This window comes from Corynebacterium tuberculostearicum, assembly GCF_022347385.1.
In the GTDB taxonomy this organism is placed as follows: domain Bacteria; phylum Actinomycetota; class Actinomycetes; order Mycobacteriales; family Mycobacteriaceae; genus Corynebacterium; species Corynebacterium tuberculostearicum_M.
Genome location: NZ_JAKRDT010000003.1, coordinates 1 through 190,432, shown reverse-complemented (window position 1 = coordinate 190,432; position 190,432 = coordinate 1). Strand labels below are relative to the sequence as shown.

General features: G+C 60.5%; 178 protein-coding genes and 2 tRNA genes. 72 read left to right on the top strand and 108 right to left on the bottom strand.

Translation table 11 applies throughout. The features are described from left to right. The first annotated feature begins 174 nt into the window (after window positions 1-174). Complete coding sequence (locus MHK00_RS03140) at window positions 175-1,095, top strand: IS3 family transposase (RefSeq protein ID WP_250410392.1); 921 nt, start codon at window positions 175-177, stop codon at window positions 1,093-1,095. On the opposite strand, the gene MHK00_RS03135 is transcribed toward MHK00_RS03140, so the two are convergent. Continuing rightward, on the bottom strand, window positions 1,092-2,483 hold the full coding sequence (locus MHK00_RS03135) for an MFS transporter (RefSeq protein WP_250410390.1): 1,392 nt from the start codon (window positions 2,481-2,483) through the stop codon (window positions 1,092-1,094). The genes MHK00_RS03140 and MHK00_RS03135 overlap by 4 nt on opposite strands. 47 nt (window positions 2,484-2,530) lie before the next feature. Here MHK00_RS03135 and MHK00_RS03130 point away from each other — a divergent pair, with 47 nt between their 5' ends. Beyond that, window positions 2,531-2,854 carry a hypothetical protein gene (locus MHK00_RS03130; protein ID WP_005323344.1) on the top strand — a complete coding sequence of 108 codons (324 nt, stop codon included), beginning with the start codon at window positions 2,531-2,533 and terminating at the stop codon, window positions 2,852-2,854. A gap of 73 nt (window positions 2,855-2,927) precedes the next feature. Here MHK00_RS03130 and MHK00_RS03125 read toward each other — a convergent pair whose 3' ends face one another. The 3 genes from MHK00_RS03125 to gatC all read right to left on the bottom strand — a co-directional run bounded on the left by MHK00_RS03125 (window position 2,928) and on the right by gatC (window position 5,317). Beyond that, window positions 2,928-3,422: an META domain-containing protein gene (locus MHK00_RS03125; RefSeq protein ID WP_250410388.1), complete on the bottom strand. Its 495-nt coding sequence runs from the start codon at window positions 3,420-3,422 to the stop codon at window positions 2,928-2,930. An 86-nt stretch (window positions 3,423-3,508) separates the two neighbouring features. Further along, window positions 3,509-4,996, bottom strand: coding sequence for an Asp-tRNA(Asn)/Glu-tRNA(Gln) amidotransferase subunit GatA (gene gatA, locus MHK00_RS03120; RefSeq protein ID WP_250410386.1), 1,488 nt, complete (start codon window positions 4,994-4,996; stop codon window positions 3,509-3,511). Next, entirely contained in the window at window positions 4,997-5,317 is a 321-nt protein-coding gene (gene gatC, locus MHK00_RS03115; RefSeq protein ID WP_218840749.1) for an Asp-tRNA(Asn)/Glu-tRNA(Gln) amidotransferase subunit GatC, read from the bottom strand. 180 nt (window positions 5,318-5,497) lie between these two features. Between gatC and MHK00_RS03110 the strand changes: the two genes are divergently transcribed. After that, entirely contained in the window at window positions 5,498-6,157 is a 660-nt protein-coding gene (locus MHK00_RS03110; RefSeq protein ID WP_250410384.1) for an ACT domain-containing protein, read from the top strand. A 10-nt stretch (window positions 6,158-6,167) separates the two neighbouring features. Here MHK00_RS03110 and ligA read toward each other — a convergent pair whose 3' ends face one another. Next, entirely contained in the window at window positions 6,168-8,237 is a 2,070-nt protein-coding gene (gene ligA / locus MHK00_RS03105) for an NAD-dependent DNA ligase LigA (protein WP_251068430.1), read from the bottom strand. A 45-nt stretch (window positions 8,238-8,282) separates the two neighbouring features. Between ligA and MHK00_RS03100 the strand changes: the two genes are divergently transcribed. Further along, window positions 8,283-8,954: a 3'-5' exonuclease gene (locus MHK00_RS03100; RefSeq protein ID WP_250410380.1), complete on the top strand. Its 672-nt coding sequence runs from the start codon at window positions 8,283-8,285 to the stop codon at window positions 8,952-8,954. 69 nt (window positions 8,955-9,023) lie between these two features. Then, window positions 9,024-10,145: an ATP-binding protein gene (locus MHK00_RS03095; RefSeq protein WP_250410378.1), complete on the top strand. Its 1,122-nt coding sequence runs from the start codon at window positions 9,024-9,026 to the stop codon at window positions 10,143-10,145. Here the strand turns inward: MHK00_RS03095 and MHK00_RS03090 are convergent. Beyond that, the gene (locus tag MHK00_RS03090) at window positions 10,142-11,056 is read right to left on the bottom strand and encodes a uroporphyrinogen decarboxylase/cobalamine-independent methonine synthase family protein (RefSeq protein WP_250410376.1); all 915 of its coding nucleotides are present in this window, start codon (window positions 11,054-11,056) and stop codon (window positions 10,142-10,144) included. The genes MHK00_RS03095 and MHK00_RS03090 overlap by 4 nt on opposite strands. A gap of 77 nt (window positions 11,057-11,133) precedes the next feature. Here MHK00_RS03090 and MHK00_RS03085 point away from each other — a divergent pair, with 77 nt between their 5' ends. After that, window positions 11,134-11,502 (top strand): PH domain-containing protein, encoded by a 369-nt coding sequence (locus tag MHK00_RS03085; protein WP_005323358.1) that lies wholly within the window; start codon window positions 11,134-11,136, stop codon window positions 11,500-11,502. On the opposite strand, the gene mnmA is transcribed toward MHK00_RS03085, so the two are convergent. Further along, window positions 11,495-12,580, bottom strand: coding sequence for a tRNA 2-thiouridine(34) synthase MnmA (mnmA, locus tag MHK00_RS03080; RefSeq protein WP_250410374.1), 1,086 nt, complete (start codon window positions 12,578-12,580; stop codon window positions 11,495-11,497). The two genes, MHK00_RS03085 and mnmA, sit on opposite strands and share 8 nt — an antisense overlap. Window positions 12,581-12,674: 94 nt before the next feature. Here mnmA and MHK00_RS03075 point away from each other — a divergent pair, with 94 nt between their 5' ends. Beyond that, a complete protein-coding gene (locus MHK00_RS03075) occupies window positions 12,675-13,511 on the top strand; it encodes a spermidine synthase (RefSeq protein ID WP_250410372.1) in 837 nt (278 codons plus the stop codon). Here the strand turns inward: MHK00_RS03075 and MHK00_RS03070 are convergent. Further along, entirely contained in the window at window positions 13,492-14,652 is a 1,161-nt protein-coding gene (locus tag MHK00_RS03070; protein ID WP_250410370.1) for a glycoside hydrolase family 25 protein, read from the bottom strand. The two genes, MHK00_RS03075 and MHK00_RS03070, sit on opposite strands and share 20 nt — an antisense overlap. A gap of 209 nt (window positions 14,653-14,861) precedes the next feature. On the opposite strand from MHK00_RS03070, the gene MHK00_RS03065 reads away from it, so the two are divergent. Further along, window positions 14,862-16,031 carry an HNH endonuclease signature motif containing protein gene (locus tag MHK00_RS03065; protein WP_250410369.1) on the top strand — a complete coding sequence of 390 codons (1,170 nt, stop codon included), beginning with the start codon at window positions 14,862-14,864 and terminating at the stop codon, window positions 16,029-16,031. On the opposite strand, the gene MHK00_RS03060 is transcribed toward MHK00_RS03065, so the two are convergent. Genes MHK00_RS03060 through MHK00_RS03035 form a run of 6 tightly spaced genes read right to left on the bottom strand, consistent with a single transcriptional unit; the run spans window position 16,028 to window position 21,675 of the window. Then, complete coding sequence (locus MHK00_RS03060) at window positions 16,028-17,143, bottom strand: cysteine desulfurase family protein (RefSeq protein ID WP_250410367.1); 1,116 nt, start codon at window positions 17,141-17,143, stop codon at window positions 16,028-16,030. The genes MHK00_RS03065 and MHK00_RS03060 overlap by 4 nt on opposite strands. Beyond that, window positions 17,143-18,084, bottom strand: coding sequence for an electron transfer flavoprotein subunit alpha/FixB family protein (locus MHK00_RS03055; RefSeq protein ID WP_250410365.1), 942 nt, complete (start codon window positions 18,082-18,084; stop codon window positions 17,143-17,145). The genes MHK00_RS03060 and MHK00_RS03055 overlap by 1 nt, the downstream gene beginning before the upstream one ends. Before the next feature lie 8 nt (window positions 18,085-18,092). Continuing rightward, window positions 18,093-18,875, bottom strand: a complete 783-nt coding sequence (locus tag MHK00_RS03050) for an electron transfer flavoprotein subunit beta/FixA family protein (protein ID WP_250410363.1) — start codon at window positions 18,873-18,875, stop codon at window positions 18,093-18,095. A 24-nt stretch (window positions 18,876-18,899) separates the two neighbouring features. Beyond that, window positions 18,900-20,033: a THUMP-like domain-containing protein gene (locus MHK00_RS03045; RefSeq protein ID WP_250410361.1), complete on the bottom strand. Its 1,134-nt coding sequence runs from the start codon at window positions 20,031-20,033 to the stop codon at window positions 18,900-18,902. Further along, window positions 20,030-20,857 carry an NUDIX hydrolase gene (locus MHK00_RS03040; RefSeq protein ID WP_250410359.1) on the bottom strand — a complete coding sequence of 276 codons (828 nt, stop codon included), beginning with the start codon at window positions 20,855-20,857 and terminating at the stop codon, window positions 20,030-20,032. Before MHK00_RS03040 ends, MHK00_RS03045 begins: the two co-directional genes overlap by 4 nt. Beyond that, a complete protein-coding gene (locus MHK00_RS03035; RefSeq protein WP_005327654.1) occupies window positions 20,854-21,675 on the bottom strand; it encodes an ABC transporter ATP-binding protein in 822 nt (273 codons plus the stop codon). Before MHK00_RS03035 ends, MHK00_RS03040 begins: the two co-directional genes overlap by 4 nt. Window positions 21,676-21,733: 58 nt before the next feature. Between MHK00_RS03035 and MHK00_RS03030 the strand changes: the two genes are divergently transcribed. Continuing rightward, window positions 21,734-23,743: a maltotransferase domain-containing protein gene (locus MHK00_RS03030; RefSeq protein WP_250410357.1), complete on the top strand. Its 2,010-nt coding sequence runs from the start codon at window positions 21,734-21,736 to the stop codon at window positions 23,741-23,743. 44 nt (window positions 23,744-23,787) lie between these two features. Then, window positions 23,788-25,905, top strand: coding sequence for a 1,4-alpha-glucan branching protein GlgB (gene glgB / locus MHK00_RS03025; protein ID WP_250410355.1), 2,118 nt, complete (start codon window positions 23,788-23,790; stop codon window positions 25,903-25,905). Between the two features lie 5 nt (window positions 25,906-25,910). Here glgB and MHK00_RS03020 read toward each other — a convergent pair whose 3' ends face one another. The 20 genes from MHK00_RS03020 to rho all read right to left on the bottom strand — a co-directional run bounded on the left by MHK00_RS03020 (window position 25,911) and on the right by rho (window position 42,957). Then, on the bottom strand, window positions 25,911-26,303 hold the full coding sequence (locus tag MHK00_RS03020) for an arsenate reductase/protein-tyrosine-phosphatase family protein (protein WP_179386387.1): 393 nt from the start codon (window positions 26,301-26,303) through the stop codon (window positions 25,911-25,913). A 19-nt stretch (window positions 26,304-26,322) separates the two neighbouring features. Beyond that, on the bottom strand, window positions 26,323-27,249 hold the full coding sequence (locus MHK00_RS03015) for a tetratricopeptide repeat protein (protein WP_250410353.1): 927 nt from the start codon (window positions 27,247-27,249) through the stop codon (window positions 26,323-26,325). After that, window positions 27,250-27,558: a thiamine-binding protein gene (locus tag MHK00_RS03010; protein ID WP_005323373.1), complete on the bottom strand. Its 309-nt coding sequence runs from the start codon at window positions 27,556-27,558 to the stop codon at window positions 27,250-27,252. 10 nt (window positions 27,559-27,568) lie between these two features. Beyond that, window positions 27,569-27,853 (bottom strand): Rv1322 family protein, encoded by a 285-nt coding sequence (locus tag MHK00_RS03005; protein WP_234447200.1) that lies wholly within the window; start codon window positions 27,851-27,853, stop codon window positions 27,569-27,571. After that, window positions 27,853-28,545, bottom strand: a complete 693-nt coding sequence (nucS, locus tag MHK00_RS03000) for an endonuclease NucS (protein ID WP_250410351.1) — start codon at window positions 28,543-28,545, stop codon at window positions 27,853-27,855. The genes MHK00_RS03005 and nucS overlap by 1 nt, the downstream gene beginning before the upstream one ends. A gap of 23 nt (window positions 28,546-28,568) precedes the next feature. Next, on the bottom strand, window positions 28,569-29,045 hold the full coding sequence (locus MHK00_RS02995) for a DUF2550 domain-containing protein (protein ID WP_179386384.1): 477 nt from the start codon (window positions 29,043-29,045) through the stop codon (window positions 28,569-28,571). Window positions 29,046-29,232: 187 nt separating this feature from the next. Next, window positions 29,233-29,601, bottom strand: a complete 369-nt coding sequence (locus MHK00_RS02990) for a F0F1 ATP synthase subunit epsilon (protein ID WP_238801023.1) — start codon at window positions 29,599-29,601, stop codon at window positions 29,233-29,235. Window positions 29,602-29,611: 10 nt separating this feature from the next. Then, window positions 29,612-31,057 (bottom strand): F0F1 ATP synthase subunit beta, encoded by a 1,446-nt coding sequence (atpD, locus tag MHK00_RS02985; protein WP_049361377.1) that lies wholly within the window; start codon window positions 31,055-31,057, stop codon window positions 29,612-29,614. 3 nt (window positions 31,058-31,060) lie between these two features. Then, window positions 31,061-32,050, bottom strand: a complete 990-nt coding sequence (locus MHK00_RS02980; RefSeq protein ID WP_200435194.1) for a F0F1 ATP synthase subunit gamma — start codon at window positions 32,048-32,050, stop codon at window positions 31,061-31,063. 50 nt (window positions 32,051-32,100) lie between these two features. Then, a complete protein-coding gene (gene atpA, locus MHK00_RS02975) occupies window positions 32,101-33,741 on the bottom strand; it encodes a F0F1 ATP synthase subunit alpha (protein ID WP_023021750.1) in 1,641 nt (546 codons plus the stop codon). 60 nt (window positions 33,742-33,801) lie between these two features. Next, a complete protein-coding gene (locus tag MHK00_RS02970; RefSeq protein ID WP_239191482.1) occupies window positions 33,802-34,617 on the bottom strand; it encodes a F0F1 ATP synthase subunit delta in 816 nt (271 codons plus the stop codon). A gap of 6 nt (window positions 34,618-34,623) precedes the next feature. Further along, window positions 34,624-35,196: a F0F1 ATP synthase subunit B gene (locus MHK00_RS02965; RefSeq protein WP_239191484.1), complete on the bottom strand. Its 573-nt coding sequence runs from the start codon at window positions 35,194-35,196 to the stop codon at window positions 34,624-34,626. Window positions 35,197-35,240: 44 nt separating this feature from the next. Continuing rightward, entirely contained in the window at window positions 35,241-35,483 is a 243-nt protein-coding gene (locus MHK00_RS02960; RefSeq protein WP_049361381.1) for an ATP synthase F0 subunit C, read from the bottom strand. 103 nt (window positions 35,484-35,586) lie between these two features. Further along, entirely contained in the window at window positions 35,587-36,399 is an 813-nt protein-coding gene (gene atpB / locus MHK00_RS02955) for a F0F1 ATP synthase subunit A (RefSeq protein ID WP_250410349.1), read from the bottom strand. Window positions 36,400-36,857: 458 nt separating this feature from the next. After that, window positions 36,858-37,235 carry a Cg1360 family ATP-synthase-associated protein gene (locus tag MHK00_RS02950; RefSeq protein WP_218840748.1) on the bottom strand — a complete coding sequence of 126 codons (378 nt, stop codon included), beginning with the start codon at window positions 37,233-37,235 and terminating at the stop codon, window positions 36,858-36,860. A 73-nt stretch (window positions 37,236-37,308) separates the two neighbouring features. Then, the gene (locus MHK00_RS02945; protein WP_250410348.1) at window positions 37,309-38,484 is read right to left on the bottom strand and encodes an MraY family glycosyltransferase; all 1,176 of its coding nucleotides are present in this window, start codon (window positions 38,482-38,484) and stop codon (window positions 37,309-37,311) included. A 12-nt stretch (window positions 38,485-38,496) separates the two neighbouring features. Then, on the bottom strand, window positions 38,497-39,165 hold the full coding sequence (locus tag MHK00_RS02940) for an L-threonylcarbamoyladenylate synthase (protein ID WP_179386377.1): 669 nt from the start codon (window positions 39,163-39,165) through the stop codon (window positions 38,497-38,499). Window positions 39,166-39,197: 32 nt separating this feature from the next. Next, window positions 39,198-40,034: a peptide chain release factor N(5)-glutamine methyltransferase gene (prmC, locus tag MHK00_RS02935; RefSeq protein ID WP_250410346.1), complete on the bottom strand. Its 837-nt coding sequence runs from the start codon at window positions 40,032-40,034 to the stop codon at window positions 39,198-39,200. A gap of 6 nt (window positions 40,035-40,040) precedes the next feature. After that, window positions 40,041-41,117 carry a peptide chain release factor 1 gene (gene prfA / locus MHK00_RS02930; protein ID WP_005327637.1) on the bottom strand — a complete coding sequence of 359 codons (1,077 nt, stop codon included), beginning with the start codon at window positions 41,115-41,117 and terminating at the stop codon, window positions 40,041-40,043. Next, complete coding sequence (gene rho / locus MHK00_RS02925) at window positions 41,110-42,957, bottom strand: transcription termination factor Rho (RefSeq protein WP_250410344.1); 1,848 nt, start codon at window positions 42,955-42,957, stop codon at window positions 41,110-41,112. Before rho ends, prfA begins: the two co-directional genes overlap by 8 nt. A gap of 353 nt (window positions 42,958-43,310) precedes the next feature. Between rho and MHK00_RS02920 the strand changes: the two genes are divergently transcribed. From MHK00_RS02920 to mobA, 5 genes are all read left to right on the top strand, one after another. After that, window positions 43,311-45,092 (top strand): long-chain fatty-acid--CoA ligase, encoded by a 1,782-nt coding sequence (locus MHK00_RS02920; RefSeq protein ID WP_005327634.1) that lies wholly within the window; start codon window positions 43,311-43,313, stop codon window positions 45,090-45,092. A 66-nt stretch (window positions 45,093-45,158) separates the two neighbouring features. Beyond that, a complete protein-coding gene (gene moaA / locus MHK00_RS02915) occupies window positions 45,159-46,271 on the top strand; it encodes a GTP 3',8-cyclase MoaA (protein WP_250410342.1) in 1,113 nt (370 codons plus the stop codon). A gap of 10 nt (window positions 46,272-46,281) precedes the next feature. Then, a complete protein-coding gene (locus MHK00_RS02910; protein WP_250410340.1) occupies window positions 46,282-47,481 on the top strand; it encodes a molybdopterin molybdotransferase MoeA in 1,200 nt (399 codons plus the stop codon). Window positions 47,482-47,490: 9 nt separating this feature from the next. Next, window positions 47,491-47,970: a cyclic pyranopterin monophosphate synthase MoaC gene (gene moaC, locus MHK00_RS02905; protein ID WP_250410338.1), complete on the top strand. Its 480-nt coding sequence runs from the start codon at window positions 47,491-47,493 to the stop codon at window positions 47,968-47,970. After that, window positions 47,970-48,557 carry a molybdenum cofactor guanylyltransferase gene (gene mobA, locus MHK00_RS02900; protein WP_250410336.1) on the top strand — a complete coding sequence of 196 codons (588 nt, stop codon included), beginning with the start codon at window positions 47,970-47,972 and terminating at the stop codon, window positions 48,555-48,557. Before moaC ends, mobA begins: the two co-directional genes overlap by 1 nt. A gap of 225 nt (window positions 48,558-48,782) precedes the next feature. Here the strand turns inward: mobA and MHK00_RS02895 are convergent, their stop codons facing one another. From MHK00_RS02895 to MHK00_RS02885, 3 genes are read right to left on the bottom strand one after another with little or no spacing between them, the layout of a single operon-like run. Beyond that, on the bottom strand, window positions 48,783-50,150 hold the full coding sequence (locus MHK00_RS02895) for a multicopper oxidase domain-containing protein (RefSeq protein ID WP_250410334.1): 1,368 nt from the start codon (window positions 50,148-50,150) through the stop codon (window positions 48,783-48,785). Then, window positions 50,151-51,329 carry a hypothetical protein gene (locus tag MHK00_RS02890; RefSeq protein WP_005323399.1) on the bottom strand — a complete coding sequence of 393 codons (1,179 nt, stop codon included), beginning with the start codon at window positions 51,327-51,329 and terminating at the stop codon, window positions 50,151-50,153. Further along, the gene (locus MHK00_RS02885) at window positions 51,316-52,395 is read right to left on the bottom strand and encodes a DUF8744 domain-containing protein (RefSeq protein WP_250410332.1); all 1,080 of its coding nucleotides are present in this window, start codon (window positions 52,393-52,395) and stop codon (window positions 51,316-51,318) included. The genes MHK00_RS02890 and MHK00_RS02885 overlap by 14 nt, the downstream gene beginning before the upstream one ends. A 66-nt stretch (window positions 52,396-52,461) precedes the next feature. On the opposite strand from MHK00_RS02885, the gene MHK00_RS02880 reads away from it, so the two are divergent. The 4 genes from MHK00_RS02880 to MHK00_RS02865 all read left to right on the top strand — a co-directional run bounded on the left by MHK00_RS02880 (window position 52,462) and on the right by MHK00_RS02865 (window position 56,087). Next, on the top strand, window positions 52,462-52,722 hold the full coding sequence (locus MHK00_RS02880) for a DUF2249 domain-containing protein (protein WP_250410331.1): 261 nt from the start codon (window positions 52,462-52,464) through the stop codon (window positions 52,720-52,722). 67 nt (window positions 52,723-52,789) lie between these two features. After that, window positions 52,790-53,554: a molybdate ABC transporter substrate-binding protein gene (gene modA / locus MHK00_RS02875; RefSeq protein ID WP_250410329.1), complete on the top strand. Its 765-nt coding sequence runs from the start codon at window positions 52,790-52,792 to the stop codon at window positions 53,552-53,554. Window positions 53,555-53,557: 3 nt separating this feature from the next. Further along, complete coding sequence (locus tag MHK00_RS02870) at window positions 53,558-55,390, top strand: ATP-binding cassette domain-containing protein (protein WP_250410327.1); 1,833 nt, start codon at window positions 53,558-53,560, stop codon at window positions 55,388-55,390. 37 nt (window positions 55,391-55,427) lie between these two features. After that, entirely contained in the window at window positions 55,428-56,087 is a 660-nt protein-coding gene (locus tag MHK00_RS02865) for a helix-turn-helix transcriptional regulator (protein WP_250410326.1), read from the top strand. Here the strand turns inward: MHK00_RS02865 and thrB are convergent. From thrB to argS, 4 genes are all read right to left on the bottom strand, one after another. Next, window positions 56,074-57,003, bottom strand: a complete 930-nt coding sequence (gene thrB / locus MHK00_RS02860; protein WP_179386365.1) for a homoserine kinase — start codon at window positions 57,001-57,003, stop codon at window positions 56,074-56,076. The two genes, MHK00_RS02865 and thrB, sit on opposite strands and share 14 nt — an antisense overlap. A 25-nt stretch (window positions 57,004-57,028) precedes the next feature. Continuing rightward, on the bottom strand, window positions 57,029-58,372 hold the full coding sequence (locus tag MHK00_RS02855; protein WP_250410325.1) for a homoserine dehydrogenase: 1,344 nt from the start codon (window positions 58,370-58,372) through the stop codon (window positions 57,029-57,031). A gap of 174 nt (window positions 58,373-58,546) precedes the next feature. Further along, window positions 58,547-59,884 carry a diaminopimelate decarboxylase gene (lysA, locus tag MHK00_RS02850; RefSeq protein WP_250410324.1) on the bottom strand — a complete coding sequence of 446 codons (1,338 nt, stop codon included), beginning with the start codon at window positions 59,882-59,884 and terminating at the stop codon, window positions 58,547-58,549. Then, window positions 59,885-61,537: an arginine--tRNA ligase gene (argS, locus tag MHK00_RS02845; RefSeq protein ID WP_250410323.1), complete on the bottom strand. Its 1,653-nt coding sequence runs from the start codon at window positions 61,535-61,537 to the stop codon at window positions 59,885-59,887. It abuts the gene before it with no gap. Between the two features lie 211 nt (window positions 61,538-61,748). Between argS and MHK00_RS02840 the strand changes: the two genes are divergently transcribed. The 5 genes from MHK00_RS02840 to MHK00_RS02820 all read left to right on the top strand — a co-directional run bounded on the left by MHK00_RS02840 (window position 61,749) and on the right by MHK00_RS02820 (window position 66,488). Further along, complete coding sequence (locus MHK00_RS02840) at window positions 61,749-62,534, top strand: (Fe-S)-binding protein (RefSeq protein ID WP_250410401.1); 786 nt, start codon at window positions 61,749-61,751, stop codon at window positions 62,532-62,534. Next, on the top strand, window positions 62,534-64,039 hold the full coding sequence (locus MHK00_RS02835; RefSeq protein WP_179386362.1) for a lactate utilization protein B: 1,506 nt from the start codon (window positions 62,534-62,536) through the stop codon (window positions 64,037-64,039). Before MHK00_RS02840 ends, MHK00_RS02835 begins: the two co-directional genes overlap by 1 nt. Next, entirely contained in the window at window positions 64,036-64,656 is a 621-nt protein-coding gene (locus tag MHK00_RS02830) for a LutC/YkgG family protein (RefSeq protein ID WP_250410322.1), read from the top strand. Before MHK00_RS02835 ends, MHK00_RS02830 begins: the two co-directional genes overlap by 4 nt. 118 nt (window positions 64,657-64,774) lie before the next feature. Then, a complete protein-coding gene (locus MHK00_RS02825) occupies window positions 64,775-66,361 on the top strand; it encodes an alpha/beta fold hydrolase (protein ID WP_250410320.1) in 1,587 nt (528 codons plus the stop codon). A 53-nt stretch (window positions 66,362-66,414) separates the two neighbouring features. Then, a tRNA-Arg gene (locus MHK00_RS02820) sits at window positions 66,415-66,488 on the top strand. Window positions 66,489-66,578: 90 nt separating this feature from the next. On the opposite strand, the gene MHK00_RS02815 is transcribed toward MHK00_RS02820, so the two are convergent. Beyond that, on the bottom strand, window positions 66,579-67,376 hold the full coding sequence (locus MHK00_RS02815) for a MerR family transcriptional regulator (RefSeq protein WP_250410319.1): 798 nt from the start codon (window positions 67,374-67,376) through the stop codon (window positions 66,579-66,581). Between the two features lie 99 nt (window positions 67,377-67,475). Between MHK00_RS02815 and MHK00_RS02810 the strand changes: the two genes are divergently transcribed. Genes MHK00_RS02810 through MHK00_RS02800 form a run of 3 tightly spaced genes read left to right on the top strand, consistent with a single transcriptional unit; the run spans window position 67,476 to window position 70,054 of the window. After that, on the top strand, window positions 67,476-67,982 hold the full coding sequence (locus MHK00_RS02810; protein ID WP_250410317.1) for a hypothetical protein: 507 nt from the start codon (window positions 67,476-67,478) through the stop codon (window positions 67,980-67,982). Window positions 67,983-67,984: 2 nt separating this feature from the next. After that, entirely contained in the window at window positions 67,985-68,884 is a 900-nt protein-coding gene (locus MHK00_RS02805) for an ABC transporter ATP-binding protein (RefSeq protein WP_250410315.1), read from the top strand. Between the two features lie 3 nt (window positions 68,885-68,887). After that, complete coding sequence (locus tag MHK00_RS02800) at window positions 68,888-70,054, top strand: ABC transporter permease (protein WP_250410313.1); 1,167 nt, start codon at window positions 68,888-68,890, stop codon at window positions 70,052-70,054. A gap of 56 nt (window positions 70,055-70,110) precedes the next feature. Here MHK00_RS02800 and MHK00_RS02795 read toward each other — a convergent pair whose 3' ends face one another. The 7 genes from MHK00_RS02795 to MHK00_RS02765 form a co-directional block, all read right to left on the bottom strand. Further along, window positions 70,111-70,314, bottom strand: a complete 204-nt coding sequence (locus MHK00_RS02795) for a hypothetical protein (protein ID WP_005323426.1) — start codon at window positions 70,312-70,314, stop codon at window positions 70,111-70,113. 108 nt (window positions 70,315-70,422) lie between these two features. Next, window positions 70,423-70,722, bottom strand: coding sequence for a hypothetical protein (locus MHK00_RS02790; RefSeq protein WP_005323427.1), 300 nt, complete (start codon window positions 70,720-70,722; stop codon window positions 70,423-70,425). A 5-nt stretch (window positions 70,723-70,727) separates the two neighbouring features. After that, entirely contained in the window at window positions 70,728-71,234 is a 507-nt protein-coding gene (locus tag MHK00_RS02785) for a MarR family winged helix-turn-helix transcriptional regulator (RefSeq protein WP_250410312.1), read from the bottom strand. Between the two features lie 4 nt (window positions 71,235-71,238). Beyond that, on the bottom strand, window positions 71,239-73,824 hold the full coding sequence (locus MHK00_RS02780) for an AAA family ATPase (protein WP_250410310.1): 2,586 nt from the start codon (window positions 73,822-73,824) through the stop codon (window positions 71,239-71,241). Next, window positions 73,824-74,942, bottom strand: coding sequence for a metallophosphoesterase family protein (locus tag MHK00_RS02775; RefSeq protein ID WP_250410308.1), 1,119 nt, complete (start codon window positions 74,940-74,942; stop codon window positions 73,824-73,826). The genes MHK00_RS02780 and MHK00_RS02775 overlap by 1 nt, the downstream gene beginning before the upstream one ends. After that, the gene (locus tag MHK00_RS02770; RefSeq protein WP_150851680.1) at window positions 74,942-75,763 is read right to left on the bottom strand and encodes an SWIM zinc finger family protein; all 822 of its coding nucleotides are present in this window, start codon (window positions 75,761-75,763) and stop codon (window positions 74,942-74,944) included. Before MHK00_RS02770 ends, MHK00_RS02775 begins: the two co-directional genes overlap by 1 nt. 3 nt (window positions 75,764-75,766) lie before the next feature. Further along, window positions 75,767-78,790 (bottom strand): DEAD/DEAH box helicase, encoded by a 3,024-nt coding sequence (locus MHK00_RS02765; RefSeq protein WP_494546134.1) that lies wholly within the window; start codon window positions 78,788-78,790, stop codon window positions 75,767-75,769. A 179-nt stretch (window positions 78,791-78,969) separates the two neighbouring features. Between MHK00_RS02765 and putP the strand changes: the two genes are divergently transcribed. From putP to MHK00_RS02750, 3 genes are read left to right on the top strand one after another with little or no spacing between them, the layout of a single operon-like run. Next, window positions 78,970-80,535 (top strand): sodium/proline symporter PutP, encoded by a 1,566-nt coding sequence (gene putP, locus MHK00_RS02760; RefSeq protein ID WP_250410304.1) that lies wholly within the window; start codon window positions 78,970-78,972, stop codon window positions 80,533-80,535. Window positions 80,536-80,572: 37 nt separating this feature from the next. Then, entirely contained in the window at window positions 80,573-81,151 is a 579-nt protein-coding gene (locus MHK00_RS02755; RefSeq protein WP_250410302.1) for an HNH endonuclease family protein, read from the top strand. A gap of 44 nt (window positions 81,152-81,195) precedes the next feature. Then, the gene (locus MHK00_RS02750) at window positions 81,196-81,645 is read left to right on the top strand and encodes a DUF2269 domain-containing protein (RefSeq protein ID WP_179386348.1); all 450 of its coding nucleotides are present in this window, start codon (window positions 81,196-81,198) and stop codon (window positions 81,643-81,645) included. Window positions 81,646-81,665: 20 nt separating this feature from the next. Here the strand turns inward: MHK00_RS02750 and MHK00_RS02745 are convergent, their stop codons facing one another. The 4 genes from MHK00_RS02745 to hutU form a co-directional block, all read right to left on the bottom strand. Continuing rightward, window positions 81,666-82,892, bottom strand: a complete 1,227-nt coding sequence (locus MHK00_RS02745; RefSeq protein WP_250410300.1) for an HNH endonuclease signature motif containing protein — start codon at window positions 82,890-82,892, stop codon at window positions 81,666-81,668. Between the two features lie 148 nt (window positions 82,893-83,040). Then, the gene (locus tag MHK00_RS02740; RefSeq protein WP_250410298.1) at window positions 83,041-84,900 is read right to left on the bottom strand and encodes a DEAD/DEAH box helicase; all 1,860 of its coding nucleotides are present in this window, start codon (window positions 84,898-84,900) and stop codon (window positions 83,041-83,043) included. Window positions 84,901-84,943: 43 nt separating this feature from the next. Next, the gene (gene hutI, locus MHK00_RS02735; protein ID WP_200435161.1) at window positions 84,944-86,113 is read right to left on the bottom strand and encodes an imidazolonepropionase; all 1,170 of its coding nucleotides are present in this window, start codon (window positions 86,111-86,113) and stop codon (window positions 84,944-84,946) included. Further along, on the bottom strand, window positions 86,114-87,790 hold the full coding sequence (gene hutU, locus MHK00_RS02730) for a urocanate hydratase (protein ID WP_179386344.1): 1,677 nt from the start codon (window positions 87,788-87,790) through the stop codon (window positions 86,114-86,116). 189 nt (window positions 87,791-87,979) lie between these two features. Between hutU and MHK00_RS02725 the strand changes: the two genes are divergently transcribed. Further along, window positions 87,980-88,771 carry an SGNH/GDSL hydrolase family protein gene (locus MHK00_RS02725; RefSeq protein ID WP_250410297.1) on the top strand — a complete coding sequence of 264 codons (792 nt, stop codon included), beginning with the start codon at window positions 87,980-87,982 and terminating at the stop codon, window positions 88,769-88,771. Here MHK00_RS02725 and hutH read toward each other — a convergent pair. Then, a complete protein-coding gene (gene hutH, locus MHK00_RS02720) occupies window positions 88,749-90,302 on the bottom strand; it encodes a histidine ammonia-lyase (RefSeq protein ID WP_250410295.1) in 1,554 nt (517 codons plus the stop codon). The two genes, MHK00_RS02725 and hutH, sit on opposite strands and share 23 nt — an antisense overlap. 78 nt (window positions 90,303-90,380) lie before the next feature. Further along, window positions 90,381-91,088 (bottom strand): IclR family transcriptional regulator, encoded by a 708-nt coding sequence (locus MHK00_RS02715; protein WP_250410399.1) that lies wholly within the window; start codon window positions 91,086-91,088, stop codon window positions 90,381-90,383. Window positions 91,089-91,274: 186 nt separating this feature from the next. On the opposite strand from MHK00_RS02715, the gene MHK00_RS02710 reads away from it, so the two are divergent. Both MHK00_RS02710 and hutG read left to right on the top strand, forming a co-directional pair. After that, window positions 91,275-92,660 (top strand): amino acid permease, encoded by a 1,386-nt coding sequence (locus MHK00_RS02710; protein ID WP_200435158.1) that lies wholly within the window; start codon window positions 91,275-91,277, stop codon window positions 92,658-92,660. A gap of 11 nt (window positions 92,661-92,671) precedes the next feature. Continuing rightward, window positions 92,672-93,604 (top strand): formimidoylglutamase, encoded by a 933-nt coding sequence (hutG, locus tag MHK00_RS02705; protein ID WP_200435157.1) that lies wholly within the window; start codon window positions 92,672-92,674, stop codon window positions 93,602-93,604. An 8-nt stretch (window positions 93,605-93,612) separates the two neighbouring features. Here the strand turns inward: hutG and MHK00_RS02700 are convergent, their stop codons facing one another. Next, complete coding sequence (locus MHK00_RS02700; RefSeq protein WP_250410293.1) at window positions 93,613-94,959, bottom strand: YjiH family protein; 1,347 nt, start codon at window positions 94,957-94,959, stop codon at window positions 93,613-93,615. Between the two features lie 133 nt (window positions 94,960-95,092). Here MHK00_RS02700 and MHK00_RS02695 point away from each other — a divergent pair, with 133 nt between their 5' ends. After that, on the top strand, window positions 95,093-95,488 hold the full coding sequence (locus MHK00_RS02695) for a (deoxy)nucleoside triphosphate pyrophosphohydrolase (RefSeq protein ID WP_005327558.1): 396 nt from the start codon (window positions 95,093-95,095) through the stop codon (window positions 95,486-95,488). On the opposite strand, the gene MHK00_RS02690 is transcribed toward MHK00_RS02695, so the two are convergent. Further along, window positions 95,475-95,729, bottom strand: coding sequence for a hypothetical protein (locus MHK00_RS02690; RefSeq protein ID WP_244262086.1), 255 nt, complete (start codon window positions 95,727-95,729; stop codon window positions 95,475-95,477). The genes MHK00_RS02695 and MHK00_RS02690 overlap by 14 nt on opposite strands. 315 nt (window positions 95,730-96,044) lie before the next feature. Between MHK00_RS02690 and MHK00_RS02685 the strand changes: the two genes are divergently transcribed. Both MHK00_RS02685 and MHK00_RS02680 read left to right on the top strand, forming a co-directional pair. Continuing rightward, complete coding sequence (locus tag MHK00_RS02685) at window positions 96,045-99,167, top strand: DEAD/DEAH box helicase (RefSeq protein ID WP_250410291.1); 3,123 nt, start codon at window positions 96,045-96,047, stop codon at window positions 99,165-99,167. 93 nt (window positions 99,168-99,260) lie between these two features. After that, the gene (locus tag MHK00_RS02680; protein ID WP_250410289.1) at window positions 99,261-100,553 is read left to right on the top strand and encodes an Nramp family divalent metal transporter; all 1,293 of its coding nucleotides are present in this window, start codon (window positions 99,261-99,263) and stop codon (window positions 100,551-100,553) included. A 14-nt stretch (window positions 100,554-100,567) separates the two neighbouring features. On the opposite strand, the gene MHK00_RS02675 is transcribed toward MHK00_RS02680, so the two are convergent. Beyond that, window positions 100,568-101,809: an MFS transporter gene (locus tag MHK00_RS02675; RefSeq protein WP_250410288.1), complete on the bottom strand. Its 1,242-nt coding sequence runs from the start codon at window positions 101,807-101,809 to the stop codon at window positions 100,568-100,570. A gap of 112 nt (window positions 101,810-101,921) precedes the next feature. Between MHK00_RS02675 and MHK00_RS02670 the strand changes: the two genes are divergently transcribed. Beyond that, entirely contained in the window at window positions 101,922-102,440 is a 519-nt protein-coding gene (locus tag MHK00_RS02670; RefSeq protein ID WP_239191617.1) for a hypothetical protein, read from the top strand. Here MHK00_RS02670 and MHK00_RS02665 read toward each other — a convergent pair. The 3 genes from MHK00_RS02665 to MHK00_RS02655 form a co-directional block, all read right to left on the bottom strand. Continuing rightward, entirely contained in the window at window positions 102,437-103,279 is an 843-nt protein-coding gene (locus MHK00_RS02665) for an ECF transporter S component (protein ID WP_005323496.1), read from the bottom strand. The two genes, MHK00_RS02670 and MHK00_RS02665, sit on opposite strands and share 4 nt — an antisense overlap. Window positions 103,280-103,453: 174 nt before the next feature. Continuing rightward, on the bottom strand, window positions 103,454-104,302 hold the full coding sequence (locus MHK00_RS02660; protein ID WP_250410286.1) for a DNA primase: 849 nt from the start codon (window positions 104,300-104,302) through the stop codon (window positions 103,454-103,456). A gap of 81 nt (window positions 104,303-104,383) precedes the next feature. Next, window positions 104,384-106,087: a carboxylesterase/lipase family protein gene (locus MHK00_RS02655; RefSeq protein WP_200435146.1), complete on the bottom strand. Its 1,704-nt coding sequence runs from the start codon at window positions 106,085-106,087 to the stop codon at window positions 104,384-104,386. A gap of 116 nt (window positions 106,088-106,203) precedes the next feature. Between MHK00_RS02655 and MHK00_RS02650 the strand changes: the two genes are divergently transcribed. Next, window positions 106,204-106,938 carry a hypothetical protein gene (locus MHK00_RS02650; RefSeq protein WP_250410284.1) on the top strand — a complete coding sequence of 245 codons (735 nt, stop codon included), beginning with the start codon at window positions 106,204-106,206 and terminating at the stop codon, window positions 106,936-106,938. Window positions 106,939-107,115: 177 nt separating this feature from the next. Next, window positions 107,116-110,838, top strand: a complete 3,723-nt coding sequence (locus MHK00_RS02645; protein WP_436232061.1) for a multifunctional oxoglutarate decarboxylase/oxoglutarate dehydrogenase thiamine pyrophosphate-binding subunit/dihydrolipoyllysine-residue succinyltransferase subunit — start codon at window positions 107,116-107,118, stop codon at window positions 110,836-110,838. Between the two features lie 452 nt (window positions 110,839-111,290). Here the strand turns inward: MHK00_RS02645 and MHK00_RS02640 are convergent, their stop codons facing one another. After that, entirely contained in the window at window positions 111,291-112,031 is a 741-nt protein-coding gene (locus MHK00_RS02640) for a hypothetical protein (protein ID WP_250410280.1), read from the bottom strand. A gap of 105 nt (window positions 112,032-112,136) precedes the next feature. Here MHK00_RS02640 and MHK00_RS02635 point away from each other — a divergent pair, with 105 nt between their 5' ends. After that, window positions 112,137-113,267 carry an Mrp/NBP35 family ATP-binding protein gene (locus MHK00_RS02635; RefSeq protein WP_040425048.1) on the top strand — a complete coding sequence of 377 codons (1,131 nt, stop codon included), beginning with the start codon at window positions 112,137-112,139 and terminating at the stop codon, window positions 113,265-113,267. Between the two features lie 4 nt (window positions 113,268-113,271). On the opposite strand, the gene MHK00_RS02630 is transcribed toward MHK00_RS02635, so the two are convergent. The 3 genes from MHK00_RS02630 to sigE form a co-directional block, all read right to left on the bottom strand. Then, the gene (locus MHK00_RS02630; protein ID WP_250410279.1) at window positions 113,272-113,820 is read right to left on the bottom strand and encodes a twin-arginine translocase TatA/TatE family subunit; all 549 of its coding nucleotides are present in this window, start codon (window positions 113,818-113,820) and stop codon (window positions 113,272-113,274) included. A gap of 23 nt (window positions 113,821-113,843) precedes the next feature. After that, window positions 113,844-114,293, bottom strand: a complete 450-nt coding sequence (locus MHK00_RS02625; protein ID WP_250410277.1) for an anti-sigma factor family protein — start codon at window positions 114,291-114,293, stop codon at window positions 113,844-113,846. A 100-nt stretch (window positions 114,294-114,393) separates the two neighbouring features. Further along, window positions 114,394-115,023 (bottom strand): RNA polymerase sigma factor SigE, encoded by a 630-nt coding sequence (sigE, locus tag MHK00_RS02620; RefSeq protein WP_005323510.1) that lies wholly within the window; start codon window positions 115,021-115,023, stop codon window positions 114,394-114,396. 151 nt (window positions 115,024-115,174) lie between these two features. Between sigE and MHK00_RS02615 the strand changes: the two genes are divergently transcribed. Next, window positions 115,175-115,822, top strand: coding sequence for an O-methyltransferase (locus MHK00_RS02615; RefSeq protein ID WP_225747145.1), 648 nt, complete (start codon window positions 115,175-115,177; stop codon window positions 115,820-115,822). On the opposite strand, the gene glgC is transcribed toward MHK00_RS02615, so the two are convergent. Continuing rightward, window positions 115,819-117,036 carry a glucose-1-phosphate adenylyltransferase gene (gene glgC / locus MHK00_RS02610; protein WP_204609533.1) on the bottom strand — a complete coding sequence of 406 codons (1,218 nt, stop codon included), beginning with the start codon at window positions 117,034-117,036 and terminating at the stop codon, window positions 115,819-115,821. The genes MHK00_RS02615 and glgC overlap by 4 nt on opposite strands. A 109-nt stretch (window positions 117,037-117,145) precedes the next feature. Here glgC and glgA point away from each other — a divergent pair, with 109 nt between their 5' ends. Further along, window positions 117,146-118,300: a glycogen synthase gene (gene glgA / locus MHK00_RS02605; RefSeq protein ID WP_250410275.1), complete on the top strand. Its 1,155-nt coding sequence runs from the start codon at window positions 117,146-117,148 to the stop codon at window positions 118,298-118,300. A 12-nt stretch (window positions 118,301-118,312) separates the two neighbouring features. Further along, complete coding sequence (locus MHK00_RS02600; RefSeq protein ID WP_250410273.1) at window positions 118,313-119,755, top strand: GH32 C-terminal domain-containing protein; 1,443 nt, start codon at window positions 118,313-118,315, stop codon at window positions 119,753-119,755. A gap of 336 nt (window positions 119,756-120,091) precedes the next feature. On the opposite strand, the gene MHK00_RS02595 is transcribed toward MHK00_RS02600, so the two are convergent. Genes MHK00_RS02595 through dapE form a run of 7 tightly spaced genes read right to left on the bottom strand, consistent with a single transcriptional unit; the run spans window position 120,092 to window position 124,847 of the window. Continuing rightward, the gene (locus MHK00_RS02595; protein WP_049377983.1) at window positions 120,092-120,958 is read right to left on the bottom strand and encodes a methyltransferase domain-containing protein; all 867 of its coding nucleotides are present in this window, start codon (window positions 120,956-120,958) and stop codon (window positions 120,092-120,094) included. A gap of 9 nt (window positions 120,959-120,967) precedes the next feature. Further along, window positions 120,968-121,135, bottom strand: a complete 168-nt coding sequence (locus MHK00_RS02590; protein WP_005323535.1) for a DUF3117 domain-containing protein — start codon at window positions 121,133-121,135, stop codon at window positions 120,968-120,970. A 13-nt stretch (window positions 121,136-121,148) separates the two neighbouring features. Beyond that, entirely contained in the window at window positions 121,149-121,442 is a 294-nt protein-coding gene (locus tag MHK00_RS02585) for a DivIVA domain-containing protein (RefSeq protein WP_005327512.1), read from the bottom strand. Between the two features lie 3 nt (window positions 121,443-121,445). Continuing rightward, window positions 121,446-122,168 (bottom strand): glucosyl-3-phosphoglycerate synthase, encoded by a 723-nt coding sequence (locus MHK00_RS02580; protein ID WP_250410271.1) that lies wholly within the window; start codon window positions 122,166-122,168, stop codon window positions 121,446-121,448. After that, the gene (gene folP, locus MHK00_RS02575) at window positions 122,165-122,977 is read right to left on the bottom strand and encodes a dihydropteroate synthase (protein ID WP_250410397.1); all 813 of its coding nucleotides are present in this window, start codon (window positions 122,975-122,977) and stop codon (window positions 122,165-122,167) included. Before folP ends, MHK00_RS02580 begins: the two co-directional genes overlap by 4 nt. A gap of 14 nt (window positions 122,978-122,991) precedes the next feature. Next, a complete protein-coding gene (locus tag MHK00_RS02570; RefSeq protein WP_005327506.1) occupies window positions 122,992-123,756 on the bottom strand; it encodes an LOG family protein in 765 nt (254 codons plus the stop codon). A gap of 2 nt (window positions 123,757-123,758) precedes the next feature. After that, window positions 123,759-124,847 (bottom strand): succinyl-diaminopimelate desuccinylase, encoded by a 1,089-nt coding sequence (dapE, locus tag MHK00_RS02565; RefSeq protein WP_250410270.1) that lies wholly within the window; start codon window positions 124,845-124,847, stop codon window positions 123,759-123,761. A gap of 89 nt (window positions 124,848-124,936) precedes the next feature. Here dapE and MHK00_RS02560 point away from each other — a divergent pair, with 89 nt between their 5' ends. The 6 genes from MHK00_RS02560 to MHK00_RS02535 all read left to right on the top strand — a co-directional run bounded on the left by MHK00_RS02560 (window position 124,937) and on the right by MHK00_RS02535 (window position 130,628). Beyond that, window positions 124,937-126,295 (top strand): amino acid permease, encoded by a 1,359-nt coding sequence (locus tag MHK00_RS02560; RefSeq protein ID WP_250410267.1) that lies wholly within the window; start codon window positions 124,937-124,939, stop codon window positions 126,293-126,295. 17 nt (window positions 126,296-126,312) lie between these two features. After that, entirely contained in the window at window positions 126,313-127,284 is a 972-nt protein-coding gene (dapD, locus tag MHK00_RS02555; protein ID WP_250410265.1) for a 2,3,4,5-tetrahydropyridine-2,6-dicarboxylate N-succinyltransferase, read from the top strand. A 99-nt stretch (window positions 127,285-127,383) separates the two neighbouring features. Further along, window positions 127,384-128,715 carry an amino acid permease gene (locus MHK00_RS02550; protein ID WP_250410395.1) on the top strand — a complete coding sequence of 444 codons (1,332 nt, stop codon included), beginning with the start codon at window positions 127,384-127,386 and terminating at the stop codon, window positions 128,713-128,715. A 313-nt stretch (window positions 128,716-129,028) separates the two neighbouring features. Further along, on the top strand, window positions 129,029-129,886 hold the full coding sequence (locus tag MHK00_RS02545) for a type IV toxin-antitoxin system AbiEi family antitoxin domain-containing protein (protein WP_250410263.1): 858 nt from the start codon (window positions 129,029-129,031) through the stop codon (window positions 129,884-129,886). A 57-nt stretch (window positions 129,887-129,943) separates the two neighbouring features. Next, window positions 129,944-130,153 (top strand): helix-turn-helix transcriptional regulator, encoded by a 210-nt coding sequence (locus tag MHK00_RS02540; RefSeq protein ID WP_225747157.1) that lies wholly within the window; start codon window positions 129,944-129,946, stop codon window positions 130,151-130,153. Continuing rightward, entirely contained in the window at window positions 130,146-130,628 is a 483-nt protein-coding gene (locus MHK00_RS02535) for a transcriptional regulator (RefSeq protein WP_250410261.1), read from the top strand. The genes MHK00_RS02540 and MHK00_RS02535 overlap by 8 nt, the downstream gene beginning before the upstream one ends. A gap of 322 nt (window positions 130,629-130,950) precedes the next feature. Here MHK00_RS02535 and MHK00_RS02530 read toward each other — a convergent pair whose 3' ends face one another. Genes MHK00_RS02530 through MHK00_RS02500 form a run of 7 tightly spaced genes read right to left on the bottom strand, consistent with a single transcriptional unit; the run spans window position 130,951 to window position 136,713 of the window. Then, window positions 130,951-131,514, bottom strand: coding sequence for a GtrA family protein (locus MHK00_RS02530; protein ID WP_250410259.1), 564 nt, complete (start codon window positions 131,512-131,514; stop codon window positions 130,951-130,953). A gap of 30 nt (window positions 131,515-131,544) precedes the next feature. After that, entirely contained in the window at window positions 131,545-132,420 is an 876-nt protein-coding gene (locus MHK00_RS02525) for a pseudouridine synthase (protein WP_250410257.1), read from the bottom strand. Beyond that, window positions 132,377-133,465 carry a succinyldiaminopimelate transaminase gene (gene dapC, locus MHK00_RS02520; protein ID WP_250410256.1) on the bottom strand — a complete coding sequence of 363 codons (1,089 nt, stop codon included), beginning with the start codon at window positions 133,463-133,465 and terminating at the stop codon, window positions 132,377-132,379. Before dapC ends, MHK00_RS02525 begins: the two co-directional genes overlap by 44 nt. Before the next feature lie 3 nt (window positions 133,466-133,468). Then, window positions 133,469-133,792 (bottom strand): ferredoxin, encoded by a 324-nt coding sequence (fdxA, locus tag MHK00_RS02515; RefSeq protein WP_005327491.1) that lies wholly within the window; start codon window positions 133,790-133,792, stop codon window positions 133,469-133,471. 53 nt (window positions 133,793-133,845) lie between these two features. Next, window positions 133,846-134,223 carry a hypothetical protein gene (locus tag MHK00_RS02510; RefSeq protein WP_198492828.1) on the bottom strand — a complete coding sequence of 126 codons (378 nt, stop codon included), beginning with the start codon at window positions 134,221-134,223 and terminating at the stop codon, window positions 133,846-133,848. Next, window positions 134,223-135,092, bottom strand: coding sequence for a PIG-L family deacetylase (locus MHK00_RS02505; protein WP_250410254.1), 870 nt, complete (start codon window positions 135,090-135,092; stop codon window positions 134,223-134,225). Before MHK00_RS02505 ends, MHK00_RS02510 begins: the two co-directional genes overlap by 1 nt. Beyond that, window positions 135,082-136,713, bottom strand: a complete 1,632-nt coding sequence (locus MHK00_RS02500) for an ABC transporter family substrate-binding protein (protein WP_250410252.1) — start codon at window positions 136,711-136,713, stop codon at window positions 135,082-135,084. The genes MHK00_RS02505 and MHK00_RS02500 overlap by 11 nt, the downstream gene beginning before the upstream one ends. A gap of 89 nt (window positions 136,714-136,802) precedes the next feature. On the opposite strand from MHK00_RS02500, the gene MHK00_RS02495 reads away from it, so the two are divergent. Continuing rightward, window positions 136,803-137,465 (top strand): GOLPH3/VPS74 family protein, encoded by a 663-nt coding sequence (locus tag MHK00_RS02495; RefSeq protein WP_250410250.1) that lies wholly within the window; start codon window positions 136,803-136,805, stop codon window positions 137,463-137,465. Between the two features lie 11 nt (window positions 137,466-137,476). On the opposite strand, the gene typA is transcribed toward MHK00_RS02495, so the two are convergent. Beyond that, window positions 137,477-139,387: a translational GTPase TypA gene (gene typA, locus MHK00_RS02490; RefSeq protein WP_250410249.1), complete on the bottom strand. Its 1,911-nt coding sequence runs from the start codon at window positions 139,385-139,387 to the stop codon at window positions 137,477-137,479. Window positions 139,388-139,614: 227 nt separating this feature from the next. On the opposite strand from typA, the gene MHK00_RS02485 reads away from it, so the two are divergent. Genes MHK00_RS02485 through MHK00_RS02475 form a run of 3 tightly spaced genes read left to right on the top strand, consistent with a single transcriptional unit; the run spans window position 139,615 to window position 141,879 of the window. Then, window positions 139,615-140,391, top strand: a complete 777-nt coding sequence (locus MHK00_RS02485; RefSeq protein WP_005323559.1) for an Rv1157c family protein — start codon at window positions 139,615-139,617, stop codon at window positions 140,389-140,391. Beyond that, window positions 140,392-140,928, top strand: a complete 537-nt coding sequence (locus MHK00_RS02480) for a ribonuclease FAU-1 family protein (RefSeq protein ID WP_005323560.1) — start codon at window positions 140,392-140,394, stop codon at window positions 140,926-140,928. A gap of 3 nt (window positions 140,929-140,931) precedes the next feature. Next, complete coding sequence (locus MHK00_RS02475; RefSeq protein ID WP_250410248.1) at window positions 140,932-141,879, top strand: DUF808 domain-containing protein; 948 nt, start codon at window positions 140,932-140,934, stop codon at window positions 141,877-141,879. 27 nt (window positions 141,880-141,906) lie between these two features. On the opposite strand, the gene zupT is transcribed toward MHK00_RS02475, so the two are convergent. Both zupT and MHK00_RS02465 read right to left on the bottom strand, forming a co-directional pair. After that, on the bottom strand, window positions 141,907-142,704 hold the full coding sequence (gene zupT / locus MHK00_RS02470; protein ID WP_150851315.1) for a zinc transporter ZupT: 798 nt from the start codon (window positions 142,702-142,704) through the stop codon (window positions 141,907-141,909). 34 nt (window positions 142,705-142,738) lie between these two features. Further along, window positions 142,739-144,676 (bottom strand): BCCT family transporter, encoded by a 1,938-nt coding sequence (locus MHK00_RS02465; RefSeq protein ID WP_436232060.1) that lies wholly within the window; start codon window positions 144,674-144,676, stop codon window positions 142,739-142,741. Between the two features lie 194 nt (window positions 144,677-144,870). On the opposite strand from MHK00_RS02465, the gene MHK00_RS02460 reads away from it, so the two are divergent. Continuing rightward, window positions 144,871-145,956 (top strand): hypothetical protein, encoded by a 1,086-nt coding sequence (locus MHK00_RS02460; protein ID WP_250410246.1) that lies wholly within the window; start codon window positions 144,871-144,873, stop codon window positions 145,954-145,956. A gap of 27 nt (window positions 145,957-145,983) precedes the next feature. Here the strand turns inward: MHK00_RS02460 and selB are convergent, their stop codons facing one another. From selB to MHK00_RS02445, 3 genes are all read right to left on the bottom strand, one after another. Next, a complete protein-coding gene (selB, locus tag MHK00_RS02455; protein ID WP_250410245.1) occupies window positions 145,984-147,756 on the bottom strand; it encodes a selenocysteine-specific translation elongation factor in 1,773 nt (590 codons plus the stop codon). After that, complete coding sequence (gene selA, locus MHK00_RS02450; protein WP_366512256.1) at window positions 147,757-149,073, bottom strand: L-seryl-tRNA(Sec) selenium transferase; 1,317 nt, start codon at window positions 149,071-149,073, stop codon at window positions 147,757-147,759. Window positions 149,074-149,098: 25 nt separating this feature from the next. Further along, window positions 149,099-149,193, bottom strand: a tRNA-Sec gene (locus MHK00_RS02445). Between the two features lie 170 nt (window positions 149,194-149,363). Here MHK00_RS02445 and selD point away from each other — a divergent pair. Then, window positions 149,364-150,347 carry a selenide, water dikinase SelD gene (gene selD, locus MHK00_RS02440; protein ID WP_250410244.1) on the top strand — a complete coding sequence of 328 codons (984 nt, stop codon included), beginning with the start codon at window positions 149,364-149,366 and terminating at the stop codon, window positions 150,345-150,347. A gap of 63 nt (window positions 150,348-150,410) precedes the next feature. Beyond that, a complete protein-coding gene (locus tag MHK00_RS02435; RefSeq protein ID WP_250410243.1) occupies window positions 150,411-150,590 on the top strand; it encodes a hypothetical protein in 180 nt (59 codons plus the stop codon). Here the strand turns inward: MHK00_RS02435 and nrfD are convergent. From nrfD to MHK00_RS02410, 5 genes are all read right to left on the bottom strand, one after another. Continuing rightward, on the bottom strand, window positions 150,587-151,702 hold the full coding sequence (gene nrfD / locus MHK00_RS02430; RefSeq protein ID WP_250410242.1) for an NrfD/PsrC family molybdoenzyme membrane anchor subunit: 1,116 nt from the start codon (window positions 151,700-151,702) through the stop codon (window positions 150,587-150,589). The two genes, MHK00_RS02435 and nrfD, sit on opposite strands and share 4 nt — an antisense overlap. Continuing rightward, on the bottom strand, window positions 151,699-152,757 hold the full coding sequence (locus tag MHK00_RS02425) for a 4Fe-4S dicluster domain-containing protein (protein WP_150851389.1): 1,059 nt from the start codon (window positions 152,755-152,757) through the stop codon (window positions 151,699-151,701). The genes nrfD and MHK00_RS02425 overlap by 4 nt, the downstream gene beginning before the upstream one ends. Beyond that, window positions 152,758-156,024, bottom strand: a complete 3,267-nt coding sequence (gene fdnG, locus MHK00_RS02420; protein WP_250410241.1) for a formate dehydrogenase-N subunit alpha — start codon at window positions 156,022-156,024, stop codon at window positions 152,758-152,760. Between the two features lie 47 nt (window positions 156,025-156,071). Beyond that, window positions 156,072-156,659: a pyroglutamyl-peptidase I gene (pcp, locus tag MHK00_RS02415; RefSeq protein WP_150850994.1), complete on the bottom strand. Its 588-nt coding sequence runs from the start codon at window positions 156,657-156,659 to the stop codon at window positions 156,072-156,074. Between the two features lie 188 nt (window positions 156,660-156,847). Beyond that, window positions 156,848-157,930, bottom strand: a complete 1,083-nt coding sequence (locus MHK00_RS02410; RefSeq protein WP_250410240.1) for a thermonuclease family protein — start codon at window positions 157,928-157,930, stop codon at window positions 156,848-156,850. 281 nt (window positions 157,931-158,211) lie between these two features. Between MHK00_RS02410 and MHK00_RS02405 the strand changes: the two genes are divergently transcribed. Next, window positions 158,212-159,573 (top strand): dicarboxylate/amino acid:cation symporter, encoded by a 1,362-nt coding sequence (locus tag MHK00_RS02405; RefSeq protein WP_250410239.1) that lies wholly within the window; start codon window positions 158,212-158,214, stop codon window positions 159,571-159,573. Window positions 159,574-159,642: 69 nt separating this feature from the next. Here the strand turns inward: MHK00_RS02405 and MHK00_RS02400 are convergent, their stop codons facing one another. The 4 genes from MHK00_RS02400 to ychF form a co-directional block, all read right to left on the bottom strand. Further along, window positions 159,643-160,572, bottom strand: a complete 930-nt coding sequence (locus MHK00_RS02400) for a PRC and DUF2382 domain-containing protein (protein ID WP_250410238.1) — start codon at window positions 160,570-160,572, stop codon at window positions 159,643-159,645. A gap of 513 nt (window positions 160,573-161,085) precedes the next feature. Beyond that, complete coding sequence (locus MHK00_RS02395; protein WP_250410237.1) at window positions 161,086-161,997, bottom strand: cation diffusion facilitator family transporter; 912 nt, start codon at window positions 161,995-161,997, stop codon at window positions 161,086-161,088. A 226-nt stretch (window positions 161,998-162,223) separates the two neighbouring features. Next, window positions 162,224-162,757 (bottom strand): type 1 glutamine amidotransferase domain-containing protein, encoded by a 534-nt coding sequence (locus MHK00_RS02390; protein WP_250410236.1) that lies wholly within the window; start codon window positions 162,755-162,757, stop codon window positions 162,224-162,226. Window positions 162,758-162,887: 130 nt separating this feature from the next. Beyond that, entirely contained in the window at window positions 162,888-163,973 is a 1,086-nt protein-coding gene (gene ychF, locus MHK00_RS02385; protein ID WP_179386300.1) for a redox-regulated ATPase YchF, read from the bottom strand. A gap of 47 nt (window positions 163,974-164,020) precedes the next feature. On the opposite strand from ychF, the gene MHK00_RS02380 reads away from it, so the two are divergent. The 3 genes from MHK00_RS02380 (at window position 164,021) to MHK00_RS02370 (ending at window position 167,463) form a co-directional block, all read left to right on the top strand. After that, window positions 164,021-165,490 (top strand): AI-2E family transporter, encoded by a 1,470-nt coding sequence (locus MHK00_RS02380; RefSeq protein ID WP_005323583.1) that lies wholly within the window; start codon window positions 164,021-164,023, stop codon window positions 165,488-165,490. A 36-nt stretch (window positions 165,491-165,526) separates the two neighbouring features. Then, window positions 165,527-166,597 carry a DNA recombination protein RmuC gene (locus tag MHK00_RS02375; protein ID WP_034668173.1) on the top strand — a complete coding sequence of 357 codons (1,071 nt, stop codon included), beginning with the start codon at window positions 165,527-165,529 and terminating at the stop codon, window positions 166,595-166,597. Window positions 166,598-166,659: 62 nt separating this feature from the next. Further along, on the top strand, window positions 166,660-167,463 hold the full coding sequence (locus MHK00_RS02370; protein ID WP_250410235.1) for a DUF6542 domain-containing protein: 804 nt from the start codon (window positions 166,660-166,662) through the stop codon (window positions 167,461-167,463). A gap of 65 nt (window positions 167,464-167,528) precedes the next feature. Here MHK00_RS02370 and MHK00_RS02365 read toward each other — a convergent pair whose 3' ends face one another. After that, on the bottom strand, window positions 167,529-168,479 hold the full coding sequence (locus tag MHK00_RS02365) for a 4-hydroxy-3-methylbut-2-enyl diphosphate reductase (RefSeq protein ID WP_005323586.1): 951 nt from the start codon (window positions 168,477-168,479) through the stop codon (window positions 167,529-167,531). Window positions 168,480-168,620: 141 nt separating this feature from the next. Between MHK00_RS02365 and xseA the strand changes: the two genes are divergently transcribed. The 3 genes from xseA to MHK00_RS02350 are packed head-to-tail and all read left to right on the top strand — an operon-like array spanning window position 168,621 to window position 170,521. After that, window positions 168,621-169,862, top strand: a complete 1,242-nt coding sequence (xseA, locus tag MHK00_RS02360) for an exodeoxyribonuclease VII large subunit (RefSeq protein ID WP_250410234.1) — start codon at window positions 168,621-168,623, stop codon at window positions 169,860-169,862. 21 nt (window positions 169,863-169,883) lie between these two features. Next, window positions 169,884-170,153: an exodeoxyribonuclease VII small subunit gene (locus tag MHK00_RS02355; protein ID WP_005323588.1), complete on the top strand. Its 270-nt coding sequence runs from the start codon at window positions 169,884-169,886 to the stop codon at window positions 170,151-170,153. After that, the gene (locus MHK00_RS02350) at window positions 170,153-170,521 is read left to right on the top strand and encodes a hypothetical protein (protein WP_250410233.1); all 369 of its coding nucleotides are present in this window, start codon (window positions 170,153-170,155) and stop codon (window positions 170,519-170,521) included. The genes MHK00_RS02355 and MHK00_RS02350 overlap by 1 nt, the downstream gene beginning before the upstream one ends. Here MHK00_RS02350 and MHK00_RS02345 read toward each other — a convergent pair. Continuing rightward, window positions 170,505-171,074: a DUF4245 domain-containing protein gene (locus MHK00_RS02345; protein WP_200435108.1), complete on the bottom strand. Its 570-nt coding sequence runs from the start codon at window positions 171,072-171,074 to the stop codon at window positions 170,505-170,507. The two genes, MHK00_RS02350 and MHK00_RS02345, sit on opposite strands and share 17 nt — an antisense overlap. Window positions 171,075-171,262: 188 nt before the next feature. Here MHK00_RS02345 and glpX point away from each other — a divergent pair, with 188 nt between their 5' ends. From glpX to MHK00_RS02325, 4 genes are all read left to right on the top strand, one after another. Then, window positions 171,263-172,276, top strand: a complete 1,014-nt coding sequence (glpX, locus tag MHK00_RS02340) for a class II fructose-bisphosphatase (RefSeq protein WP_239280113.1) — start codon at window positions 171,263-171,265, stop codon at window positions 172,274-172,276. Between the two features lie 84 nt (window positions 172,277-172,360). Further along, entirely contained in the window at window positions 172,361-173,761 is a 1,401-nt protein-coding gene (locus MHK00_RS02335) for a class II fumarate hydratase (RefSeq protein ID WP_179386293.1), read from the top strand. Window positions 173,762-173,934: 173 nt separating this feature from the next. Beyond that, window positions 173,935-174,558 (top strand): TetR/AcrR family transcriptional regulator, encoded by a 624-nt coding sequence (locus MHK00_RS02330; protein ID WP_005327437.1) that lies wholly within the window; start codon window positions 173,935-173,937, stop codon window positions 174,556-174,558. After that, window positions 174,552-176,120, top strand: a complete 1,569-nt coding sequence (locus tag MHK00_RS02325) for an MDR family MFS transporter (protein ID WP_250410232.1) — start codon at window positions 174,552-174,554, stop codon at window positions 176,118-176,120. Before MHK00_RS02330 ends, MHK00_RS02325 begins: the two co-directional genes overlap by 7 nt. A gap of 311 nt (window positions 176,121-176,431) precedes the next feature. Here the strand turns inward: MHK00_RS02325 and MHK00_RS02320 are convergent, their stop codons facing one another. From MHK00_RS02320 to MHK00_RS02305, 4 genes are all read right to left on the bottom strand, one after another. Beyond that, the gene (locus MHK00_RS02320; protein ID WP_040425061.1) at window positions 176,432-177,001 is read right to left on the bottom strand and encodes a GNAT family N-acetyltransferase; all 570 of its coding nucleotides are present in this window, start codon (window positions 176,999-177,001) and stop codon (window positions 176,432-176,434) included. A 78-nt stretch (window positions 177,002-177,079) separates the two neighbouring features. Further along, entirely contained in the window at window positions 177,080-178,444 is a 1,365-nt protein-coding gene (gene phoH2, locus MHK00_RS02315) for an RNA 5'-3' helicase PhoH2 (protein WP_150850905.1), read from the bottom strand. Between the two features lie 184 nt (window positions 178,445-178,628). Beyond that, window positions 178,629-179,246, bottom strand: a complete 618-nt coding sequence (locus MHK00_RS02310; RefSeq protein WP_005327434.1) for an LGFP repeat-containing protein — start codon at window positions 179,244-179,246, stop codon at window positions 178,629-178,631. Window positions 179,247-179,392: 146 nt separating this feature from the next. Next, window positions 179,393-180,067, bottom strand: coding sequence for a LysR family transcriptional regulator substrate-binding protein (locus MHK00_RS02305; RefSeq protein ID WP_250410231.1), 675 nt, complete (start codon window positions 180,065-180,067; stop codon window positions 179,393-179,395). Window positions 180,068-180,138: 71 nt separating this feature from the next. On the opposite strand from MHK00_RS02305, the gene MHK00_RS02300 reads away from it, so the two are divergent. Further along, complete coding sequence (locus tag MHK00_RS02300; RefSeq protein WP_023021891.1) at window positions 180,139-180,468, top strand: DUF5997 family protein; 330 nt, start codon at window positions 180,139-180,141, stop codon at window positions 180,466-180,468. Here MHK00_RS02300 and glyA read toward each other — a convergent pair. Next, entirely contained in the window at window positions 180,465-181,748 is a 1,284-nt protein-coding gene (gene glyA / locus MHK00_RS02295) for a serine hydroxymethyltransferase (RefSeq protein ID WP_005323605.1), read from the bottom strand. The genes MHK00_RS02300 and glyA overlap by 4 nt on opposite strands. Window positions 181,749-181,866: 118 nt before the next feature. Here glyA and coaA point away from each other — a divergent pair, with 118 nt between their 5' ends. After that, window positions 181,867-182,793: a type I pantothenate kinase gene (gene coaA, locus MHK00_RS02290; RefSeq protein WP_005327431.1), complete on the top strand. Its 927-nt coding sequence runs from the start codon at window positions 181,867-181,869 to the stop codon at window positions 182,791-182,793. A 3-nt stretch (window positions 182,794-182,796) separates the two neighbouring features. Here the strand turns inward: coaA and MHK00_RS02285 are convergent, their stop codons facing one another. From MHK00_RS02285 to mca, 3 genes are read right to left on the bottom strand one after another with little or no spacing between them, the layout of a single operon-like run. After that, window positions 182,797-183,573, bottom strand: a complete 777-nt coding sequence (locus MHK00_RS02285) for an isoprenyl transferase (protein WP_150850761.1) — start codon at window positions 183,571-183,573, stop codon at window positions 182,797-182,799. A 12-nt stretch (window positions 183,574-183,585) separates the two neighbouring features. After that, window positions 183,586-183,897 carry a hypothetical protein gene (locus MHK00_RS02280; protein ID WP_179386285.1) on the bottom strand — a complete coding sequence of 104 codons (312 nt, stop codon included), beginning with the start codon at window positions 183,895-183,897 and terminating at the stop codon, window positions 183,586-183,588. A 3-nt stretch (window positions 183,898-183,900) separates the two neighbouring features. Next, window positions 183,901-184,791: a mycothiol conjugate amidase Mca gene (gene mca / locus MHK00_RS02275; protein ID WP_250410230.1), complete on the bottom strand. Its 891-nt coding sequence runs from the start codon at window positions 184,789-184,791 to the stop codon at window positions 183,901-183,903. A 95-nt stretch (window positions 184,792-184,886) separates the two neighbouring features. On the opposite strand from mca, the gene MHK00_RS02270 reads away from it, so the two are divergent. From MHK00_RS02270 to MHK00_RS02260, 3 genes are all read left to right on the top strand, one after another. Further along, entirely contained in the window at window positions 184,887-185,357 is a 471-nt protein-coding gene (locus MHK00_RS02270; protein WP_040425062.1) for a DUF4307 domain-containing protein, read from the top strand. A 120-nt stretch (window positions 185,358-185,477) separates the two neighbouring features. Beyond that, the gene (gene greA / locus MHK00_RS02265) at window positions 185,478-185,999 is read left to right on the top strand and encodes a transcription elongation factor GreA (RefSeq protein WP_005323614.1); all 522 of its coding nucleotides are present in this window, start codon (window positions 185,478-185,480) and stop codon (window positions 185,997-185,999) included. A 41-nt stretch (window positions 186,000-186,040) separates the two neighbouring features. Next, window positions 186,041-186,319: a hypothetical protein gene (locus tag MHK00_RS02260; RefSeq protein ID WP_005323615.1), complete on the top strand. Its 279-nt coding sequence runs from the start codon at window positions 186,041-186,043 to the stop codon at window positions 186,317-186,319. A 44-nt stretch (window positions 186,320-186,363) separates the two neighbouring features. Here MHK00_RS02260 and MHK00_RS02255 read toward each other — a convergent pair whose 3' ends face one another. The 3 genes from MHK00_RS02255 to MHK00_RS02245 form a co-directional block, all read right to left on the bottom strand. Further along, entirely contained in the window at window positions 186,364-187,947 is a 1,584-nt protein-coding gene (locus MHK00_RS02255) for a TrbL/VirB6 family protein (RefSeq protein ID WP_250410229.1), read from the bottom strand. Window positions 187,948-188,255: 308 nt separating this feature from the next. Beyond that, on the bottom strand, window positions 188,256-189,074 hold the full coding sequence (locus MHK00_RS02250) for a DUF3558 family protein (protein WP_250410228.1): 819 nt from the start codon (window positions 189,072-189,074) through the stop codon (window positions 188,256-188,258). 264 nt (window positions 189,075-189,338) lie between these two features. Further along, window positions 189,339-190,088: a Bax inhibitor-1/YccA family protein gene (locus tag MHK00_RS02245; RefSeq protein ID WP_251068426.1), complete on the bottom strand. Its 750-nt coding sequence runs from the start codon at window positions 190,086-190,088 to the stop codon at window positions 189,339-189,341. Window positions 190,089-190,432 lie beyond the last annotated feature (344 nt).

Below are 190,432 nucleotides of genomic sequence, written 5' to 3'. Positions count from 1 at the left end.
CTAGGAATGGTCAGTCCCGTCGACTTCGAAAACCACATTGGTCTAACCACCAGTAGAAAAGAAATAGCTGCCTAAACACTAGGTAGCCCCACTACGTGTCCACGAATTGCGGTCAACCCCACTGAAGGCTGCCTCAGCTTTTTTCGCGTCGGAACTCGACCCAAAACGTCGGAAATGATCCGATTCATCGATGAATACCGGAATCGTTTCTCTGTCGAGTTCATCTGTAAGACGTTGAAGGATAACCGGGCTGGTGGGTTCATCACCTCGCGTGGGTATCGCCAGTCCAAGGCCCGTGGGTTAAGTGCTCGTCGCCTTCGTGATGCTGTGCTGGTCGACCGCATTAGTGCTGTTCATCGGGATAATTACGGCGTCTACGGCGTGCGGAAAATGTGGCATGCTCTCCGCCGTGACGGAATTGATATCGGTCGTGAACAAACTGCTCGGTTGATGCGCTTGGCCGGTGCTTCTGGCAAAGGCAAAGGCAGATCACCTCTCACAACCCGTAAGGCTAATGTGCCTGATCTGCGCCCGGACTTGGTCGAGCGTGAGTTCAAAGCTCAGGGCCCGAATAAACTGTGGGTGGCCGACATTACGTATGTGCGCACGAAGAAAGGCTTTGTGTACGCCGCGTTTGTCACCGACGTTTACTCTCGACGGATCGTTGGGTGGGCGTTATCAGACTCGATGCGGACGGAAGCACTGCCGCTGCAAGCTCTTAACCAGGCGATCGTGTGTGCTGAGGAAACAACAGGTCTCATTCACCATTCAGATCACGGCTCACAGTATGTCAGCGTTGTCTACAACCAGCGACTTGCCCAGCACGGGATTGCCGCTTCCACCGGAACGGTCGGGGATTCTTATGACAATGCTCTGGCAGAAAATGTTAATGGTTCCTACAAGAACGAGCTGATCCATGCTCGCAGGTGGGATGATGTTGTCGAGGTAGAAATCGCGACGTTCGAGTGGGTGTCATGGTGGAACGAGACTAGGCTCCACCAAAGCTTGGACTACCGAACCCCGGTCGAGGTCGAAACCGAATTTTGGAAGCAGAACCCGCCACAGGAAATAATAGAAATCAAGGCAAACGCCTAGGAACAAAACCCGGGGCACTTCAGAGTGTCCCTAAAACCTAGGGCAGAAACCAGGCCAACCACCAGCGCAGCCACGATGACGAGCAGCGAATTAATAATTGCCGTCTCTGGGCTACCCGTTTGCATAACTGCGGATACCAGGGCAACTCCCACCACGGAACCCACCTGGCGGGAGGTGTTGTACACACCGGAGGCAGCGCCCATGAGCTCCGGCGAGATATCGCGCAAGGTGGTAGCTGCGTTGGAACCCCAAATGAAGGACTGTCCCACGCCGAGCCCGGCAATGGGTAGACCGAGGACCCACGGAAGGGCGTCGACCTGCATGACCCACCATGCCGCAAGGAGCGAAAGTATCAGGATGGAAAATCCCAGCACCCCCAGGATCCGCGGGTTAACATAATCCGCCATGATGCCAGCGAGCGGAGATATCAGGAGAGACACCAGCGCCATAGGAGCCACGATGATGCCGGCTTCGCCCGCAGGCACTCCCTGCATGGTCTGCAGCCACAGCATGATGGGGAGCATCACCGCGGCCGCCATGAACCCCATTGCGATGATGCCTACCGAGCCCGCCAGATAGTTGCGGTCACTAAATAGCGCCAGCGGCACCAGCGGACTCGACCCGCGGGCCTGGGCAGTTGCCTGCAATCGAATAAACCAGACGCTAGCGGCAACTCCGGCGAGCAGGATCAGCCAAATGGTCCATCCCCAGCCAAGCACCGGTCCCTGCTGAATACCAAAGACGATTGCCGCCAAGGCGATGAGCGAAACGATGGCCGAGGGCGCATCGATAGACTGCGCGGTCGTGGGTAGCTCAGGCACCCACAGCAGCGCGAAGACAATGGCTAGCACCACGAAGGGAACGTGTACCCAAAAGGCGGCCTGCCACCCAAAGTGCCCGACCAGAAAGCCACCGGCGAGTGGACCGGCAAGTGCAGCTACCGAGCCAATGACGCCCCACACACCCAGTGCGCGCCCACGGCGCTCACGTGCAAAGATCCGATTGATAACGGACATGGTCTGTGGCATCTGGAGGGACGCACCCACGCCTTGCACGGCACGCGCCGCAATGAGTACTTCCACAGTGGGCACCACGGCACACGCCACCGCACCCAGCCCGAAAATGCCCACACCCAAACAGAACATCCGGCGCTGGCCTAAAACATCGCCCAAGCGGCCGGAAAAGAGCAGCGGCACCACCACAGCCAACAAATAGGCCGCGGATACCCACATGGTGTGGTTTACCCCTGCGCTCAGCTCACGTTGCAGATCAGGCAGCGCCACCGCCACCATGGATTGGTCCAGCAGGGATACAAAGAATCCGAGGGACAATGCAAACATGGCGCGCCATGCTTGGCGCTCGGGCGGCAGATGCGTCTCCACAGTCATGGCCTTAGAGTCTAGCGGGCCGAGAAATGTCGACCTAGACTGGTCACATGTCCATGATCGATATTAAAAAGCCCCAAGACGTTTCTACCGCCACTACTGTCACCCTCGGCCTTATCGGTGGCTGGGTCACCGCCCGCGAGACCGGCATTCGCCCGCTGGGCGGCGTAATCCTCGCCGCTGCCGGTGTCTGGGCGGGTCGCTCTTGGGCCAAGAAAACCACCCCGGCTACCACTGCCGGCCTGTGCGCACTCTACGTGGGCGCATTCGGCGCCTCCCACCCGCTGGCCAAGAAGATCGGTGCGTGGCCGGCGGTACTCAGCGTCACCGCAGCTTCGGCGGGCGCGGCTTATGCGCTTTCCGACGCCAAATAGTCCCCACCCACACCAATGCGCACCACGTCCCTCGACATGGTGCGCTTTCTTCTATCCTGACTGCCGTTGGTTCCTACTTGGCCACAGTGAACTCAACCGCCGCATCCTCGCTACCCAAGGCAACGGTGCCGCCGGGGAGGTTATAGAAGGAGGGGTTGGAGTCGAGGAGGCCACGAAGGGCGTCGGAAAGCTGCTGCGTATGCTCGTCGCAAGCCGCGCGGGTGGAGTTGAATTCGCCCACGCTGATGGTGCCGTCCTTAGCCACCTCGTAGGTAGTGGTGTAGATATTGCAGCCATCATTGACTACCAAGGTGCGGTCCTTGGCAAAGGTGACGCTCAGCTTGCCATCTTCCTTGACGGAGTGGAGCTCGCCGGTGATGGTCTGGCCTTCCACGTGAGGCTCCAGCTTCTCGGCACCCTCCGGGAGCGGAGAAATCAGGTCAGACTGAGTCGGCGCGGTCATGCTAAACCCCGGATCGATGTCGGGGACCTGCGCGGCGTTGGCGGCACCAGCGCCCATCAGTGCAGCGGCGGACAACGAAAATAGTGCGGTCTTTTTGAAATGCATGCCCAATAATTTACCCCCGCCGAATATAAATTCAACGGGGGTAAAGAAATCCTTATGGAATCGTCAGGGACTCCACAGGCGGCGTTTTACTTATCGCGGCCAGCCTCGTAGGCAGCGCCCACCTTGTAGAGGCGGTCATCCTCGAAAGCCGGAGCCATGATCTGCAGGCCGGTGGGCAGGTTGGTATCGCTAGCCAAACCGGAGGGCACAGACATGCCGCACAGGCCGGCCAGGTTCAACGGCAGGGTGCACAGGTCAAAGTTGTACATTGCCATCGGATCCTCGGCCTTCTCCCCCAGCTTGAATGCGGTAGTCGGGGTGGTCGGGGAAACGAGCACGTCAACCTGCTCGAAGGCGCGGGCAAAGTCCTGCGCAATGAGGGTACGCACGCGCTGCGCCTGCAGGTAGTAGGCGTCGTAGTAGCCAACGGACAGCGCATAGGTGCCCAGCATGATGCGGCGCTTTACCTCGGGGCCAAAGCCCTCTGCACGGGACTGGGACATGACCTGCTCCGCGGAGTGGGAGCCGTCATCGCCAGCGCGCAGTCCGTAGCGCATGCCGTCGAAGCGGGCTAGGTTGGACGAGACCTCACACGGCATGATCAGGTAGTACGCCGCCAGGGCGTCATCGAAATGGGGGCAATCAACCTCAACAATATCGGCACCCTGCTCGCGCAGCTGATCGACGGCAGCGTGGTAGTTCTCCATCACGCCTTCCTGCCAGCCATCGCGCTCAAATTGCTTAATAAGACCGACCTTGACACCAGAGAGGTCACCCTTGGCGCCTTCGCGTGCGGCGGCGACAACCGGTGCTACCGGCTTATCCACGGAGGTCGCATCGAAAGCATCATGGCCAGCGATAACCTCGTGCAACAGCGCGGTATCCAGGACCGTGCGGCCACAGGGGCCGGCCTGATCCAGGGAAGATGCCGCAGCAATAAGGCCATAGCGGGACACGGTGCCGTAGGTTGGCTTAACACCCACAGTATTGGTCAGCGCGGCTGGCTGGCGGATGGAGCCGCCGGTATCGGTACCAATGCCGAGTGGCGCTTGGCCGGAAGCGAGTGCAGCTGCGGTACCGCCACCCGAGCCGCCCGGGGTGCGCTCCGTGTCATAAGGGTTATGCGCTGGGCCAAAGGCGGAGTTTTCATTGGAAGAACCCATGGCAAACTCATCCAGGTTGGTCTTGCCCAGGATGGGAATTCCAGCCTCGCGCAGACGCTTGGTCACGGTGGCGTCGTAGGGAGAAACGTAGCCTTCCAGCATCTTGGACGCCGCCGTGGTTGGCGCATCGGTGGTAACGAGCAAGTCCTTCAGAGCCAGCGGCACGCCTGCCAGACCAGAGGCAGGCTCTTCGCCGGCATCGAGGGCCTTATCCACGGCGTCGGCAGCCGCGAGGGCTTCTTCCGCCCCCACGTGCAGGAAGGAATTCAGCTCCTCATTGGTCTCTGCGATGCGGTCCAGGAAGGCCTGAGTAACCTCGCGGGAGGTAATTTCGCGGGAGTGAATCTTTTCCGCCAGCTCGGCGGCAGTCAGAGAGGTCAAGCCCTCCGCAGGAACGGTCAGGTTAGACATTTATTCTCCTCCCAAAATCTGCGGCACGACGAAGCGCTCATCTTCTACGGCCGGTGCCTGATCCAAAGCCTGTTCTGCAGTTAGGGTGCGCACAATAACATCCTCGCGCATCGGGGCGTCCACGGAGTGCGGGTGACTCATCGGTTCCACACCCTCAGTATCCACGTTTCCTACCGCGGAAACGGAATCAACAATTTCATCAATCTGCGTTGCAAACTGGGCTAGCTCTTCCTCGCTGAGGGCCAGGCGGGAAAGCTTGGCGAGGTGGGCTACCTCATCACGCGAAATCTCAGACACGCGAACTCCATCCTTTATCTGCATAATCGACATGCGCGTGAAAAATATTCACACTAAGCATGTACTATGTGAATTGCTAACGACCCATGGTACTGCACCTACCGCGACGGCTGCCGCGTCACCCCAAATTTGCGTTGCTTGAAGCCGCCATTGTGACGCACGTATCATGTTCGGGACTACAAACAACCGAAAGCGTGCGAGACCATGTCCTTTTTGATCCGTGTACTGCTCCCCGATTCCCCTGGCAGCTTGGGCCAGCTTGCCGACGCCTTTGGACTCGTCGACGGCAATATCCAGTCAGTCGACATCGTAGAAAACTTCCCCGACGGAACGGTCATGGATGACATCGTCATTGAGCTACCCCAAGGCGCCATGGCCGATGTGCTTATCACCGCCGCCTCCTCCGTCGACGGCGTGGAAATTGACTCCATCCGCCCGTTTAGCGGCCGGGTAGACCGCCGCGGCCAGATCGAGCTGCTCGCGCGTGTAGCTCATGCCACCAATGTCACTGCGGCTATGGAAGAGGTTGTCGCGGCGATCCCGAAGGCACTCACCTCCACCTGGTGCATCGTCATTGATAATAACGAGCCTATCCGCCGCCTGGCCTCGTCCAACGCAGCGCCGGAAGATGACGGCACCGTTCCTCACGACATTGAGGTCGAAAGCGCCCGCGTCCTCCAGCCCGAGCGCGACGAGTGGGTACCCGAAAGCTGGTCCCTGCTTGACTCAGCACTCGCCGCCGCCCCACTCGGCGATACCGGATTGGTCATCGCCATGGGGCGAACCGGCGGCCCTGACTACCTCGCCTCCGAGGTCGAGCACTTGGGCCACATCGGCACCATCTTGGGTAGCTTCCTCAAATAGCCACAGCGAATTAGACTTCGCCGGTTTCTAGTAGTTGCTGGAATTGCGACTCGTTGAGAATCGGGATGTCCAGCTCGCGAGCCTTATCCTCCTTCGAGCCGGCGTTTGCACCTGCTACTAGATAGGAGGTTTTCTTCGACACCGAACCGGTGGCCTTGCCGCCACGAGAGACAATCGCTTCTTTCGCGGAATCCCTAGTGAAGTTTTCCAAGCTGCCGGTGACCACAATGGTCAAGCCCTCGAGGGTCTGCTCCTTGTGATCCTCGGCCGCTACCTCCATAGCCACGCCCGCAGCAGCCCATTTATCCACAATCGTGCGATGCCAATCCACCTCGAACCAATCGTGGAAGGATTGCGCGATGGTCATGCCGACGCCATCGACCTCAGCAAGCTCCTCCGTCTTCGCAGCACGCAGCTTGTCCATGGATCCGTAGCGGGAAGCAAGCGCCCGGGCCGCAATCGGGCCCACGTGACGTATGGACAGCGAGACCAAGACGCGCCAGAAGTCGCGTCCCTTGACCTCTTCCAGGTTGTTTAGCAAGTTCTGGCCTGCCGTATTGACCTTGACGTTGCCCTCCTTCTTAGAGCGCTTGTCTTTGGTGTCCTTCTTTGCGGTATAGACATCTGAGGCCAAGAGCTTTTCCGCGGTGAGCTCAAAAAGCTCCGACTCATCGATGAGGATGCCGTTGTCGATCAGATCCATCGCGCCCTTTTCGCCCAAGGCCTCAATATCCAGCGCCTTGCGGGAGGCCAGATACTCCAACCGTGCCGAGAGCTGCGCCGGGCAGGACTGCGTATTGGGGCAACGCCAATCGGCATCGCCGTCCTTCTGTGGGGCCAATTTCGTGCCGCACGCAGGACAGTTCTCCGGGAAGGTCCACTCATACTCGCTACCATCGCGCTGCTCGCGCACCGGCCCAAGGACCTCCGGGATAATTTCGCCCGCCTTGCGAATAATGACGGTATCCCCAATGAGCACGCCCTTGCGCTTGACCTCGGATTGGTTGTGCAGGGTAGCCATTTCCACCGTAGATCCGGAAACGAAGACTGGCTCCATCACTGCGTACGGGGTTACTCGCCCGGTACGGCCTACCCCCACCTCAATGTTCTTGAGCTTCGTGGTCACTTCCTCCGGCGGATACTTATAGGCAATGGCCCAGCGCGGTGCGCGGGAAGTCGCACCCAGCGCGCGCTGCGACGCCAAGTCATCCACCTTGACCACGAGTCCGTCCATTTCAAAGATGGCGTCGTGGCGGTGTTCTGCCCAATGCGCCACCTCGTCCTGAACCTCTTTGGCCGAGTGCACCTGCTTGGTATACGGGGAAACGGGTAGCCCCCAGGCCGCAATCGCCTTATAGGCATCGTGCTGTGAGGTGGGCGAAAATCCCTCGCGCGCGCCCAAGCCGTGGCACACCATCTTCAGGCGGCGCTTTTTCACCTCGGCGGGATCCTTCATGCGAAGTCCACCGGCAGCGGCGTTGCGCGGGTTGGCAAATTTATCTTTGCCATCAGCCGCGCGTTCCTCATTGATCTCCTCGAAGTCCTCGGGGCGCATATATACCTCGCCACGGATCTCGATAAGCGCCGGGACAGGGTATTCAGCAGTTCCCGTAAGCTCGTGCGGAATATCCTCGATTACGCGGGCATTGGCAGTAATCTCCTCGCCCACCGTGCCGTCGCCACGAGTCGCGGCGGTGGTCAAGCGCCCATCACGATAAACCAAGTCGATAGACAAACCATCAATCTTCAGCTCGGTGAGATAAGTTTGTGCCGGAGTTCTATCCAACCAATCCTGCATCTCGCCAGCGCTAAAAACATTGTCCAAGCTCATCATGCGCTCAAGGTGCTCAATATCTTCACCGCCGCTCGGAGCGGCGCCTACCTGCTGGGTGGGCGAATCAGGCACGGCAAGCTCTGGGTGCTCTTCTTCTAGCGCAAGAAGGCGCTGAAAGAGTGCATCAAAGTCGGCGTCGGGAATAGCCGGCTCACCGTTGTAGTACAGATTGCGGTGGCGGCGCACTTCCTGCGCGAGGTCATTCCATTCACGGTGCAGATCAACTGGATTAGTCACGCTGCCCAAGTGTAGCTATCCCTCGTGTCGGGGCTAGCTACTAAGGTATGGATCATGAATTTCGACGCCTCCCGCATGCTCGCCTTCGACCTTGAGACAACCTCGGCCAACCCTAAAGAAGCTCGCATTGTTACCTCTGCCCTAGTCCGCATTGACGGTCGTGATGTGCAAAAAGTAGAGCACCTTGCCGATCCCGGAATCGAAATTCCGCAGGAAGCGACCAATGTCCACGGAATCACTACGGAAAAGGCCCGCGCCGAGGGCCGCCCGCACGAGGAGGTGCTGAAGGATACGGTCGAAGCAATTAAAGCCGCATGGGAGGATGGCCTGACGCTGATCGTTTACAACGCAGCATTTGATCTCACCGTATTGCGCAGCCTGACCGGCGACTTTACGGTAACCGGCCCGGTCTATGACCCATACGTGATTGACCGTGTCAGCGATAAGTGGCGTAAAGGAAAACGCACCCTCGGCGCCGTGTGCGAGCACTACGGCGTTGAGCTTGGCAATGCTCACGAAGCTACTGCCGACGCCCTCGCGGCCGCCCGCGTGGCTTGGAAGCAGGTTCGCCAGCACTACCCCAACCTGGCGCAGATGGATGAAAATGAGCTCATGGAGTTCCAAGCCGTCAAGTGGTACGAGGACCGCGTCGCCTTCAAAAAGTACTTGGAAGGCAAGGGCCGCGATGCCTCGGATGTCTCGACTGCGTGGCCGCTGATCGGATAAAGTCTCCCAAATCTCCACTTCGAGCCGAAAGTCTCCCAAATCTCCGACAAAACGGGTTACACTAGCCGCATGGACAACCCATTCCGCCCGACATTCGGTGCCCCTCCCTTGTTTTGGGTCGGCCGCGGCGTCGTGCTCGATAGTTTCCGCACTGCCCTCGATGGTTCAGCAGGCAATGCCTCCCGGTCCATGGTGCTAAGCGGAGCTAGGGGCATCGGCAAAACGGTCCTTATCAACGAGTTGGAAGATATTGCTGAAGCGCGCGGTTGGGTAACGCTACGCGCCTCCGGGCGCTCCACCATGGTGGAGGAACTGGTCAACACCACGATTCCGAGGCTTCTCGAGCGGCTTTCGCCCAGCGATAAGAAGAAGGTCAGCCGCATCGGCATCGGCGGCGTAGGATCGATTGGCTTCGACCACCAGAAGGAAGACCGCTTCACCCCCACGTTGAATACTCGCCTACGCGAGCTTTCCGCCGAGCTAAGGGGAACCGGAATCCTCCTGACCATCGACGAGGTTCAAGACGCCGACGTCGAAGAGCTCACCACCATCGCCGTGGCCTACCAAGACTTGGTGCGCGATGAAATCGATATCGCCTTGGTGGCCGCTGGCCTGCCGCAGGGGGTCAACCACTTGCTGGACCTGCCCGGGGTCACCTTCCTGCGCCGGGCCCAGAAATTCGTGCTCGGCCCCTTATCGCCGGCCAATGCCGAGCGGGCGCTCGGACATACCGCCTCGGGCTCAGGGCTGGAGTTTAGCCACGAAGCGATTACGGACGCCGCCGCACTCACCCGCGGCTACCCTTACCTCGTGCAATTGGTCGGCTCACTGGCGTGGGAGCGCAGTCGCCGCAACCAAGAAGGCGGCATTTCCCAGCAGACAATCACCTCTATCGCCCCAGATGCAATATCGATCATGGGCGCGCAGGTGCACCAGCCTGCGACGCTAGCCCTGCCGCCGGCGCAGCGGGAGTTCCTGGAAGCGATGGCCGCAGTCGAAGTCGAAGGCATCGCCGCCATCGCAGACATCGCGGGCCACATGGACCGCACGGTGCGTTCCTTGTCGGCCACCCGCCAGCGGCTTATCGACGCCGACCTCATCGAACCCACCGCACATGGCAAGCTGCGCTATGTCATTCCCTATATGGGCGAATACTTCACCACCACGGATAGCCGCGGGCGCGTCGATTAAAGATCGCCGGCGTCGCGGATGAGGATGCCCGCCACCTCAGCGGCAAAAGAATAGCTGTGCGCGGACTTTTCCACCGGCCACGGAAAGATATCAACCTGTCCTGGAATTAGCTCCCGCGACAAACCCATGCGGTCAAAGTGCTGTGCAATAGCAATAGCTTCCGTGCGAGCATCGTGCCCTGCCACACCCAATCCGACGCGAGCGCCACCATCAATCCACTGCCCCAAGCCATCGAGATGCTCTGGAGAAGCCAGACCAGCGAAATCGAGCAGCACCGTCTTCGCTGCCACTTCCCATAAGGGCTCGCGAAGCCGTAGGTAGTCCGCACCAAACTCCGCCAACGTCGCATTGACTTGGTCCGCGGGAAAAGCCCTAATCGTATCGAAGTCGGTGGTGCCTGGAAGGGTGCCTGAAAGGACGTCGGCAAGCAGGGGCTCGTCCAGCTGCACTCGCACTTCTGCCCCAAAGCGCTGTGCTACCTGTGCCTTGTGTTCCTGAATTCCGGCCAATAGTGCACCACACAGGTCCCGGAAAGCACCCGAATCAGTAATCGCGCGGTGCCCGTTTCCTAGCTCCACGGCGGCCGCCAAACTCCACGGGCCTACCGCTTGGACCTTGATGCGCGGGACTGACTCGCCCCACACCTCCTGAATCTCGTCCAGGTCGCGGCTCATCTGGTCACCAATCCGATGCGAGATGAGCTGCGGCCGATCCCTGAGTACCCACGATCGTGGTCCGCGGTCAATAGAGACTGCTTCCAACAAGCCCGCTGTTCGCCCAATGGCCCCGGCATGAATCCCGCGGTCCGGCAACTGCGGAAGGTGCGGGAGACCACCCGTCTCCCCCATCACGATGTCCGCAGCCTCACTCATGGAGTATCCCGGCATAGGGCCTAAGCCAAAAGCGTCCATATTCACCTCGGCGCTAGTATTATTTCTCAGAATTATCTATTCGATACGCGACGTATCACTTGGAAAGGAACCTTACTATGGGCGTGGAAAAATACTCCGGCTGGACTTTCTACAACGAGTGCGAAATCCCTCAGGACATCTCCACCGTCTTGGCCGAACAGGAATATCCTGTCTGCGCCTTCAAGACCGTCCGTGATGCCGCCGTATTTACCAATAGGCGCCTCATCATCCGCGACGCGCAAGGCCTTACAGGCAAAAAGGTGGAGATGTACTCCCTGCCCTATTCCTCCATCAACATGTGGTCCACGGAAAACGCCGGAAAGCTCCTTGACTTCAATGCCGAACTGCAGCTGTGGACCAAGGCCGGCGAATTCAAAATCAATATTGGACCCAATATCGATGTCCGAGCGCTAGATCGGCTCATCGCCAACTGCGTGCTTAATTAGTTCCGCAGATGGTGCCGGAGCCGATGACGATGTCTCCCAGCTCGTCCGGCGAAGGCAAGTACAGCACCGCCGCTTGGCCGCGGGCAACACCAGATAGCGACTCCTTGAGTTCGAGGCGCATTTCGTCCGCCTCGCGATCAACGTGGGCGGTACAGGGCACCACGGAGCCGTGTGCGCGCACCTGAACCTCGCATTCGAAATCCCCATCCATGCCTGGGTGGAGGTACTTCAGGCGATCGGCCTGGATAGAGGTCACGGCCAGGTCCTCGCGGGCACCGACGGTAACCGTGCCGGTAGCAGCATCAATATCGGTGACGTAGCGAGGGCGACCGTCGGCAGCCGGCGCCTTAATGTCCAAGCCCTTACGCTGGCCGATGGTGTAGTTCCACGCGCCATCGTGCTCCTTGAGCTCCGTACCCTCTTGGTCCACGATCATGCCGGGGCGCAGCCCAATGCGTGCGCCCAAAAAGGCCTGCGTATTGCCGTCTGGAATGAAACAGATGTCATAGGAATCCGGCTTCTTCGCGGTGGAAAAACCGTGCGCGGCAGCCTCTTCACGGATCTGCGGCTTGGGGGTATCGCCGATGGGGAAAAAGCAGTGCTCCAACTCCTCGGCCGAAATCACGCCGAGCACATAAGACTGATCCTTATTCTCATCCAAGGAGCGGCGCATATAGCCGTCCTCGTCGATAGTGGCATAGTGGCCCGTCGCAACCGCATCGAAGCCAAGCGCCATGCCCTTTTGCAGCAGCGCCCGGAACTTAATCTTCTCGTTGCAACGCAGACAGGGATTGGGGGTCTCACCGCGGGCGTAGGAATCCACGAAGTCCGTGATGACCTCTTCTTTGAATTCTTCCGAAAAGTCCCAGACATAAAAGGGAATGCCCAGCTTATCGCAGATGCGGCGGGCATCGGCCGAATCCTCCAATGAGCAGCATCCGCGGGCCTTTTCCCTGGTCTGCTGTGCGTCTTTGTGCAGCGCGAGGTGAACGCCAATCACCTCGTGGCCGGCTTCTACTGCGCGGGCGGCGGCAACCGATGAGTCCACGCCGCCGGACATGGCAACCAATACTCGCATTGTGCTCCCCATTTCACCTTGACTACAGGCCCGAAAGTCTACTCCCTAGCCCCAACGCGGTTTAAATCGAATCCATTCCCTAAGCTTGTGTGACATGGGCAGAAAGCGAGCTTCCACCGAACCGGGAATTACCGGCACCTACGATATTTCTACCGGCACAGCCGAGGTTGTGCCGGATGAGTTTCGCGACGGCGCCTATATTCTCAACGTTAATGGCGTGCCGAGCAGCCACATTGTGCTCGGTGAGCCGGAGGAGCTGGAGTTTGAGTATATGCGCTGGATTGCGGCAGCGGTAGAGCACCTCAATTCTCGGCCCGCGAATAAGCTCCGCGTGACCCACCTAGGCGGCGCGGGATGCTCCCTTCCGCGCTATTTTGCCAGCAAGCTTCCGGGCAGCCGCCACACAGTGGTCGAACTCGACGCCAAGTTAGGCGAGTTGGTGCGTACGCTTTTCGACGTCCCCCGTTCCCCCACCGTCAAAATCCGTGCCGGCGAGGCCCGCACAGAAACCGAGGGGTTCCTTCCGTCCAGCCGCGACATCATCATCCGCGATGTCTTTGCCGGCGACAAGACACCAGCCAACCTCACCACTGTGGAGTTCTTTCAGGCGGCAAAACAGTCGCTGGCGGCGGGCGGCCTCTACGTGGCCAACTGCGGTGATCATTCCGATCTACAGCTGGCAAAGAGCGAACTGGCGGGACTGGATAAAGTATTTGACCACCTCGCTGTCATCGCAGACCCACCGATGCTCAAAGGCCGACGCTACGGGAACATCATTTTGGTGGCCTCTGATACAGAAATGCCAGCCGAGGGCTCCGTCGAAGCCGCCCAGCTGGCAAAGGCACTCCTAGGCGGGGCCGTTCCTGCCCATTACAAGGACGAGGAGTGGACCCGCACGTTTTTCGCTGGCGCTACTGCAGCACTCGATTAAGCAGCGTAGCCGCCTGACCCGCATCAAAGTCGGGTACGTCAGCGCCGGCGTTCTTGGCGGCATTCTTAACTTCCGATACCTCCGACTCGGAGACGTTGCCTGACTTAACGTTGTTCACGTGACCGGCATTGTCCAGCAGGATAGCTAGGTCACTGACGGAGAAGTTGCCCTTGGCCATATCACCCAAGTCCTCCACTGGAAGGGCATCCTTGTCTTGCAGGGTCTTTACGAAGGAAGCCAAGCCCTTCGCTGCTTCGGGATCGAGGCCGGACTTTTCGGCGGCGTCGGCAAGCTGCGGAATCGCAATCAGCCCCGCCGCCAGGGCTAAAATAGCGCCGATGAGCGGCGTACTATCGGAGCTCAAGTCAAGCCCATCGCTCACAACCAGCTGCTCTAGCGCGCCGCCGACGTCAACGTAATTGCCGTCGCTAAAAGACCGCAGCTGCTGCTTGGAACCATTAAACAGGTTCATGTCAACATCGGTAGAAATGCCTGCTACCTTGCCAGAACCAGAACGCTGCCAGAAAGATAGCTCGTTCCATCCGCCCACCGCTTCAGGCGCCTGGTCCTGATAGGCCGCGAGCCACAGTGGCATATCCGAGAACTTCTGGGAGTTATTCATCTGCCCCATCCAGAAGTACTTGTAGGTGTAAATCATTGGCGTGCGTCCAGTAAGACGCTTGAGCTCGCTAGTAAATTCTTCAATCCACTGCTCCAGCTGTGCCGCAGACTTCCCTTCCGTCACCTCGATATCAAGTGCAGGAGGCAATGTCTGATTCGGGGCAAGGGCGATCTGCGCGGCAAAGTTCGCTGCTTGAGTCTTGGCGTCGCCAGCCGGACGTGCGTAGTGGTATGCACCGGTCTTGAGTCCAGCAGCATTAGCCGCCTGAATATCCTGTACGTAGTGGGGGTTTACCCAATCCCCGCCTTCGGTAGCCTTCACAAATGCAAAGGACTGTCCGTCGGAACGCACTTTAGACCAATCGATGGGCGTACCGCCCGGATGCTGGTGCGCCGCCACGTCAATGCCCTTAGGTGCACCAAAGCTCACCGCCTGGGCAATGGCGGTACCACTTACAGCTAGTGCAGCCACGGTGACTACCGCAGTAATGCTCTTTCGGAGTGCTTTCTTTGAAGTCATGCGCGTGAGTCTAGCAACACCTTCACTCCTGTCACATCTTTAACACGCACCACTTGAAATAATTTTCTTTACTTCCATTTCGCCCCCTCTTGGAATACATCCCTTTAGAACACATTTTTGCCCATACACCTTGCAAAGGGGCAGGGTACGCCTTAAAATATTCACCATGACGTTAAGCACACATGTTCTACATATCGGGGAATTTAATCTTGGACGCCTACTACATAGTCAATGACCCCAACGATCCACTTGCAGTTAAAGCCACAGAAATCAGAAAACAAGATTACCTATTCTGGAATGAGACGAAGCCAGACCTAGAAGAAGATTTCGATATATCTTGCCACACACTTTCCACCCGCACGGGCTTAAGCGAGCGGCGCACGCGAGACATAACAATGGCCCTTTATCGACTCGCAGAGCTACCACTCACAAAGGCGCTCCAGGACACCTATTACTTCCTGGATTTCTCTCGTCTTATTACTATCGACGCCGTGCTTAGCAAGCTGGGCGACATCCCGACCGAAATTCTCGAGCGGATAGACCAAGAGCTTGCGCGTTACCTGACCCCCACGAAGCCCGGCCAGGTACTGCCTTCGAATACGAATTTGCGGCGAAAACTAAATGGCCTCATCGCTGTGGAGGACCCACACCCCAATGAAGATAAAGAGCCTGATGCAGGGAACGACTCCTATTTCACCTACCACAGTTTCGGTGGGAAGGCCGGGCTAGCAGTGGAATTCGATGAAGCTACCATGCTAGCCATCGATGAACACGTTAGTAAGGCAGCCGAAGAGCATAACCTCACGAAAGCTGAAGCCCTAGCCAAGTTGATTCTGGGCGAAATTGAGTCGCGGGCAAAAGTGGTTCTTCATATGTACCGAGCCCACGACCAGGAGGCTGCTCCCGCATTTATCCGGGGATTCGGATGGGTAAGCCCTGAGACCGCTGACAGTCTGCGTCCCACCCAGACGCGGGATATGGACCTTGCAAAAAGGATGGAGAGCGAAAGCTACGTTACTCCCCCGCTCATTGGCGCCTACGTGGAAGGCCGCGATGGCGTGTGCCGCTGGCCAGGTTGTAATCGTCCCGCAGAAAACTGCCAAAAGGACCACCGGATTGACCATGCACAGGGAGGAAAAACGGCGGGGAGCAACTTGGCATCACTCTGCCAGCATCACCACAACATCAAAACCGATGGTGGTGCCTTCTACATCATGGATCCGCATACTGGAGACATAGTATGGCTCTTTGACGATGGCCGCTGGGAATACGATGAGCCCCAAGGACCGCTAGCGCCCAAGAACAAGAACTGGGCGCTAACGGTAGGCCAAGCTATCGCCGCCCGGCGAGCTGCGGCGAAAGAAAGGAATGATAGCTAGACGGAACGGGCTCGTGAAATAATCTCCGAAAGATGAGCCAAGACGTAGTCAACATCCTCTTCCGAAGTAAGCCTGCCGAGAGTAAAACGCAGGGAACCGATTCCTTCCGCCTCACTTACGCCCATTGCCTCGAGGACATGAGACATGCGGTTTACGCCAGCGCTGCAAGCACTGCCGGTAGAGGCCTCGATCTGCAAGGAATCCAGCAGCATGATGAGGCTATCGCCATCAGCACCGGGAAATGAGACGTGCAGGTGGGACGGCAAGCACGGCTCGGCAGAGTTGACCACTACGTCGTCGATGGTGGCGAGAATTCCGTCGCGCAGCTTATTGCGGAGAGCAGCAATTCGCTCACCCTGGGAGGCGATTTCGGAGACGGATTCCTCCAACGCCGCAGCTAGACCGGAAGCGCCCGCCACGTCCACGGTGCCAGGGCGGATGCCCCGCTCTTGGCCACCGCCGTAGGCAATCGGCTGGGGCGCAGGACTGCGCTTGGCCAAAAGCAGACCAATGCCGCGGGGGCCGCCGAACTTGTGGGCGCTGGCGGCGAGGCTGGCGATCCCTAGATCAGAAAAATTGATGGGAACTTTGCCCACGGCCTGCACCGCATCCACGTGCACGGGTGTGCCTGTCGCATTCGCACGTGTGGCTATCTCTTCGATGGGCTGAATGGCGCCGGTCTCGTTGTTGGCCCACATGCAGGTAGCGACGTCGGCAAGCGTGTCTAGGGCCGACAGATCTGCAATGTGCCCGGAACGGTCGACGGGAAGGATATCGACAGCTGCTCCGGTTTTCTCCAGCTTAGAGACAGTATCGCGCACGGCCGGGTGCTCAATATCGGTAGAAATGATGCGGTTCGTTTGCCCAGCCGCGTAGAGGCCCTGAATGGCGATATTGTCCGCCTCGGTGCCAGAAGAGGTAAAGATGACTTCGATGGGCTCGCAGCCGAGGAGGGAAGCGACCTTTTCGCGGGCATCATCCAGTACGGACCGAGCCTTGCGGCCGGAACCATACTGCGCGCCGGAATTGAGGGAGCCGGCCGCCGCCACCCACGCGTCAATCGCGCTCTGGCGCATCGGCTGGGTAGCGGCATAGTCGAAGTAGTGCGGCATTACTGGCGCGCCTTCAGTTCCTCGGTCAGGGCCGGTGCGATTTCATGCAGGTCGCCCACGACGCCGAGATCAGCGATCTGGAAGAACGGCTCATCCTGGTCTTGGTTGACCACCACAATGGTGCCGGAAGTCTGCATACCGGAGGTGTGCTGGATAGCGCCAGAGATGCCCAAGCCGATGTAAAGGTCAGGCGAGACGGTAACACCGGTCTGGCCGATCTGATAGGCGGCGTCATAAAAGCCTTCATCGACGGCGTCGCGGGTGGCGCCGACTGCGGCCCCGAGGGCGTCGGCAAGCGGCTCGACGACGGCGCCGAACTCGTCGCCCACGCCACGGCCGCCGGCGACGACTGCCTTGGCCTCGGTAATTTCCGGTCGTGCGGACTTCTGTGCCGGAGTAAAGGAGGTTACCTTGACATCTTTGCCCGTGGCGGCCGGCAACGGCATCGGCGCCGGCTGCGCCTCCACCTGCTGTGGTGCAGCCTCAACCGCACCGGGTCGAAGGGTGTAGATCGGGCACTGGCCGGTAGCGGTAGAGGTGGTCTCATAGGAACCACCAAAAATGCTCATCTGGGCGGAGCCATCGGCGGCGATGCCACTAACATTGACCAGTGCGCCAGAGGCGAGGCGGGCGGCTAGGCGGCCGGCAATCTCGTTATTGGTCGGAGTCGCGGCCAGCACGATGGGCGCTGGGTTCGCAGCGCCAAGCGCATGCAGGGCATCAACCTCCGGGGTGAGGAAACGCTGTTCATAATCCTCGGCCGTTGCCTGAACCACCTGTGCGGCACCGAGGGCGGCAAGGTCGGCATCGAACTTATCGGCCTGCTTGCCGACGACCACCGCGGACACCGTACCTAATTCCCGCGCGGCCGTAATCAGCTCGCCGGTAACGGGAAGGAGGTTGTCCGCGTCGTGCTCAACTAGTACGTAAACGTGCGACATATCTACTCCTAAATCAAGTTCTTAGCGGACAGGAAGTCAGCGATCTTCTTCGCTGCGTCCTGTGGGTTAGGCTCCGAAATAACTTCGCCGGCGGTGCGCGGCGGGCGCTTCTCAGCGGCCACCACGGAGGTCGTCGGCGCGATGGCTTCGATGCCCAGGTCAGCCACGGTAAAGGTGGTGATTTCCGCCTTCTTAGCTGCCATCAGGCCCTTGAAGTTGGGAAATCGTGGCTTGTCGCTCTTATCGTTCACCGTAACGATCGCCGGCAGTGGTGCCTCGAGTTCCCAGGTGCCGCGCGCATCCTCGCGGGTGCCCTGCAGGGTGCCGTCAGCTAGCTCTACCTTGTGCAGGCCGGTAAGGGCCGGCAGCTGGCGGTATTCGGCGAGCAGACCGGCAAGCAGGCCGGTGGAGGCGTCGGAAGCTTCGGTGCCGGCGGTGATCAGCTGGACGTCGTCAAGCTTATTGAGCGCGGCATTGAGGGTCCACGCGGTCGATAGCGCGTCCGCTCCGGCCAGGGAATCATCGGAGACGAGCACGGCATCGTCGGCGCCCATGGCCAAAGCCTTGCGCAATGCCTCGTCGGCTTGGGCCGGCCCCATCGTCAGTGCTACGACTTTGTAGCCCGCATCGGGGTTATCGTCGCGCAGTCGCAGGGCTTGTTCCACGGAGTACTCATTAACCTCATCAATGACGTTATCCACGGAGGTGCGATCCAGGGTGTGGTCATCGTTCAAAGACTTGGTAGACCACGTATCCGGCACGTGTTTGACCAGAGCCACGATAGTTGGCATTGGGCACTCACCTTTCCGATATATTTATGTTGCGTAATTATCCTCGGACGATGATACTCGGGGTTGACACAGCAAGGCGATTCCCTGTGAGCCAATTCGCGTAATGATGACCGCAAAAGGCCTCGTCCCCTTCAGCTTCATCTTCTTCCGCAGCTGGTCAGGGTCCACTTCTACCCCGCGTACAAGGATTTCTAAGCTTCCTGCGTCATAGGATTTAAGTACGGATTTTAATCTCTTTAGGGGTACTTTTTCTATGAATGGAAATCCCGAAGTCCCCTCCGGAATCCTCTCTCCTGTCAGGTATGCGATGCGCGGATCGATTTGATGCAGCCCTTCCCTGGCCGCGTAGTGCTGGACCAATCCCGCTCGAACGATGGCCCCATCCGGGTCGATGAGGTAACTGCCAATGTCTCCCGCATCGGGTAGGTTGTCTGCGTGGTCGTCGAGAACATCCAGCTTGTTTCCTCGAATCATTACCGCTCTTCGGCCACGGCCAAGGCCTGGGGTATAAAGGCAGGCTTCTTTCACCCCGCCATCGACGCTCGCGACGGTGACGAGGCCGTCCCACTCGCTAAAATCAAGGCCAGGAGCGCACTTGATGGCCAGTTCCTTGTCGCGATGCTTATCGACGACCTCCGGGAGCGGTGGCACCAAATCCTCCGGCCGCGTGATTCGCCTGCCACCGGCGCGGCGGGCCGGGTCTGCAAGGAGAACATCGGCGGTGGTAGTAGTCGTCAGCGCATCCGCGCGGAAAATCTTGGCGGAAGAAAGGTTATGCCTGGCCATTCTTACCCGTGATTCATCCAGGTCTGAGCCGATGTAGTCGAGCGGAGAATTATAGCCTTCGGTGCCGATGGAACAGGTGACGTCGTGGACGCTGCGCACCCCCTGCTCGGCGAGGAATTTCGTCCGATACGCCGCTACTTCGATGGGGGTTGCTTGCTGGGCAGAGTCTGCGTCCATAAGCCAATCGTGCGGGAGCTTTCCGGAATTGCGGGCGGTTACCAGCTCCATGACCGCGCGGCCATACTCACCGAACTTAGCTTTGAGGATTTCGGTGTCTTTGAGCCGAGAAGCCTTGGTTAAGGTGAGGTCGAGGTGTGCTATTTCCTCTTGATGCTCGGCAAGGAAGTCGACTTCTGCGGGGGTATAACTCATATTCGGTCTAAAGGGGTGGTGGAAAAGAATTCGCGGTAACGGGGATCTTCGCGCGGATCCCCAATGACGGGGCGCAGGTCCGAAAAGGACGCATCCTCTAGGACCTCTTGTACGGAGGAATACTTGCTCAGCCTTTGCATCTGTGCCCACGTGGGGATGACAAGGCGCACCAGCCCGGCGCGCCAGCCGTCCAGGATGAGCTGCGGGGAGAACCATCCGGCATCGTCTGCTTCATCGGTATCCCCATCGGGTTCTTGGCCGGAGGGCAACACCCCAACGAAGAAGAAGGTGTCGAACCAATGGCTTTTCCCCTTTCCTACCCAACGCGCCCAGGGAAGGAGCATATCGGCGTCGACGCGCATTCCGTTATTGCTGAGGAATTCGGTAAAGGAAATGGTGTGGTTTTCGAGGAGCTTTCGCTCCTTGTGATAGCGCCGCGCATTGGAGACGATGCCGTCCTCGCGGATGGCGAGAAGGGTGCCTGCCTCTTCGAAGAGCTCGCGGGCAGCGGCGAAAACAAGGGCGTGGGCTTTGTACTTGGTCACGCCCATCCGGCGCGCCAAGGAGATGACAGACTTTCCGGCCCATAGCTCGCCCGAGTCCCAGGCACGCGGCGGAAAGTCGCGCGGGTCTACACCGCCACCCGGAAATACTGAATGCCCCGGGTAGTTGTGCATGGTGTGGACGCGCTCTTGTACCCACACTTCAAGACCATCAGCGCCGTCCCGCAGGAGCAGGACGGTTGCCGCCAGGCGCCCACCGTGGAAGCCGGTGGTATCGCTGGCGTCAATGGCATCGAGACGGTCATGAAAAGGATTGGTCATAGAGAAGCTCGGCGGGCGAAGTATCGCTGTCCAATGCGGTCCACCTGAATGGGCTGGTGGAAGGCGCGAGTCAGGTTTTCGGAGGTAAGGACGGAATTAATCAGTCCTTTTGCTACAACTTTACCCTCATCCAGCAGCATGGCGTGGGTGAAGCCATAGGGGATCTCCTCCACGTGGTGGGTGATCATGACAATCGCTGGGGCATCGGGATCCATAGCTAGATTGCCAAGGTATCCCACGAGGTCTTCGCGGCCTCCCAGGTCCATGCCTGCGGACGGCTCATCGAGGATGAGCAACTCCGGGTTAGACATGAGTGCGCGTGCGAGGACGACGCGCTTCTTTTCTCCCTCAGACAGGGTCCCCCAGGTGCGCTCTTTGAGGTGGGTGGCGCCAACCTGCGCCAAGATGTCATCCGCGCGGGAGAAATCCATGTCCTGGTATTCTTCCCGCCAGCGGCCCAGCACTGCGTAGCCAGCGGAGACAACTAGATCGTCCACTCGCTCAGTGTCCGGGATGCGCGATTGCACCGCCGCGGAAGAGATGCCGATAAGCGCGCGCAGATCGCGCATGTCGGTTTTGCCGATTTGCTCCCCCATCAAAAAGGCGGTGCCTTTCGAGGGGAACTCTTCGGCCGCGGCCATGCGCACCAGCGAGGTCTTGCCCGCGCCATTGGGGCCGATAATGACCCAGCGCTCATCGAGCTCTACTTGCCAGTCCACGGGTCCGACGAGGGTCTTGCCCCCGCGGCGCAGCTCGACGCCGCGAAAATCTACGAGCCAATCTTGATCAGTGGGAGTTACGTCGTTCACGCCTTCCATTGTGACTGATTTGTTCTTTGCCCGGTGAAATTGACACAGCTGCATTAGTCTTATGGACATGACTACTCGCCTTGGTATTGACGATGTCCGCCCGCTTATCTCTGCCGGTTCTGTAGCCTCCAAAGCCGTTGTAGGCGAGGTAATTCCTGTCACCGCCCTCGTCTGGCGCGAGGGCCACGACGCGGTCTCGGCAACCTTGTCCGCGTGGGCGGCACGGACCACGGCTACCTCCTCCGTCACCATGCAGGTTGATCCCGATGACCAGGATCGCGTACACGGCGTATTTACCCCGGGCACCCAAGGCACCTGGTACTTCCGCGTCGATGCCTGGTCCGATCCCATCGCCACGTGGAAGAACGCGGTAACCAAGAAGATGGCGGCCGGGCAATCCGCTGCTGAGCTGGCCAATGACCTGCAGCATGGCGCCGAGTTGTTTTCTCGCGCGGCTCTGCAAACCCCGTCGGATGTGGTGGAACCGCTCTTTGCGGCAGCTCGGGACTTGGAGGATGAGTCCTTGGACGTCGATAAGCGCGTGCAGGTAGCGCTCTCGGAGGAGGTAACAGGCATCCTGCACTCGCATCCCCTGCGCGACCTCCTAGTGGAGGGCGCAATCCACGAGGTATATGTGGAGCGTCCGGCCGCACTCTATAACTCGTGGTACGAGCTTTTTCCCCGCTCCACGGGAGGCTGGGATGAAGAGGGAAATCCAGTCCACGGCACGTTCGAAACCACTGCCAAGGCACTGGAGCGGGTGGCCGATATGGGCTTCGACACGGTGTACTTTCCGCCCATCCATCCCATCGGCGAGGTACACCGCAAGGGAAAGAATAATTCGGTCGTGGCCGAGCCCGGCGATGTGGGAAGCCCCTGGGCCATCCAGGACCACTCCACCACCCATCCGGATTTGGGCACGATGGAGGATTTCCAAAAGCTCGTCTCCCGCGCCCAGGAACTCGGCTTGGAGGTAGCACTCGATTTCGCGCTACAGGCGTCGCCCGACCATCCGTGGGCGAAGAGCCACCCAGAATTTTTCACCGTCCTTCCAGATGGCACCATTGCCTACGCCGAGAATCCGCCGAAGAAATATCAGGATATCTATCCACTTAACTTCGATAACGCTCCTGATGCCATCTACCACGAAATCTATGAAACCTTGATGATTTGGGTGGAAGCCGGAGTGAATACATTCCGCGTGGATAACCCGCACACCAAGCCGGCAAACTTTTGGGATTGGCTAATTACCCGCGTGCACGCCACCCATCCGGATGTCATCTTCTTGGCGGAGGCCTTTACCCGCGCGCCTCGCCTCTTCGGTCTAGCGAAGGCGGGCTTTTCCCAGTCCTATACCTACTTCACCTGGCAGACCTCTAAACATGAGCTCACCCAGTTTGGCCAGATGCACGTCGACCAGGCAGATATCTGCCGCCCCAACCTCTTTGTTAATACCCCGGATATCCTGCACGAGTCCCTGCAGACCGGTGGTCGTGCCATGTTCGCCATTCGCGCTGTCCTAGCCGCGACCATGTCGCCTCTATGGGGCGTGTACTCCGGCTTTGAACTCTACGAGCACACCCCGGTAGCCCCAGGTTCTGAGGAATATCTCGACTCTGAGAAGTACGAAATGCGCCCGCGCGATTTTGCGGCGGCGGCTGCGTCAGGAGATTCCCTTGAGTCCTATATCCGGCTGCTTAACCAGATCCGCCGCGATAATCCCGCTTTGCAGCAACTGCGCACCCTGCGGTTCCATGACACCGACAATGAAGCCATCATTGCCTATTCGAAGGCGGATCCAGCCTCCGGCAACGTAGTCCTCATTGTGGTCAACCTGGATCCGCGCAATGCACAAGAAGCCACCGTCACGGTAGATATGCAGGCTATCGGCCGCCACCCCGGCGAGTCCTATACCGTCCAAGACACGATTACCGGCTCTGCCTACCACTGGTCCGAGCGCAACTTTGTGCGCTTAGAGCCGCTTCGCGACGTCGCCCATGTCTTCGTCCTTCCCCCTGCCGACCACGACCTCCAGGAACAGCTCACCTGGCGCGTAGTTAGCGACTATCGCCCGTAAACATTCGCCCACCGGACCGCACTCGAACTAGGTACTCTGATTGTATGACTATCCCGGCCGCTGACCTCGCTCGCCTCAATGACTGCCGCCACCATGACCCGCACGGTTTCTACGGTTGGCACGAAGGTACTATCCGTACCCGCCAACCGGGTGCTACCGCGGTCCAGCTGCACACCCCCACGCAAACCCTCTCCATGGATTCGGTGGGCGATGACATCTGGGAGGCGGAAATTGGCGATAACTGCGATTACCGCCTAGAGATCACCTACCCCGAGGCCCCTACGCGCACCGTGGCAGACGGCTATCACTTCCTTCCCACGGTGGGCTCCCTGGATCTGCACCTAATTGGGGAAGGCCGCCACGAGCGCCTCTGGGATGTCCTCGGCGCCAACCTGCGTTCTTATGACACCGAAATGGGTACCGTGTCCGGCGTCTCCTTTGCCGTGTGGGCTCCTAATGCCCAGGGCGTTGCCGTAGTAGGCGATTTCTGTGGCTGGAATCCTACCCAGTACCCAATGCGTTCACTAGGCTCTACCGGTGTGTGGGAGGTCTTTGTTCCCGGTATCGGTGCTGGCGAGCACTATAAGTTTGCTATCTTTAGCCACGAGGGCCGCAAGGACAAGGCCGATCCCCTAGCCAAGCGCACCGCCTGCCCGCCGGAGACGGACTCGATCGTGGATTCCACCAGCTTCGCTTGGTCCGATTCTGCCTGGATGGACAAACGCACCGGCAACCTCGATGTCCCGATGAGCATCTATGAGGTCCACGTCGGCTCGTGGAAGGTCGGGGCGAATTATAACCGCCTTCGCGAGGAGCTCATCCCGTACCTCAAGGAACACGGTTTCACCCACGTCGAGCTCTTGCCCGTGGCCGAGCATCCCTTCGGCGGGTCTTGGGGATACCAAGTCTCTGGCTACTACTCGCCTTCTGCGCGTTGGGGCTCGCCGGATGAATTCCGTGAATTGGTCAACGCGCTGCACGAAAACGGCATCGGCGTCATCGTGGACTGGGTGCCGGCACACTTCCCCAAGGATGATTGGGCCCTTGGTCGCTTTGACGGCCAGGCTCTCTACGAACACCCCGATCCCCGCCGCGGCGAGCAGGCCGATTGGGGCACCTATGTCTTTGACTTCGGCCGCAACGAGGTCCGCAATTTCCTCGTGGCCAACGCCCTCTACTGGGCCGAAGAATTCCACATCGACGGCCTGCGAGTAGACGCCGTGGCTTCCATGCTCTACCTAGACTATTCCCGCGATGAGTGGCTGCCCAACCAATACGGCGGCCGCGAGAACCTAGAGGCCGTGCAATTCCTGCAGGAAACCAACGCCACCCTCAACCGCACGCATCCAGGCGTGCTCACTATTGCCGAGGAATCCACTTCCTGGCCGGGAGTTACCGCCCCTACCTCGGAAAACGGCCTGGGCTTTTCCCTGAAGTGGAATATGGGCTGGATGAATGACACCTTGGAGTACTTCAAGCACGAGCCCATTCACCGTTCCTATCACCATGGCGAGCTCACCTTCTCCATGGTCTATGCCTACTCCGAGCGTTACGTACTGCCGTTTAGCCACGACGAAGTAGTTCACGGCAAGGGCTCGCTGTGGGAGCGCATGCCTGGCGACGACTGGAATAAGGCCGCCGGACTCCGCGCCCTCTATGGCTACATGTTCTCCCACCCCGGCAAGAACCTGCTCTTCATGGGCCAGGAGTTTGGCCAGACTACCGAGTGGGCCGAGGGGCATTCCGTGGATTGGGGCAACCTCGACGGTTGGGGTAGCGAATGGCACCAGGGCATCAAGCGCCTCGTCCGGGATATCAACCTCGTCTACCGCGATACCCCAGCGCTGTGGAGCCAGGATTTCAACCAGGACGGCTTCCAATGGGTCAAGGCAGATGACTCGACCAATAACGTTCTGGGCTACGTCCGCTACGGCGCAGACGGCTCTGCTCTACTCGCCGTGTGCAACCTTTCTGGTTCTTCCATCCCCAACTATGGCCTCTGGGTTCCACAGGACGGCGAATGGCAGATGGTACTCAACACCGATGACGCCGTCTACGAAGGCGCTGGGAACCCACTTCCCCAGCACATTCACGTGGCGGAGAACTCCGCCACGCTTCACCTACCGGCTAACTCGGTGCAGTGGTACGTACTGGAGAAATAAAACGCCTATCGCTGCGCGCGTAGGAACTCCACCACGCGCGCTTCGATGTCATCGCGAAGCGCATCCATGCGCTCTTCGCCCTCCAAACCACGCAGTGAAGGATCCTCGATGTCCCACCGCTGCGCTGGCCCCTCATATTTCGCATCACCTACTACAATGACGTGGTCGACAGCGGCAGCCAGGTGAGGATCCACTAGAGCAGGGGTACCAGTCATTTCTGCGCCCACCTTCGCGAGGGAAGCTTTAGCTTCTTGATTGATGCCCTGCTGGGTGTGCTCCGGGGTAGTTTGCACCCCAGCCGAGTAAATATCCCAGTCAGGCGCATGCTTGGCGGCTAGTGCCGCAGCCATCTGCGACTTGCCGCGATTTGTATTACACAGGAAAAGCACTGAAGTCATGCTTCCCATCCTACCCAAGCTAGTACAGGGCACTCGCCAGCTTGGTGCGAGCTTCCATCACGCGCGGGTCATTGCCCTCAAAGAGCCCGAAGAGCTCCAGCAAGCGCTCGCGAACGCGTGCTTTCTCATCGCCGGCCGTTGTCTTCATCGTCTCGATGAGGCGCTCAAAGGCCTTTTCTGGGGCTCCGGCTACCACCTCGGCGTCGGCAGCCCGCAATTGCTTATCGACGTCCCCCTTGTCCCCTTCCGCGGCCGCAATCGGATCCTCGGTCTGGTTGGCGGGGTCGAGGCGCTTGAGCAAGACCGTGGTGTCGCGCGCCTGCTTGATCTGCACATTATCGGGCTCAGATTCCAAGATGGAGTTGTAGACGTTGAGAGCGCCATCAAAGTCGCCGGCGTTCAAGAAGCTTTCTGCTTCCTGGAGACGCGGATCCTCTTCTTCCTCCTGTGGCTGCTCCGATGCCTCACTGCCTTGCAGGCCCTTCAGCTGTGGGCCAACATTTTGCACCAAGGTGTCCACCCATTGCTTTAGGGCTTCTTTGGGTTGCGCGCCCTCAAAGTTCGTCAGTGGCTGGCCAGCGCCCAATGCCACCACGGTCGGCAGATTCTTCACACCAAAGGCCTGCGCAACCTGCGGAGTAGCATCCGCATCTACGTAAGCAACCAAGAAGCTCAAGTTTCCTTGCGCGGCCAAATCCGAAAGGTCAGTCTTCAACTGCTCCGACTGGGTAGAGCGAGCAGTACCGATGAGGACCACGACCGGAACTTCCGTAGACCGGCGAACCACATCTTGGTCAAAGTTGGCCTCGGTCACCGTGAAGAAGGGCTGGACGCCGCCCGTATTTGCCTGCGGCGATTCCTGCGCCTTTTGCCGGGCCTCGGCTCGCGCCTTGACCTGGCTGAGGTCGAGCGCTCCTCCGACATAAGCATTATTTGGTGAAGTCATCTAGTCCTCCTTTGCAAGGCGGCGGTTAACCGCATCTACCTTGTCCGTTAGCTGATTAGTTACGCCTTCGCGGATATCGGCCTTAACCACCAAAGAAGTGCGCGGGGAAACCGCGCGCACTGCATCGGTGGCCTTCTTAATCGTGTCAAAGACCTCGTCCCATTCACCTTCCAGCAAGGTGAACATGGCATTGGTCTCGTTAGGCAGGCCCGATTCGCGGACTACGCGCACGGCCTCGGACACGGCATCGGCCATTTCTTGGGAGTCATTATTGACTACCGCGGGGGCTACAGAAAATGCAACAATCATGCCCGCTAGTCTACCTACGCTCCCAGCAGTGGCGGTGCCAGTGCCGGCGATCGTCGCCCTGGCGGCCCACGTCCCGCGGCCAGGCGACGATGTGTGCCACCCCGGGCGGAATGTTCTGGTTACAGCCAGGGCACACGTAGTACTTCTGAGCGCGAGCAGAACCGATATGCCGCATGACATAGGGCTCGCCATGAGTCCAACTTGGCCCCTCGACCGTTTGCGAGCCTAGGAAGGTTGAGCCGTCCTTAGGCAGGGAGCGGATCTCTACGGGTTTGCGCCTATTTCGCCGCGGCATTAGAACAGTCGCAATTCATTCGACTCGAGCCCACGCAGCTCCTGATAATCCAGTACAACGCAACGAATGCCGCGGTCCTCAGCCAAGGTACGTGCCTGCGGCTTGATTTCCTGGGCGGCGAATACACCGGACACAGGGGCGAGAAGCTCATCGCGGTTAAGCAGCTCCAGGTACCGTGTCAGCTGCTCTACGCCATCGATGCCACCGCGGCGCTTAACCTCGATGGCAACGTTGTTATTGTTTTCATCCTTCGCCATAATATCCACGGGGCCGATGGCCGTAGGATATTCGCGGCGCACCAAGGTGTAGCGCTCGCCCAAGGTATCGATCTGGTCTGCCAAGAGCTCTTGTAGGTGAGCCTCGACGCCATCCTTGACTAAGCCTGGATCCTCGCCCATGTCGTAGGAAATTTCTTCATGAATCTCAGCAATGGTGATGCGCAACTGCTCGCCCTTGGGGTTTTCCACCAGCCACAAGATCTCGCCTGTGTCCTCACCGTCGAGGTCCTCAATCGCGGACTCCTTCAGGGTGCACGGGGGTGTCATCCAGTTGAGCGGCTTATAAGCGCGATCGTCGGCATGCACGGACACGGAACCGTCCGCTTTGACGATGAGCAGGCGGTCTGCCATCGGCAGGTGGGCATCCAAGCGGCCCACGTAATCTACTGAGCATCGGGCGATTACTAAACGCATGTTCTCTACCCTAGCGGGTGGGCCTATCGCTTGGATTGACGGGTAGCGCGCTCGCGCAGTTCCCGGAAGTCAAAGCGCTGCTGCCGCTTAGATGGGGCGGCCTCAACCCACGCCCCGAAGGCCATGATGCCATGGGCGTCGGACGCCAGCTCATATTCTTTTCCTTTGGCCCGAAAGCGAACGACTTCGGTGGCAGCGGACATAAAAGAAGCCTCGTCATCATCAAGCGGGCGGGTGCTCACTACTTCGATGTCGAGGCGGTTGATGCGCAGATCGCAGCGCGGAGAGACAGAACGGAGCTTGAAATACTCCACGAATTCTCCTTCATAACGCAGCGAACCATGGCGCCAAGAAAGGGAATTCTTGGCCGGAACTCGGCGCAGGAGGACGGAAGTACCGCGCGATCGCACGGTAAAAAAGCGAAGCGCAGCCAGAAAAATAACTAGCAGCAGGGCCACTCCAAGGGCCCACAGAAGCACTGCAACCACCGTTGAATTCATGGGCCTTTTCACGCCATCCTCGCTCTGTGGAGAAACTGATTCTTTGGATTGTAGCGCCTTGAAGGCCCCACACGCCAATAAGAAAAGGCAAAGAAAAAACGAAGAAGGCGCACCGGCTATAAACCGATGCGCCTTAAGAGAGCAGGAAGGGCGGCTATTGCTGCCCTCTCCTACCAATCCAAGGTTATTATGCCTTGGCGCGGCGAACTGCACGCTGTGCGGCCTCGCCACGGGACTTGGTGAGCTCGTGCTCAGAAGCGAAATCCTTCTGAGCCTTCTCCTCATCCACCTCATCAGACCAGATGGCCCAATCAGCGAGGACGGTGATCTTGTCCTGGGTAACGGAGAGGAAGCCACCCTGCACGGCGGCGACGCGGCGCTCGCCGTCCACTGGGTGGATGGTCACCACGCCATTATCGATCAGCTGACCGATCATTGGCTCGTGACCGGGAAGCACGCCGATCTCACCCTCGGTGGTCTCAGCCGTGACCATGGAGGCCTGTCCAGACCACAGCAGGCGCTCGACGGAAACCAATTCGGCGGTGATGTCAGCCATGTGCCTCTCCCTACTTCTCGTTCAACTTCTTGTATGCAGCCTCGACGTCGTCCAAGCCACCCAAGCCGTTGAAGGCCTGCTCTGGGTAGTGGTCAAACTCGCCATCGCAGATGCGCTCGAAGGCATCGATGGTCTCAGACAGCGGCACGTAGGAGCCCGGCAGGCCGGTGAACTTCTGTGCGACGAAGAAGTTCTGGCCCAAGAAGCGCTCGATACGGCGGGCACGCTGAACGGTGACCTTATCCTCCTCAGACAGCTCGTCCATACCAAGGATGGCGATGATGTCCTGGAGCTCCTTGTTCTTCTGCAGAATACCGATGACGCGCTGTGCAACCTCGTAGTGCTTCTCGCCAACGATACCCGGCTCGAGGATACGAGAGGTAGAGGTTAGCGGGTTCACTGCTGGGTAAATACCCTTGGAAGCAATAGCACGGTCCAGCTCGGTGGTGGCGTCCAAGTGAGCGAACGTCGTTGCCGGAGCCGGGTCGGTGTAGTCATCGGCAGGAACGTAAACGGCCTGCAGGGACGTAATGGAACGGCCCTTGGTCGAGGTAATGCGCTCCTGCAGAACACCCATCTCATCAGCCAGGGTTGGCTGGTAGCCCACGGCGGAAGGCATACGACCCAGCAGGGTCGAAACCTCGGAACCGGCCTGGGTGAAACGGAAGATGTTGTCGATGAACAGCAGCACGTCCTGGTTCTGCACATCGCGGAAGTACTCCGCCATGGTCAGGCCGGACAGAGCCACGCGCATACGGACTCCTGGCGGCTCATCCATCTGGCCGAAGACAAGTGCGGTATCTTGCAGCACGCCCATCTCTTCCATTTCCAGGAAGAGGTCAGTGCCCTCACGGGTGCGCTCGCCAACGCCGGCGAAGACGGAGGTACCGGAGAACTCACGGGCGATACGGGTAATCATCTCCTGAATGAGAACGGTCTTACCCACACCTGCGCCGCCGAAGAGGCCAATCTTGCCGCCCTTAACGTACGGGGTCAGCAGGTCAATGACCTTAATGCCGGTCTCCAGAATCTCGGTCTTACCCTCGAGCTGGTCGAACGCTGGCGGCTCGCGGTGGATGCCCCACTGCTCACCATCGCGGCCGAGACCCGGCTCGTCGAGGCAGTCACCGAGGGCGTTGAAGACGTGGCCCTTGACGACGTCGCCGACCGGCACGGAAATAGGCTTTCCGGAGTCGATGACCTCGGCACCGCGGACGAGGCCGTCGGTCGGTGCCATGGACACGGTACGGACAAGGTTGTCACCGAGGTGCTGAGCGACCTCGAGGGTGACGGTCTTTGCAACAGCTTCGAGCTTAATGTCGACGTGCAGTGCGTTGTACAGGGCCGGCAGTGCCTCACGTGGGAATTCCACGTCCACAACCGGACCGATGACGCGCACGACACGACCGGCGACTGCCGAAGACTGTGCATTCTGCTCTTGCAGAGCTGTAGTCATAATCTAGTCACTTTCTGCGCTGTCAGATAGCGCGCCAGCGCCACCGACGATCTCTGAAATTTCCTGGGTAATCTGTGCCTGACGGGCCTGGTTAGCCACGCGAGAGAGGTCCTCGACCATCTCGGTTGCGTTGTCAGTAGCAGACTTCATAGCTGTACGGCGTGCAGCGGACTCGGAAGCGGAAGCTTCCAAGAACATAGCAAACAGGATACGCGAGACGTACTGCGGAAGCAGCGCTTCCATCAGCGTCTCTGCGTCTGGCTCGAACTCGAATCCTGCGGCAACGTCGTCCGCAGATGCAGAGTCAGTCAGAGCGGATTCACCGAGGTGATACTCCTCATCCTGAATAACCGGCTGAACTGGCAACAGCTGCTGAGCACGCGCGGTCTGGGTCAGCATGGACTCAAACTCGGTGTAGACAACGTGTACCTGGTCAAAGCCACGTACACCGGCGCCCTCACCCTGCGCATGCAGGCCGTCGCGGCCCTTGGTAGTGCCATGGGAACCAGCAATAAAGCCATCAATCAAGTGACGGCGCACATCGTGGGTGGTCTCCCAGGTTGGATCCTGAGAGAAACCGCCCCAGCTGCCAACTACCTCGTCCTCGCGGAACTTGTAGTGGCCGATGCCCTTATTACCGGTAACGTAGCGAACTACCTCGTAGCCCTTGCTTTCCAGGAGAGCTTGCAGCTGTGCAGCCTTCTTGAAGACGTTGTTGTTATAGCCACCGCACATACCGCGGTCAGAAGTGACCACGAGGATGGCGGCGACGTTTCCGTCTTCACGCTCACGCAGCATGTCATGCTCCAATGTAGAGGCGGCAGCCAGCTTGTTCATCATGCTGGTCATCTCAGCCGCGTACGGCTGTGAGGCCTCTACCCTAGCCTGCGCCTTGGTAATGCGCGAGGTAGCAATGAGCTCCTGGGCCTTGGTGATCTTCTTAGTCGAATTAACGGACCGGATGCGGTCACGTAGTTCGCGAAGATTAGCCATCGTTTCTCCTCCCTTCTTTAATCTAGACGGTTAGTTGTGAGTTCTGAACTCTACTTAGCCGTCTTACGGGAGACGTTGAGCTCGGTGTTCTTAACGTCGCTTTCATCCAAAGGCTCTACCGGCGCCTCGGAGCCAAGGTTGTGGCCCTCGGAGGTGCGGAAGGTCGGCTGGAAGTCCTTAGCTGCCGCAACCAATGCGTCCTTGGACTCATCGGTCAGCGGCTTGCCGCCGGAAATCTGCTCAAAGACCTCTGGGGTATTGGCGTTGAGGTACTCGTGCACCTCGTCCTCGAAGCGGCGGACGTCTTCAACGGGAACGACGTCGAAGATGCCAGCCTCGGCGAGGTAGATGGACACCATCTGGTACTCCACCGGCTGCGGGGAGGACTCGGACTGCTTCAACAGCTCGACCAGACGGGAACCGCGCTCCAGCTGAGCCTTGGAAGCAGCATCCAGGTCAGATGCGAATGCCGCGAAGGCCTGCAGGTCACGGTAGGAAGCCAGGTCCAGACGCAGGTTACCTGCGACCTTCTTCATGCCCTTGGTCTGTGCAGCGCCACCGACACGGGAGACGGAAACACCGACGTTAATTGCCGGGCGAACGCCCTGGTTGAACAGGTCGGACTCCAAGAAGACCTGGCCGTCAGTAATGGAAATGACGTTGGTCGGAATGAAGGCACCGACGTCGTTTGCCTTGGTCTCGATGATCGGAAGGGCGGTCATGGAGCCAGCACCCATGTCGTCGGAAAGCTTTGCAGCACGCTCCAGCAGGCGGGAGTGCAGGTAGAACACATCGCCCGGGTATGCCTCGCGTCCCGGCGGACGGCGCAGCAGCAAGGAAATGGCACGGTAGGCCTCAGCCTGCTTGGTCAGATCATCGTAGATAACCAGGACGTGGTTACCCTGGTACATCCAGTGCTGACCCAGCGCTGCACCGGAGAACGGTGCCAGCCACTTGAAGCCGGCGGAATCGGAAGCCGGTGCGGCCACGATGGTGGTGTAATCCAGTGCGCCGTGCTCCTCAAGGGTGCGGCGCACGCCGGCGATGGTCGAGCCCTTCTGGCCGATAGCGACGTAGATGCAGCGTACCTGCTTGTCCTTGTCGCCGGACTCCCAGTTAGCCTTCTGGTTCAAAATGGTATCGATGCAGACCGCGGTCTTACCGGTCTTACGGTCACCGATGACCAGCTGGCGCTGGCCGCGGCCGATCGGGGTCATTGCGTCGATAGCCTTGATGCCGGTCTGCATTGGCTCTTCAACCGGCTGGCGCTGCAGCACGGACGGTGCCTGCAGCTCGAGGACACGCTCCTCTTCAGCGTTGATTGGGCCCATGCCGTCAATCGGCTGACCCAATGGGTTAATTACGCGGCCGAGGAATTCCTCGCCCACTGGGATGGAGAGAACCTCGCCGGTCCTCTTAACCTCGTCGCCCTCCTTGAGGGACTCGAAGTTACCCAGGACCACGACACCGATGGAGTTGGTGTCAAGGTTCTGTGCGACGCCAATAACGCCGCCTGGGAACTCGAGCAGCTCATTCGCCATAACGGATGGCAGGCCAGAAACCTGCGCAATACCGTCAGCTGCCGAAATGACCACGCCGACCTCCTCACGGGAGGCCTCCGCGGAGTAGCTCGAGGTGTAGTTCGCAATCGCACTACGGATCTCGTCGGAGGAGATCGTCAGCTCCGCCATGTTCTTCCTGCTCTCGGTAGTATCTTCCAGCACTTACTTAAATCGTTTCTGTCGTTTCGGCTACGCCATCTGGGCACGCAGGCGGGCAATCTTGCCTGCCGTGGAGCCATCAATGACTTCATCGCCGACGCGGATGCGCATGCCACCGAGGAGGCTGGTGTCAACCTCAGAGTGAATGGACATCGCACGACCATAAATTTTGCCCAGCTTCTCAGCGAGTACTGCTTGCTGGCCTTCGTTTAGTTCACCCGCTGCGGTAACGCGCGCAATGGTGCGGTCCTGCAGATCAGCTGCAGTATCGGCCAGTGCGGCTACGTCATCGATCGGGTTCTGCTCTGGGCGGGAGATGGCCTGAAGCACGAGGGCCTCAGTAAACATCGTGACCTTGCCGTAGAGCACGTTTGCCAGCAATCCGCGCTTGCGGGCGGAATCAGCAGTTCGGTCGGAAAGCAGCTGGGTGAGCTCGCCCTCACGGTCAAGGATCTGGGACAGGCGGAAGAGCTCGTCTTCTACCTGGCCCAGCTGACCCTGCGCCTCAGCACCGCGCAGCAGTGCGCGGCGGCCCAGGGACACCAAGCCCTTGACAAAGTCCTTCGGGGTGGACCACTGTGCGGCCGCAGCTTCCTGGATGATGCGCAATGCGCCATCGGAAATCTTGGAGCCGAACAGGGTTTCCGCCAGGGACTTACGTGCCTCGCTCGGGGCGGCGATATCGGTGAATGCGACTCGCAATTCGCGGTCTGCATCCAAGACATCGACAACCTCGAAGATATCCAGGCCCGCCTGTGCAGCGGTGGCGACATTGTTGTCGCCTGCCAGGATCTCATCCAAGCGGGTTTGCGAGGTTGCGAGTGCTTCGCGGCTAGCTGCCTTCATAGTTGCCTACTTTCCGGCCGGTGCCACAGAGTCGAGCTCGGACAAGAAGCCATCAATGGTGGAGGACTTCTTAGAGGCGTCGGAAAGCTCGCCGCCCAGAATCTTCTCCGCCAGGTTGATGGAGTTCTGGCCCATTTCGGAACGCAGCTCAGTAACAACCTGCGAGCGGGAGGCTTCCAGCTGCTTCTCGCCATTGGCGACGATGCGGCGGGATTCTTCTTCCGCGTTGGTCTTAGCCTCGGCCTCAATCTGCTTACCGCGCTCGCGCGCCTGCTCGCGGATCTCGGCTGCCTCTGCACGGGCATCAGCCAGCTGAGCATTGTACTTTTCCAGAGCAGCCTTAGCCTCGGCCTGCTGGGCCTTGGCACGCTTCAAGCCGCCCTCGATCCGGTCTTCACGCTCCTGCAGCATCTGGCTGTACTTCGGAAGAACGAACTTCGCGAAAATCAGCAAGATGATGGCGAACGGAATGATTGACCAGACTAAGTCGTACATCTTGGGCAGGAGGATGGAGTTGCCGCTCTCCCACGGCAGGTGCTCACTTCCTTCTGCTGCAAGGTAGTAAATGACGTTGTTCATGGGTCTCCGTTCTTAAAGTTCGATTTACTTGTGTAAAGCGTTCTTTAGAACAGGAAGCCTGCAACGAGGCCGATGAGGGCCAGTGCCTCAACGAAGGCGATACCCAAGAACATGGTGGTACGCAGCTGGCCGGCCATCTCAGGCTGGCGTGCCATGCCCTCAACGGTCTTGCCAACGAGGATGCCGATGCCCAGGCCCGGGCCGATGGTGGCCAGGCCGTAGCCGAGGGACTGAAGGCCGTCGAAGGAGGTGGTTGCTGCGTCCTGAGCCAGGATGATCTCGTTCATGTGAAAGTCGTTCCCTTTCAATGTATATCCCGCGGGAGTGTCCTGCGGGGCGGTGTTGGTTTGATTTTGGGGTATTTAGTTAACCGCGAGGTTCGCGTTGTTGTTAGTGCGAATCTGCATGCAACGACAATTCGATGTATACCGCCGTCAGCAGGGCAAAGATGTATGCCTGCAGGAAGATGACGATAAGCTCGTAAAGCGTGAACAGAACCGCTGCGACCAGGGTCAAGCCACCCACTGCGGTCCAGGCGTTGAACTGGAAGAAGAAGAAGTTCGTAGCCGAGTACAACAGGACCAAAATGAGGTGGCCAGCCAGGAAGTTCGCCATAAGACGAAGAGCCAAGGTGACTGGGCGCATAACAAACGTAGAGAAAGCCTCAATCGGCACGACAAGAATGTGCAAGGCCGGCGGCAGGTTAGGAATAACCACCGAGGACTTGATGAACTTGCCAAAGCCATAGCGCTTAGCGCCGGCGTAAATCATGGCGATATACGCGACAGCTGCCAAGACGATTGGCATACCGATACGGGCGTTCGGAGAAATGTTCAGGCCCGGCACAATAGTTGTGAAGTTCCAGAACAAAACTGCAAAGAAGATAGAGGCCAAAAGTGGAAGGAAGCGACGTCCTTCCTTCTTGCCCAAGATGTCTTCAGCGATCTGAACTCGCACGAAGTCAATCGCATGCTCGCCTACGTTTTGAATTCCTTTAGGAACCAGCTTGGGGTTCCTGAAGGCGACAACAAATAGGAGCACCAGCACGGCCGCCGTCAGAAGGCGAACGAGCATGATGCGATCCAAAGCGAACCAACCGTTGGCAAAATCGCTCAACCAGAGGTCAACGACTCCGCCATCATCGGTTACGTGCCCCGGGAAAAATTCTGGGTCCAGTTCGGGTGCGTGGAAGCTACCCTTCATGGCCAATGTTGTAACGCTCAGCGTTCTCTCCCGTGTTCGGGCCACACAGCTTGTCGAAGGCCGTGTGGTGCGATGGACGTCTCAAACTCTCTGCCTCACACACGGACTCCGTCGCACATCAGCGTGCGCAAGACAGGGATTCACCGCTGCGAAAGCCAGCTTTTGTGCTAGCCCGCGGTAACCCGAAGAAAAGCGTATCAGTTAGATCAAGAGTTTTCGCACGTGGGGGGCCACTAACGCCCCTAGTTTCACCGCTGCGGGCTCAATTCCGCCACAAATTCACAACAAAAAGGCCCCATTCTGCCTAAATCCTGCTACGTGGAGTTCATCACACTTGCCTATTTCCCCACCTTGACGGGGGTAACCACAACAGAAACGATTGCATGCACGCAAAGCAAAAGGGCCCACCACCTTTCCTTCCAGAAAAGCGATGGGCCCTGACAAAGGCCACTTCCCTGCTACGAGACGTACGTGACCCGCGAGGTGACGACGGCCCACACCTCCGTGCCCAAAGTGGCGAAAAGGGCCAGCATGACGGTCACGAATAGCGCCACGGTGTCATAAAAATCCATATCCCGAATTACGAGAAGCACCATGACCAAGACGATGACCTTGAGCAGCCAACCGCCCAGCACCACGGCCATGGTGTTGGCAGGAGTGGTATTGGCAGTCAGCAAGACCGACAAGGCGGTAAATAAGACGAAGCCGCCTCCGATAGCGGCACCGACCAGGACTCCCCAAATGCCGGGGAGACCACTGATACCGCCCCAAACGGCCAAGGAGACCACCGTGATAACCAGCAGGGCTAGGCCGCCCAGCTTGACCGCCCTTTGCATGGGACGGCGGTGGTCATCAAATTCCGAGGGTTGCGTAGTCGCTTCTGCTTCACTCACGGCTACACACCCTACCTCACGAGGGCTCGGATTCCTTCACCACGACGGCCTCTCGCGCGGCAGGCCCAATCTTTCCTTGGCGCAAAGGGACGAGGGTTGCCGCGAATGCCAAGAGCAAGGCAACGATGGTAACGCCAATAGCCACCGGCGCGGGCACGATGGAAAAGGACACCGCGCCGAAGGCCACGGCGGAGACCCACAGGTAAAGGACCAGCACAGTCCGGCGGTGGGTATGGCCGAGCGAGAGTAGGCGGTGATGGATGTGCGCCTTATCTGCAGAAAACGGCGAGCGCCCTTGAGACAGGCGGCGAATCACGGCCCAGACAAGGTCCAGGACTGGAATAAACACTGCTGCGACCACCACAATGATGGGCGACATCAAGGCGACAATGTCCACCGTGCCATAAAGCGACATGTTGATCTTGCCAGACGCGGAAGTCGAAGCCGCAGCGAGCAAAAGACCAATAAGCATCGAGCCTGAATCGCCCATGAAGATGCGAGACGGTTCGAAGTTATGCGGCAAGAATCCAGCGCACATTCCCACCAGGGCAGCACTGATGATGGCCGGTGGGTAGGCCGAGACTGCACCGCCTTGGTCGTGGAGAACCGTCAAAGAAAACACCAGAATTGCCCCGCCCGCAATCATGCCAAGGCCGGCCGCTAGGCCATCGAGGCCGTCAACAAAGTTGATGGCATTGATCAGCAAAACGGTAAAGAATGCGGTGAGCAGGGTGCTTTGCAATTGGTCGAGGACGACCGTGGTGCCGCCGCCAAAGGGGATGAAAAGCAGCGTCCAGGTAAGGCCCAGCCCACTCATCAAGGTGGCCGCAAAGAGCTGGCCAAAAAGCTTCACTATGGCACTCAGTTCCACCAAGTCATCAACCACTCCGACAAGGACTAGCGCCAGGGCCGCCCACAGCACCGCATTCATCTCCGGAGTGACGGGCATAAAGCCCCGAGTCAAGGCTGGAAGCTGGGCTGCGAGGAATATCGCCGCCACGAAGCCAGTAAACATGGCCACCCCACCCATGCGCGGGGTGGGCTGTGTGTGGGCGTCGCGCAGCCGAATCTCCGCCACGCGGCCGGTGCGCACCAAAAAGGAGCGCACCACACCGGTGGTGAGATACGTAAATGCTGCTGCGACGAGGATGACGAGGGCCAACTCGCGCAGCGGGACACCACTGCCGCTCACGCGAATTCCCCCTTAAGCCTGTGGGCGGGTACGCAGGGTCTGCGCGTCGACGCCGATAACCTCGCCGATTTCCTCGGCCGAGAGCGCTCCTTCGCGCAGCAGGTACGGGCACTCACCGGAGAGATCAATGATGGTCGACGGCTTGCCGACGGCCGTCTCTCCCCCATCCAAGTAAACCGTCACGGCTTTACCAAGCTGCTGCTTGGCCATAAGCGCCGTGGTCGGCGGCTGGTGGCCAGAAATATTGGCGGAGGACACTGCCATGGGGCCAACCTCGCGCAGCAACTCGATGGCAATGGGATGCAACGGCATGCGCAGCATCACGGTGCCGCGGGTATCGCCGAGGTTCCACGGCAGGGACGGCGCTTGCGGAACGACGATGGACAGGCCACCAGGCCAGAAGGCCTCCACCAAGTCACGCGCGGTATCGGTATAGGAAGCAACCAGACCGCGAACGGTATCCCAGGAACCCACCAATACCGGCACCGGCATATCCGGGCCGCGTTGCTTGGTGGCCAAGAGGTTGGCTACGGCATCATTATCAAAGGCATCGCAGCCGAGGCCATAGAGCGTATCGGTGGGCATGACCACGAGGCGACCGGATTGCGCAGCCTTGACCGCAATGTTCATGCCCTCTTCGCGCTCGGCATCATCGGCGCAGTTAAAAATCTTTCCTTGCATATTCTTTTCCCCTTCTTGCCCTCAATGGTGTCTTAGTCTACTCCGCGCACCGCAGTGACAAAGCGGGGCGTTCCTGTCAGGTCTTGCAGCGGGGCGATCTGTTCAAAGCCGCCGTGTCGGGCCAACGCGGCTTGTACGGCCTCGCTCGTGGAATCGTCGTGTTCGATTGCTAGCTTGCCGCCCGGGCGCACAAGGCGCGCAATGGTCGGGATAAGGCCGGTAATGACCCCCATCCCATCCGCTCCGGCAAAAACCGCGTTATGCGGGTCATGATAGACCTCGGGATCAAGATCCGGGGTCTCCGGCACGTAGGGCGGGTTGGTCACGAGCAGGTCCACGGTCCCATTCCAGTCCGCCAAGGTGTCCTCGGCCGTGGCATCGGCCTGGATGACCTCTACCCCGGTGTTACGGGTGTTGGCTTGGGTGTAGGCCAAGGCGGCGTCGGCAAGCTCCACTGCCTTCACCTGCGCGTCAGGCAGATAGTGGTGTAGGTAGAGCGCCAACGCGCCCGTGCCGGTGCACAGATCTACCAGCCGCGGGCCGTCCGCATTGCGCACCGCCCAGTCCGCCATAACCTCGGTTTCCGGCCGCGGGATAAACACGCCCGGGCCCACCTTGAGCTCCAGCGGGCCGAACCAGGCGCTACCTAGTACGTACTGCAAAGGCTCGCGGGCCTCCCGGCGGCGCAGCAGTGCATCAAAGGCCACGCCGAAGCCGGGCATAGGAGACTGATCGAGCGGGATATCCATGTGTCCGCAGTGGATGAGGTGCGCGGCCATGATGCGTGCATCCCATTCAGGGCTGGCCACCCCGGCAGCACGAAGGCGCTGCACCCCGCGGCGCAGCGCCTGTCCATACGTGTTATCCACGCTGGTTTACCCCTCGGCCTCGAGGCGCTCAGCGCGCTCTTGGTCCTGCAGGGCCTTAATAAGGTCATTCATGTCACCGTTCAACACGGAGTCCAGGTTATTGGCCTTGTAACCAATGCGGTGATCCGTGATGCGGTTTTCCGGCCAGTTATAGGTGCGGATACGCTCGGAACGGTCCATGGTGCGCACCTGGGATGCGCGCTGCTCGCCGGCCTCAGCCTCGCGGGCCTCGCGCTCCATTTGATCCAGACGGGCCTGCAGAACCTGCAGCGCACGCGCCTTATTCTGGATCTGGGAACGCTCCTTCTGACAGGTCACGATGAGCCCGGTGGGCAGGTGGGTAATACGCACCGCGGAGTCGGTGGTGTTCACGCCCTGACCGCCCTTGCCGGAAGAACGGTAGACGTCGACGCGAATATCCTTGTCATCGATATTGACGGACTCGACCTCTTCCGGCTCCGGGTAGACCAGCACGCCGGCGGCAGAGGTCTGAATGCGACCCTGGGACTCAGTGACCGGAACGCGCTGCACGCGGTGCACGCCGCCCTCAAACTTGAATACGGACCATGCACCATCGCGCGACGGGGACTTGGAGCGGAAGGAAATGGTCATATCCTTCACGCCGCCTAGATCGGACTCATTGAGGCCCAAGACCTCCCAGTTAAAGCCCGTCTTATCCGCATAGCGCTCATACATGCGGGCCAAGTCGCCGGCAAAGAGGGCTGCCTCTTCGCCGCCCGCGCCGGCCTTGATTTCCATAATGATGTCCTCGGAATCCTGCTCATCGCGCGGCGCGAGCAGGTCAGCGAGCTTTTCTTCCAAGTTCTCCACGGACTTTTCTAGGCGGTCCGCTTCCTCCTGAAAGTCATGGTCCTCATAAGCCATCTCCTTGGCATCGGCGAGATCCTCGCGCGCCTGAGTGAGCTCATCATTGACCATGATGATGGGGCGCAGCTCCGCGTAGCGCTTGGAGAGCTTGCGGAATTGCTTCTGGTCGCCGGCTACCTCCGGATCGGCCATCTGCATCTCAATGCCCTGGTACTCGGACACGATGTCATCAACGAGGGAAACCTGATTAGACATAATCTTCTTCATCCTTATCCGCAGCCATCGGGGCCGAGGAGGCCACCTGCATCAAGAACTCGCCATTGGAGCGGGTCTTCTTCAGCTGCTTAATGAGCAGGTCAATGGCCTGGTGGGAATCCAGGGCGGAGAGGATGCGACGCAGCTTGGTCATGATGCGTGCCTCCTCTGGAACGAGCAGCAGCTCGTCCTTACGGGTGCCGGACGGGTTGACATCCACGGCCGGGAAGACGCGGCGCTCAGAGATGCCACGATCCAGCTTCAGCTCGGCGTTGCCCGTGCCCTTGAATTCCTCGAAGATGACTGTATCGCCGGTAGAGCCGGTCTCCACCATGGCGGTGGCGATAATCGTCAGCGAACCGCCCTCTTCGATATTGCGGGCGGCACCCAGGAAGCGCTTTGGTGGGTAGAGCGCATTGGAGTCCACACCGCCGGAGAGAATGCGGCCAGAAGCCGGGGAAGAATTGTTATAAGCGCGGCCCAGGCGGGTAATGGAATCCAGCAGGACCACGACGTCCTTGCCCTGCTCCACCAGGCGCTTGGCGCGCTCGATAGCCAGCTCCGCTACGGAGGTGTGCTCTGATGGCGGACGGTCAAAGGTAGAGGCAATAACCTCACCGTTGACGGAACGCTGCATGTCCGTAACTTCCTCAGGGCGCTCGTCTACGAGGACGACCATGAGGTAGCACTCCGGGTTATTGGTAGAAATCGCGTTGGCGATATTCTGCAGAATCGTCGTCTTACCGGCCTTTGGCGGGGAGACAATCAGCGCGCGCTGGCCCTTACCAATCGGCATGATGAGGTCAATGACGCGGGTGGTGAGGATCTTCGGATCCGTTTCCAAACGCAAGCGCTTATTCGGGTACAGCGGGGTGAGCTTATTAAAGTGCGGGCGCTGCTTTGCGCCTTCCGGATCGATGCCGTTGACGGTATCGACCTGCACCAGCTGGTTGTACTTGCGGCGGTTGCGGCCATTGCCGTGCGTGTGCGTCGGGCCGGAGACCTTGACCTGGCCGGTGATGGCGTCACCAGAGCGCAGGCCCAGGCGGCGGACGATGCCGTTGTTTACGAAGACGTCGGAAGCCGCGGCGCGGTAGCCCGTGGTGCGCAGGAAGGCGACATTATTGTCTACGACATCCAAGATGCCGCCGACGGCCTGCAGCTCATCGCCCTCGCGGACCTGCAAATCGTTGCCGCCGTTATTGTCATTGTTATTTCCGCGGCCGCGGCGGTTGCGACGGTTGCGGCGCCCACGGCGGTTGCCGCGCTCGTGGTTATTGTTGTCCTCGTGGCGGTTGCCGCGCTGCTTATTATCGCCGCGGTCATTCTTCTCGCCCTGACTATCGGAGCCGTCCTGGGAGTTAGTGTCGCGGTTGTCCTTAGTGCCGCCCTGCTCCTCGTTGCGGTTGCGCTCCTCGCGCTCTTGCCGTTCTTGGCGCTCCTGACGCTCTTGGCGGCGGGCGCGGTTGCGGCGAGCGCGGCGGGCCTGGGAGCGCGACTCATAGCGCTGCTCCTCGCCAGAGCTCTGCTGGCGGTTATCCTGCTTCTCGCCGGATTCTTCCTGCTTTTCCGCCTTCTTCGGCGCATCATCCTGCGCCTTAGTGCGTGGTTTATCTACCTTTTCAGGCTTCTCTGCCTTCTCCGCCTTTTCTACCCGAGCGGCTCTTTCCACCTTGGCCTTGGCCTTTGGCGGAACTTTACCAGTCTTGATGGCGGTGATGAGATCCCCCTTGCGCAGGGCAGAGACACCACGTAGGCCGCGCTCTGCGGCCATTTTGCGCAATTCCGGCAGCTTCAGGGATGCAAGATCCTGTGCTGCGGTGTTGTCCGTTTCGCTCACGGATATCCTTTCGTTGCTTGACCAGGTCCGATTATGCGGGAGCCGCCGCAGCCTATGCTCGCGGCGTTGCACTGGAAGCCAATGTGTATTTTTCTAGGACTTCTCGCCCTCGTGCCAAGGCGCATGCGCGTCCTGCCGGGCAATAAGTATGAGGCCTCTTCCGTGTCCTCGAGGAGACTTCGCACAACGAGTGCGCGAACCGGAAGAAATCAAGAAACGACTGCGGGCAAACTACTTCTCTGGGCCCGAATGCATAGGAAAGGGGAGCTAAACTTTCCGGTTTCCTACCAGTCGCGAACAAGTATAACGCATAGGGCGCAACGCCCGCACCATGACACCGCTACAGTAGAGGCATGCTTTCCACGATGATGGATATCCCCCTCTCCCTGACCCGCATTTTGGAATACGGTGCCTCGGTTCACGGGGACACCACGGTTACCACCTGGCACGGTGAGGGCACCGGCTCGGAATTCGATCCGGCCGAGGAAGTTACCTTCCGCGATATCGCTGCCCGCGCCGCCGCGTTCGCCCACGCCATTCACGATGAATTGGGTATCACCAGCGATGAGCGCGTGGGCAGCTTTATGTGGAATTGCGCCGAGCATTTGGAGGTAATGTTCGGCACCGCCTGCAAGGGCGCAATTTTTGCCCCGCTGAATAAACAGCTGATGAATGACCAGATTCGCCACATTATTAACCATGCGGAAATCTCCGCCATCGTGTGCGATCCCCGCCTGGCGCAGCAACTGGGCAAGGTGCTCGTGGGCACCGACTCGGTGGGAAGCGTCATCATCACCGGCGCCCAACCAGCGCAGCAGTTTGCCCACCTTTTCCCCCGCGGGGTTGAGGTGTATTCCTATGAGGCTCTTATCGACGGCCGCTCTACCGTCTATGACTGGCCCGAACTAGATGAGCGCACGGCCGCGGCGCTGTGCTATTCCACGGGCACCACGGGCGCTCCCAAGGGAGTGCTGTATTCGCACCGGTCCCTGTACCTAGAGGCCATGCAGCTGCGTTCCTCGGACTCGCTGTGCATTACCCACGGCGAGACCTTCCTGTGCTGCATTCCTATCTGCCACGTGCTCAGCTGGGGCGTTCCCTTCACCTGTTTCATGACGGGCACCCCGCTGGTGCTTCCCGACGCCGACGTGTCCGCCCCCACCCTTGCCAAAGCCATCGCCGCTACCTCTCCGCGCGTGGCACACGGCGTGCCCACCATCTGGATTCAGCTCTTTGTCCACTACATGCACCATCCACCAGAGCGCATGACGCTCACCGAGATCTACGCCGGCGGCTCCCCCGTTCCGCCGACGCTTATCAAGATGTGGGAGGAGCGCTACGGCGTCGATGTGGTCCACGTGTGGGGCATGGTAGAAACCTCCACCGTAGGCAGCGTTGCCCGCCCGCCCCAGGGCGCCTCCGGCGATACCCGCTGGGCCTACCGCGTATCCCAAGGCCGCATCCCCGCCTCACTGGAATACCGCGTGGTCAACGACGGGCAAGTCGTCGCTCGCACCGACCGCAATGCCGGCGAGCTGCAGGTGCGCGGCAACCTGGTCACCGGTTCCTACTACCACTCGCCCACCGCTGAGCCGGGCGAAATCGCCTCCGAATTCCGCGGCAAGCAAGTCGAGGCCGCGGAGGATAAGTTCACCGCCGATGGCTGGCTGCGCACTGGCGACGTCGGCTCTGTGACCAAGGATGGCTTCCTTACCGTGGAGGACCGCGCCCGCGATGTCATTCGCTCCGGCGGCGAATGGATCTATTCCGTACAGCTAGAAAACCTCATCATGTCTGACGAGCTTGTCGTGGAGGCCGCCGTGATTGGCTACCCCGATAAGCAATGGGTCGAGCGCCCACTCGCCGTCACAGTATTGGCCGAGGGCGCCTCGCCCACCATCGAGACCGCAGAGCGCCTACGCGCCAGCATGCGCAAGGAACTGCCGAGCTGGATGCTGCCGGAGTATTGGACCTTTGTGAAGTCCATCGATAAGACCTCCGTGGGTAAGTTCGATAAGAAAGATCTGCGCGCCCACCTGGCAGAGGGCGAGTACAACATCATCCGGCTCAAGGGCCCAGGCGAATCCCAGCGCCTCGATGCCACCAACGCCGCCGATTTAAGCCGGGAAAACTAGGAATAAATTCGCGTCAGTCGCCGTTGCAGCTTGGTGTACCTCGTCCCCTCTCTTAGACTGGCACCAATGACCTCTTCCTCCCAGCAGCCCGTGGTTTCCCTGCCCCTGCCTACCGTAGGCCGAGCGAAACCGCCGGCGGATCTGCCCGCACCGGCCGCTGATGGCACGCGCGCATTGCTGGATCGCTATGGACGCCAAGCCCGCGACCTGCGCATCTCGCTCACGGATCGCTGCAACCTGCGCTGCACCTATTGCATGCCGGCCGAAGGCTTGGAGTGGATGCCCACTGAGCAAACCTTGAGCGATGAGGAAACCATCCGGCTAATCCGGATAGGCGTCGGCAAGCTGGGCATCCGCCAAGTGCGCTTTACCGGCGGCGAGCCCCTGCTGCGCAAGTCGCTGGAGAACATTGTTGCCGCGACCAAACAGATACGCACCGACCAGGGCCGCTCCCCATCCACCGCGCTGACCACCAACGGGCTTGGCTTGGAAAAGCGCGCCGGTGCCCTCGCCGCGGCCGGGCTCGACCGCATCAATATCTCGCTCGACACCATCGACCGCGAGCGCTACGCCGCACTCACCCGCCGTGACCGGCTCGACCACGTATTGCAGGCCATCGCCGCCGCGGATGCCGCGGGCCTGCATCCCATCAAGATCAACGCCGTGGTCATGCCCGGGGTCAACGAAGAAGACATCGTTCCGCTGGCGGACTATGCCGTCCACCACGGCGCCCAGCTCCGTTTCATCGAGCAGATGCCGCTTGGCCCCCGCGAGCAGTGGCGCCGCGAAGACATGGTGACGGCCGAAGACATCCTCACCCGCCTGCGCACCCACTTTTCCATGGCCCCGGCACGCGAACCGCGCGGCTCCGCCCCCGCCGCCCTGTGGGAGGTTAGCGCTCCGGATGGCACGCGCGGCACGCTAGGCATTATCGCCTCGGTCACCCACCCCTTCTGCGGCGATTGCGACCGCACCCGCCTTACTACCGACGGCGCCATTCGCAATTGCCTCTTTGGCAATTCCGAAACCCCACTGCGAGACCTGCTGCGCTCCGGCGCGAGCGATGAGGACATCATGGAGGCTTGGGCCGGGGAAATGTGGACCAAAAAGCCCGGTCATGGCATTGATGACGAGGGCTTCCTCCAACCAGACCGTCCGATGTCCGCCATCGGCGGCTAACCTGAGTCTTATGTCCACGCCCCGCAGCATCTCCGCGCACCTCGACGCCGTACTCGCGCTGGCTTCCACGCCACCGGCCGAGTCCGCGCCCGTCGATGCCTCCCTCATCGGCCGCGTCCTCGCTGCCGACGCCACCGCGCGCTTCCCCGTGCCGCCCCACGCTAATTCGGCGATGGATGGCTTCCTCGTCCATGCCGCGGATCTTTCCTCCTCCGCACCATGGACCCTCCCCGTCGCCGGCGATGTACCGGCCGGCGCGGCTCCCATCGCCGTGCCCGCCGGCCAGGCAGTGCGCATCATGACCGGTGCCCCCGTGGCCGATACCGCAGGAATGCTCGTCGTTCCCGTAGAAAACACCACCACCCCGGCCGGCCCGGTAGCACTTCCGGACGAGGTCACCATCACCGAGGCCCCCACCAAATCGCATATCCGCCCCGCCGGCGAGGACATCCAGCCCGGCGCGCCAGTCGCCACCGCCGGCACGCTTATCGATGCCGCCGTCATCGCCGCCCTCACCTCCGCCGGCGTATATACCGTTACGGCCTACCGCCGCCCGCGCATCGCGGTTATCTCCTCCGGCGAAGAACTCGTCTCTTCCCCAACGCGGCTCGCCCCCGGCCAACTACCGGATTCCAATGGCCCGATGCTCGCTGCCCTTGCAGGTGCAGACGCACACGTCCACGTGGGCGATGCCCCTGCGGACCTCGCCTCTGCGCTCGATGAGCTTGCCTCCTCCCACGACCTCATCATCACCTCAGGTGGCGTATCAGCCGGCGCCTTCGACGTCGTGCACACCGTGTTGGGAGGCACGGATTCCGCGTGGTTCGGACACGTCGACCAGCGCCCAGGTGCCCCGCAGGGCTACTCCCTGTGGAATGACACCTCGGTGCTGTGCCTGCCCGGAAACCCTGTGGCAGCCTTCGTTGATTTCCAGCTCTATGCCCGGCCCCTTATCGCCGCGCTGTCCGGACACCCCGCGCCACGCCAGCGGGTCAACCTGCGCGCCCGAGTGGAATCTCCCCTTCCCGCCTCCCGCGGCCGGCCGACCATTGTTCCCGTCACCGTAGACTTTCAAGAAGCGCCCGCCATCACCTCGCACCTGCCCCACGGCAGCCACAGGGTCGTGTCGCTGGCCGGCACCAATGGCTTTTGCCTCATTGACTCCGAGCCGCCGGCCATGGGCGAGGACATCACCGTTTATCTGTATTAAGGAGCAACCATGGAATTTACCCACCTGAACTCTGACGGCGCCGCCTACATGGTCGACGTCACCGAGAAGCAGCCCACGGTGCGCACCGCCACCGCTGAGGGAGAGGTCGCCTGTTCCCCCGAGGTCATGGCCGCTTTGCGCGATGGCACCGTACCCAAGGGCGATGTCTTCGCGGTAGCCCGCATTGCTGGAATCTCGGCCGCCAAGAAGGTCCCCGAGCTGCTTCCACTGGCACATACCATCGGCGTACACGGCTGCGCAGTGGAGCTCACGCTTGCCGACGACCACGTGTCCATCTCCGCCACCGTCCGCACCGCCGACCGCACCGGCGTGGAAATGGAGGCGCTGACGGCCGTGAACGTATCCGCGCTCGCCATCATTGACATGGTCAAGGGCGTGGACCGCTCCGCGTATATCCGCCGCTGCGGAATCGTGGCGAAATCCGGCGGCCGCTCCGGGGACTGGTCCCGCACCCTCCCGGAGTCCTAATGCTCGGCGCGGTCATCCTCGCCGGCGGCCATGGCAGGCGCATGGGCGGCGCCGATAAGGCCTCCCTTTTTGTCCACGGCACGCGCTTTATCGACCGCCTGCTCGCCCAGCTTCCCTACGGCACGCCGACCGTGGCCGTCTCCCCGCATCGCCTCGGCCTGCCCCAGGTGTGCGAAACCCCGCTCTACGGTGGCCCCGTCACCGGCATCGCGGCCGGCGCCCAGGCGCTATCCCACTGCTCCGAACTCGCCCTTTTCGCCGTGGATGCCCCCGATTCGCCGCTACTGCTTCCCCGTCTGCGCTCGGCCCTCGCCTCCTCCTCGGCCGATGCCGTACTCACCCGCGCCGCCGACGGCTACCTCCAGCCGCTGTGTTCCCTCTGGCGCGCTCCCGCGCTCCACGCTCAGCTCGAGTCCCTTCCCACGACTCGGAACGTCTCCGTCCGCCGCCTCATGCGTGGTGCCAACTTCATCGAGATTCCCGGCACCGGTGCCGAACGCGACTACGACACCTGTTCGGAGCTGCGCGAGGTTCCTGCGTTTCCTCCCCACACCGCCCTTCGCGCTCACCGGCAGCCGCTGATCTAGCCGAGCTCCTCCGCCCGTGAGCGCCAAAGGGATAAGTAGCCGCCTCCCCTCCCTTCGCGCTCACTGGGAGCCGCAGCAAGCGCGAAATCGCCGCCTCCGTGAGCGCGAGGGGTGGACGAATACACAAACCCGCCCTTCGCGCTCACGGTGGGCATCAAATGTGACCACGAACGGTCGCTGGTGAGCGCGAAGGGCGGGAGGAGCGGGGGCCGAACCGCTGGAGGGCTACTCGGTAACGATGAACTTGCCGTGCTGTCCCTTCTCGGCGTTAGTCATGATGTGATTGACAAAGGAATAGGTACCGGGCTCATTGAAGGTCATCTCGACGAATCCGCCTTGCGCCGGGAGGAGGTCCAGGGCTTGCGAACCGGTCGCGTCCTCATTCTTGATGAGGTAAGTGCCTTCCTTGTAGGCGGTATCGAATTGCTCGCCCACAACGTGGAAGCTCAACGGCTGGTCGGGACCTAGGTTGGTCAGCCACAGGCGGACGGTATCGCCTACCTTGGCCTTGATAGGCTCTGCGTCATACTGGCCCGGGTAGTAATTGAAGGCCATGAGGTCGAAGCGGCCGTCGGCAACGCGCTGGGCGTCGGCGCCGGTGGATTCCTCGCCCAGGAAGACGTCAGTGGCCATGAAGTTGTACTCCGCGTCCACGGGCTTGAGGTCCGGCGGATCGATGATGACGTTGCCGGCCATGCCGTTAGCGATGTGTAGGGACATGGGCATCGTGGAGCAGTGATACATCCAGATGCCGGAGCGGTTCGCGGTGAACTTGTAGGTCAATTCCTCGCCCGGCTGGATGGATTTCATGGTCTTATCTGGGTTGACCTCGCCGGCATGGAAATCAATGGAGTGGGCCATGGAGCCCTCGTTCTTGATGGTGATTTCGAACTTATCGCCCACCTTGCCACGCAGGGTGGGACCCGGGGCTTGGCCGTTGAAGAGCCAGCGCATCTGCTTGATGCCGGGGGCAACCTCCACGACTTCCTCGGTCATCGTCCAGGTCTCTTTGTGCGTCTTCGTCTCAGCGGCCGGCTGCAAGGTGGCGTCGAAGGCAGAAAAGTCGTCGCGCTGTGCGCCGAGTTCGGCGGCGGTTGGCACGTTGACGTGCGGGTTGCTAGCTGAGGACACCGCATGGTCATGTCCTGCAGCGGCGCCGTCTCCCACGTTGACTTTGAAGGTCATGCCCTGCATCTTGTGGCCGGCGATGGTGCAGTAGCCTTCCACGGAGGAGTCGATGACTCCGGCATCGAGTTGGACGGTCTCGCCGGGGTCAACGCGGCCGGTCTCGGCGTCGCCAATCTTGAGGTCGTGGACTTGGTCGCCGGAGTTGGTGAAGTTGACCACCAGGTGGGTGCCGGGCTCGATATCGATGGACGAGGGGGTAAAGGCCATGCCGTCTACGCCCACGTCGATGGTCTGCGTTTCGCCGGAGGATACCGGTGCCGCGGACTCCGTGCCCTTGCCGGTGGAATTGACCACCGCGAGCGCGATGACCGCTGCCAGCGCGATGCCGATGAGCAGCCACGAGGCCCAGGAGGAATCCTTCGGCGCGGGTTTGTCCGCAGGTTGTGAGGAAGAAACGCTCAGCATTTAGTTCTCCAGTCTTTTCTTAAGGTAGATGGCTCGGCCGACGGCGATAACGTTGGCGGCAAGGCCTATCCCCATCATGATAAGCCCGGCCACGGTAGCGCCTAGCAATGTCAGCAGTCCGCCCAGGTTGATAAGCAGCAGGCGGGCGTAGCCGGTGCGCTCGGTGGTATCAGGGCGTGCGCCGGTAAGGATGGGCAGCAAGTGGTGAAGGACACCAGTGACCAACTGCAAGAGGCCGGCACCGAGGAAGGCGGGCAGCAGAATCAGGGTAATGGTGCGCGGGTAGGCGCCCACCGCTGCGGAAATGGCGTCACCGGCACATAGCGTCAACATCCACAGCAGTCCGGCGATAACAGCCACGGTGGCGGTGGTCAGCCGCGGCGAGCGCCCCATAACGGTGGCAAGCACCGGCTGGATGATGAGTACCGCCGCCAGGACCACGAGCAGTTGAGCCACGCCTGCGGCGCGGGTAAGGCCCACCGCGTACAGCGCCATCGCCAAGGCCAGGCCAACACAGTGCACGATGAGCGCGCGAGTACACCGCGCGCGAGCGGTGGGCGAAATCGCGGTGGCCGATAGCGTGGGGAGCAACGTGACCACCGTGCCGATGACGGTAAGCCACGCGAAGCCCCAGATCATGCCGCGCGAGTGGGCGCCGACAAGGAGGGAATACTCGCCTACCCCATTTCCGCTCAGGATGACCAGCACCACGGAGACAATCATGAACACGGCCGCCGCGATATAAAAGGGCACGGTCACGGCAAAAGAACCAGACAATGAGCCGCGCAGGCGCCGCGCGATGAACCACAGGTGCCAGGTGAGGGCGGCGATGATGAGGGCAGAGGCGGCGTCGGCAAGCGGGCCCCAGTCATACCCCGCCCTATCAATGAACAGCAAGATAAGCCCGAGCTGCACTAGGCCCACGCGACTGCCGACGCCCCGATAGTCCCCGCCCGCAGTCCGGGTCAAGGCCTCGGTGAAATGAGTGGAAAAGACGATGATTGCCGTGGTCAGCGCGCCAATGGTGAAGGGATGGATGATATCCCACCACACCACAGGAGCGCCCAAAGAGCCAGCGATGAGTAGGCCGAGGCCAATGAGGATCCACAAACCAATAACGGCGGCGCTCAGGGTATGCCAGCGGCCGCGCGCGGCCAGGGACACGTCATGAATGCGCACGGCGCGCCTCCTTTCCGGTCAGGGCGATGCCGCAGGCGAGAAAAACTAACACTGCGATTATCGTAACCACCCCGCCGGTGCGGAGGGCAGTGGTGTGCTCGGCGCAATCGGCAAGGATGCGCAGCGCGAGGCCGCCATGTAAGAACGCCACCGGCACATAGAGCACCGGGTGGTACGGCAATCGGCGGCGGATAACGGAGGTGAAGATGATCGGTGCGTGGGCAAAGATCATGGACATGACAAAGCCCAAGAAGATGGCGTGCACTGAGGCATCATAGGCAAAGCCCGTGGACTGCCCGTGCAGCAGCCAGAGGTAACCGCCGAGGGCGAGCCAGGCGTAGCCGGCCAGCATGCATGCCGCCGAGTAGCGCGGCAGGCTGTGAGAACGCACCAAATTCTTGGCCACGTCTACCCGCGCGGTGGCCGCAGCGATGGCGATGAGCACCAAGCCCATGGCGCGATAGCCCACCGCAGGGGCAAGCACGTAGATGACACTGGCCGCCGCCAGCCCCAGAACCAGAAGGGTCAGGTGGTTTTCGGCGCGGGTTCCGGCCATGGTGACGCGCGCTAGTTCCATGCGCTCGCCGATGATGGTGGCCACCGCGTAGAGAACGCACAACGGCATCGCCGCGGCAAAACCCGGGCCCATGGCCCACAGGGCAGCTGCTGCTACTCCCCCGATAACTCCAGCTGCCTGCACCAGGATCGCGAGGCTCGCCTGACGGCGATAGATGGTGGCGTAAATGAAGCCCAGGACAAGGAAGCTGGCGGCAAAACACACGGCCGGGACCGCCCGCGGCAGGCCGGCGAGAATGCCCAGCACGCCGGCAACGTGGAACACGGGCCCGGCCCATGCCCACGAGGTGCGCACGGCAACGGTGCGCTCAAGGCCGATGGCTCCGCCCACGAAGCCGAAGACCATGAGTGGTCCGTGGTCGGCGGCGAAGGACGCGCCAGGGGTAGCGGTCAACCCCAATAGGGTGGCACCCGCAGCCAGGCCTACCAGCAGCGATAGACCTGCGAAGGCAAGGAAGATGAGGCGATGCGCCACACTATTATTTTGCACGGGTTGTATCGTACTAATATTGGTTGCAGAGCGAAACTCGCACCCCTTAAGAAAGGACCACTCGCTATGCAACTGCCCATCTCCGATGCCAATAAGCCACACTCCATCCCAACTCTGAACGCCTCCGAAATTCCGCACGCCGTTCGCCACGGCGCCATCCACGGCGCGCTGGGCACCCTCAACGTGGGTGAATCCATGATCCTCATCGCCCCGCACAATCCGGTTCCCCTGCTCAAGGAGGTCGAAGCCCGCGAGGAGAACTTCGAGCTGGACTATCTCAAGGAAGAAGAAAACGACTTCCACATCAAGTTCACCCGCGTGAGCTAAACCCGCGCGGGGCGGAGGGCTATCCTGGATAGGTCACACTCTCCGCTGTAGAAGGAGCCCTCCGCAGATGAAGAAGCGCGCCGCCGCACTCCTCGCCGCCCTCGCATTCGCCCTTACATCCTGCGCTCCCCCAACGTCAACGACTTCCGCCCAGGACGCGGATGCTGCCACGCTCAATGTCTTGGCTGCATCCTCCACCCGCGTCATCAATGACGAACTCACTCAGCGCGCCGGCCAGCTCGCGCCGCCGGTAAATCTGAACTTTGAAAATGGCGGCTCCTCCGACCTGGTGAGCAAGCTGCGCGAGGGCGCCCCGGCCGATCTTCTCCTCACGGCTTCGAAAAAGACCATGGATAAGGCGGTGCAGGATGGCACGGTTGCCACGCCCGAGGTGCTTGCCACCAATGTCATGGTCATGGTCGTGCCCAAGGGTAACCCGGCGGGAATCCATTCCGTGGAGGATCTGCCCCACTCCGACCACTTCGTGCTCTGCGATCCCCACGTTCCCTGTGGCGATATCTCCTCCCAAATCATCGACGATAAGCGCCTGGACATCCATCCTTCCTCCCAGGAGCGCCAGGTAGCCGACGTTTTAGGAAAGGTCGCCTCGGGCGAGGCGGATGCTGGGTGGGTCTATTCCACCGATGCCGCCGCGGCCGGCGATGATGTCGAGGTGATTGACATTCCTGGGGCAGAGAAATTCACTAACCAGATTGTGGGCGCCGTTACCGCAGAAGCATCCCACCCCGACCAGGCTCGCGCGGTGCTCGATATCCTGAGCGGCGACTTTGCGTCCACCTGGCGCGAGCGCGGCTTCACCCCGACGGAGTAGACTATGTCCGCCCCACAGCCTATTCGCCCCAAAGCCCCGCTTCTTATCGGCCTTATTGGCCTCATTGCGGTAGCCACCATCATCGTCCCCGTCGCCGCCCTTGGCCTGCGCGTGCCCTGGGCGCGAATCGGCGACTACCTCGCGCGCGACGAGATCCGGGACATGCTACTCATCTCAGTGGCAGCCGCCTTCCAATCCATGATCCTTGCGCTCGTACTGGGCTTGGGGCTGGCCCTGTGGGTGCAGCAACTCGGCCGCGGCAGCGCCGTAGTGCGCCTCTTGGTCTACCTGCCCTTGGCCATGCCACCGGTGGTGGGCGGCTTGGCCCTTACCGCAGCCTTCGGCCGCAAGGGATACCTGGCCCCGCTTCTCGACGCCCTCGGCATCCATTTCGCCTTCGCCTTCCCCGGGGTCGTTATGGCGCAGACCTTTGTGGCGCTGCCCTTTGTGGTGGTGGCGGTCGATTCGGCATTGCGCCAGCTGGACCAGGAGATCCTCGCCTCTGCACGCGGCGTGGGCTTGGGGCGATGGGAGATCCTGGGCAAAATCACCCTGCCGTCCATCGCCCCGGCCTTGGCTACGGGGGCGGGGTTGGCCTTCGCGCGCTCGCTGGGCGAATTCGGCACGACCCTGACCTTTGCCGGCTCGCAGCCTGGGGTCACCCGCACAATGCCGCTAGGCATCTATTTAGAGCGCGAGGTCGATGCGGATGGCGCGTACGTGCTCTCCGCGCTGCTTATCGGGTTGGCCTTGGCCTGCCTGGCGCTGGCGGGCTTGCCTGTGCTGCGGCGGCGAAGCTACCAGCCACAGGCCAGGCGGTTGCATGAGATGGACGTCGATAAGCTCCGCGCCCTTACCCGGCCCACTGATGCGCCGGCGCTGTCTGTGACCGTCGACGGGGTGCGCACGGATTTTTCCCCGCGCGCCATAACGGCCGTAGTGGGCCCGAATGGTTCCGGCAAGACGACTCTGATGGGGCGCATTGCCGGGCGCCTGAGCGGCGGGGAGGTCTCCCCGGAGGGCGCCGACGTCGTCTTGCTCACCCAGCGGCCGGGATTGCCGCCGCGCTCGACGGCCGTAGAGGCGGTCGCCATGGTCACCCGGGATAAGGCCCGTGCGCAGGAGCTCCTGGCGGCGGCGGGCTTACACGAGCTTGCCGACGTCCCCGTGCCCGCCCTGTCCGGCGGCCAGGCCGCCCACGTGGCGTTGGTGCGCGCGCTGGCCGCACGGCCGGCGGTCTTGATTGTGGACGAGCCCCTTGCCGCAGTCGATGTGAAATCGGCCGAGAGGTGGCGCCACTTCTTGCACGCGGCCCGCGCAGACCGTACCACGCTGCTTGTTACCCATGATGCTCTCGATATTGCGCACTTGGCGCAGGACATGCTGGTCATGGAATCCGGCCAGGTGCGGGCGCACGGCGCAACCGCGCGTCTGCTTGAGGCACCGCCAACGGGCTTCGTTGCGGCGCTAGCGGGTCTCAACCGCCTCGAAGGAACCGTAACCGAGATCGGCGCGTCCGCCGTAGAAGTTGCGTGCGGCGATATTACCGTTCTGGCCACGACGAACCACGCATCTCTTGCACTCGGACAGGAGGTGGCGGTGACCTTTGCCCCGCATGCGGCCACAATTGGCGCAGCGCCAGAGACCTGCAATCAGTGGTCGGTGCGAGTCCTTGTAGTCGAGGCCACCAGCCTCGCGGCGATGCAGCTGCGCGTTGATCTGGGCGGCCAGGAGGCTACAGTACCGGTAGACCGCGAGTTCGCTTTAGGCGTCGCGGTGGGTAACATCGTATCCTTAACAGTGTCTAAAGCAAACGTTTTTGTCCACCCCAACTAGTTTTCTGTATTCGCAGACCCCAAGGCGGATTTCTACCATGCCTGATTCACTTCCTCGTCCCACCACCGAACTCTTTCCGGAGGCCCTCAACCTCTCGCCCAAGCAGCGCGAGGTCCTCACCGCTGTGCAGCGTCACCCCGAAGGCGCCAAAGCCGGCACCGTGGCCGAGGAACTAGGCATGCACGTCAACACCGCCCGCGGACACATCGATGAGCTGGTCAACGCTGGGGCCGTCAACGTTGTGTCTGCGCCGAGTAAGGGCCGCGGGCGCCCCTCCCTCATCTTCCAAGCCCGCATTCCGGATAACAAAGCGGTGGCAGAGGAATACATCACCTTGGTGGAAGTGCTGACCACGATGCTGGCGGATAAGGAAGAGCTTGATGACGCCGCCTCAGCCAAGGCCCTCGAGATCGGGCGACGCTGGGCGCGCGCCGCGGGCGCGGATGCCTCCAATGGTGCGCTCGATACGCTCTTTGCCACCCTGCGCGATATGGGCTTTGACCCCGCCACCAAGCCGGACTCGACCGACATCGAGCTCCATGCCTGCCCGTTTGTCTCTTCGGGGATTGAGCCTTCGCCGTTCCTGTGCGCGGTACACGCTGGCTTCCTGCAAGAAACCAGCGATGATGACACCTCGATCACTTTGGTGCCGCGCCAGCACCCCAACGTGTGCCGGCTAAAAATTAAGCCTGCGTAAGCTCCACGCGGACGGGGCCGGCCACGGTGAGGTCGATGACGCGGAGGTTCTGCTCGCGGGCGTCGGCAAGAATGCCCTCCTCAATATCCTCGGTGTGCAGCACCATGACGGTGGGGCCGGCGCCGGATAGGTAGGCCGCATAGCCGCGGTTGCGCAGGCGGTTGACCCACTCCGCGGTCACGGGAAGCACATCCGCGCGGTACGGCTGGTGCAAGCGATCGCGGGTTCCCTCCCACAGGAGATCCGGGTAGTTCTGCAATGCCGCCACTTGGACCGCGGTGCGCGAGACGTTGAACGCCGCATCCGAATGCGTCACGTGTGAAGGCAGGACGCGGCGCACCGCCTGGGTGGAGGCGTGGAAATCAGGCACGAGCGCGGTGGCGCGAATATCTTCATGCACCTTGATGGACGCGGCGCGATAGTCCGGCAAAGAATGGCCGTCGACAGGGACATTTGTCCACGACACCACGGCGTCACCCAGCACGGAGGCGGCCGCATTATCGGGGTGGCCCTCAAAGGCGGAAGAAAGCTGCACTACTTGCTCTTGGGTCAGGGGGCTTCCCGCCAGCGCATTGCCGGCGGCCACGCCCGCCACTGCGGCGGAGGCGGAAGAGCCCAGGCCACGAGACTGCGGGATATTGTTATGCGAGACCACCCGCAGGCCGGGCACGGTGGCGTCGGCCGCCGAGAGTGCGGAGCGAATCGCCTTGACCACCAAGTGGGAGCCATCGCGCGGCAGGTCTTCTGCGCCCTCGCCAAAGATTTCCACCGTAAGACCCGAGGTGGTGACCTCTACCTCGACGGTGTCATACAGGCTCAACGCCATGCCCAAGGTGTCATATCCTGGGCCCAGGTTCGCCGTGGAGGCAGGGACGGTCACGATTGCCTTAGTGCCGACTTCAACTTCGATACTCATAGCTATCCAGTCTATGGGGCCGGTGCTAGCTGCCGAGGCGGATTACGGAATGAACGGCCTTGACCTCTTCGAGCTCGCCCAAAGCAGCCACGATGGTGTCCAAGGTGGCCTCCTTCGCGGCATGGGTGACCACGATAAGGCGGGCGGTGTCCGCGCCGTCTTCCTGGCGCACGGTACGCAGGGAAACATCATTATCGGCAAAGACGGCGGAGATAGCGGCCAGCACACCGGTGCGGTCTTGAACTTCCATATCGATGTGGTAGCGGGTTTCTACCTCACCGAAGTCTGCGATAGGCAGGTTGGCATAGGTATTCTCGCCCGGTGCACGGCCGCCGTGGACGATATTGCGGGCTGCCCCGACGACGTCGCCAAGCACGGCAGAAGCCGTAGGATTGCCGCCCGCACCATTGCCGTAGAACATCAGGGAACCTGCGGCCTCGGCCTCGACGAAGATGGCATTATAAGACTCGCTCACGGAAGCCAACGGGTGCTCCTTGGTCACCAACGTGGGGTGCACGCGGGCATTGACCGCCTCGGAGCCATCCGCACGCTGGAGGCGCTCGCAAATGGCCAGCAGCTTGATGGAATAGCCGGCATCATTGGCCGCGGCGATATCCGCGGCGGTGACCTTGGTAATGCCTTCGCAGTGCACGTCCTCAAACTTCACTCGGGTATGGAAGCCCAAAGACGCCATGATGGCTGCCTTGGAGGCGGCGTCATGGCCCTCAACATCCGCGGTGGGATCGGCCTCGGCATAGCCCAGGCGGGTAGCCTCTGCTAACGCTTCATCATAGGAAGCGCCCGTGGACTCCATCGCGTCCAAGATGAAGTTGGTGGTGCCATTGACGATGCCGGAGATGCGCTCTACCTGATCGCCGGCCAGGGAGCGGCGCAGCATGCCTACCACCGGGATCGCGGCGGCTACGGCAGCCTCGAAGTAGAGATCTACACCGGCACGGTCGGCGGCCTCCGCCAGCTCGTCTGCATGCGCAGCAACCAGGGCCTTATTGGCGGTCACCACGGACTTTCCGGAATTGAGCGCTGCGAGCACCAGCTCGCGCGGGAAGTCGATGCCGCCGATAACCTCCACGACGAGGTCGATATCATCGCGCGCGACGAGCGCCTTGGCGTCATCGGTCAACAACTCCTGGGGCACGCCCGGGCGCAGCTTATTTTTGTTGTGGATGGCAATGCCGCGAATCTCGGCTGGGCCACCGATGCGGTGAGCAAAGGCATGAGCGTTCTCCCCCAGCAAGCGAAAGACCTCAGCACCAACGGTGCCGAAGCCCAGCAGCGCGATACCAACGGTCTCGCCCTCGCCCTTGCCGGAATGCTCGTGTGCCTGAAGCTCGCTAGTCGATGCAGCCATAGTCCGTCTCCATTGTGCGGTTGGGGTAAAGGTTTAGTGCCCGCTAATTGCGGATACAGGACACTATACAGAACAAGCTGTCTACTTTCGCCACAAATGGGTCAACAGATAGAAAAGTCCCCGTCACAGGCCCTGAATTAAATTAGGCCTCGTGACGGGGACCGAGTGGCCGGGCTAGTCCACTTCGAGGGAAAGAAGATCCTCGATAGTCTCGCGGCGCAGCATCGGCTTGGTCTGGCCTACGCGCGTGGCGACGACCGCCGGGCGCACCGCACCGTTATAGCGCGAGGACATCATGTACTGGTAGCCACCGGTAGCAGCAAAGGCAATCAAGTCTCCCGGCTGGATATCATTGGGCAGCTCGCCGTCCTCAAGGAGAATATCGCCGGACTCGCAATGGAAGCCCACCACACGGGAGGGCACCTCTTCCCCATCGCTAAAACGGTTGACCACGCGCACGTCATAGGCCGAACCGTAGAGCGCTGGCCGGATATTGTCTGACATTCCACCATCGACGGAGATATAGCGGCGCAGCGGCAGATCCGACTTGCCAGTTTCTACGTCCTTGACGGTACCCACGCGGTAGACGGTCACCGCCGAGCCGGCAACCAAGGAGCGACCGGGCTCAACCAAGAGGAAGGGCGCCGCGATGCCCAACTCTTCTGCGGTGTGCTTGACCGCGCCGAGCATATCGCCGGCCACGCGCTCGATATCCAGCGCCTCCTCATAAGGCATGTAGGGAATACCAAAGCCGCCGCCCAGGTCGAGCTCTTCCAGCGTCACGCCCAGCTCGGTACAAATCTGGCGGTACAGCCCCATGACGCGCTCCGCGGCAAGTTTGAAGCCCTCCGCATTAAAGACCTGGGATCCCACGTGGCAGTGCAGGCCGCTCAGGTGCAGGTTGTCCGCCTCCAAGCAACGCTTGGCCGCAGCAAAGGCCGCACCCGTGGCGAGCGAAATGCCGAACTTTTGATCCTCATGCGCCGTGGCGATGAATTCGTGCGTATGCGCATCAACACCCGGCTTGACGCGGATCATCACCGGCTGGACCTTGCCGGCCTCGCCCGCAATGCGATTGAGCTCTTCCAGCTCGAGCTCGTTATCAATGACCACGTGGCCCACGCCGGCGTCTACGCACAAACGCAGGTACTCTTCGTCCTTATTGTTGCCGTGCGTGGTGATGCGCTCGGCCGGAAACTCCGCGGCCAAGGCAATCTTGAGCTCATTGAGCGAGGCCGCATCCAAGCACAGGCCTTCCTCATTGACCCAGTTCACGATCTTCTTCGAAATGAATGCCTTGGAGGCATAGTGCACGTGCTCGGGCCCCCCGAAAGCACGGGCCATGTCCTGGCACCGAGACCGGAAGTCATCTTCATCGAAGACATAGAGCGGGGTCTGGAATTCCTCCGCCAAATCCGGCAGCGGAACACCAGCAATGGTTACTACGCCGTCTTCCTCGCGCTTTGCATTGCGCGGCCAGACGTGGGCCGGCAGCTCATTGAAATCCGCCACTTACATCTTCTCCGGGGTGCTCACGCCCACCATGGTCAAGGCATTGGCCAAGACCACGCGGGAGGCTTGTGCCAGCGCGAGGCGGGCGCCATGGATAGGAGCTTCATCCTCGCCCGCCTTGGGCAGAACCTGGCAGGAGTCATAGAAGCGGTGGAAGACCGCAGCGAGGTCCTCCGCATAGCGGGCGATGCGGTGCGGCTCACGCAGCTGCGCGGCCTCTTCCACCACGGCTGGGAACTCACCCAGGGTGCGGATGAGGTCGCCCTCGCGATCGTGGGTGAGCAAGGAGAGATCCGCGCCTTCCGAATCGACGCCCAGCTCGGCGGCCTTGCGGCTGATAGAGCACAGGCGGGCGTGACCGTACTGCACGTAGTAGACGGGGTTATCGGAGGACTGGGATTCCCACAGGCCTAAGTCAATATCGATGCTCTGGTCCACAGAGGAACGCACCAGGGAATAACGAGAAGCGTCCACACCGATGGCAGCCACGAGATCTTCCATGGTGATGACCGTGCCCGCACGCTTGGACATGCGCACTGGCTTGCCATCGCGCAGGAGGTTAACCAGCTGGCCAATGAGCACCTCGACGGCGTCGGCGTTGTAGCCCAGGGCGGCTGCGGCAGCCTTCAAGCGTGGCACATAGCCGTGGTGGTCAGCGCCGAGCATGTAGATATTCAAATCGTGGCCGCGGTCGAACTTATCGGCCACGTAGGCAATGTCACCGGCAATATAGGCTGCATTGCCATCGGACTTGACCACCACGCGATCCTTGGAATCGCCGTAATCGGTGGACTTGAGCCACCAGGCATTTTCAGCCTCGTACATATGGCCTTCGGCCTTGAGCTTTTCCAGCGCGGCATCGACTGCACCGGATTCGAAGAGGGAGTTCTCGTGGAAGTAGACATCAAAGTCCACACCAAACTCATGCAGAGACTGCTTGATCTGCGCAAACATCATCTCCACGCCGTCTGCACGGAAGGCTTCCTGAACCTCTTCGTCGCTACCCTCTAGCGCGGATGGGTTCTTCTCCACGACGGCCTGGGCGATGTCCTGGATATAGGCTCCGCCGTAGCCATCCTCCGGAGTCGGCTCGCCCTTCGCGGCAGCCACCAGGGAACGGGAGAAACGGTCAATCTGGCCGCCGTGGTCATTAAAGTAATACTCGCGGGTGACCTGGGCACCAGAGGCCTCCAGCACGCGGCCCAGGGAATCGCCCACGGCCGCCCAACGGGTGCCGCCGAGGTGGATCGGGCCGGTCGGGTTAGCGGAAACAAACTCGAGGTTAACCTTCTTACCCGCAAAGGAATCGTTAGAACCATACTCCTTGCCGGCGCGAAGGATTTGCGCGACGATCTCGCCCTGGGCGTCGGCAGCTAGGCGAATATTAATGAAACCAGGGCCGGCGATATCGGCCTCTGCAACGACATCATTGTCCGCCAAGGCCTCTGCCAACCAGCCGCCCAGCTCGCGCGGGTTTGCACCGGCCTTCTTGGCCACTTGCAGCGCCACGTTGGTGGCGTAATCGCCGTGCTCAGGATTGCGTGGGCGCTCTACAGTTACCGTTTCCGGCAAAACGGAGGAATCAAGCTCATGGCTTTCCATGACCTTAACGGCAGTTTCTTTAATCAATGTGGCCAAATCAGCTGGTGTCATGTCGCACGATTCTAGTGGACTGAAAAGTCAAGTGTGAAAAGGGCCGGGCCAGAAAACTCCTCTTTGCAGGACAAACGTTTGATAAGAGCTTTTTGCAACATTGATATTGCGAAATAATTGCTGGTCAACAAAGGGACGCATTACGCACGTACTGCTTAAAAGGAGTAGGGTTGTGCCTACCCCCATGTCAAGAATCAACGAGGAGCACCGTATGCGCATTGCGCTATTTTCCACTTGCATTGGTGACGCCCTTTTCCCGGACGTACAAAAGGCAACGGCACTGGTTCTCTCCCGCTTGGGCCACGAGGTGGTCTTCCCGGAGGAGCAGACCTGCTGCGGCCAGATGCACATCAATACCGGCTACCAGAGGGAAACCCTGGGCATGATCCGCTCCTATGCGGATGCCTTCGCAGATCCCTCCATTGACTACGTCGTTGCTGCCTCTGGGTCCTGCGTGGGTGCCGTTCGTGAGCAGCACGAGCGCATCGCCGACCGTTACGGCAGCTCCGCCGACGTCGACGGCGCTCGCAAGACCACCCAGAAGACCCTGGACCTGCCGGAATTCCTGGTAGACGTCGAGGGCGTTACTAACGTGGGCGCATTCTTCCCGCACCGCGTGACCTACCACTCTTCCTGCCACGGCCTGCGCTTCCTGAAGCTGGGCGATCGCCCGATGCAGCTGCTGCAAGAAGTCGAAGGCATCGAACTGGTCACCCTTCCGAATAAGGAAGAATGCTGTGGCTTCGGCGGCACCTTCGCCATCAAGAACGCAGAGGTATCCCGCGCGATGGTCACCGATAAGACTCGCCACATCAAGGAGACCGAGGCAGAATTCGTCACCGGCGGTGACTCTTCCTGCCTGATGAACATCGGTGGCGCCCTGAGCCGCCAGCGTTCCGGCGTCCGCGCCGTTCACATGGCTGAGATCTTGGCTTCCACCAAGGAGCACCCATGGACTCCGACCTCCGCCGCTTACTCCAAGGAGACGATGCTCTAATGACCTCTTTCCTCGATACCACCCCACCGCGCGCGCCGGAAGGCTACGGCAACCTGCGCGGCAGCAAGGCCTTTGTTCCTCTGGCACACGTTGGCCTGAACAACGCCACCCAGCGCCACAACCTGCAGCACGCCACCACTTCCATTCGTGAGAAGCGCTCCAACGCTGTGGAGGAGCTGGACGATTGGCAGGAGCTGCGCGCTGCAGGTTCCGCCATCAAGGAAGACGTTGCCGCCCGCATGCCGGAGCTGCTCGAGCAGTTCGAAGAGGCAGTTAAGGCTCGCGGCGGCGTCGTCCACTGGGCACGCGACGCCAAGGAAGCTAACCAGATCATTGAGGGTCTGGTTCGCGCTACCGGCGAGACCGACGTGGTCAAGGTTAAGTCCATGGCCACCCAGGAAATCGGCATGAACGAGCACCTGGAGGCCGCGGGCATCAACGCTCGCGAGACCGACCTGGCCGAGCTCATCGTGCAGCTGGGCGAGGATAAGCCGTCCCACATTCTGGTTCCGGCTATCCACCGCAACCGCGCGGAGATTCGCGATATCTTCGTCAACAAGATGCCAAATACCGATGACACCCTGCAGGCTAATCCAGCAGAGTTGGCCGAGGCATCCCGCCAGTTCCTGCGCGAGCAGTTCATGCAGGCCAAGGTTGCCATCTCCGGCGCCAACTTCGGCGTGGCAGAAACCGGCACCATCAACATCGTGGAGTCCGAGGGCAATGGCCGTATGTGCCTGACCCTGCCGGAGACCCTCATTACCGTGATGGGCATCGAAAAGCTGGTTCCTACCTTCCAGGATCTGGAGGTCTTCCTCCAGCTGCTGCCGCGTTCTTCCACCGCGGAGCGTATGAACCCGTACACCTCCATGTGGTCCGGCGTTACTGAGGGCGATGGCCCGCAGAACTTCCACTTGGTACTGCTGGATAACGGCCGTACCGCGGCCCTGTCCTCCCCGATCGGCCACCAGGCTCTCAAGTGCATCCGTTGCTCGGCTTGCCTGAATGTTTGCCCAGTCTACGAGCGCGCCGGCGGCCACGCCTACGGCTCTGTCTACCCTGGCCCGATCGGTATTTCCCTGACGCCGCAGCTGACCGGCATGAAGGATCACAACGATCCTTCCGCCAGCCTGCCTTATGCGTGCTCGCTGTGCGGCCGCTGCGACGAGGTGTGCCCGGTGAAGATTCCGCTTTCCGACGTCATTTTGGAAAACCGCCACCAGAAGGTCACCCACGCCACCCCACCAATCGAGCCGAAGCTCTTCAAGACCATTCAGCTACTGTGGAGCAACCCGAAGCTGTGGAACAAGGCAACTCACATGGTCGCCTTGGGCCGCATCTTGGGTGGCACCAACAAGACCATCGAATCCCTGCCACTGTTTATGTCCGGTTGGTCCGAGGGCCGCGACACCGCGGTTCCGCCAAAGAAGTCCTTCCGCCAGTGGTTCGAGTCCGAAGAAGGCAAGGAACTTCTTGCCGAGGCCCGTGAGGAGTCCAAAAAGTGAACGCAAAGCAGGAAATCCTAAGCCGCATCCGCTCCGCCCAGAAGCAGGCTGGTCTCCCCGACCACGTTGATGCCCCGCGCGACTACCACCACGAGGGCACCCTGAACGCGGACGAGCTGCGCGATATGCTCATTGACCGACTCGAGGATTACAAGGCCGAGGTGCACGTCACCGAGGAAGGCGAGCTCAAGCAGACCATCGCCACGATCCTCAAGGACCGCGAGTGCAACGACATTCGTTACGCCGAAGGCATGGACGCCACCCTCTTCGAGGGCTTCGACGCCAAGCCGGACGATAAGTCCGTCGATCCGCGCACCCTGAACGAGACGGACGCTGTGGTTACTTATTCCCACGTCACCTCCGCGCAGACCGGCACCATCGTGCTCGAGTCTGACGAGCGTTGCGGCCGTCGCGCACTGACCCTGGTTCCGGACCGCCACCTGTGCATCGTCCACCAGAATGAGATCGTCTACGGTATCCCCGAGGTCATCTCCCGCATGAACCCGGAGAAGCCAGCGACCTGGATCTCTGGCCCGTCCGCTACCTCCGATATCGAGCTCACTCGTGTCGAGGGCGTGCACGGCCCGCGTGATCTCATCGTCCTCATCGTCAAGTAGGTTGCATAGCCCTCGCCCCGGCCGGTGAGGGCACCCACCTACTGTGAATATGATGCTAAAAGCATCAAAAAAGCATAGGCTAGGTCTACCAAAAATTTTCATTCTGGAGACCTAACCTATGCTTTCTTTTTCTTCTAAGCTTGCGGCCACGCTTGGTGCTGCCGCACTGACCATGGGCATCACTGCACCGATTGCCACGGCCGCGCCTGCACCTGCACCACAGGCAGCCAAGCCCGCCATTTCCTGGGAAGACTGCCCAGAGCAGGTGGACATCGACACTGCCGAATGCGGACGCATTGAAGTCCCCACGTACTACGACAACCCAAAGGCGGGCACGATTAGCGTCGGCTTCGTGCGCGTTCCCGCCGCCAACCCCGGCGCTCGCCGTGGCGCGCTGTTTACTAACCCCGGTGGACCAAGCGGCGATGCCTATGAATGGGCCGGCAATAGCGCTGCTCCTTGGCCTCAGGCCGTGCGCGATGAATGGGACACCATCGGTGTACAACCACGTGGTCTGCCTGGCTCCACTCCAGTCAAGTGCGATGCTTCGGCTGCTAGTGACCCACTCCGAGATAGCCTGCAGATAGGAAAACTCACTCGCGATGCTTGCGAGAAGAACACCCCGGGCTATACCAATTCTTTAACCACCGCCAATACCTTGGAAGATTGGGAGATGGTTCGCCGCGCCTTGGGCGAGGACAAGATTGACATCGCTGGTACTTCTTATGGCACCTACCTCGGTTCCGCTTATGCCACCAAATATCCGGAACACACCGGCAAGGTCTTGTTGGATTCCGGTATGAGCCCCAAGCTGGCGTGGAATGGCATCTTTGCTTCGCAACAACGCGGCTATGAAAAGGCACTGCACGATCTCTTTGGGTTCATTGCCAAAAATGATGCCAAGTACCACCTCGGCACCACCCCGCTGCAGGTCTATGAAAAATGGTCTCAAAAGGTAGCTCGTGAGGCAGGTGTACGCCCTACCGTATTGCCACCGAACGCCAAGATTGGTGACCTACCTCCAGGACTCGAGTTTGCCGGTCAGCCTGGTGCGGACATCATGACTGCCACCGGCCCATTGCGCGTGCAGGCGGAGTTCCTCAGCCAGAAGATTCACAACCCCAACGCCGTGCAGGCAGCCTCCCCGTTACTGAACATGACGCGCCTCCTTGTTGTACCGACCCCTTCACGATGGGATGCCTTTGCCAAGCACCTCAACGGTAGCGAACCTATCGATGCGGAGCAGGCCGATCCGGACGCCGTGCAGAAACAACAGGAGTCCTTCGCGCAAGCAATAAATATGCAAAACCTAATCGTTTGCAATGAAAACACCGTGCCCGGAAATCCGCTGCTGTACCCGAGCTACCTGTGGTCCAACTTCGTCAGCTTTGATCCCTTCACCCAAGTCAACTCTCTCTACGGCTCCGGCGCGGGCTGCGGTGGCCGTGCGCCGGTCACCGGCCAGGCGCCTCTCGACGGCTCCAAGCTCGCCACCAAGCCCCTCCAGATTCAAGCAACGGGCGACCCACAAACGCCGTATCAATACCACACGAGCCTCTCCAAGCCGATGCAGTCGCGTGTAGTCACCGTCCACGGCCCTGGCCATGGGCACTTTGCCTCCGAGAATAAGGTTGTCGATGACATCGGCGTGCACTACTTGCGCACCGGTGAAGTCACTACCACCGACGCCCCCGGGTTGATTTAGTCCCCCACTACCCCATGCGCTAAAATCACATCGTTGGGAATTTTCCCAGCGATGTCTCCGTAGCTCAGCGGATTAGAGCATCGGTTTCCGGTACCGAAGGTCGCAGGTTCGATCCCTGTCGGGGACACAGAAGCCGCTGACCACTAGACCTTTCTGGTGGTCAGCGGTTTATTTTTCCTCCGGTCAGCTAGGTCTTCCTTAGCTGGACACGAGCCTTCTATCGCCACTCTGGATTGTCAGTATCCACCCCTTGCGCCTTAACAGCATGCTCAATGGCGTCCGCCAACCATTGCGCCAACCCCTCTTGCTGCGTCTCATAGTGGGCACGGAAGCGTTCATCAGCCACGTAGCCGCGCGAGATTAAAAAGTGCTTTGCCGGCGTGACGGGGAAGAAGGCGCTTAATGCCTCGCGGTGCTTGTCGACGAGCCCCTGCGCCTCCTCCGAATCCGCAGGTATACCTCCCGCAACGGCCTGGGCCAGCTCCTTTTCGACCTCAGCGACGCCGGCTTGCGCATCGCTCCAGTTGTCCTTCGACCAGCCGGCAGTGCGCTGCTGATACACAGCCCAATCCTCACTCGATCCGTAGGCCTCCTCGGCTTCTTGTTGATGCGCGGCGAAGTTGGCATCGCCGACAATCTGCCCAATTTCTTCAGTGGTGAGCTTTCGGTTATTCATTGCATCCTCCATCAAGGTGTCAATTGCTGCCAGCATGTCAGTAAGGCTGTCGCGCTGCGCGAGCAGGCTCTCCCTTTGCCTCCGCAAATGTTCTAAGTCGGAGGCACCGCCATCTAGCAGCTGTTTAATATCGGTCAATTTCATACCGGTGGCGCGATAGATCAGAATCTTCTGAACGCGGGCGCAGTCTTCTTCGGTGTACAGCCGGTAGTTGGACCAACTGCGCCACGTTGGAGACAGCAAGCCTTGTGCCTCCCAGTGGTGCAAGGTGCGCACCGTGATGCGGAAGAGCGCTGCTACCTCGCCAACGGTATAGAGAACTTCATCGATGTCGTCCATGGCTTCATTGTCGCGCCTTACGCTGCGTCAGGGTCAACCTCAAAGAAAAATCTGCAGAAACTGTTGCCAGAGTGTTGGGTTTATGCAACACTTGGGTGCATGACAGCAAATGACGCCCCAGTTTCAACAACGATCCGCGCCAAACGGTTCCGCCGTCCCGGCCCCACCCGTGGATTAATCGCGTCAATGTATGGCTGCGTGGCCGTATCCGCGATTTTCCTCATCCTCGCATTGGCGCTTTCTTCTTACTGGGCACTGTTAGGAATGTCTATAACAATGGTGCTCTCTTGCATTCCGTGGACCATTCTGCGGGTATCAATTGATTCCAAAGACCGCAAGCCGCTGTCCTCTCTTGATGAGTACGAAGCTCGGGTCCTCGACCAGTGGCGCCGCAAGGCTTTCCAGCTGTCTACCGCGCTTCTTTTTGCCGGCGGTCTTGTAACCCTCCTCGTAGGAAATTGGTTCCTAGGCGGAGGCATTACCGGCATTATTGGCACCAAATATTTGCTAGGAGCTGGCTACTTCCTGCTCTTTAGCTACTTCATCTCTGCCACCCTGCCCGCTGTCGGATACGCACTGACCTTCAATCAGAACTCGGAGGACTAAACATGCCCACTTTGACCATCGACCACCTCAATAAGTCCTTCGGGGAGACTCAAGCCCTGCGGGATATGACCTTTAGCGTTGGCGAAGGCGAAATCTTCGGCTTCGTCGGCTCCAACGGCGCCGGAAAGTCCACCACCATGCGCATTGCGCTTGGTGTGCTGGCGAAAGACTCCGGCGAAGTCTATTTCGATAACGCCCCAATTAATGACGATAATCGCCGCCGCATAGGTTATATGCCTGAAGAACGCGGCCTCTATGGCAAGGAACCACTGCTCAGCCAGCTGGTCTTCCTCGGTACCCTGCACGGAATGGATAAACCCGCCGCCAAGCGCGCCGGCACTGAGCTCCTTGAACAGCTGGGCTTGGGTGAGCGTATGGACGATAAACTCGATGACCTGTCTTTGGGCAACCAGCAGAGGGTACAGCTGGCAGCCTCCCTGATCCATGATCCTGACATGCTAATTCTGGATGAGCCCTTCTCCGGCCTAGACCCGGTTGCGGTCAACGTCATGTCAGACATGCTGCGCGAGCGCGCCAATCGCGGGGTGCCCGTCATTTTCTCCTCGCACCAGTTGGACCTGGTGCAGCGCTTGTGTGACCGCGTGGGCATTGTGACGAAGGGGCATATGGTGGCTGAAGGGGGCGTCGATAAGCTGCGCAGCCAAGGCCCTCCCCGCTTTGAGGTCGCTACCCCAGCGCGCGGCTGGTATCCGGAAGGCACGGAGCTGGTGGCAGAAACTGCCGACGCCGTCGTGCTCGAGGCCGATGAAACCATCGATGACCAGGCAATCCTGCAGGCAGCCCTCGCCGCAGGCCCGGTTCATTCCTTCGGCCGCAAGATCCCAGACCTGACCGAGCTTTTCCAGGACGTCGTCACCAGCAACCAGAACGAGGAGGCCTAGGCCATGCAGTATTCCGCAATGAAGACCATCGGGGTTGTAGCCAAGCGTGAGATGGCGGTCGCGCTGAAGTCGAAGATGGTGGTGGGCACCATGCTGCTACTCATCCTCGGTGCCATTATCGGCCCTATCGCTATCAATTTCTTCAGCGGCGATGACGAACCGGATTCCGTAGCCGTCGTGGGGATGGAAGCGTCTGCCTTTGATGATTCCGGCATCGATGCCACCGCGGCGAAAGACCGCGCGGAAGCCCAGCAGATGGTAGAGAATGAAGACGCCGATGCCGCCTTAGTGCCGGCCGAGAACGACGGCTGGGAACTCGTGAGCAAAGGGGATGCCCCAGCGTCCGTGACCACCACCGTCAACCAAATCGTTGCTTCTCAAGCACAAGCAACTGCGCTGGATACGCTCAATATTGACCCACAAGAGTTAGAAAAGGCTACCCCCTCGACCACGGTCAATCAGGTGAACTTAGAAGAAGAGGACGGCACGGAACATAAGATGGCCGGCGTAGCCACGGTCCTCATTGGCGCAATGGTGGTCGTCTTTTCCGTCATGACCTTCGCCGGCTTGATTGGTGGCCGCGTCACGGAGGAAAAGTCGTCCCGAGTGGTGGAAATTATCTTGTCTTCCGTGCGTCCGGTGGACTTTTTGGCCGGCAAGATTCTGGGCAATACCATCGTTGGATTCCTAGCCACGCTGCTCATTTTGGGCGGCGGTGCTATCTCTCTTGCTACGACTGGATTGGCTAGTGACATCGAGCTGGACTACGGCTTGGTAGCCGTCCTCCTTGTTGGCGAGATTCTCGGCCTGCTCTTCTTTGGCAGCCTCTACGCTGCAGCCGGCTCGATGGTGCAGCGCACCGAGGATCTCCAATCCACGCAGGCACCTATCCTGTTCCTCGTCTTTGCCACCATGTATGTACCAATGTTCGGCTGGATGCACCTGGATGCCACGTGGATGCAGGTCATGACCTGGTTGCCGCCGGTTTCCATGTTGGTCGCTACGATGCAGGTGGCCGGGGGCAACCTCAGCTGGTTAGGCTTGCTAGCTAGCTATGTGCTCATGGCTGTGGTGACCGCACTGATTATCGTGCTGGTCGGTCACATCTACCGCCGCGCCATTTTGAATAATGGACGCAAAATGACCTGGCGCCAGGCGGTGGGCAAATAAAAATAATCCGGCTCCCCGCCGATTGTGCGGGAGCCGGATTCTTCTATGTGCCGAAGCTACTGAGTAATGAACTCGTTGGTGATCGGCTGAGTGATGTCCAAGGTGCCGTGCTCGATGTAGTACATACCGAAGAACATGGCAGCAACCATTACCAGTGCCAGCAGCATGTTCGGGATCCACTGCACAAAGACGGAAACCCAGCCCTTGCTCTTATCGCGGGCTGCTGCTTCGCGCTGTTCCTGAGCCTCACGCTCGTTCATAATGATAAAACCTTTCGATCCACCGAGGATTAACTACGGATATCTTAACAGTTAAGTGCCCGCAAGGCCGCATTCCTCGCACTTTTGATTGACACCGAAATTCGGCAATTAAATACCTGGGTCCTCATCATTGAGCAGCGCCTCTACGAAGGACTCGCGGTCTCCAAGCATGCGCTCAATGTCCTCTTCCGCGCCGACGATCCACAGCTCGGTGTCTTGGTCATAGGTGAGAGCGGAATCTGGGTAGGCCTCTAGTGCCTCCTCCATGGCGGCAACCTGATCCTCGCTGGCGGCGTCGTCCAAGTGCACCTCTGGATCGCCGATGCGCGGGCTAAGCTCCTCCAACGCGGTGATCCCGTAGGTCTTATACTGCTTCTTCGGGTGCTCGAAGAGCTCTTGTCCCATCATGGAGCTTAATCCTTTCCGTGTAGTAGCGAATCTGGCACGTACCCCTCATATCCCGGGATGTTATTGACCTGAAGAACTCCGGTGAAAAAGCGCCGCAGCGCCGGTACGTCCTCGGGTTGCAGGTGGTCAAAGACCATACGGCGCACAGATTCCACGTGCTCCGGAGCGGCACGCCGCAGGTGTTCTAGGCCCACGTGGGTCACACACACGTTGATGCCGCGTGCATCATCCTCGTCTGGTTCTTTGGTGAGCAGGCCGCGCTTTTCCATGCGAGTTACCTGATGGGAGGCGCGGGAGCGGTCCCACTCCAGCTGCGTGCACAGTTCGTGCAGGCGCAGGCGTTGTTCCGGTGCCTCGGACAGGGCGACGAGGACGGCGAACTCGGAGGCAGATACTTCGCCGCCGGCCTTGAGCGTTTCCTCCATTCCCCTATCGATCTTGCGCACGGCGCCAAGGAGCAGGCGCCATAGCTCCTGCTCATCGTCGTCTAACCAGCGAGTTTGATAAGGCATGGCACTAGATTACCCCTTTGAGCGCGGCAATGTCGCGCTCACTGCGTCCCGGTACGCGGGAGTAGCGCTCCGGCATGCAGGTAAAGACCAATACCTGGTTGTCCCTTCCGACATGGGAAAAGAGCGTGGCCATAAGTTGCAGGCGGTGTGCATCGGTAGAGCCCAACGCGTCATCCACAATAACGGGAACCGACTCCGGCCCCACCAATTGCGCGATGGCAAAGCGGGTGAGGATGGCCAGCTGCTCGCGGGCACCACCGGAGAGGCTGGCCAGGCTCACCGTTTCATTGTCCTGGGTGCGGGTGGTCACGCGGAGGTCGTCATCGAGCTCGAAAGTGATGCCGCCGCCGTACACGGTGCGGGCCAGCCGCGACAGTGCAGCCACGAAGGGCGCGGCGTAGCGCTGGCGGGCGGCATCGCGATGCTTGAGCAACAGTTCGCGCAGATAGCGGGCGGCTTGCGCACGCTTGTCCACGCTCTCATATACCGCCCGGGCCATCTCCAGCGCCGCGGTGGCCTGTTGGGCGCGCTCGGCGGCACCGGAGTGGAAGTTCACCTCGCTGGAAAGCCGGCCGAGGTCTACCTCGCAGCGTTGGATGCGGTCGGTGAGGTAATCCAGGTGGGACTGCGCGCCTTCTACCAAGGACTGCGCGGTAGCAAGGTCAACGGTTTCCATTTCTTCGAGCTGCCCGCGCAGGTCCACCACTACGGATTCCAGGCGAACGACCTCAGCACGCAGGTCCTCGTCGGCGGCGCGTTCACGCGCGAAGGAAAGGTCTCGGGTCACGCGCTGCGCGTTTTCGCGGGCCGCGGCAAGTTCGGCATCGAGGCGCACAGCCTCGTGGGCCAGCCTGCTTTCGCGGTACGGCACGAGTTCGCGGTCGAGCGCATCGACCTTTTCGCTGGCGGCTTCCTCCGCGGCTTCGGCGGCGGCGAGGTCTAGCTCCTCCCCGTCCGCAAGGTCCGCGACTTTCTCAGCCAGTGCGGCATGCTGGGCGCGCAGCTCGCCCAAATCATCCGGCCCCAGTTCCGCGGCAAGGGCACGGGTGGCGGCATCGAGGGCGTCGTTCTGTGCACGGTGCGTCTCATGGGCTTCCTCGGCCGCGGCCACTGAACCTACGCCCAGGGTATCGAGCAGCTCGTGCAGCCGGGTGCGGGCCTGTTCCACATCGCGTTGGGTGTCCTCCGCAGAGTAGGAACCGGCCGAGAAGCGGGCGGTGATATCGCCGATGGTGATAACGCGGGAATCGACAAGCTCGACGGCGGTGTCCTCATCCAACTCGATGTCCTCGCCATCGACGCGGATGGTGGAGCCAGCAGGTCCGGAAAAATGGACCTTGGCGGCAGCGGCCTCGTGCAGGCGCTCGGCCACCGACAGCGCTGAGTCTGCCTTATGCAGGCTGGTGATATCGGCCGCGGTGACCTCGCGGCCGCGTTGGGCGATGGTCGCACGGGCTTGGTCTACTTTGGCGGCTAGGCCGTCAAGCGATTCCAGACGGGCGCTGAGCTGCTCAAACTTCTGCTTATCCTGCAGGCGGCGTGCCTGCTTTAAAGTGCTGCGGGCGGCGGCATAGTCCTCTTTGGCCTCCGCTAGTTGCTTCTCCAGCAATTCTTTGACCGCGGCTTCTCCTTTCGCCTTGTCTTGGGCGGCGGTGAGCTTATGCTGGGCGGCCTCGGTGGCCGTGGCGGCTTCCTCGGCCGCGGTGACGAGCTCGGCGCGCTCGGTGACGGCGGCTTTCGCACGGGCAAGATCCTCTGAAGCACGGGCCAGGGTGGCCTTATGGGAGTCCAGGGTGGCCTGCGCGGTAGCGGCTTCCTCGGCCTGCGCCTGTTTGTCGGTGAGGTCGGCGCGGGCGGCGGGGAGCTCGGCTTCGGCGGCGGCTTGGTCGCGCTCGAGTTGCTCGTAGCGCTCGACCACGGAATCGAGCTCGCGCAGGACGCGGGTGGCTTCTGTGTATTCCTCTTCGGCGCGGGCTAGGGCTGCGGCGGATTCCTTGTACTCGCCGGCCGGGTTACCCTTCGCCGCGGTGAAGTAGCGCTGATACTCCTTGTCCACGCGAGCGAGCAGCGCGGAATCGTCGCCGGAAACCTCGTCCTCGGCCAGGCCGGATTCGCGCTCGAGTGCGCGGGTCAGGCTAGGAATGCCGACGGCAGAGATGGCCTCGCCGGTGTCGTCTTGGCGCATAAAGAGGGCGTCGACAAGCGAGCGATCCAAGTGCTCTGAAAGGATGCGCTCCAGTTCATCGTCGGCCTGGCTGCCGGTAAACTGCGCCGGCCGTGGGGAAGAAATATTCAGCTCGCAGGACTTCTTGGATAGCCAACGCTTGGCAATGCGGAAGCGGTACTCCCCTACGCTTAGCTCGGCCGTAACTTCCGGGGCAACGTCCTTGCCCACCGGTTGTAGGGAGCGAATGCGCTTGGAGCGGCCGCTGTGCTTTTCGGTGAGCACCACATCGAGCGCCTCCACGATGGTGGACTTGCCTGCCTCGTTCTCGCCGTGGATGACCACGACGCCGGTCTCGGGAAGCTCATCAAGGACTAGGTGCTCAATGCCGCGGACGTTGGTGAGTTCTAGGCGGTGGATGCGCATTAGGACTGTCCCTCCAGGCGGAATAGCAGGTTGGCGGCGTCGCGGGCGACGGGATCCTCGCGGTTATCCAATAGTTCATGCAGGGCTTCGGCCGCGTAGCCGGAGATATCGAGGCTAGCCAATTCCTCCTCGCTGGGTTCCAGGTAAAGGTCCATGGTGCGCTCGCGGGGGCGCAAGGACGCAAATACGGCTTCGTACTCATCCAAGCCGCGCTGTAGGCGGGCATGGGCCGCGACGCCGAGCGTGCCGCGCAGGCTATATTTCACGGCCGTGCGCACCTTATCGGGGTACTCGCCTAGGCGCGCGAGGAAGCGTTCCACGTCTTCGGCGGAATCCACGGCGGCATCGAGGGCTTCAAAGGTCCAGCGGCCGATGCGGCGCTTGTCGACGTCCACCTCATCCCCCACGCGCACCACCAACGCATTGCCGGAATCGGATTCGCCGCCACCGGTGCTTGTTTCCTTATAGTCCGTGGTCTCTGGGCTGCCGGAGAACCACACCCGGCCGGTGGTGCCGAGGCTCGCGGTGGAGTGTGTATCGCCCAGCGCCAGGTAGTCGATCACCCCGCGGTCCAGGCAGTCCTCGACGAAGGCAAGGTCGATGGTATCGGCGTCATCCTCGCCGGAGCGGGAATCCACCTGGCCGTGGCCGACGGCGATGCGAATGCCCTCAGCCGGTTCCAACGGCTCGAGTGCTTGGCGGACCAAGTCGTGGTTTGCTCGCTTGGACAGGTACGGCGCGCCGACCAACTCCACGCCGGGTGCGACCTCGATGGGCTCTGAGTCTGCGATGACGTGGACATTCTCCGCGCTGGTTTTATAAAAGACCGAATCCGCCACCAGCGGGTCGTGGTTTCCCGGCAGGACATAGACCGGCACCGGCAGGCGCTTAAACATCTCCGTGGCGCGGGCAAGGATGTCGCGCGAGAGGGCATTGTGCTCAAAGACGTCGCCGGCCACGACAATGAACTCCGCGCCGGTCTCCTCGGCCAGCTCGCCGAGCCGCACGATGGCGGCCTCGCGATCATCGTTAAACCGGCCTTGGGCCTCGCCCTTCAAGAACCACCGGGTCATGCCCAGCTGAAAATCGGAGGTATGGATAAACGTGGTAGCAGTCATTAGTGCGAGAGGTGGTAGTAGAGGTCTTCAATATCGGATACCGCACGCAAGAGATCCAGGTTGGTATGCGAGACCGACCGCATGGCCTTGCGCAGCAGGTCCGGATCGGAGTCATCAATGGCCGGAGCGACCTTGGGCTGCGGCAGCTTCGGCAGCTCGCGGCCGTTCCAGAAGATGTCATTCTTTTCTTCCTCGGACAGGTCGCTCGGGGTGAAGCTTTCGCGGCTCACCGCTTTGGCCTGTTCTAAGACCATGCGCTCCAAGCGGGCAAAGTCCAGTCCGCGCATATTAAAGATGACGGCCGGGTCCGCATCGGCGCGGGTGGCGAGCTTATCGCCCACCGCCACGATGTGCTTGCATACGTACTCGCCATCGGGGCAGTCACAGGTCAGGCGCAGGTCTTCGGCCTCGGGGGCGAAGAGGGTGTCCAAGGCGGCGTCGGAAAGCATGCCCTTGCGCGCGTTGGCCACGGAATTGGGGGTGCGGGCGAATTCGGTGGCCAGCTGGGCAATATCGTCGTTATTGCGGTACGGCAGCTGGATGAGCACCGCAAAGGGCTCGTTCTGGGAGCCGGCCACGCGCCCGTGGATGGCGCCATTGCGCACCTCGAGGCCCACGACGTGTCCGCCTTCGGCATACTGGCGGCCCCGGGTAATCCTGCCTCGGTCTGCACCATGCGAGGTAAAAGCCGCGATGCGGGAGGCCGTAGTGGACAGGATGCGCCCGCTGCGGTCCACGTGATTGACCTCGGCCGGGGTGCTTACTCGTTTGCGGGTGCCAAAATTGGCATAGATGACGTTGTCGTCGCCTTTAACAGCCATGGATTACTCCCTCCCCCGGTAGCTCATGAGTGCGGCCAGCTGATCTGGGTCTAGCTCCGTGAGCCAGCCCTCGCCTTCGCCCACCACGGCGCCGGCCAGCTGCGTCTTACCGTCCAAGATATCCTGGATGGATTCCTCCAGAGTGCCTGCGGTGATCATCTTATACACCTGCACATTGCGGCGCTGGCCAATGCGGAAGGCACGGTCCGTTGCCTGGTTTTCCACCGCCGGGTTCCACCAGCGGTCCATGTGTACGACGATAGAGGCTGCCGTGAGGTTCAGGCCGGTGCCGCCCGCCTTGAGCGATAGGATCATCGCCGGCGGGCCGTCCTCGGACTGGAAGTCCTCCACCATCTGGTCGCGCTTATTCTTGCTTACCCCGCCGTGGAGGAAGGGGATCTCCCGGCCGAGCTGGTCGCTTAAGTAGGGCTGCAGGATATCGCCAAAGGCCTTGTACTGGGTAAACACCAGGAGACGCTCGCCGGATTCGGTGGCCTCGTCCACGATGCGCATAAGCTCTTTGACCTTGCCAGAGCGGTGCTTGCCCTTGAGCGTCACCGGCGAGTTATCGCCCAGGTAGTGCGCCGGGTGATTACAAATCTGCTTAATGCGGGTCAGCGAGGCCAGCACCAAACCGCGCTTATTAATGCCCGTCGCCTCCTGCAGATCCTTCTTCACCTGGTTGACCAGTGCCTTATACAGGGCGGCCTGCTCGGTGGTCATGGATACGGTGAGGATCTGCTCGGACTTTTCCGGCAGGTCATCGATGATATTCGGGTCCGTTTTGACGCGGCGGAGGATAAACGGCGCGGTGAGCTGGCGCAGGCGCTCGGACATTTCCTCGTCATTATTGCGCTCGATGGCCTTGGCAAAGTGATTGCGGAAGAACGAGGCGGTGCCCAGCACGCCGGGATTGCAAAAATCCAGGATGGAGCGCATCTCGGAGAGTCGATTTTCCACCGGGGTGCCGGTCAGCGCCACGCGGTGCTCTGAGGGCAGCGAGCGCACGGCCTTGGACGAGCGGGTCGCGGAGTTCTTGATGGCTTGGGCCTCATCGAGGACAACGCGCTGCCAGCCGACTTCGCCCATGTCCTTAAAATCGCGGCCCACGGTGCCGTAGGTGGTAATCACGAGGTCGGATGTGGCAGCAGCCTGGGCGAAGTCCTCACCGCGCGGGCGGCTGGGACCGTGCTGCACCATGACTTTGAAGTCTGGGACGAAGCGCTGGGCCTCGCGGGCCCAGTTGCCCACCACGGACGTTGGTGCCACCACAAGCGTGGGACCGGTCTGCTCACCGCGGTCCTTCTCTACCGCGAGGAGGGACAGTAGTTGAAGGGTTTTGCCGAGACCCATGTCGTCGGCAAGCACTGCCCCAATGCCACTGCGCGACATCCAATACAGCCAGTCGACGCCGCGGCGCTGGTACTCGCGCAGCTCCGCGTGTACGGATGCGGGAATCTCCACGCGCTCTGGGGCGACCTTATCCACCCCGCCGAGCAGCGCCGTGTGCCAGGTGCTGCCGGTGAACTCGATGGGCTCTTGGGTCATGGACTCTAGCGCCAGCTCGCGCAGCTCAGCCACGGTGACCTGCTCGTGCTCCTCGCCGCCCTCGTTGAATTCTTGGCGGCGGCGCTCCACGTCCTCCATCAGGGCTTGCCACCCTGGCTGGTCGAGCTGCTTGGCCATCTCTGCGGAGGCGGCTAGCTGCTCGAGCTCCTTCTTCTTGCGCGCTGTGGCCTTCTCCCGCAGCGCGTCCATGTAGCCGGAGACTTGGGAAACGACCTGCTTATCGGCCATGACCCACTTGCCGCGCAGCTGGATGAGGCCGGACTTGGAATTGACCAGGTCCTCCATCTCTTCCTCGGTCAGCTCCACATCGCCTACGGACATGCGCCAGTTATAGTCCACTAGCTTATTCATGCCGATGTGCTTCTTCGTGGCGGCCTCGGCCGGATCGCGAGCCTCGTGGGTTTCCAGCTTGGCCTTAGTCTCCATCTGCGCCCACGCCTTGGGCAGCATGACGGTCACGCCACTGGCCTTGAGCTTATCCACCTCATGGGTAATAAAGTGGGTGAGCTGGTGGGTTTCTAGGTAGACGTCCCAGTCGCCGTCGCCAGGCTGTGGCAGCTGCGCGGTCTCCCCCAGCGTGGGTGCGATGCGCACGGCTTTGCGGTGAGCTTCGCGCAGCTTTTCCACACTCGCCCTATCCAAACTCTGCGCCGACACCGGCCGTGGAGAATCCGTGCCCGAGCGCACCCGCACGCGCACTGGCCACTTGGCTGTATCCGGGTCAACGTCAAGCGGCTCCTCCACGATGTAGACCAGCTGGAGTTCTACCTCGTAGATGGAATTCTTCCACTCATTGAGCCCGCGCAGCAGCTGCGAGCGCCCTCGCCGGATCGGCCGCGTATCGAGCAGGGCGCGGGCAAACTCGTGCCACGGCATCGGGCGCGGCGCCTCCGCCACGGGCCGCAGCTCGCGAAAGGCAATCCAGTGGGTGAGCTCATCGGCCATGTCATCTGAGAGTGCCCGGTTATTCACGTGCAAGATGCCCGGCGCGGCCGCCATCATCTCCGCGAGCCAGCCGCGCTCACCCAAGCCGGAGGCCAGCTGCCACATGGGGAACCACTCATTGGCCTGGTAAGCCAGCCGGAAGGTCACGCGGCCGGCGCGCACGAACTTGCACAGGCCGCTGTAGGCATGGATGAGCCACTGGAGGTCGGGCGCAATGGTGGCCGGCGGCTTGTGGTTCAGGTGCTCCATTTGGGCAAGCGCCGCCACGGCCTCTTCGGGTCCGAACATCGCCATGGGCACCATCAGGGAGACATCCTTGCCCTTTGGCGTTCGCAGCGATACCCGCGCTCGGTTGCGGAAGGATTTCTTCGCCAAGATGGACTCCACCGCTGGCGGGAAGGTGCCCTCAGGAACGGCATTGGGCATGACGATCTTGTGTCCTTCTACCTGTTCAATCCATAGACCTAGTCCCGTAACGGGGAGCCACAGTCCATGCACGAGGTAAGAAGCCATAGCCGCCAGCATAGCAGCCCCTTTTGGTTTTGTTACAGGCTCGTTATGTTCCACCCTTTTCCCAGTTGAACGACAGAAAATCGAAACGGAGATCTGCGCCACACCTGTATTTTCGCTTGGGTTAACCTTGTGACCCCGTTAACGTGAGAATGTCATCACACACCTACAAGGAGTACAACGTGCAAGATTCAACTTGGTACGTCATTGCGATGATCGTGTATCTCCTCGCAATGGCAGCCATTGGCTATTGGAGCTACAAGCAAACCGATCAATATGACGATTATGTTTTGGGCGGCCGTGGCCTGCACCCATTCGTAGCGGCCCTCTCCGCAGGCGCTTCCGACATGTCCGGCTGGCTGCTCATGGGCCTGCCTGGCGCGCTCTTCCTCTCCGGCATGTCCGAGCTATGGATGGCCATCGGCCTGCTCGTCGGCTGCTGGGCAAACTGGAAGTGGGTCGCACCGCGCCTACGCTCCTACTCGGAGATCGCGGCCAACTCCATTACCGTGCCGTCCTTCTTTGAAAACCGCCTGCACGATAAGTCCCGCCTGCTGCGCATCATCTCCGCAGCCATCATCATCTTCTTCTTTACCTTCTACGTCTCCTCCGGCATGGTCTCCGGCGGCCGCTACTTCGAGTCCACCTTCGGTGGCGACTACCTCACCGGCATGCTCGTCATCGCCGCGGTGACCATCTTCTACACCTTCGTCGGCGGCTTCTTGGCGGTGTCCTACACGGACGTCGTCCAGGGCGTGCTTATGTTCGTCGCCCTGATGATCGTGCCAATTATGGCAATCGTCTCTCTCAGCGATCCTGCCTCCATCTTCTCTTTCGCCAGCAATAATGCCTACGGCACCGATGGCATAGTGGAAAATGACAACTACTTCTCCATGTTCGCCGGCGTTTCCGCTGGCGTCATCATCGGCAACCTGGCCTGGGGCCTGGGCTACTTTGGCCAGCCACACATCGTGGTCCGCTTCATGGCGCTGCGTAAGCCTTCCGACGCCCGCCAGGGCCGCTTCTACGGCGTTACCTGGATGGGCCTGTCCGTCATCGGCGCCATCTTCGTCGCTCTCTCTGGCACCGTTTACTTCACCCAGACCGGCCACAGCATCACCGACCAGGACAACTTCGAAACCATCTTCCTGGATATGGCTCAGGCCATGATGCACCCACTGCCCGCCGGCTTCGTCCTGACCGCGGTTCTGGCCGCCATCATGTCCACCATGTCGTCCCAGATGCTCGTCGTCTCTACTTCCCTCATCGAGGACCTCTTCCTCATCTTTGCTAAGAAGAAGCCCAGCGAGCAGGTCCTCATCAACCTCTCCCGCACCGCCATCGTGGCCATCGCGGTCATCGCCGCTCTGCTGGCTATCAACCCGTCCGATTCCATCCTCGGCCTGGTTGGCTTCGCCTGGGCTGGCTTCGGTTCCGCCTTCGGCCCCATCGTTCTGCTGTCCCTGTACTGGAAGCGCTTCAACTCCACCGGCGCAATTGCTGGCATGGTAACCGGCGCCGTCGTGGCCATTGGCTGGGGCATGTCCCCGCTTTCCGACGTCCTCTATGAGATGGTCCCAGGCTTCTTCCTGGCCCTCCTCGTGGCCGTCGTAGTCACCAAGCTCACCAAGGAACCACGGCCGGAGGTTGTTGCCGAGTTTGAAGAGGCCACCAAGCTGGCCAAGCTCGTAGAAAAGGACTCCAACCTCAACTTCGAAGAAGCCGCAGAAAAGGTCACCGATAAGTAATCGGAACCAACGCGGACTCCTCGCAGTCCAATAGGACATGAAGTCCTATTACCTGGCCGCGCTATCATGCATCACCATCCTCATCGGCGCATGGTATGCGTGGCCTTTTCCGCGTTTTGACGTCACCACGCTCCCCTCCCGCCCCGAAGCCGCCGGCTACAACCGTGAAGACTTCGGCATCTGGCAGCCCCACGGCGCCTGCACCACCCGCGAGGTCATTCTAGAAAGCCAATCCAGCGAACCCCTCCACGCCTGCCACGCCCGCAGCGGGACTCTTTATGACCCCTATAGTGGCACCACCATTCCCGCTACCTCTCCCATTGAGATCGACCACATCTTTCCCCTCTCCGCGGCCTATGACCTTGGCGCGTCTGAGTGGGACCGCGAAACCAAGGTCCGCTTTGGCAACGATCCACTCAATCTCGTAGCAACCAGCCGTGAGCTCAACCAAGAAAAGTCAGACGCCCTCCCCGCGGAATGGCTACCTCCCGCTAACCGCTGCGACTATTCCCGCCGCCTCGCCGACATCGCCCGAAAGTACTCCCTTCCCCTGCCTTCCAAGGACGTGCGGGCGATGCAAAGGCAATGTCGGTTGGCCGTACTCACCGGAAATTGATTAGGGTTGACGTGGCAACTTTCCGCGATTGAAGGGTTCTTTCAATGACTTCTTTCCTTGTATTCCTCCACGTGGCCGCAGCCATTCTATTGATCGGCCCAGTATGCGTATCCACCTCTAGCTTCCAGACCCAAATGGCCAAGGCAGCACAGGGTGACCACGCGGCGCTCGGCTCCGCTCGCGTCCTGCACAACATCACCAATACCTACGGCTACATCTCTGCCATCGTGCCTATCCTCGGCCTCGGCGTATTCCTTTCCGATATCAGCGCTTACAAGTCCGAAGTGAACTTCCACATCGCCATCTTGGTTGCCATCGTCGCATGGTGCCTGCTCTTCTTCGTCATTCTGCCAAAGCAGAAGAAGGCAATGGCCGCCCTCGAGTCCACTGAATCCTTCGACTACGCGGCAGCAAAGAAGCCGCTGTCCGCATTCGGCGGCGTATTCAACCTCCTGTGGATCATCTGCCTCATCCTGATGTACGTCAACTTCTAAGTGGCCTTCTAGAAAGCCATTTACTCCTCTGGGACAGTGTCTTCACTGTCCCTTTTCTCGTCTTCCAGCTCTTCCTTCAACTTTTGCGCATCCTCGTGCGCATTTTCTCGACGCCGCCGCGTCGCCTGTGCCACAGTCTGCGCCCACCTCCGATTCTTCGGCGCGAGCGGCCCGCTGGCTTCGTCATAGACCCAAGTCGAATCTTCAAAGAGCCAGACGACGTCCCCGCTAATTGGATCCTTGATATAAAACGCCCGTCCATCAGTCTTGATGTTGTGGTGATGTTGACACAGGCAGCTCAAGTTCGCCGCCGACGTAGGTCCTCCGTCAGCGAAATCATGCCGGTGGTCCATCTGGGAAGCCATCGCCGGTCGCGTACATCCGGGCCACCGGCAGGTTCCATCGAGCCCTTCCACAAAGGCACGGATATGCGGCGGCGTGACGTAGTTTCCGCTTTCATCTTCTGCCGCCTTCTCCATGTCGCGCACGGTCGTGGCCCGCGATTGCATTTCATCGGCCACCTCAGGCGAAACCCAACCCAAGCTTTGGACGAAGGCGGGAGCATCCGGCAGATCGCAGCGGTACATATTGAGCACCACCTTCGCCTTGGCCTCAGCCTCACCGGTAAGCAACTCGACCGCAGCCTGAGCCAAGGAGATGTCCTTCTCCGTGGCTACACCGCGAATATTTCGGTCGATGATTTCGGCAGTCTCTAAGCCCACGTCTAGGCACACTGCGGCCCACTCCCCACCTGTAGGCTCGAGGTGATAAGACTCCTTGCGCCGCGGATCGCGTGCAGCGATGGTGGGATCAAGGCGGACAATGAGCTCCCGAAGCTTTCGCCGCAGGTTGCGATGGGACGGTAATTTTTGGTTGGGGCGTTTGGGGGTGAGGTAGGTGGTTAATTCGGCGTCGATAAGCACGCATTGTTCGGTCTCAATCTCGCCCAACTTGGACAGCGTCTGGTCGATGGTAGTTAAGCGGTCTAAATCTAAGTGATAGTGCTCTTCCTGCCGGGCTTTAAGGCGCGGCAGCTCCTGCAATCGCTCAAAGGCGAAAATGATATTTCTAATTCGGGACTGGCGCGTTCCGGTGAGATCCGACAGTGATTGGCTAATTATTTCGATATCGTCATCCGGGTCTGGATGTAGGCGCTTCCAGAGGAGGTATTCGGCCTTGCGAATGTCTGTTGCTGCTTGTGAGGTGGAATTTGCTGGATTGGTATTGGCAAAGTAGGGCGCATTCATGGACTTCCCCCGCAGAAGTATCTCTAGAACATGTTTGCGCTTTTAGTATACAAAACCCCTCCGACACACTACCCCCGTTTATAGTAAAACCGCAGGTCAAAAGGCACGAAAAAATGGGCCTCCGAAGAGGCCCATTGAGTCGAAAATGCTAGTCGCGCCAGCGTTCACCGCGCTTGCGTCCACCGCCGTGGTCACGGCGAGGTGGGCGGCCGGTGTCCTTCTGAATCTTGATCAGCTGGCCGGAAATGCGGGTATCCTTCAGGCGATCCAGCACCGCCGGGTCGAGGTTCTTTGGCAGGTCAACCAGGGTATGGCCCACCGCGATGGTGATGCGGCCAAAGTCCTTGGCAGACAGGCCGCCCTCGTTGGCAATAGCGCCGACGATGGCTCCCGGTCGCACATTTTGCCGCTTGCCGACGTCCAATCGGTACGTCTCAAAGTCTCCGTCCGGCCGCTTTGGGCCGCGGCCCTTGCCGCCGCCCTTGAAATCGCGCTTGCGATCGTCGCGGCGGTCGCGGTCGCGCTTCGGCTTGGGAAGCGGCTTGTCTTCCATTAGGAAGTTCTTGCCGCCCTGCAGCATGACGGCAAGGGCCGCAGCGATGTCGTCCATAGCCGCGTTATTGTCCTCGGAGTACTTGCGCACCAGGGTGCGGAAGAAGTCCGCCTGCTTATTGTCCATGGAGTTGGTAATGGACTGCGCGAACTTTTCCTTGCGCTTTTCATTGACCTCATCGACGGACGGCAGGTCCATCTCTTCCAGACGGGCGTTGGTCACGCGCTCGATGGAGCGCAGCATGCGGCGCTCGCGCGGGGTGACGAACAGGATGGCTTCGCCGGAGCGGCCCGCGCGGCCGGTGCGGCCGATGCGGTGCACGTAGGACTCGGTATCGTTCGGGATATCGAAGTTGACCACGTGCGTGATGCGCTCGACGTCGAGGCCACGGGCGGCGACGTCGGTAGCCACGAGGATGTCTAGGCGGCCATCCTTGAGCTGATCGACGGTGCGCTCGCGCTGAGCCTGCGCAATATCGCCGTTGATGGCGGCGGCGCTGAAACCGCGGTCACGCAGGGTCTCGGCCACCTCTTCGGTCTCGTGCTTGGTACGGCAGAAGACGATGATGGCGTCGTAATTGATGACCTCGAGGATGCGGGTGAAGGCATCCATCTTTGCGCGGTGCGGGATGAGGAGGAAACGCTGCGTGATGTTGTCATTGGTGCGGCGCTCGGACTTCACCGTGACCTCGGCGGGGTTGTCGAGGTACTGCTTAGACAGGCGCCGGATGGCGTTCGGCATGGTGGCCGAGAAAAGCGCCACCTGCTTGCGGTCCGGGGTGTCTTCCAGGATGCGCTCGACGTCTTCCTGGAAGCCCATGTTCAGCATCTCATCGGCCTCATCGAGGACGAGGAACTGCAGCTGGGACAGGTCCAGCGAGCCCTTCTCCAGGTGGTCGATGACGCGACCCGGGGTGCCCACGATAACCTGCGCACCGCGGCGCAGACCGGAAAGCTGAATGCCATAGGCTTGGCCACCGTAGATAGGCAGCACCTCGACGCCCTTGAGGGACTCGGCGAAGGATTGGAAGGAGTCCGCCACCTGCAGGGCCAGCTCGCGGGTGGGAGCGAGCACGAGGGCCTGCGGATGGCGGGCCTTGGTGTCAATCTGCGACAGAACCGGCAGCGCAAAGGCTGCGGTCTTGCCGGTACCGGTCTGGGCAAGGCCGACAACGTCGCGGCCTTCCATCAAGATCGGGATGGTTTCTTCCTGAATGGGGGACGGCTTGGTGAAGCCTACTTTCGCAACGGCCTCCAGAATTTTCTCTGGCAGGCCAAGATGCGCGAACCCCTGGGAGTTGTCGTTGGCTGAATCTTGGGACTCAGCGCCGGTTTCCTCAGAAGTATTCGCAGCCCTGGTGTCCTTGGTGACACCTTGCGAGTTGTCCTGAGATTCCGACTTATTAAAATCTTCCGGCTCGTTGACGCCGCCGGTGGCGTTATCGGTAATGCTCATTGCTTCACCAACCCTACGCGATTGCCGCCCCAAACTCCATATCCTAAGCGCCCGCGACGAAAGTGCGGTAGCTCAGTGGCATTCCAGGGCGGTAAGCCAGGTGCACGGCGCTGGGGGCGTCGAGCACGTGCAGGTCCGCGGCGGCGCCCTCCACAATGGTGCCCTTAGCGGGGCGGCCCTGCGGGTCGAGGCCGTTGCCAACGTTGTGGCGGCGCAGGGCGGTCGCTCCGCCGGTGGTGGCGGCGTGGATGGCCTCATCGACGGAGAGGTGTTGCTGCAGGACCGCGGTGGTCACGCAGTAGTTCATCGAGGAGGTATAGGACGTGCCGGGGTTGAGGTTGGAGGCGATGGCGAGGGTGGCGCCGGCGTCGAGAAGCGTGCGGCCTGGGGCCAGCGGCTCGCGAGTCGACAGGTCACAGGCCGGCAGCATGGTGGCCACGGTATCGGAATTGGCCAGCAGCTCGACGTCCTCGTCGCTCAAGTGGTTGACGTGGTCTACCGAGGCGGCGCCCAGTTCGACGGCAAGGGCAACGCCCGGCCCCTCGCCCAACTGATTACCGTGCACGCGCAGGCCCAGGCCCAACTTCTTACCGGCCTCCAGCACGCGGCGGGATTGTTCCTCGTTGAAGGCGCCGCGCTCACAGAAGACGTCGATCCACTGCACGTAGGGAGCAACGCCCTCGAGCATGGGGCCAACGACCTCGTCAAGGTACTCCTCCGCGTCCGCTCCCGGCGGGACCAGGTGCGCACCCAAGAAGGTCACGTCATCGACGTGGCGGGAGGCTACCTTGGCGGCCTCCACCTCGGACTCGGTATTTAGGCCGTAGCCCGTCTTGGTCTCGAAGGTGGTGGTGCCACCGCGGCGGCCGGCGGCCACGCGGTCCGCCACCAGCTTGTCCAGGCGGTCGGTGCCGGCCTGGCGGGTAGCGTCCATGGTCACGGCGATGCCGCCTGCCTCATAGGAACCGCCGGAGATGCGGGCCTCGAATTCGGCGGAGCGGTCACCGTCGAAGACCATGTGGGTGTGCGAATCTACCCAGCCGGGCAGGACGGCGCGGCCGCCCAAGTCCACCTTCTCGTCGGCGGCCGGTGCCTCGGAGGCTGGGCCGACCCAGGCGATGGTGCCGGATTGGGCGATAATGGCGGCGTCGTTAAGCGTGCCACGCTCGCTGACCGTACGGAGTTCTGAAATGCCGGTAAAAAGTGTGCTCATCTAGTCCCTTGCCTTGAATTCCATCGGAATGCGGACGCCGCGCTCGTCGGCGACCTCCTTCGCGCGAGTGTAGCCGGAATCGACGTGGCGGATAACGCCCATGCCCGGGTCATTGGTGAGCACCGCGCGCAGCTTGGCCGCGGCGAGCTCGGTGCCGTCTGCAACGGTGACCTGGCCGGCGTGGATGGAGCGGCCCATGCCCACGCCACCGCCGTGGTGGAGGGAAACCCAGGTAGCGCCGGAAGATACGGCGGTCATCGCGTTGAGCAGCGGCCAGTCAGCCACGGCATCGGTGCCATCGAGCATGGCCTCGGTCTCGCGGTACGGGGAGGCCACGGAACCGGAATCCAGGTGGTCACGGCCGATGACGATCGGCGCCTTGATCTTGCCCTCGCGGACCAGATCATTAAAGAGCAAGCCGGCCTTGTGGCGCTCGTTGTAACCCAGCCAGCAAATGCGTGCTGGCAGGCCCTCGAACTCGACGTACTCCTCGGCGGCATCGAGCCAGTTGTGCAGGTGCTCGTTGTCTGGGAAGAGCTCCTTGAGTGCTTGGTCGGTGACCTTGATGTCCTCTGGGTCGCCGGAAAGCGCGGCCCAGCGGAAGGGGCCCAGGCCCTCGCAGAAGAGCGGGCGGATATAGGCCGGAACGAAGCCCGGGAACTCGAAGGCGCGCTGGTAGCCGGCCTTGCGGGCCTCATCGCGGATGGAGTTGCCGTAGTCGAAGACCTCGGCACCCTCATCCTGAAACTCAACCATGGCCTGGACCTGGGCGGCCATGGACTCGCGGGCCTTCTTAGTAAAGGTGGTCGGATCCGCCTTTGCCTCGTTGTGCCAGTCTTCCATGGTGATTTCAGAAGGCAGGTAGGACAGCGGGTCATGCGCGGAGGTCTGGTCCGTGACGATGTCTACGGTGAATTCCCCGGCGCGCTGGCGGCGCAGGATCTCTGGGAAGACCTCGGCGGCGTTGCCTACCAGGCCGACAGACAGCGGCTTCTTGTTTTCCTTGGCGTCTAGGACCAGCTTGAGGGCCTCGTCGAGGTCGGTGACAACCTCATCCAGGTAGCGCTTGTGCTGGCGGCGCTTCAGGCGGGTCTCGTCCACGTCCACGATGAGGCAGGCACCGCCGTTGAGGGTGACGGACAGCGGCTGTGCGCCGCCCATGCCGCCGCAGCCACCGGTCAGGGTGAAGGTGCCGGCCAGGCTGCCGCCAAAACGCTTCTTCGCCACGGCCGCAAAGGTCTCGAAGGTGCCCTGCAGGATGCCCTGGGTGGCGATGTAGATCCAGGAGCCGGCCGTCATCTGGCCGTACATCATCAGGCCCTCGTCCTCGAGCTTGCGGAAGTGCTCCCAGTTAGCCCAGTCTCCCACGAGGTTGGAGTTAGCGATGAGCACGCGAGGTGCCCACTCGTTGGTCTTCCAGATGCCCACCGGCTTGCCGGACTGCACCAGCAGGGTCTCATCGGACTCGAGGTCCTTGAGGGATTCAACGATGGCGTCAAAGGCTTCCCAGCTGCGTGCTGCGCGGCCGGTACCGCCATAGACCACGAGGTCCTCGGGGCGCTCGGCTACCTCGGGGTCGAGGTTATTCATGAGCATGCGCAGGGGCGCTTCGGTCTGCCAGGACTTAGCGGACAGTTCGGTTCCGCGCGGCGCGCGTACTTCGCGTGGTTGAGACATGGGCTTCCTTTCGTCGTGCTTGTTCGACGCCTTCCCAAGCCCTCTAGGCCGGTGTCCCGGGGCTGTCCCCGAGGACTTGTTCAGCGTCACATGTCACAAGGTACTGTGACCTAGCTCTGTGTACCATGCCACACGAACCCGAACTGTCTCGTATATGAGACACCCGCGAAATGATCTACGATGGCCTGCATGCGTCGGTTCATCCCCCTCCTTTCCGTGGCCCTCCTCGCCGCCTGTTCCACCCCCGCCGAGGAGCCACAGCCGCCCCACTATGTAGCGCTAGGAGATTCCTACGCGGCCATGGGCTCGACCACGCTGCCACTGGATCCACCCAATACCTGCGTGCGCGCACAGGATTCCTACCCCGAGCTCGCGGCCAAGGAGATGGGCGCAGAGCTCACCAATGTCGCCTGCCAGGGCGCTAGCACCCTCGATGTACTTTCCTCCGCCGGCGAGCACCCCGCCCAGGTGGACGCCCTGCGCGAGAACACCGACCTGGTGAGCCTATCCATCGGCGGCAATGACGCCAGCTTCGTGCGCCTTACCCAGTGCGCCACGGACGGTATCTGCCAGGCGGAATCCGGCGCGCAGATTGACCTGGAAATCCGCGATCTACCCCGCCGGCTGGACAAGGTCTACGAAGAGATTCACCGCCGCTCCCCCAACGCGAAGGTCCTCGCCACCGGCTACCTACCACTCATTAAACATGGGGAGACCTGCCCCTACATAGAAAAAATCCCGGCCAGTGACCGGGAATGGTTGGCTCGCTCCATCGAGCGCATCAACCAGGCGGTGCGCGAGGCCGCCGAGCGCAATGGGGCTACCTACGTGCTTGCCGACGCCGCCCCTGACCACACCGCCTGCTCCCCCTCACCGTGGGTGGATTTTACGGGCAAGGACACTAATTCCTTCCCCATGCACCCCACCCACGCCGGACAGGTGGCCATGGCCCAAGCCCTTAGCCGCGCAGCTTTCCAGTAGCGTCCTCGACGGCGTCGATAAGAGCGCCCTCCTTGACTAGGCGTACAGTCTCCTCGATTTCCGGGGACAGGTAGCGGTCCACGCCCGGGCCCTCCACAGTCTCACGCAGCTTCTCAATCACCGCGCCGGTTCCCTTGGCCGGGGTGCCCTCTCGCATGTCGATGGCGCGGGCGGCGGTGAGGATCTCTACGGCGAGCACGCGCTGCAGGCCGTCGACAGCCTTGCGCAGCTTGCGGGCTGCGGACCAGCCCATGGAGACATGGTCTTCCTGCATGGCCGAAGACGGAATGGAATCGGCCGAGGATGGGTTAGCCAGGCGCTTCATCTCACTGACGATGCCAGCCTGGGCGTACTGCGCGATCATGTGGCCGGAGTCGACACCGGGGTCATCTGCAAGGAAAGCATTCAACCCGCGGTTGCGCGCCGGATCCAGGAAGCGGTCGGTGCGGCGCTCGGAAATGGACGCCAAGTCCGCGGTGACGATGGCGAGGAAATCAAGCGCATAGGCCACCGGCGCGCCGTGGAAATTGCCATTGGAGACTACCCGGCCGTCCTTGGTCACCACCGGGTTATCCACGGCGGCGGCCAGTTCGCGCTCGGCCACCTGGGCGGTGTGGGCCAAGGTATCGCGGAACCCGCCGGCAACCTGCGGTGCGCAGCGCACGGAGTACGCATCCTGCACCTGGTTCTTCTTGAACTCCTCGAGCGCGGCCTCCAGGATCTCCGAGCCTTCTGCCACCTGGAGGATATTCGCCGCGGCATCGGCCTGGCCTGGGTGCGGGCGCAGCTGCTGCAGGTCATCCGCGAAGACCACGAGGGTACCCAGCAGGCCTTCCACGGTCATGGCGGTGGCAATATCGGCGGTCTTTGCGGCCGCGCGCAGATCAGTAATGGCCAAGCAGAGCTGCCCCAGCATGCCATCGGTGCCGTTAATAAGCGCGAGTCCCTCCTTCTCACGCAGCTGCAGCGGCTCGATGCCGGCCGCGGCCAGGGCGTCGCCTGCGTCCTTGAGCTCGCCGTTGACGCGCACCTCGCCCTCACCCAGCAGCGCCAGCGCGCAGTGAGCCAGCGGCGCCAAGTCACCGGAGCAGCCCAGCGAGCCATACTCGCGCACCACCGGAACGATGCCAGCGTTCAGCGCCTTGGCATAGGTTTCTACCACCACGGGGCGCACGCCGGTGCGGCCAGTGCACAAGGTGGACAGGCGCAGCAGCATCAGTGCGCGGATGACTTCTTCTTCCACTTCCGGGCCGGTACCCGCAGCGTGCGAACGCACCAGGGAAAGCTGCAGCTGGGCGCGCATCTCCTCTGGGATATGGCGGCGAGCAAGCGCGCCAAAGCCGGTGGAAATGCCGTAGACCGGGGTGGGATCTTGCGCTAGTTCTTCCACGCGCTCGCGGGTAGCGGCTACCTCTTCTAGGGCTTCAGGCGCAATCTCCACCTGCGCGCCATAGCGGGCAACGGCAACAACATCCTCGATGCTCAGCGCGCCGACGTTTACGGTCACGGTGGTTGGGTAGGCGTTAGGCATGGCAAATACTCCTCTAAATAAGGGATCAACAATTGTGACGTGTCGCGCGACAGCCTAACGCGATGAATGTATGCTACCTCACTTTTTGCGATTGCGGTACATTTTGGCCGCGACCTTGTCCGATACCTCTAGCAAGGCCCGAATAGCGGCGTCCACCTTCACATCCGGCGTCCCAACCGGATACGTCACCGCCACCGCCGCTGCAGGGCGGTCCAAGTGATCCAGGATGGGCGCCGCTACAGAGGACTGACCGCGAGTAATCTCTTCGATCTCTTGATCCCACCCGCGTGCAGCCACCAAACTCAAGCGCTTTTTCAATGCAGCAAAGCCGCTACCTCCCGCAGTATCAAAGGCGGCGCGCACCTCCGCATTAGGCAGATGCGCCAGCATCACGCGCCCGGACGCCGTTTTATGTGCCTGCAGGCGCACACCCACCTCAGTGACCAAGGAGGTAGCACCCACCGCACGCACCTCTTGCAAATACAAGATTTCCGAGCCTGCCATACGTGACAGGTGCCCCGATCCACCCACCAGCGCCGCACACTGTTCCAAATCCCGAGTGGCCATGCGCACCAAGGGCTGCTGCGTTACATAGGCCGAAGCCATGGAATACGCCGCCAGGCCCAGTCCATACGTCTTGTGTTCCGGCAAATGGGCTACAAAACCAGCATCAACCATCTCCGCCAGCAGGTGGTACGTAGATGAGCGCGGCAGGTTGAGCTCACCTTGGATGCGGGCGGCGGATATAGGGACGTCGATGGTGGATAACAGCTTGAGAATCTCCATCGCATGACGCGCCGCAGGGACTCTGTTGGTACTCACGGAGGGCAATTTTAAACACCATGGCGGCGGTTATCAGTGCAGCACACGACCCCAAGTCTGAAATTCCAGACAAGTAAATATGCTGCAGACCACACTTTTAACAAATGGAGACTTAGACTACATAAAACCTTTCATACGCTAGGAGATGCCATGTCCCAACACGGCCTTAAGCACAGGCACCTGCACTTCATCGCCCTTGGATCCGCGATCGGCACCGGACTGTTTTATGGTTCAGCCGGCGCCATCCAAGCCGCCGGCCCCTCTGTCCTCGTCGTCTATCTCCTCGCCGGCGCGGTGGTGTATTTCATGCTCCGCGCCCTAGGCGAAATGGCCGTTCGCCACCCCATCACCGGCTCCTTCGCCGGCTACGCCCGCATGTTCATGGGCGGATGGGCCGGATACATCACCGGCTGGATGTTCGCCTTTGAGATGGTCATCGTAGCGCTTGCGGACCTCACCGCCATCGGCGTTTATATGCGCTTTTGGTTCCCAGACGTCTCGCAGTGGGTTTGGGTTGCAGCCACCTTGCTCATCGTGGGCGGCGCAAACCTCGCCACCGTCAAGGCCTTCGGTGAACTAGAATTTGCCTTTACCATCATCAAGGTCGGCGCCGTACTCGCCATGATTGCCGGCGGCCTTGCGGTATTAGCCTTTGGGCTTTCTGATGCCCACACCACCGGCCCCGTCAACCTCGTCAACGACGGCGGCTTCTTCCCCAACGGTCCCACGGGCATGATCGCTTCTTTCATCCTCGTCCTCTTTGCCTTTGGCGGCACCGAAATCATCGGTGTTGCCGGCAGCGCCGCCCAGCACCCAGAAAAATCCGTCCCCAAAGCAATCAATACGGTGCCCATGCGCATCCTGCTTTTCTATGTCCTTGCCATCGCCGTCATTCTCATGATCACCCCATGGCGCGACATCACCGGCGAGCAGTCCCCCTTCGTCCAAATCTTTAATACCCTTGGCGTTTCCTGGGCCGCAGGTTTGCTCAACTTCGTGGTCATTACCGCCGCTTTATCGGCCATTAACGCCGACCTCTTCGGTGCAGGACGCGTCATCACTGGCCTTGCCCACCAAAAGCACGCCCCTAAGTTCATGTCCAAGGTAGTGCGTGGCGTACCCGTAATGACCACCATCATCCTCATCGCCACCATGATCATTGGCACTATCCTCAATGCCCTCCTGCCGGAGAATGTCTTCGAGGTCATCGCCTCGTTAGCTACCTTCGCCACCGTGTTTGTCTGGCTTATGATTCTGCTCGCTCACCTATACTCTCGGCGCGGAATGAGCACACAAGACGTAGCGAACCTCAAATACAAAGTTCCCTTCTGGCCCTATGGTCAGTACCTGTCCATCGCATTTATCCTCATGACCTTCGGCATCATGGTCTGGCAAGAGGAATACCGCATTTCCCTCGTTGTGGGTGTGGTCTTCATCGCCATTATGACGGCGGTTTATTTCCTCACCAACCGGCACGAAGTAACACATGAGGATGAACCCACCGAAGAGCCAGAAGAACTCGTCGTTTCCGCCTAACATCGAAAACCATGAACACCGAAAAAGCTGAACTTTTCACCCCCGCCCCCGAATGGTCCGGCCGCTCCGATGGCCCGGGCCCAGAGCATGCCCGCTGGCATAGCGTTATCAATCAGTCCACCGACTCCCCCGCCCCGGTAACCCTCCTAGGGTTTGCCTCCGATGAGGGCGTGCTGCGCAATGGCGGCCGCCAGGGTGCAGCCGCCGGCCCGGCCGCACTGCGTTCCGCGCTGGGTTCCTTAGCGGTGCACCATGCGCATGCGCTTGCCGACGCCGGCACGATCACCACCCAAGCCGACGACCTCGACGGCGCCCACGATGCGCTCTCCGATAAGGTCCAGGAACTCGTCGAAGCCGGCACCCTCCCCATCATTCTGGGCGGCGGTCACGAGACTGCCTTTGGCTCCCACCGCGGCCTCTACCGCGCGGTGGGCGCCACCAAGATCATTAATCTGGACGCCCACTTCGATCTGCGCCGCGCTGATCAAGCTACCTCCGGCACCCCGTTCAAGCAGATTTCGGAGCTCACCGACGACTTCGATTACACCGTGTTGGGCATTTCCCGCCCCAATAACACCAAGGTGCTTTTCGACGAAGCCGATTCCCTCGGCGTGGCCATCACCCTAGACGAAGAGCTGGTCAACCTCTCCCCGGCCGAGTGCGGCGAGCTTGCTGCCCGCGCCACCGAGGGCAAGGACAAGGTCCACCTATCCATCGACCTCGACGTCCTGCCAGCATCCACCGCGCCGGGCGTATCCGCCCCGGCGTCGCTAGGCGTCAGCTACGAGCGCATCCGCGCCATGGCCGTGGCTATTGCGCGAACGGGCAAGCTAGCCCTGGTGGACGTCGTCGAGCTCAACCCCACCTTTGACATAGATAACCGCACCGCCAAGGCAGCGGCGCGGCTTATCGATGACATCGTCACGGCCCACCTCGGGGCCTAGCGCTTAGCTCAAAACAGCAGGTGGGCAATCGGCGTGGCGATGAGGATGGTCAGCGCCACGCGCTCAAACCAGATGATGACCAGGTGGGTGAGCTTCACCGGAATCTTGGTAGCCAAGATGCACGGCACCAGCGCGGAGAAGAAGATGATGGCGGAGACTGCCACCACGCCGATGACGAACTTGACCACCATGTTGTCGCTGCCTGCCACTGCGGTGGCGGGCAGGAACATCTCCGCAATACCCATGGCCGCGCCCTTGCCGGCCTGGACCGGCTCCGGCAGCTGCACTACCCACGCGAACGGATAAAACAGGTAGCCAATCCACTCGAAGATGGGCGTAAAGCGCGCAAGCAGTAGGCCAATAAGGCCCACCGACATGATGGAAGGCACGATGGCCGCCGCCATGCGCACGCCATCGCGCAGGTTCTCCCAGATGGACTCCCACAAGGACGGCGCGCGCTGCAATGCCAGCATTGCTTCGCGCCACGCGTTCTTGATGCGCGAGCCCTCCACCGGCTTTTCCGGGTCTGGGTGTGCCTCAGCAAAGTACTCGTCCGGAATGGTGCGCAGCGGCGGAATGCGCACGGTAATGGCCGTCACCACAAAGGTCACGATGAGCGTGACAATAAAGTAGGTGCCCCAGACTTTCATCAGGTCAAGCTGCTTAGCAACGATGACCATGAAGGCCGCAGAGACCGTCGAAAAGCCGGTGGCAATAATGGCCGCCTCGCGCCCAGTATAGCCGCCCTTTTGGTAGACGCGGTCCGTCACCAAAATGCCCAGCGAGTACGAGCCCACGAACGAGGCCACCGCGTCAATGGCGGAGCGCCCCGGCGTCTTCCACAGCGGCCGCATGATGGGCTGCATGAGCACGCCAACAAATTCCAGCAGGCCAAAGCCAATGAGAAATGCCAGGAAAGCACCTCCGATAGGCACGATGAGGCCTACCGGAATCGCGATGGAGTTCCACAGGAACGGCACTAGGTCCTCATCACCAAGCACCCACGGCAGCGCATCGATGACCATGAGGAAGGAGACCACCGCGCCCACGATATTGAGCACTGCAAAGACCGCCTGCAGCGCGCTTTCCTTAAATGCTCCGGTGGTAAAGCTGCGCACCGTGCCATAGACGGCAAGAGCAAAGATAATCCACGGCACCGCCGCTGGAATCCCCTCGCGCACCATGGTGACCATGTGGTCCAAAGGAATGGAGCGCTTATCCTGATACGTCACCGGCAGGAAGAATACGAACGCGCCAATGGCGCTATATAAAAAGAGTTTCCACCGTCCCCCAGGCTGCGGGATCTCCCCGTCATGGCTCTGGTGCGAGGTGTAGACAGATTCGGTAGAAGTCACAGTAAAACCGTCTCCTCAAGCTTGCATACAAAAATCAAGCCCGCGTGACAGCCTTACGCGAACATTGGGGATATGTTATCTAAGTAACAGCTCACTGTCTAGATGTTTCCGAGATCCAAGGCACAATGGAGTCATGTCTAACCCCATACGCGTCGTTGGCGCCGTCTTCCACGACGGCGAGCGGTTCCTCGCCTGCCGCAAGAAACCAGGCAAGCCACTGGAAGGCCACTGGGAATTTCCGGGTGGAAAGATCGAGCCTGGTGAAACACCTGAGCAAGCACTAGCGCGAGAAATCCGCGAGGAGCTCAACCTCATCGCCGAGGTCGGCCAGAAAGTGACGACAACAACCTACGAGTACGATTTTGCGACGATTGAGCTAACCACTTTCTACTGCACGCTTGTCGACGGCCGCCTACGCCTGACCGATCACGACGCTACAAAATGGGTTACCTCCACAGAGGCCGCGCATCTGACGTGGGCTCCCGCAGATATCCCGGCAGTAGAAGCTATTGCTTCTAGTCACAGCTAAGGAAAGAAAGATTCTTCCTTTCGTATTTTCCTTCTGCCAGCATTCGGCGGATATTCTCCGCCAAACGCATTACCAATTGCGGATCGGATTCCGCCAACGCTGCGATTTCCTGCGTTGCCTTGCCTCCGTTTGTCGTTTGTCCTTCATAGGAGGGGCGCGCCGAGTAGAGATCAAAGTATTTCCGGCTCACGCCATTGACATTCCTAAATTTAGGACCTGGCTGGAACTCATCTCCATACATGACTCCCCTGGCCAGAAGGTTGGAAACCCGAGATATTTCCTCCTTAGGTCCTTTAGCCGGCCATCCTAAACGGATTCCAATTTCGGCGACCAAAAGAATCTCATCTCGTAGCCATTTTGGACTTCTCAATCCAGTCTCCAGTCAACAGGGATAAAAATTTAGACTGCTGGGATTGCACTTCTTAATCGAGTTCAAAGTCTCTGGGGAATGCGAATAATGAAGATCACTGAAGGGCAACACCGTCTGGAGAAAATTTACTTCGCCAATCCTTGAATCAGCCAATTTGCATACCGAAGCCTTTAGAATTTGGTCATTATGAGTACCAACCCTGACTCTTCCCTACCTTTCGGCGTTTACGAGACCCCTATTACGGCCCGAATTCGTGAACGAATGAACGAAACGCTAAGCCAACATCCTGCTGCAGGATTCGGTATTGGAAGAAGCTCCGATAAAGAGGCTCATGGCCGCTATACCTCGGCGGTTTCACAACATATTGGTTCACTCCTAGAGCGACGGCTATACGGTTTGAAGTCACCCGAAGACCGGGTTGCCCTAATCAATAACATCGCGCTTCTACTGGGCGAAGATGAGGAAATTGATTCCGAAGAACTTCTCTACGCCGTATACAACTCCGGATTGGCGGACCCTCCCTTACTTCCGGATGTTTCACTCACCAAGAGTGCACTATTCACTAACGCCCAAGGAGAATCTAGTTTAACCAGCGAAATCGAGAGAGAAATCAAAACTGCTGATTCGGTTGATCTGCTCTGTGCGTTCATCAAGAACTCCGGCATCAGCGTTCTTGATAGACAACTCGAGTACCTTCGCGATAACGAGATCCCTTTCCGGCTACTCACTTCTACCTACTGCGGTGCGTCCGACGCAGCTGCGCTCGAGCGATTGGTTGAAAAGTATCAGGCCGAAGTAAAGATTTGCTATGAGCACAAATCCACTCGCCTTCATGCCAAAGCTTGGCTATTCCGCCGAAAGTCCGGATTCGATACTGCCTTTATCGGCAGTTCCAACCTTTCCCGATCTGCTCTCGTCGATGGTTGGGAGTGGAATGTCCGCGGGTCCAATACCGCGACTCCTGAAGTAATCGATAAGTTCATCAAGACTTTCGATAGCTACTGGCACGACAGTCATTTCAAGACCTTCGACCCAAATCGCGACATGGAGAGACTCGAGCGGTCTCTTCGCGTTGCCAAGGGTGGCGAAAACTCCGGAGCACTTCGCCAACTGGAGTTATCTGGCCTTGAGGTAACTCCTTACCCCTACCAAGAAGAAATGCTCGAGGCGCTACGCTCAGAGCGTGAGGTAAAAGATCGGCATAGGAACCTCCTGGTTGCTGCTACAGGAACAGGAAAGACGGTAGTTGCCGCATTGGATTACCGGAACCTATGCGAACAATGGAAGCGACGCCCTCGGCTGCTTTTCGTTGCACACCGGAAAGAAATTCTTCAACAAGCCCGCCGGACATTCCAGGAAGTGCTTAAAGATGCGGACTTTGGCGAGCTGCTAGTCGACGGCGCTCAGCCTCGCCGCTGGGACTATGTGTTCGCCAGCGTGCAATCTCTCAGCGCTTCCCGTTTACAAAACCTAAATAGCAACCATTTTGATGTCGTAATAATCGACGAGTTTCATCACGCACAAGCCCCCACTTATAAAGCACTTTTGGACCACCTCCAGCCACAAGAGCTCCTGGGTTTAACGGCAACACCAGAACGTGGTGATGGCGAAAACGTCCAGAAATACTTTGACTATCGCGTAGCTCATGAACTTCGTTTGTGGGATGCATTGCGTCTACAGCTTTTAGTCCCCATGCATTACTACGGGATTGCCGATGGAACGGACCTTTCCTCATTGACATGGAGCCGAGGCAAAAAGGACTACAACACCGAAGAGCTCTCCGAGTTCTACATCAAAGCGGGAGAAAAGCGCACCCGCTTCATTGTTAACGAGCTAAACCGACGCATCTTCGATCTCTCAGAGATGAAAGCTATCGGCTTTTGCGTCACGATTGCCCACGCAGAATATATGGCGCGCCAATTCCAGCAATTTGGAATCCCAGCGCGAGCGGTCACAAGCGATCTCACCGCGACCGATCGTGCTCAGGCCATTAAAGATCTGGAGACTGGCGACGTCAAAGTCCTGTTCTCTGTAGATATATTTAATGAGGGCGTTGATATTCCTGCTGTAAACACCCTTCTTTTGCTCCGCCCGACACAAAGCCCTGTGGTCTTTCTACAACAACTGGGTCGTGGTCTTCGTCTATCTCCGGGCAAGGACTCCTGCGTCATTCTCGATTTCATTGGACAGCAGCATGTCGATTTTGATTTTGAGAGAAAGTTCCATGCCTTAACCCGGAAGCGGGGTAAGCGCTTAGCTGAAGAAATTGAGCAGGGCTTTCCCACCGCCCCACCGGGTTCGCATATTCAATTCGATCAATCGACGACCGAGCAGGTTCTCCGAAACGTCAAGAAGGTCTCACGGAATTCCTTACGCAAAGTGCGTGCATTGCTCTCTGAAATTCGAACCACGAATCTCAAAGAGTTCCTTGAGGATTCGAACCTGCAATTAGAGGATATCTACCGTCCATCCAAATATTCATGGACCCGGCTACTTCGAGAAGAAGGGCTACTACAGCAAAACACGGATGAGACCGAATCATTTCTACTTAACAGAATTCGAGTCTTCCTTCACGTCAACGATCCACACCGAATCGATGCCTATCTGCGCATCCTTTCCACCCCAAGTCTTCACTACGCCGACATGGGGCCATCCGACCAGGCCTTCACCCGAATGCTCGTACTCGGATTCTGGGCGAACTCAAATTCTCCGCACCCTGGTTCCTATGACGCCGCCCTGACGATTTTGCGCCAGCATCCACAAGTTGCTTGGGAGTTGGAGCAGGTTATGCAACTGAGCAGTGACTCCTCGCGCATCGTTCCACAGCATAGCGATAGTTCAGTTTTGGAAACGCATGCGGATTACTCGTTGGCCGAGCTTATTGGTGCTTTAGAGTCAGGAAGCCTTCAGCAGCTTGTAAACCTGCCACGCGAAGGTGTGAAATATTTTCCCGATATCAACACTGATCTTTTCTTGGTGACGTTTCAAAAGGACGAGCAAGTCAGTGCCTCCACGAACTACCGAGACTATCCAATATCACCCGATCTGTTGCACTGGGAATCTCAATCAACAACGACGCTGAAATCAAAGGCGGCTAGGCGATATATCGGTCACCAGGAGCGTGATGGAAAAATTCTCATTGCCTCGCGCTTTACCAAGAAAAACGAAGTAGGGACTGCGAGCGCATATACCTACCTCGGTGCAGTGGATTATGTTTCCCACCATGGGGAAAAGCCAATTCAATTTGAGTGGAAGCTCCAGAGGTCAATGCCCAAGGCTCTTTATGCTGCGGGAAGAACGGTGGCTTAAATCTCCGCTCGAGGAATTGAATTCCTCGTTTTCCTGATACTAGGCAGCACTCTCCCTATAGTGATTAGAAACACAATCAATTGAGAGGGTGCTATGAGCCAGACCAGCGAATCGAATTCCGCCCGGCCTGCAGGGGGCAAGCACGACACAGAATCAACCGACCAGACAAAAGTGAAATGGACCCTGGTCGGTCCGGGGCTAGTTGCGGCAGCAACAGGCGTCGGCGCAGCCGACCTAGTTGCCACCATGATTGCCGGTCAACGCTATGGCTACGCACTCCTTTGGGCGGTCATTATCGGAACAATTATGAAAATTGTGCTGGTCGAAGGCGTCGGTCGGTATAGCCTTGCTACCGGAAACACAATGTTTCATGGCTGGCGCGAGTTGGGACGGTGGACTTCCTGGTATTTTGCCCCTTATATCGTTATTTGGGGTCTTGTCTACGGTGCCGCATCGATGTCCGGCGCTGGTCTCGCCCTTAGCGCTCTTTTCCCAGGTACCAGCCTAGAAATGTGGGCAATTATTGCCGGAATATCCTGCTTTACTCTAACTTGGCTTGGGCGATATCAGCTTTTCGAGAAGCTATCAGCCATCTTGGTCGGAATCATGTTTGTCACCGTGGTGGGTATCGCAGCCATTACGGCTCCGAACCTTCCCGAAGTCATCGGCGGTTTGGTACCGCAGATTCCGGATGGCTCCTTCGTCTACGTGTTGTCCATCGCCGGCGGAGTGGGCGGCACAATCACGCTTGCCGCTTATGGCTACTGGCTGCGAGAAAAGGAATGGTACACGCCAAAATGGATGCAGGTTATGCGCATGGACAATGCAGTGGCTTACGCAGTCACCGGAATTTTTGTCTTGGCCACACTGGCACTGGGCGCCGAACTCCTCTACAGCGCCAACGTCGCGGTCTCCGATAATGATCAGGGTCTCGTTGATATGGCGGACGTTCTCGAGGACCGCTACGGAACGTTCATGTCCAAGTTGTTCATCGTCGGGTTCTTCTCCGCCGCGTTCTCTTCCTGCCTTGGTGTTTGGAACGGTGTATCCCTGATGTTTGCTGACTACATCGGTCACCTCAAAAAGATCCCGCAAGGCGATCCCCGGACCAGTACTGGTGGAAAGTACTACCGCGCTTACCTCATCTGGCTGACCTTCCCACCAATGCTGCTTTTGCTCCTTGGAAAGCCAACCGGACTCATCATCGCCTACGGAGTCCTGGGCGCTTTGTTTATGCCGTTCTTAGGCCTTACGCTTTTAGTCCTGCTGAATACCAAACACACCCCAAAGCAATGGAGAAACGGTTGGATCGTCAACACCTTGATGGCGGTAATTTCCGTTGCCTTCGTTTATCTTTGCGTTTCCCAATTGGCTGAAATTCTCTAACCGAGAACTAGTACCTACTTCTCCTGCGGCACTCGCTTCGGCTTGTTCCCCACCCCGGCGTGCGGGTCGCGGCCGAATGCCCAGGCGATGATGCCGATGAAGGCGATGGCACCGCAGACGGTGAAGGCAAGGGGAAAGCCGGAGGCGTCGGCAAGCAGGCCAATGAGCATGGGGCCCAAGATTTGGCCGAAGTCTCCTGCCATCTGGAAGGTGGACAGCACCTTGCCGCCGGAGCGGTCATTGCCCACGATGTCACCCACCGCGGCCTGCTGGGAGGGGTTGATAAGCCCGGAAGAGGCGCCGGCGAAGGCAGAGACGAGCAGGAGGAACCACACACTGGTGGCCATGCCCATAAGCACCATGAAGATGGCAGATCCTACGAGGCCGATGAGGATAAGTGGTTTGCGGCCGTGGATATCGGACCACTTGCCGGAGAATTGCAACACGATGGCGTTGCCGGCCGCAAAGACTGCGAGCGCCAGGCCGGAGGCGGCCGCGCCATTGTGGAAGATGGAGGCGGCAAAAAGCGGCAGGACGGATACGCGCACGCCCATGTTGATCCAGCTATGGGCAAAGTTGGAGGTCAGCACCGCACGGTAGGCGGTATCGCCCCAGGCCTCCTGCAGGCGCATGGGCGGCAGCTTATCCTTGCTGGCCTGCTTGTGGTTGACGCGGGGCATTTGCCACCAGACGACGAACGCGGCCAGCGCCACGCCCACGCCGTAGATGAAAAACGGCCATCGGAAACCCAGGAAGGACAAGCTGGCACCAAGAACGGGGCCGGCGACGTTACCGAGCAGGAAGGCCGTGGCGTAGGTGGCAGAGCACTTGCCGCGAATCGTCGGCGGGGACATGCGCACGATAAGGCCCATGGCGGAGACGGTGAACATGGTCGAGCCAATGCCGGCCAGGGCGCGCAGGGCCACGATGTGCCAGTAACTTTGCGCAATGGAGACTAGGCCCGTGGTCACCGCGACTGTCATGAGCCCGATGAGATAGACGCGGCGCGAGCCGACGCGATCCACAAGCGAGCCGGACATGGGCGCGAAGATAAGGCGCGAAGCGGCGAAGATGGAGACCACAAGGCCCGCGGCAGCCATGGAGACATCGAAGCTCACCACGAACTGCGGAAGCAGCGGGGCGATGAGGCCATAGCCCAAAGCGATAATAAAGGCGGCGGTAACCATGACCCAGATTTCGCGCGGAATCTTGGGCGCTTCCTCGTGTTCTACTTCCCCACTGCGTGTATTCATCATATCGGCTGCAACTCTAATCCTTGGTGTCAGGGAAAGCCATTTGCGGTTTATGTTCGAACAAACGTTTGTTTGTGGTGGGGTTGTGTCCGCGTTGGGTTCTAGTGTGATGGCCATGCACAACGTACAAAAGAAGTTTCCCCAGCCCACCGCGATGAACCTGCCTCAGTCCGCTTCCGAGATTGCGGCGGACTTGCTCTACCACGAATATGACACCATCAATTCCATCGCTGCCATCATGCACCATCCGCGCTCCCTGGCGCGCCCCACTCCCACCTGGCGCCCACCGATAAAGCAACTGCCGACGCCCGCCGGTGGACCGGGCGGAGAGTATTGCATGAGCATTACCCGCCACCGCGTGGGTGCGCGCGTGAAGGCCCGCGTGCGCGGCTTTGGGCAAGACCGCATTCCTGCCTATCTGATCACCATCCGCATTACCGAGAACTTTGGTCAGCCGGTAGATCCGGCCGTGGCCGAGGGCTGGGTGCGCACGCTCGTGCCGGCAGAGATGGTAGGTGCAGTCCACGAGGTCTCCCGTGGCCCGAATGCCACTTATGTGTGGCTCGTGGATAGCTCCTATCAGCCGGTCCACTCCCCCGAGTCGCTCTTCGCCGGCTTCAGCCAAGCCGCCTAGGCGGTCGCGCGCTGTTGTGTTGACTGCGCAGATGCGTCTGACTCTGCATGCGGGTCAGGCGCGTGGAGCACCTTCCTCATCACCTCGTGGTTGAAGGTCACCGTGTAGTGCCGGGCAATTACCTTTGGCATAAAGCGCAGGACCAAGCAGGCGATGAGGACGGTAAAGACCTTATCCAGAATGTCCGAGGTAAGGCCCTGCAAGATGATGGCCAGGCGCTCGTCTTGGAAAATCATCTCGTAGAACTTGGTGAGGTTTTGTGGCCCCTTGCGTGGGTGACCACTGAAGGAAAAGATGAGTACGTACACGCTCATCACGCCGGAGCCGATGCCTATTCCGAGGCCGGAGAAAATGATCCAGGACAGCTTGTTGAATACCCCGCGGCGAGCCAGCAGGCCTACTGCGGCACCGATAAAGATACCTACGGGCGCAAAGGCGAGATTATAGGCAAAGTACGCTCCGCCCAATACGGTGGTGGTAAGCCCCGTGGCCATGCCGAGCACGGGACCGGCGATGATGGCGACGATGGCGGTGCCGACAGCATCGAAGAACATCGGCACCTGCGTGCGCACCGTCAACGAGCCCAACAGCAGGTTGATGGAGGCGCCGAAGATCGGATACAGGAGGATGCAGTTAGGCACCAGCCCATGCTGCGAGGTATATAGCAGCACCGCGGCCGCTAGGAGGAGGACCCAGACGCTGGCGGTCAGGTAGGACTCGAAAGTCATATTTACCGTGGAGTACACCCCAAAGACGGTGCAAAACCACGCGGCAAGCGAGAGTGCCACGGCTACTACAACAAGGACGTAGCGCCACGTGGTATCGCGGGTCATCGCCATGGTCTTCTCCTCCTCACAGAGCTAGGTTTAGGGCGGATTTCCAGCTGCAGGCTGGGAATGCCCTAAAGCCTAATTGGCGGCGCGGGAAAGTAGCAACACAAAAGGGCCCCTAAAACGGGAAAGGCCCAGCCCGGCCGCGGAAGGCGGCGGGGCTGGGCTATGGGGAGGCGGGGATTATTTTTCGTCGGCTGCGGGGGCGGCGGATTCGTCGTCCAGGTCGGCATCGTCGCCGTCGAAGTAGTCCTCGTCTTCGTCCTCGTCGTCTTCGCCGAAGATGTCGTAGACGTCAGGTTCTTCGTAGTCTTCGTCATCGAAGGAGACGAGCTGTGCTTCCCAGTCCAGGGCCTGTTCGGAGACGAGGCCTAGGACATCAAAGAGGCGATCGAAGTCGGTGTAGGTGCCAAGTTCGAGGGCCTCGGCGGGAACCTCCACGATGGGAACATCATCAAACTCGGCGTTATCAAAGAGGGCGAGGCGGTCAGCCTCGTCGAGGTCCTCATCCTCTTCGTCCACTTCCCAGGCGAGGGCGACTGCCTCATCCTCCATGTCATCGAGATCGTCTTCGTCGAAATCGAAGGCAAGGAAGCGCACGATGGCGGACGGGACACCGTCGATGGTTTCCACGAGCACGCGCAGCTCCGAGTCATTGGCCACTTCGGCCACGACGAGGTGCGGGTTGAGCTCATCTTGGGCGAATTCCAGTTCTGCGATGCGCTCATCGGTGCCCTCCAGCAGGTCCCGCAGGACGGTGACCACCTGATCGGTAGCGATGTGGCGGGAGACCGCCTCCACGGCATCGTCTACAGAGAAGGCGACAGAGACGAGGACTGCCTCGAATTCTTCATCGTCTTCATCAACATCCGCCGCGGCAATGTAGACGTTCGCGGCGGGAAGAAGCGGATCGATTTCAATAAATTGGATTTCCAGATCAGAGGTGATTGGAACGAACATGACGTCATCGTTGACGCGGGACTCGATGCCCTCGGCATCCAAGGCAGAAGCAATATCTTCGAAAAAGCTCATGGTGGTTTAAAATCCATCCTTCGGAAGCAGAGGTTCCCACGGTAGGCAAGCCGCCGCCCGCGGTCACTGTGGAGTCTACCGTTATTCCCACCCGGATGGTTGGAAGCCCAAAGATCTCACCAGCTCCGGGCGCCCACTTCCCCACTCCAACATGTGGTATCCCTCCCAGGCTTGCCGCTTGAGCTCGTGGGGCGCGTGCTCAATATAGGCCTCGGCATCGAAGATCATGGTGGCGCGCTGAGTGGACCCGTAGCGCGGCCAACTCATCTCCGGGCGGCCGCCATGGATGAAGGCAGACCAGTGTTGCTGCATGGTGGCAGTAAGTTCCTCCATCTCCGCGCGCGAGCCCCAATTGGTAAGGAAAGACGCGCGCGAGGAATAAGGGTCACCGAAGACATTGCCCAGCTCCATCGAGTGCATGGCACCGAGGCCCAACCACTTGAGCACGGCAGAGGCGAAGTCGAAGCGATACATCCACGTGGGTGCCACTTTGGCATGGGCGGTGGCGATGCGGGTGGAAGGTGCCCAAAAGAGGGCGTCGGCAAGCAGGTGCGCAAAGTCCTCCCGGGCCACCGCCCCGTCATAGGCGGCGACGACCTCGGGGGCGTGCTGGGGATCGAAGGAAGCCAGGAGGCGCAAGGCGGCGCGCTCGCGGGAGCTTTGGCGCTGGAAGAGGAATTTGCCAAAGCTAGCCTCGTCCGAGTTCGTGCCGATGAGCAGCGGAATCTGGTGCTGGTGCCCGTTTTCAAAGGCGGCGATGGGGTGTTCCGGAATGAGCTCATCATCCACCGTGGGCGCGTAGCAGGAATTGAGGTGAATGAGCTCGCCGGCCCGCCACATCATGGATTGGCCCGAACGCACCAGATCGGCAAAGTTTTCCTGGCGCAGGTCCTCCACCGAGGTACGCCGGGGCAAGGCCATGCGGTGGACCAGCTCGCGCGCCCACAAGGTGGACTGGGCGCGGGAATGGATCATGGCAATCGGCGGGGACTGGGCGATGGCGCGGTGGAAGAGGCCTTCCGCGGCCGGGCTCGTCATGAGGGTGAGCACCGCCGCGCCGCCGGCCGATTCGCCCATGAGGGTGACGGAATCAGGATCACCGCCAAAGGCCGCGATATTGTCGCGCACCCACTGCAGCGCCAGGATCTGATCGGCCACCGCCGGGTTAGCGCTGCAGTCCCCGCCCAGGCTGCGCAGATCCAAGTAGCCCAGGGAATTGAGGCGGAAGTTAATGGATACGTAGACCACGTCCATGCGGGTGGCCAGCTCAAAACCGCGGAGCATGAGCATGTGGGACGAGCCCATAATGAAGCTGCCGCCGTGCAGGTAGACCACCACGGGAAGCTTCTCTTCAGTGCGCGGGCGCACGATGTCGAGGTGCAGGCAGTCCTCAGAGCCGATAATGCGATCGGTCCAGGAATACGTGGGCTGCGGGGCCGGTGGGCCGAACTGGCTGCAATCGCGCACACCCTCCCAGGCCGGTGCGGGCTGCGGCGCGCGGAAGCGGTTGTCCCCGGCGGTGGTATCACCAAACGGGATACCGCGCCAGGTAAGCACCGGCCCGGCGCTAATGGGGCGATCGGTGCGCAGGTCTTCCTCTATAACGCCGCGCACCCACCCGGAGGTAGTGCGCACGGTGAGCTCATCTGCCAGGGCGTTTTGGGCCTCTTCGTGCGCGCGGCGGGCGCGTTCGTGCGCTTGTTTCGCTTTAAGGCGCGCCGCCGCGGAAGACTCCTCCAGAGGGAAACCCTCGGAGTCGCGGTTGTTCTCGTGCGGCGTAACCATACCCACTAGCTTAGGTCGCTTGCACGCCCTCGGCGATCTCATTACGGCGCGGCGGCGCATTAATAGAGCCTTTACTATGCTGGGCGCAGATAAGTTTTAGCGAAAGAGAAGGACACATGGGCTTATTTACTAAAGACAAAAAGGACAACTCCACCGAGGTCGACACCGTCGATACCTATGACATCGATCCGGAAGATACCAACCGCTTTACCTCTGCCCTGCTCAATTCCCTGGACCGCGCAGTGGCCGTGCAGTCCGGTGTCATCATCAAGTACGTCGAGAACCTGAAGAAGCGCAATAAGGACGCGAGCCCGCAGCAGCTGCAGGAGCTCATTGACAAACACTTCCTCAATATCACCTCCGGCACGGGTGCGGCCGCGGGCGCTTCCGCTGCCATCCCAGGTGTTGGCTTGGTAACCGGCGCAGCTACCATCGCCGGCGAATCCGTGGTCTTTTTGGAGGCGACCGCGTGGTACATCTTGGCTTCGGCCTACCTGCATGGCGATGACATCAAGTCCCCCGAGCGCCGCCGCGCCCTTGTACTTTTGGTGCTGACCGGTTCGAAGGGCTCCGCTTTGGTGGATACCTTTGTGGGTGATCTCAATAGCGTGGCGGGCATGCGCTCGGCCGCTAGCCTGTCCCGTTTCTCCGGCCCGACGCTGTCTGGAATCAACGGCCGCCTGACCAAGCTTTTTACCAAGCAGATCACCAAGCGCCTGGAGTGGGCGTGGATCAGCAAGCTCATGCCCATGGGCATCGGCGCCGTGCTCGGCACTACCGCCAACCGCAAGCTGGCCAAGCAGGTCATCGAGCACGCCAGCGAGCAGCTTTCTCCCCTCACCCAAGCCTAGGGGTAGCCGGGAACCGATAAGTGGGGCAATTGATACCCCTAACATAGTGAGTTTAGGGGTATGACCCGTATCATGTAGGCAGACTCTTTGGCGAGTGACGCATGCGCTCGTGCAAAGGCCGCACTAAAGTCGAATAAACGACCATTTTAAAGCAGAGAAATGAGGCGAATACCTGCCGTGAGCACATCGAATATCTTCGGCCCCAATGCGTGGCTGATAGACGAGCAGTTCCAGCAGTACTCCAAGGACCCTAGCTCCGTAGATAAGGAGTGGCGCGACTACTTCGAAGCAAACGGCGCGCCCAAGTCTGAGGCACCTGCCAAGGAAGCCCCGAAGAAGCCGTCTAAGCCTGCCGCGAAGAAGACTGAGGGTACGACTACCGCCCGCAAGCAGGAGGCCCGCGAGACCAACGTGGATAAGTCCGTGGCCAAGGCGCAGGAAAAGTCCGCTAAGGCCAAGCAGTCCGTGAAGAAGTCCGAGTCCCCGCTCGACCGCATCGAAGACTACAAGGGCGGCGAGGAGCACCAGCTCAAGGGCATGTTCAAGGCCATTGCCAAGAACATGGAAGAATCCCTGGAGATTCCTACCGCTACCACCGTGCGCGATATGCCGGTCAAGCTCATGTGGGAAAACCGCTCCATGATCAATGACCACCTCAAGCGCACTCGCGGTGGCAAGATCTCCTTTACCCACATCATCGGCTATGCCATGGTCAAGGCCGTGCAGCTGCACCCAGATATGAACGTGCGCTACGAGGAGAAGGATGGCAAGCCTTATGTCATCCAGCCGGAGCACATTAACCTGGGCCTGGCCATTGACCTGCCGCAGAAGGATGGCTCCCGCGCATTGGTCGTCGCCGCCATCAAGGAGTGCGAGACCAAGTCCTTCTCCGAGTTTGTTGAGGCCTACGAGGACATCGTTACCCGTTCTCGCAAAAACAAGCTCACCATGGATGACTTCTCTGGTGTGACCATTAACCTCACCAACCCAGGCGGCATCGGCACCCGCCACTCCATCGCCCGCCTGACTAAGGGCGCCGGCTCCATCATCGGCGTGGGCTCTATGGATTACCCGGCCGAGTTCGCTGGCGCTTCCGCGGACCGCTTGGCAGACCTGGGCGTCGGCCGCCTGGTTACCCTGACCTCCACCTATGACCACCGCGTCATCCAGGGTGCAGAGTCCGGCGAGTTCTTGCGCACCATTGGCCAGCTGCTTGTCGACGGCGCCTTTTGGGACGACCTCTTCTCCTCCATGGGCGTGCCTTATGAGCCGTTCCGTTGGGCACAGGACGTGCCGAACTCCGGCGTGGACAAGAACACCCGCGTCATGCAGCTCATCGAGTCCTACCGCTCCCGCGGCCACCTGCTGGCCGATACCAACCCGCTGGGCTGGGTACAGCCGGGCCTGCCTAACCCGGACCACCGCGACCTCGACATCGCGACCCACGGCCTGACCATTTGGGATCTGGACCGCACCTTCAACGTCGGTGGCTTTGGTGGCAAGGAGCAGATGACCCTGCGCGAGGTGCTGTCCCGCCTGCGCGCCGCCTACACCTTGAAGGTCGGCTCCGAATACACCCACATCCTGGACCGCGATGAGCGCGGCTGGCTGCAGGACCGCCTGGAGGCGGGCATGCCGAAGCCGACCAACGCGGAGCAGAAGTACATCCTGCAGAAGGTCAATGCCGCAGAAGCATTCGAGAACTTCCTGCAGACCAAGTACGTGGGCCAGAAGCGCTTCTCCCTCGAGGGCGCCGAGACCCTCATCCCGCTGCTGGATTCCATCATTGATACCGCCGCCGGCCAGGATCTGGACGAGGTCGTCATCGGCATGCCGCACCGCGGCCGCCTGAACGTTTTGTTCAATATCGTAGGCAAGCCGCTGGCCGATATCTTCGGCGAGTTTGACGGCAACTACAAGGGCGGTCAGCTCGGCGGCTCTGGTGACGTGAAGTACCACCTGGGTTCCGAGGGCCACCACCTGCAGATGTTTGGCGATGGCGAAATCAAGGTCACCCTTGCCGCCAACCCATCCCACCTCGAGGCCGTCGATCCGGTCATGGAGGGCATCGCCCGCGCTAAGCAGGACATCTTGGACAAGGGCCCAGAGGGCCACACCGTTGTTCCAGTCATGCTCCACGGCGATGCTTCCTTCACCGGCCTGGGCATTGTCCAAGAGACCATCAACCTGTCTCAGCTGCGCGGTTACACTAACGGCGGCACCGTCCACATCGTGGTGAACAACCAGGTGGGCTTCACCACCACCCCGGATTCCGGCCGCTCCACCCACTACGCCACCGACCTGGCCAAGGGCTTCGACTGCCCGGTCTTCCACGTCAACGGCGATGACCCAGAGGCAGTTGTCTGGGTTGGTCAGATGGCAGCCGAGTACCGCCGCCAGTTTGGCAAGGACGTCTTCATTGACCTCATGGTCTACCGCTTGCGCGGTCACAACGAGGCCGACGACCCGTCCATGACCCAGCCGGAGCTCTACTCCGTCATCGACGAGCACAAGGCAGTGCGCGAACACTACACCAACGACCTCATCGGCCGTGGTGACCTTTCCGCCGAGGACGCCGAGGCAGCCGCTCGCGACTTCCACGACCAGATGGAATCCGTCTTTGCTGAGCATAAGGAAGCCGGCAAGGCTCGCCCGAAGGAGCAGACCGGTATCACCTCCTCCCAGGAGCTCACCCGCGGCCTGGACACCTCGATTACCGCCGAGGAACTCGCCGAGCTGGGTGCCGCCTATGGCAACCCACCAGAGGACTTCGAGTACCACAAGCGCGTGGGCAAGGTAGCCAAGGAGCGCGAGAAGTCCTCCCGTGAGGGCGGCATCGACTGGGGCTGGGGCGAGCTCATCGCCTTCGGTTCCCTGGCCGGCGAGGGCAAGGTTGTCCGCTTGGCTGGTGAGGATTCCCGTCGCGGTACCTTCACCCAGCGCCACGCCGTCACCTTCGACCCACGCAACGGCAACGAGTACAACCCGATGCACGCCATCGCCACCTCCAAGGGCAACGGCGGCAAGTTCATGGTTTATAACTCCGCGCTGACCGAGTACGCCGGCATGGGCTTCGAGTACGGCTACACCGTGGGCAACCCAGACGCCCTCGTGGCCTGGGAGGCACAGTTCGGTGACTTCGCCAACGGCGCCCAGACCATCATCGACGAGTACATCTCCTCCGGTGAGGCGAAGTGGGGCCAGCTGTCCAGCCTGGTACTCCTCCTGCCACACGGCTACGAAGGCCAGGGCCCGGACCACTCCTCCGCCCGCATCGAGCGCTACCTGCAGCTGTGCGCTGAGGGTTCCATGACCGTGGCTCAGCCTTCCACCCCGGCTAACCACTTCCACCTGCTGCGCCGCCAGGCACTCGGTGAGATGAAGCGTCCGCTGGTCGTCTTCACCCCGAAGTCCATGCTGCGCAACAAGGCGGCCACCTCCGCCGTGGAAGACTTCACCGAGGTCAAGCGCTTCCAGTCCGTTATCAATGACCCGAACTTCGTTGATGTCTACGGCAAGAAGGTCGGCGATACCGACAAGGTCAAGACCATCATGCTGGTCTCCGGCAAGCTGTACTGGGATCTGGAGAAGAAGCGCGAGGCCGACGGCCGCGATGACATCGCCATCGTCCGCGTGGAGATGCTCCACCCAATTCCGTTCAACCGCCTGCGCGAGGCATTCGAGGCTTACCCGAATGCCACCCAGGTTCGCTTCGTTCAGGACGAGCCGGCCAACCAGGGCCCATGGCCGTTCTACAACGAGCACCTGCGCACCCTGATTCCGGATATGCCGGAGCTGGTACGCGTTTCCCGCCGTGCTCAGTCCTCTACTGCCACCGGTAACGCCAAGGTGCACCAGATTGAGCAGAAGAACCTGCTGGAAGAGGCCTTCGACATCTAGTCGCCTCTACCCCGTTTAAACCCCAGTGAGGACCTCCTCGCTGGGGTTTACTCATGCCGACGTCAGCATTAGTAAAACTTCAGTTCTTGCTTCTGCCGGAGCACTCCCTCGGCGTTCTTGCCCTCTCACGTCTTTTCTCATCTCCGATTCCTTCGCGCTCACCAGCGGAACACTGTTGTCTTGGCGGTCGCTTTCCCATGAGCGCCAAGGGAGCGGGTTAAGAAGTAACGCGCTTACTCGATATGTCCAATCGTGTCGCGGATGCTTGTCACTCAAACCCGGGAGCAATGAAAAGCACTAGCGTCGGTATTCACGAGCCCAGAATGGTTCCATATCGAGTCACACGTGTCCTTGATCCTGTGGAGGTGTTGGTCTGCCGGTTGCTAACCATCAGGAGCTCCAAGTTGCCAACAAGCCCGGGAAACTCACACAAACCTGCCAACGGTCAAATATTAAGAACCAGTGAGATTCGACCCGCCGGAAGAATCGGAGTCGCCTTCTTCATGGGCGATGTCGCCACCGGAGGAATTCATCCAGGAGCGTACGACCTTCTCCGCGCTGGAGTCGTCGTTTTCTACCTCTTCGACCATGTCAGAGAGATCTTTTTGGGTAATGAACTTAGTCAGCGAGGCCACGGCCTGGCGCTCTTCGCGGTCGAAAAGATCGTCTTGATAGAGCACCACGAAATTTTCTGGCAACTCGGGCTCGGCGTCCTCGCAGCCGCTAGCACCGGAAGGCTCGACCGTGGTGGTATCCGTGGGCAAGCTCGACATGAGCGCAATGTGGGTCCGCGCCAGGTAGTCCTCGCCGCCGGGCTCGGAAGCTTTCTGTGCCTTCTTGTAATCCTTAGAAATCGCCCGCGCCTCACCGGGGTTAAGGATATTGAGGAACGCGCCGGTGCAGCCTACATAGAAATTGCCGCCCGGGTTCATGGAACGCCCACCCTTGGTGTCTTGGAAGATGTCTTCCTTCACAATGGATGCCTCGCGGCCTTGCCCCATCAGCTCCTGGCGGAAGATTTCCGCAAGGACAAGCTGGTCGGTCTCATTGGTATCCACCAAAATGCCGATGGGCTCGCTCTGGGGACTCTTGGCAAAAGGGTTGGTATCGAACTGGGAAGAGCAGCCGGTAAGCAGCGTTGCGGACAGCACCACACCGGCAATGGCGCGGGCGGGGCGGGCAAAGCTGCGCATAGCGATACTCTTCTCCTTTTGGTTAGCGGCGCGTGAGCGTCTAGCTGATTCTACACCGAGGGTGTGTTTACCTCCTGTTGCGGCATGACTAAGATGGCAAGGGTTATGTCTAGCGTTATTACTGAATCCGCCGTACGCGAGGCACTCTCCCGCGTCGAAGACCCCGAAATCGGCCGCCCCATCACCGAACTCAACATGGTGAAGTCCGTTACCGTCACCGGTAATGACGTCGCCGTGGAAATTTACCTCACCATCGCTGGCTGCCCCATGAAATCCACCATCGAGTCCAATACCCGCGCTGCGGTAGAGGATATCGAGGGCGTTGGAAACGTCACGGTGACGATGGAAGCCATGAGCGATGAGCAGCGTCGCGAGCTCAAGAAGAAGCTCCGCGGCGGCCAGGCCGAGCCGGAAATCCCGTTTGCAAAGCCGGATTCCACCACTCGCGTTTTCGCGGTGGCCTCCGGCAAGGGCGGCGTGGGCAAATCCTCCATGACCGTCAACCTGGCTGCAGCGCTGGTCCAGAAGGGCCTCAAGGTTGGCATCGTGGACGCCGATATTTACGGCCACTCCGTACCCAACCTGCTGGGCTGCACCGACGGCCCCACCGTGCTCGATGATGAGATGCTGCTGCCGCCGATTTCTCATGGCATTAAGCACATTTCCATCGGTCAGTTTGTGGAGGGTAATGCCCCGGTAGTCTGGCGCGGCCCCATGCTCCACCGCGCGCTACAGCAATTCCTGGCTGACGTTTTCTGGGGCGACCTCGACGTGCTGCTCTTGGATCTGCCTCCGGGCACTGGCGACGTCGCCTTGTCCGTAGCCCAGCTCATCCCGAATGCGGAGCTACTCATTGTCACCACCCCGCAGGCCGCGGCGGCCGAGGTGGCAGAGCGCGCCGGATCCATCTCCCAGCAGACCCGCCAGCGCGTGGCCGGCGTAATTGAAAACATGGGCGCCATGGTGATGCCGGATGGCTCCACCATGGATGTCTTTGGCTCTGGCGGCGGACAGATTGTGGCCGATCGCCTAGGCGTCATCTTGGGCCATGAGGTGCCACTGCTGGCCTCCGTGCCGTTGGATCCCACCCTGCGCAGCGGTGGCGATGCCGGCACACCGATTGTTCTCGATTCCCCCGAGTCCCCCGCCGCCCAACAGATCCAGGCAGTGGCCGATAAGCTGGCCATACGTTCTGATTCCCTGGTGGGCAAAAACCTCAACTTGGGCGTGAACTAGCGCTCTAGGTTACATCGCCCCACAAGCCGCCGCCGGTGGATTCTTGCCCACCGCGTGGCGGCTTTTTCTCTGGCGCGGGCTGCTCCGTTGGCTGGGGCGCTTGAGGGCGTTGCTGAGGCTCTGGCTGCGGCTGCTCGGCATAGACCTGGGAGTAGTCGAAGCTCGGGCGCTGCTGCTGCGGTTGGGACTGCGGCTGCTCCTCCGGCTCCTGTGGAGCGGTAGCGGTCTTGACGTTTTCTGCCATCTTCTTCGGGTTGAAATCGTCCCAGGCGGAATCGTCGCCGTCGAAAAGCGCCTTGGTAATTGCGCCCTTCGGGCCGAGGCGCGTCCACTGTGCGGCTTGGGTGAGCGGGCCGCGGATATCATCGAATTCCGAGGTAATCGAGCCCATCTCGCCATTGAGCTCCGCCTTGGCGTTATTGATGGCCTTGCGCGCCGCGTAAATGGCCGCGCGCACGTCCTTAATCACCTCGGGCATACGCTCCGGGCCGATGACGATGATGCCCAAAACCACGATGACGAAAATCTCGGGCCAACCAATGGAAGAAAACACGGTTAAATACTAGTCCCTCACTCTTAGCCGCGCTGATTGTGCTTGATTGCGCGAACCACCATCTCCACCTTGTCCAAGAAATCCTGCTGCGGCCGGTGCACGGGCGTTGCCGCATCCGGCCCGGGCGCAACCTCTTCGGTGGCAATGCCCGCGAGCTTTGCCAGCAGGGATTGCGGCGCCTTGACCTTAGCGGAATCCGCGCAGTGGCGAACCCACTCTGAGGCATGGCGCTGCTGGTGCACATCCGCGCGGCACTCGGCGCAGTGCACCAAGTGGATGCGCACGCGGTGCATGAATTTCGGCTCCATCTCCCCGTCCACGAAGGCAACGACAGCCTCTGGGCCAAGGTGCCCGATGGTATCGCTGCGCCGCGCCTTGGCTTTCGCCTTATCGCGGGCCTTGGCCTGAACGGCATCGAATCCGCCGCGCACGCTCAGCGTGGACAAGGTTCGGCGTCCCCGCAGCGAGTCCATCGACACCCTCCTCCAGTAGTTGCTTGGCCTTCAGTGACACGGAAAGTCCCCGCCGGCGGCGGGGACTATGCAGTTTCTTTAGAGTTTAGCGCGCGATGGTTTAACGCGTGCGCAGCAGCATGCGGGTTTCCGCATTGGTTTGCGCCTCTTTTTCGAGCGCCGCACGCAGCTGGGAACGGCCACGGTGGATGCGGGAGCGAACCGTACCCATCTTGACGCCGAGGGTCTCCGCAATCTCGTCATAGCTCATACCTACGACATCACACAGCACCACGGCCACGCGGAAATCGGGAGCCAAGCCATCGAGCGCGGATTGCAGCGCCGGGTCCAGGTTGGCCACGGTATAGGCCTGCTCCGGGGTCATATCCGTTCCGGGCACGCGCTCATAATCCTCCGGCAGGGCCTCCATGCGGATCTTGGAGCGATGGCGAACCATGTCCAAGAAGAGGTTGGTGGTAATGCGGTGCAACCAGCCTTCAAACGTACCGGCCTGGTATTTATCCAGGGAACGGAAGACACGCATGAAGGTTTCCTGGGTCAGGTCCTCTGCATCGTGCTGGTTGCCGGAGAGGCGATACGCCAAGCGATAGACGCCATCGGCATGCTCGGCCACTAGGTCACCCCAGGCTGGCATGTCGGCTTCGCCGGCATCGAACGCCGCGGTACCGGTCAACTCCGCCTCAGGGGTGGCGGGCTGAAGGGATTCGGCATCGCGCTTCGTTGTTGTCATGCATGTCATCTTTCTACACTTCATGGTGAAACTCCAGCCACAGTGCTGATAATTTCCTGTGAGTCCGTCACATTATCCCCACCCACCACAACCTCGCTGGCTAGGCGCGTTTTTGCCACATCGGCGGACACTTTTCCCTAAGGTCTATTACGTGACTACTACCGCATATGAAGCACTGCGTTCCTATATCGAGACCACCAGCGAGCCCTCCGCGGCCCTGCGTGGCGCGCGCGACCACGCCGATGAGTACGGTCTGCCGGTTCCAGATGAATCTACGGGCCAGCTGCTCACCACGCTGACGGCCGCCTCCGCCGGTTCCACCGAACGCCCCCAGTCCGTAGCGATCACCCCGGCCGCCAATGTGGTGGGCCTCTACCTGCTTGCTGGCATGCCCGATAATGGCATCTTGACCTGCATTGACCCCGAGGCGGAGCACCAGCGCAGTGCCAAGACCGCCTTCCGCGAGGCGGGCTATGCGCCCTCGCGCGGCCGCTTCCTGCCGTCTCGCCCGCTCGAAGTCATGGGCCGCCTGGCTAATGACGCCTACCAGGTCATCTACGCCGACGTCGCCGCGCTCGAGCTCCCCGCCATCATCAAGGCCGCGTGGCCACTGCTGCACCAGGGCGGCACCCTGGTCCTGGCTAATTCTTTGCTCGATGGCACGCTTGCCGACGTCTCCCGGACCGACCGCGACACCGCCGCCGCCCGCGAAGCAGACGAGTACCTGCGCGAGCTCGAGGGCGCAAACGTCACCCGCTTGCCGCTGGGGTCCGGGCTCACGCTCGTGACGAAGCTCTAGACCTTCTGGTTTTTGCCGACGACAACCACGCCGCCGTCAGAAACCTTGAAGCGCTCCTCGTCGCGCTCGCGGTCCACACCGATAATTGCGCCATCGCTGACGACGACGTTCTTATCGAGGATTGCGCGGCGCACCACCGCGCCACGGCCGATGCGCACGCCCGGCAGGATGACCGATCCTTCGACCGTGGCGCCATCGGCCACGTGGACATCAGACGCCAGCACCGAATTGCGCACCGTGCCGCCAGAGACGATGCAGCCCGGCGCCACCATCGAGGACTGCGCGATGCCATTTTGCACGAACTTCGCCGGCGGGAAATTGGAATCATCCGTGGAGTGAATCGGCCAATTCCGGTTATAGAGGTTGAAGATCGGGTGCACCGAAATCATGTCCATGTGCGCTTCATAGAAGGAATCGATGGTGCCCACGTCGCGCCAGTAGCCGTGATCGCGCTCGGTAGATCCCGGCACCTCATTGGCCATGAAGTCATAGACATGCGCCTGCCCGCGCTCCACAAAGTACGGAATGATATCGCCGCCCATATCGTGGGCGGAGTCCTCGTTCTTTTCGTCCTCCAAGAGGGCGTCAATAAGCGCCTGCGCCGTAAAGACATAGTTGCCCATCGAGGCATAGCTCATATTCGGATCATCCGGCGTGGCCGGTGGGTCCGCCGGCTTTTCCACGAACTCCGTGATGGTTCCCATGCCATCGGCCTGGATGCATCCGAACGCCGTGGCCTCCGAGCGCGGCACGCGAATGCCGGCCACCGAGCAATCCAGCCCCGTGGCGATGTGCTCTTCTACCATCTGCGCCGGATCCATGCGGTAGACGTGGTCTGCGCCGAAGACGATGACGTAATCCGGTTTCTCGTCATAGATGAGGTTAAGCGACTGCACAATGGCATCCGCCGAACCGTTGTACCACCGCTTGCCGCGGCGCTGCTGGGCAGGCACCGAGGCAATGTACTGCGGCGTCGGCCCCGCCAAGTTCCATGCCTGGGAAATGTGGCGGTCCAGGGAGTGGGACTTGTACTGGGTCAGCACCGCAATCTTGAGGTAGCCGGCATTGACCAGATTGGACAGGACAAAGTCAATGAGGCGGTAGGAACCTCCGAAAGGCACGGCGGGTTTGGCGCGGTCTTCGGTCAGGGGAAAAAGGCGCTTTCCCTCGCCGCCGGCGAGGACGATGGCTAGGACATTTGGCAGGCTTCTCACGTTTTCAAACCTATCCGCAAATCCCACATTTCGCAGCAGATATATGCACATTTCTACCCCCATCCCGTATTTCTGCACGCGGCACCAGAGATACGTATTCTGGGTGGGCATGAGAGCCGGAATCTTTTCCAAGGAATACCCGCCGGAAATCTACGGCGGAGCCGGAGTTCACGTAGCTGAACTCACCCGTTTTATGCGCGATATCATCGATGTCTCCGTGCACTGCATGGGCTCGCCGCGCGAAGAAAAGGACGTTTTTGTGCACGGCGTGGACCCCGCACTCGAGGGTGCCAATGGCGCGCTCAAGACCTTGTCCACCGGGCTGCGCATGGCCGATGCCGCCTCCGATATCGACATCGCCCATTCCCACACGTGGTACACGGGTCTCGCCGGCCACCTCTCCGCCCAGCTCTACGATATTCCGCATGTGGTCACCGCCCACTCGCTGGAGCCGCACCGCCCGTGGAAGCGCGAGCAGCTCGGCGGCGGCTATGACGTCTCCTCGTGGTCCGAGAAGAACGCCATGGAATATGCCGACGCCGTCATCGCCGTCTCCGCCGGCATGAAGGACTCCATCCTGGATGCCTACCCGCGGATCGACGCCTCCAAGGTCCACGTCGTCCTCAACGGCATCGACACCGAGCTGTGGCAGCCGCGAGAGGGAGATGTGTTGGACAAGCTGGGCGTCGATAAGCAACGCCCCATCGTTGCCTTCGTTGGCCGAATTACCCGGCAAAAGGGCGTGAAGCACCTGCTGCAGGCGGCGCAGAAATTCGACCCGGATATCCAGCTGGTGCTGTGCGCCGGCGCGCCCGATACGCCCGAAATCGCGGCGGAGACCGAGGCGCTGGTGGAGGAACTGCGTGCCCAGCGCGATGGCATTTTCTGGGTCAAGGACATGCTCCCGCGCAATGAGGTCCAGCAGATTTACTCCGGTGCGGATGTGTTTGTCTGCCCCTCCATCTACGAGCCGCTCGGCATCGTCAACCTGGAAGCTATGGCCTGCGGCACGGCCGTTGTCGCCTCCAACGTAGGCGGCATTCCGGAGGTTGTGGTCGATGGCGAGACCGGTGTGCTGGTGCCTTACGACGCCGCCGCTACCGCCGCCTTCGAAGCCGACCTCGCCGCCGCCGTCAATGACGTCGCCGCCGATAAAGAGCGCGCCGCCAATTTTGGCCGCGCCGGCCGCGAGCGCGCCATCCGTGATTTCTCTTGGGCTACCATTGCCGCCCAGACCGTCGATATTTACCGCAGCTTGATTTAAGGAAGGATAGCCGTGACAACTCACCGCCCCGAACTGCATTTTGTCCCCGAAGACGGCGTCCTCGACGCCCCCGCTGGTATCCTGCGCGACGGCGATACCTGGCACCTGTTCTACCAGTACCGCCCCACCGCGGACTCCCCTGCCCGCTGGGGACACACCTACTCCGAAGAGTCTCCCTTTGACTGGTTGGACTGCGACGATGCCCTCGCGCCCGTTGGCGGCGAGCTCTCCCTGCGTGCCGGTTCCGTAGCCCAAGGCCCGGACGATATCCACCTTTACTTCACTTCCGTGACCGCCGCCGGTATCGCGGTTCACCTCGCCCGCTACGCCGATGTGGACGAAATCTGCGAGGTCTCCGATGACCCCCAGGCCCTCGACCCCAATGTCGTTCGTTTTGGCGAGGTCGTAGGCAATACCCGCAACTTCGATCACTTCCGCTCCCCCTCCGTGGTGCCCGACTGGGCCTCCGAGGATCGCGATGACGGCCACGACGGTTGGCTCATGCTCGCGCTCACCGGCCACTCCGACGCCCCGGTTCCCGTCATCCTCGAATCGGCCGATGGCGTGTCTTGGCGGCTGCGCGGCAGCCTCAAGTTCGACGGCGACCCTGGCTTCCTCGAAGGCGAGGTCCCCGCTACCTCGCCCATCCCGCCGGTCGTCTCGCCGCGCTTGGTCCGCCTGCGCGATGAGGTCGACGGCAATATCTACGACGTCCTCTTCGTCACCCTAGAGCGCGGCGGCCGCGACGTCTCCGGCTACCTCGTCGGCCGGCTGGAGGGCACCACCTTTACCGTGGTCTCCGGCTTCCGTCGCGTAGACTTCGGCCACGACTTCTCCCGTCCGCGCAATACCAATACGACCACCGGCACTCTCACCCCAGAGCAGCGCTACGAGCGGGCCGTCATCGTCGGCCTCCTCAACGGCAACGGCCGCGGCGACGACGCCACCAAGCACGCTTCCTGGGAGGCCGAAGGCTGGGCCAATGCCCTGTCCCTGCCCCGCCGAGTCACCCTCGAGGGCGGCGTCCTCTACCAAGCACCCGCCCGCGGCCTGCCCGATGCCGTCAAGCTCTCCGATTACGCCCGTTCCTGGACCGGCGTCATGGAGGTCCCTTCCGGTTCCTGCGTAACGGTCACACTTCTCGACGGCGCCGGTGACCCCGCCGCCACCATCTGCCACTCCGGCGACGACATCAGCCTCGATCGCTCCATGAACAAGGCCTTCGACCACTGTTTCGCCGATTCCGAGCCCGCCACCGCCACGCTTGCCGAAGGCGACTCCGATACCCTCACCATCATCCAAGACGGCTCCACGGTTGAGGTATTCGTCGACGGCGGTCTCATCGCCATGGCCTCTCGCGTCTACTTCGAAGGCGGCTGCTCGGGCCTGCGAGTCGAGACCTCCGGCGATGCCGTCATCGAGCAGGACTGGCAGCGCTCCGGCTCCAAGCTCTAACCCCGGCTCTCAGCGCCGCCTCACCCGACCCCGTTTCTCCTCACCCCGCCCTTCGCGCTCACCGGCGCGGCCGCCCACCGCGGTCCCGCCTCCCCTGGTGAGCGGCAAGGGCGGGGATTTCGTTTTCAATCCACATCGCCGGGTGGCGGCGCCCCGCGTTCCTCCACACACCGCCCTTCGCGCTCACGGGGAGAAGCTGGGACGTCGGAAAGCGTGTGCCGGTGAGCGGCAAGGGTGAGCAACCTCCCCTCGCGCTCACTGGGGAGACGAAAGAACCGCCCCACGCGCTGCCGGTGAGCGCGAAGGGCGGTGGAGGTGGCTGTGGCCAGCCGGGAGCTAGACGGCGCGGAGGCGATCCAAGCGGGCGCGGGCGGTGACCGTGAGCGTCGGGGGCAGAGCCGCCATGCGCTCGGCGAGTTCGCCGGCGCTGATGTGGCGCGCGGACGGGCTCATGCCCACCTGGGCGGCGACGGAGGCCTTATCAAGCTCGATGGGGAACGAGATATCGACCGGGTCGGCCGCCTGCTCGAGGAAGCCCTCGGCCTGCTCATACATGCGCTCGACCTTGCCTTCTTCCACGCCGAGGATGCCGAGCGGCTCGCGCAGCTCATCCAGGTGTCCGGCGCCGGGGGTCAAGACGATGACCTGGCCGCCTGGGGCGAGCACGCGCTGGAACTCGGCGGGATTACGCGGGGCGAAGACGACGGAAATGGCGTCGACGGACTCATCCCGGATGGGCAGGCGCTCCCATACATCGGCCACGACGGCGCCGACGCGCGGGTGGCACTTAGCCAAGTGCTTCGCGGCGTGCGGGGAAATGTCGAGGCCGACGCCACGGGCCTCCGCGATGGAGTCCAGGGTGTGGGCCAGGTAGTAGCCGGTGCCGGCGCCCACCTCGAGGAGGGAGGCGGGCTTGGACTCGGCCAGGGAGGCGGAATCCAGTGCGTCCTGGACGGCCCCGGTTACTGCCTCGACGAAGGGCGCGAAGTGGCCCATGGCCAAATAGGTCTCGCGGGCGTTGACCATATCCATGTCATCGCCCTTATGCTTGAGTCCGGCGCCGGCGGCCAAGGTGACGTAGCCCTGCTTGGCCACATCAAAGGAGTGGCCGGATTCCGAAACGAGGCGAGAGAAATCATCGGCACCAGAAAGCGCGGTGCCATCATTGGGATCGGCCAGAATGTCGACGATATGAGAAAGCATGTACCTAGACTAGCTAGAAACCTCGGTCAACAGGGAACCGAGCTCGGCGGCTTCGTCCTTGCTCAGCTCAATGACGATGCGACCGCCGCCATCCGAGGGGATGCGCATGACGATTTTGCGGGACTCCTCTACTGCTTCCATTTCTCCGCCCGTGGTGCGCGGCTTCATTGCTGCCATAGTGAGTCTCCTTTTAGTTAACTTCTTTTCCTTCCAGCTTAGACCTTTTCTGCGCGGAAGATAGTTGTTCCTCCAGTTGCGCGAGGAGATCGTCTACCTGGTCCTGGCGGTATCCACGAGGAACTACCTCGAATTTTACCTGGTCAAGGCGGCCTTCGCGGAGGGCGGCGCGGTTATTTTCGCGCACCTTCTGCGGCTCGTCGAGCGGGTGCATGACCTCGCCGCGGCCAAAGATGGAGCCCCACACCCAGGTGCCGATGACGGTCAGGGCGATGAGGACAAGGAGGAGCATAATCCAAGACAGCATGGCTTAAACCTTACCTTTTAGCGGCGGGCGTTGAGCAACGGGAGCGATGACCCCGGCGCGGGCGAGCAGCGTGCGCGCGACTACCTCGGCCATCGGCGCCAGCTCGTGCAGCGGCCGGTTGCGGTGTACCCGCGTGCCCAGGTCTACCTGTGCGATTGTGCCCCGCTTGCCGACGTCCACCATTAGCCCCGCTTCCACCCCATACCCTTCCACGAAGGGCAGTTCTAGGGCGGTGGCGCGGCGCAGTGCGTATTCGCCGCCGAGGGGCTGATCGATGTGGGCGAGCTCGGGAAAGAGCTGCTTGATGAGCGGCTTGGCGGTCAGTTCGGTCACGCGGCCGCCGCCGGTGGGCTGGCCGTTGAGGCTGCGGCGGTAGCGGGCTTTGACCATCTCCACCTTGGGGTCGGCGAAGGGCGCGGCCAAGGCCGAGACCATGCCGGGCGCGGCGGATTCGAGGTCGGCATCGACAAAAACGACGATATCTCCCTTCGCCGCGGCAACCCCGCGCCAGAGGGATTCGCCCTTACCGGGTCGCGGTTCCTCTGGGAGGATATCGCGCCAATTGCGCACGTCCGCTCCGGCGGCGGCAGCGCGGGAGGCGGTGGCGTCGGTGGAGTCGGCGTCGATGACGAGCACTTCCAGGGGATCATCGGCGAGGCAGGCGCGCACGACGTCCGCGACGGTGCCCTCCTCGTTGAGCGCCGGGATGATAACGGAGACGCTCATGCAAGGCCTCGCGTGGTTGCTAGCGGGGCCACCTTGCCTTGGATGGCGGCGGTCATGCGGATGACATCGGCCGTCTCGGCCACCTCGTGCACACGAAAGGCGGCCACGCCGCGGGCGGCGGACCACGCGGTGGCGGCCAGGGTGCCGGCCACGCGCTCGCCTACCCCGCGGTCGAGCGTCTCGCCCACGAAGTCCTTATTGGATAGCGCCATGAGCACCGGCCAGCCGGTGGCCACGACCTCGTCGATACGCCGCAGGAGCTCGAGCCCGTGGAAGGTGTTCTTGCCAAAGTCATGCGTCGGATCGATGAAGGTCAAATCCTCCGGGCAGCCGAGGGAGGCGGCGCGCTCGGCCAGTTGGGTGGTTTCCGCGATGACATCGGCCACCACGTCGTCGAAGTGGACGCGATGCGGCCGGGTGCGCGGGGTGATGCCGCCGGTGTGCGAGCACACGTAGCCTACGCGGTGGTGGCCGGCGACCTCGATGAGCTCGGGGTCCCACCCGGCCCACGTGTCATTGACTAGGCCGGCGCCGGCTGCGATGGCGGCCTCTGCCACCTCGCTGCGCCAAGTATCGACGGAGATGAGCACGTCCGGGTGGCGCTCGTGTACCTTCTCGATGGTCGGCACCACGCGGTCGATTTCCTCCGCCGCGTCCACAGCCTTGCCGGGGCCAGCCTTCACGCCGCCTATATCGACGATCGACGCACCGGCCGCGATTACCTCATCACAACGGCGCAGCGCCGGGTCGAGGTCAAAGGTTGCGCCCTTGTCATAGAAGGAATCCGGGGTGCGATTGACAATCGCCATCACGCGCGCGAGGCTCAACGCGGCTCCCTGATGCGCTTATCGCTCATGACTTGGTGGCGCTGGATGATGTGGGCGAGGGCTTCATCGGGGTCGTCGGTAAGCAGGAAAAGCTCTCGGTCACCTTCGTTGATATAGCCGCTGGCCGCCAGGGTCTTTTCCATCCATTCCAGCAGGCCGGACCAGTACTCGGTGCCCATGAGCACGATGGGGTAATTGGTCACTTTTCCGGTCTGGACCATGCACATGACCTCGAAGAACTCATCCATCGTGCCCATGCCACCAGGCAGGCAGATGAAGGCCTGCGAGTACTTCAAGAACATCGTCTTGCGGGCAAAGAAGTAGCGGAAATTCAGGCCCAGATCCACATACTCGTTAAGGCCCTGCTCGTGGGGAAGCTCGATGCCCAAGCCCACGGAGAGCCCGCCGGCCTCGTGGGCGCCGCGGTTGGCTGCCTCCATGATGCCGGGGCCGCCGCCGGTGATGACGGCATAGGAGTGCTCGGCCAGTTTGCGGCCGACCTCGACGCCGAGCTGGTAGCTCGCATCCTCCGGCGTGGTGCGCGCGGAGCCGAAGACGGTAACGGCCTTCGGCAGCTTGGAAAGCGCATCGAAGCCAGCGACGAACTCGCCTTGGATGCGCAGGACGCGCCACGGATCGGCGTGCTGCCACTCATGGTCCGCGCCGGACTCCAAGAGCCGCTGGTCAAAGGTGGAGGCCTGCTCGCCTTCGGTGCGCAGCAGCATCGGGCCGCGCAGGGTGCGCATCTGTTCGGGGGTCATTATTATCCCTTCAGGTAGTTCAGGAGGGCGGTGGATACTTCGGCGATCTGCGCGGTGGGGACCTGCTCATCCTTCTTATGCGCGAACCCGGGGTCGCCGGCACCGAAGTTTACGGCCGGGGTGCCCATTTCGGAGAAGCGGGCAACGTCGGTCCAGCCGTACTTGGCGCGGACGTTGCCCCCGACGGCGTCGATAAGAGCCTTGGCCGCCGGCTGGCCCAAACCGGGCTGGGCGGCCGGCGCGATGTCATCGATCTCGATGGTGACATCTTCTTCCTCGCCGATGATGGACTTCATATACTCCAGCGCCTCGTCGCTCGTGCGGTCCGGCGCAAAGCGGAAGTTTACAAACATCCATGCCTCATCCGGCAGCGTATTGGTGGCAACGCCGGACTCGAGGTGGACGATGTTGAGGCCCTCGCGGTAGGTGCAGCCATCGATGGTGACATCGCGGGACTCATAGGCGGCGATGCGGCTCATAATGGGCGCGAGCTTGTGTGCTGCGTTGGATCCGAGCCACGCGCGGGCCGAGTGCGCGCGGGTGCCATGGGCCGTCACGCGCAGGCGAATGGAGCCCTGGCAGCCAGCCTCCACCATGGCGCCGGAGGGCTCGCCCAGAAGAGCGAAGTCGCCCTCGAGCCACTCCGGGTGGTCTTTTTGCAGGTGGCCCAGGCCATTAAATTCAGTGGCTACTTCTTCGCCCTCGTAGGCGATGACGGTCAGGTCATGTTTGAGCTCGTCCGCTTCGTGCAGCTGGGCAAAGGCATTGAGGTAGACGGCCATGCCGGACTTCATGTCCACGGTGCCGCAGCCCCACATAATCTCTACCCCGTCTTCAGAGGTCTCCATGTGATGCGGTACATTTTCTGCCAACGGAACGGTATCAATGTGGCCGGCGAGCACCACGCGGGAACCTAGCCCGCGGTTCGTGCGGGCGCACACGGTATTGCCGTAGCGGGCAACCTCGACGTCCAATCCGCGCAGCGCTTCTTCGATAGCGTCTGCGATGGCCTCCTCATGGTGGGAGGGGCTCGGAATATCTACGAGCGCCTTGGTTAGTTCGATGGGGTCTGCATATAGATCTAAAGTCACAAAGCGCCATGCTAGCGCTCCGCGCAGCTCACCGCATTGTGTAAAGTTCACTTCACTGCAAATAATTCGTCCTCCCTAAGGTGATAACAATGGCCGAAGCCACTCAATTGAAATCCCGTCATCTCACGATGATGGGCCTTGGCTCTGCCGTAGGCGCCGGTCTTTTCCTCGGCGTGGGCCTCGGCATCCAGATGTCCGGCACCTCCGTCCTCATCTCCTATGCCGTGGCCGGCGCACTCATCGCACTGGTGACGTGGATGCTTGGTGAGATGGCCGCCGCCCGCCCCTCTTTGGGGTCATTTTCCACCTACGCCGGCCAGGCCTATGGCCACTGGGCGCGCTTTACCATGGGGTGGATTTACTGGTTCATGCTGATCATGGTCATGGGCGCCGAAATCACCGGCGCGGCCGCCATCATTTCCAATTGGTTCGATATTGCCCCATGGATTCCAGCGCTTATCGCCGTGGCGTTTTTCGCGGTGGTCAACTTCGCGGCCGTGGGCGGTTTTGGTGAGTTCGAGTTCTGGTTCGCCATCATCAAGGTTGGCGTCATCGTCGCCTTCCTCGTCATCGGCGTACTCATGGCGCTGGGCATCCTGCCGGGCATGGATTTCTCCTTGGCCGGTACCAACTTCACCGATAACTTCCTGCCCAATGGCATTCCGGGCTTCGCCGCCGGTTTGCTGGCCGTTGCCTTTGCCTTTGGCGGCATCGAGCTGGTAACCATTGCGGCGGCCGAATCCGAGAACCCGGCGCACAACGTGGCCACCGCGGTGCGCGCCATCATCGTGCGCATCATGATTTTCTACATCGGCTCCATCGTGGTGATCACCATGGCGCTGCCGTTTAGCTCCATCCAGGACGCCGACGTCGCGGCCGATTCCCCCTTTACCCTGGTGCTCGCGGCCGCCAAGATTCCGTTTGCGGCCGGCTTCATGGAGGCCATTATCGCCCTAGCGCTGCTATCTGCCTTCAACGCGCAGATTTACGCCACCTCCCGCTTGGTCTTTGATATGGCCAAGGACCACTGCGCCCCGGGATTCTTCCTCAAGCAAAACCGCGCCGGCTCCCCCATCAACGCCGTCATCTTGTCCATGGTCTTCGCCTTCGCTTCGGTGGGCCTGCAGTTCTGGAACCCGCCAGGGCTTCTGGCCTTCCTCTTCAACGCGGTCGGAGGGTGCCTGCTGGTCATCTGGTCCTTCATCGTGGCTTCCTTTATCAAGTTGCACCCCGTCCTGCGCGATAATGGCGAGCTGACCGAGATCCACGTACCCGGCTTCCCCTGGCTTCCGTGGGTTACGGCCGCCGCCCTGGCCGGACTGACCCTGCTGATGCTCTTTGATCCGGCCGCGCGTAACCAGGTCATCTCGGTGCTCATCCTCGCCGCGGTGCTCGTCATCTTGTCCTTTGTGCTTCCCACCGGCCAGCGCGCGGAGGCGCAGAAGTAGTTGCTAAGCTAGCGGGCATGACTTCTGCATCCGCACGTGGCCTAGCAACCATTACCCATGACGGCACCGTCTTGGACGTATGGTTCCCGGCCGTATACACCGATAAGAACGTAGAGACCACCGAGACCAAGCGCTTGGAGGAGGTTCCCCAGCAGTTCTCCGCGCTTGCTGGCCCGGACGAGGAGCGCGGCGTAGCCCGCGTCGCCGTTGAGACCTCCATCAAGGATCTGGATGAGGCCCCCGTCGATACCTACGATGCTTACCTGCGCCTGCACCTCCTCTCCCACCGCGCGGTCAAGCCGCACGGCCTGAATATGGATGGCATCTTCGGCCACCTCAATAACGTGGTCTGGACCAACTACGGCCCGTGCGCCGTGTCCGATTTCCAAATGGTGCGCGGCCGCCTGGCCTCCCGCGGCCCGGTCGTTGTCTACTCCGTGGACAAGTTCCCCCGCATGGTGGACTACGTTGTGCCGTCCGGCGTCCGCATCGGTGACGCAGACCGCGTGCGCCTGGGCGCCCACCTGGCTGAGGGCACCACCGTCATGCACGAGGGCTTCGTCAACTTCAACGCCGGCACCCTCGGCGCTTCCATGGTGGAGGGCCGCATTTCCGCGGGCGTCGTCGTGGGCGATGGCTCCGATATCGGCGGCGGCGCGTCCATCATGGGCACCCTATCCGGCGGCGGCAAGGAGGTCATCTCCATCGGCGAGCGCTGCCTACTCGGCGCCAACTCCGGCATCGGCATTTCGCTTGGCGACGACGCCGTGGTCGAAGCCGGCCTCTACGTCACCGCCGGCACCAAGGTCGCCGTCTTTGGCAAGGTCGCGGAAGCACTGGGCGTCGACAATGGCGAGAACGTCAAGGGCTCCCAGCTCTCCGGTGCCTCCGGCATGCTGCTGCGCCGCAACTCCGTCTCCGGTGCGGTTGAGGCCGTGGAGTGGAAGGCCGAGGCCGTCGCGCTTAACGACGAGCTGCACAAGAATTAACACCCCCGATTCCTATAGCCCAATCGGGCAAAATAAGATGGAGGGGTGACTGATAACTCCTCCACCCTCGGTTCTGGCCTGAAGGTCCGCCACCTGACCATGATGGGGCTAGGCTCCACCATCGGTGCCGGACTCTTCTTGGGCACCGGCGTCGGCATCTCCGCCGCCGGCCCCGCCGTGCTCCTCGCCTACGTCATCGCAGGCTTTCTGGCCATTTTGGTGATGCAGATGCTGGGCGAGATGGGCACCGTTATCCCCGCCTCCGGCTCCTTTTCCGAATACGCCGAACACGGCATCGGCCGCTGGGCGGGCTTTACCCAGGGCTGGATTTATTGGCTAGCTACCGTCGCCGTGCTGGGCGCCGAAATCACCGGCGCGGCCGGCTTCATCGGCTCTTGGTTCAACGTCTCGCCGTGGATTCCCGCCGCCATCTGCGTGGCCCTCTTCGGCATCGTCAACCTGCTGCGCGTTCGCAGCTTCGGCGAATTCGAGTACTGGTTCGCCCTCATCAAGGTCGTTGTCATCGTGGCCTTTCTCATCATCGGCGCGCTGCTCATCCTGGGCCTCCTGCCCGGCCATTCCTTCATTGGCACCTCCGTCTTCCTTGAGGACGGCTTCATGCCCAATGGCCTCGGCGGCGTCGCGGCTGGCCTGTTGGCCGTAGCCTTCGCCTTCGGCGGCATCGAGGTGGTTGCCATCGCTTCTGCCGAATCCGAAGACCCCGAGAAATCCCTAGTCAACGCCGTGCGCTCCACCATCTTGCGTATTTCCGTGTTCTACCTAGGCTCCGTCCTCGTCATCACGTTCCTCCTGCCCTATTCCATCTTGGGCGGCGCCTCCACGGCCGCGGAATCCCCTTTCACCATGGTCCTCGAGCGCGCCGGCATCCCGGGCGCGGCCGGCATCATGGAGGTCGTCATCGTCCTCGCGCTGCTCTCCGCCTTCAACTCGCAGATTTACGCCTCCTCCCGCATGATGCATTCCCTAGCCTCCCGCGGCGAGGCCCCGCGCATCTTCACTACCACCAATAAGGACGGCGTTCCTACCACCGCCATCGGCCTGTCTGTCCTCCTCTCGGCCGTCATGGTGGTGCTCAACTACGCCGATACCGGCTGGCTCCTTACTTTCATGCTCAACGCCGCCGGCGCCTCCCTGCTCATCGTCTGGGTCTTCATCGCCGTCAGCCAGCTGCGCCTGCGCCGCCAGCTCGAGGCCCTCCATCCCCTCCCCATCCGCATGTGGGCCTTCCCCTACCTCACCTGGTTCGCCCTCGCCCTCTTTGCGGCCATCGCGGTACTCATGCTTACCGACGCCACCGCCCGCACCCAACTCCTCTCCGCCGCCGCCATGTTCGTGGTGCTCGCCATCGCCGGCGTTATCAATTCCAAGGTTCGCGGCATCAACCCGACCTCGACGCTGCCCCTCACCTAGCCCCTCGCCCCTGGAGGCACGGCTCGCCCACTCCCCTTGGCCCCTCCCCGCCCTTCGCGCTCACCGGCACGAGGCGGGGTCTCTCTTTTTCGTCACCTGGTGAGCGCCTACGGCGAGCTCTGCCCACGCCCCTCCCGTCGCGCTCACGGGGAGCACAAATCGGGGCCACCCGGGGCCGCCGGTGAGCGCGAAGGGAAGTTATCCACAGCTATCCAGACCACGCAGCGGAAAATCGCCCCCAACCCCAGGGTTATCCACAGGATGCCGCGACGCGCATAGCTACAGCTCAACACGACCGCTTAGGTTAAGCCCCATGGGGGAATGGACTACCGCGGAACTACGCGGGCAAGGTTTGAGCAAGGATGCGATTCGTCGCAAAGTGCGCGAGGGGAAGCTGTATCGCGTGCACAGGGGGATTTATACCGATGAATGGACGCCCTGGGCGGTGGCGCGGGCGCTGGCGCATGGGCTCAGCCGCATCCATTTCACGGGAAAGACGGCGCAAGAAATTTACCTCGGCCGGCAGCTGACGTTTCCTCTGGAAGCGGAGGGACCGCGCACTTTGAAAGGGAAGAACTTTCGCGTTTCACACTCGCGGCTTCGGGCTACGCACAAGATCAACGGCCTTCCGGTAGTGCAACCGCTGTGGGCCGCGCGAAGGATTTCGCGTGCGTGCAGGCCTCTTCTGGAAGAACACTACCGAGGAAAACACGGCCCCGGCCGTCTAGAAACGGACCGTCGGCGAATGCGGCGCGTCCCAAGGAGTCTAAAAGAGACGATCCGGCACGCCGCGATTGGAGCGGATAGCCCACCGGAGCGCACTTTAAGCAGAAAGCTGCGCACTGAAGGAATTTTCCCAGAACACAATGCTCTCATTGCGGGGTACCGCTTTGATCTCAGGATTGGAAGGCTCCTTGTGGAGGTCGATGGCTGGGAATACCACAAGCACAGCGAGACCTTTCAAGCTGACCGGTCCAAACAAAACGCGGCCGTCGCCCACGGATATACGGTTTTGCGCTTTACTGCCGACGACATCAAATACCACCTCAGCGAAGCCATCCTGCTTATCAAAGCCACTCTTGAGGTGCTAAAAGGCCGCAACCCTGAGCTTCCGACCTCAGCAACTCAGCCCTACTGGAAGTGGCATCTATGTGTGAAACATTTGCTTTAATGACAATTATCCTTTACATTAGGACATGTAAGCAAGACACACAGTAAAGGAGTCCAGATGGCCGACCACCCCAACATGGTCCGCAAATGGCGCCGCTGGCTCGAATTATCACAAGCTGAACTCGCTGAAAAAGCCGGCGTCTCCCGCCAGACCATCGCCAATATCGAACGGGGCAATTACTCCCCTTCCGTGCACCTCGCACTGGACATTTGCCACGAACTAGGAAAAACCGTCGAAGAAATCTTTGGAGCTGAACAACATGATTAACGCCATTGCCAACTACTCCCTCAATGAAATCGAGCGCGCCACTCGCGATGAATTCGAACGCGACACGCTCTATAAAGCCTGCGCAATTGGCATCACTCTCATCCCATTCCTCGAGCTCGTCGTTGCCGCAATCCTCGCCTGGGTACTCCCTGGCCAAATGAGTATGCTGTGCTTCCTCGCGCTCGTACCGTCTATCCTCGGCAACACGATCGGCACCGCGTGGATGCGCCAACGCGTCGCCACCCCACCGGTCGGCCGCAATTGGACGGCAATGGCCGTCTACTTCATCCCGCTCATCGCCATGTTCGCTGGCATTGCCTATAACGCCTACGCGCCTGCCGACGGCCACAACCCCGCCTCTTACCTCCTCGGCACCGCCGTCGGTGCAATCACGGCGCTTATCCTCACCCCCTTCATTCGTCGCCGCCAGCACCGCCGCGACCAGGCCCGTCTCGACGCCGAGCTCGAAGACTAGTCCCCCTCCCGCTCCCCCGTCACCCGCCCTTCGCGCTCACCGCGGACGGCGGGCTCTCGCGTTTTTCTTCCCCAGTGAGCGCGTAGGGAGGTACCGCCCCTTCGCGCTCACCGAGAGGCTCACCCACCGTCGTCGCAGACATGCCGGTGACCGCGACGGGTGCATTGCTTGCCGACGCCCCCCTTCGCGCTCACCGGCAGCAAGAAAAAGCCCCATCGCCGTGAGCTGGTGAGCGCGAAGGGCGGTGGGGCCAAGGGGCGATGGGCAGATCGGGCGATGAGGCGGGTCGGAGCGAGGCGGATGAGGCCGGCCCGGGACCTGGCTAGGCAGGTTCAGTTTCCTGGACAACCTGAGGCGCCTTCGGCTTCGAGCGGAAGGTCCACAGCTTGTTGATGACGAAGTTGATGGGCATCGCCACGATGATGGAAATGGCGTTTGCCCAGTAATACATCGTGCGCAGGCCGGTGGAATCATCCAGAATATCGGCCGGCAAATGGAGCGGAGAGGTGGGATTCATCAGCAGGTGCTGAATCGCGATCGATACCAAGAAAGCACCAATACCGGCGAGCAAGAAGGGGAAGAATCCGCGAATCCAAGACACTTTCGACACTGACTTGAAGGTCCACATGCGGTTGAGCTGGTAGTTCCACGTATTCGCAACCAGGAAAGCGATGGTGGAATACAGCATGAACCAGCGCAGGTGAAATTGGGTTCCGAAGAGGTTGACCAACGGGTCATTGGGCATCGCTTCGAAGCATGCCCAGCCCCACTTCTTCGCTAGGACCGAGGTAATGAGGTTAACCGCGGTACCGGAACCGCCGACGATGCCGAATTTGAGAAACTGCCCAAAATTGGACACAAAGCGCGCGACGCTGAGGTCTGCCATGGGCCGCCTTTCTAGCCAGTGATTAAATAACTACTCGATTGTAGTTCTTAAGGCCTGGGAACTGAAAAATTGACGCTCGGAATGTGATAGAGGATCTATAAAAGCGATAGCCTCATGGAGCAGCGCGAGCGGGGTTCGGAAATCATAGAGGTCGAGCTCGCGCGGGGTGGGATAGGTATCGTCGCCGAGCAGCGGGTGGCCGAGGTGATTGAGCAGCACGCGCAGTTGGTGGGTATGTCCGGTGCGCGGCCACATGGTCACCTTCCGGCCGGCGGCGCGCACATACGTGGAGGTCAGTGTACCTTCGGGGGCCACGAGCACCTGGCGCGACCCGCGGGGCTTGCGCATGCGCAGGTCAATTTCCCGGTCCACGAAAAGCGGCTGCTTGACGACGCCACGATATCTCTTCACCGCACTCCCCTCCAGGAAGATGCGCTGGTAGGCGGCGCGGGTTTCGGGATTGCGGGAGCAGATGACGAGGCCAGTGGTCAGGCGGTCTAGGCGGTGCAGGGGTACGATGTCGTCCTCGCCAAAGTCCACGCGCAGGCGGGTTTGCAGAGTTTCGCGCTGGAGGCGTCCGTTGGTGGTCGTGGGCAGGAAGTGCGGCTTATCGGCCACGATGAGATCGCTGTCGGCGTGGACCACGGAGTAGTCGAAAGGAATCGGGCGCTCCGGCGGCACCGCAGGGTGGTACCAGGCGGGCACGGGGTGCGGAAGTGCGGCGCCGAGCGGCAGCACGGTGCCGGGCGAAAAGGGAGAGTCGCCGGCACGGGCGGCGAAGTACTCCCCTTCCTCTGGCACACGGCCGCGCAGGACCGTTTTGCGCGGCGAAATGCCCGCGCGGGCGGGAGGCCTGCCGGAATTAGGCACCGGCGAGGCGGTCCACGGCGGCATCGATGCGCTCATCGGTGCCATTGAGGCCGATGCGCACGTGCTTCTCGCCTGCCGGGCCGTAGAAGTCACCCGGGGCCGCGAGGATGCCGCGCTCGGCAAGCCAGTCGATGGTCTCGCGGCAATTCTCGCCCCGGGTGGCCCACAAGTACAGGCCGGCATCGGAGTGGTCGATGGTAAAGCCGGCGTCGACAAGCGCGTGCATGAGCACCGCACGGCGGGAGGCGTAGCGGTTGCGCTGGAGGGCCTCGGTGTCGTCGTCGTTTAGCGCGGCGACCATGGCGGCCTGGATGGGACCTGGAACGATGAGACCGGCGTGCTTGCGCAGTAGCAGTAGCTCGTCGATGAGGTCATTATCGCCCGCGAAGAAGCCGGCGCGGTAAGAGGCCATATTCGCGGTCTTGGATAGCGAATGCATGGCAATAAGCCCGGTGTTATCGCCATCGGTCACGCGCGGATCGAGGATGGATACCGGTGGATTTTCGTCGTTCCAGCCCAAGCTCATATAGCACTCATCGGAGGCGATGATGGCGCCGGTCTCGCGCGCCCACGCCACGATGCGGCGCAGCTCCTCCACGCCAAGGACGCGGCCGGTGGGATTGGACGGCGAATTCAAAAAGACCAGGGAGGCATCCTGGAAATCGGAATCCGCGCGCAGCGGCTTAGCACCGGCGAGCAGGGCGCCCACCTCATAGGTGGGATAGGCCACCGAGGGGAAGGCGACGGTCTCGCCGCGCATGCCCAGAAGCGTGGGCAGCCAAGCGATGGCCTCTTTGGTGCCGACCACCGGCAGGACGCGGTCCACCTGCATGTTATAGCGGCGGGTGAGCGCGGCGGCGATGGCCTCGCGCAACTCCGGGGTGCCGGCGGTCTGCGGGTAACCAGGGTTCTGCGCGGCTGCGGTCAACGCGAGCTGCACGCCCGGGGACACAGGGTCAACGGGGTTGCCCACCGAGAGGTCAACGATTCCACCCGGGTGGGCCTGGGCCTTCTTCTTGGCGCCGGCCAGCGAATCCCAGGGGAAGTCTGGAAGCGTCTTTCCTAGCGGTGTGCGTGCCATGTCTTACTCCTGATTCTGTGGCGGAAGCGCGGCAATCATCGGGACGTCAAAGTCCTGCGGGCCGAGGGCCGCCGCTCCGCCCGGGGAGCCTAGGTCATCGAAGAAAGCGGCGTTGGCGTCGTTGTAGTCCAGCCACTCATCGGGAACATCATCCTCGTAGAAGATGGCCTCAACCGGGCATGCGGGCTCGCAGGCACCGCAGTCCACGCACTCATCCGGGTGGATGTAGAGCATGCGCTTGCCCTCGTAGATGCAGTCAACAGGGCATTCCTCAACGCAGCCGCGGTCCATTACGTCAACGCAAGGCTGTGCGATCGTATAAGTCATGGAGATTCCTTGAAACTTCCTGATGTCACGGATTTGGGATGTTTAACAGTATGTCACTTCTGCTTGAAAAATGGCCAAACGCCCCCGCCTATCCCGGCCAAAAGCAGGAGCAGGCTGAGAATATTATTGGCCAAGAGCATGTCTCCTGTCATCGGTACGAGGAGCATGAAGGCGAAAAAGCCCAAGCACCAGACGATGAGCGGGATGGCGCCGACCATCGGCGCGGGGCTCCATAACCGGGCGGTGCGGGTGAGCACGGAGTTAAACCACCACGCAAGCAGGATGGTGATGGGAAAAGCCACACTCGCCCCATTGGATAGCGGAATGCGGGCGGTGAGGTAGATCACCTCGAGGAAGACCGAGAGCAACGCGCCGATGGCCAGCCACACTAGGCCGGTGACCTGCTCGCCGCGGCTATAATCCGTGCGCATTACAGGCCGCCCAACAGGTCGTCGGCCGGCTCGCCCTGGCCCAGCTGGAAGTACTCGGCGCGCAGCAAGGGCATAACCAGCAGGTTGGATAGACCGTAGGCTCCGGACACGTGCTCGGGTTCGTGCAGCGCGGCCACGGCGGCCTCGGGGTTGGTGCGGGTCGTGGAGCCATCGGCCACCCAGATTTGGGAGGCGTGGGCGCGCATGGCGCTGCGCTTGGCGTCAAGGGCGGCGTCGGAAAGAGCGACGGTGACATCCGCGCCCTCGTTAGTGAAATTGTCCAAGTACTCTTGGCTGGGCTCGGTCCACCCGGCCGGCGCATCCAGGGTGTCCAGGCCGGCATAATTGGCGGCGCGTTCAAAAATGCCGTACCAAATGCGCGTGCTTGGCGACGCCGCCTTCATCACCGCCTTATGCACCGCAATGTGGTCTGGGTGCCCGTAGCCACCATCGGGCCCGTAGGTCAAGATGGCGTGGGGCTGGATGGCCTCGAGCTCGTCGCTCAGGAAATCGGCCGCTTCCTCGATGCGATTGACCAGTGCACGCGGGTTCTCGTGCGAGGGAGAGCCTGCCATGCCGGAGTCATGGAAGTGGCCGAACCCGCCCAGCTGGATCCCCTTGACGCCCAGGGCATCGAGGGCATTGGCTAATTCGCGGGCGCGGAAACCGCCGAGCTGATCATGATCGGCCAAGCCTTGGTAAGGCTCGCCGATGACCTCGCCGTCCTCGCCCAAGGTAAGCGTAATGACGATAACCTCGGCGCCGCGTGCGGCTAGGGTTGCCAGGGTGCCACCCATAAAGAGGGTTTCATCATCCGGGTGGGCGTGCACTGCCACCACGCGGTAGCCGGTTAGGTCCTTAGTCTTCATCTATCCTCCAGCGGGGCGCGGTGATAAGACCCTCGTCCCAATCATCGATGCTTTGGCCGGGGCCTACAATACCCTCCCCGAGCGCGTGGATACGCGTCTCATCCACCAAAGGCACGTAGAGGGCTTCTTTAGAGTTCACATCGCGAATGCGTCCGAGTGCTTCCTTCGGGCTCAGGGCGCCGGATAAAATCTCCTCGCGAATCTCCTCCGCGTTCTCCGGGCAGATTCCGGACAGGTCGCCGGCAAGCGGCTGCTTGTCATCGCAACTGAAGATATTTGCCGCGGCCACCGAATTCAGGGAGATATCCTCCCAGGTCACTACCGCATCCACCTCGCCTTCGGGCAGGAGCTTGGAGGTGATCGTGGTCAGGCGCTCGGACACCACCTCGGCGGCGATCCCGTGTGCTTCGAGGACGTCATAAAGAGTATTGGCCGCAGCCAAGGCCGTGGGACTGGTGGGGTCTACCGCAAAACGAATCGGCTTCTTACTAGCGCGGGTGCGCAGCGCAGTGAGGTCCGTGTCCTTACTTATAGGGTTATTCCCCGTTTCGAGGTTGGAGGCGCGGCCGGTGGCCAAGCGCGCGACCTGGTCCGTATCAATCAGCGAGGCCAATCCGCGGCGCGCTTCCTTTTCTTCCAGGGCTCCATCCGCGGTGGACATGTGCAGGCGCAGCTGGCGCGGGCGGGTCAGTGTCTTATCGGAAACATGCCCCAAAAGGCCCAGTGCCTCCTGCGAGGTTTGGCCAGGCGTGAAGTCCGCGAAACCAATCTGCCCGGAGCGCAGCATATTAAGCGCCTGGGTGCTATCACGCACCTCGCGCAGCTGGATGACGTCCACCTGCGCCGGATTAGCACCCCAGAAGCGGTCGTTCCGGTTCAAGGTAATGACTCCGCGGCCGCGGTCCACGCTGTCGACGAGGAAGCGCCCGGCCGATGCCGGAATCTTATCGGCTAAAGCAGAGCCAAAGTTATCGTCCTGCAGCAGGTGGGAAGGCAGCAAATTATGAAAAAGCAGGTGCCAATCTTTCACCTTCTCAGAAAAGTCCACGGTGACTACGCGGCCGCCATCGGAAGTATTGACGGCCGATATGGCGTGGTAGCCGGCGGGATCGCGCACACCGGCGGTGGTGGTCATCTGCTTCCACAGGTAGCTAAAGTCCGCGCCGGAAATGGGTGTGCCATCGGACCATTGTGCGGGCGAGGCAATGACGTAGCGCACCCGCTGCGCCACGCCCTTAGGCGCGATGACCTCAGAGGCGGATTCGAGGATATCGGCGTCCCTTTGCCCGTTGTGGAACGCTGAGGGCAGCACCAGTTCTGCAATCTGGTCGACCAGCTCGGAGTTATTGGCCACCAGGTGCGGGTTCAATCCCGCGCGCAAGGGATCCACGCCCACCGAGATGGTGGGGCGCTTGGCGGAGTCAGCATCCTGCGGCTGCTCTTCTTCCGGGGTTGGCGTGCTGGTGGTCTGATCTTCTTGCAGCGCGGAGGAATGGTCCTCCACCACCGGTGGTGGGCCGGGGTTAGCCGCGCAGGCGCTAAGTAGTGCAAGGCTGGCGGTGCTGAGTACCGCTGCGATTGCCGACGCCGCGCGCCTTGGTGAAGCCGGATTCTTTTTCATCGCGGACTACTTTAGTCCCTCTACCCCGCCGAAACGAAGATTATTGGCGCTAGACTCGGCCATAGACCGCAACTTTTAAGGAGTCCACAATGCTCATCTGCCAAGAAATGTTCCTTCTCCTGACCAAGGACAACGGCAAGCAGGAAGACTGGGTGTCCAATAATGAGGCCGCTCTGCGCGCCACCGTACTCACGGACCTGCTGCTGGGCGGGCACGTAGAGCTCGGTGAGAAAAAGAAGGTAGAGACCACTCCACAGCGCCCGGATCACCCCGTGTTGGCGTGGGCTTGGGAGGAGCTGCAGCAGCACAAGGCCACCAGCATGCAGAGCCTCTTGGAGGCCTCGTGGTTTACCCCGCGGGAAATCATCGCCTTGGATCTCCACGCGAATGGACAGCTTGACGTAGAAAAGGCCAAGTGGTGGCAGATAAGCGGCGACCGCTACATCATGACGGACTTGGAGCTGGAAAAGGAACTGCGCGAGCGGTTGGTTGCAGTCTTAGAGGCGCAGCGGCCAGCCGAGGTCAATGACGTCATCATCCTCGATATCCTCCGCGAGGTCAGCGGCGCCTATACCCTGCTGAAAAACGATGCGGAGGGAATGAAGCGCCGCGAGATGCGGGCGCGCATTCAGGAAATCAAAGAAGAGGTCGAGTATGACAAAACCGCCTCCTCTGCGGTCAAGGCCGTAGTTGAGGAGGCGGCAGCGGTTGCGGCGATGGTGGCCGCTTCAGCAGCAATCACCATCACCTAGGGTGCAGCTTTTTACTTATTCATCTGCTTCTTGCGAGCAGCAGCACGCTTGCGGTCGGTAGCGGAAAGCTCTACCTTGCGCACGCGCAGGACGTCTGGGGCGACCTCGACGCACTCGTCGTTGCCACAGAATTCCAGCGCCTCTTCCAGGGAAAGGGTGTGAGCCTTAGCCAGGGTGACCGTGGCATCCGCGGTAGCGGAGCGCATATTGGTCAGCTTCTTTTCCTTGGTGATGTTGATGTCAATATCCTCATCGCGGTTATTGGCACCAACGACCATGCCCTCATAAGCCTCGGCACCCGGCTCGACGAAGAAGTTGCCGCGGTCAGCCAGCTGCATCAGCGCGTACTGGGTAATCTGGCCGGTGCGGTCAGCCACCAGGGAACCGGTCGGGCGGGACTTGATCTCGCCGGCCCAGACATCCAAACCATCGGAGATGGAGTTAGCGATTCCGGCACCGCGGGTCTCCGTCATGAACTGGGTGCGGAAGCCGATGAGGCCGCGGGCAGGAACGCGGAAGGTCATGCGTACCCAGTCGCCCTCGCGCACGTCCATGGCCTGCATCTGGCCCTTGCGGGTGGCCAGCAGCTGGGTGATAGCACCCTGGTGCTCGGACGGGGAGTCAATGGTGAGGATCTCGTATGGCTCGTAGGTCTTGCCGTCGATTTCCTTGGTCACAACCTGCGGCTTGCCGATGGTCAGCTCGAAGCCCTCGCGACGCATGGACTCGATGAGCACGGACAGCGCCATTTCGCCACGGCCCTGGACCTCCCAAGCATCGGGACGCTCGGTAGGCAGCACGCGCAGGGACACGTTACCGATGAGCTCCTGCTCCAAGCGGGCCTTGACCATACGTGCGGTGAGCTTATCGCCGCCGCCCTGGCCTGCCATCGGGGAAGTGTTAACGCCGATGGTCATGGAGATGGCCGGCTCGTCCACGGTGATGCGCGGCAGGGCCTCTGGGTTCTCTGGATCGGCGATGGTGTCACCAATCATGACGTCAGAAATGCCGGAGATCGCCACGATGTCACCGGCGATGGCTTCCTCGGCCGGCTGACGCTCGAAGCCGACGGTGCGCAGCAGCTCGGCGACCTTCACGGTCTTGGTGTGCTGGTTGCCATCCTCGTCGTAGTGGATCCAGGCCACCTGCTGGCCCTTCTTGATGCGGCCGGCGTAGATACGCAGCAGCGCGATACGGCCCAGGAAGTCGGAGGCGTCCAGGTTGGTCACGTGCGCCTGCAGTGGGGCGTCGACGGTAGCGGAAGGCTCTGGGAGGACGTTGTAGATGACGTCGAAAAGCGGCTGCAGATCCTCGCCCTCAGGGACGTTGCCATCGCCTGGGTTCTCGGTGGAGGCAACGCCGGCGCGGCCGGAAGCGTAGAGAACCGGCAGGTCCAGCAGCTCCTCGGCGGCGGCTGCAGCTTCCTCATCCTCCAGGCCGGCGGCGATTTCCAGCAGGAGGTCTTGGGATTCGGAGACAACCTCGTCGATGCGGGCATCCGGGCGGTCAGTCTTGTTCACGCAGATGATAACTGGCAGCTTGGCTTCCAGTGCCTTGGTGAGCACGAAGCGGGTCTGCGGCAGCGGTCCCTCGGAGGCATCGACGAGCAAGACGACGCCATCCACCATGGAAATACCGCGCTCGACCTCGCCACCGAAGTCGGCGTGGCCTGGGGTGTCGATGACGTTAATAATCAGGTCCTGGCCGTCCTTGCCCAGACCCTTGCGGTGAATCGCCGTGTTCTTGGCCAGAATGGTAATGCCGCGCTCGCGCTCCTGATCATTGGAGTCCATGACGCGGTCCGTGTGTTCACCGTGGTCACCAAAGGCACCGGACTGCTCCAGCATGCCGTTGACCAGGGTGGTCTTGCCATGGTCAACGTGCGCGACGATGGCAACATTACGGAACTCGGTATTACTCACTAGTGGGGTTCTCCTTCGGAGGATCTACAGCGCTTGCGCGCGCGAAATTGATCTTGAACGAGCTCCCACGATACCCCCTTAAAGGGCCAAGTGCAGCATTGGGGATGGCTTTACCCCGTAACGCACCGTATAGGGAGAGCGAAAACTCTTATAGATTGCCAAAATACTTGACACCGCCCTTGCCATCACTATCGTTACTGTAGGTAATATTGTTACAAATGTGACTAATGGGGCTTGAACGCCCATCCCGAGACCGCACCCAAGGAATTGATAACGTGAGCCACGCCCGCACCACCTGGCGCCTGTCCAGCCGCACCGGTTATATCGCCGCTGCCACGGCCGCGCTCATTGGCCTCGCCTCTCCGCTCGTCGCCCCTGCGCAGGCTTCCGCACCGGATCTTTCTTCCTTGGTGCAGCAGGCATCCTCCCATAGCCCGCTGGACGAGCTCGGCCGCCCCAATCAGGAAACCCAGGACCGCATCCGCGCTTTTGCGGCACAACCTTGGATTCCCGAGGATGTTCGCAACGCCATCTTGTCGGGCCTCGCGTTCTTCGCCGGCGGCGGCAATGGCAAGGGCGGCGTAGCCATGCCAGAGGGCAATAACCCGAACTTCCGCCAGTTCTACTGGCCCACAGTTTCCGCACACTGCATTGGCGGCACCAGCGATGCCATGGGCTCGGCCATCGCTGTTCCTGGCCCCACCGAAATGCCAGCACCGGGAGCAAAGCCTGGCGAAACCGTCTTCCTCTTCACCGCCCTCGGCACCCCACCGGCCGCACGCGAACAAGGCGGGATGAACGTGCAGTGGTTCAACCTTGACACCCTGCGCAGCGGCGTCACCCCACTGAATAACAACGGCATCAATCAAGACGGCCCTACCACCTTGTCCGGCACCGCCCAGACTGGCAAGGGCACCGTCATCGCACTGCTTTCTGGCGGCGTAAACACCCAGGAATCCCGCTGCAATTTTGCCCCCACCGCCGCCTTCCTTGAGGTGAAGTAGATGCCGGCGGATCTCCATCCGGTCAAGCGCGAGACCTTTAATACCGCCGAGTACACCAATACCGACCCCAAGGGTTTCCTGCGCGAGGTCGACACGTACACCGAGACGGATTTCGGCCTCTACATGGCGCGCGGCGCCGATCACCCGCGCTTTGGCTACCTGGAATCGTGGCTGCTGCCCGATCTCAACCTGCGCGCCAATATCTTCCATTTCCGCCCTGGTGTAGACGTCCACCAGGACTTCTATATTGATGTGGCCGAAATCCAACGCGATGGCGCGGTGTGGACCACCCGCGATCTTTATGTGGATCTTGTTGCCACGCGCGGCGAGCCCATTTCCGTGCTCGATATTGATGAACTCTCTGCCGCAACCTCCGCCGGTTTGATTTCCGCCGAGGACGCCGAGAAGGCGATCGACACCACACTTGCCGCGGTCGAGGGCATTACTCGCAGCGGTGATGATGCGATGGCTTGGCTGGCGCATCAGGGGATACACTTAACGTGGTCCGATAACATCACCTTAACCCCAGAAGGATAATTTATGGCCGGTGGCCTTTTTGCCCTGCTTGACGACGTCGCCCTGATCGCCCGCTCCGCTGCCTCTAGCGTTGACGATGTGGCCGCCCTTGCGGGCAAGACCTCCGTGAAGGCCGCAGGCGTGGTGGTCGACGATGCTGCCGTAACCCCACAATACGTGGAGGGAATTAAGCCCCAGCGCGAGTTGCCGATGATCTGGCGCATTACCAAGGGCTCGCTCATCAATAAGCTCGTAATCATCTTGCCCATCGCCATGATCCTCTCTTGGATCGCGCCGTGGGCGCTCACGCCCATCTTGATGTGCGGCGGTACCTATCTATGCTTTGAAGGCGCGGAAAAAATCCTGCATCACCTTCTTCCCCACCGAGAGAAGGAAACTGAATCAGTCCAGGAAAAGGGCGCAGACGCCGAAGATAGCTTGGTCAAGTCCGCTATCACCACGGATCTCATTTTGTCTGCCGAGATCATGGTCATTTCCTTGAATGAGGTCATCGACCAGCCATTCTGGATGCGCCTGGGTGCCCTCATCTTCGTCGGTATCTTGCTGACCCTGGGTGTCTACGGCGCCGTTGGCCTCTTGGTCAAGATGGACGATATTGGCATGGCCCTTAATAAGCGCCACAATGGCAAGTCCACGGTGGGCAACACCTTGGTCAAGGGCATGCCGATCGTTCTCGATATCATCGGCGTCATCGGTACCGCCGCCATGCTGTGGGTAGGCGGCCATATCGTGGTCAAGGGCCTGCACGAATTCGGTATGGATCAGCCACATGAATTCATCGCGTCCGTGACTGAGAAGATCTCCAATGGCGCCCTGGCATGGCTGGCGGATACCGGCATGTCCATGGTCTGCGGCCTAGTGCTTGGCGTAGTGGTTGCCACCATCGTGATGGCGGTCAAGGCCTCCTTTGGCAAGACCTCGGCCACCTCCGCCCAGCCGGCGGAGGCTTAAAACGCCGTGGCCCGGCTGCATAGCCGGCTACATAAATAGCATCAGCGAAACCGCCATCACGGCCATGCCGGCAATCAAGCCGTAGATAGCGTGATGGTGCTCGCCGGTCTCCTCAGCGGTGGGCAATAGCTCATCCAGCGAGATGAAGACCATAATGCCGGCGATGGCGGCGAAACTAATACCCATCGTCGCCGGCCCAATGACCGGCATAAGAAGGCCGAAGCCGATGAGCGCGCCGAGCGGCTCGGCCAGGCCAGACAAGGTGGCCCACCAAAAGGCCTTCTTGCGGGAGCCAGTGGCCTCGCGCAGCGGAACAGCCACCGCAATGCCTTCCGGGATATTGTGAATGGCGATGGCCACCGCCACCGGCACCGCAACTTCCTTAGAATCCAGGCCGGATAGGAAGGTGGCAAACCCCTCGGGGAAATTGTGCAGGCCCAGCGCGCAGGCGGTAAATACGCCGGTTTTCATTAGCTTTTTGCGGCGGGCTTCTTCGGCCGTGGTGGCCGGCTCATGGGGGTTAATCTCCTCCGGCACGAGCCGGTCAATGATGGCGATGACGGCGATGCCAGCAAAGAACGCCCCGACGGCGGCCCAGGTGCCGGTGGTTTCCTCGCCGAGGGCGTCGGAAAGCTGCGCAATGCCTTCCGGCAGGATCTCCATAAAGGAGACATACAGCATCACGCCGGCCGAAAGCCCCAGTGCAGCGGCCATAAAAGCCGGCCCCGGCTGGCGCCTTCCCACCGCCAAAGCGCCGCCAATCGAGGTCGATAGACCCGACAGCAGCACCAAGGCGAAGGCAAAGGCAAAGGTACTAAAAGTCATAGCTGGCACCCTACCAGCCAATAATTGTCAAGTATTAATTTTCTTCCTTATCTTCCGGTACCGGAGAGATGAACTCGCCATTCTTGATAGATGGATCGTTGTCCACATACTCGCCTGCCTCATAGTCATAGCCCACGGCGCGGCCCTCTTCGTCCGTGCGCGCGTACCAATCGGTCACCTCTGCTGCAGTGGAGTTAAAGTGCGCGCCCGTTGCGTAGTCGCCGTCTGTCGGCTCGATAGACAGGGCAAAGTTATCGCCATAATCGCGCACGCCCCGCACGATCGCATTAGAGACCGCTTCGTCCTCGTAGAAATGACGGATGGAGGCAGGATCATGGCGCAGCTCACGCACCAACGCGATGCACATGAGCACGATGATGACCGCGAAAGGCAGGGCCGTCACCGTAATAAGGTTCTGCAGGCCCTGCAGCGCATTACGGCCACCGGCAAGCAAAATGACCACGGCAATGCCAGCCATACATACCACCCAAAAGACCGTTACTGCCGGGTTGGGCTTGGGGTTGCCGCGCTGGGTGAGCTGCGAATTCACAATGGACGCGGAGTCAGCCGTGGTAATGAAGAAGACCACCAGCATGATGATGACGATGGGCGCCATCCACTCCGCTCCCGGGAAATGGTCCAAGACCTTGAAAAAGATGTCTTCTGCCGCCGGCATGGAATCAATAGTGCCATCTGGGGCGATATCGCCATCGCGGCGCTGCAGCCAAATGGTGGTACCGCCCAGGATGGTAAAAGCGGCAACAATGATGGCGGAGGGAATAAGCAGCACGCCAAGCACGAACTGGCGGATGGTACGCCCGCGGGAAATCTTGGCTACGAAAACACCCACAAACGGCGACCAAGATACCCACCAGGCCCAGTAGAAGGTGGTCCAGGAGGACAGGAACGCAACCATATCTTCCCCCTCGCCCATATTGGCAGAGAGCATCTGCGGCATTTCATCGAGATATTCAATCACCACGGCCGGCAGCATATTGGCCAAGAAGGCGGTCGGTCCCACAACGAAAAAGAACAAGGCCAGCGCCATGGCCAGCACCAGGTTGATATTAGAGAGCCACCGAATGCCCTTGGCCACGCCGGAGACGGCCGAGAAGATCGTTCCGATGGACAGCACCACGATGATCACCAGCGCCGCAGCATTGCCGGTGGTAGACCAGCCGCTAACCAATTCCACGCCGCGGCCGATCTGCAGCGCACCGATGCCCAGCGTGGCGGCGGTGCCGAAGAGAGTGGCAATAATGGCCAGGCCATCGATGATGCGCGCGGGCAGGGAATCAGAGGAGCGATTGCCAAAGAGCGGCATCAGGATGGAGCTCATCAGCGGCACGCGGCCGCGGCGGAAGGAGACGTAGGCCACGCACAGGCCCACGATGGCGTAAATTGCCCAGGCATTAAAGCCCCAGTGCATGGCTGCCTGCGCCATGGCGCCCAGCACCGCTTCATCGCTCGCAGCCTCATAGGCACCAGGGCGCGGCGAAAGGTAGTAGCTCAGCGGCTCGAAGGGGCCGAAGAAGATAATGCCGATGCCAATGCCGGCACCAAAGAGCATCGCGGCCCAGCTCACCGTGGAAAATTCCGGCTTCTCCCCATCTAGCCCGAGAGGGATTTTGCCGTACTTCGAAAACGCCAAGATGATGAGCAAGAACATCAGGAACGTCGCCAGGGCGGTAAAGATCCAGCCCAAGTTACGCATCACCCAATCGAGCGCTGTCGAAGAAGAATCGAAGACCTGCTCGGGCGCAATCACACCCCAGATTACGAAGGCGACGACCAGTCCGCCGACTACAAAGAGGATCGGCTTGTCCACGCCGTACTTGACTTTCTGGTCCTCAATGGAGACGCCCGGCACCAGCGCGGGGTGGATATTATGCGGGTACATAATGTCCTTTAAGATGCGCTTGGCGTTGCGGGTGCGCTTTTTGCTTTCCTCCGAGCTATTTACCCCACGCACAGGGCGGGATGAGGAAGACGATGAAGAAGAGATGGGTCTACTCCTATTCTGTTTTCCGGGTTTCACTTTTAAGAGAGCTGTCTATACATTAATAAAAACTCGCTGGATATAAAGCTGGCGTCAGCCCTATCCCCCTTATGCGTAAAATGAGCTACGCATTGTTTACCGGCCTTTAACCTTGGGAGTGACGTTCTATGGCGCTTTACCCGCTCGCGACTAGTTACTTCGGCGTGGAGCATGTTGCGGTCCTCGAGCACCCAGTGGTGGGCACCGCATTGAGTATCCCCGGCGTGGCAGAGCACGCTGCGCTTGTCGACGTCTCCCTAGAACCCGATACCTACACCAACGGCTGGCGCGTACGCTCGGACTTCGGCTTCTTGGGGTTTCTGGACGAGGTCGAGGCGGCGGAGTATCCCGCCTTGGAGCGATTGAAGGCCTCCTCCGCACAGCCACAAACCATCGCCACCGTGGAGGTAATTGACGGCCAGGTCGAGGTTGCCGTGTCACTGGGCCTGTGGCCCTGGATGGTGCCGGTCAATGACCAACTGCAAGGAACCGCGCTGCTCGCCGGCGGACGAGGCGTGCTAATCGATGCCGCCGCCGGCGACCTATCGCCCGCCCAGCTTGAGCAGATGGGCACGCAGCAATTTTTCGTCACACTGGACGACCTTGCCGGCACCGCGGTGGCGACCTGCGACGATACGGTTCTCGGTCCCCTCGGTGACAGTGCCGCGCTCCCCGGACTGCGCGCCGCATTCGCCGCGGCCAGCGGTTCTGGAGCGGGCCTTTCCGCCCGCGCCTACGCGAGCCACGGCATGCTTGCCGTCGATATCCCCGCCGATGAGGCCACCACCACGGAGCTCTTCTCCCCCGCTGTTCCACCGCTGCGCGTGCCCGCACCCCAGCCTGCGATTCCCACTGCTGCGCCCGCCGCCGCGCCCGCACAGCCCGAGGTCTGGGAGCACACGCTTGCCGGCGAGGACATCGTCACGGCGCTGCCCACCGGCTCACGCCGCCCGAAAGGGCCACAGGCCCAGCCGCCTGCACCCGCTGAGCCAGATGCGCCAGCTCAGCAGCACAATGAGCAATCACAACAACCGCAGGCCAGCGCCAAGCTGGCGGAGTTGGTCTCCTCCATCCCGGGCGATCAGAATTTCAGCTGGCGTGCGCTGCCGGTAGCCGAAGAACCGGGCCGCTTTTCCTCCGAATCCGCGCGCGTGCGGGCCCGGCGCGTGGCCCGCGAAACCTCTCACCACCGTGGGGGCAATCACCGTAAATAGGTGCGATGACCGGCCACGATGGCCTCGTTAGCGCAGGGTGCGTTGGCCCCCGTCGCCGCGGCGCGTAATCCGCTGGGCGTCGAGGTATTCCAGCAGCGGGATGGCTACCCGTCGCGTGGTGCCCAGCGCTTTACGGGCTGCCGAAAGCGTAAAGGGTTGCTCCAGTACGCTAAGGCGCCGGCGCGCCTCCTCCGGTGCCGAGGGCAAGAGCACGATTCCCTGCTTGAGGCGCAGAAGGCGCCCGGCGCGCTCGGCGGCGGCAAGCTCCTTTGTGCCCAAGCCCAGCTCCGTGAGGTCATCTGCCTCGGGTGCCGCAAAAGGTTCTACCTTAAGCCTTTCCTCGATGGCAGCGACCCCGCGCTCCGCCGCACCGAGGTCCGCCCGCTGCCCGGGAAAGCGCAACACTCCCTCACTGCTTTCCGCCTTCGTAGCCGCGATGGCAAGGCCCAGCAAGCCTTCTTCTTGCAGGCCGAGGGCATCCAAGGCTGCTTTGCGGGGCATTCCCGGTGCCAGGGGATGTGCAGCAGCGTGGGCTTGCAGGGCGTCGGTAAGCGCGTGCTTCCACCGAGTTACCTGGGAGGCCGCAATCCACCAGTCGCGGAAAGCGATAATGCCTTGCGGCGGCGCTGCGGTAATAAAGCCGTCGCGGGCTAAGTCATCCACACGGGCGAAGCCGACGCGGCGCAGGTAGGAGGCGGGATCGCGGAAAGAGTCCTGGGCGCTGAGCTCTTCTGCGCGGCGGCGGGCGTCACCGCGCCGGTTAAGCTCCGGCGGGCGCAGATCTACTGCCTCTACCCCAGCGACGACGTGCCGGCCGCCAGGGCTGCGCACTACGAAACGATCAAGGAGCCGCAGCGGCAGCGGGTGTGCCAGGCTGATGCGCGCGAAATCGGCAGACAAGGGACGCAGGTGGGCCTCTACCCCGGCGGTACCGGTGTGCACGACGAGGTTATCGGGCAGACCATCGAGCTCCGCGCCAAAGGTGCGACGGACATCAAGGTGGTCCACTAGGCGCCACGCACCCGGGGTAAGCAGCACATCGCCGCGGTGGATATCGGCGGCATCCGCCCCACGCAGGTTGACAGCCGCGCGGGTGACGGGGCCGAGTGAATCCTGCGCGCGATTTTCACTATGCAGGCCGCGGACTTCCACGTCCCTTTCCCCACCGGCCGTGGCCACCTTAAGGCTATCGCCCACGCGCAGGGTGCCCGCGGCAAGCGTTCCGGTCACCACGGTGCCCGCGCCCTTCACGCTAAAGGCGCGGTCCACCCACAGGCGCACGGGCGCCTGCGCATCGGGAACGGGCACTGCAGCGAGGATCCCATCGAGCGCCTGCCGCAGCTCCGCAATGCCGTCGCCGGTCGGGGCGGATACGGGGACAATGGGGGCGTCGGCAAGCGGGGTGCCGGCCAGCTGCGTCCGGATTTCTGCGGTCCGGTCCACGGTGGCGCGGTCGCTGCGAGTGAGCGCAATAATGCCGTGCTCTACTCCCAGCGCGCGCAAGGCATCGCGGTGGTCGGTGGACTGGGCCTGCCATCCCTCATCGGCCGCGACCACAAAGAGGACGACTGGGGCTGGGCCCACGCCGGCGAGCATATTGCCCAAGAATTTTTCATGTCCGGGCACATCTACGAAAGCCACATCCGCGCCAGAAGGCAGTGTGGTCCAGGCAAACCCCAAATCAATGGTAAGCCCGCGGCGCTTTTCTTCCTCCCACCGGTCCGGGTCCATCTCCGTGAGGGCCCGGACCAGGGTGGACTTGCCGTGGTCCACATGACCGGCAGTGGCGACGACGTACACCTAGCCCACCGCCTTAATAGCGGCAATAACCGCAGCGTCGTGGTCGGCAGGAACGCAGCGAATATCCACCAAACAGCGGCCCTGATGCACGCGGCCTACCACGGGCGGGTTCTGGCGGCGCAGCGCGTCCGCATAGCGCTCGGGCAGGCTCACCGCGAAGCCCGGCAACGGGTATTCAGGCGCCCCGCCACCGCCCACGCGGCCATCATGAGGCACCACTTCTGCCCCAACTGCCTGCGCGATGGTTTCCGTGCGCTCGCGGTGGGTCTGAGGATCGAGGTGGAGGGCGTCCTGCACCGCATTCGAGGGCGTCGAAATGGCCGCCTCCAGCGCGTTGAGGCGCAGCTTATCTATGCGCACCGCACGCGCGAGCGGGTGCTTCTTTACCGCGGCAATCGCCTCCTTGGTGCCGAGCAAGATTCCTGCCTGCGGGCCGCCAAGTAGCTTATCGCCAGAGGCTATGACGATATCGGCGCCGGCGCGCAGCTGGGCCTGGATATCTGGTTCTTCTGGCAGCGCCGGGTCATGGGTGAGCAGGCCGGAGCCCAAGTCCACGATGAGTCGCGTATCGTGCTCCACCGCTAGGCGGTGCAGTTCCTCTACCCCGACTGCGGAAGTAAACCCCTCGATGCGGAAATTGGAAGGGTGCACCTTCAAGATGGCGCCAGTGTTATCGCTCAGCGCGCGCTCGTAGTCGGCCAGGTGCGTGCGATTAGTCGCCCCAATTTCTTTAAGGCGCGTGGCCGTGGACTCGATGAGCTCGGGCAGGCGAAAGCCAGCTCCGATCTCGATGAGCTCGCCGCGCGAGATGATGACCTCTTTGCCGGGGGCGAGTGCAGCGGTGGCCAGGAGCAAGGCGCTGGCGCCGTTATTGACCACGAGGGCATCTTCTGCACCGGGGCAGGCTGCGAGCAGCGCGGCCGTGGCTCCGGCGCCGCGATTTCTGGATCGCTTGCCCGAGCCCAAGTCCATTTCTACATCTGTATAGGAGGCAGCGGCGTGCAGGGCCTCTACCGCGGCGCTGGGAAGCGGGGCACGCCCTAAGTTCGTATGAATGATGACGCCGGTGGCGTTAATGACTGGGTGCAGGGAATGCGCATTCTTTTGTTCCAGGCGCTGCGCAATTTCTGCGGGTATATCGCTGACCGGCAGCTGACCGCGGCGCGCTTGGGTGACTGCGCCCTGGATAATCGCGCGGATGGTGTGCTCGGCTAGGCGCTGGCGCGCGGATTCTACCTCCGGCAGCTGGAGCAGCTCGTCCATGCGGGGGATATTCCTGCGGGGATCCGGGCTGGCAGCAGGCGTGGGCGTGGGCACTGTGGCATTCCTCCTTGCGCGCGGGTGGCGGAGACGGACAGGAATCGAACCTGCCAGACCGAGATGCTCGGCCTCACCGGTTTTGAAGACCGGGGCGCCCACCAGGACACGTACGCCTCCGTGTGCTCACCTTACACGGGCATTCCTCGGTACCGAGACACCTACCAGACGCTACATTCACCGCGGTGCGCCACGATGGCTCCTGCGGCGCCCGAGGAGATTCCTTTGCTGCGCATTATTCCCCGCTAATACGCAGCAAGGGGCTCCCGTAGAACTAGTAAAATAGCCGTATGACCGAAGATATTAAGCTCACCTCTTTCGCGGCTGGTGGCGGCTGCGCCTGCAAGATTCCCGCTGGACAGTTGGAATCCGCCGTCGAAGGCCTCATTGGTAAGGCCGACCCCAACGTGCTCGTTGGTTTGGACGATGGCGATGATGCCGCGGCCGTAAAGATTCAAGATGGTCTGGCGGTTATCTCCACCGCGGACTTTTTTACGCCCATGCTCAATGACCCTTATGACTGGGGACGGGTGGCCGCGTCCAATGCGCTGTCTGATGTCTATGCCATGGGTGGCACCCCGATTACCGCCATTAACCTGGTGGGCTGGCCCAATGAGAAGCTTGGTCTGGACGTGCTGCGCGAGGTCCTGCGCGGCGGCATGGATATAGCCACCGAGGCCGGCATCTCCGTAACGGGCGGCCATTCCATCACCGCGCCCGAGCCGCTCTACGGTATGGCAGCTACCGGCATCGTGGCCCCCGACAAGCTCATGCGCAACGACGCCGCCGAACCCGGCCTGCCCATCACCCTGACCAAGCCCATTGGCGTGGGCATCCTCAACAACAAGCACAAGGCCACCGGCGAGGTCTCCCAGGCCGCGGTTGATTCCATGACCACCTTGAACCGCGAGGCCGCCCGCGCCGCGGTGGAGGCGGGCGTGCGTGCCGCCACGGATGTCACCGGCTTCGGGTTGCTCGGCCACCTGTACAAGATGTGCCGCGCCTCCGGCATCGCCGCGGAGCTCGACTTTTCCGCCGTGCCCACCGTCGAAGGCGCAAAGGAGGCGCTGGCCGAGGGCTTCATTCCCGGCGGCTCCCGCCGCAACCTGGACTGGGTGCGCCCACACCTCGATACCTCCTTAAGCGAGGAGGAGCTGGTGCTGCTTGCCGACGCCCAGACTTCCGGCGGCCTCCTCCTCATCGGCGAGGTGCCCGGCTACCCCGTCATCGGCCATACCACCGAGCGCACCGGCGATGCCTATATCAAGGCCTAAAGTGCAGCGAGGAACCCCCATCTCCTAGCCTTTGCCGCCACCTCCCCTGCGGCGGCAGGGCTGGTGGGGTGCTCGTCCGAGGGTGCACCCGTCTGCCCCGATGACTCCGACGAGGCGGCACAGCGCTGCTTAGAGCTGCTGAACTACTACCTCCACCGTGATGGCCGCGGCTCCGCGGCCGAGCAACAACGCATGGAAGACATCGGCGCGGAGCTCGCCCCCGCCCTGCAGGACCTGGACTAGTCCGGGCTCACCACATCGTGGTCGAGGCCCTGCTCGCGCCGGCGCTTTTCCGCCCGGCGCTTCTGCGGCCCGATGGTGGTCTCCGGGTTCTTCACCGATTCCAAGCCGGCGTTGAGCACGCCAAAGCGCGTGCACGCCGAGCCTGCCAAGAGCGATAGCCCCGCAGCCACCGAGACTGCCCGCGACTTCGTCACCGCAGCCACCGCGCTACCGAGGCCGCCTGCCGCGATGAAGTATTCCGAAGCCTTCATCAACGCGCCCGGCTTACCCTGGTGCAGAGCTTCGCGCGGCTCCGGCTCCATGCCTTCCTCCAGCACCTTGGTCGCTGCCAGATCACTTGCTGCAGCGGCCATGCCCAACACACGGGCCGGTCCCGCGTGCTCGACCGGAGTGGTCACCATAGCCAGGCCTGACGACGCCGCACCTGCCGAGGAAACGAAGACATACGGCAGGTGTTTTTTCATGTCATTCCACACCGGGTTCGAGGTATTGGACAGCAATACCGCGGTATAGCCTGCGAGCGGACCACCGAGTACACCCGCGACCGCGCCCGCCGGCCCGGCCGACTTCTTCAGCGCCGTGCGCACGAATTTCGGCAGCGGCAGCTTGTGGCCAGTCGCCGCGTCCACTTCCGCGGCGGCAGGCAGCGCGGCCGCGCTGGCAAAGCCCGACAAAATCCACGAGCCCATGGACATTGGCGAGGTCACCTTGAAGACGCGGAACATGTTCAATGCGCGTTCCGGGCGGCCCAAATCCAGAATCAAAAAGACCGATCCCACGGCCGCCGCGCCAAAGGCAGAGATCCGCGTGGTGCGACGCAGCGGCGCATTGCCCACGGCCTGTGCACCAGCGGCCAAGAGTCCCGAGCCACCGCTCACACCGCCCAGAAAGAAGTAGGCGCCGATAGGCCATTCCCACGGCGGAGCCTTCACCACAGGTCGGCCGTAGTAAGACGAGAACTCGAAGTCCTGCGCCATGCGCTCCTCTTTGGAGCCGTCCTGCGCGCCGGCGCCCGGCCGCTTCCGCTTCTTCTTCGGCTTTGTACCGTCGAACTTCCGGTAGCGATTGCGGCGCTCCGGCTGCGGTGGGCGGTACTCATCAAAGTTGCTCATTTGCGTCCCCCAATCAGGAAGGAACCGGCCACGGCCAGCGCCATGCCGCCGATAGCCTTGGCTGCGGTCTTATACATCTGCGGCAAATCGGCCGTCGGCACGCGCGGATCCGGCGGCAAACCGTAGACCTCAGGTGAATCCAAAAGCAGGAAGATGGAGCCGGTTCCGCCCACGCCATCGTCTTGGTTGGCGCCGTAAAGGCGGGCCTCAGTAAGGCCTTGCTCGTGCAATACGCGCACGCGTTCCTTGGCTGCGGCCAGCATCTCCTCGTACGGGCCGAACTGAATGGAATCGGTAGGACAGGTCTTAGAACATGCTGGCTGCTCTCCCTGCTTCAGGCGGTCGTAGCACATGGTGCACTTTTGGGCCACACCCAAATTCTTAATCGGCATCGACTCGCCTGGCGTGTGGTCCGGCCCCTGCGGGGCAAGCTGCTTAAGCTTTTTCAGCACGTTCACGCCGGCATGGGAATTATCCACGTAATCCACCGTGGCCGTCTTGTCGTACTTCAGCGCCACACCGCCGTCATCGCGGCGCTCGATGACGCCAAACGGGCAGCCGGCCACGCAGGTACCGCAGCCATTGCACACATCATCTTGGACCACAACGGTGCCAAACTCGGTGCGGAACAGCGCGCCGGTAGGACACACGTCCAAGCAGCCCGCATGCGTGCAGTGCTTACACACGTCCGAGGACATGAGCCACCGGAACGTATCCGTATCCGGCGGGGTGGTATCAACCTCTGGGGCCTGCGCCCCTACCGAGGGCATACCCAGGGAAATGAGATTCTTGCCCTCCTCGCGGGCTTGCTCGATGCGGTCATTGTTTTGCTCCACAAAGGCCACGTGCCGCCAGGTATTTGCTCCCAGTGCGCCGGTGTTGTCATAGGAATCACCCGTGACGTCATAGCCTTCTACCGGGTTGCGGTTCCACTCCTTGCACGCCACCTCGCAGGCCTTACACCCGATACACACGGAAGTGTCGGTGAAAAAGGCCATGCGGCGGTACTTGTCGTAGCCATGCCGGCTGGCGTTTTCGGTCAGAAGATTTGTCATTTACTTACCTTCTTCGCTTTCCTCGCCCTTTTCGCCGTGCTCATCCACATCCGCGGGCTGCTGCGGCTCTGGGTTATAGGTGAAGGAATCATCCACGGTGAGCAGATCATTGCCGGAATCCAGGTTCAGGTGCGCGCGCTTCTGATATTCCTTGAGCATCTCCACACGAGCCTCGCCGCGCGGGCGACGGCCCGGCTGGATATCGCAGGCGCCGATCTTGGAATTCTGGATGAATACGTTCGGCTCCAGCGTAAGGCCCAGCAGATCATTGGCGCCATCGCCTGCAACGGCCGTGGAATCGGACTCGCCATAGTGATACGGCAAGCCGATCTGGTGGAACTCCTCACCGTTGATCTTCATCATCTGCATGCGGTCAGTGACCAAGACCTGTGCCTCAATCACGCCGCGCGGCGAGACGATGGTGGCCCACTTGCCGTTTTCCAAGCCACGCTTTTCTGCCAAGGCCTTATCGACCTCGCAGAAAAGGCCCGGCTGCAGCTCCGCCAAATACGGCAGGCGGCGCGACATCGCACCCGAGGTATACATCTCGGTGAGGCGATAGGTGGAAAAGACAAACGGGAACACCTCGGAGCCCGGCTCGCCAGGTTCTGGGCGCGACAGGTTGTCTGGGCGCTTAATGGTCAGGCGCGTCGGCGACTGCTGCTGCTTGTACAGCACGTTGTGCACCGGGGACTCGTGCGGCTCATAGTGGGTGGGCAATGGGCCGTCGGAAAGCCCGGTCGGTGCAAAGAGCCAACCGCGGCCATCTGCCTGCATAATGAAGGCATCGGTGCCATCGAGGGCGTCCGGGCCCACGGCGTCGACCGGAGCCTTGTAGTCCGGGGCCTTGGTAGCCGGGAAGTCCGGCACGTCATCGCCAACCCATTGACCCTGGTCAGCGTCCCACCACACATACTTCTTGCGCTCCGACCACGGAGTGCCGTCCGGCTTCGCCGAAGCACGGTTGTAGAGCAGGCGACGGTTGGCCGGCCATACCCAACCCCACTCGGGAGCTACCTCGTTTTGCTCCGACCCCGGTACCTTGCGCGCGGACTGATTAATGCCGTCCTTAAACACGCCGGTATAGATCCAGCAACCGCCCGAGGTGCTGCCGTCATTCTTCATCTCCACGAAGGCAGGCAAAAGCTCGCCCTTCTTCGGGCCCTCTAGGTAGTAGCCGTTGATCTCCTTGAGGACGTCCTCAGAATTCGGCTCGCCTTCCTCGGTTTCCACATAGTCCCACGTGACCTTCTGCAGAGGAATATCTCGCGGATCGGTGGAATCGCGCAGGCGCTCCTTGATCTTCTTGCCCAGCTGGTAGAAGAACCAGAGGTCACTCTTGGCATCCCCTGGCGGTGGGGCTGCCTGGAAACGCCACTGCAACATGCGCTGCGTCTGGGTAAAGGTTCCTGCCTTTTCCACGTGGGTGGCCGCCGGCATCAGGAAGACCTCGGTGCCGATGTCTTCGGTCTTAAGCTCGCCGTTTTTAATCTCCGGCGAATCCTTCCAGAAGGAGGCGGTCTCAATCTCCTGGAAATCGCGTACGACCAGCCACTTCAGCGCCGCCAAGCCACGGCGTTGCATACCGCCGTTGGACTGTGCCACGGCCGGGTTCTGGCCAAACACAAAGTAGCCTTCCACCTGCTCATCCAGCATGGCCATGAGCGTTTCATAGGTCGAATGCGCACCAGAAATGCGCGGCATGAGGTCATAGCCCCATCCATTGTCCTTGGTTGCCGCATCGCCCCAATAGGACTTCATCAGCGAGACCGCGTAGTTCTCACCAATCTGCCAAAAGCCCTTCTGCGACTCATTACGGATTCCATCAACGAACTCTGGCCAGCTTTGCTTATCGACGCTCGGCATGGGCAAGTACCCCGGCAACGAGTGGAACAACGTCGGGATATCGGTAGAGCCCTGAATCGAGGCGTGACCGCGCAGCGCCATAATGCCCGAACCTGGGCGACCCACATTGCCGGTGAGCAGCTGCAAGATGGCCGCGGTACGGATGAACTGCGCACCCAGGGTGTGCTGGGTAAAGCCCAAGGCATAGGCAAAGCAGGTGGTGCGGTCCGGCGTGGAATTCTGCGCGATCGACTCCGCTAAGTAATAGAAGTCTTCCTGCGCGATACCGCAGGTCTCCTCCACTACCTCAGGCGTATAGCGCGCATAGTGCCGCTTGAGAATCTGGAAGACCGAATTCGGATGCTCTAGCGTCTCATCACGTTCCACATTCCACGACGCGCCCTCCGGCTTCTGTACGTACTGCCACGAATCCGTGACGTACTTACCAGTCTCTGGGTCATAACCAGAGAACAGGCCGTCTAAATCCTCGGTGTCCTGGTAGTCCTCCGAGATGATCATCGGCGCATTGGTATACGCCACCACGTAGTCGTGGAAGTACAGCTCGTTGTCCAGCAGGTAGTTAATGACTGCGCCCAAAAGCACCACGTCCGTGCCGCCGCGAATGCCGATGTGGCGATTCGCAAAGGCAGACGTGCGCGTATAACGCGGATCCACGTGAATGATGCGGGCACCACGCTTCTTGGCTTCCACCACCCACTGGAATCCCACTGGGTGACACTCGGCCATGTTAGAACCCTCAATGACGATGCAGTCCGCATTCGCCATATCCTGCAGCGGTTGGGTTGCGCCGCCGCGGCCAAACGAAGTTCCTAGACTAGGAACAGTGGCGGAGTGTCATATGCGCGCCTGGTTCTCGAGCTGAATCGCACCAGCGGCGGTAAATAGCTTCTTAATGAGGTAATTTTCCTCATTATCCAAGGTCGCACCGCCCAAACCGGCGATGCCCATCGTGCGGTTGAGCACACGACCTTCATCGTCCACATCCTGCCAACCGTTGCGGCGGGCCTCCAAGAAACGATCCGCAATCATCTCCATCGCGGTATCTTCATCAAGGTCCTGCCACTCCGTAGAGTGCGGCGCACGATACTTAATCTTGGTCAAGCGCGTAGCGGAGTTGATCAACTGCTCCGACGCGGATCCCTTAGGGCACAGGCGCCCACGGGAAATAGGCGAATCCGGATCGCCCTCCACCTGGATGACGCGGTCATCTTTGACATACACGCGCTGCGAGCAACCAACCGCACAGTACGGGCACACCGACTGCACCACGCGGTCTGCTTCCACGGTGCGCCCATGCTTATCTTTACTCTTTTGAGACTGCGTATTGACGTCCCTGCCGAAGGGATCGCCACTGCGCAGCTGGCGCACAACCGGCCAGTTGAGAGGGCTAAAGCGAGACATGTCCTTTAATCTATATTTTGCCGGTTAAAAAAGCCACAAAGGCTACCCTAACTAGCTTGCACCGCCCAGAGTGCCCGCTCGATCCCCTCAACGATCTCCGCCAGCTCCATCATGGGCTTATCCGGTTTCTCCTGTTCTGTAATGAATGGGACGTGGACAAATCCGGCGCTTATCCCGGTGCCCGCGAAGTGATGCAAGAGACCATAGAGCAGCTGGTTACACACGAAAGTTCCGGCCGTATTCGACAACCGCGCCGGAATATCCTCCATCGCCGCAACCATTTCCTTTACCGGCAGCGTAGAGAAGTATGCCGCCGGGCCCCCTTCCACAACCGGTACATCCACCGGCTGATAACCCGCATTATCAGGAATATCGGCATCCATAACGTTAATCGCGACCCGCTCCGGGGTGATATGCGCCCGCCCACCGGCCTGGCCCAAAGATACAATTGCATCGACCGCCGAACCCTCCGCGGCCTCAATCGTCCGACGCAGCGATTCCCCGAACTTCGTCGGGATCACCAGCTTGATGAGCTCCGCGTCTCCAATGCGATCCGGTAGTTGCTGAAGAGCTCGTTCCGTGGGGTTGATGCTCTCTCCGCCGAAAGCGTCAAATGCGGTTACGAGGATTTTCATGCTGCCAGTATTCCAGATTCCGGGACACTCCCGCCCTTCGCGCTCACCGGCAGCACCTAAATGGCGCTTCCCCTTGGCCCCGGTGAGCAGCAAGGGTGTACGCCAGATTCTCCCCCTCCCCTCACGCTCACCGGGAGCCATACTCAAAGCACTCAGGGCCCTGCCCGTGAGCGCGAAGGGCAGGCTGCCTAACCAATCTGTTGCTTCGTAGTGCAGTCGATCTTCGCGTAGGAACGCCCTTTCTTATCCACGGACGTCAAGGCATAGTTTCCGCCATAAGCTCGGCACCCGGTGTAGTTATCGACCACCGGCGCCGGCTGAGGTGCCGGCTGCTGCTCGGGGGCTTGGTAATCAGCCACCTCATCGTGCGTTGGCTGCTCCGCTACCTCTACTTCCGGCGCGTAGTGCTCCTGCTGATGAATCTCTTCTTGCCGCTGCTCTGCACGGCGGCGTTCTTCTTCCTGGCGCTCCTTTTCACGCTTCTCTTCCTCCCGCTCTTTCTCCTCCAACTTCTCGAGCCCTTCGCGGGCTTGTTTCTCCTCCCCCTCAAGCTCGCGTTCCTTCTTCGCGGCAATCTCCTTGGGAGCATCCGGATACGCTGCTTTCTGGAAGGTGCTTCGATCATCTTTGTGGCGAGTCAGAACCGCCAATCCGGCCTTCGCAGCTGCTGACTTGTCCAGTACATCCTCGTACCCTGCAATATCAGCTTCCCCGGAAGCTGCAAATGCTGCCGCTGCAGCTTCAGCGCCGCTAACCGCCTCGGCCATGTTCTTATCGCTGGAAACCTTGCACTCGTCTGAGACCCCAAAGATCCCTTCGCCGGCGTCTTTAGGGCCGCGTTCGGCATTGTGCACTTCGTCGTAAAACTTGTCGTTTCCGCCAAATACAACCGCCGTAGCCAGCCCTTCGGCCGCGACATCCGCGTTAATGAAGTCATCGTCAATAAACACACCGGCAAGAGTGCGGCCATACTTGTCAGTCCGCTCGGAGTCATATTCCAATCGAACCTCCGTCCCCTTTGGCAGCCGTCCTTCCAGGTACTGCTTCGCTTCCTCCGCGAGGCACTCACTCGGTTCGCCGTTATGGCCGATCTCCGGCGTATCAATATTAAGTAGCCGGACGCGGGTATTTTCGCCGTCTATGTCGACGTCAATGGTGTCGCCATCGATCACTCGGTTGACCACCACAGTATCTTCATCACCGCCGCCTAAAGCAACGGAAGCCACTGCGCCAACTGCGAAAATGCCAACGAGAGGTTTAACCCAGCCCATGAATGTTCCTCCTGAGAAAGATAGAGAGAGTAGCTATCTAAAGTTAGCAATGGGACACACGTGGTAGTTCAAGGTCCCTTCCCTTCGCGCTCACCGGCGTCGAAAAGCAAGCACAAAACCACCTCTCCGTGAGCGCGAAGGATGAGGTTGCGGCCACTGCATATAACTCGCACTTTGTGCCTATGGACGCAGAAGGAATAAGCTGAGCGATGTTGAAGTTGAACAGGACAGTATCTGGAAAATAGTCCGATCTGTCCATTTCTATTTTCAAAGGAATCTTTATGTCTCAACAAGAATCTTCGCGCTCCAAGCTTCCCGGCTGGGCCACGGGATTCGGTGCTCAGGTCATCGCGGGCCTCATCATCGGCCTTATCCTGGGCTTCATTGCCTCCGGCATGGATACCGACCCAGATAACCCGGGCTGGTTGACCACCCTGCTCACGGGCGTCGGCAGCGCCTACGTCCAGCTGCTCAAGGTGATGATCCCGCCACTGATCTTCGCCGCTGTTGTTACCTCCGTCGCTAACCTGCGCAAGGTCGCCAACGCCGCGTCCCTGGCAATTTCCACGCTTGTGTGGTTTGCCATCACCGCATTCTTCTCCGTCTTGACGGGCATCATCGTCGCCGTCGTGATGAAGCCGGGCATCGGCACGAGCATCGATGCTGCCACCGCGCAGGATCCTTCCCACGTCGGCTCGTGGACCGCGTTCTTTGAGCAGCTTCTGCCCCAGAACTTCATGGGCCTTTCCGCCTCGCTTTCCGATGGCGAAGTATCCCTCAGCTTTGGTGCCCTCCAGCTCCTCGTCATTTCGCTGGCCATTGGTATCGCCGCCGTCAAGACTGGCAAGTCTGCTGAGCCTTTCCTGCGCTTTACCGAGTCCTTCCTGAAGGTCATTCAGGTCATCCTGTGGTGGATTATTCGCCTTGCCCCGATTGGCACCGCGGCCCTCATTGGTAAGGCCGTAGCTACCTACGGCTGGGACGCACTAGGCTCGCTGGGCAAGTTCGTCTTGGCCATGTACGTCGGCATGGGCCTGGTATTTGCCGTGGTCTACCCGGCAGTGCTGAAGTTCAACAAGATCCCGGTCATTGGTTTCTTCAAGCGCGTATGGCCTGTGACCTCCCTGGGCTTTGTCACCCGTTCTTCGATGGGCGTCATGCCAGCTACCGAGCGTTTCAGCGAAAAGGCTATGGGCGTTCCCTCCGAGTACGCTTCCTTTGCTATTCCGCTGGGCGCAACTACCAAGATGGATGGCTGCGCTTCCGTATACCCAGCCATCGCTGCCATCTTCGTCTCCCAGTTCTATGGCATCGACCTTGACTTCACCCAGTACCTGCTCATCATCTTCGTGTCCGTGATCGGTTCCGCCGCTACCGCAGGCACCACCGGCGCAACGGTGATGCTCACCCTCACGCTTTCCACGCTCGGCCTGCCGCTGGCCGGTGTTGGTCTCCTGCTTGCCATCGAGCCGATCATTGACATGGGCCGTACCGCACTGAACGTCACCGGACAGGTGCTGTGCGCCACCATCGTGGCTAAGCGCGCCGGCATCCAGGACAAGGCAACCTGGGATGCTGCCGAGAACGGCGTCAAGGACATTATGGATTCTGACTCGGCTGAGGCTATCGGCGTCAAGGCTTAAACCAGTCTCCTAAATAAGGCAAAAGAAACGCCCGCAAGGTATTCCTTGCGGGCGTTTAGCTATGCGCTTTTACTTCTTGAGGCCGTCAACACCATCGGTGTCGATCTGCTCCTTGCGCAGCTCCTCGGTGTGAGTCTCGGTGTCGCGAACGGTGTCCTTCTTCAGGTTGATCTTCTCAACCGGAACGGTTTCCTTGTTCACGTTTACGCGCTCCTCGTGCAGGGTGACGGAAGCTTCCTCGGAGTCACCGGAGATGGTGCCGTTGTAGTTCTTGGCATCCTCAGCGCTGATCGGGGTGCGCTCGACGCTAACCTCTTCACGCTCAACCGGAACCTCAACGGTCTCGGTGTCGGTCACAACGTACTTGCGCAGGCGAGCCTCACCGGTAGCCACGCGCTCCTTGTTGACGTTGAGCTGCTCCTCGGAACGGATGAGCTCGCCATCGTTGTTGGTGCGTGCAGCTGCAGCGTTGTCAGCTACGTCAGCCTTGCGCTCGGTAGCAGCGGCGTCGGTGGTGTGGGTGGCTGCCTTCTTCTCGTCAGCGTGTGCACCAGCAACGCCTGCACCTGCAACACCTGCGCCAGCACCAGCAGCGCCGGCACCTGCGGTCAGGTTGTGCTCCTTGTCAGCGCCAGCCTGAGCGTCGCGCTTGGAGTCAAGGTTGGAATCCTTGTAGTCGGTAACGTCGTGTGCGTTATCCAGACCGTAGTGCTTGAAGATATCGGACTGTGCCTCAGGGGTCAGCGGCTTATCGGAGTCGAAGTCCGGAGCATCCTTGATGCGGTCCTTGGAGAAGCCCAGCTTCAGGTCATCGCCGGAGAAGTCGTGGCCACGCAGCGGAACCAGGCTGGAGTTCATGCCGAACAGGCCGTGGTTAACCTCAACGAAGGTAGGCTGGCCGGACTGGTCATCAACGAATACCTCGTTAACGTCGCCCAGCTTCTCGCCGTCCTTGTCGTATGCGGTTGCGTTAAAAAGGTCCTTAATGTTCTTACCCATTGTCAGTAAATCCTTTCTGCTATTGGTATAGCTATCTTCAACCAAACAAAAGGACATTTTCTAACCCCGCCACGTGGAGTGTGGGGGTGAAAATCTCCAATTGATTGCTGTGACAACCACCATACGGAGAATTCAAAATTTTTCGACCGATAGCGGAGATTTTTCTCGATTTTGTTCACCAAAGCCAAGCTTCATGCAGCTCAGAACGGTTGGTAACAGTTCTATAACATTGGAAAATCTGCACCATAAGCACCCGAATTGAGGAAACCGGATGTCGATTCTCTCGCCCGCAACGCCCTAGACACACCCCTTCACGATCTCCAAATCGTCCACTGCTCACCACACCCCGAAATGCGGTAACAACTACCCCACAGGATTCTTTAACGAGGGTGTACTTTTTCTCCCAGTATCCACAGGCGATACACAGGCCCGTACACCCGAACGGGCCTACACACATATTGGTCTAGTGCGCATACACCACAGTGGTCGGCAGGAAGCTGAGAAGATTAAGTCTTAGCGGAATAGGTACGGGCGTCGATTTTCCAGGCCGGCTGGTTCCACATGAATGAACGCACTGCAGCCTGGGTACAGCTCGTCGAGGGCAATTTCCACTGAGTCTGCAACCTCGTGAGAGTGCATGACGCTCCACTCCCCTGGCACCTCCATGGTCAGGTACACCAACCGCTGGCGGCCAGAGGCCACGGTGCGACGATCCGTGAAGTTTACCGAGTGTTCCTGCTCCAGCCGAGCTAGGAGCTGCCTAATGTTCTGACGCTCGTCGTCGGGAAGCGCCTCAGAAAGTAGGCTACTCACCGAATCGCGCAGGAGGCTATAGCCCGTCCACAAGATATTGATGCCCACTGCAAGCGCCACTACAGGATCCAGCCACCACCAACCAGTAAGGAATACGGCGGCGATGCCTATAAGGACGCCGACGGAAGTCCAGACGTCGGTAAGCAAATGGTGCCCATCCGCATCCAAGGTGGCAGACCGGTAGCGCTTACCTGCACGGATGAGCGCGATGCCCACCGCGCCGTTGAGCACGGACGAAAGCGTTGACAACGCCAAGCCCCAGCCTGGCTCTTCAATCGGCTGCGGAACAAAGAAGCGGTGGATCGCCGTGTACACGATCATGCCGGCCGCAATAAAAATCATTGCACCCTCTACCAAGGCGGAGACGTACTCGGCTTTGCCGTGGCCAAACTGGTGGTTATCGTCGGCCGGCTTAGAGGCAATCCGGAGGGCATAAAAGCCGGCGACGGCCGCGACGAGATTCACGATGGATTCGAAGGCATCGGAGAGGAAGCCCACCGAGCCCGTAAACCACGCGGCCAAGGCCTTGAGGAGGATGGTAGCCACTGCGGCGGCGATGGATAGCTGCATGAAGCGCTCAAGAATGCGCTGTTCTGAGCCCATGGAGGACATAGTCACTTCTCCCTTCGGTTCGGTTGCGGACCGAAGGTCTCGTTCACGGCCGCGGGCACTGCGGGCGCTGGCTGGCCGGGCTAAACGCCAGTATGTCGACCAGTCATCTCAGAATTAACCGAGGGAACTACTCCCCTTCAGGAAACCCCAACTTTATAGGGCAGGTGACACCGGCGCAAGATCGAAAAAGCCACGGGAAACTCCCGTGGCTTGAATTCGTGAAGCTTTAGTGCTGGCCCTCTGCAAACTCTTCTACCAGCTTGGCGTTAAAGGCTGGCAGGTCATCTGGAGTGCGGGAGGAGACCAAGCCCTGGTCGCAGTGAACTTCCTCATCTACCCAGGTGGCACCTGCATTGCGCAGGTCGGTCTGCAGGGACGGGAAGGACGTCAGGGCGCGGCCCTTGAGGGCTTCAGCATCAGCCAGGATCCAAGCACCGTGGCAGATAGCGCCGAGCGGCAGATCCTTGCTCATGTGGTTGCGCACGATTTCCACCGCGGCCTTATCCAAGCGGATGAGGTCGGCGTTATCGGTACCGCCAGGCAGAATAATGCCGTCGAAAGACTCGCCAGTGGAGTCGCCGGTAGCGGCGTCTACGGAAATCTCCGTGCCGTTTTTGCCGGTAATGGTGCCGGCCTTTGGAGCGAGGACACGCACGGTAGCGCCGGCGTTCTTCACGGCCTCTAGCGGGGAGGTCAACTCGGAGTCTTCGAAGCCATCGGTAGCGATGATAGCAATGGTCTTATTCTCTAGTTCAGCCATGTTGCAGCCTCCTTTGTTCGGGTACGCCGCCCACAGTAACGCCGAAGTTTCGTCTTCGCTACCTTCTCTTGGGCGCGAGTGGGCGGCGCCTTCTCCCTCTGACAAAGGGCCGGTTCACAGCGGAGTGGAATTAGCCGCCGATCTTAAAGTCGCACACGTCGCCGTCCTGCATGATGTAGTCCTTACCCTCTTGGCGGACCTTGCCATGCGCACGAGCCTCGGCCATGGAGCCGGCGGCTACAAGGTCATCGAAAGAAACGATCTCGGCCTTAATGAACTTCTTTTCAAAGTCGGTGTGGATGACACCAGCGGCCTGCGGTGCGGCAGAGCCCTGCTTGATGGTCCAGGCGCGGGCCTCCTTCTCCCCGGCAGTGAGGTAGGTCTGCAGGCCCAGGGTGGCAAAACCTGCCTTAGCCAGGGTGGCTAGACCCGGCTCATCTTGGCCTACGGCCTCGAGCAACTCGCGGGCTTCGTCTTCTTCTAGCTCGAGCAACTCGGTTTCGGTCTGCGCATCGAGGAATACGGCCTCAGCTGGGGCGACGAGCTGGCGGAGTTCTTCCTTCTTAGCGTCGTCGGTAAGCACTGCTTCATCCGAGTTAAAGACATAGAGGAAGGGCTTCGCGGTCATCAGGTGCAGATCGCGCACGAGGGCGAGGTCAATCTCGCCCTCCTTCGCTGCGGCGAAGAGGGTGCGATCATCTTCCAGAATCTCCTGGGCCTTCTTGGTTGCTTCCACCTCGGCGGCCAAATCCTTATTCTTGCGCGCATCCTTTTCTAGGCGCGGCAGGGCCTTTTCGATGGTCTGGAGGTCCGCAAGAATGAGCTCGGTATTAATAACGGAGATATCGTTGCGCGGGTCCACCTTGCCATCGACGTGAATGACATTGTCATCAGAAAAGGCGCGCACTACCTGGCAAATGGCGTCTGCCTCGCGGATATTGGCTAGGAAGGCGTTGCCCATACCTTCACCCTGCGAAGCGCCGGAGACGATGCCGGCGATGTCCACGAAGGACACAGTGGCAGGCAGGATGCGCTCAGAGTTAAACATCTCCGCCAGTTGGGTCAGGCGGGAATCCGGCAGCTCCACCAGGCCCACGTTGGGCTCGATGGTGGCAAACGGGTAGTTCGCCGCCAGGATCTCGGAACGGGTCAGGGCATTAAACAAAGTGGACTTGCCCACATTGGGCAGGCCGACGATTCCTAGTGTAAGACTCACGGGGCCAATCCTAACGCACCCGCCTTCTTTTAAGGCAAGATGGTGGGGTGAATTCTGATAACCAACCGCTGCCCGATGACCCCCAAGCGGGCCTGGGCGATAAGTTTGATGAAAGCTTTGACACCAGCAAGCTGGAGGATGTATCCCCACATCCGCCGGGCGATCAGGTAGACCGCTCCGTCATCGCCGGCGAGGTGGTTAAGGCCGCATCCCTATGGGCCGTTCGCCTGCTCATCATCTGCGTATTCCTCTACGCCCTGTACCGTTTGCTGGGCAACTTCTGGCAGGGCCTTTTGCCGGTGCTTTTGGCCCTGATTATCTGCACCGTTCTGGCACCGGTAGCGAAAAAGCTGCGCGACATTGGCCTTCCCGCTGCGTTGGCGGCCGCCGTAACCATTTTGGTTTCCTTCACGGCCGTCGGCGGCCTCATTGCTTTTATTGCCCCAGACTTCGTGCGCCAATCCCGGTCACTGTATTTGCAGACGGTCTCCGGCATCCAAAGCCTGCAGCTCTGGGCCCAAGGCCCGCCGCTTAACCTCGATAGCGATGACATGAGCAGCTACATCGACGAGGCGGCGTCCTGGCTGCAGCAGCGCGCCGGCGCCATCGCAGGCTCGGTCTTTACCGGCATCGGCACTGCTACCTCCATCCTCGTCACCCTCTTCATCGTCCTGGTGCTGACCTTCTTCTTCCTGAAGGACGGCGCAAAGTTCCTTCCCTGGCTGCGCGATGCCACGGGCAAGCGCGCCGGCTGGCACCTCACTGAGCTTCTTACCCGCGCGTGGGCGACACTGGGCGGCTTCATTCGCGCGCAGGCAATTGTCTCGCTTGTCGACGCCGTCTTTATCGGCGTCGGCCTCGCCCTTATCGGCGTTCCGCTGGCCATGGCTTTGGCAATCATCACCTTTATCGCGGGCTTCATCCCCTTCGTCGGCGCGATCGTCGCCGGTGCCCTTTCCGTCACCATCGCGTTGGTCTCCCTTGGCGTAACCAAGGCTCTGCTCGTTCTCGGCCTAGTGTTGCTGGTCCAGCAGTTGGAGGGCAATGTCCTCTCGCCCTGGCTGCAGTCCAAGGCCATGGACCTGCACCCGGTCATCGTCCTGGTTTCCGTGACGGTAGGCTCGGCTCTCTTTGGCCTGATAGGTGGCTTCCTCGCGGTTCCGGCGGCCGCGATGTTTGCAGTGGCCTACCGCTACGGCCAAGACATGATGAAGCTGCAGTCGGGAGAAAAGACCGCCGCGGATCTGGACTTTTCTACCGTGGCCGGTTATCTCATCGGCCGCTACACCGAAGACCAAGGGCGTTATAAGCGCGAGGCATGGCTCAAGATGCCGGACTATGCAGCGCCAGAAGGCGCGTTTGCCGACGTCTCCGCAGACGGCGATTCCAATTCCCTCGACGCCGCCCTCAATGTGGAGTCCACCCCCAAGGAGCATGAAAAGCCCGGCATGCGCGCAAACCTGCGCCGCGCCCGCGACGCCTTCGAAGGCCTTTTGAACGGAGATTCGAAAAAATAGTGAGTCGTGTCGGCGGCGCGTGCCATGCTGGAAACCATGACTTCCACTTTGCCCGTGCTGCTACTTTTTATCGGCCTCATCCTCGGCGCGGTAATGGGCTGGTTAGCACATTCCTACTCCGCTACCCGCTCCGCGCCGAGCGCCGAGCACCGCGCGCTGCAAGACTCACAGCGCCGCCAAGCCGAACTCCAGCCGCTAGAAAAGGCCATGGACCGCTTGGGATTTCAGCTCCAAGAAATTGAGGAAGACCGCACCGCGCTGCTCGCCTCCCTCTCCAGCCAGGTGCAGGCGGTGACCCGCACCTCCTCCCGCCTGACCGAACGCACCGACAAACTAGTGACCGCTTTGCGCTCGCCCAATGTGCGTGGCCGTTGGGGCGAGGTGCAATTAGAGCGCGTGGTGGAGCTAGGCGGTATGACCAAACACGTGGACTTTGATTGCCAGGTCTCCGCCCCATTAGGCGGGCGCATCGTCCGCCCTGACATGCTCATCAATTTAGCCGGTGGCCGCCACATCATCGTCGATGCCAAGGTTCCTTTTACCTCTTACCTTGACGCCCTGGAAACCGATGACCCGGAAGAGCACGCCGGCTTCCTCCGCCGGCACGCACATCTCATGCGCGGCCATGTCCAAGCACTATCGCAGAAGGACTATATTGAGGCGTTTCAACCAACGCCCGAGTTCGTCATCCTCTTCGTTCCCGCTGACCCCTTCCTTGATGCCGCACTATCGGTGGATCCAGAGCTAATCGAGTATGCCTTTGAACGCAATGTAGTCATTGCCACCCCCAGCTCGCTTTTTGCCCTCCTGCGCACGGTGGCCATGGGCTGGCACCAAGAAGATATCTCCGCCAAAGCTAAGGAAGTCCAGCGCTTGGGGCGCGAACTGTATACGCGCCTAAATACGCTTTCTGATCACTACGGCAAAGTGGGCCACAACCTGGAAAAGGCGGTCGAGGCCTATAACGCCACGCTTTCTTCACTTGATTCCCGCGTGGGCGTCACCGCCCGCAAACTGCATGAGATGGATATCCCGGGCCGCACGGACCGCACCCCGCGGGAGCCCTTGCCTATTGATACGTGGCCGCGCGGGAATTCGGCACTATAAATCCGCCGCTTTCGTGCGTGGAAATAGCCATGGGCCGGCGGCAACCGGTAGGATCTTCCGACGTGTCACAAGCCAAGCAAAGAAAGTCCTCCGCCGCCCAAAGCTCCGGTCTCCCCAGCATCACGCTGGGCAAGGGCCTTGGGCTGCTCGCGGCACTCTTGCTCACCGGTGCGTTTATTTCCATCCTGATGGGTTCCATCGGGTGGGCTTACCTCGCGTTCCTTGTCATCGGCTCGCTGCTGGCGGCGCTCGTCGTGGAAGAACGGGGTCTTTTCCTCACCGTGGCTTCTATCCCCATTGTGTATGCCATAACGGTGGGTGTGGCCGGTTTCTTTATCACCAAGGCCAACTTGCCAGAGGGTGCATCGGCGTTTTCCAAGACGGCAATCGTCACTGCGGCGTTCCCCCTTGTTCAGAGGTTCCTGTGGCTCCTTATTGCCTTGGTGGGCGCGGCAATCATCGCCTGGCTGCGCTGGGCGCGCTTCCGCAAGACGGCCAAGCGCACCGCCGAAATGGAAACCGCTTCCCGCCGTTCCGACGCCGAACAAGACCGACGCAACCGCGAAGAACGCCTATCGGTTGCAGACTTGATGGCGCGCGATACACCGGCAAAGCAATCCAAGAAACCGCAAGCCGCTCCGCAGCGCGCCCGCGCCTCGCACACGCTGAAGAAGTCACGCCCCGCCCCCAAGGATCGCCTACGTGGGCGCGACCGTGAAGAGCGCCGCCGAATGCAACAAGAGGAACGCGACAATCCACGGCGCCCGGATCCAGCCCGGCGCGCTGGCGATTCCGTTCCGGCGTCTCAGCAGGAGAAGGAACAGCCCAAGCAAGGCTGGGACGATAACCTCTACGACGAGGATTAAAGCAAAAAGAAAGGCCCGTTTCCGGGCCTTTCTTTCGTTTTAACCGCCGTATAGGCGCGCGCTACTTAGGTGCGTGCTGGGCGCAGGTCGCGCGGTAGGGCGAAGGTAATCGTCTCGGTAGAGGTAGTTACCTGTTCTACGTCGCTATAACCGCGCTCGTCTAGGAACTCCAACACTTCGCGTACCAGCAACTCAGGTACCGAAGCACCGCAGGTTACGCCGACGGTCTGGACGCCTTCCAACCAAGATTCGTCGATTTCCTTGGCAAAATCCACGAGGTGGGAAGCCTTGGCGCCTGCCTCCAGCGCCACCTCAACCAAGCGCACCGAGTTGGAGGAGTTCTTAGACCCCACCACAATCATCAGATCGCACTGCGGGGCGATGGCCTTGACGGATTCTTGGCGGTTTTGGGTGGCGTAGCAAATATCGTCTGAAGGCGGGTTCTCCAAGTGTGGGAAGCGCTCGCGCAGCTTATTGACAATGGTGATGGTCTCATCCACCGATAGCGTGGTCTGGGACAGCCAGATAAGCTTCTCATCCTGCAGGAACTCTGGCAGCTTGGCGACGCCCTCTACGCCATCCACGAGGTGGGTGACCTCAGGAGCTTCGCCGGCGGTGCCTTCCACTTCTTCGTGACCTTCGTGGCCAACCAAGAGGATGTGGTAGCCATCGCGCTGGAAGCGCTGGGCTTCCTTGTGCACCTTGGTAACCAATGGGCAGGTGGCGTCCAGAGTAAGCTGCTTGCGCTGCGTTGCCTCTGCGCGCACGGCAGGGGAAATACCGTGGGCGGAAAAGACTAGGTGGGCGCCTTCTGGGGCCTCAGAAGCCTCGTCGACGAAGATGACGCCGCGTTCTGCCAGAGACTCTACGACGTAACGGTTGTGCACGATTTGTTTGCGTACATAAATGGGCGCGCCGTACTTTTCCAGCGCCTTTTCTACGGTCTCGACCGCGCGGTCCACGCCTGCGCAGTATCCGCGCGGGGCCGCGAGGAGTACATTTTTACCATCAGTCATGGCTCCCAGAGTATCGAAACACTACGCAAAACAATAGTGGGGCCTAACGTCACCTTTCTGGCTACCCCGAGCGGGGCAATAGACCACGCTGGCCCCTAAACTAGACGGAAGAACACGGCAGACTGAAGAAAGGGAGGCTGTGTGAATCAACCGGCAAATACTCCGGATACTCCCTGGCCCGTTGGCAAGGTCAATGACCAAGTCAAGGGCTGGATTGAGCGCCTGGGTTACCTGTGGGTAGAGGGTCAGTTGACCCAAATTAATTTCAAGCCCACCTGGAAGCTGTCCTACCTCACGCTGCGTGACGTACAGCAGGAAAAGTCCGTGCAGTTAACCTGCCCATCATCGATGCTGCAGTCATTGTCGGCGCCGCTAAAAGACGGCGACCGCGTCGTTGTCCACGGTAAACCCGCCTTTTACGCGGGACGCGGTTCCTTTTCGCTGTGGACCACCGAAATTCGTCATGTAGGCATTGGCGATCTGCTCGCTCGTATTGAAAAGCTGCGCCAACAGCTGGCTACTGAAGGCCTTTTCGATCCCGCACGCAAGCGGCCCCTCCCCTACCTGCCACACAAAATCGGGTTGATTACCGGCCGTGGTTCTGCTGCAGAGCGGGATGTGATGGCGGTAGCCCACGACCGCTGGCCAGCGGTGCAGTTCCGCGTCCTCAATACCGCGGTCCAGGGTGCGAATACCGTGCCTGAGGTTATTGATGCGCTCCAGCAGCTTGATGCGGATCCTGAAGTCGACGTCATCATCATCGCCCGTGGCGGCGGCTCCGTCGAAGATCTGCTGCCTTTCTCGGAAGAAGCACTGCAACGCGCAGTGGCTGCGGCCGGCACCCCGGTAGTCTCTGCCATTGGTCACGAGCCGGATAGCCCAGTGCTCGATAACGTCGCCGACCTGCGCGCTGCCACGCCTACCGACGCCGCTAAGCGCGTCGTGCCCTCTGTGGCAGAGGAGCGTGCCATCGTCGCAGAAGCTCGTTCCCGCATGGCGGCCGCGCTGCGCGGCTGGGTGGAGCGGGAAAGGCGCGGCCTGGACAACCTCCGTTCCCGGCCCGTCATGGCGGACCCGATGACCCCTATCCGTGCGCGCCGCGAAGAGGTGGAGCGCACCCGTGCCACCATGCGGCGAGAAATTGAAGTCATGGTGGAACGCGAAACCCGCCACGTGGAATCGCTGCGCGCCCGCGTTTCGGCCTTGGGTCCGTCGGCGACTCTCGCCCGCGGGTACTCCATCGTCCAGGTAGTGCCCAAGGACGGCTCCGGCCCTGAGGTTGTGACTTCATATGAGCAATCCCCACCCGGCGCACAGTTGCGCATTCGAGTGGGCGATGGATCTATTACCGCAGTTTCTATGGCCTCCCAGGCCGCCGATTAATCACCAACCGAGGAGAAAATCATGTCCGATGACACCATTGGTACCGGCCAGCCAGGCCAGGATGCTTTTACCCCAGTAGAAGAATTGAGCTATGAGCAAGCCCGCGATGAGCTCATTGAAACCGTCAAGATACTTGAACTCGGACAAATGGGCTTGGATGAGTCGCTGAAGTATTGGGAACGCGGCGAGGCGCTTGCCCGTGCGTGCGAGGCGCACCTCGACGGCGCGGCAAAGCGTGTGGAAGACGCGCTCGATAAGGCCGAGGAAGCAGACGCTGAAGGAGACGAGTAGTGCAGATCTATGGTTATCCAGGCGAGCGCGTGGATTTTGTGTCGAAATCCGCGGCCGCCGGTTCCATCATGGCGGGAGACTCCCGAGACTTCGTAGAAGAATTCTTCGGCCCTGCACACACCCGCGACGATAATGAGGTGAGCTACTTCTCCCAATCCGTGGTGCTGCGCTTTACGGACGACAAAGTACGCGAGATTGCCATTTATCCGCAGCGCTCGCAGCGTGAGCGCATCGATGTCTTTGCAGGAAAGACACGCCTCAGCGGCCTGGATGCAGAGGCTTTGGCGGAGGTTATTGCCCAGGCCGGCAACGGTCTTAGCGCCACCGCCGCGGAAGAAGGCTTGGGCGAGGTTATTTTTCGGCTATAGGTGCGGCGTCGATAAACGCAGCGGTAGCAGCCTCAAAGTCACTGTCGTCCGCGGCGCCGGAGATGATGAGGCGGGCATCGCCCAAATCCGTAACCCACAGGCGGCGCACGGAATCATCGTCGCTTTCTAGCACCCGCACTTGGTGGCCCTTGACCTCGCGGGCGGATTCGATGCCGCGGTAGTTGGCGTCGTACGCCTCGCCTGCCTTATCTGCCGCGACCTGCGTCTGCGTAGACTCCACAAACCCTTGGTCAGCGGTTACCCAACTGACCACGGTGGCGTTCTCGCCGCCCATATCAACGCGGCGGGCAGCATTGGCCTCCCAGCCCTCTGGCATTTCGGGATTGCGAATAGCACCGACCCCTGCGCGGGCTTGGGTGTCTAGGAAGGTTTGTTCATCCACTTCCTGCACCGCGCCTTGCTGGGTTTCGGAGTTAATTGAGCACAGGCCGGTCGCTCCCACGGCGAGCAGCATCATAATCACCACGACAGCGAGGGACAGGGAGATGTCCTTCGCGCCTTCAAAAATCTTTGGTCTTTCTTCTGCAGCCACGCGCCTTAGTATCGCACGGCCTGCTTTCAAAAAGCCACACGGCCCCTTTTCCCCCGAAAGATCTGTCAATCCCCCACAAATGGGGCGCAAAATCGAACCCATTAGAGCAAAAAAGTGCGAGAATGGAAAGGTAGAGCATCAAGGGGAACACCCCTCGATGAGAAAACTATGGAAGGCAACCACTACACATGTCCGAAAATACGTCTTATCTTCCTGACCGCAACCTGGCAATGGAACTGGTTCGTGTCACCGAGGCAGCAGCACTCGCTTCCGGCCGTTGGGTAGGCCGCGGCCAGAAGAATGAGGGCGATGGCGCGGCGGTCGACGCCATGCGCAAGCTCATCAATTCTGTAGCGATGAACGGCGTCGTTGTCATTGGTGAGGGCGAAAAGGATGAGGCCCCCATGCTCTTTAACGGCGAAGAGGTCGGCACCGGCGAGGGTGCCGCCATGGATATCGCCGTGGACCCAGTCGACGGTACCCGTTTGATGGCGGAAGGCCGCCCCAACGCCATCTCCGTCATCGCAGCCGCCGAGCGCGGAACCATGTATGACCCTTCCGCAGTCTTCTACATGGAAAAGATTGCTGTCGGCCCAGAGGCCGTAGGTGCCATTGACATCAACGAATCCGTGGAATGGAATATCCAGTCCGTGGCTAAGGCGAAGAATATTCGCCCTACCGATCTGACCGTGGTGGTCCTTGACCGTCCCCGCCACGAACAGCTCATCTCTGAAATTCGCGCCGCAGGCGCCAAGGTGCGCCTCATCATGGATGGTGACGTAGCCGGCGCCATCGCCACCTGCCAGGATTCGAACTCCATCGACATGATGATGGGCATCGGCGGCACCCCGGAGGGCATCATCACTGCCTGCGCTATGCGCTGCATGGGCGGCGAAATCCAGGGCAAATTGTGGCCGAAGGATGAAGAGGAAGCAGAAAAGGCCCGCGCCGCCGGCCATGATTTGGACCGCGTCCTCAAGACCAATGATCTGGTCTCCTCTGAAAACTGCTACTTCGCTGCCACCGGCGTGACCAATGGTGACATGCTGCGCGGCGTTTCCTACCGCAATTCCGGTGCTACTACCCGCTCGCTGGTTATGCGCTCCAAGTCCGGCACCATCCGCTACATCGACTCCATCCACAAGCTGTCCAAGCTGCAGGAGTATTCCGTCGTGGACTACGACACGCCAACCAAGAAGTAGGGTCCACCCCCGAAGGCGGCCCTTCTTTTGGTTCTCCGCCATACTGGAAAGCACACACTCCCAATTAACTGAGGTGATCTTCACATGACTGAATACCGCATTGAACATGACACCATGGGCGAAGTTAAGGTTCCTGCAGATGCCCTGTGGCGTGCACAGACCCAGCGCGCAGTGGACAACTTCCCTATCTCTGGCCGCGGCCTGGAAAATGCGCAGATTCGCGCCCTTGGCCTGCTCAAGGCAGCCTGCGCTCAGGTAAATAAGGATTCCGGCAAGCTGGACGCGGACAAGGCCGATGCCATCATTGCTGCCGCCACCGAAATCGCCGAGGGCAAGCATAATGACGCCTTCCCTATCGACGTATTCCAGACCGGCTCCGGTACCTCGTCCAATATGAATACCAATGAGGTTATTGCCTCCTTGGCACATAACAATGGCGTGGAAATTCACCCGAATGACCACGTGAATATGGGCCAGTCCTCTAATGACACCTTCCCCACCGCTACGCACGTGGCTGCTACGGAAGCTGCCGTTAATGACCTCATCCCGGGCCTGAAGGTCCTCCACGAGTCCTTGACCAAGAAGGCCAAGGAATTCGCCGACGTGGTCAAGGCCGGCCGCACCCACCTGATGGATGCCACCCCGGTTACCCTGGGCCAGGAATTCGGCGGATATGCCCGCCAGATCGAGCTGGGCATCGAGCGCATTGAGGCCACCCTGCCACGCTTGGGCGAGCTGGCCATCGGCGGCACCGCCACCGGTACCGGCCTGAATACCTCCGCTGACTTTGGCGCCAAGGTCACCGAGGAGCTGAAGAAGCTCACCGGCGTGCAGGAACTGAAGGAAGCAGAAAACCACTTCGAGGCCCAGGCTGCCCGCGATGGCTTGGTGGAATTCTCCGGCGCCATGCGCTCGATTGCTGTATCCCTCAATAAGATTGCCAATGACCTGCGCATGATGGGCTCCGGCCCGCTGACTGGCCTGGCCGAGATTCACCTGAAGGACCTGCAGCCGGGTTCCTCCATCATGCCGGGCAAGGTCAATCCGGTTATTCCGGAGGCCGTCACCATGGTGGCCGGCCAGGTGGTGGGCAACGACGCAGCCGTAGCCTTCGGCGGCGCCCAGGGCCACTTCGAGCTCAACGTCTTCATCCCGATGATGGCGCGCAACGTACTCGAGTCCGCTCGCCTGCTGGCTAATGCTTCCCGCGTCTTCGCCGATAAGTGCATCGATCACATCGAGGCCAACGAAGAGCGCATGAAGCACTTTGCGGAGTCCTCCACCTCCATCGTGACCCCGCTCAACTCTGCCATTGGCTACGAGAACGCAGCTAAGGCGGCTAAGCACGCCCTGCACGAGAAGATCACCGTCCGCCAGGCCGTTATTGACCTGGGCTTTGTCGACGGCGAAAACCTCACCGAGGAGGAGCTGGATAAGCGCCTCAACGTGCTGAGCATGACTAACCGCGACCGCGATAACTTCTAAGTATTCGCCGCACCGCCACCCCGCCCGGGCAGGACTCGGGCGGGGTTTCGCATGTCTGGGGTAAGGGGGCGTCGGCAAGCGCTATGGCATAGCACACATTAGGGAAAACGCACCTCTAAAATCACCACTTTTGCACTTGGTGCAAGTTTGCACCGAGTGTAAAGTTGCATGGCGTGCAAGAAGAATTATCACTACGCGAGCAGAAGCGCCTCGAGACGCGCCTGCGCATTGAGGATGCCGCCACGAAGCTGGTGGATGAACAATCCTTTAGCGCGGTCACGATTGAGAGGATCTGCGAAGTAGCCGGTATTTCTCGGCGCACCTTCTTCAATTATTTCGACTCCAAGGAATCCGCCGTACTAGGTGCTCCAAGCACCGAGTTTACGGAGGAGATGCGGGAATTCTTCCTCACGGAACCAACGACCAGCATGGTGGGACTCGTCCTCCAGTTGGTCAGGCAACACATGGAAGGCCACCACATCAACCCGACCATCCGGGACCGCCGCAAGCGCATCTCTAATGATCCGGATGCGGCCGCGGCGGCAATAAGCCGGAAGCGGGCAAAGTCCATTGAGCTTATCGATCTCATTGAAGAACGCCTCACCACAGAACCGGAGCTTCGCGTCCTCGATAACTGCTCCGCAAGTACCGAGGCGATGCTCATCGCCGGCCTCGTCCGCGAGGCACTTTGGCTCGCGATGGCATCCCCCGATGCGGATTGCAGCAAGGACCTCCACGCGCGACTCGATACCTCCCTCACGCTAATAACAGATTTTATGAAAGGAATGCGATGGTAGATACGGCTACTAAAGCCCCCTCGCAGGGCCAATCCCGAGCCGATAACCTCGGGCTTATCTTCTCGGCTTTGATGCTCACCATGCTGATGAGCTCTTTGGGCCAAATGATCTTCTCTTCTGCTCTTCCCACCATCGTTGGTGAGCTTGGCGGCGTCGACCACATGAGCTGGGTCATCTCCGCCTTCCTTGTCACCATGACCATCGCCATGCCTATTTCCGGCAAGCTGGGTGACATGCTGGGCCGCAAGTGGCTCTACATCGGTGGTATCGCCACCTTCGTCGTGGGCTCTACCCTCGGCGGCTTTGCAAACTCCATGACACTGCTGATCATCGCCCGCGCTGTACAGGGCTTTGGCGCAGGTTTCATGATGATTTCCTCCCAGTCCATCATCGCCGAGGTCACCTCCTCCCGTGAGCGCGGCAAGTTCATGGGCATCATGGGCGGCGTCTTTGGCCTGTCCTCGGTTCTCGGCCCCGTCCTCGGCGGCTGGTTCACCGACGGCCCAGGCTGGCGCTGGGGCATGTGGATGAACATCCCGCTGGGTATCCTCGCCATCATCGTGTGCACCCTCGTGCTACACCTGCGCGTAGGCGATGCCGATATGAAGCGCTTTGACTGGCTTGGCGCCACCTCCATCGCCATCACCACCGCTTCCCTTATCCTCATGACCACCTGGGGCGGCACCGAGTACGAGTGGGGCTCTTCCATGATCCTCACCTTGGGTGCCATCACCATTGTTGGCGCCATCATCACCGTTCTGGTGGAGCTGCGTGCAAAGGAACCGCTCATCCCGGTCCGCCTATTCAAGAACCGCAACATGGCCCTGACCACCCTCTCCGGCGTGGTACTTGGCCTGGCAATGTTCGGTGTTCTGGGCTACATGCCAACCTACCTGCAGATGGTGCACACCCTGACCCCAACCAAGGCGGGTCTCATGATGATCCCGATGATGGTGGGCCTTATCGGCACTTCCACCGGCGTAGGCTTCATCATCGCCCGCACCGGCCATTACAAGGTCTACCCCATCATCGGCCTGGCGATTACCGCCGGCGCCCTATTCTGGATGTCCCACCTCTCCGTAGAGACTTCCCTGAAGCAGCTGGGCTGCGAGTTCCTCGTCTTCGGCATCGGCCTGGGCATGGTTATCCAGGTCCTCGTGCTCATCGTCCAGAACTCCTTCCCGCTGTCCCAGGTGGGTACGGCTACCGCGGCGAATAACTTCTTCCGCCAGATCGGCTCCGCACTGGGTGCTTCCCTGGTTGGCTCCATGTTCATCCACAATATGAAGGATGAGATGGCCACCCGCATGCCGGAAGCTTTCCAGAAGATGGGCCCGGAGGGTGCCGCCTACGCAGAGAAGTTCGGCGACGCCAATGGCGGTGCCAATAGCCTCACCCCGGATTTGGTTGCCTCCTTCCCCAAGCCCATCGAGGAAGCAATCCTCAACTCCTACAATGACGGACTGACCCCGGTCATCGCCCTCATGGTTCCGCTGGTTATCGTCGCCCTCATCCTCCTCCTGCCACTGCGCGAGGAGCGGCTGAAGGAAACGATTGACTAATATCACCTTCACCTGCAGAAATACAGGCCACTAGCCGGGAGCTGCATGCCCTGCGCGATGCATTCCCGCTTGCCGACGCCCCCATTGAATCCGCCCTCGGCTATGCCCCCGGCGGCCTCCAAGCGGCGTTACAAATCCAGGCCGGTCCCATCGAAGTGTGGCGCAAGCCCGCGCGCACGGTGGGCCGATATGCCCCGCCCTAGGCGGGGCATTTTTATTGCCGCTCCCCTGGTTCTAAGGCCTAAACAAAAAGCCCCTGCCATCGTTACCACGAGTGTGGTACGAGCAGGGGCTAGTATGCGCCGGGGAAGCTACCGCTTCTTTTCCTCCGGCTTGGGCAAAAGCAGCTCATATACGTCGGTGTCGCGCCACTGGCCCGCAAGCTCGCCGTAGGTCATCTTCGCCATATGCGAGTAGGTGCCCACCTTCACGAAGCCGCGGGACTTGTGCAGTCCCGCAGAACCTGCATTTTCAGGGAAAATCCACGAATGGATGGCCCACTTGTGCAGGTCCTTGCACACCTCAATCAGACGATCCAGAAGTGCGCCGCCAATGCCGCGTCCTTGTGCCTCGGCACCTAGGTAGATGGAGTCCTCCACTACTCCATGGAAGACGGTGCGGGTAGATACAGGGGCCGCAGAAACCCACCCCAAGACCTTAGAGTCATCATCTGCTTCAACGGCAACATGCACCGAAGGCATAATCTTGCCTGCTTTGAATTCTTCGAAGGTCAGGGAGCGGGTCTCATAGGTGGCGTGCCCAGTATTGAGACCCTGTTCATAGATCTCTCGCATCTGCGGGTAGTCCGCCGCGGTGAAGGGACGGATGCGGAAATCTTTCTTCTTATCGTCCGAAGACGTCTGCTTGGCGTTCTCGCTCATATACAACATTATTACTGGGACATGCCCAGCTTCGCCACGCTGTACACATAAAGATCGCCCAACGCGAACGAACTTGGCCTAGTTGCCGCCTTCCAACAGGTCAGTGACGAGCTCCGCAATGGCAGAGCGCTCCGAACGCTGCAGCGTAATATGCGCAAAAAGCTCATGTCCCTTGAGCTTTTCAATCACTGCCTGCACTCCGTCGTGCCGGCCTACGCGAAGGTTATCGCGCTGTGCCACATCGTGAGTAAGAACTACACGCGAGCCCTTCCCCAACCGGGAAAGCACGGTAAGCAAGACGTTTCGCTCCAAGGACTGCGCCTCATCCACGATGACAAACGCATCATGCAGCGAGCGACCGCGAATATGCGTCAGAGGCAAGACCTCGATGAGGCCGCGCTCGTGCACCTCTTCCATGACGTTGTCAGACACCAAACCCTCCAAGGTGTCATAGACCGCCTGTGCCCACGGGTTCATCTTGTCCGATTCCGTGCCCGGTAGGTATCCCAGCGACTGCCCGCCCACCGCATACATCGGGCGGAAGACCACAATGCGCCGGTGCTCGCCGCGCTCGAGCACCGCCTCCAAACCGGCGCACAGCGCAAGTGCCGACTTGCCGGTGCCGGCGCGGCCACCGATGGAGACAATTCCCACGTTTGGGTCCATCAGCAAATCCAAAGCGATACGCTGCTCTGCGGAGCGGCCCTGGAGGCCAAAGGCGTTGATATCACCACGTACAAGCTCGACCACGCCATCCGCAGTCATCCGACCCAGCGCAGATTGCGCGCCCGCAGCCAAGGTGAGGCCGCAGTGCACCGGCAGCTCCTCCACTGCGGTACCCTTTACCGTTTCGACGCCGTCTAGCATGACTTCCCCATCACGATAGAGGGCATCGATGACATCCGAGCTGGTTTGTACCGTCGCCATTCCGGTATAGCCGGTCAAGACTACGTCCTGGGCGTGATATTCGTCCGCCTGCACGCCAACCGCGCCGGCCTTTACGCGCAGGGGCACGTCCTTCGTGACCAGTACAGTGTCCTTACCTTCGTGCGCAAGGTTGAGAGCGCACGCCAGAATGCGGTGGTCGCCCTCTGGGCCGCGGAACGCGGTAGGCAGCAAGGATTGGTCTTGATGGTTCAATTCCACGCGCAGGGTGCCGCCATCGACGTTGACGGGAACCGGCTGGTCTAAGGCCTCATAGGTAGCGCGCAGCTCCTCCAAAAAGCGAAGAGCTTGGCGGGCGAACCAGCCAAGCTCCGGGTGATGACGTTTTCCTTCCAGTTCAGAAATAACTACAACGGGAAGGACCACATCGTGTTCTGCGAATTTGCGCAGGGCCCAAGGGTCAGAAAGCAAGACCGAGGTATCCACTACATAGGTCTTGGTAGCGACGGTGTTATCAGTAGTGGCAAGCGGAGTAGAAAGTACAGAGGGACGAGACATGGTGGCAGGGTTCTCCCTTAGTGTGCGGTAGATCAGACTTCTTCCGAATCACCCCGAATCCCCGGGGTTGCCACCCAAAGTAGGCACCGAAGGTTGAAATTACATGGGTGCAAGATGAACATTAAGAAAACGAAAAATCCCTCCGCAGCACTTGCTGCAGAGGGAGAAGCCCTAAAGGAGCTTTTTACTTCTCTACGGAAGAGGTGAACTTACCGCTCTCGTCCTGGATCCAGGAGATTACGCCATTGTCGAACTGCTGGGTCCAGCCCTTGCCCTGAGCAGCCTTTTCCTCAGCAGCCTTAGGCAGGCCTACCTCAGAGTCCAGGCCGCCCTGCTCCTTCCAGGTTTCAGCAATCTTGCCGACGATAGGCTGAGCGCCCTCATCGTCGTCGAAGGTCAGCAGGTTGCCGTTATCGAAGTTAGCGAGGAACTCATCGTCGTCACCCTGCTCGATGCTCTTTACGTCGCCCCACTCAGCCTTCTTCTCTTCAATAGCGGAAGCGAAATCAGCCGGAACGTCTACGTCACCGTTAGCGGTAGCGATGGACTTGGTAGCGCCGCCCTTGTCATCGGCGTCGTCGGAAGCATCCGCACCTTCGGAAGCGTCCGCATCGTCGGCGTCATCCTTGGAAGTAGCCTCAGCAGCAGCGGAGCCAGCAGCGTCGGTAGCGTCTGCAGCTACGGAGCCGGCGGTATCCTTAGCGTCGTTAGCTGCATCCTCAGCATCGGAGCAGGCTACGAGAGCAACGGACAGGGTTGCGGCTGCAAAGCCACCTGCGATACGACGGGTCATCTTCTGCATTACTGCATCATCCTTTCATCGAAAAAGTAAGTTAATTCTAAATTTTTTGTTAAATCGCCCTTCATGACGAACGACGCCCACCATAACGACGACTCCCAGCTCGCGCCACCCACCCGGACAGGAAGTAGACAGCAAACAGTAAAGGACTACCTACGTTTGCGCTGCTTAGGGGCCTTCTTTTTCTTTTGTAACGAGTTGTTAACGTTTCTCCGCTCCTGCTTCGCCTTCGCCTTTTCCCTGGCGCTGCGTTTCGGCTTCTCTTGGCGGGAGGAACGCGCCGTGCGGCCCTTAGCGACGCCCACGAAGTCCTGGATTGCCTCCCCGTCATCGTCCTTGCGCCACACCAATGCAATCTCCGTTACCGGCACGGACTCGTCCTTGAGGCTCAACGGCACCACCTGCTTTTTGCTCAAGACCTTCAGCAGAGGCCGCGGCGCAATCGCGATACCGACATTGGCTGCCACTACCTGTAGGGCGTCGCGGACGGCGGGGACATCGACACGCCCGGAATCGGCGAGGCGGTAGTTGAGGTGTTCATCGGCGACGTCGGCAAGCGCAAGCTCCTCGCCCACCTCCGCATAGACCGAGTCTTTGGGAACGGCAATGCCAGGGGCCTCTTTATAAAGTCGCACCACGTGAAAGGTGTCATCCACCCGCGCATCCGGCAAGCGCGCGAGAGCTAGGTCCACCTCGCCGGCTACCAGCGGGGCAAGCGCATCGTCCGCATCAATGGTGGACAAGCCACCATGAGCAGTATTTTCCTCGAATCGGCGGAACCACTTTCCAGGTTCTGTACCCGTGGCAAAAGCTAAGCGCAGCATAGAGGACAGTCTACTGAAAGTGCTACGGTAAAAGCGTGACTGAAGAACAAAAGCAACCATCCGGCACCGCCATGCGTGCCCAAACCGCGGCGAAGAAGCTAGGCATCTACCTGCCCGCCGCGCCGGACGAGTTCCAAAATAGCGCCATTAGCCACGAAGAGCTGCGCGAACTGCAGCATAACCCACCCGAGTGGCTGCAAACCTTGCGCCGCGAAGGGCCCCACCCCCGCCCCGAGGTTGCCCATAAGCTGGGAATCTCTGTTACCGCGCTCAAGAAGAACGATATGGATAAGCCGCTGACCACAGCGGAAATCAATCAGCTCCTCCAAGAGCAGCCGGAATGGCTTCAGCAGGCCCGCGCTACCATGGCGCAGGCCCGTGGCCATGAGGTGAAGGACTAAACCAGCTTCCAGTCCTCGAGGCCCTCATACAGCGGGTAGTGCTGGGCAATCTTGTCCACGCGAGCGCGCAGGGCCTCCACATCGGCATTCTTGCCCTGGACCAGGGCGGTGCCGATAATATCTGCAACCTCGGTGAAGGCCTCGGCATCGAGGCCGCGGGTTGCCAGCGCAGAAGTACCAATGCGCAGGCCGGAGGTGACCATCGGCGGACGCGGGTCATTCGGCACGGCATTTCGGTTAACGGTAATGCCCACCTCATGCAGCAGATCCTCTGCCTGCTGTCCATCCAATTCGGAATTGCGCAGGTCCGCCAAGACCAAGTGCACATCGGTGCCGCCGGTCAGCACGTCCACGCCAGCCGCCTTGGCATCATCTGCGGTAAGGCGCTCTGCCAGGATGCGAGCACCCTCCAAGGTGCGCTCCTGGCGCTCCTTGAATTCCTCGGTAGCAGCAATCTTCATAGCAATGGCCTTGGCAGCGACCACGTGCATCAGCGGTCCGCCCTGCTGGCCCGGGAAGACGTTGGAATTGATCTTCTTGGCATAATCCTGCTTGGCCAAAATCATGCCGGAGCGCGGGCCACCCAGGGTCTTATGCACGGTGGTGGACACGATATCCGCGTGAGGAACTGGGCTCGGGTGCAGGCCCGCCGCCACAAGACCCGCAAAGTGGGCCATATCTACCCACAGGTAAGCGCCGACCTCATCAGCGATTTCACGGAAGGCCGCGAAATCCATGGTGCGCGGGTAGGCAGACCAGCCGCCGATAATGACCTTCGGCTTTTCCTTCAGCGCCTGCTCGCGCAGCTTATCCATGTCCACGCGCATGGTCTCTGGATCCACCTCATAGGCTGCGACATCATAAAGCTTGCCGGAGAAGTTCAGCTTCATGCCGTGGGTAAGGTGGCCGCCGTGAGCCAGGGACAGGCCCAAAATCTTGTCGCCCGGCTCAGCGATGGTGGAAAGAACCGCGGCGTTCGCCTGCGCGCCGGAGTGCGGCTGAACATTGGCGAATTCCGCACCAAAGAGTTCCTTAGCGCGGTTGCGGGCTAGGTCCTCAACGACGTCGACATGCTCGCAGCCGCCGTAGTAGCGGCGACCCGGGTAGCCCTCGGCGTACTTGTTAGTGAGCACGGAGCCCTGTGCCTGGAGCACGGCGCGAGGCACAAAGTTCTCAGAGGCGATCATTTCCAGGGTTTCGCGCTGGCGGGAAATCTCTCCCTGAATTGCGCCGAATACGTCCGGATCGAGGTCGCGGAGGTCAGAGGTAAAAGAAGCCATAAAGGTGTGGTCCCCTTCTCAAAATCATGCGGTATGGGCTGCTGCATATCTTATCGTGCCATGCACCCTAAGGGGGCATACTTTTACCCACAGATTATGCAAGTGCAACAATGGAGCCATGGCGCGCACATTGGATTCGAGTCCCTACCTAGATTTTGACCGCGAGACCTGGCGTGAACTGCGTAAATCCATGCCCCAGGTACTCACGGAAACCGAGGTGGAAAAGCTTCGCGGCCTAGGAGACCGCATCGACTTGGACGAGGTAGCTGATGTCTACCTCCCCCTCTCCCGTCTCATCCATATGCAGGTCATGGCACGCCAGCAGCTCACCACGGCTACCGAATCTTTCTTAGGCAACCCTCCGACGCACGTTCCCTTTGTCATCGGTGTAGCCGGCTCCGTGGCAGTGGGAAAATCCACCACCGCCCGCCTCCTTCAGGTGCTCTTGCAACGCTGGGAGTCCCACCCCAAGGTGGCGCTCGTGACAACCGACGGCTTCCTCTTCCCCACCGAAACCCTCAAGAAACGCGGCCTCATGCAGCGCAAGGGATTTCCAGAATCCTACGACCGGCGTGCACTCCTTCGCTTTGTCACGGACGTAAAATCAGGAAAGCCTCTGGTCAAGGCGCCGCTTTATTCCCATATCTCCTATGACATTGTGGACGGGGAATATCAAGAAGTTCACCAGCCCGACATCCTTATTCTGGAAGGGCTCAATGTACTACAAACGAGCCCCACGTTGACCGTGGCGGACCTCTTTGATTTCTCGGTATATGTTGATGCCCGCACCGACGATATCGAGCAGTGGTATATCGACCGCTTCCTTACTCTGCGCCACACCGCTTTTCGCGAGCCCAACGCCCACTTCTCTGCCTTTGCAGACATGAACGATGAGGAGGCCCGCGACCAGGCCCGCGAAATTTGGCAGTCCATTAACCTGCCGAACTTGGTGGAAAATATCCTGCCCACCCGTGTGCGAGCCTCCCTCGTGCTGAAAAAGGGCTCGCATCACCTGGTAGAACAGGTGCGGATGCGCAAGCTCTAGCGCCTACTTACCAAAGCGGCGCGAACGTTGGGAGTAATCCCGCAAGGCGCGGAGGAAGTCCACCTTGCGGAATGCTGGCCAGTAAGTATCCGTGAACCAGATCTCGGAGTACGCGGCCTGCCACAGGAGAAAGCCCGACAGGCGTTGTTCACCAGAGGTGCGGATAACCAAGTCCGGGTCCGGTAGTCCCTTGGTGTACAGGTGCTCCCCAATGGACTCTGCGGTGACGCGGTCCGCCATCTCCGCTGCGGTAGTTCCCTTCTCTGCTTCCGCGCGCACCAAGTTCTGCACTGCGTCCACGATTTCTTGGCGCCCGCCATAGCCCACCGCCACATTGACGATGACCCCGGTATTGTCCTTGGTTTCTGCCGCCGCCGTCACCATGCGCTGGCGAATATCGTCCGGGAGCAGATCGAGGTGGCCAACCAAGCGCACCTGACAGCCGACGTCGCTATGCGATAGGTGCGTAACCACGTCCGAGATGATGTCAAAGAGCAGCTCTACTTCCTGCTCGCTGCGCTTCAGGTTCTCCGTGGACAGCAGATAAATGGTGACCACTTCGATATCGGTATCGCGGCACCACGAGATCATCTCTCCGATTTTCTTCGCGCCTTGGCGGTGACCATGGCTGATATCGGTAAAACCAGCCTCACGCGCCCACCGACGATTGCCATCGGCCATGATGGCTATGTGCTTAGGCTGCGGCTTTCCCTTGATCAGGCGCGCCAGACGGGCTTCATATGCTGGGTAGGCCAGCTGCTTGAGAGAACTCACGCTCATTAGTCTATCCGCCTAGAAAATGGACTTCTTGCGGTTATCGTAAATGCCGGCTTCCTTCATCGCCTTATCCACGGCTTCCTCATCGAATGGATCGATTCCGTGATCCTCCGCAAACATCATGCGGCGGCGAAAGCGTGAGTAGCGGCGATGGAAATTCCAGCCCGCAAACAACACCGCAACTCCCATAAGCGCCAGGATCAGCAGGCCGATGGGCGAAGCTTTGCCAAATTCAGGGCCCATTGGGCCACCTTCGGCACCCTCGGTTCCTTGGGCGAGTACAAATACGTCATGTGCGGCAAACACGAAAGAGCCATACATGCTCATGTCTTAGGCCTCCTCTTCCTCTTCGATGCCGGCGAAGAGGTCATTTTCGGGCAGAGAGGTAGAAACGCGAGTCTTCGCCAGCTCGAACTCCTCGGTGGGCCAAAGGCGCTGCTGTACCTCCACCGACGTCGCCAAGAAGGCACCCGCCGGATCGATCTGCGTGGCGTGCGCCCGCAAGGCCTCCTCGCGATTGCTGAAGTAATCCGCGCATTCCACCTGGGTGGTGACACGCGCCATGATATCGCCAAAAGCGGTGTCCCAACGCGCCAACATTGGCCCATAAGGACTGGTATTACCCTCTTCCAGGAGCAGATCATGGAACATCTTCATGCGCTGATAAACAAAGCCGTGCGAATAGTAAAGCTTCAGCGGCGCCCACGGTTTACCCAGCTCTGGGTGATACTCGGCATCGCCCGCCTTCTCCCACGCGATCATAGAAGCCCGGTGGACCATTAGGTGATCTGGGTGCGGGTAGCCACCATTTTCGTCATAGGTAACAATGACGTGTGGACGAAATTCGCGGATAACCTGGACGTATTCCTGCGCGACGGTGTCATCGCCCAGCAACGCAAAACAGCCCTCCGGAAGCAATTCCTCCATAGTCTTGCCTTCAACTGGGTCGGGCAATCCGGAATCAACGTGGCCCAGCCAGCGGTGTTGTACGCCCAGCGCCCGCGCAGCGTTAGCCATTTCTTCCCGGCGCACCTCGCCCATCTTTTCCTTGATTCCCGGGCGATCCATGGCGGGGTTAATCACATCGCCGCGCTCGCCGCCGGTACAAGTTAGCACCAAAACCTCATTGCCTTCTGCGGCATAGCGCGCGGTGGTTGCAGCACCCTTGGATGATTCATCGTCTGGGTGCGCGTGGATCGCTAGTAGGCGAAAATCGCTCACTGAAAATCCATCCCCTTATTAATCTAGGTTCTTTGAACAGATGATTATCCTAGTAGATAATTGGAAAACAGTGGTCCTCGGCTAGAGTGGAAGCCATGACTTCCGCCGGAAAATCTCGCTCAGTCGCCCGCTACGGCTCCCGCGGCTCCTCTGAAAAGAACTCTGGTAGCTGGACTAATAAGGCGCTGGTGCTCATCTTTGTCGCCATTTTTATCGCGCTTATTTTCTTCGGATTCCGGTACTTCCAAGAAAAGGAACGCGTGAACGCACAGGTGTCCATCGTGACCCAGGAGGTTTTGAGCGATGATTCCACCCGCGTTTGGGTCGATGTCACCCGCAATCACACCGATGAAGATGCTTATTGCATTGTCCAGGCCTTTGACTACTCCAAGTCCGAAGTAGGCCGCCGCGAATTCCCTGTTCCCGCGGGCGGAAACGAAACCCAGCGCATCGCTGTCGACGTCCCGACCAACGCTCGTGCCGTAGCCGGCGGGGCCTATGGTTGTTCCGGCAACATCCCCGAATACTTGGATATGGATAGTCCTGACTACGCGGAAAGCCGCTAGCCGCGTGTGCTAGGATTTGTAGCGCCTAGAACTGGGCATATGCCCGGTTCCACTTTTACCTACAGCCCCAGGGATTAACAGGGGCTTTGACCACAATTCCTATCTACGGAAGGTTGTAGAATGGCTGAGCAGCAAAAGCAGTACATCACCCCGGAAACCAAGGCGAAGCTCGAGGCCGAGCTGCAGGAGCTCATCGACCACCGCCCAGTAGTCGCGGCTGAAATCAACGAGCGCCGTGAGGAAGGCGACCTCAAAGAAAACGCCGGTTACGACGCCGCACGTGAGATGCAGGACCAGGAAGAGGCCCGCATTAAGCAGATTTCTGAGGTTCTTGCGAATGCCACCACCGAGCGCGGTGCTGTTCAGGAGGGCGTCGCCCACACCGGTTCCGTAGTTCACGTTTACTACAACGGTGACAAGGACGATAAGGAGACCTTCCTCATCGGTACCCGCGCCGCTGCTTCCGATAACAAGGACCTGGAAACCTATTCCGAGCAGTCCCCGCTGGGCGCTGCCATCCTTGGCGCACAAGAGGGCGAGACCCGCGAGTACACCGCTCCGAATGGCAAGACCATTTCGGTCACCATCGAATCCGCAGCGCCGTATGATTCTGCTAAGGCCGCTGCTCCACGCGAGTCCTAAACTTTTAACCACTTACTACTCTGGAGAAAGAGCACATCCCCATGAAGAAGTTCTCCCGTTTCGCCGCCGCTGGTCTGGTCTTTACCGCTGGCCTCTCCCTCGCTGCTTGCCACCCACCGAACCAGCAGGATTCTGATTCCAAGGTAGAAAATGCCTCCACCTTCACCGGTGAGGCCCCGATGCAGAAGGATGCTGAGACCAGCTCTTCCGCACCCGAGACCGTTGTTGAAGAGGAAGCACCTGTAGTCGAGTCCGGTGTTCCAGAGGAGCCGGCACAGCCGCACTTGAACGGTACCGCCACCGAACTGCCACAGCAGTAATAAGGGCTTGAAGGGCCGAGGGATTTCCTCGGCCCTTTTTCATGCTATTTTTCTGGGTCCACTTCCCGAACCCAATCCCCGATGACACCGGGTACGACAGCAGGCGGCTCCCCCAGGAGGTCGCGCTTATTTGGATCCCGTTCCACCTGCGTGGTGACGGACTTTACGCGCTTTTTCTCACTGTCTTTGCCTCCGCGCATCCCCATCATTGGACCATAGGCTCGTGCCCCTCCGGTTGAGCGGCCCGCATTGCCACCGCGTGCTGCCGCGGCACTTTCACTGCCGCCCGTTCCGGAAACTAGGCCGCCACCCACGCTGGGCCGCATGCCCGCACCAGCACCGTTTCCTGCACCGCTGCCAAGACCAGCGCGCATGCCCGAACCGCCGCCGAGTGCATTGCTATGGCCAGCGCGCACGCCTGAACCGACACCGGCGTAGGGCGCTCCGGCTCCGCGTCCAAGGTGCAGGCCCGACTGCGCCCCTTTTCCGGAACGCGCAATATCGGCGCCGCCACTTACATTTCCTGCAGCGGATCCAATTCCACCTCGTGGCGATTGACCGCCGAGTACGCCGCGGCCCGCATCCGCAGGCCTTCCGGCTGCCATCATCGGTGCCATCCCAGTATTGGCGGATTGCGCTGTAGCTCCCGGCGCCATCGCACCGCCGCCGTGAAGCGCTCCAGCATTTGCTCCCGCGGCAACCGGATGCGCTGTACCACTAGAAACCTGCCCCATCGCCCCATTCGGCGCAGTTACGCCCGGCATGGATGCGCCTTGGGTGGATACTTCATTTCCGCCGATGGCTACGTGGTCTCCCAGGCCCAGCTTCTCCAGCGCATTCCTGCCGCTGGTATGCATCTGCTGGTGAAACTCATTAATTTCTTGTGGGCTCATCCCTACTGCTTCTAGCCCGTCCACATTGCCATTGACGACGTCGAAGTTCCCCGGCCCCAAATCTCCTCGCGCTATCGCTTCCGCAATTTTCTTTGGCCATACCACGGCATCGGTGGTGTAGCGCTGCCCATCACCGTCAACGCCAGCGAGGCCCGCGTCGACACCGCCGCCTCCCGAAGCCGGCGATTGTTCCATCAAAGCGTGCTGGTACGGCATTGCCTCAACCGCGAAGCGCTGCAGGTCAGGCTGCAATGCGGCCAATGCGGCCTTTTCCGCAATCTCGCGCTCAACCGGTTCTGGAATGGCCATCACTTCCATCGCCATGGCCATTGCAGTAGGCTGCATGCCCATCAGCTTGGCGTGGAATCCGGTCAGCTTCTCCCCCATGACCTTGGCATTTGCTACAAAGTGGCTTCCCGACGCCGCCACTTCCCTAATCCTTGCCGCCGCCCTCGACGTTGCCTCACTGTCGTTCTCGCCTTCCAAAGACCCGGCTGCTTCCTGTAGCCCGCTAACGATATCGTCGACTTCCGACGCCAACGAGCTCCACCGCGCATTCGCCTCAGACACATTCCAAATCTGCGTCGACATCAGGTCCGTAGCCAGCTTCACAATGTCCGTACCGACATTCACCACCGGCATGGAAAACCCAAATGGGCTGTACCCCGGCTCAGGCTGGTTCATAATCGGCATCGACTCAATACCGATGTCCCCACCCGCATCCGCGATCTCCATTCCCCGACTATTCGCGTCCTCCTGCGCCTGAAATCCTCGAGCCTCCCTACCCAGGCTATCTTGTAGCCAATCCAACTGTTCCGAAAATGCCTTCAACGAAGACCGAGCAGAGCCAGGATCGGTTTCAAGAACTCGTTGGTGAACGGCTCCCACATGGTCGATTCCAACAACGGGAGAAAATCCAGCATCAAGAGGCGAATATGTGCGACCTCCAGATAGTGCAATTTCCTCCTTCAGATTTTCCGTTTTCATAGCAGTAGCCATGATGTTGTCCGGTCGCAATTCCATAATTCCCCCGATTTTTATTTTCAGTAAAATTTGTTTAGCAGTTCTTCGGCCTGTGAACATTTAGCTTCGTAGTCATCGTCAGGTCGTTTCCCAGAATGACTAACTTTTAGAATTCCACGCGAAGTAGAAACGCCGACAGTACAGAACATATCCCCGAACAATTCACTTTCGATCTGCACTATCGGCACACTGTGTCCCCCACCGTCAGATAGGGAGGCTACTTGAATTTCTGCGCCATCAAATGATTGCCTAGAAGTAGTCAATCCAATGACAGCTCCTCCAGAGCCTTCGACACTGTCAAAAGCACAAAAGGAAAACCCCGATTGCTGTCCTGACTCCTCAATCTGCTCACCGAGTCCGAAGGCTCGAAGATGCTCGCGAGGAATCTCCGTACACGGATCAAAAAGCTCGAAACTCGGGTCTGCCGGATCGAATTCCCCCAGTGGCGGTAGGACGCCGGAAGTATCTCCCGACCCCGTGGCGCCGGCCTCCCCCGGTTGGCCGGCGCCGTCCGCATTCTTCCCGCCATTAGTGTGTGCCGATTCCCCCTGATTGTCGTCCGCATCATCCCCCGGGTCCCCGTTGGCTCCCCCTGCACCGTCGGCCGAACTAATGCCGCCAGCCTCGTCGACCTTGGCGGTCTCCTCTGACGCGCTCCTCGTACCGATATCCGCAACGCAGCTACTCAGCATAACGGTGCTGCTGACCATCAACGTTGCTACGGTGACCTGACGCTTCACAACAATCCTTCGCGCACTCACTTCCTGACGAGAGGAACAGGAAAAGTGAAACAGAGAACTTTTCACTTCGTATTTCCCGTTCCGGTACACAGCATGCATGAGGCCCCAAGAATTTTCTATGCAACCGCAAAGGTTAACGGCAATTTAACAAAATTATTTGCCCCATATGTCACATCCATAACGTCTAAAGGGCGAAATTTCCTGCTCATTAGCTGTACCACCCCTGGGAGTGGTTTTGTAGACCAAATGAAGGCTAAACCCGCACTTTATCCCCCAGAATTACCCCAGAAATTACACGTTTGTAAGCGATTTTTGGCAACAAAAAGGCCCGCACCGAAGTGCGGGCCAATGCAAAAGAGTCAGTTAGTCTCGCTGGAAATAGCTCAGCAGACGGAGGATCTCAGTGTAGAGCCAGACCAGGGTCACAGCGAGGCCAAGAGCTACGCCCCAAGCGTTCTTAGCAGGAGCACCAGCGCGGATCATGCGGTCAGCCTGATCAAAGTCGGTCAGGAAGGACAGGGCACCCAGAACGATGCAGACGAGCGAGAAGATAATGGCAATCGGGCCACCATCACGCAGTGGGTTGAAGTCAAAGAAAATCGCGCCCAAGAAGTTAACAAGAGCCATGACAGCAACGCCGGCAATCAGGCCGAAAAGGATCTTGGTGAACTTCGGAGTCACCTTCACTGCGCCAGTCTTGTACACAATCAGCATGCCAATGAATACACCAATCGTGCCGACAATCGCTTGGCCAATGATGGCCATGCCGCCCTCGCCCTGGAAGTTGACGTTGGCGAACATCAAGGAGAAGCCACCGACAAATAGGCCTTCAAATACGGCATAAATCAGGGTGACTGCAGCAGAACCCCACTTCTTGCCAAAAGAGGCAACGAGCACGGTAATGAAGCCACCGATACCACCGACCAAGGTCAAGGCCATGGCGATACCTGGGCTTACTAGCATTCCCAGGGCGAAGTTGATGGCTGCGGCGACGATGATAACGCCGAGAGTAATGCCCGTCTTGGTCACTACGTCATCCACGGTCATGGGACGAGCAGATTCGTCCGCGTAACCAGAATTCTGGCGGCTACTATTTTCGGTCAGAGAACTCATTACCGGATTGCTTGAACGCACGGTTGTCCTTTCTAAGAGAGGTGCAAATTAGCTATCTCACCCCGTTCAACGAGACACCACCGCATAAAGTTCCACATTCTTTCCATTTAGCTAGAAGTTTTGTGGGTAACTTCCGCATAAAGTCTGTGGAGACCTGTTGACGAGAAAAGTCTCGAGACACCGTAGGAACGATGTCTCGAGACTTCACATGGTGCCCCCAGTGGTGTCTGGTTCGGAGACATCGTTCCGCATGTCTTATGAGATAGTTCCGGTCTAACCAGCACTAATGTCTCATTACATCGATCCGGTAGAAAACTCTGAAGTTAAATTTGCCCGGCCGCGAC

Coding starts and splice junctions, on each gene's coding strand:
- greA (WP_005323614.1), top strand. CDS start 185,478: ATGGCTGAGCAGCAAAAGCAGTACATCACCCCGGAAACCAAGGCGAAG.
- MHK00_RS03085 (WP_005323358.1), top strand. CDS start 11,134: ATGGGCGTGGAAAAATACTCCGGCTGGACTTTCTACAACGAGTGCGAA.
- MHK00_RS02725 (WP_250410297.1), top strand. CDS start 87,980: ATGCGTCGGTTCATCCCCCTCCTTTCCGTGGCCCTCCTCGCCGCCTGT.
- MHK00_RS02780 (WP_250410310.1), bottom strand. CDS start 73,824: ATGCGCATCCACCGCCTAGAACTCACCAACGTCCGCGGCATTGAGCAC.
- MHK00_RS03140 (WP_250410392.1), top strand. CDS start 175: ATGATCCGATTCATCGATGAATACCGGAATCGTTTCTCTGTCGAGTTC.
- MHK00_RS02675 (WP_250410288.1), bottom strand. CDS start 101,809: ATGATGAATACACGCAGTGGGGAAGTAGAACACGAGGAAGCGCCCAAG.
- MHK00_RS02685 (WP_250410291.1), top strand. CDS start 96,045: ATGAGTACCAACCCTGACTCTTCCCTACCTTTCGGCGTTTACGAGACC.
- MHK00_RS02670 (WP_239191617.1), top strand. CDS start 101,922: ATGCACAACGTACAAAAGAAGTTTCCCCAGCCCACCGCGATGAACCTG.
- MHK00_RS02485 (WP_005323559.1), top strand. CDS start 139,615: ATGGGGCTTGAACGCCCATCCCGAGACCGCACCCAAGGAATTGATAAC.
- MHK00_RS02585 (WP_005327512.1), bottom strand. CDS start 121,442: ATGCTGTCTTGGATTATGCTCCTCCTTGTCCTCATCGCCCTGACCGTC.
- MHK00_RS03005 (WP_234447200.1), bottom strand. CDS start 27,853: ATGCCGCGGCGAAATAGGCGCAAACCCGTAGAGATCCGCTCCCTGCCT.
- MHK00_RS02590 (WP_005323535.1), bottom strand. CDS start 121,135: ATGGCAGCAATGAAGCCGCGCACCACGGGCGGAGAAATGGAAGCAGTA.
- MHK00_RS02690 (WP_244262086.1), bottom strand. CDS start 95,729: ATGTATGGAGATGAGTTCCAGCCAGGTCCTAAATTTAGGAATGTCAAT.
- MHK00_RS02495 (WP_250410250.1), top strand. CDS start 136,803: ATGCTCATCTGCCAAGAAATGTTCCTTCTCCTGACCAAGGACAACGGC.
- MHK00_RS02665 (WP_005323496.1), bottom strand. CDS start 103,279: ATGGCGATGACCCGCGATACCACGTGGCGCTACGTCCTTGTTGTAGTA.
- MHK00_RS02505 (WP_250410254.1), bottom strand. CDS start 135,092: ATGAAGACTAAGGACCTAACCGGCTACCGCGTGGTGGCAGTGCACGCC.
- pcp (WP_150850994.1), bottom strand. CDS start 156,659: ATGAAAATCCTCGTAACCGCATTTGACGCTTTCGGCGGAGAGAGCATC.
- MHK00_RS02500 (WP_250410252.1), bottom strand. CDS start 136,713: ATGAAAAAGAATCCGGCTTCACCAAGGCGCGCGGCGTCGGCAATCGCA.
- MHK00_RS02880 (WP_250410331.1), top strand. CDS start 52,462: ATGCAACTGCCCATCTCCGATGCCAATAAGCCACACTCCATCCCAACT.
- sigE (WP_005323510.1), bottom strand. CDS start 115,023: ATGACAACAACGAAGCGCGATGCCGAATCCCTTCAGCCCGCCACCCCT.
- gatC (WP_218840749.1), bottom strand. CDS start 5,317: ATGCAGATAAAGGATGGAGTTCGCGTGTCTGAGATTTCGCGTGATGAG.
- nucS (WP_250410351.1), bottom strand. CDS start 28,545: ATGCGTTTAGTAATCGCCCGATGCTCAGTAGATTACGTGGGCCGCTTG.
- MHK00_RS02775 (WP_250410308.1), bottom strand. CDS start 74,942: ATGACTGCTACCACGTTTATCCATACCTCCGATTTTCAGCTGGGCATG.
- MHK00_RS03045 (WP_250410361.1), bottom strand. CDS start 20,033: ATGAGTTATACCCCCGCAGAAGTCGACTTCCTTGCCGAGCATCAAGAG.
- MHK00_RS02895 (WP_250410334.1), bottom strand. CDS start 50,150: ATGCTGAGCGTTTCTTCCTCACAACCTGCGGACAAACCCGCGCCGAAG.
- hutI (WP_200435161.1), bottom strand. CDS start 86,113: ATGAGCACACTTTTTACCGGCATTTCAGAACTCCGTACGGTCAGCGAG.
- coaA (WP_005327431.1), top strand. CDS start 181,867: ATGGCGCGCACATTGGATTCGAGTCCCTACCTAGATTTTGACCGCGAG.
- MHK00_RS02300 (WP_023021891.1), top strand. CDS start 180,139: ATGCGTGCCCAAACCGCGGCGAAGAAGCTAGGCATCTACCTGCCCGCC.
- MHK00_RS02285 (WP_150850761.1), bottom strand. CDS start 183,573: ATGAGCGTGAGTTCTCTCAAGCAGCTGGCCTACCCAGCATATGAAGCC.
- MHK00_RS02980 (WP_200435194.1), bottom strand. CDS start 32,050: ATGGCTAATCTTCGCGAACTACGTGACCGCATCCGGTCCGTTAATTCG.
- MHK00_RS02865 (WP_250410326.1), top strand. CDS start 55,428: ATGCCTGATTCACTTCCTCGTCCCACCACCGAACTCTTTCCGGAGGCC.
- folP (WP_250410397.1), bottom strand. CDS start 122,977: ATGGCGATTGTCAATCGCACCCCGGATTCCTTCTATGACAAGGGCGCA.
- MHK00_RS02805 (WP_250410315.1), top strand. CDS start 67,985: ATGCCCACTTTGACCATCGACCACCTCAATAAGTCCTTCGGGGAGACT.
- MHK00_RS02545 (WP_250410263.1), top strand. CDS start 129,029: ATGGGGGAATGGACTACCGCGGAACTACGCGGGCAAGGTTTGAGCAAG.
- MHK00_RS02920 (WP_005327634.1), top strand. CDS start 43,311: ATGCTTTCCACGATGATGGATATCCCCCTCTCCCTGACCCGCATTTTG.
- MHK00_RS02260 (WP_005323615.1), top strand. CDS start 186,041: ATGAAGAAGTTCTCCCGTTTCGCCGCCGCTGGTCTGGTCTTTACCGCT.
- MHK00_RS02530 (WP_250410259.1), bottom strand. CDS start 131,514: ATGGCAGACCTCAGCGTCGCGCGCTTTGTGTCCAATTTTGGGCAGTTT.
- MHK00_RS02400 (WP_250410238.1), bottom strand. CDS start 160,572: ATGGGTAAGAACATTAAGGACCTTTTTAACGCAACCGCATACGACAAG.
- MHK00_RS02255 (WP_250410229.1), bottom strand. CDS start 187,947: ATGGAGATCGCGGATGCGGGTGGGGACATCGGTATTGAGTCGATGCCG.
- MHK00_RS02750 (WP_179386348.1), top strand. CDS start 81,196: ATGACTTCTTTCCTTGTATTCCTCCACGTGGCCGCAGCCATTCTATTG.
- prfA (WP_005327637.1), bottom strand. CDS start 41,117: ATGTCTAATCAGGTTTCCCTCGTTGATGACATCGTGTCCGAGTACCAG.
- MHK00_RS02335 (WP_179386293.1), top strand. CDS start 172,361: ATGACTGAATACCGCATTGAACATGACACCATGGGCGAAGTTAAGGTT.
- MHK00_RS02795 (WP_005323426.1), bottom strand. CDS start 70,314: ATGAACGAGCGTGAGGCTCAGGAACAGCGCGAAGCAGCAGCCCGCGAT.
- MHK00_RS03110 (WP_250410384.1), top strand. CDS start 5,498: ATGTCCTTTTTGATCCGTGTACTGCTCCCCGATTCCCCTGGCAGCTTG.
- atpD (WP_049361377.1), bottom strand. CDS start 31,057: ATGACTACAGCTCTGCAAGAGCAGAATGCACAGTCTTCGGCAGTCGCC.
- dapC (WP_250410256.1), bottom strand. CDS start 133,465: ATGGCACGCACACCGCTAGGAAAGACGCTTCCAGACTTCCCCTGGGAT.
- MHK00_RS02305 (WP_250410231.1), bottom strand. CDS start 180,067: ATGCTGCGCTTAGCTTTTGCCACGGGTACAGAACCTGGAAAGTGGTTC.
- atpA (WP_023021750.1), bottom strand. CDS start 33,741: ATGGCGGAGCTGACGATCTCCTCCGACGAGATCCGTAGTGCGATTGCG.
- MHK00_RS02650 (WP_250410284.1), top strand. CDS start 106,204: ATGGGCTTATTTACTAAAGACAAAAAGGACAACTCCACCGAGGTCGAC.
- MHK00_RS02970 (WP_239191482.1), bottom strand. CDS start 34,617: ATGAAGGCAGCTAGCCGCGAAGCACTCGCAACCTCGCAAACCCGCTTG.
- MHK00_RS02475 (WP_250410248.1), top strand. CDS start 140,932: ATGGCCGGTGGCCTTTTTGCCCTGCTTGACGACGTCGCCCTGATCGCC.
- MHK00_RS02375 (WP_034668173.1), top strand. CDS start 165,527: ATGACTTCCACTTTGCCCGTGCTGCTACTTTTTATCGGCCTCATCCTC.
- MHK00_RS02405 (WP_250410239.1), top strand. CDS start 158,212: ATGTCTCAACAAGAATCTTCGCGCTCCAAGCTTCCCGGCTGGGCCACG.
- MHK00_RS02245 (WP_251068426.1), bottom strand. CDS start 190,088: ATGAGTTCTCTGACCGAAAATAGTAGCCGCCAGAATTCTGGTTACGCG.
- MHK00_RS02990 (WP_238801023.1), bottom strand. CDS start 29,601: ATGGCTGACATCACCGCCGAATTGGTTTCCGTCGAGCGCCTGCTGTGG.
- MHK00_RS03015 (WP_250410353.1), bottom strand. CDS start 27,249: ATGACTTCACCAAATAATGCTTATGTCGGAGGAGCGCTCGACCTCAGC.
- MHK00_RS03020 (WP_179386387.1), bottom strand. CDS start 26,303: ATGACTTCAGTGCTTTTCCTGTGTAATACAAATCGCGGCAAGTCGCAG.
- MHK00_RS02680 (WP_250410289.1), top strand. CDS start 99,261: ATGAGCCAGACCAGCGAATCGAATTCCGCCCGGCCTGCAGGGGGCAAG.
- MHK00_RS02625 (WP_250410277.1), bottom strand. CDS start 114,293: ATGGACTCGCTGCGGGGACGCCGAACCTTGTCCACGCTGAGCGTGCGC.
- hutH (WP_250410295.1), bottom strand. CDS start 90,302: ATGCCTAACGCCTACCCAACCACCGTGACCGTAAACGTCGGCGCGCTG.
- argS (WP_250410323.1), bottom strand. CDS start 61,537: ATGACACCAGCTGATTTGGCCACATTGATTAAAGAAACTGCCGTTAAG.
- MHK00_RS02790 (WP_005323427.1), bottom strand. CDS start 70,722: ATGATGGGACAAGAGCTCTTCGAGCACCCGAAGAAGCAGTATAAGACC.
- MHK00_RS02580 (WP_250410271.1), bottom strand. CDS start 122,168: ATGAGCGTCTCCGTTATCATCCCGGCGCTCAACGAGGAGGGCACCGTC.
- glgB (WP_250410355.1), top strand. CDS start 23,788: ATGACTATCCCGGCCGCTGACCTCGCTCGCCTCAATGACTGCCGCCAC.
- MHK00_RS02740 (WP_250410298.1), bottom strand. CDS start 84,900: ATGAGCATTACCGATAACGCCACCGGCGGCGTCAACGAGCCGGAAGAT.
- MHK00_RS02765 (WP_494546134.1), bottom strand. CDS start 78,790: ATGGCTTCTTACCTCGTGCATGGACTGTGGCTCCCCGTTACGGGACTA.
- atpB (WP_250410349.1), bottom strand. CDS start 36,399: ATGAAGGGTAGCTTCCACGCACCCGAACTGGACCCAGAATTTTTCCCG.
- MHK00_RS02570 (WP_005327506.1), bottom strand. CDS start 123,756: ATGACCCCCGAACAGATGCGCACCCTGCGCGGCCCGATGCTGCTGCGC.
- glyA (WP_005323605.1), bottom strand. CDS start 181,748: ATGGCTTCTTTTACCTCTGACCTCCGCGACCTCGATCCGGACGTATTC.
- MHK00_RS02425 (WP_150851389.1), bottom strand. CDS start 152,757: ATGACAAATCTTCTGACCGAAAACGCCAGCCGGCATGGCTACGACAAG.
- MHK00_RS02770 (WP_150851680.1), bottom strand. CDS start 75,763: ATGGCTGTTAAAGGCGACGACAACGTCATCTATGCCAATTTTGGCACC.
- MHK00_RS02560 (WP_250410267.1), top strand. CDS start 124,937: ATGGCCGAAGCCACTCAATTGAAATCCCGTCATCTCACGATGATGGGC.
- MHK00_RS02540 (WP_225747157.1), top strand. CDS start 129,944: ATGGCCGACCACCCCAACATGGTCCGCAAATGGCGCCGCTGGCTCGAA.
- MHK00_RS02390 (WP_250410236.1), bottom strand. CDS start 162,757: ATGGCTGAACTAGAGAATAAGACCATTGCTATCATCGCTACCGATGGC.
- MHK00_RS02655 (WP_200435146.1), bottom strand. CDS start 106,087: ATGGTTACGCCGCACGAGAACAACCGCGACTCCGAGGGTTTCCCTCTG.
- MHK00_RS03135 (WP_250410390.1), bottom strand. CDS start 2,483: ATGACTGTGGAGACGCATCTGCCGCCCGAGCGCCAAGCATGGCGCGCC.
- MHK00_RS02910 (WP_250410340.1), top strand. CDS start 46,282: ATGTCCACGCCCCGCAGCATCTCCGCGCACCTCGACGCCGTACTCGCG.
- MHK00_RS02745 (WP_250410300.1), bottom strand. CDS start 82,892: ATGAATGCGCCCTACTTTGCCAATACCAATCCAGCAAATTCCACCTCA.
- hutU (WP_179386344.1), bottom strand. CDS start 87,790: ATGTCTCAACCACGCGAAGTACGCGCGCCGCGCGGAACCGAACTGTCC.
- MHK00_RS02635 (WP_040425048.1), top strand. CDS start 112,137: ATGTCTAGCGTTATTACTGAATCCGCCGTACGCGAGGCACTCTCCCGC.
- modA (WP_250410329.1), top strand. CDS start 52,790: ATGAAGAAGCGCGCCGCCGCACTCCTCGCCGCCCTCGCATTCGCCCTT.
- glpX (WP_239280113.1), top strand. CDS start 171,263: ATGTCCGAAAATACGTCTTATCTTCCTGACCGCAACCTGGCAATGGAA.
- zupT (WP_150851315.1), bottom strand. CDS start 142,704: ATGACTTTTAGTACCTTTGCCTTTGCCTTCGCCTTGGTGCTGCTGTCG.
- MHK00_RS02815 (WP_250410319.1), bottom strand. CDS start 67,376: ATGGACGACATCGATGAAGTTCTCTATACCGTTGGCGAGGTAGCAGCG.
- MHK00_RS03095 (WP_250410378.1), top strand. CDS start 9,024: ATGGACAACCCATTCCGCCCGACATTCGGTGCCCCTCCCTTGTTTTGG.
- MHK00_RS03090 (WP_250410376.1), bottom strand. CDS start 11,056: ATGGACGCTTTTGGCTTAGGCCCTATGCCGGGATACTCCATGAGTGAG.
- MHK00_RS02950 (WP_218840748.1), bottom strand. CDS start 37,235: ATGCAAAGGGCGGTCAAGCTGGGCGGCCTAGCCCTGCTGGTTATCACG.
- MHK00_RS02640 (WP_250410280.1), bottom strand. CDS start 112,031: ATGCGCAGCTTTGCCCGCCCCGCCCGCGCCATTGCCGGTGTGGTGCTG.
- MHK00_RS02460 (WP_250410246.1), top strand. CDS start 144,871: ATGGCGCTTTACCCGCTCGCGACTAGTTACTTCGGCGTGGAGCATGTT.
- MHK00_RS02510 (WP_198492828.1), bottom strand. CDS start 134,223: ATGCGCACGGATTATAGCCGCGGCGAGCAGGTCACCGGCCTAGTGTGG.
- MHK00_RS02270 (WP_040425062.1), top strand. CDS start 184,887: ATGACTTCCGCCGGAAAATCTCGCTCAGTCGCCCGCTACGGCTCCCGC.
- MHK00_RS02810 (WP_250410317.1), top strand. CDS start 67,476: ATGACAGCAAATGACGCCCCAGTTTCAACAACGATCCGCGCCAAACGG.
- thrB (WP_179386365.1), bottom strand. CDS start 57,003: ATGAGTATCGAAGTTGAAGTCGGCACTAAGGCAATCGTGACCGTCCCT.
- moaA (WP_250410342.1), top strand. CDS start 45,159: ATGACCTCTTCCTCCCAGCAGCCCGTGGTTTCCCTGCCCCTGCCTACC.
- MHK00_RS02550 (WP_250410395.1), top strand. CDS start 127,384: ATGATGGGGCTAGGCTCCACCATCGGTGCCGGACTCTTCTTGGGCACC.
- MHK00_RS03125 (WP_250410388.1), bottom strand. CDS start 3,422: ATGCATTTCAAAAAGACCGCACTATTTTCGTTGTCCGCCGCTGCACTG.
- MHK00_RS02525 (WP_250410257.1), bottom strand. CDS start 132,420: ATGAGCGCATCGATGCCGCCGTGGACCGCCTCGCCGGTGCCTAATTCC.
- MHK00_RS02365 (WP_005323586.1), bottom strand. CDS start 168,479: ATGACTGATGGTAAAAATGTACTCCTCGCGGCCCCGCGCGGATACTGC.
- MHK00_RS02280 (WP_179386285.1), bottom strand. CDS start 183,897: ATGAGCATGTATGGCTCTTTCGTGTTTGCCGCACATGACGTATTTGTA.
- MHK00_RS02410 (WP_250410240.1), bottom strand. CDS start 157,930: ATGGGCTGGGTTAAACCTCTCGTTGGCATTTTCGCAGTTGGCGCAGTG.
- MHK00_RS03040 (WP_250410359.1), bottom strand. CDS start 20,857: ATGACCAATCCTTTTCATGACCGTCTCGATGCCATTGACGCCAGCGAT.
- MHK00_RS02595 (WP_049377983.1), bottom strand. CDS start 120,958: ATGCTTTCTCATATCGTCGACATTCTGGCCGATCCCAATGATGGCACC.
- MHK00_RS02715 (WP_250410399.1), bottom strand. CDS start 91,088: ATGGAGATTCTCAAGCTGTTATCCACCATCGACGTCCCTATATCCGCC.
- moaC (WP_250410338.1), top strand. CDS start 47,491: ATGGAATTTACCCACCTGAACTCTGACGGCGCCGCCTACATGGTCGAC.
- hutG (WP_200435157.1), top strand. CDS start 92,672: ATGAACACCGAAAAAGCTGAACTTTTCACCCCCGCCCCCGAATGGTCC.
- MHK00_RS02870 (WP_250410327.1), top strand. CDS start 53,558: ATGTCCGCCCCACAGCCTATTCGCCCCAAAGCCCCGCTTCTTATCGGC.
- MHK00_RS02355 (WP_005323588.1), top strand. CDS start 169,884: ATGTCCGATGACACCATTGGTACCGGCCAGCCAGGCCAGGATGCTTTT.
- MHK00_RS02325 (WP_250410232.1), top strand. CDS start 174,552: ATGGTAGATACGGCTACTAAAGCCCCCTCGCAGGGCCAATCCCGAGCC.
- fdxA (WP_005327491.1), bottom strand. CDS start 133,792: ATGACTTATACGATCGCACAGCCTTGCGTTGACGTAATGGACCGCGGC.
- MHK00_RS03130 (WP_005323344.1), top strand. CDS start 2,531: ATGTCCATGATCGATATTAAAAAGCCCCAAGACGTTTCTACCGCCACT.
- mnmA (WP_250410374.1), bottom strand. CDS start 12,580: ATGCGAGTATTGGTTGCCATGTCCGGCGGCGTGGACTCATCGGTTGCC.
- MHK00_RS02965 (WP_239191484.1), bottom strand. CDS start 35,196: ATGAACAACGTCATTTACTACCTTGCAGCAGAAGGAAGTGAGCACCTG.
- MHK00_RS03010 (WP_005323373.1), bottom strand. CDS start 27,558: ATGATTGTTGCATTTTCTGTAGCCCCCGCGGTAGTCAATAATGACTCC.
- MHK00_RS03030 (WP_250410357.1), top strand. CDS start 21,734: ATGACTACTCGCCTTGGTATTGACGATGTCCGCCCGCTTATCTCTGCC.
- selD (WP_250410244.1), top strand. CDS start 149,364: ATGACCGAAGATATTAAGCTCACCTCTTTCGCGGCTGGTGGCGGCTGC.
- MHK00_RS02320 (WP_040425061.1), bottom strand. CDS start 177,001: ATGAGCGAGAACGCCAAGCAGACGTCTTCGGACGATAAGAAGAAAGAT.
- MHK00_RS02995 (WP_179386384.1), bottom strand. CDS start 29,045: ATGAATTCAACGGTGGTTGCAGTGCTTCTGTGGGCCCTTGGAGTGGCC.
- gatA (WP_250410386.1), bottom strand. CDS start 4,996: ATGTCTAACCTGACCGTTCCTGCGGAGGGCTTGACCTCTCTGACTGCC.
- MHK00_RS02800 (WP_250410313.1), top strand. CDS start 68,888: ATGCAGTATTCCGCAATGAAGACCATCGGGGTTGTAGCCAAGCGTGAG.
- MHK00_RS02825 (WP_250410320.1), top strand. CDS start 64,775: ATGCTTTCTTTTTCTTCTAAGCTTGCGGCCACGCTTGGTGCTGCCGCA.
- MHK00_RS02395 (WP_250410237.1), bottom strand. CDS start 161,997: ATGTCCTCCATGGGCTCAGAACAGCGCATTCTTGAGCGCTTCATGCAG.
- MHK00_RS02480 (WP_005323560.1), top strand. CDS start 140,392: ATGCCGGCGGATCTCCATCCGGTCAAGCGCGAGACCTTTAATACCGCC.
- MHK00_RS02535 (WP_250410261.1), top strand. CDS start 130,146: ATGATTAACGCCATTGCCAACTACTCCCTCAATGAAATCGAGCGCGCC.
- MHK00_RS03100 (WP_250410380.1), top strand. CDS start 8,283: ATGAATTTCGACGCCTCCCGCATGCTCGCCTTCGACCTTGAGACAACC.
- MHK00_RS02310 (WP_005327434.1), bottom strand. CDS start 179,246: ATGCAGAAGATGACCCGTCGTATCGCAGGTGGCTTTGCAGCCGCAACC.
- MHK00_RS02660 (WP_250410286.1), bottom strand. CDS start 104,302: ATGAGCTTTTTCGAAGATATTGCTTCTGCCTTGGATGCCGAGGGCATC.
- glgA (WP_250410275.1), top strand. CDS start 117,146: ATGAGAGCCGGAATCTTTTCCAAGGAATACCCGCCGGAAATCTACGGC.
- mobA (WP_250410336.1), top strand. CDS start 47,970: ATGCTCGGCGCGGTCATCCTCGCCGGCGGCCATGGCAGGCGCATGGGC.
- MHK00_RS02695 (WP_005327558.1), top strand. CDS start 95,093: ATGTCTAACCCCATACGCGTCGTTGGCGCCGTCTTCCACGACGGCGAG.
- MHK00_RS02785 (WP_250410312.1), bottom strand. CDS start 71,234: ATGCCTTATCAAACTCGCTGGTTAGACGACGATGAGCAGGAGCTATGG.
- MHK00_RS03055 (WP_250410365.1), bottom strand. CDS start 18,084: ATGTCGCACGTTTACGTACTAGTTGAGCACGACGCGGACAACCTCCTT.
- MHK00_RS02840 (WP_250410401.1), top strand. CDS start 61,749: ATGCGCATTGCGCTATTTTCCACTTGCATTGGTGACGCCCTTTTCCCG.
- MHK00_RS03050 (WP_250410363.1), bottom strand. CDS start 18,875: ATGCCAACTATCGTGGCTCTGGTCAAACACGTGCCGGATACGTGGTCT.
- MHK00_RS02710 (WP_200435158.1), top strand. CDS start 91,275: ATGTCCCAACACGGCCTTAAGCACAGGCACCTGCACTTCATCGCCCTT.
- MHK00_RS02940 (WP_179386377.1), bottom strand. CDS start 39,165: ATGCAAGGAAAGATTTTTAACTGCGCCGATGATGCCGAGCGCGAAGAG.
- MHK00_RS02755 (WP_250410302.1), top strand. CDS start 80,573: ATGAAGTCCTATTACCTGGCCGCGCTATCATGCATCACCATCCTCATC.
- phoH2 (WP_150850905.1), bottom strand. CDS start 178,444: ATGTCTCGTCCCTCTGTACTTTCTACTCCGCTTGCCACTACTGATAAC.
- MHK00_RS02960 (WP_049361381.1), bottom strand. CDS start 35,483: ATGAACGAGATCATCCTGGCTCAGGACGCAGCAACCACCTCCTTCGAC.
- MHK00_RS02250 (WP_250410228.1), bottom strand. CDS start 189,074: ATGCATGCTGTGTACCGGAACGGGAAATACGAAGTGAAAAGTTCTCTG.
- MHK00_RS02855 (WP_250410325.1), bottom strand. CDS start 58,372: ATGGCTGCATCGACTAGCGAGCTTCAGGCACACGAGCATTCCGGCAAG.
- dapD (WP_250410265.1), top strand. CDS start 126,313: ATGACTTCTGCATCCGCACGTGGCCTAGCAACCATTACCCATGACGGC.
- MHK00_RS03035 (WP_005327654.1), bottom strand. CDS start 21,675: ATGGAAGGCGTGAACGACGTAACTCCCACTGATCAAGATTGGCTCGTA.
- MHK00_RS03075 (WP_250410372.1), top strand. CDS start 12,675: ATGGGCAGAAAGCGAGCTTCCACCGAACCGGGAATTACCGGCACCTAC.
- nrfD (WP_250410242.1), bottom strand. CDS start 151,702: ATGAGCAACTTTGATGAGTACCGCCCACCGCAGCCGGAGCGCCGCAAT.
- MHK00_RS03060 (WP_250410367.1), bottom strand. CDS start 17,143: ATGCCGCACTACTTCGACTATGCCGCTACCCAGCCGATGCGCCAGAGC.
- MHK00_RS02835 (WP_179386362.1), top strand. CDS start 62,534: ATGACCTCTTTCCTCGATACCACCCCACCGCGCGCGCCGGAAGGCTAC.
- MHK00_RS03070 (WP_250410370.1), bottom strand. CDS start 14,652: ATGACTTCAAAGAAAGCACTCCGAAAGAGCATTACTGCGGTAGTCACC.